This window comes from Curtobacterium sp. MCPF17_050 (genome assembly GCF_003224435.2).
Classification (GTDB): domain Bacteria; phylum Actinomycetota; class Actinomycetes; order Actinomycetales; family Microbacteriaceae; genus Curtobacterium.
In genome coordinates, this window is sequence record NZ_CP126250.1 from 225,167 (window position 1) to 450,276 (window position 225,110).

General features: G+C 71.1%; 218 protein-coding genes, 1 tRNA gene and 2 pseudogenes (2 of these 221 running past the window's edge). 141 read left to right on the top strand and 80 right to left on the bottom strand.

Annotated features, from left to right (window positions below; all coding sequences use genetic code 11):
- On the bottom strand, positions 1-333 hold the 5' portion of the coding sequence (locus tag DEJ34_RS01110) for a YdcF family protein (protein ID WP_181422181.1). 504 nt of this gene lie to the left of the window's left edge; the window shows 333 of its 837 coding nt (coding positions 1-333); the start codon lies at positions 331-333; the stop codon falls past the left edge of the window.
- Positions 334-469: 136 nt separating this feature from the next.
- Between DEJ34_RS01110 and DEJ34_RS01115 the strand changes: the two genes are divergently transcribed.
- Positions 470-1,975, top strand: a complete 1,506-nt coding sequence (locus DEJ34_RS01115; protein WP_258368182.1) for an LCP family protein — start codon at positions 470-472, stop codon at positions 1,973-1,975.
- A 61-nt stretch (positions 1,976-2,036) separates the two neighbouring features.
- Positions 2,037-2,819 carry an endonuclease/exonuclease/phosphatase family protein gene (locus DEJ34_RS01120; protein ID WP_110910690.1) on the top strand — a complete coding sequence of 261 codons (783 nt, stop codon included), beginning with the start codon at positions 2,037-2,039 and terminating at the stop codon, positions 2,817-2,819.
- Positions 2,820-2,841: 22 nt separating this feature from the next.
- Here the strand turns inward: DEJ34_RS01120 and DEJ34_RS01125 are convergent, their stop codons facing one another.
- Positions 2,842-3,570: a hypothetical protein gene (locus DEJ34_RS01125; RefSeq protein WP_110910689.1), complete on the bottom strand. Its 729-nt coding sequence runs from the start codon at positions 3,568-3,570 to the stop codon at positions 2,842-2,844.
- Between the two features lie 144 nt (positions 3,571-3,714).
- On the opposite strand from DEJ34_RS01125, the gene DEJ34_RS01130 reads away from it, so the two are divergent.
- Both DEJ34_RS01130 and DEJ34_RS01135 read left to right on the top strand, forming a co-directional pair.
- The gene (locus DEJ34_RS01130; RefSeq protein ID WP_110825595.1) at positions 3,715-3,921 is read left to right on the top strand and encodes a hypothetical protein; all 207 of its coding nucleotides are present in this window, start codon (positions 3,715-3,717) and stop codon (positions 3,919-3,921) included.
- A gap of 95 nt (positions 3,922-4,016) precedes the next feature.
- Positions 4,017-4,928, top strand: a complete 912-nt coding sequence (locus DEJ34_RS01135; protein WP_110910688.1) for an SDR family oxidoreductase — start codon at positions 4,017-4,019, stop codon at positions 4,926-4,928.
- An 83-nt stretch (positions 4,929-5,011) separates the two neighbouring features.
- On the opposite strand, the gene DEJ34_RS01140 is transcribed toward DEJ34_RS01135, so the two are convergent.
- Complete coding sequence (locus tag DEJ34_RS01140) at positions 5,012-5,332, bottom strand: hypothetical protein (protein ID WP_110825593.1); 321 nt, start codon at positions 5,330-5,332, stop codon at positions 5,012-5,014.
- 181 nt (positions 5,333-5,513) lie between these two features.
- On the opposite strand from DEJ34_RS01140, the gene DEJ34_RS01145 reads away from it, so the two are divergent.
- Positions 5,514-6,233 carry a TetR/AcrR family transcriptional regulator gene (locus DEJ34_RS01145; RefSeq protein WP_110825592.1) on the top strand — a complete coding sequence of 240 codons (720 nt, stop codon included), beginning with the start codon at positions 5,514-5,516 and terminating at the stop codon, positions 6,231-6,233.
- Positions 6,234-6,349: 116 nt separating this feature from the next.
- Entirely contained in the window at positions 6,350-6,544 is a 195-nt protein-coding gene (locus DEJ34_RS01150) for a DUF2795 domain-containing protein (protein ID WP_110825591.1), read from the top strand.
- Between the two features lie 125 nt (positions 6,545-6,669).
- On the opposite strand, the gene DEJ34_RS01155 is transcribed toward DEJ34_RS01150, so the two are convergent.
- Entirely contained in the window at positions 6,670-8,172 is a 1,503-nt protein-coding gene (locus tag DEJ34_RS01155; protein WP_110891226.1) for a threonine/serine exporter family protein, read from the bottom strand.
- A gap of 91 nt (positions 8,173-8,263) precedes the next feature.
- Complete coding sequence (locus DEJ34_RS01160) at positions 8,264-8,704, bottom strand: OsmC family peroxiredoxin (RefSeq protein WP_110825588.1); 441 nt, start codon at positions 8,702-8,704, stop codon at positions 8,264-8,266.
- 172 nt (positions 8,705-8,876) lie between these two features.
- Between DEJ34_RS01160 and DEJ34_RS01165 the strand changes: the two genes are divergently transcribed.
- From DEJ34_RS01165 to DEJ34_RS01185, 7 genes and pseudogenes are all read left to right on the top strand, one after another.
- A complete protein-coding gene (locus DEJ34_RS01165; protein WP_110910687.1) occupies positions 8,877-9,920 on the top strand; it encodes an NAD(P)-dependent alcohol dehydrogenase in 1,044 nt (347 codons plus the stop codon).
- Positions 9,921-9,983: 63 nt separating this feature from the next.
- Positions 9,984-10,616, top strand: coding sequence for a type IV secretory system conjugative DNA transfer family protein (locus DEJ34_RS15650; RefSeq protein ID WP_349775006.1), 633 nt, complete (start codon positions 9,984-9,986; stop codon positions 10,614-10,616).
- 88 nt (positions 10,617-10,704) lie between these two features.
- Positions 10,705-11,102 (top strand): annotated as a pseudogene (locus DEJ34_RS15715) (TraG/TraD/VirD4 family protein); the annotation flags it as partial.
- 6 nt (positions 11,103-11,108) lie between these two features.
- Positions 11,109-11,303: a hypothetical protein gene (locus DEJ34_RS15665; protein WP_349775008.1), complete on the top strand. Its 195-nt coding sequence runs from the start codon at positions 11,109-11,111 to the stop codon at positions 11,301-11,303.
- Entirely contained in the window at positions 11,300-11,713 is a 414-nt protein-coding gene (locus DEJ34_RS01175; RefSeq protein WP_110910686.1) for a DUF4913 domain-containing protein, read from the top strand. Before DEJ34_RS15665 ends, DEJ34_RS01175 begins: the two co-directional genes overlap by 4 nt.
- On the top strand, positions 11,713-12,633 hold the full coding sequence (locus DEJ34_RS01180; protein WP_146236872.1) for a hypothetical protein: 921 nt from the start codon (positions 11,713-11,715) through the stop codon (positions 12,631-12,633). Before DEJ34_RS01175 ends, DEJ34_RS01180 begins: the two co-directional genes overlap by 1 nt.
- Positions 12,620-12,969, top strand: a pseudogene (locus DEJ34_RS01185) (transposase); the annotation flags it as partial. The gene DEJ34_RS01180 and the pseudogene DEJ34_RS01185, both read left to right, overlap by 14 nt.
- Positions 12,970-13,105: 136 nt before the next feature.
- On the opposite strand, the gene DEJ34_RS01190 reads toward DEJ34_RS01185, so the two are convergent.
- Together DEJ34_RS01190 and DEJ34_RS01195 are read right to left on the bottom strand one after the other, a co-directional pair.
- On the bottom strand, positions 13,106-14,383 hold the full coding sequence (locus tag DEJ34_RS01190) for an MFS transporter (protein ID WP_220032788.1): 1,278 nt from the start codon (positions 14,381-14,383) through the stop codon (positions 13,106-13,108).
- A gap of 109 nt (positions 14,384-14,492) precedes the next feature.
- Positions 14,493-15,452: a sugar phosphate isomerase/epimerase family protein gene (locus tag DEJ34_RS01195; protein WP_181422179.1), complete on the bottom strand. Its 960-nt coding sequence runs from the start codon at positions 15,450-15,452 to the stop codon at positions 14,493-14,495.
- Between the two features lie 187 nt (positions 15,453-15,639).
- Here DEJ34_RS01195 and DEJ34_RS01200 point away from each other — a divergent pair, with 187 nt between their 5' ends.
- The 3 genes from DEJ34_RS01200 (at position 15,640) to DEJ34_RS01210 (ending at position 19,118) form a co-directional block, all read left to right on the top strand.
- Positions 15,640-16,557, top strand: a complete 918-nt coding sequence (locus DEJ34_RS01200; protein WP_146236871.1) for a ribokinase — start codon at positions 15,640-15,642, stop codon at positions 16,555-16,557.
- Positions 16,544-17,281, top strand: a complete 738-nt coding sequence (locus DEJ34_RS01205; RefSeq protein ID WP_181422178.1) for a DeoR/GlpR family DNA-binding transcription regulator — start codon at positions 16,544-16,546, stop codon at positions 17,279-17,281. Before DEJ34_RS01200 ends, DEJ34_RS01205 begins: the two co-directional genes overlap by 14 nt.
- A gap of 781 nt (positions 17,282-18,062) precedes the next feature.
- Positions 18,063-19,118: a hypothetical protein gene (locus DEJ34_RS01210; RefSeq protein WP_146236869.1), complete on the top strand. Its 1,056-nt coding sequence runs from the start codon at positions 18,063-18,065 to the stop codon at positions 19,116-19,118.
- A 218-nt stretch (positions 19,119-19,336) separates the two neighbouring features.
- On the opposite strand, the gene DEJ34_RS01215 is transcribed toward DEJ34_RS01210, so the two are convergent.
- Positions 19,337-19,681, bottom strand: coding sequence for a histone-like nucleoid-structuring protein Lsr2 (locus DEJ34_RS01215; RefSeq protein ID WP_110910681.1), 345 nt, complete (start codon positions 19,679-19,681; stop codon positions 19,337-19,339).
- Between the two features lie 156 nt (positions 19,682-19,837).
- On the opposite strand from DEJ34_RS01215, the gene DEJ34_RS01220 reads away from it, so the two are divergent.
- From DEJ34_RS01220 to DEJ34_RS01235, 4 genes are all read left to right on the top strand, one after another.
- Positions 19,838-20,836 (top strand): PDDEXK nuclease domain-containing protein, encoded by a 999-nt coding sequence (locus tag DEJ34_RS01220; RefSeq protein WP_258368180.1) that lies wholly within the window; start codon positions 19,838-19,840, stop codon positions 20,834-20,836.
- 390 nt (positions 20,837-21,226) lie between these two features.
- The gene (locus tag DEJ34_RS01225; RefSeq protein WP_146236868.1) at positions 21,227-22,372 is read left to right on the top strand and encodes a GAF domain-containing SpoIIE family protein phosphatase; all 1,146 of its coding nucleotides are present in this window, start codon (positions 21,227-21,229) and stop codon (positions 22,370-22,372) included.
- 834 nt (positions 22,373-23,206) lie between these two features.
- A complete protein-coding gene (locus tag DEJ34_RS01230) occupies positions 23,207-24,097 on the top strand; it encodes a hypothetical protein (protein WP_146236867.1) in 891 nt (296 codons plus the stop codon).
- An 89-nt stretch (positions 24,098-24,186) separates the two neighbouring features.
- Positions 24,187-26,724, top strand: coding sequence for a beta strand repeat-containing protein (locus DEJ34_RS01235; protein ID WP_284180695.1), 2,538 nt, complete (start codon positions 24,187-24,189; stop codon positions 26,722-26,724).
- Between the two features lie 529 nt (positions 26,725-27,253).
- On the opposite strand, the gene DEJ34_RS01240 is transcribed toward DEJ34_RS01235, so the two are convergent.
- Positions 27,254-29,134 carry a gamma-glutamyltransferase gene (locus DEJ34_RS01240; RefSeq protein ID WP_110910676.1) on the bottom strand — a complete coding sequence of 627 codons (1,881 nt, stop codon included), beginning with the start codon at positions 29,132-29,134 and terminating at the stop codon, positions 27,254-27,256.
- A 194-nt stretch (positions 29,135-29,328) separates the two neighbouring features.
- On the opposite strand from DEJ34_RS01240, the gene DEJ34_RS01245 reads away from it, so the two are divergent.
- The 5 genes from DEJ34_RS01245 (at position 29,329) to DEJ34_RS01265 (ending at position 34,457) form a co-directional block, all read left to right on the top strand.
- Complete coding sequence (locus DEJ34_RS01245; protein WP_110910675.1) at positions 29,329-30,486, top strand: peptidoglycan DD-metalloendopeptidase family protein; 1,158 nt, start codon at positions 29,329-29,331, stop codon at positions 30,484-30,486.
- Positions 30,487-30,551: 65 nt separating this feature from the next.
- Positions 30,552-31,175 carry a DNA alkylation repair protein gene (locus DEJ34_RS01250; protein WP_110891146.1) on the top strand — a complete coding sequence of 208 codons (624 nt, stop codon included), beginning with the start codon at positions 30,552-30,554 and terminating at the stop codon, positions 31,173-31,175.
- A gap of 91 nt (positions 31,176-31,266) precedes the next feature.
- Positions 31,267-32,109, top strand: coding sequence for a cytochrome c oxidase assembly protein (locus tag DEJ34_RS01255; RefSeq protein WP_146236866.1), 843 nt, complete (start codon positions 31,267-31,269; stop codon positions 32,107-32,109).
- A gap of 120 nt (positions 32,110-32,229) precedes the next feature.
- Positions 32,230-33,435 (top strand): zinc-dependent alcohol dehydrogenase, encoded by a 1,206-nt coding sequence (locus DEJ34_RS01260; RefSeq protein WP_110901920.1) that lies wholly within the window; start codon positions 32,230-32,232, stop codon positions 33,433-33,435.
- Positions 33,432-34,457, top strand: a complete 1,026-nt coding sequence (locus DEJ34_RS01265) for an NAD-dependent epimerase/dehydratase family protein (protein ID WP_110910673.1) — start codon at positions 33,432-33,434, stop codon at positions 34,455-34,457. Before DEJ34_RS01260 ends, DEJ34_RS01265 begins: the two co-directional genes overlap by 4 nt.
- A 147-nt stretch (positions 34,458-34,604) precedes the next feature.
- Here the strand turns inward: DEJ34_RS01265 and DEJ34_RS01270 are convergent, their stop codons facing one another.
- The gene (locus tag DEJ34_RS01270; protein WP_284180696.1) at positions 34,605-35,078 is read right to left on the bottom strand and encodes a MarR family winged helix-turn-helix transcriptional regulator; all 474 of its coding nucleotides are present in this window, start codon (positions 35,076-35,078) and stop codon (positions 34,605-34,607) included.
- A 211-nt stretch (positions 35,079-35,289) separates the two neighbouring features.
- Between DEJ34_RS01270 and DEJ34_RS01275 the strand changes: the two genes are divergently transcribed.
- From DEJ34_RS01275 to DEJ34_RS01285, 3 genes are all read left to right on the top strand, one after another.
- Complete coding sequence (locus tag DEJ34_RS01275) at positions 35,290-35,937, top strand: COG1361 family protein (protein WP_110910672.1); 648 nt, start codon at positions 35,290-35,292, stop codon at positions 35,935-35,937.
- A gap of 94 nt (positions 35,938-36,031) precedes the next feature.
- Entirely contained in the window at positions 36,032-36,916 is an 885-nt protein-coding gene (locus DEJ34_RS01280; protein WP_110910671.1) for a S24/S26 family peptidase, read from the top strand.
- Positions 36,913-37,773, top strand: a complete 861-nt coding sequence (locus DEJ34_RS01285; RefSeq protein WP_110910670.1) for a LamG domain-containing protein — start codon at positions 36,913-36,915, stop codon at positions 37,771-37,773. The genes DEJ34_RS01280 and DEJ34_RS01285 overlap by 4 nt, the downstream gene beginning before the upstream one ends.
- A gap of 39 nt (positions 37,774-37,812) precedes the next feature.
- On the opposite strand, the gene DEJ34_RS01290 is transcribed toward DEJ34_RS01285, so the two are convergent.
- Together DEJ34_RS01290 and DEJ34_RS01295 are read right to left on the bottom strand one after the other, a co-directional pair.
- The gene (locus DEJ34_RS01290) at positions 37,813-38,811 is read right to left on the bottom strand and encodes a signal peptidase I (RefSeq protein ID WP_110910669.1); all 999 of its coding nucleotides are present in this window, start codon (positions 38,809-38,811) and stop codon (positions 37,813-37,815) included.
- 42 nt (positions 38,812-38,853) lie between these two features.
- Complete coding sequence (locus tag DEJ34_RS01295; protein WP_110910668.1) at positions 38,854-39,456, bottom strand: hypothetical protein; 603 nt, start codon at positions 39,454-39,456, stop codon at positions 38,854-38,856.
- A 115-nt stretch (positions 39,457-39,571) separates the two neighbouring features.
- Between DEJ34_RS01295 and DEJ34_RS01300 the strand changes: the two genes are divergently transcribed.
- Genes DEJ34_RS01300 through DEJ34_RS01310 form a run of 3 tightly spaced genes read left to right on the top strand, consistent with a single transcriptional unit; the run spans position 39,572 to position 41,204 of the window.
- Positions 39,572-40,054 (top strand): MarR family winged helix-turn-helix transcriptional regulator, encoded by a 483-nt coding sequence (locus tag DEJ34_RS01300; protein WP_258368174.1) that lies wholly within the window; start codon positions 39,572-39,574, stop codon positions 40,052-40,054.
- 50 nt (positions 40,055-40,104) lie between these two features.
- Positions 40,105-40,770: a pentapeptide repeat-containing protein gene (locus tag DEJ34_RS01305; protein ID WP_110901927.1), complete on the top strand. Its 666-nt coding sequence runs from the start codon at positions 40,105-40,107 to the stop codon at positions 40,768-40,770.
- Positions 40,767-41,204, top strand: coding sequence for a DUF6314 family protein (locus DEJ34_RS01310; RefSeq protein WP_110910667.1), 438 nt, complete (start codon positions 40,767-40,769; stop codon positions 41,202-41,204). The genes DEJ34_RS01305 and DEJ34_RS01310 overlap by 4 nt, the downstream gene beginning before the upstream one ends.
- A gap of 42 nt (positions 41,205-41,246) precedes the next feature.
- Here DEJ34_RS01310 and DEJ34_RS01315 read toward each other — a convergent pair whose 3' ends face one another.
- Complete coding sequence (locus DEJ34_RS01315) at positions 41,247-42,206, bottom strand: NAD(P)/FAD-dependent oxidoreductase (protein ID WP_110910666.1); 960 nt, start codon at positions 42,204-42,206, stop codon at positions 41,247-41,249.
- 66 nt (positions 42,207-42,272) lie between these two features.
- On the opposite strand from DEJ34_RS01315, the gene DEJ34_RS01320 reads away from it, so the two are divergent.
- Entirely contained in the window at positions 42,273-42,884 is a 612-nt protein-coding gene (locus DEJ34_RS01320; RefSeq protein ID WP_110825571.1) for a helix-turn-helix domain-containing protein, read from the top strand.
- Positions 42,885-42,965: 81 nt separating this feature from the next.
- On the opposite strand, the gene xylB is transcribed toward DEJ34_RS01320, so the two are convergent.
- The 3 genes from xylB to DEJ34_RS01335 form a co-directional block, all read right to left on the bottom strand.
- Positions 42,966-44,468: a xylulokinase gene (gene xylB, locus DEJ34_RS01325; protein WP_110910665.1), complete on the bottom strand. Its 1,503-nt coding sequence runs from the start codon at positions 44,466-44,468 to the stop codon at positions 42,966-42,968.
- Complete coding sequence (gene xylA / locus DEJ34_RS01330; protein WP_110910664.1) at positions 44,461-45,654, bottom strand: xylose isomerase; 1,194 nt, start codon at positions 45,652-45,654, stop codon at positions 44,461-44,463. The genes xylB and xylA overlap by 8 nt, the downstream gene beginning before the upstream one ends.
- Before the next feature lie 120 nt (positions 45,655-45,774).
- Positions 45,775-46,527 (bottom strand): TetR/AcrR family transcriptional regulator, encoded by a 753-nt coding sequence (locus tag DEJ34_RS01335; RefSeq protein ID WP_110901932.1) that lies wholly within the window; start codon positions 46,525-46,527, stop codon positions 45,775-45,777.
- A gap of 131 nt (positions 46,528-46,658) precedes the next feature.
- On the opposite strand from DEJ34_RS01335, the gene DEJ34_RS01340 reads away from it, so the two are divergent.
- Positions 46,659-47,780, top strand: a complete 1,122-nt coding sequence (locus DEJ34_RS01340) for a LacI family DNA-binding transcriptional regulator (RefSeq protein ID WP_110910663.1) — start codon at positions 46,659-46,661, stop codon at positions 47,778-47,780.
- A 67-nt stretch (positions 47,781-47,847) separates the two neighbouring features.
- Here DEJ34_RS01340 and DEJ34_RS01345 read toward each other — a convergent pair whose 3' ends face one another.
- The gene (locus DEJ34_RS01345) at positions 47,848-48,009 is read right to left on the bottom strand and encodes a hypothetical protein (protein ID WP_181419509.1); all 162 of its coding nucleotides are present in this window, start codon (positions 48,007-48,009) and stop codon (positions 47,848-47,850) included.
- A gap of 138 nt (positions 48,010-48,147) precedes the next feature.
- Here DEJ34_RS01345 and DEJ34_RS01350 point away from each other — a divergent pair, with 138 nt between their 5' ends.
- The 5 genes from DEJ34_RS01350 to DEJ34_RS01370 all read left to right on the top strand — a co-directional run bounded on the left by DEJ34_RS01350 (position 48,148) and on the right by DEJ34_RS01370 (position 53,087).
- Positions 48,148-48,996, top strand: a complete 849-nt coding sequence (locus tag DEJ34_RS01350) for a class I SAM-dependent methyltransferase (RefSeq protein ID WP_110910662.1) — start codon at positions 48,148-48,150, stop codon at positions 48,994-48,996.
- Positions 48,997-49,167: 171 nt separating this feature from the next.
- Complete coding sequence (locus tag DEJ34_RS01355; RefSeq protein WP_110910661.1) at positions 49,168-50,361, top strand: Gfo/Idh/MocA family protein; 1,194 nt, start codon at positions 49,168-49,170, stop codon at positions 50,359-50,361.
- Between the two features lie 98 nt (positions 50,362-50,459).
- A complete protein-coding gene (locus DEJ34_RS01360; RefSeq protein ID WP_258368212.1) occupies positions 50,460-51,107 on the top strand; it encodes a ThuA domain-containing protein in 648 nt (215 codons plus the stop codon).
- Entirely contained in the window at positions 51,104-52,225 is a 1,122-nt protein-coding gene (locus tag DEJ34_RS01365) for a Gfo/Idh/MocA family protein (protein WP_110910771.1), read from the top strand. Before DEJ34_RS01360 ends, DEJ34_RS01365 begins: the two co-directional genes overlap by 4 nt.
- A 187-nt stretch (positions 52,226-52,412) precedes the next feature.
- The gene (locus DEJ34_RS01370; RefSeq protein WP_146236865.1) at positions 52,413-53,087 is read left to right on the top strand and encodes a hypothetical protein; all 675 of its coding nucleotides are present in this window, start codon (positions 52,413-52,415) and stop codon (positions 53,085-53,087) included.
- Positions 53,088-53,193: 106 nt separating this feature from the next.
- Here the strand turns inward: DEJ34_RS01370 and DEJ34_RS01375 are convergent, their stop codons facing one another.
- A complete protein-coding gene (locus DEJ34_RS01375) occupies positions 53,194-55,095 on the bottom strand; it encodes an ABC transporter ATP-binding protein (RefSeq protein ID WP_110910659.1) in 1,902 nt (633 codons plus the stop codon).
- A 288-nt stretch (positions 55,096-55,383) separates the two neighbouring features.
- Between DEJ34_RS01375 and DEJ34_RS01380 the strand changes: the two genes are divergently transcribed.
- The 8 genes from DEJ34_RS01380 to DEJ34_RS01415 all read left to right on the top strand — a co-directional run bounded on the left by DEJ34_RS01380 (position 55,384) and on the right by DEJ34_RS01415 (position 64,052).
- Positions 55,384-56,391, top strand: coding sequence for a LacI family DNA-binding transcriptional regulator (locus DEJ34_RS01380; protein ID WP_110901936.1), 1,008 nt, complete (start codon positions 55,384-55,386; stop codon positions 56,389-56,391).
- Between the two features lie 90 nt (positions 56,392-56,481).
- Positions 56,482-57,786: an ABC transporter substrate-binding protein gene (locus tag DEJ34_RS01385; protein ID WP_110825560.1), complete on the top strand. Its 1,305-nt coding sequence runs from the start codon at positions 56,482-56,484 to the stop codon at positions 57,784-57,786.
- A gap of 211 nt (positions 57,787-57,997) precedes the next feature.
- A complete protein-coding gene (locus tag DEJ34_RS01390) occupies positions 57,998-58,900 on the top strand; it encodes a carbohydrate ABC transporter permease (protein ID WP_110891462.1) in 903 nt (300 codons plus the stop codon).
- Positions 58,897-59,820, top strand: a complete 924-nt coding sequence (locus tag DEJ34_RS01395) for a carbohydrate ABC transporter permease (RefSeq protein WP_110825558.1) — start codon at positions 58,897-58,899, stop codon at positions 59,818-59,820. The genes DEJ34_RS01390 and DEJ34_RS01395 overlap by 4 nt, the downstream gene beginning before the upstream one ends.
- Entirely contained in the window at positions 59,820-62,075 is a 2,256-nt protein-coding gene (gene yicI, locus DEJ34_RS01400; RefSeq protein WP_110911995.1) for an alpha-xylosidase, read from the top strand. The genes DEJ34_RS01395 and yicI overlap by 1 nt, the downstream gene beginning before the upstream one ends.
- A gap of 184 nt (positions 62,076-62,259) precedes the next feature.
- Positions 62,260-62,601, top strand: coding sequence for a hypothetical protein (locus DEJ34_RS01405; RefSeq protein WP_110911994.1), 342 nt, complete (start codon positions 62,260-62,262; stop codon positions 62,599-62,601).
- Between the two features lie 8 nt (positions 62,602-62,609).
- Positions 62,610-62,795, top strand: a complete 186-nt coding sequence (locus DEJ34_RS01410) for a hypothetical protein (RefSeq protein WP_110901944.1) — start codon at positions 62,610-62,612, stop codon at positions 62,793-62,795.
- A 69-nt stretch (positions 62,796-62,864) separates the two neighbouring features.
- Positions 62,865-64,052: an ROK family transcriptional regulator gene (locus DEJ34_RS01415; RefSeq protein ID WP_110911993.1), complete on the top strand. Its 1,188-nt coding sequence runs from the start codon at positions 62,865-62,867 to the stop codon at positions 64,050-64,052.
- A 284-nt stretch (positions 64,053-64,336) separates the two neighbouring features.
- On the opposite strand, the gene DEJ34_RS01420 is transcribed toward DEJ34_RS01415, so the two are convergent.
- On the bottom strand, positions 64,337-64,846 hold the full coding sequence (locus DEJ34_RS01420) for a MarR family winged helix-turn-helix transcriptional regulator (RefSeq protein WP_110825555.1): 510 nt from the start codon (positions 64,844-64,846) through the stop codon (positions 64,337-64,339).
- 83 nt (positions 64,847-64,929) lie between these two features.
- Between DEJ34_RS01420 and DEJ34_RS01425 the strand changes: the two genes are divergently transcribed.
- The gene (locus DEJ34_RS01425) at positions 64,930-65,859 is read left to right on the top strand and encodes an NADP-dependent oxidoreductase (RefSeq protein WP_110825554.1); all 930 of its coding nucleotides are present in this window, start codon (positions 64,930-64,932) and stop codon (positions 65,857-65,859) included.
- Between the two features lie 77 nt (positions 65,860-65,936).
- On the opposite strand, the gene DEJ34_RS01430 is transcribed toward DEJ34_RS01425, so the two are convergent.
- Positions 65,937-66,698: a glycosyltransferase family 2 protein gene (locus DEJ34_RS01430; RefSeq protein ID WP_110911992.1), complete on the bottom strand. Its 762-nt coding sequence runs from the start codon at positions 66,696-66,698 to the stop codon at positions 65,937-65,939.
- Between the two features lie 193 nt (positions 66,699-66,891).
- Here DEJ34_RS01430 and DEJ34_RS01435 point away from each other — a divergent pair, with 193 nt between their 5' ends.
- From DEJ34_RS01435 to DEJ34_RS01470, 8 genes are all read left to right on the top strand, one after another.
- Positions 66,892-67,797: a hypothetical protein gene (locus tag DEJ34_RS01435; protein WP_110911991.1), complete on the top strand. Its 906-nt coding sequence runs from the start codon at positions 66,892-66,894 to the stop codon at positions 67,795-67,797.
- Positions 67,794-68,243: a phage holin family protein gene (locus DEJ34_RS01440; RefSeq protein WP_110825551.1), complete on the top strand. Its 450-nt coding sequence runs from the start codon at positions 67,794-67,796 to the stop codon at positions 68,241-68,243. Before DEJ34_RS01435 ends, DEJ34_RS01440 begins: the two co-directional genes overlap by 4 nt.
- The gene (locus tag DEJ34_RS01445) at positions 68,243-68,848 is read left to right on the top strand and encodes a DUF3618 domain-containing protein (RefSeq protein ID WP_309146397.1); all 606 of its coding nucleotides are present in this window, start codon (positions 68,243-68,245) and stop codon (positions 68,846-68,848) included. The genes DEJ34_RS01440 and DEJ34_RS01445 overlap by 1 nt, the downstream gene beginning before the upstream one ends.
- 137 nt (positions 68,849-68,985) lie before the next feature.
- Positions 68,986-69,669 (top strand): HAD family hydrolase, encoded by a 684-nt coding sequence (locus tag DEJ34_RS01450; RefSeq protein WP_110891467.1) that lies wholly within the window; start codon positions 68,986-68,988, stop codon positions 69,667-69,669.
- 55 nt (positions 69,670-69,724) lie between these two features.
- Entirely contained in the window at positions 69,725-70,207 is a 483-nt protein-coding gene (locus tag DEJ34_RS01455; protein ID WP_258368424.1) for a GNAT family N-acetyltransferase, read from the top strand.
- 63 nt (positions 70,208-70,270) lie between these two features.
- A complete protein-coding gene (locus DEJ34_RS01460) occupies positions 70,271-70,894 on the top strand; it encodes a TetR/AcrR family transcriptional regulator (protein ID WP_181420710.1) in 624 nt (207 codons plus the stop codon).
- Positions 70,891-72,588 carry an MDR family MFS transporter gene (locus DEJ34_RS01465; RefSeq protein ID WP_110891469.1) on the top strand — a complete coding sequence of 566 codons (1,698 nt, stop codon included), beginning with the start codon at positions 70,891-70,893 and terminating at the stop codon, positions 72,586-72,588. The genes DEJ34_RS01460 and DEJ34_RS01465 overlap by 4 nt, the downstream gene beginning before the upstream one ends.
- A 79-nt stretch (positions 72,589-72,667) precedes the next feature.
- On the top strand, positions 72,668-73,603 hold the full coding sequence (locus DEJ34_RS01470) for a Ppx/GppA family phosphatase (protein WP_110911990.1): 936 nt from the start codon (positions 72,668-72,670) through the stop codon (positions 73,601-73,603).
- 25 nt (positions 73,604-73,628) lie between these two features.
- Here the strand turns inward: DEJ34_RS01470 and DEJ34_RS01475 are convergent, their stop codons facing one another.
- On the bottom strand, positions 73,629-74,168 hold the full coding sequence (locus tag DEJ34_RS01475) for an antibiotic biosynthesis monooxygenase (RefSeq protein ID WP_258368422.1): 540 nt from the start codon (positions 74,166-74,168) through the stop codon (positions 73,629-73,631).
- Between the two features lie 214 nt (positions 74,169-74,382).
- Here DEJ34_RS01475 and DEJ34_RS01480 point away from each other — a divergent pair, with 214 nt between their 5' ends.
- Both DEJ34_RS01480 and DEJ34_RS01485 read left to right on the top strand, forming a co-directional pair.
- Complete coding sequence (locus DEJ34_RS01480; protein ID WP_110911989.1) at positions 74,383-74,868, top strand: hypothetical protein; 486 nt, start codon at positions 74,383-74,385, stop codon at positions 74,866-74,868.
- Between the two features lie 67 nt (positions 74,869-74,935).
- On the top strand, positions 74,936-75,442 hold the full coding sequence (locus tag DEJ34_RS01485) for a DUF6328 family protein (RefSeq protein WP_110911988.1): 507 nt from the start codon (positions 74,936-74,938) through the stop codon (positions 75,440-75,442).
- A 43-nt stretch (positions 75,443-75,485) separates the two neighbouring features.
- On the opposite strand, the gene ku is transcribed toward DEJ34_RS01485, so the two are convergent.
- Positions 75,486-76,565 carry a non-homologous end joining protein Ku gene (ku, locus tag DEJ34_RS01490; protein WP_110911987.1) on the bottom strand — a complete coding sequence of 360 codons (1,080 nt, stop codon included), beginning with the start codon at positions 76,563-76,565 and terminating at the stop codon, positions 75,486-75,488.
- Between the two features lie 166 nt (positions 76,566-76,731).
- Here ku and DEJ34_RS01495 point away from each other — a divergent pair, with 166 nt between their 5' ends.
- From DEJ34_RS01495 to DEJ34_RS01505, 3 genes are all read left to right on the top strand, one after another.
- Complete coding sequence (locus DEJ34_RS01495; protein ID WP_110901954.1) at positions 76,732-77,622, top strand: SDR family oxidoreductase; 891 nt, start codon at positions 76,732-76,734, stop codon at positions 77,620-77,622.
- Positions 77,619-80,156, top strand: coding sequence for an ATP-dependent DNA ligase (locus tag DEJ34_RS01500; protein WP_110911986.1), 2,538 nt, complete (start codon positions 77,619-77,621; stop codon positions 80,154-80,156). The genes DEJ34_RS01495 and DEJ34_RS01500 overlap by 4 nt, the downstream gene beginning before the upstream one ends.
- 149 nt (positions 80,157-80,305) lie before the next feature.
- The gene (locus tag DEJ34_RS01505) at positions 80,306-80,506 is read left to right on the top strand and encodes a hypothetical protein (protein WP_110911985.1); all 201 of its coding nucleotides are present in this window, start codon (positions 80,306-80,308) and stop codon (positions 80,504-80,506) included.
- Between the two features lie 85 nt (positions 80,507-80,591).
- On the opposite strand, the gene DEJ34_RS01510 is transcribed toward DEJ34_RS01505, so the two are convergent.
- The 5 genes from DEJ34_RS01510 to DEJ34_RS01530 form a co-directional block, all read right to left on the bottom strand.
- Positions 80,592-80,771 carry a hypothetical protein gene (locus DEJ34_RS01510; RefSeq protein ID WP_146234194.1) on the bottom strand — a complete coding sequence of 60 codons (180 nt, stop codon included), beginning with the start codon at positions 80,769-80,771 and terminating at the stop codon, positions 80,592-80,594.
- Between the two features lie 10 nt (positions 80,772-80,781).
- Positions 80,782-81,744 carry a sugar phosphate isomerase/epimerase family protein gene (locus DEJ34_RS01515; protein ID WP_146236957.1) on the bottom strand — a complete coding sequence of 321 codons (963 nt, stop codon included), beginning with the start codon at positions 81,742-81,744 and terminating at the stop codon, positions 80,782-80,784.
- A gap of 170 nt (positions 81,745-81,914) precedes the next feature.
- The gene (locus DEJ34_RS01520) at positions 81,915-82,598 is read right to left on the bottom strand and encodes a fumarylacetoacetate hydrolase family protein (protein ID WP_110891479.1); all 684 of its coding nucleotides are present in this window, start codon (positions 82,596-82,598) and stop codon (positions 81,915-81,917) included.
- A complete protein-coding gene (locus DEJ34_RS01525; RefSeq protein WP_220032730.1) occupies positions 82,595-83,062 on the bottom strand; it encodes a GtrA family protein in 468 nt (155 codons plus the stop codon). Before DEJ34_RS01525 ends, DEJ34_RS01520 begins: the two co-directional genes overlap by 4 nt.
- Positions 83,063-83,128: 66 nt before the next feature.
- Positions 83,129-85,603 (bottom strand): phosphoketolase family protein, encoded by a 2,475-nt coding sequence (locus DEJ34_RS01530; protein WP_110911983.1) that lies wholly within the window; start codon positions 85,601-85,603, stop codon positions 83,129-83,131.
- A 211-nt stretch (positions 85,604-85,814) separates the two neighbouring features.
- Between DEJ34_RS01530 and DEJ34_RS01535 the strand changes: the two genes are divergently transcribed.
- Positions 85,815-86,495: a hypothetical protein gene (locus DEJ34_RS01535; protein ID WP_284180697.1), complete on the top strand. Its 681-nt coding sequence runs from the start codon at positions 85,815-85,817 to the stop codon at positions 86,493-86,495.
- Positions 86,496-86,578: 83 nt separating this feature from the next.
- Here DEJ34_RS01535 and DEJ34_RS01540 read toward each other — a convergent pair whose 3' ends face one another.
- On the bottom strand, positions 86,579-87,184 hold the full coding sequence (locus tag DEJ34_RS01540) for a DnaJ family domain-containing protein (protein WP_110891431.1): 606 nt from the start codon (positions 87,182-87,184) through the stop codon (positions 86,579-86,581).
- A gap of 121 nt (positions 87,185-87,305) precedes the next feature.
- Here DEJ34_RS01540 and DEJ34_RS01545 point away from each other — a divergent pair, with 121 nt between their 5' ends.
- Positions 87,306-88,367, top strand: a complete 1,062-nt coding sequence (locus DEJ34_RS01545) for a sodium:calcium antiporter (RefSeq protein WP_110911216.1) — start codon at positions 87,306-87,308, stop codon at positions 88,365-88,367.
- A gap of 17 nt (positions 88,368-88,384) precedes the next feature.
- Here DEJ34_RS01545 and DEJ34_RS01550 read toward each other — a convergent pair whose 3' ends face one another.
- Positions 88,385-90,202, bottom strand: a complete 1,818-nt coding sequence (locus tag DEJ34_RS01550) for a glycoside hydrolase family 15 protein (RefSeq protein WP_110911215.1) — start codon at positions 90,200-90,202, stop codon at positions 88,385-88,387.
- Between the two features lie 265 nt (positions 90,203-90,467).
- Between DEJ34_RS01550 and DEJ34_RS01555 the strand changes: the two genes are divergently transcribed.
- The 5 genes from DEJ34_RS01555 to DEJ34_RS01575 all read left to right on the top strand — a co-directional run bounded on the left by DEJ34_RS01555 (position 90,468) and on the right by DEJ34_RS01575 (position 97,703).
- Complete coding sequence (locus tag DEJ34_RS01555) at positions 90,468-91,325, top strand: DUF1206 domain-containing protein (protein ID WP_181422234.1); 858 nt, start codon at positions 90,468-90,470, stop codon at positions 91,323-91,325.
- Between the two features lie 128 nt (positions 91,326-91,453).
- Complete coding sequence (locus tag DEJ34_RS01560; protein ID WP_110911213.1) at positions 91,454-93,001, top strand: protein kinase domain-containing protein; 1,548 nt, start codon at positions 91,454-91,456, stop codon at positions 92,999-93,001.
- A 56-nt stretch (positions 93,002-93,057) separates the two neighbouring features.
- Entirely contained in the window at positions 93,058-95,412 is a 2,355-nt protein-coding gene (gene treS / locus DEJ34_RS01565) for a maltose alpha-D-glucosyltransferase (RefSeq protein WP_110911226.1), read from the top strand.
- A gap of 187 nt (positions 95,413-95,599) precedes the next feature.
- Positions 95,600-96,475 carry an SMP-30/gluconolactonase/LRE family protein gene (locus DEJ34_RS01570; protein WP_110911212.1) on the top strand — a complete coding sequence of 292 codons (876 nt, stop codon included), beginning with the start codon at positions 95,600-95,602 and terminating at the stop codon, positions 96,473-96,475.
- Between the two features lie 121 nt (positions 96,476-96,596).
- Positions 96,597-97,703: an alpha/beta fold hydrolase gene (locus tag DEJ34_RS01575; protein ID WP_181422233.1), complete on the top strand. Its 1,107-nt coding sequence runs from the start codon at positions 96,597-96,599 to the stop codon at positions 97,701-97,703.
- Between the two features lie 80 nt (positions 97,704-97,783).
- Here DEJ34_RS01575 and DEJ34_RS01580 read toward each other — a convergent pair whose 3' ends face one another.
- The 5 genes from DEJ34_RS01580 to DEJ34_RS01600 form a co-directional block, all read right to left on the bottom strand.
- Positions 97,784-98,980 (bottom strand): NAD(P)/FAD-dependent oxidoreductase, encoded by a 1,197-nt coding sequence (locus DEJ34_RS01580; RefSeq protein ID WP_110911210.1) that lies wholly within the window; start codon positions 98,978-98,980, stop codon positions 97,784-97,786.
- A gap of 10 nt (positions 98,981-98,990) precedes the next feature.
- Positions 98,991-99,791 carry an SDR family NAD(P)-dependent oxidoreductase gene (locus DEJ34_RS01585; RefSeq protein WP_110901901.1) on the bottom strand — a complete coding sequence of 267 codons (801 nt, stop codon included), beginning with the start codon at positions 99,789-99,791 and terminating at the stop codon, positions 98,991-98,993.
- Between the two features lie 13 nt (positions 99,792-99,804).
- Positions 99,805-100,311, bottom strand: a complete 507-nt coding sequence (locus tag DEJ34_RS01590; RefSeq protein ID WP_110823091.1) for a Dps family protein — start codon at positions 100,309-100,311, stop codon at positions 99,805-99,807.
- Between the two features lie 136 nt (positions 100,312-100,447).
- A complete protein-coding gene (locus tag DEJ34_RS01595) occupies positions 100,448-100,963 on the bottom strand; it encodes a MarR family winged helix-turn-helix transcriptional regulator (RefSeq protein ID WP_110901900.1) in 516 nt (171 codons plus the stop codon).
- A 132-nt stretch (positions 100,964-101,095) separates the two neighbouring features.
- Positions 101,096-101,653 carry an NADPH-dependent FMN reductase gene (locus tag DEJ34_RS01600; protein ID WP_110891423.1) on the bottom strand — a complete coding sequence of 186 codons (558 nt, stop codon included), beginning with the start codon at positions 101,651-101,653 and terminating at the stop codon, positions 101,096-101,098.
- Positions 101,654-101,779: 126 nt separating this feature from the next.
- Between DEJ34_RS01600 and DEJ34_RS01605 the strand changes: the two genes are divergently transcribed.
- The 5 genes from DEJ34_RS01605 to DEJ34_RS01625 all read left to right on the top strand — a co-directional run bounded on the left by DEJ34_RS01605 (position 101,780) and on the right by DEJ34_RS01625 (position 108,053).
- Positions 101,780-103,414, top strand: a complete 1,635-nt coding sequence (locus DEJ34_RS01605; protein WP_110911209.1) for a glycoside hydrolase family 13 protein — start codon at positions 101,780-101,782, stop codon at positions 103,412-103,414.
- Positions 103,415-103,672: 258 nt separating this feature from the next.
- The gene (locus tag DEJ34_RS01610) at positions 103,673-105,559 is read left to right on the top strand and encodes a DUF11 domain-containing protein (RefSeq protein ID WP_146236906.1); all 1,887 of its coding nucleotides are present in this window, start codon (positions 103,673-103,675) and stop codon (positions 105,557-105,559) included.
- A gap of 121 nt (positions 105,560-105,680) precedes the next feature.
- Complete coding sequence (locus DEJ34_RS01615; RefSeq protein ID WP_258368306.1) at positions 105,681-106,322, top strand: DUF308 domain-containing protein; 642 nt, start codon at positions 105,681-105,683, stop codon at positions 106,320-106,322.
- Entirely contained in the window at positions 106,319-106,582 is a 264-nt protein-coding gene (locus tag DEJ34_RS01620; protein ID WP_110823101.1) for a hypothetical protein, read from the top strand. The genes DEJ34_RS01615 and DEJ34_RS01620 overlap by 4 nt, the downstream gene beginning before the upstream one ends.
- 106 nt (positions 106,583-106,688) lie before the next feature.
- Positions 106,689-108,053 (top strand): MFS transporter, encoded by a 1,365-nt coding sequence (locus tag DEJ34_RS01625; RefSeq protein WP_110911207.1) that lies wholly within the window; start codon positions 106,689-106,691, stop codon positions 108,051-108,053.
- A gap of 150 nt (positions 108,054-108,203) precedes the next feature.
- On the opposite strand, the gene DEJ34_RS01630 is transcribed toward DEJ34_RS01625, so the two are convergent.
- The gene (locus DEJ34_RS01630; protein WP_181420708.1) at positions 108,204-109,079 is read right to left on the bottom strand and encodes a LysR family transcriptional regulator; all 876 of its coding nucleotides are present in this window, start codon (positions 109,077-109,079) and stop codon (positions 108,204-108,206) included.
- A gap of 81 nt (positions 109,080-109,160) precedes the next feature.
- Between DEJ34_RS01630 and DEJ34_RS01635 the strand changes: the two genes are divergently transcribed.
- Together DEJ34_RS01635 and DEJ34_RS01640 are read left to right on the top strand one after the other, a co-directional pair.
- Positions 109,161-110,420 (top strand): MFS transporter, encoded by a 1,260-nt coding sequence (locus tag DEJ34_RS01635; RefSeq protein ID WP_110823930.1) that lies wholly within the window; start codon positions 109,161-109,163, stop codon positions 110,418-110,420.
- Between the two features lie 181 nt (positions 110,421-110,601).
- Positions 110,602-111,234: a hypothetical protein gene (locus DEJ34_RS01640; RefSeq protein ID WP_110901895.1), complete on the top strand. Its 633-nt coding sequence runs from the start codon at positions 110,602-110,604 to the stop codon at positions 111,232-111,234.
- Between the two features lie 24 nt (positions 111,235-111,258).
- Here DEJ34_RS01640 and DEJ34_RS01645 read toward each other — a convergent pair whose 3' ends face one another.
- Positions 111,259-112,173: a cation diffusion facilitator family transporter gene (locus tag DEJ34_RS01645; protein WP_110901894.1), complete on the bottom strand. Its 915-nt coding sequence runs from the start codon at positions 112,171-112,173 to the stop codon at positions 111,259-111,261.
- A gap of 48 nt (positions 112,174-112,221) precedes the next feature.
- On the opposite strand from DEJ34_RS01645, the gene DEJ34_RS01650 reads away from it, so the two are divergent.
- Both DEJ34_RS01650 and DEJ34_RS01655 read left to right on the top strand, forming a co-directional pair.
- Positions 112,222-112,956 (top strand): DUF4166 domain-containing protein, encoded by a 735-nt coding sequence (locus tag DEJ34_RS01650; RefSeq protein WP_181420707.1) that lies wholly within the window; start codon positions 112,222-112,224, stop codon positions 112,954-112,956.
- Between the two features lie 19 nt (positions 112,957-112,975).
- The gene (locus tag DEJ34_RS01655) at positions 112,976-113,953 is read left to right on the top strand and encodes an epimerase (protein WP_110901893.1); all 978 of its coding nucleotides are present in this window, start codon (positions 112,976-112,978) and stop codon (positions 113,951-113,953) included.
- Here DEJ34_RS01655 and DEJ34_RS01660 read toward each other — a convergent pair.
- Entirely contained in the window at positions 113,925-114,962 is a 1,038-nt protein-coding gene (locus DEJ34_RS01660) for an EamA family transporter (RefSeq protein ID WP_110901892.1), read from the bottom strand. The two genes, DEJ34_RS01655 and DEJ34_RS01660, sit on opposite strands and share 29 nt — an antisense overlap.
- A gap of 71 nt (positions 114,963-115,033) precedes the next feature.
- Between DEJ34_RS01660 and DEJ34_RS01665 the strand changes: the two genes are divergently transcribed.
- Positions 115,034-115,948: a LysR family transcriptional regulator gene (locus DEJ34_RS01665; RefSeq protein WP_110901891.1), complete on the top strand. Its 915-nt coding sequence runs from the start codon at positions 115,034-115,036 to the stop codon at positions 115,946-115,948.
- A gap of 245 nt (positions 115,949-116,193) precedes the next feature.
- On the opposite strand, the gene purB is transcribed toward DEJ34_RS01665, so the two are convergent.
- Genes purB through DEJ34_RS01680 form a run of 3 tightly spaced genes read right to left on the bottom strand, consistent with a single transcriptional unit; the run spans position 116,194 to position 118,541 of the window.
- Positions 116,194-117,579 carry an adenylosuccinate lyase gene (gene purB, locus DEJ34_RS01670; RefSeq protein ID WP_110901890.1) on the bottom strand — a complete coding sequence of 462 codons (1,386 nt, stop codon included), beginning with the start codon at positions 117,577-117,579 and terminating at the stop codon, positions 116,194-116,196.
- Entirely contained in the window at positions 117,576-118,088 is a 513-nt protein-coding gene (locus tag DEJ34_RS01675; protein ID WP_110901908.1) for a low molecular weight protein-tyrosine-phosphatase, read from the bottom strand. The genes purB and DEJ34_RS01675 overlap by 4 nt, the downstream gene beginning before the upstream one ends.
- A gap of 51 nt (positions 118,089-118,139) precedes the next feature.
- Positions 118,140-118,541: a phage holin family protein gene (locus DEJ34_RS01680; RefSeq protein ID WP_110901889.1), complete on the bottom strand. Its 402-nt coding sequence runs from the start codon at positions 118,539-118,541 to the stop codon at positions 118,140-118,142.
- A gap of 184 nt (positions 118,542-118,725) precedes the next feature.
- On the opposite strand from DEJ34_RS01680, the gene DEJ34_RS01685 reads away from it, so the two are divergent.
- From DEJ34_RS01685 to DEJ34_RS01710, 6 genes are all read left to right on the top strand, one after another.
- A complete protein-coding gene (locus tag DEJ34_RS01685) occupies positions 118,726-119,823 on the top strand; it encodes a histidinol-phosphate transaminase (protein ID WP_110891411.1) in 1,098 nt (365 codons plus the stop codon).
- A 5-nt stretch (positions 119,824-119,828) separates the two neighbouring features.
- Positions 119,829-120,965: a thiamine pyrophosphate-dependent dehydrogenase E1 component subunit alpha gene (locus tag DEJ34_RS01690; protein WP_110823127.1), complete on the top strand. Its 1,137-nt coding sequence runs from the start codon at positions 119,829-119,831 to the stop codon at positions 120,963-120,965.
- Between the two features lie 86 nt (positions 120,966-121,051).
- Positions 121,052-122,011: an alpha-ketoacid dehydrogenase subunit beta gene (locus DEJ34_RS01695; protein ID WP_110823934.1), complete on the top strand. Its 960-nt coding sequence runs from the start codon at positions 121,052-121,054 to the stop codon at positions 122,009-122,011.
- A gap of 44 nt (positions 122,012-122,055) precedes the next feature.
- The gene (locus tag DEJ34_RS01700; protein WP_110901888.1) at positions 122,056-123,606 is read left to right on the top strand and encodes a dihydrolipoamide acetyltransferase family protein; all 1,551 of its coding nucleotides are present in this window, start codon (positions 122,056-122,058) and stop codon (positions 123,604-123,606) included.
- 121 nt (positions 123,607-123,727) lie between these two features.
- Positions 123,728-124,303: a GNAT family N-acetyltransferase gene (locus DEJ34_RS01705; protein ID WP_110823131.1), complete on the top strand. Its 576-nt coding sequence runs from the start codon at positions 123,728-123,730 to the stop codon at positions 124,301-124,303.
- Between the two features lie 230 nt (positions 124,304-124,533).
- Entirely contained in the window at positions 124,534-125,268 is a 735-nt protein-coding gene (locus DEJ34_RS01710; protein ID WP_110901887.1) for a GntR family transcriptional regulator, read from the top strand.
- A 7-nt stretch (positions 125,269-125,275) separates the two neighbouring features.
- Here the strand turns inward: DEJ34_RS01710 and DEJ34_RS01715 are convergent, their stop codons facing one another.
- The gene (locus tag DEJ34_RS01715) at positions 125,276-125,728 is read right to left on the bottom strand and encodes a PTS sugar transporter subunit IIA (protein ID WP_110901886.1); all 453 of its coding nucleotides are present in this window, start codon (positions 125,726-125,728) and stop codon (positions 125,276-125,278) included.
- Positions 125,725-125,961 (bottom strand): PTS sugar transporter subunit IIB, encoded by a 237-nt coding sequence (locus DEJ34_RS01720; protein WP_110823137.1) that lies wholly within the window; start codon positions 125,959-125,961, stop codon positions 125,725-125,727. Before DEJ34_RS01720 ends, DEJ34_RS01715 begins: the two co-directional genes overlap by 4 nt.
- Positions 125,962-126,139: 178 nt before the next feature.
- Between DEJ34_RS01720 and DEJ34_RS01725 the strand changes: the two genes are divergently transcribed.
- The 13 genes from DEJ34_RS01725 to DEJ34_RS01785 all read left to right on the top strand — a co-directional run bounded on the left by DEJ34_RS01725 (position 126,140) and on the right by DEJ34_RS01785 (position 137,933).
- Entirely contained in the window at positions 126,140-127,408 is a 1,269-nt protein-coding gene (locus DEJ34_RS01725; RefSeq protein ID WP_110901885.1) for a PTS transporter subunit EIIC, read from the top strand.
- Between the two features lie 121 nt (positions 127,409-127,529).
- Positions 127,530-128,444 carry a metal ABC transporter solute-binding protein, Zn/Mn family gene (locus tag DEJ34_RS01730; protein ID WP_110901884.1) on the top strand — a complete coding sequence of 305 codons (915 nt, stop codon included), beginning with the start codon at positions 127,530-127,532 and terminating at the stop codon, positions 128,442-128,444.
- Positions 128,441-129,334 carry a metal ABC transporter ATP-binding protein gene (locus DEJ34_RS01735; RefSeq protein WP_110911206.1) on the top strand — a complete coding sequence of 298 codons (894 nt, stop codon included), beginning with the start codon at positions 128,441-128,443 and terminating at the stop codon, positions 129,332-129,334. Before DEJ34_RS01730 ends, DEJ34_RS01735 begins: the two co-directional genes overlap by 4 nt.
- Positions 129,334-130,254 carry a metal ABC transporter permease gene (locus tag DEJ34_RS01740; RefSeq protein ID WP_110901988.1) on the top strand — a complete coding sequence of 307 codons (921 nt, stop codon included), beginning with the start codon at positions 129,334-129,336 and terminating at the stop codon, positions 130,252-130,254. Before DEJ34_RS01735 ends, DEJ34_RS01740 begins: the two co-directional genes overlap by 1 nt.
- Positions 130,251-130,673: a Fur family transcriptional regulator gene (locus tag DEJ34_RS01745; RefSeq protein ID WP_110823147.1), complete on the top strand. Its 423-nt coding sequence runs from the start codon at positions 130,251-130,253 to the stop codon at positions 130,671-130,673. Before DEJ34_RS01740 ends, DEJ34_RS01745 begins: the two co-directional genes overlap by 4 nt.
- A gap of 10 nt (positions 130,674-130,683) precedes the next feature.
- Positions 130,684-131,370, top strand: a complete 687-nt coding sequence (locus DEJ34_RS01750) for an alpha/beta fold hydrolase (RefSeq protein ID WP_110911225.1) — start codon at positions 130,684-130,686, stop codon at positions 131,368-131,370.
- 74 nt (positions 131,371-131,444) lie between these two features.
- Positions 131,445-132,893, top strand: coding sequence for a lipase maturation factor family protein (locus tag DEJ34_RS01755; RefSeq protein WP_110911205.1), 1,449 nt, complete (start codon positions 131,445-131,447; stop codon positions 132,891-132,893).
- A 341-nt stretch (positions 132,894-133,234) separates the two neighbouring features.
- Positions 133,235-133,471, top strand: a complete 237-nt coding sequence (gene rpmB, locus DEJ34_RS01760) for a 50S ribosomal protein L28 (protein WP_110823151.1) — start codon at positions 133,235-133,237, stop codon at positions 133,469-133,471.
- Positions 133,471-133,641: a 50S ribosomal protein L33 gene (gene rpmG, locus DEJ34_RS01765; RefSeq protein ID WP_110823153.1), complete on the top strand. Its 171-nt coding sequence runs from the start codon at positions 133,471-133,473 to the stop codon at positions 133,639-133,641. The genes rpmB and rpmG overlap by 1 nt, the downstream gene beginning before the upstream one ends.
- Positions 133,642-133,644: 3 nt before the next feature.
- A complete protein-coding gene (gene rpsN / locus DEJ34_RS01770) occupies positions 133,645-133,950 on the top strand; it encodes a 30S ribosomal protein S14 (RefSeq protein ID WP_110823155.1) in 306 nt (101 codons plus the stop codon).
- Positions 133,951-134,251: 301 nt separating this feature from the next.
- A complete protein-coding gene (locus tag DEJ34_RS01775; RefSeq protein WP_110823157.1) occupies positions 134,252-134,539 on the top strand; it encodes an HU family DNA-binding protein in 288 nt (95 codons plus the stop codon).
- 110 nt (positions 134,540-134,649) lie between these two features.
- Positions 134,650-136,614, top strand: coding sequence for a bifunctional copper resistance protein CopD/cytochrome c oxidase assembly protein (locus DEJ34_RS01780; RefSeq protein ID WP_110901986.1), 1,965 nt, complete (start codon positions 134,650-134,652; stop codon positions 136,612-136,614).
- Complete coding sequence (locus DEJ34_RS01785) at positions 136,611-137,933, top strand: ATP-dependent DNA helicase (RefSeq protein WP_110823161.1); 1,323 nt, start codon at positions 136,611-136,613, stop codon at positions 137,931-137,933. The genes DEJ34_RS01780 and DEJ34_RS01785 overlap by 4 nt, the downstream gene beginning before the upstream one ends.
- A gap of 54 nt (positions 137,934-137,987) precedes the next feature.
- Here the strand turns inward: DEJ34_RS01785 and DEJ34_RS01790 are convergent, their stop codons facing one another.
- Positions 137,988-138,434, bottom strand: a complete 447-nt coding sequence (locus tag DEJ34_RS01790) for a DUF4383 domain-containing protein (protein ID WP_146234198.1) — start codon at positions 138,432-138,434, stop codon at positions 137,988-137,990.
- A gap of 247 nt (positions 138,435-138,681) precedes the next feature.
- Between DEJ34_RS01790 and DEJ34_RS01795 the strand changes: the two genes are divergently transcribed.
- Together DEJ34_RS01795 and DEJ34_RS01800 are read left to right on the top strand one after the other, a co-directional pair.
- Positions 138,682-139,593, top strand: coding sequence for a phosphatase PAP2 family protein (locus DEJ34_RS01795; protein WP_181420404.1), 912 nt, complete (start codon positions 138,682-138,684; stop codon positions 139,591-139,593).
- Positions 139,594-139,773: 180 nt separating this feature from the next.
- The gene (locus DEJ34_RS01800; RefSeq protein ID WP_110823167.1) at positions 139,774-140,913 is read left to right on the top strand and encodes a CE1758 family FMN-dependent luciferase-like monooxygenase; all 1,140 of its coding nucleotides are present in this window, start codon (positions 139,774-139,776) and stop codon (positions 140,911-140,913) included.
- A gap of 104 nt (positions 140,914-141,017) precedes the next feature.
- Here the strand turns inward: DEJ34_RS01800 and DEJ34_RS01805 are convergent, their stop codons facing one another.
- Together DEJ34_RS01805 and DEJ34_RS01810 are read right to left on the bottom strand one after the other, a co-directional pair.
- Positions 141,018-141,404 (bottom strand): DMT family transporter, encoded by a 387-nt coding sequence (locus tag DEJ34_RS01805; RefSeq protein WP_110890626.1) that lies wholly within the window; start codon positions 141,402-141,404, stop codon positions 141,018-141,020.
- Positions 141,404-141,718 (bottom strand): DMT family transporter, encoded by a 315-nt coding sequence (locus tag DEJ34_RS01810; RefSeq protein WP_110823171.1) that lies wholly within the window; start codon positions 141,716-141,718, stop codon positions 141,404-141,406. The genes DEJ34_RS01805 and DEJ34_RS01810 overlap by 1 nt, the downstream gene beginning before the upstream one ends.
- An 89-nt stretch (positions 141,719-141,807) precedes the next feature.
- Here DEJ34_RS01810 and DEJ34_RS01815 point away from each other — a divergent pair, with 89 nt between their 5' ends.
- The 4 genes from DEJ34_RS01815 (at position 141,808) to DEJ34_RS01830 (ending at position 145,707) form a co-directional block, all read left to right on the top strand.
- A complete protein-coding gene (locus DEJ34_RS01815) occupies positions 141,808-142,389 on the top strand; it encodes a TetR/AcrR family transcriptional regulator (protein ID WP_110823173.1) in 582 nt (193 codons plus the stop codon).
- A 127-nt stretch (positions 142,390-142,516) separates the two neighbouring features.
- Entirely contained in the window at positions 142,517-143,536 is a 1,020-nt protein-coding gene (locus DEJ34_RS01820; RefSeq protein ID WP_181422232.1) for a permease, read from the top strand.
- On the top strand, positions 143,523-144,308 hold the full coding sequence (locus tag DEJ34_RS01825; RefSeq protein WP_110823175.1) for a TIGR03943 family putative permease subunit: 786 nt from the start codon (positions 143,523-143,525) through the stop codon (positions 144,306-144,308). Before DEJ34_RS01820 ends, DEJ34_RS01825 begins: the two co-directional genes overlap by 14 nt.
- Complete coding sequence (locus DEJ34_RS01830; protein WP_110911203.1) at positions 144,298-145,707, top strand: hypothetical protein; 1,410 nt, start codon at positions 144,298-144,300, stop codon at positions 145,705-145,707. The genes DEJ34_RS01825 and DEJ34_RS01830 overlap by 11 nt, the downstream gene beginning before the upstream one ends.
- A gap of 40 nt (positions 145,708-145,747) precedes the next feature.
- Here the strand turns inward: DEJ34_RS01830 and DEJ34_RS01835 are convergent, their stop codons facing one another.
- The 3 genes from DEJ34_RS01835 to DEJ34_RS01845 form a co-directional block, all read right to left on the bottom strand.
- Positions 145,748-146,710 carry a helix-turn-helix transcriptional regulator gene (locus DEJ34_RS01835; protein ID WP_110823179.1) on the bottom strand — a complete coding sequence of 321 codons (963 nt, stop codon included), beginning with the start codon at positions 146,708-146,710 and terminating at the stop codon, positions 145,748-145,750.
- Positions 146,711-146,927: 217 nt separating this feature from the next.
- Entirely contained in the window at positions 146,928-147,974 is a 1,047-nt protein-coding gene (locus tag DEJ34_RS01840) for an NAD(P)-dependent alcohol dehydrogenase (RefSeq protein WP_110911202.1), read from the bottom strand.
- Between the two features lie 112 nt (positions 147,975-148,086).
- Positions 148,087-149,085 (bottom strand): LacI family DNA-binding transcriptional regulator, encoded by a 999-nt coding sequence (locus DEJ34_RS01845; RefSeq protein ID WP_220032727.1) that lies wholly within the window; start codon positions 149,083-149,085, stop codon positions 148,087-148,089.
- A gap of 167 nt (positions 149,086-149,252) precedes the next feature.
- On the opposite strand from DEJ34_RS01845, the gene DEJ34_RS01850 reads away from it, so the two are divergent.
- Positions 149,253-155,150, top strand: coding sequence for a GH92 family glycosyl hydrolase (locus tag DEJ34_RS01850; protein WP_110911201.1), 5,898 nt, complete (start codon positions 149,253-149,255; stop codon positions 155,148-155,150).
- 214 nt (positions 155,151-155,364) lie between these two features.
- On the opposite strand, the gene DEJ34_RS01855 is transcribed toward DEJ34_RS01850, so the two are convergent.
- Complete coding sequence (locus DEJ34_RS01855) at positions 155,365-156,474, bottom strand: glycerate kinase (RefSeq protein ID WP_110911200.1); 1,110 nt, start codon at positions 156,472-156,474, stop codon at positions 155,365-155,367.
- Positions 156,475-156,594: 120 nt separating this feature from the next.
- Entirely contained in the window at positions 156,595-157,323 is a 729-nt protein-coding gene (locus DEJ34_RS01860) for an NYN domain-containing protein (RefSeq protein WP_110911223.1), read from the bottom strand.
- Positions 157,324-157,440: 117 nt separating this feature from the next.
- Here DEJ34_RS01860 and DEJ34_RS01865 point away from each other — a divergent pair, with 117 nt between their 5' ends.
- Positions 157,441-158,283, top strand: a complete 843-nt coding sequence (locus DEJ34_RS01865) for a formate/nitrite transporter family protein (protein ID WP_110911199.1) — start codon at positions 157,441-157,443, stop codon at positions 158,281-158,283.
- A 26-nt stretch (positions 158,284-158,309) separates the two neighbouring features.
- Here the strand turns inward: DEJ34_RS01865 and DEJ34_RS01870 are convergent, their stop codons facing one another.
- Entirely contained in the window at positions 158,310-159,440 is a 1,131-nt protein-coding gene (locus DEJ34_RS01870; RefSeq protein WP_110911198.1) for an FAD-dependent oxidoreductase, read from the bottom strand.
- A 134-nt stretch (positions 159,441-159,574) separates the two neighbouring features.
- On the opposite strand from DEJ34_RS01870, the gene DEJ34_RS01875 reads away from it, so the two are divergent.
- Entirely contained in the window at positions 159,575-160,045 is a 471-nt protein-coding gene (locus tag DEJ34_RS01875; RefSeq protein ID WP_110911197.1) for a DUF2087 domain-containing protein, read from the top strand.
- On the opposite strand, the gene DEJ34_RS01880 is transcribed toward DEJ34_RS01875, so the two are convergent.
- On the bottom strand, positions 160,024-160,605 hold the full coding sequence (locus DEJ34_RS01880; RefSeq protein WP_110901004.1) for a TetR/AcrR family transcriptional regulator: 582 nt from the start codon (positions 160,603-160,605) through the stop codon (positions 160,024-160,026). The genes DEJ34_RS01875 and DEJ34_RS01880 overlap by 22 nt on opposite strands.
- 106 nt (positions 160,606-160,711) lie before the next feature.
- Between DEJ34_RS01880 and DEJ34_RS01885 the strand changes: the two genes are divergently transcribed.
- Complete coding sequence (locus DEJ34_RS01885) at positions 160,712-161,074, top strand: DUF4267 domain-containing protein (protein ID WP_110890638.1); 363 nt, start codon at positions 160,712-160,714, stop codon at positions 161,072-161,074.
- An 84-nt stretch (positions 161,075-161,158) separates the two neighbouring features.
- A complete protein-coding gene (locus tag DEJ34_RS01890) occupies positions 161,159-161,623 on the top strand; it encodes an ester cyclase (protein WP_110911196.1) in 465 nt (154 codons plus the stop codon).
- Positions 161,624-161,734: 111 nt separating this feature from the next.
- On the opposite strand, the gene DEJ34_RS01895 is transcribed toward DEJ34_RS01890, so the two are convergent.
- From DEJ34_RS01895 to DEJ34_RS01905, 3 genes are all read right to left on the bottom strand, one after another.
- Positions 161,735-162,670, bottom strand: coding sequence for an SDR family oxidoreductase (locus DEJ34_RS01895; protein ID WP_110911195.1), 936 nt, complete (start codon positions 162,668-162,670; stop codon positions 161,735-161,737).
- 123 nt (positions 162,671-162,793) lie between these two features.
- Entirely contained in the window at positions 162,794-163,537 is a 744-nt protein-coding gene (locus DEJ34_RS01900) for an SDR family NAD(P)-dependent oxidoreductase (RefSeq protein WP_110911194.1), read from the bottom strand.
- 52 nt (positions 163,538-163,589) lie between these two features.
- Positions 163,590-164,336, bottom strand: coding sequence for an SDR family oxidoreductase (locus tag DEJ34_RS01905; RefSeq protein WP_110911193.1), 747 nt, complete (start codon positions 164,334-164,336; stop codon positions 163,590-163,592).
- 101 nt (positions 164,337-164,437) lie between these two features.
- On the opposite strand from DEJ34_RS01905, the gene DEJ34_RS01910 reads away from it, so the two are divergent.
- Positions 164,438-165,310, top strand: a complete 873-nt coding sequence (locus DEJ34_RS01910; RefSeq protein ID WP_110911192.1) for a helix-turn-helix transcriptional regulator — start codon at positions 164,438-164,440, stop codon at positions 165,308-165,310.
- Positions 165,311-165,660: 350 nt separating this feature from the next.
- Here the strand turns inward: DEJ34_RS01910 and DEJ34_RS01915 are convergent, their stop codons facing one another.
- The 4 genes from DEJ34_RS01915 to DEJ34_RS01930 form a co-directional block, all read right to left on the bottom strand.
- On the bottom strand, positions 165,661-166,836 hold the full coding sequence (locus tag DEJ34_RS01915) for an MFS transporter (protein ID WP_146236904.1): 1,176 nt from the start codon (positions 166,834-166,836) through the stop codon (positions 165,661-165,663).
- A 5-nt stretch (positions 166,837-166,841) separates the two neighbouring features.
- Positions 166,842-167,999: a YcaO-like family protein gene (locus DEJ34_RS01920; protein ID WP_181422231.1), complete on the bottom strand. Its 1,158-nt coding sequence runs from the start codon at positions 167,997-167,999 to the stop codon at positions 166,842-166,844.
- Positions 168,000-168,507: 508 nt separating this feature from the next.
- Positions 168,508-168,639, bottom strand: a complete 132-nt coding sequence (locus DEJ34_RS01925; protein ID WP_258368305.1) for a hypothetical protein — start codon at positions 168,637-168,639, stop codon at positions 168,508-168,510.
- Between the two features lie 91 nt (positions 168,640-168,730).
- Positions 168,731-169,156, bottom strand: a complete 426-nt coding sequence (locus DEJ34_RS01930; RefSeq protein WP_110911189.1) for a DUF2087 domain-containing protein — start codon at positions 169,154-169,156, stop codon at positions 168,731-168,733.
- A gap of 313 nt (positions 169,157-169,469) precedes the next feature.
- On the opposite strand from DEJ34_RS01930, the gene DEJ34_RS01935 reads away from it, so the two are divergent.
- Entirely contained in the window at positions 169,470-170,000 is a 531-nt protein-coding gene (locus DEJ34_RS01935) for a Rossmann-fold NAD(P)-binding domain-containing protein (protein ID WP_110911188.1), read from the top strand.
- 26 nt (positions 170,001-170,026) lie between these two features.
- Here the strand turns inward: DEJ34_RS01935 and DEJ34_RS01940 are convergent, their stop codons facing one another.
- Both DEJ34_RS01940 and DEJ34_RS01945 read right to left on the bottom strand, forming a co-directional pair.
- A complete protein-coding gene (locus DEJ34_RS01940) occupies positions 170,027-170,449 on the bottom strand; it encodes a hypothetical protein (protein ID WP_110911187.1) in 423 nt (140 codons plus the stop codon).
- A 177-nt stretch (positions 170,450-170,626) separates the two neighbouring features.
- Positions 170,627-170,697 (bottom strand) — tRNA-Gly (locus DEJ34_RS01945).
- Between the two features lie 217 nt (positions 170,698-170,914).
- Between DEJ34_RS01945 and DEJ34_RS01950 the strand changes: the two genes are divergently transcribed.
- From DEJ34_RS01950 to DEJ34_RS01965, 4 genes are all read left to right on the top strand, one after another.
- Positions 170,915-171,988 carry a DUF6177 family protein gene (locus tag DEJ34_RS01950; protein ID WP_110911186.1) on the top strand — a complete coding sequence of 358 codons (1,074 nt, stop codon included), beginning with the start codon at positions 170,915-170,917 and terminating at the stop codon, positions 171,986-171,988.
- 1 nt (position 171,989) lies between these two features.
- Entirely contained in the window at positions 171,990-172,325 is a 336-nt protein-coding gene (locus tag DEJ34_RS01955; protein ID WP_110890645.1) for a hypothetical protein, read from the top strand.
- Between the two features lie 248 nt (positions 172,326-172,573).
- Positions 172,574-173,014, top strand: a complete 441-nt coding sequence (locus DEJ34_RS01960) for a hypothetical protein (protein ID WP_146236903.1) — start codon at positions 172,574-172,576, stop codon at positions 173,012-173,014.
- Between the two features lie 804 nt (positions 173,015-173,818).
- Positions 173,819-174,718 carry a hypothetical protein gene (locus tag DEJ34_RS01965; protein ID WP_146236902.1) on the top strand — a complete coding sequence of 300 codons (900 nt, stop codon included), beginning with the start codon at positions 173,819-173,821 and terminating at the stop codon, positions 174,716-174,718.
- A 510-nt stretch (positions 174,719-175,228) separates the two neighbouring features.
- Here the strand turns inward: DEJ34_RS01965 and dcd are convergent.
- On the bottom strand, positions 175,229-175,807 hold the full coding sequence (gene dcd, locus DEJ34_RS01970) for a dCTP deaminase (protein WP_110911183.1): 579 nt from the start codon (positions 175,805-175,807) through the stop codon (positions 175,229-175,231).
- Between the two features lie 31 nt (positions 175,808-175,838).
- Positions 175,839-176,138, bottom strand: coding sequence for a hypothetical protein (locus DEJ34_RS01975; protein ID WP_110911182.1), 300 nt, complete (start codon positions 176,136-176,138; stop codon positions 175,839-175,841).
- Between the two features lie 222 nt (positions 176,139-176,360).
- Between DEJ34_RS01975 and DEJ34_RS01980 the strand changes: the two genes are divergently transcribed.
- Together DEJ34_RS01980 and DEJ34_RS01985 are read left to right on the top strand one after the other, a co-directional pair.
- Positions 176,361-177,077, top strand: a complete 717-nt coding sequence (locus tag DEJ34_RS01980; RefSeq protein WP_181420625.1) for a GAF and ANTAR domain-containing protein — start codon at positions 176,361-176,363, stop codon at positions 177,075-177,077.
- Positions 177,077-177,787, top strand: a complete 711-nt coding sequence (locus DEJ34_RS01985) for a GAF and ANTAR domain-containing protein (protein ID WP_110911180.1) — start codon at positions 177,077-177,079, stop codon at positions 177,785-177,787. The genes DEJ34_RS01980 and DEJ34_RS01985 overlap by 1 nt, the downstream gene beginning before the upstream one ends.
- Before the next feature lie 19 nt (positions 177,788-177,806).
- On the opposite strand, the gene DEJ34_RS01990 is transcribed toward DEJ34_RS01985, so the two are convergent.
- Positions 177,807-178,541, bottom strand: a complete 735-nt coding sequence (locus tag DEJ34_RS01990; RefSeq protein ID WP_181420626.1) for a GAF and ANTAR domain-containing protein — start codon at positions 178,539-178,541, stop codon at positions 177,807-177,809.
- Positions 178,542-178,661: 120 nt separating this feature from the next.
- On the opposite strand from DEJ34_RS01990, the gene DEJ34_RS01995 reads away from it, so the two are divergent.
- Both DEJ34_RS01995 and DEJ34_RS02000 read left to right on the top strand, forming a co-directional pair.
- Positions 178,662-180,743, top strand: coding sequence for a bifunctional copper resistance protein CopD/cytochrome c oxidase assembly protein (locus tag DEJ34_RS01995; RefSeq protein WP_110823269.1), 2,082 nt, complete (start codon positions 178,662-178,664; stop codon positions 180,741-180,743).
- A 2-nt stretch (positions 180,744-180,745) separates the two neighbouring features.
- Positions 180,746-181,369, top strand: coding sequence for a class I SAM-dependent methyltransferase (locus tag DEJ34_RS02000; protein ID WP_110911178.1), 624 nt, complete (start codon positions 180,746-180,748; stop codon positions 181,367-181,369).
- Between the two features lie 233 nt (positions 181,370-181,602).
- Here DEJ34_RS02000 and DEJ34_RS02005 read toward each other — a convergent pair whose 3' ends face one another.
- From DEJ34_RS02005 to idi, 5 genes are all read right to left on the bottom strand, one after another.
- Positions 181,603-182,721, bottom strand: coding sequence for a substrate-binding domain-containing protein (locus tag DEJ34_RS02005; protein ID WP_110823273.1), 1,119 nt, complete (start codon positions 182,719-182,721; stop codon positions 181,603-181,605).
- A 107-nt stretch (positions 182,722-182,828) separates the two neighbouring features.
- Positions 182,829-184,121: a multiple monosaccharide ABC transporter permease gene (mmsB, locus tag DEJ34_RS02010; protein ID WP_110823275.1), complete on the bottom strand. Its 1,293-nt coding sequence runs from the start codon at positions 184,119-184,121 to the stop codon at positions 182,829-182,831.
- Positions 184,118-185,641: a multiple monosaccharide ABC transporter ATP-binding protein gene (gene mmsA / locus DEJ34_RS02015; protein ID WP_181419447.1), complete on the bottom strand. Its 1,524-nt coding sequence runs from the start codon at positions 185,639-185,641 to the stop codon at positions 184,118-184,120. Before mmsA ends, mmsB begins: the two co-directional genes overlap by 4 nt.
- 356 nt (positions 185,642-185,997) lie before the next feature.
- Positions 185,998-187,017 carry a LacI family DNA-binding transcriptional regulator gene (locus DEJ34_RS02020; RefSeq protein ID WP_110823277.1) on the bottom strand — a complete coding sequence of 340 codons (1,020 nt, stop codon included), beginning with the start codon at positions 187,015-187,017 and terminating at the stop codon, positions 185,998-186,000.
- A gap of 234 nt (positions 187,018-187,251) precedes the next feature.
- Positions 187,252-187,791, bottom strand: a complete 540-nt coding sequence (gene idi, locus DEJ34_RS02025) for an isopentenyl-diphosphate Delta-isomerase (RefSeq protein ID WP_110823279.1) — start codon at positions 187,789-187,791, stop codon at positions 187,252-187,254.
- Positions 187,792-187,812: 21 nt separating this feature from the next.
- Here idi and DEJ34_RS02030 point away from each other — a divergent pair, with 21 nt between their 5' ends.
- From DEJ34_RS02030 to DEJ34_RS02055, 6 genes are read left to right on the top strand one after another with little or no spacing between them, the layout of a single operon-like run.
- Positions 187,813-188,871, top strand: a complete 1,059-nt coding sequence (locus DEJ34_RS02030; protein WP_110911177.1) for a polyprenyl synthetase family protein — start codon at positions 187,813-187,815, stop codon at positions 188,869-188,871.
- A complete protein-coding gene (locus DEJ34_RS02035) occupies positions 188,868-189,812 on the top strand; it encodes a phytoene/squalene synthase family protein (protein WP_110911176.1) in 945 nt (314 codons plus the stop codon). The genes DEJ34_RS02030 and DEJ34_RS02035 overlap by 4 nt, the downstream gene beginning before the upstream one ends.
- Entirely contained in the window at positions 189,809-191,455 is a 1,647-nt protein-coding gene (gene crtI, locus DEJ34_RS02040) for a phytoene desaturase family protein (protein ID WP_258368304.1), read from the top strand. The genes DEJ34_RS02035 and crtI overlap by 4 nt, the downstream gene beginning before the upstream one ends.
- Positions 191,455-191,832, top strand: a complete 378-nt coding sequence (locus tag DEJ34_RS02045; protein ID WP_110911174.1) for a lycopene cyclase domain-containing protein — start codon at positions 191,455-191,457, stop codon at positions 191,830-191,832. The genes crtI and DEJ34_RS02045 overlap by 1 nt, the downstream gene beginning before the upstream one ends.
- A complete protein-coding gene (locus DEJ34_RS02050; RefSeq protein WP_110890657.1) occupies positions 191,829-192,224 on the top strand; it encodes a lycopene cyclase domain-containing protein in 396 nt (131 codons plus the stop codon). Before DEJ34_RS02045 ends, DEJ34_RS02050 begins: the two co-directional genes overlap by 4 nt.
- The gene (locus tag DEJ34_RS02055) at positions 192,221-193,147 is read left to right on the top strand and encodes a prenyltransferase (RefSeq protein ID WP_110901025.1); all 927 of its coding nucleotides are present in this window, start codon (positions 192,221-192,223) and stop codon (positions 193,145-193,147) included. The genes DEJ34_RS02050 and DEJ34_RS02055 overlap by 4 nt, the downstream gene beginning before the upstream one ends.
- A gap of 9 nt (positions 193,148-193,156) precedes the next feature.
- Here the strand turns inward: DEJ34_RS02055 and DEJ34_RS02060 are convergent, their stop codons facing one another.
- Positions 193,157-193,897, bottom strand: a complete 741-nt coding sequence (locus tag DEJ34_RS02060) for an MBL fold metallo-hydrolase (protein WP_181420628.1) — start codon at positions 193,895-193,897, stop codon at positions 193,157-193,159.
- 143 nt (positions 193,898-194,040) lie between these two features.
- On the opposite strand from DEJ34_RS02060, the gene DEJ34_RS02065 reads away from it, so the two are divergent.
- From DEJ34_RS02065 to DEJ34_RS02075, 3 genes are all read left to right on the top strand, one after another.
- Positions 194,041-194,502, top strand: coding sequence for a hypothetical protein (locus DEJ34_RS02065; RefSeq protein ID WP_110911173.1), 462 nt, complete (start codon positions 194,041-194,043; stop codon positions 194,500-194,502).
- 2 nt (positions 194,503-194,504) lie between these two features.
- The gene (locus DEJ34_RS02070) at positions 194,505-195,545 is read left to right on the top strand and encodes a YihY/virulence factor BrkB family protein (protein WP_110823296.1); all 1,041 of its coding nucleotides are present in this window, start codon (positions 194,505-194,507) and stop codon (positions 195,543-195,545) included.
- A 61-nt stretch (positions 195,546-195,606) separates the two neighbouring features.
- Positions 195,607-196,326, top strand: a complete 720-nt coding sequence (locus DEJ34_RS02075) for an SDR family oxidoreductase (RefSeq protein WP_110911172.1) — start codon at positions 195,607-195,609, stop codon at positions 196,324-196,326.
- Between the two features lie 85 nt (positions 196,327-196,411).
- Here DEJ34_RS02075 and DEJ34_RS02080 read toward each other — a convergent pair whose 3' ends face one another.
- A complete protein-coding gene (locus tag DEJ34_RS02080) occupies positions 196,412-198,064 on the bottom strand; it encodes an ABC-F family ATP-binding cassette domain-containing protein (protein ID WP_110911222.1) in 1,653 nt (550 codons plus the stop codon).
- Positions 198,065-198,340: 276 nt separating this feature from the next.
- Between DEJ34_RS02080 and DEJ34_RS02085 the strand changes: the two genes are divergently transcribed.
- Together DEJ34_RS02085 and DEJ34_RS02090 are read left to right on the top strand one after the other, a co-directional pair.
- Positions 198,341-198,673: a DUF3140 domain-containing protein gene (locus DEJ34_RS02085; protein ID WP_110823940.1), complete on the top strand. Its 333-nt coding sequence runs from the start codon at positions 198,341-198,343 to the stop codon at positions 198,671-198,673.
- A gap of 26 nt (positions 198,674-198,699) precedes the next feature.
- Positions 198,700-199,122, top strand: a complete 423-nt coding sequence (locus DEJ34_RS02090) for a DUF3151 domain-containing protein (RefSeq protein ID WP_110823941.1) — start codon at positions 198,700-198,702, stop codon at positions 199,120-199,122.
- Positions 199,123-199,269: 147 nt separating this feature from the next.
- Here the strand turns inward: DEJ34_RS02090 and DEJ34_RS02095 are convergent, their stop codons facing one another.
- Positions 199,270-202,302 carry a glycoside hydrolase family 2 TIM barrel-domain containing protein gene (locus DEJ34_RS02095; protein WP_110911171.1) on the bottom strand — a complete coding sequence of 1,011 codons (3,033 nt, stop codon included), beginning with the start codon at positions 202,300-202,302 and terminating at the stop codon, positions 199,270-199,272.
- A gap of 205 nt (positions 202,303-202,507) precedes the next feature.
- Here DEJ34_RS02095 and DEJ34_RS02100 point away from each other — a divergent pair, with 205 nt between their 5' ends.
- Both DEJ34_RS02100 and DEJ34_RS02105 read left to right on the top strand, forming a co-directional pair.
- On the top strand, positions 202,508-202,921 hold the full coding sequence (locus DEJ34_RS02100) for a hypothetical protein (RefSeq protein WP_110911170.1): 414 nt from the start codon (positions 202,508-202,510) through the stop codon (positions 202,919-202,921).
- Between the two features lie 2 nt (positions 202,922-202,923).
- Positions 202,924-204,096 carry a baeRF2 domain-containing protein gene (locus tag DEJ34_RS02105; protein ID WP_110911169.1) on the top strand — a complete coding sequence of 391 codons (1,173 nt, stop codon included), beginning with the start codon at positions 202,924-202,926 and terminating at the stop codon, positions 204,094-204,096.
- A gap of 87 nt (positions 204,097-204,183) precedes the next feature.
- Here DEJ34_RS02105 and DEJ34_RS02110 read toward each other — a convergent pair whose 3' ends face one another.
- Positions 204,184-205,326 (bottom strand): MFS transporter, encoded by a 1,143-nt coding sequence (locus tag DEJ34_RS02110; protein ID WP_110911221.1) that lies wholly within the window; start codon positions 205,324-205,326, stop codon positions 204,184-204,186.
- 100 nt (positions 205,327-205,426) lie between these two features.
- Between DEJ34_RS02110 and DEJ34_RS02115 the strand changes: the two genes are divergently transcribed.
- Positions 205,427-206,158, top strand: a complete 732-nt coding sequence (locus DEJ34_RS02115; protein ID WP_110890664.1) for a GntR family transcriptional regulator — start codon at positions 205,427-205,429, stop codon at positions 206,156-206,158.
- Positions 206,159-206,182: 24 nt separating this feature from the next.
- On the opposite strand, the gene DEJ34_RS02120 is transcribed toward DEJ34_RS02115, so the two are convergent.
- Entirely contained in the window at positions 206,183-206,341 is a 159-nt protein-coding gene (locus DEJ34_RS02120) for a hypothetical protein (RefSeq protein ID WP_181419437.1), read from the bottom strand.
- Positions 206,342-206,484: 143 nt separating this feature from the next.
- On the opposite strand from DEJ34_RS02120, the gene DEJ34_RS02125 reads away from it, so the two are divergent.
- Entirely contained in the window at positions 206,485-207,279 is a 795-nt protein-coding gene (locus DEJ34_RS02125) for a family 1 glycosylhydrolase (RefSeq protein WP_258368303.1), read from the top strand.
- A 12-nt stretch (positions 207,280-207,291) separates the two neighbouring features.
- Positions 207,292-208,230, top strand: a complete 939-nt coding sequence (locus DEJ34_RS15720) for a glycosyltransferase (RefSeq protein ID WP_110901032.1) — start codon at positions 207,292-207,294, stop codon at positions 208,228-208,230.
- Here the strand turns inward: DEJ34_RS15720 and DEJ34_RS02135 are convergent.
- Positions 208,153-209,214 carry an acyltransferase family protein gene (locus tag DEJ34_RS02135; RefSeq protein ID WP_181422229.1) on the bottom strand — a complete coding sequence of 354 codons (1,062 nt, stop codon included), beginning with the start codon at positions 209,212-209,214 and terminating at the stop codon, positions 208,153-208,155. The two genes, DEJ34_RS15720 and DEJ34_RS02135, sit on opposite strands and share 78 nt — an antisense overlap.
- A 49-nt stretch (positions 209,215-209,263) precedes the next feature.
- Complete coding sequence (locus DEJ34_RS02140) at positions 209,264-210,616, bottom strand: hypothetical protein (RefSeq protein ID WP_110911167.1); 1,353 nt, start codon at positions 210,614-210,616, stop codon at positions 209,264-209,266.
- A gap of 66 nt (positions 210,617-210,682) precedes the next feature.
- On the opposite strand from DEJ34_RS02140, the gene DEJ34_RS02145 reads away from it, so the two are divergent.
- From DEJ34_RS02145 to DEJ34_RS02160, 4 genes are read left to right on the top strand one after another with little or no spacing between them, the layout of a single operon-like run.
- The gene (locus DEJ34_RS02145) at positions 210,683-212,092 is read left to right on the top strand and encodes a tyrosine-protein kinase domain-containing protein (protein WP_110901035.1); all 1,410 of its coding nucleotides are present in this window, start codon (positions 210,683-210,685) and stop codon (positions 212,090-212,092) included.
- Between the two features lie 38 nt (positions 212,093-212,130).
- Positions 212,131-212,676 carry an arsenate reductase/protein-tyrosine-phosphatase family protein gene (locus DEJ34_RS02150; RefSeq protein WP_181420630.1) on the top strand — a complete coding sequence of 182 codons (546 nt, stop codon included), beginning with the start codon at positions 212,131-212,133 and terminating at the stop codon, positions 212,674-212,676.
- Positions 212,676-213,785: a glycosyltransferase gene (locus tag DEJ34_RS02155; protein WP_110911166.1), complete on the top strand. Its 1,110-nt coding sequence runs from the start codon at positions 212,676-212,678 to the stop codon at positions 213,783-213,785. The genes DEJ34_RS02150 and DEJ34_RS02155 overlap by 1 nt, the downstream gene beginning before the upstream one ends.
- Positions 213,782-214,966 (top strand): glycosyltransferase, encoded by a 1,185-nt coding sequence (locus tag DEJ34_RS02160; RefSeq protein WP_110911165.1) that lies wholly within the window; start codon positions 213,782-213,784, stop codon positions 214,964-214,966. The genes DEJ34_RS02155 and DEJ34_RS02160 overlap by 4 nt, the downstream gene beginning before the upstream one ends.
- Positions 214,967-215,118: 152 nt before the next feature.
- Here DEJ34_RS02160 and DEJ34_RS02165 read toward each other — a convergent pair whose 3' ends face one another.
- From DEJ34_RS02165 to DEJ34_RS02175, 3 genes are all read right to left on the bottom strand, one after another.
- Positions 215,119-216,594: an oligosaccharide flippase family protein gene (locus DEJ34_RS02165; protein ID WP_110911164.1), complete on the bottom strand. Its 1,476-nt coding sequence runs from the start codon at positions 216,592-216,594 to the stop codon at positions 215,119-215,121.
- Between the two features lie 22 nt (positions 216,595-216,616).
- Positions 216,617-217,084, bottom strand: a complete 468-nt coding sequence (locus DEJ34_RS02170) for a DUF3060 domain-containing protein (RefSeq protein WP_181422228.1) — start codon at positions 217,082-217,084, stop codon at positions 216,617-216,619.
- 71 nt (positions 217,085-217,155) lie between these two features.
- Positions 217,156-219,324: an Ig-like domain-containing protein gene (locus tag DEJ34_RS02175; RefSeq protein ID WP_284180698.1), complete on the bottom strand. Its 2,169-nt coding sequence runs from the start codon at positions 219,322-219,324 to the stop codon at positions 217,156-217,158.
- Between the two features lie 1,032 nt (positions 219,325-220,356).
- Between DEJ34_RS02175 and dnaK the strand changes: the two genes are divergently transcribed.
- The 4 genes from dnaK (at position 220,357) to DEJ34_RS02195 (ending at position 224,650) form a co-directional block, all read left to right on the top strand.
- The gene (dnaK, locus tag DEJ34_RS02180) at positions 220,357-222,228 is read left to right on the top strand and encodes a molecular chaperone DnaK (protein ID WP_110911161.1); all 1,872 of its coding nucleotides are present in this window, start codon (positions 220,357-220,359) and stop codon (positions 222,226-222,228) included.
- Positions 222,229-222,233: 5 nt separating this feature from the next.
- Entirely contained in the window at positions 222,234-223,025 is a 792-nt protein-coding gene (locus tag DEJ34_RS02185) for a nucleotide exchange factor GrpE (protein WP_220032811.1), read from the top strand.
- 30 nt (positions 223,026-223,055) lie between these two features.
- Positions 223,056-224,057: a DnaJ C-terminal domain-containing protein gene (locus tag DEJ34_RS02190; RefSeq protein WP_110911160.1), complete on the top strand. Its 1,002-nt coding sequence runs from the start codon at positions 223,056-223,058 to the stop codon at positions 224,055-224,057.
- A gap of 182 nt (positions 224,058-224,239) precedes the next feature.
- Positions 224,240-224,650 carry a heat shock protein transcriptional repressor HspR gene (locus tag DEJ34_RS02195; protein WP_110823945.1) on the top strand — a complete coding sequence of 137 codons (411 nt, stop codon included), beginning with the start codon at positions 224,240-224,242 and terminating at the stop codon, positions 224,648-224,650.
- A 190-nt stretch (positions 224,651-224,840) separates the two neighbouring features.
- Here DEJ34_RS02195 and DEJ34_RS02200 read toward each other — a convergent pair whose 3' ends face one another.
- A protein-coding gene (locus DEJ34_RS02200) for a GntR family transcriptional regulator (protein ID WP_110911159.1) crosses the window boundary here: on the bottom strand, positions 224,841-225,110 show its 3' end. Its footprint extends 432 nt past the window's final position; only the last 270 of its 702 coding nucleotides appear in the window; its start codon lies off the right edge, out of view — the gene reads right to left on this strand; it ends in the stop codon at positions 224,841-224,843.

The following is a 225,110-nucleotide window of genomic DNA, read 5'->3' on the forward strand; positions in this document are numbered from 1 at the left end:
GTGCACGAGCCCGCACCCGAGCACGACGAGCGCCTCGGCCTGCTCGGACACCCGCACGTGCCCGTACGCGAGCGCGGCGCCGAGGAACACGAGGAAGGCGACGGCGACGTACCCGGCGACCGCCAGGACGAGCACGAGGACCGCCGAGCTGGTCGGGGTGTCGACCCGCGCGAGCACGACGACGAGGGCGTCGAGCGCGAGCAGAACGGTCCCGGCGACGAGTGCGAGGAGCCTGGTCAGGCTGCGGGCACCGCGGCGGAGTGCGCGGACGCCGTTTCCGACCAGGAGCACGGCGACCAGGGCGCAGCACACGGCGAGGACGGACAGGAACACCCTGCGACCGTACTGGGCGACCATGTGCGGACCGCGCCCGCCGCAGGGCCGTGAGCGGGGCCTCCCGGAGGGGTCCGTACAGCTCGTCCAGCCGGAACCCATGTCATCCGCGAGCCCCACCGTTATGGTTCTCCCCGTGACGAACGCACCCGAGGAGACCAGGCCCCGCCGTGCCGACCGCGCCGTGCCGCCCCGCCACGGGCGCCGGAAGCGCCACTGGGGAGCCGTGCTCCCCGCGGTGGCAGGCGTCCTCACCATGGCCGTGCTGCTGAGCGGTGGGTACGCGGCCTACGCGTACAACCGGCTCGCGAGCAGCGTCACGAAGGTCGACGCGATCGGCAGTGCGCCACCGGCGGAGGACGACGTCGACGGCAGGGCGATGAACATCCTGCTCGTCGGTGACGACCACCGACCGGACAACGCCACCCCCGAGCAGCTCGCCGAGCTCAGCACCGAGTCGGACGGCGGCGCGACCAACACCGACACGATGATCGTCCTGCACATCGCCGCCGACGGCCGCAGCGCGACGATGATCTCGTTCCCGCGTGACTCGTACGTCGACATCCCGGACGTCGGCAAGGGCAAGCTCAACAGCGCCTTCGAGTACGGCACCCGCGACGGCGGCGGCGACTCCGGTGGTGCGAGGAAGCTCATCGCCACGATCCAGGACCTCAGCGGGCTGACGATCGACCACTACGTGCGGGTGTCGCTGCTCGGCTTCTACGAGATCGTCAAGCAGCTCGGCCCGGTCAACGTCTGCCTCAACCAGCCCGCCAAGGACGCCTTCTCCGGCGTCGACCTGCCCGCCGGGGTCTCGCAGCTGGACGCCAAGCAGGCGCTGTCCTTCGTCCGCCAGCGGCACGGCCTGCCGGGAGGCGACCTCGACCGCCAGGTCCGGCAGCAGTACTTCCTGTCGCAGGAGGCGCGCAAGATCCTGTCGGCCGGCACGCTCCTCAACCCGGTGAAGACCACGAAGATCATCGACGCGATCGGTGACTCGGTGGAGACCGACCAGGGCCTCGACCTGCTCGCGCTCGCGCGGCAGATGAGCAACCTCCGCCCGTCGAACATCAAGTCCGCGACCATCCCCATCCTCGGCACCCCGACGGTCTACCCGAACGGGTACGCGCTCTCCGTGGTCGAGGTCGACACCGCCGGCATGCCCGCCTTCGTCCAGGGCCTCGTCGGGGAGCCACCCGCGTACACCGACGCGAAGGCCGCTGACCCGGCGTCCGTGTCCGTCACCGTCACCAACGGAAGCGGTGTCACCGGCGCCGCGGCCACCGCGAGCGGCGTGCTCACCGGACGCGGGTTCCAGGTCGGGACGCCCGGCTCCTCGGCGACGACGGCCACGACGATGGTCCAGTACCCGGCCGGCCAGGAGGCCCAGGCCAAGGCCGTCGCGTCCGTGGTCCCCGGCGCGGTGCCGGTCCAGAGCACTGCGGTGCAGGGGGTCACCCTGGTCCTCGGCACGGACGGCGCGATGCCCTCCGCTCCCGCTGCGGCGCAGCCGTCGGAGGAGGCCCAGCCGTCCCAGCCGTCGGAGGAGGCCGAGGCGTCGAAGCCGGCCGAGCCCGCGGAACCCAGCCCCTCGTCCACCGCGGTGCACGAGTTCGGCCAGGAAGGCGTCTGCATCAACTGAGGGTGGCCCACCGACGCACGACGGGCGGCGGCGCCCCGGTGCCTCCGGGTAGGTTCGACGGGTGACCAGCACCGCGCGCCCGATCACCCTCATGACCTACAACATCAAGAACCCGGACCCGGCGCACGACTGGCCCGCTCGCCGCCCGGTCGTCCTCGACCTCATCCGCCGGCACGACCCGGACCTGGTGTGCGTGCAGGAGGCGTTCGACCACCAGATGGACGACCTCCGCGCCGGACTGCCCGACCACGCCGACATCGGTCAGGGTCGCGAGGGCGGCACCGCGGGCGAGCACGCCGCCGTGTTCTACCGACGCGACCGCTTCCGTCCCGCCGCGTCGGGGTCGTTCTGGCTGTCCGACACCCCGGACGAGCCGGTCTCGAACACGTGGGGCAGCAAGTACCCGCGCATCGCGAACCACGTGGAGTTCCTCGATGCGGAAGGCCCGGCCTTCACGCTGCTGACCACGCACATGGACCACGAACCGGGCCCGCACGGGGACGAGGTCCGCGGGCGCAGCGCCGCGCTGATCGTCCAGCGGCTGTCGGTCGTCGACGGACCGGTCGTGTTCGCCGGCGACTGCAACGAGCCGTCCGGGTCCGGTCCGGCGTCGCGGGTCTTCGCCGAGGCCGGGTACACCGACGCGTGGACCGTCGCCGGTGACCCCGAGGACCGGACGGCGTCCTACAACGAGTGGCAGCCGCCGGTGCCGAGCGGGGAGCGCATCGACTGGGTGCTCACCCTCGGGGTGGCCGGTGTCGACCGCGTCGTGATCGACCACGACGGCCCCGAGAGCTGGTTCGCGAGCGACCACTTCCCGGTCGTGGCGACGATCCGCATCTGAGCGGGGCGGCGACGTCGGGCGGTCAGCAGCCCCGCGTCGCGCGGACCGGCATCGGCGACCCGATGACGGTCACGGTCGACTCCTGCGTCAGGACGGACACGCCGTTCTCGCCGGCGCCCTTGCGCTCCGACGGCCACCCCGGAGCGAGCAGCAGCTGCCATGCCTCGGCGTCCTCGGAGCCCAGCGACTCGCGCTCGTCCGCCGCGGCGTCCTCGATGCGGGAACGGACGTCGTCGCCGACCTGCACGCCATGCGGACCGGAGAGTTCGACGGAGGTGCCGAGCCGGGAGCGGACGTGGTCGCGCAGGACCCGGATCTCGACGCGGTTGCCGGCCGCTGCGGGCTCGCGCAGCGCGGCGACCCGGAGGGCTCCGCCCCAGGTCGAGGTCGTGCTCGCCGGGACGCACCGACCGGCGTCGCCGACCGCGGTCTGCGTGCGCGCCGGCGTGCCGAGCAGCCGGTTCAGGACGCCGACCGTGTGCTTCGCGTCACGCATCGAGACGACCGAGACCGTGCGGTCGTCGGCGCGCAGGACGATCGACTCGGCGGCGAGTTCGACCGAGTCGACGGTGCGGAGCGCGGCGCCGGACACGGGACGCCAGCTGGGGACCGGAGTGGACGTCGCGGTCGGGGTGGCCTCCGCCGCCGCCGCTCGGCCCGCGTCGTGACCGGGCAGACGGTCCACGGAGGCGCCACCCGCCACGAGGGCGAGCACCACGGCGCCGATCGCCGTCACGGTCTTGGGAGTCACCCGCTCGACGGTAGCCGCCAGCGCCCTGGTGGACGACGGGTGTTACCGAAACGGAGCCGCACCGTCACCGGACCGTGACATTCCGGGCCTGCGGTCCCGCCGGGTCCCGGACGCGGCCGGGGACCGTCGCGTAGCGTCGTCGACATGGCGGAGTACGTGGTGGACAGCACGGGTGACAACGCGGCGCACGGCGTCGACCTCGTCGACGGCGACGCGCCGCCCGTGCGGATGATCGTGCACGGTGACCTGCCCGACGCGCTCGACCACGACGGCCGGACCTGGGCGCGCACGGGCGACGCGGAGGACCAGGGCGACGACGCTCCGCCGATCACGGTCTACCGCCCGCTCTGAACCACAGCCGGCCCGGCCCGGACGTGATCCGGACTGCGCGGCGGGGGACAGCCTCCTGAGCGGGGGCGGGTGCGCGGGTGCGTACCGTCTGGCGCATGACGGACCAGCGGATCGACCAGTACACCATGCAGGACCCGACGAAGCTCTACGCCGACAAGAAGCCGGACGAGCAGTACCTCGAGGGTGCCGGCACCGACGCCGAGATGGCGGAGAACGTACCCGCCGACCACGGCGAGGACACCTACCGCGGCTCGGGTCGACTCGAGGGCCGCAAGGCGCTCATCACCGGCGGCGACTCGGGCATCGGTGCCGCCGTCGCCATCGCCTACGCCCGTGAGGGTGCCGACGTCGCCATCGGCTACCTCCCCGAGGAGCAGGAGGACGCCGACCGCATCGTCGCCCTCATCGAGGCAGCCGGTCGCAAGGCCGTCGCGCTGCCGGGCGACGTCACGGACCTGGCGTTCTGCGAGCAGCTCGTCGCGTCCGCCGTCGAGCAGCTCGGCGGTCTCGACATCCTCGTGAACAACGCCGGCAAGCAGCAGAACGTCGACGACATCACGAAGATCTCCGACGAGGAGTTCGACGAGACGTTCAAGACGAACGCGTACGCCACCTTCCGCATCACGAAGGCCGCCGTGCCGCACCTCAAGCCGGGCTCGACGATCATCAACACGACGTCGATCCAGGCCTACGCGCCGTCGCCGCACCTGGTGCACTACGCCGCCACCAAGGCGACCGTCAACAACCTCGCGAAGGGCCTCGCCGCGCAGCTCGCGCCGAAGGGCATCCGCGTGAACGCCGTCGCACCGGGCCCGATCTGGACCCCGCTGCAGCCGGCCGGTGGCCAGCCGTCCGACGCGCTGCCGTCCGCGGGTGAGCAGACCTACCTCGGCCGCTGGGGTCAGCCCGCCGAGCTCGCGCCGGCGTTCGTGTTCCTCGCCAGCGGCGAGTCGTCCTACGTGGTGGGCGAGACGCTGCACGTCGACGGCGGCATGCCGACGCCGTAGTCACCGCGCGGCGGCGACGCCGACACGACGGGAGGCCCTCGGCTCTGCAGCCGCGGGCCTCCCGTCGTCCGGGCACCCGACGATCAGTGTGTCCCGCAGGTCCGCGCCATCGTCTCGAGGAGTTCCCGGGCGGCGAGGGCCGCCGCGAGCTCGACCTCGACGGGGTTGATGCCGACGGCCTCCTCGAACTCGCGGCGCCGGGCCTGCAGCGCGACGGGCACCTCGGGGCGTTGCGGCAGGACGGCGATCGCGGCGGCCGCGGCCTCGAAGGCACCGTCGGGACGGCCGAGGTGCTCCCACATCGTGCGGACGTCGTGCGCCACCTGTTCGGGCGTGCTGCCGAACTCGAAGCCCGCGGAGGCCATCGTCGCGAGTCCGTGGGCGGTGGAGTCGTTCGGGGACATGGCGGCATCGTCACACATCCGGGCGGGACACGCCCGTGCCGGACACCGCCGCTCCCCGTACTCCGTTGTCCCCCATCTTGCCGACCCCCGTACCGGGGATGCTCGTCGCCCGCGATCTACGGGAGGATCGAGGTGCGGACAGGACGTCCGCACCCCCGGACGCCTCGGCCACGACCTGACCGTGCTCGTCCCGGACACGGAGGGCACGATGCTCGAGGACACCAGCGCCGACACGATGGCCGCAGCTGCGGCCGCGGCGACCCTGCACCTGCGGATCAGGATCGTCGGTGCGACCGTCGACCTGCTCCGTGACGTCCCCTTCCACGAGGCGCGACCCGAGCACGTCGCCGAGCGGCTCGACATCAGCACGTCCGAGCTGCACCAGCACTTCCCGTCGTGGGACGGCCTCGTCCTGGCCGCCCTCGACCGGTGGAACGGCGCGCGGATGGACGAGGTGACGCGCGAGGTCGGTGACGGCAGCACCGTCGAACTCCTGCGCGCCATCGTCGCCTCGAACGCCGAGGACCCCGCGCTCATGCGGTTGCTCGTCGCCCTGCTCAGCGTGGCGGGCAACCCGGAGCACCCGATGTCGAGCTACCTCCGCTCGCGTTACCAGCTGTTCTTCGCGCAGGTGAAGCGCGGCCTGGAGCACGACATCGCCCTCGGCCGTGCGCCGCACACGATGGACCCCCGCCGCGGTGCTGAGCAGCTCATCGCCCTGTACGAGGGGCTGCAGCTGCAGGCGCTCCTGCGCAGCGAGCTCGACCTCGTCGCGGCCTTCGACCGCGCGGTGGCGCGGCTCGAGCGCGGCTGGATGGAGCGGTACGAGGCGCAGGCACAGCGGCGGCTGTCGACCTGGTCCGACGTGTCCTGGTCGGACGACGAGAACTGGTCGGCCTGACGCTCGTCGCCGACGTCCGGCGCTGACACGGCGCCGGCTGGCCGCTGACCGCATCCGCTGGGTCGGTGCCGAGGGAGCTCCGGGTAGGCCGGGAGGCCCAACGGAAGGAACCGATCGTGGCAGCACCGAACCCCATCCAGATCCAGAAGTACCTGAGCGGCATCGACTACCCCGCCTCGAAGGACGACGTCGTGTCGACCGCCGAGAAGGAGAGCGCCCCCGACGACGTGCTCGAGGCGCTCCGTGCGATCCCGGACGGTCAGTACGACGGCCCCACGGACGTGTCCAAGGCCGTCTCGGACGCGAACTAGCGCGCCACCGCCGGGCCCGCAGGGGCAGCATCCGCGCTGAGCGACAGCGCACGTGGGATCGACCCCGTGCGGTGTCGCTCAGTGCGAACGGCGGGCAGTGTGTGCGGGCGCGGGCGTCGGACACGTCACCATCGCGGGACGGACCCGTTCCCGGGGTCGTAGCCGGAGTCACGGATGACCGGCAGCGCGGTGGTGTCGCTGTGCACCGAGTGCACATGGATGCGGCGGCCGCGACGCAGGGCGCGACGGGCCCCCGGTGTCGCGAAGAGCCCGCCGAGCACGAGCCCCGCGCCGATGGCGAGCGCCACGGTCACCGCCGACCCGAAGTCGAGCACCGAGCTGGACGACCCGCTCATCACGTTGAGCAGGGCGTTCGACACCGCGACACCGGGCAGGAGCGCGCCGCAGAAGGCCGGCACCGCGATCGCCGCGACGGCCGTCCGCATCCGCACCGCGGCGTACGTCGAGAGCACGCCGAGCAGCACCGAGGCCAGGAAGGTCGCCCCGAGCAGCGGGAGCCCGAACGCCTTGAGCTGCCAGAGCGCCGCCCCCGCCGCCACGGAGAGCACCACCGCGACCGGGATCACGCGGGCGCTCGCCTGCTGCACGAAGCAGTTCGCCCCGGCCGAGACCACGGTCAGGGACAGGGACGCCCACAGCGGCAGGGCCTGCGTGACGATGCCGGACGGGTCGACCTCGAGCCGCAGCCAGTGCGTCATCGCGATGCCCGCCGGCACCCCGACGACGATCGCCGCGATGAGCATCCCGATCGTGAAGGCCCGGGCCACCGCCATCGCCCGGAACCCGGAGATCGCGTCCTGCGCCCACGTGACGAGTTGCACGTGCGGGAGCAGGAGCACCACGAGGGCGGCCACCATCGTCGCCGCGCCGGTCGGGGTGAGCACGTCCGCCCAGATCGCGAGCGTGCCGATCACCGAGGCGACGGCACCCTGGGCACCGGAGACGAAGAACTGCGGGTAACCCCGTCCGGTCAGCCACCGCCCCGACACGATGATCCCGAGCATGAGGACGAAGGCCCCGACACCCGCCCGCCAGCCACCACCGGCCTGCATCGCGATCGAGGTGCCGAGCACGGAGAGCCCGACGTCGGCGAGCCACGTCGGCCACCGCGGCGGCATCCGGAGCACCGCGACGAGGGCGCTCACGGCGCTGGTCATGTCGCGGTCGTCGTGGATGACGTCGTCGACGATCTGGTTCGCCCACGCCAGCCGCGCCAGGTCCGCGCCGTCGGACCGGGTGCTGCGCACCTTGACGAGCGGCGGACCCTCCACGGGGGAGTACTGGATCGTCACCGCGCTGCCGGAGAAGTCGAGGTCGAGCGGCGCGAGGTTCCACTTCGTCGCGACCGCGATCACCGCCGTCTCGACGCTCCGGGTGTCGGCACCGGACGCGAGCATCACCTCGGCCAGGTCGAGACAGAAGTCGACGATCTGGCGGGCGGAGTACTGCTCCCGCAGCGACCTGGTGTCCGGCGCGACGTGCTCGTAGATGGTGCCGCGGAGCCGTGCGCGGATGTCCCGCATGTCGTGCTGCGCGACGCTCCGCGCCTTCGATCGCGGTCGGGGTGGACGGCCCGGCCGCGGGCCGGGCAGGAGCGGTTCGGCCATCAGACCATTGTGCATCCCACCCGTGGGGAGACGGACGGGAGGCTGTCCACCGGTCCGGTGGACAGCCTCCCGTCAGTGCGTTGCTCGGCGCTTACTGCTCGAACGTCGCGTGCAGCTCGATGTCGACGCCGGTGAGGGCCTTGCTGACCGGGCAGGTCGCCTTCGCCTCGTCGGCCGCCTTCAGGAAGGCCGCCTCGTCGATGCCGGAGACCTCGCCGGAGACGGTGAGGACGATCCCGGTGAGCTTGAAGCCGCCGGCCGAGTCCGGGCCGAGCGAGACGTCGGCCTTGACGTCGAGGGACTCGACGGTGCCGCCGGCCTCGCCGAGGATCGCCGAGAACTGCATCGCGTAGCAGGACGAGTGCGCTGCGGCGATGAGCTCCTCGGGGCTGGTGGTGCCGCCGGCCTCGTCAGCGGCGCGCTTCGGGAAGGACACGTCGTAGGTGCCGACCTTCGAGCTGGAGAGTTCGACCTGGCCGGAGCCGTCGTTCAGGCCGCCGTTCCAAGCAGTGCGTGCGGTGCGCGTGGGCATGGCCGCTCCTTTCGTCGGGGTGCGGGCCGGATGCGACCCTCGTGGCCGAGTCAACCGGAGAACGACCGTTCTCGCAACCGATGCACAGGCGGGACGCAGGATGCCACCGCTGCTCGTCCCACGGCCCCCGCACCCGCTCCGCCGAGATGGACGACAGGTGTAGCTTTGCGGCATGCGTGCAGTCGTGTTCGAGCAGTACCAGACGTTCCCCTCCCTCACCGAGGTCGAGAAGCCCACGCCCGGGCCCGGCGAGGTGCTCCTCAAGGTCGCCGGTGCCGGTGCGTGCCACTCCGACGTCGCCGTCTACCGCGAGTTCCAGGAGGGGCAGCCCGGCGCACAGCGGCCCGGGTTCGTCCTCGGGCACGAGAACTCCGGCTGGGTCGAGTCCGTCGGGGAGGGCGTCACCGGCTTCGCGGAGGGCGACGCGTACCTGGTCTACGGGCCGGTCGGCTGCGGGCACTGCCGGTACTGCTCGAAGGGGCAGGACACCTACTGCGAGAACGCCGCCACGAACCCGTACATGGCCATCGGCCTGGGGCGCGACGGCGGCATGGCGGAGTACGTGACCGTCCCCGCCCGCAACCTCGTGCCGCTCGGGGACGCCGACCCCGTCGCTGCCGCACCCCTGAGCGACGCGGCCCTCACGCCGTACCACGCCGTCAAGAACTCCCTGCCGAACCTGGCCGGCGGCGGCAAGTACGCGCTCGTCGTGGGCCTGGGCGGCCTCGGGCAGATCGCCGTCCAGATCCTCACCGCGCTGACCGGCGCGACCGTCATCGCGACGGACATGAAGGAGGACGCCATGGCGCGCGCTGCCGAGCGTGGCGCGATCACCGTCCCCGGCGGTCCCGACCAGGTCGCGCGGATCCGTGAGATCACCGGCGGCAAGGGCGTCGACGCGGCGTTCGACTTCGTCGGCGCGACCCCGACCATCAAGACCGCGCAGGCGTCGATGGCCGTCGGCGGGCGCTTCACCGTGGTCGGCATCGCCGGCGGCACCACCGAGTGGGACTTCTTCTCGACGCCGTACGAGTCGACGATCACGAACACCTACTGGGGCACCATCGAGGACCTGCACGACGTCGTCGCCATGTACCGCGCGGGGCAGATCGAGCCGGACGTCGAGCGGTACGCCCTCGCCGACGCGCTCGAGGCGTACCGCAAGCTCGAGGCCGGCGAGCTGTCCGGCCGCGCGGTGGTCGTCCCGACGCTCTGACCGATCGGGAAGGGCACCCGCCTCGGCTTGTAGAGCTGCCCCGGCGTCCCGCTGGGGGAGGACGTGCACTCCGGGGAGATGCTCTACGCATCGTGGGAGGACGTCACGATCGGTATCGCCGGCCCCCGCGTGGGGAAGACGACCGCACTGGTCGTCCCGGCGATTCTCGCCGCCCCCGGCGCCCTGTTGACGACGTCGAACAAGCCCGACACCGTCGAGACAACCCGGAAGCTGCGCGACGAGGTCGGCGCGACGTGGGTGTTCGACCCGCAGCAGGTCGTCGACGAGGAGCCCACCTGGTGGTGGAACCCGCTCTCCTACGTCACCGACGACACCACGGCCGCGAAGCTGGCCGGGCACTTCGCCTCCGGCTCCCGCGAGCCCGGCGACAAGGGCGATGCGTACTTCGACCCCGCCGGCAAGAACCTCCTCGCCGGCATGCTGCTCGCTGCCGCCCTCGACGGCCGCGCGATCACCGAAGTGTTCACGTGGCTGACCGACTCGCGCCCCAGAGCGGCAGCGAGCCCCCGTGAACGGCACGGCTCGGAAGATGGCGGGGTGCCTGCAGAACAGCCGCATCGGCCGGTGGGTGACGCCCGTCGGCGGAAACATGCGCGGCGACCGCCAACCGCAGTTCAACCCCGACGAGTTCGTGCGCGGCACCGACACCCTCTACTCACTCTCCAAGGAGGGTGAGGGCACGGCCGCGCCGCTGGTGACCGCGCTGACGGTCGCCGTCGTCGAGGTAGGCGAGCGCCTGGCGAAGACGCAGCCCGGCGGCCGCATGGCCACGCCGCTGCTGTGCATCCTCGACGAGGCCGCGAACGTGTGCCGGTGGAAGGACCTCCCGGACCTGTACTCGCACTACGGGTCGCGCGGGATCCCGATCATGTCGATCTTCCAGTCCTGGTCCCAGGGCGTCGACGTGTTCACCCCCGCCGGCATGCGGAAGCTGTTCAGCGCCGCCAATGAGGTCGTGTACCTCGGCGGTGTCAGGAGACCGAGTGGCTGCGCGAGCTGTCGGAGCTGATCGGCGACTACGACCACGAGACCATCTCGTACTCGATAAACAAGGGCGTCCGGTCGACGAGCGTGCAGAACACCCGCCGCCGCATCCTCGACCCGTCCGAACTCGCGGAACTGCCCCGGGGACGTGCGATTCTGCTCACATCGGGTCTGCGGTCCTCAATGATCAAGACGGCCCCCTGGTACGAAGGCACCGACGCCGAGAAGGTCCGCGCGTCGATCACCGCCTACGAGGACGCCGCCCGTGCCGAGCGCACGGCGTCGACGGCGTCGCTGGCGTCCTCGACGCCGGCAGAGAGCAACCCGTGGCTGAACGCCTCGACGGTGCAGCCGCTCGAGGGGGAGGAGGGCCGATGAGCGCCGTCGCGGAGTGGGATGGCCACGTTGACGACGTCGACGAGGTGCTCGAGGAGCCGGAGACGTTCTACGGCTCGGCCGACGAGTTCGTGCGGGAGTTCCTGATCGTCACTTACCGCCGCGAGGTCAGCCCCAAGGGCGACTTCCGGTGGGACCCCCGCTGGTGGATGCACCCGGAGGCCGTCGCCCGGCTCGACGCGCTCTGGCGCACCTGGGAACACTTCCGGAACGACGGAGCGACCGGGATGAGCGTGTGGTGGCGGGACCACGCCGATCATCACATGGGCGTGTTGCTGAGCTCTGCGGGGCCGTTCGCGAAGACGTCCGGGACGACGGAGCCGGGTGACCCGCTGCCCTATACGGCACCGCCGGCTGGGCTGTTCATCGACGTACGAACGGTTGCCGACTGATGCGCAGGGCAGGCATTCGCGACGTCCGCACACTTGTCGACGTGGTGGGTGACGCCTTCACCCGCAAGCGGGGAGGGTCGGCCGACCATCGTGACGTACGAAATCGTGCTGTCGTCACTTGGCTTGGAGAGCTCGCCGCGGTCATCGCCCGAGAGGCGTACGTCAACGATGATGGCGACGTCGTCGTGCACGTGGGTCGACGAGGCTGGCTGTGGTCCGCGCTGACACCGCTGATCATCATCGCGCTGATGGCGATCGTCCCCCTTGTCGTTGGAGCGATCACTTGGGCGGCGTTTTCACGTGTGCCGGCGCTAGCAGTCAGCAGCGTGCTGCTGATCGCGATCTACGGTGCAGTGGTTTGGTCTGCGCTCACAGCACGCCGTCAGGACAAACGTCGGGACCCAGAGGGTCCTCCAATACGGGAGACCGGCAAGAGGAAGGGACTGCCTCGCTCCTACTGGCTTGTCAGCGGACTTGCGACGCGGGACGAATCGAAGTCCAAGGCCTTCCCGCTCGTACGCTCGTGGCTCCCGACTGCCGTCCCGACAGGTGACACGGTCGCCGCCGCTGCGGGTTCAGAAGAACTCCGGAAGCTTTACCGTGCGTTGGGTTTCAAGCCTCTGCCCCGGACGGCTTGGGTGCTGTCGGGACGGCTTGGGTGCTGTCGAAAAAGAACCTTCCGCCACTCAAGGCTGACGACGCGGACGTCCGCTCGTAAATGCGTCGGATGCCGCTGGTGGTTCGCCGCAATCGTCGCTGCCATCGGTGTGGCGTCGACAGGCATCAGCCACGCCCGGAAGCACCGTGCTCGTGCGTATGCGGAGGGCGCTGAGCGGGCCGGTCGTCTCCTCGCATTGATGCGGGATATCGACCTCGGCGGCAGCGATCCGACGCTCGATGTTGTTTCGCCCCCGGTCTGATGGAGGCTGGACCTGCCCGGATCGGCTGCGGGGGGACAAGGCGTACTCGTCCCGCGCGATCCGGCAGCACCTGCGCAGCCGTGGCATCGAATCGGTCATCCCGGAATCGCGCGACCAGCAGGGCCACCGACGGCGACGCGGATCCAGAGGCGGCCGCCCTGCGACTTACGACCCCGTCGACTACAAGCAACGCAAGGTCATCGAGTGCGGCTTCTGCCGCCTGAAGCAGTGGCGGGGCTTTCGACCAGGTACGACAGACTCGCGATCGTCTACCGCGCCGCCGTCGTCCTCGACGCCGTTATCGCTTGGCTACGCCACTTACCAGACACGCCCTAGATGTGATGTGCTGTCCGGCCAGGGCGCAGGAGGCAGTGATCCTCGTCTCCCGAGGACGACACCGACTGCTCGTGAGAAGACGAAGGGCCCGGAGCGCAACGCGTCCGGGCCCTGTTCAACCAATCACGGCGATTCGTTACTGCTGCGCGACTGGCACGGCTTCTGCTGACGCCAGCTCTCCGTCGGATCCTCGCTTGGAGCGGGCGACTTCGTCTGGCGTCTTGAGGAACGGCGTCAGGACGGCGCTCAGGATGTAGAGCCCGGCGTAGATGCCGAGGACTCCTCCGGCTCCGAGCGATTCGTAGAAGAGGCCCGCGATGGCGGGAGCCACGAAGGTCGACAGCCCGGCTCCGAGGTTCAGGATGCTCATCGATGCGCCCTTGTTGTCGGGAGCGAGGAGCGGGAACAGTGCCGAGAGCGGGACGTACCCGGCCATGGTGACGCCGCAGAGGCAGAGCACGAGGGTCATGAGGGTGACGTTGTGGCCGATGACCTGCGGGGTGAAGAACAGGACGACGAGGACGACGGCGTAGGCGACACCACCGACCCATCCGATGGTGCGGCGCCAGCCGATCTTGTCACCGACGTACCCGAAGAACAGGTTGGCGAAGATCGCAACGGTGAAGACGAGCGACCACATCTGCAGCCACTGTGTGGTGGTGTAGCCGAAGGTGGCGAGGTAGAGCGGCATGAACACGGGCAGGCCGTACTGGGCGATCCCGTTGATCGTCTTGACGACCAGGCCGGCGGAGACACGGGGACGGCCGAGGAGGGTGACTGCCTTCGACAGTTCCTTCGCGCTGAACGGGTGCAGTTCGGATTTCGGGATCGTCGCCTTGTTGACGAACACACCGATGATCGTGCCGATGACGACGAAGGCCAGGCCAGTCCAGAGGACGGCGATGTGGCCGAGGATCGGGAGCACGATGGATGAGTAGAACGGTCCGACGACGCTGAGGCCGAGGGAGAACATGAACCAGAACCAGCCGGCGGCCATGCCACGGCGCTCCAACGGGGCGCTGTAGTTGATCCAGGTGAGGAACGAGAACGCGAACAGCGGGTAGCCCAGCCCGCGGATCGCGTAACAGACCAGCATGACCGGCCAGTCGAGCGCGGCGACTCCGTATCCGATGAACCCGACGCTGCCGACGACGAAGGCGCCGGTGGCGATGAGCATGACCTTGCGGGGGCCGAGCGTCTGCACGAGGACACCGGAGAGCCAGGCTGCGATCGCGACGGTGATGCCGTACACGGTGATCAGGAGCGCGGTGTCGGGCACGGCGACTCCGCGGGAGACGAGCCACGGGGAGATCCAGCCTTGTTCGACCCCGTCGCCGATCATGAAGAACACGAGGCCGATGTAGCCCCAGATGAGGTTGCTCGGCAGACCGATACGGTCCAGTACACGGTTCACGTGAGAACCGACCTTTCAATTCACGTCATTGGGAAAGTGTGTGCAGGTGCACGCCTTCGGCGTGTGACGGGCCGACCGGCTGAAGTCCGCCACCGGTCGGCCCGGGTGTTCAGCGCGTCAGTTCGGCGGCGTACTTGGCTGCGCCGATGCCGAGGAGCTCGTTCCGGAGCTGCTGCGCGGCGATGCCGTCCTGCGACCGGATCACGTCCGTGATGCGGTCGACGCCGACGGCCTTGACCTTCTCGAAGAACAGCTCGACGGTGGCGCGGTTGGTCTCCGCCTCGTCCTGCGCGTCCTCCCGGATCGGGAAGGTGTCGAAGTAGATGACGCCATCCCACTCGTAGCGGAGGAGGAAGTAGATCATCTCCATCGTCTCGAACGGGTGGATCGAGCCGATCATCAGGCCGTCGTCGTGGGCGTTGTTGCCGTCGTTGAGGTGGATGCCGAACAGCTTGCCGTCCTCGAGCAGGAGCGAGGCACCGAAGCCGGGCTGGTCGCCGGCCATGAGCATGTGCGCGAAGTCGAGCGTCGCGCCGAGGTTGGGTCGGTCGATCCGCTTGATGATGTCGAGGGTCTGGCCGAAGCTGTTGATCATCGAGTGCACGCGCTCTTCGTAGGGCTTGTACTCGATGCTGATGCGAAAGTCGGGGCGGTAGTCGGCGAGTTCCTGGAACGCCTCGACGATGCGCTGCAGGTCCTTGGCGTAGTCCTTCTGGAACGTGAAGTCATAGCCGTCGAAGCCGAGCCAGACGGTGAGCAGGTCGCTGCCGCAGGTGGCAGACGCGTCGATGGCTGCCTTCGCGAGGTCGATCGCAGCCCGACGGATCGTTTCGTCCGGGTTGCTGAACTCGCCCGCGACGAACTGCTTCCGGAACCGGGTCGCGGTCCCGTTGAGGGTCAGGCCGAGTTCATCGAGCAGCGCATTCATGGCGGCAGGGTGGAGGTTCTCGAAGTGCTCGGGGTAGTTGAGGTCGACGTAGTCGATGGCGTCGGTCGCGGCGACGCGGCGGAGGGCGGCGGACACGTCGCCGCCGCTGACGAATGAGTTGAGACGAGTAGCGAACTTCATGGCGGCGAACGTAACAGGGATGACAACCATGGTCAACTTTTTCCGTTATGCGTCATTGTTGACGCTGTTCGGTTGACAACAGTGGTCAGCGGCGTCGTATGCTCGACGGGCCGTCCTCGGCGCCGAGCGCAGCGGATGGCACGAACCAGCTGGCTTCGACCAGCGACACGACGAGGTGGAGGTCCCCATGGCGAGCGGTCACGTTCTGGTCATCGGCAGCGTGAACTACGACTACATCGTCACGCAGGACCGACTTCCACGCCGGGGCGAGACATACGTCGCATCGGATCTCCGTGGAGCCTTCGGCGGCAAGGGAGCAAACCAGGCGGTGCAGGCTGCTCGCCTGGGCTCGCAAGTGCGGTTCATCGGCTCGACTGGTGGTGATCAGCTCGGGCAGATCAGCCTCGACAACCTGCGGAGTCAGGGCGTCGAGTGCCACATGCGTCCGACCGATCTCGGCAACGGACTCGGCATCGTTCACGTTACCGGTGAAGGCGATGTCTACGCGACGATCTTCGAGGGTGCCAACGGTGCTGTCGACGCGGCGTGGGTCGAGGAGAACCGGGAGTTGTTCGCCGGCGCTGGTGCTGCGGTGATCCAGAACGAGATCCCCGCGGAGGCGAACGAGCGTGCCGTGCAACTCGCAGTGGCCGCAGGTACCCCCGTGATCTACAACGCAGCACCGGCTCGCCCGGTGCCGACCCGCGTGAGCCGTCAGTGCGCATGGTTCGTCGTCAACGAAGACGAGGCTGCCGCCTACATCGGCCGTGACCTCGGCGACGTCCACGACGACCGGGCCATGCGCGACGCTGTCGACCGGCTGCGCGACTACTGCTCCAGCGTCGTCCTCACCCTCGGAAGCCGAGGCTGCTATGTTGCGACCGGCGAGGACGTCGTCTTCATCGAAGCGATCCCGACCCACGCCGTCGACTCCACCGGCGCTGGAGACTCCTTCATTGGAGCCTTCGCCCACGCGCTCGTTGGCGGTGCCGACCCCTTTGCCGCGGCGGCAGACGCATCACGTGTCGCGTCGATCACCGTCGAAGGTCTCGGAGCACAGTCCAGCATGCCTACCCACGAGGTGCTCAGCCGTGAAGTCCTTTGAGCGACACCAGCTCATCCTCGACCAAGCATCATCCGGAGAACCGGTCACCATCGATGCGTTGATCGACGCCACCGGCGCATCACCATCGACAGTACGACGCGACATCAAAGCGCTCGAGGAAACCGGACGCATCGTCAGCCTCCGTGGAGGGGCGATCCGGCTCGAAGACGCAGCAACCGAAGTGCCCGTTGCCGCGAAGTCGTTGATCAACCCCGACGAGAAGCGTTCGATCGCAGAAGCGGCCGCCGCCCTCATCAGCGACGGGGACACGATCTACCTCGACTCAGGGACGACAGCGACAGAGGTCATGCGTGCACTGCACGGCATCACCGTGCACGTCATCACGTCGAACACACACGCACTCGCACTCCCCATCACGCCGACCGTGACGGTGACCGTCCTCGGCGGCGACCTCCTGCCCGACATCGGTTCCGTTGCCGGCCCGATCACAGACCGCGAACTCAACGACCTCTACTTCGACAAGGCCTTCATCGGCGTGACAGGCATCGACGCGGACGCCGGTGTCACCACCTTCGACATCCGTGAAGCGACGAAGAAGCGAGTCGTGCACGCACACAGCCGGCACACGTACGTCCTCGCGGACAGCAGCAAGTTCGACCACATCTCGCTCTGCCACGCGTTCCCCCTCGCCGATTGCACCGTCATCACCGACAAACAGGGAGACGTACTGTCCGCAGCAGGCGCTGCAGTCATCGCCACCTGACGCGGAAGGTCTCCGCACGTCAGACGCCTGCACTTGGCTGACCACGAGCGGGACCAACGCAGCGCCGAGCTCCGCTCTCGCGCTGCCGATCAGGAGACGACGCTTGCCCTCACGCTCCAGGCCGGGACGGTCACGATCCTCGCCACCATGCTGGCCCGCCTCCGAGCTGGATCTGCGGCGTCGCTTTGAGGCTCTGGGTGGACTGAGGTAGTTGCGTTCGCGATCGCAGCTCTTGTCCTGGCGGCCGTTGCGGCGGCGTTGGTCATGCCCTCAGTTCGGCACACGGTCATCGGATACCGGAATCGTCTCGGAGCAGTCGTATGGCTTGCTGCCCACGAGCAGGCGCTGACCGAGCATGTGCAGATCTAGCCGCTCATCCCGGCCGGCGGCAAGTCCATCGTCGTGCGCATGCGCCGCGACGCGCTCGGCGCTGGAAGCGGCTACAAACAAGCGCTTCGGAAGTCTGACGCGCTCAAGAAACCCGCGTAGTAGCGGGGCAGATCTCGGCGGAGCGCCTCGGCGATTCCAGTGGTCTACCTGTACCCGCGACGTGCGACCACGAAGACGTCGGCACCGGCGCCAAGCTCAAGCGTTCCCAGCACGATGTCGGGCTGATCGTGATGTAGCAACACGTCTAGACCCGAGACCAAATCTGTTGCACACCCACCGGAACCAGCCCTAGAACTACAGCTTCGAGCCCGTCCGCGACTGATGCGCTGGGGTATACCTCAGCGCCACATCTCCGAGCTTGAATATTCCTCGTTCCCGGTAGGCTGCCGCTGTGCCTCGCCCTCGGATCCGCCAGTCTCGCGCTCTAGCGATCACCCGCCGGACATTTCGCTTCTTATTCCCGAAACGAGGCTATGCGCCAGCCGCCATCGATCAATTGAAAACAGTACAACGTCAGACCGCCATAATCGAGAACGTGGGCGGTGGAAGCAGCTTTGCGATCCTGCCATTAATTGGCATACTCGGCTTCATCTTGAACATATTCGCCCGCACTCAAGGAAATACCAATCTTGCTATAGCGGTTGTCACACATCTTCCTATCGGGTCAATCGCCATGGTGATACTTCTCAACCTCATGGCGTTCCTACTTATCGCTTCAGTGAACGCGCTTGCTCAGCTATACGGTGAACCCGGCCACACTGCACGAGCGCATTACTTTTTCGGCTTGGCCCTTTTTACCTTGATTCTCATCGGCCTCAGCGCACTGTCGTGGCCACTATTTGTCATCCTTCTCGGCTCGGCTTATGTCTACTGGCGAAGCGAAAAAGTACAACTCCGCGTTCGCCTACTTTCAAGTAGGGCTTATTTGGTCGACAAGAGTCCTCCTGCCGACGAAGTACTTCGGGCCCTTTGGTTCGAGGGGCGTTGGGAGTTGCATCGGCGAGGTATTGCGGTAGAAGCAAATCCGCTTTTCCCCCTTACTGTGCCGAGGCCATTCAGAGCAAGGTCTGAACGTACGATTACGCAGGAAATTCAGGATCGACAGGACGCAATCGACGCCGCGCGAGGGAAGGGTGCGTTCGTGCGGCTTGTGACGGTGTTCGTGGTGACTATCAGCATCTTCAGCGGGCAGCTGTTATCTCAACCGATGAATTTTGCGGCTAAGGAACTTGTTACCACTGGCTCAAAAAGTCGCGTAGGTTTTGTAGTTGATACGACTTCAGGGATTTTGATAGTGGACGAACGGTTGCGTACAGGAATCTATGTCAGCAGGGACGATGTCGACCGGCGGCTAGTTTGCCCGAATGAGGCTTGGGCCCCGACTCTCCCCGCCCTCTTGAAGCGACACGCGGAGAAGAACGTCTGCGCCGCCTTCGGAACGAGATAGATCGGCAAGTATCGCCCAAACCAGTTCGGGGTCGGTGAGGAGAAAGCAGCCGCTTCAACTGCCGACGACGCGACGCGGTGGGGCTTGGATCAGATTTGGTTTTACTGGCGCATTCGCGTTTATCATCAAGTCTGACATAAGAGACCGCTATCGGCGGGGACAGCAATGGCCGGCCACCCGTGAGGTGGCCGGCCATCGTGCGCCTGAGGGAAGCGGTGTCAGTGGGCGGCGTCGTACGCGTCGCGAACAGCCTGGCTAATTCGGCCGCGAGAGGACACCTCGTGCCCGTTCGCTGCGGCCCACTCACGGATTTTGCCGAGCTCTTCGGAGTTGCCGCGCTTCGGGGCGGTGCCGGAGGAGGAACGGCCGGAGCGGTTGCTGGTCTTGCGGGCGGCGGCAATGTAGTCGGAGAGCGCTTCGCGGAGCTGGTCCGCGTTGTCGTCGGTGAGGTCGATCTCGTAGTTGGCGCCGTCGAAGCCGAAGGACACGGTGCGACCCTTGCCGTCTTCGATGTTTTCGCCGGTCAGGTCGTCGACGAGCTGCGTGGTGACTTTCTGCGCCATGGGTACTGCTGCCTTTCGTAGTGGGGGAAGTACACCTCTACTGTGACATATCCAGAGCAGATCGGGTCGAAGCAGGACCGATTGTCGGTGACACAAAGTGCTGGTGCAGAATGGTTACCGATGACTCAAACAGCACCAGTTCCGTCCGGGTACGCTATGGCCTTGGCAGAACTCAAGCGGCAAGTGAGGGAAGCGCGTTTCACTGCGCAGCGACGCGTCAACACTGAACTGGTGCGTCTGTACTGGGGGATCGGCTCCACGATCTTGCAGCGGCAGGAGCAGGAGGGGTGGGGGACCAACGTCATCGGTCGGCTCGCAGAAGATCTCCGTGCCGAGTTCCCGGAGATGAAGGGATTCTCGCGCGCCAACCTCTTCTACATGCGTCGCGTCGCCGCAGCGTGGCCAGACGAGGAAGCTGTCCAACAGCTTGTTGGACAACTTCCCTGGGGGCACATCACCGTCCTCCTCGACCGGCTCGACGAGGAGAAAATCCGCGAGTGGTACGCCGCACAGGCCGTGCATCACGGCTGGTCTCGGAACGTCCTCGAGTACCACATCCGTACTGACGCGCACGCACGGCTCGAAGTGGCGCCGTCGAACTTCGCTGCGACGTTACCGGCAGGGGAGTCGGACCTAGCGCAGCAGCTCACAAAGGATCCATACGTCCTGGACTTCCTCGCGCTCGAGGGCGATGCGAAGGAGCGGCAGCTTGAGCAGGCACTCGTCGATCGCATCATCGACACACTGCGCGAGCTGGGGGAGGGGTTCGCGTTCGTGGGCCGGCAGGTGCACTTCGATGTCGACGGGGACGACTTCTTCGTCGACCTTCTGTTCTTCCACGTCGAGCAGCTCCGGTACGTCGTTATCGAGTTGAAGACCGGGAAGTTCAAGCCCGAGTACCTCGGCCAACTCGGCTTCTACGTCGCCCTCGTCGACCACAAGCTCCGCCGTTCCCAGCATGCCGACACCGTCGGCTTGCTCCTCGTCGCAAACAAGAACGACGCCGTCGTCCGGTACTCACTCGGCGCGAACCAGACGCCGATCGGCGTCGCCAGCTACGACCTCCTCCCGCCAGCGGTGCAAGCAGCGCTGCCCTCGGAAGCGGACCTCGTGCAAGCCCTCGAGCAGCCAGCCACCGACTCCCCGCCGACATAACCGACGCCGCGGACGGACTCTGCTTGGCAAGCGTGTCTGTCCGGAGCTTCGCCAGCGCCGCGGCCTGCGCGGCGGCTGCCGTTTAGTTGAGCGTCACGTCAGAAGAAGCGGCGGGAACTTCGCCCGCCCTCGTGCACTGCGCTCAGCATCAGTGAACAGCGGCTTCTCGAGCCCGACGATTGCAGATAAGCAATCCGGCGCTATCGCTTGCAATCGGGCGCTGGTCCCTGTTCTTGGGCGAGTTGCGTGGTGGTGCACGCGCTAGCTTGCATCTCGCTGTCAGAGTGCTATCAGTGTGCTTGCATTGCCACGGTGCCCGGCCTGGACTCGAGCGCCCGTTGCGCGCTTACCGTGGCTGCTGTGGATGGGGTGACGGCTCGGGCAGCTCTCGTGCACGAACTCGACGTCATCGGAGGTGACCCGGCTGAGCGGTTTGACCGTGTTGCTCGGCTGACGCGAGACGTGTTCGGTGCGCCGATGGCGTTCTTGAACCTGATCGACGACGACACCGTCTACACGCTCACCCCGCAGACATCGACTGGTCCGCGGGAAATACCCGCGAGCGAGAGCTTCTGTGCGGAGACCGTGCTTCACGACGAGCCGACGTTGGTACCGGATGCTCGCGCTGATGACCGGTTCGCGGCGCTGCCGGTAGTGCAGACGCTCGGAGTGCGCTTCTACGCCGGCGCACCCGTCAGCGTGCGGGGCACCCGCGTCGGGTCGTTGTGCGTTGTGGACACGCATCCGCGGGTTCTGTCGGACAGTGATGTCGTCCTACTGCAAGACCTCGCGACGTGGGCGGGCCGGATCCTCGGCGATGACGGCAGCGACACTGGATCGGGAACCGAGATCAGCGTTCTCGCACCTGGTCCGCTTCAGCTTCCCGGCTACGACCTCCGCGCCGAAGTGATCCCGTTCAGTAGTGCCAGCGGCGACTTCTACGACTGGATACCCACGATCAATGGTGCCGCGATCACCCTCACCGATGTGATGGGCAAAGGCGTGGAGGCGGCCAAGCACGCCGCCTCCATCCGCGCGGCGTTCCGCGCCCAGGACCAGGAACGTCCCGCCGCCGACGTGATCAGTGCCACGGACCGAGAAATCGGCCCGGCGCTTGTGCGAGCGGATTCGTTCGCCACCGCGTTCCATGCGCACCTCGACACCGCCACAGGTTGGGTGGACTTCGGCGATGCCGGTCATGGCATCGCGATGCACCTCTCAGCGCACGGGCAACCGATACGGCTGCTTCGATCACGGGACCTCCCACTCGGGCTGCATCCCGGCGCGATGCGCCACTCCTCTGGATTCCTGGTCCTGCAACCCGGCGACGCGCTGATCGTCTGCAGCGACGGCGTCCTTGACCTGTTCGACGGGACACTCGCCTCGCTCGATCAACTCGCCGAGATGTACTGGGCTGCTCCGGACGACTTCCTTCCTCGAGTCCGTGCACTCGTTACCGAACGCAGCCCTGACGACGATGTCACCACCCTCGTTCTCGCGCGGCACTTGGCGCCAAAACAAGACGCGTTGAGCTGACAAGGACAACGAGGCATCTCGCGGCTGGTCGCGGGCATCGCGGTCAAACCCAGCGGCGTCATGCTGCTTTCCTGCCTGTCCTCGAGCGATCCTGACAATTTCTTGAGGACCTCTCGCGCGCTTGGCCGACGAGGCGTACCGTGCCGCTCAACCACTCTACGTGCGCAGCCGAGATCAGGAGGTGAGCGCATGGACGCGTCGATGCGTCGACCCCTGCGGGCAGTGATCCGGTGGGCCCTTCTGGGTTCCGGGATCGCTGCGGCGGTCGTGCTGCTCTCGCTGCTCCTGGGCGCCCGCCCGGCCGCAGCGGCGGAGGGCAAGCTCCTCGGGGTCTCGCCGAGTGGCGTCACGTCAAGTGTCGGTGGGGCCGTGCAGGGTGTCACGGGCGGTGTCGGCCAGGTGCTCGACAGCGCCGTCGCACCGGTCCGGAGCGTCGTCGCGCCAGCACCGGTAGCGCCCGCTCCGGCGGCTCCCGCGCCCGTCGTCGCCCCGGCGGCCCCCGCAGCGCCAGCCCCGGCGGCCCCCGTAGCACCCGCCCCGGTGACGGCGGCGCCCGCTCCTGCGGCGCCGGCCGCCGCCGCGCCGAGCCACCCGGCCCCCGCACAGCACGCGCCGACCCCGGCCCAGAGCGCTCCGACCCACAGCACGCCGTCGCAGAGCGGCCCGACCTCGAGCAGCCCGGCGCACAGCACGCCGACCCACTCCGCACCGGCGGCTCACGCCCCGGTGACGTCGAGCGCGACCCCCGCCGGCACGCACGCCCCGAATGGCACCCGCTCGACCACGTCGGTCACCGACGGCATCGTGGCGGCCGCGAGCGGAGCCTCCCGTCCGGTGACCGACACTGTCGGTGCGATCCTCAGCCCGGTGACCGACACCGCCTCCTCCGTCCTCGAGCCCGTGACGGGGGCCGTCGGGACCGTCGCCGACGGCGGGCCCGTCACCGCAGTGGTCGACACCGTCGACCGGGTGGTCGGGAGCCTCCCGGTCGTCGGTGCGCTCCTCGGCGACGACACGCTCGGTGGTATCACCGCCCCGGTGACCGGTGTCGTCGATGACACGCTCGGCACCGTCGGCGGCGTCGTGACGCAGATCCCCGGCGTCGTCGCCGAGCTGCCGACCGTCGTCGACCAAGTCCCAGGAGTCGTCGGCGGGCTTCCGACCGGTCCGGTCCTGCCCGGCGGGCCGCTCCTGCCGGGAGGCTCGCTCCCCGGCGTCGACGTCCCCTCGATTCCGGTGGTCCCCGGCTCTGGCACCGGTCCGGCCGCGGGTCCCGCGCCCGTCGCGACTACGAACCCGGGGGACCGGCCTGTCCGCACAACGGACGGCAGCACCGGCTCCGCCGCCGAGGCGCCTGCCGCGTCGGCCACCGCTGATGTGACGTCGACCCGCGGCACCTCCGGCCCCCGCACCGTCGCCCTCGGTCACGTCGCCACCGGCCCTGTTGCCGCCGCGACCGTCACGGACGCACCCGCCACGGTCACCGTCGACGGTGCGGCGCTCGTCCTCCCGCTCGGTGGCGCACCGGTGCACACGCCCTTCGACGGCGGCACCGCGGGCACCACGGGCGACAGCACCTCCGGCGGCTCCGCCGGCGCGAACATCCTCGGCACCGTCGGTGCCGAGGCTCTCACCTCCCCCCTCGCCGCGGGCCTCCGCGGCTCGGTCTCCGACGACGCCGTCCCGGCATCGCTCGTCGGCGACCACGACGTCGCTCCCGATTGAGATCGGCGCACCTGCCCGTCACGGCAGGACGCGCCTCCGACCGCCTCTGTGTGCGGTCGACCATCCATCTCGATCAGGAGTGAACGACCATGAACAAGAACGTCTCCCGAGGGCTGTGGTTCGCCCTCTGCGTGGGCGGGCTGACCTTCGGTGGAGCCGTCGCGGCGAACGCGGCGACGACCACCGGCGAGGACGGCACAGTCTCCGGAACCCAGATCGCGCCGACCGTCGACGCGCCCGTCTCCGTCACCCGCAACGCCTTCGGCATCGTCAGCGACGCGGTCTCCACCGCGGCCGCACCGGCAGCTCCGGCTCCGGCGGCACCTGCGCCCGCGGCACCGGCGCCCGCGGAACCAGCACCCGCAGCACCGGCACCTGCTCCCACCACGAGCGGGGCCGACGGCATCGCGTCCGGCACGCAGGTCGTGCCCGACGTCAGCGCTCCCGTCACGGTGACCGGCAACGCCGTCGGTGTCCTCGGGGACGCGGTGGCCGCACCGGCCCCCGCTGCTCCGGCTCCGGCTCCGGCTCCTGCGCCGGCCGCCCCTGCCCCTGCTCCGGCGGCAACCGCACCCACCACGTCCGGTGAGGACGGGCTGCTCTCCGGCACCCAGGTCGCCGGCGCGGTCGACGTGCCGGTCACGGCGACCGGCAACGCCGTCGGGGTCCTCGGTGACGCTGCCGCCACCGGTTCGACCTCCGGGTCGGCTCCGGCCGCTCCGGCAGATCCGGCCGGTGACACCACGAGCGGCTCGACCTCCGGGGAGGACGGCGTGCTCTCGGGCACCCAGGTCCTGCCGGACATCACGGTCCCCGTCACGGTCTCGGGCAACGGGATCGGCGTGCTCGGAGACGGATCGGCCACCGGGACCTCCGCGGCCCCGGCAGCTCCGACCGGTGGCACGACGAGCGGCTCGACCTCCGGGTCGGACGGGATCATCTCCGGCACGCAGTTGCTCGGGACCGTCTCGGTCCCGATCACGGTGACGGGCAACGGGATCGGTGTCCTCGGCGACGGATCGAGCTCGGCCACGGGCTCGACCCCGACGGGCGGTACGACCGGCACGGGTACGACGCCAGCTGCCGGTGGCACCACCTCCGGTGAGGACGGCATCGGTTCCGGCACCCAAGTGTCACCGGTGGTCTCCGTCCCGGTGACGGTCGGTGGCAACGGGATCGGTGTCATCGGTGACGGCACGACCACCGGGGGCGACACGACCGGTTCGACCCCGACGGCCGACACGGGTACGACCCCGGCTGCCGGTGGCACGACCTCGGGTGAGGACGGCATCGGTTCCGGCACCCAAGTGTCACCGGTGGTCTCCGTCCCGGTGACGGTCGGTGGCAACGGGATCGGTGTCATCGGTGACGGCACGACCACCGGGGGCGGCACGACGGGTTCGACCCCGGCCGCCGGCACGGGTACGACGCCGGCTGCCGGTGGTACCACGTCCGGTGAGGACGGCATCGGCTCCGGCACCCAGGTGTCGCCCGTGGTGAACGTCCCGGTCACCGTCGGTGGCAATGGCATCGGCATCGTCGGAGACGGCACCAGCACCGGCGGCACCACGACCGGCACGGCCCCCACCACCGGCACCGCCCCGACGGCCGGTGGCACGACCTCGGGCGAAGACGGCATTGCCTCCGGCACCCAGGTCACCCCGGTGGCCTCGATCCCAGTCACGATCGGTGGCAACGGGATCGGCATCGTCGGAGGCGGCACCAGCACCGGCGGCACCACCACCGGCACGACCCCCACCACCGGTACGGGCACCGCTCCGGCGGCCGGTGGCACCACCTCCGGCGAGGACGGCATCGGCTCCGGCACCCAAGTCACCCCGGTCGTCTCGATCCCGGTGACGGTCGGTGGCAACGGCATCGGAGTCATCGGTGACGGCACCAGCACCGGTGGCACCGCCACCGGTACCACCCCCACGACCGGCACCGCCCCGGCCGCTGGTGGCACCACCTCGGGTGATGGCGGTGTCGGCTCCGGGACGCAGATCATCCCCGTCGTGAACATCCCGATCACGGTCGGTAACAACGGCATCGGCATCATCGGAGACGGCACCACGACCCCGGCCACCGGCACCACGCCCGGAACCACGCCGGGTACCGACCCCGGAACCACGCCGGGTACCGACCCCGGAACCACGCCGGGTACCGACCCCGGCACCACCCCGGGTACCGACCCCGGCACCACGCCCGGCACCACCCCGGGTACCGACCCCGGCACCACGCCCGGCACCACCCCGGGTACCGACCCCGGCACCACGCCGGGCACCATCCCGGGCTCGACGCCGAACACCGGGACCACTCCCGGTGACACGGGCAACACCCCCGACGCCGGTACGACCCCGGTCGTCGAAACCATCCCGAACACCGGCACCACGCCGCTCGTCGACACCGACACAGCCCCGGTCGTTACGGCAGACGTAGTCCGGTCGACCCCGACCCTCGTGTCCTCCGCTCCGGCAGCAGCTGCAGCGACCGGGGCAGAGGCGACGGCGAACACCGCCGGCACCCTCGCCTACACGGGCGCGGGCAACCCGGCGTCCCCGGCACTGGCAGCGGTCCTGCTGCTGCTCGCCGGACTCGGGACACTGACCCTGCGACGCCGTCACTGAAGGGCAACCATAGAGAACAGGGCGCGGAGCACCGGGAGACCGGTGCTCCGCACCCGCCTGCCCGAACAGGTCAGCGCGACCACCGGCCTCGAGAAGTTTGAGGCGCCTTTGGGGGCAGCAAGAAACTTGCGCTGGCCTCAAAGGGTGACGGCACCGGCTCAATCAGTTGAGTGCTGCTCCTCCGATGAGCCGGAGATGCGCCGATAATGGATGTTATGTCAGAGCAGTTGAGGCTGATGAAGGCAAGCTCGCTTTCTACCTCGTCCGACTACTTTCCTCTCTTTCCCGCGGCTGCCACCGAAAGCGGAGATGTGTTCACGGCCCCCGGCGAGTACGACCAGCGGCCGGAGCCCCGGTCCACCGACGACGGGGAGATGCGAATCGCACCACTGTTGCCGCCCTGGTTGCAGATGACGAGACTGATCTGACGTCGGTGGGACGGTCGACTGCAGTCGCCGGGTCAGGGCGCCCCTGGCCCCGCCGCTCACACGGACTGGACACGGCCTCGAGGTCCGGCCCAGCCTCGAACTCAGCGCCCCGCCGCGTACCCCTGCGCCCCGCGGGGGTTCGCCGCAGCACCGAGGACCCCGGTCGACGGGTCCCGGGTGACGCAGCACAGCCGACCCAGGCTCCAGTCGCCGGCGCGCGTGACCACGTGCCCGCGCGCCTCCAGGCCGGCGACCACGTCGTCACCGAGCCGGTCCTCGACCACCAGGCCCGCCGGCTCCCACGTCCGCGGCCAAAACGACCCGGGGAACGACGTCGTGTGCAGGGCCGGGGCGTCGATCGCCTGCTGCGGCGTGTACCCACCGACGATGCAGCGCAACAGGAACAGCAGCTGCCACTGGTCCTGCTGGTCGCCACCGGGCGAGCCGAGGGCGGCGACGGGGACACCGTCGCGGAGGACGAGCGTCGGCGTGAGCGTCGTGCGGGGGCGCTCGCCGGGGCGCAGGGTGGACGCGGTGCCCTCCTCGAGCCACGTCATCTGCAGCCGCGTGCCGAGGCAGAACCCGAGCTCCGGGATGGTCGGCGACGACTGCAGCCAGCCGCCGGAGGGCGTCGCGCTGACGATGTTGCCCCAGCGGTCGACGACGTCGATGTGGCACGTGTCCCCGCGGGTGTCGCCGTCGGGCGCGACGAACGGTTCGCCGCGGTCCTCCACCGGTACCTCGGCACGCTCGTCCACCGGGCCGCGCCGGGCGCCGGGCACGGTGGGCTCGCCGACCCCGGCCGCGCCGGTCACGTCGTACGAGGTGCGGAGCGGCGGCAGGACCGGCTCGACGCCCGGCACGGAGCCGGGACGGAACGCGTCCGATGCGGTGTCCCCGATGAGCGCCCGACGCTCGGCCACAGCGGCGTCGGCGAGCAGGACGTCGAGCGGGACCGTGCCGTCGCCGTAGTACGCGTCGCGGTCCGCCATCGCGAGCTTCAGCGCCTCCACGATCGTGTGGGCGCCGAGCTCGGTGGACGGGTCCAGGCGCTCGTCGTCGAGGGGCTCGAGCATCCGCAGGGTCTGCAGGAGCGCCGGACCCTGCCCCCACGGACCGGTCTTCGCGATCGTGTGGCCGCGGAACGTCGCCGTCGTCGCCGGCTCGGTGGTCGCCCGGAACGCGGCGAGGTCACCGGCGCGGATGACGCCGGCGTGGTCGGTGCCGGACGAGTGCCGGTGCGGCTGCCGGACGAACGCGTCGATCGTGGTCGCGACGAACCCCTCGGCCCACTCCCGACGGGCGGCGTCGATCCGGGAGGCCCGTCCACCGTCTGCCTCGTCCCCCGCGTCGACGAGGCGGTCGAACACCGCGGCGAGCGGCTCGTTGCGCACGACGTCCCCGGTGACGGGAGGCGCGCCTCCCGGCAGCCACCGCTCGGCGGAGGTCGGCCAGTGGACGCGGAACAGGTCGGCGACCGCGCCGATCGTCCGGACCACGCCCGCGCTGACCGGGTGGCCGTCGCGGGCGTACCCGATCGCCGGGGCCAGCACGTCGGCGAGTTCCCACGTGCCGTGGTCCCGCAGCAGCAGGAGCCAGGCGTCCACCGCGCCGGGGACGGCCGCGGCGAGCGCGCCGGCGCCCGGCACGAGGTCGAGTCCCTCGGCGCGGAAGTGCTCGGGGGTGGCCGCTGCCGGGGCGGGTCCCTGGCCGACGAGGACCACGGGCGCGGGATCGGCCGCCGTGGCGAACACGGCGGTCAGGTCACCGCCCGGGCCGTTCAGGTGCGGCTCGACCACGTGCAGGACGAAGGCCCCGGCGACGGCGGCGTCGAACGCGTTCCCGCCGCGCTCCAGGACGGACTGGGCGGTGGCCGTGGCGATCCAGTGCGTCGACGCCGTCATGCCGAACGTGCCCTGCAGGTCGGGTCGCGTCCGGTCGGCCGACGGTCGGACGAAGGCGGGGTTCGGCTGGGGGAACATGCGTCCCATCCTGTCCCGGGGCGGGCGAGCACACCGACAGCTGTCGCGCACGCCCCCGGTCCTGGGGATACCCGCAACCGGTTCCGGCTGCGAACCTTGACCGTCGGCGCGTACAGGGACGTGCCACATCAGGACACGCACCGCGCCGGCGCTCGGCGCCCGCGGTGGTCGCACCACGAGCAGGGACACCACGCATGATCAGGGCACGAGCACGCTTCGCCGCGGCCGTCACCGCCGTCGCGATCGCGGCCGCGGGACTCGTCGCGGTGGCGGCGCCGGCGCAGGCCGCCACCTACACGAGCGCCGTCAAGGCCGGGACCACACTGCAGCCCGGCGACTCCGTCAACTCCACGAACGGGCAGTTCCGGCTCGTCCTGCAGGGTGACGGCAACCTCGTCGAGTACGGCATCGGCAACGTGGTGCTCTGGGCCTCCAACACGGCCAACCAGCCGGGGGCCACCGTCGTCGTCCAGAAGGACGGGTACCTGACGATGGTCCGGAACGGTCGGGTCGTGGCGCAGTGGGGATCGGGTGGCGGTGCCGCCAAGGACTTCGGCGTCCGGGCGGACGGTGAACTGCGCATGCGGAAGGTCGGCAACGGGATGTTCTGGCGCATCGCGACCTTCCAGAACCGCATCACCTCGGGCGGGACCCTCGCGGCCGGCACGACCCTCCGTGCGAGCGCCGCCTCGCCCCGCACGCTCGCGATGCAGGCCGACGGCAACCTCGTGCAGTACGTCAGCGGCACGGCGGTCTGGTCCTCGCAGACCTTCGGCAACCCGGGCGCCTACGCGGCGCTGCAGCCCGACGGCAACCTCGTCGTCTACTCGGCGGGCGGCCGTCGTGCACTCTGGTCGACGCGGACCTCCGGGAAGGGCCCGGCGCAGTTGCTCGTACAGGTCGACTCGAACGTCGTCCTCTACGGCTCCGCGGACACCCGCATCTGGTCGTCGCGTCCGGTGACGGGCCTGCTCTGGCCGGTGAAGACGACGCGCATCTCCGGCCGCTACGGCGACGACCGCGGTGCCGGCCACGTCCCGCGCTACCACCAGGGCACCGACGCGGTCGTGCCGGTCGGCACGCCGGTGTACTCGTCCGGGCGGGGCACGGTCACCTCGGTGGTCCGCAACCACGCCAGCTACGGCAACTACGTCGTCGTCACCTACGGGCTGACGACCGTGCTGACGGCGCACCTCAGCGAGATCGAGGTCACGCAGGGGCAGGTGGTCTCGGTCGGCAAGGAGATCGCGAAGTCGGGCAACACCGGGCAGTCGACGGGCCCGCACGTGCACGTCGAGACCCGGGTGAACGGCACGCTCAAGGACCCGCTGACGGTGCTGCACTTCCGCTGACCCGGTCCCGTCGGGCCGATCCTGCCGAGTCGGTCCCGCCGGGTCCCGGTCGTAGGGTGGAGGGGATGCCACATCCCACCGCCGAGGACGTCCTCGCCGCGTTCGCGCGCACCCCGGGTGACGTCGCCGCCGCGCGCCGGATCGCACGGCGCTTCGCCGACCTGGACCCGGGGGAGCGGTCGGCACTGCTGTGGAGCGACGACCCGGGTGGGCGGACCGTCGCGGTCGTCATGCTCGTCCAGGCCGCACGGCAGCACCCCGACGCGGACCTGACCGACGAGTTCCTGTCGGCGCTCCGGGCGGAACGCATCGACGACCCCGTGCTCGTCGACCTGGCCGCCGAGGAGCTCGTCGGCGTCCCGTTGCTCGGCGGGTCCACCGGGCCGCTGTACGCGCTCGCGAAGTCGGACGTGGCGCTCGTCCGGCGGGCCGCGGTCGTGGCCACCCTGGCGTTCGTGAAGCAGGGCGACGCGGAGGTCCCGCTCGGGCTGGCCGGGCGACTCGTCCGGGAGCGCGGCGAGGTGGTGCAGTCCGCCCTGGGGTGGGTGCTCCGCGAGACCGGCAAGCGGGCGTCCGAGGAGGCCCTGGTGGCGTTCCTCGACCGGCACGGGCGCGCCCTGAGCCGCGCGGCGCTCGAGACCGCGACCGAGCACCTCCCCGCTGCCGACCGGGACCGACTCCGCGCCTGAACCGGCCCGGTACCCGTCGCAGGAGCGCACCGCGCCGAACACGGTGCACCGGTCTCCGACAGGATGGACCGACGACGACAGGAGCCCTCTGGTGCACTCTCACGGCGGCATGCTCGGGACCTTCACCCTCATCGCCCTCACCCTGGCCGGCGCCGTGTACGTCGTCGGCGCGGCCGGACAGCGGCGTCGCGGCCAGCCGGCGTGGCCGATCCCCCGGACGGTCGCCTGGATCGCCGGGCTCGTGGCCGTGGCCGCGGTGCTCGTCGGACCACTCGGGCACGCCGGGAACCACGACCTCACCACGCACGTCCTCGGCCACGTCGTCATCGGCATGGTCGCGCCCGTGCTGCTCGTGCTCGGGTCCCCCGTGACGCTCGCCCGCCGGACGCTCGAACCGGTGCCGCTGCAGCGACTCGGACGACTCGCGGGCAACCCGCTGACCAAGGCGCTCGCGTTCCCGGTCGTCGCCGCGGTCCTCGCCGTCGGTGCGTCGTGGCTGCTGTACACCGGGCCCAACGCAGCCGAGTCCACCCGCGACCCGGGGCTGCACTCCGTCGTGATGATCGGGTTCCTGCTCGTCGGGCTGCTCCTCACCGCCGCGGTGGTCGGGGTGTCCGCGGGCATCCGCCGGAGCCCGCGCTGGCTCCGCATCGCCGTGCTCGCCCTGTCGACCGCCGTCCTCGGAGCCGAGGCGGTCCTGATGGCCGTCGACGGGGTCCCCGGCATCGCCGCCGACCAGGTGCCCTCGGCCGCTGCCGCGCTCGCCGCAGGCGCGGTGCTGTACGCCCTCGTGCTCGGCGCGGTCGTGGCCACCGAGCGTCGCCGCGACGAGCGTGCCGCCCGTGAGGAGCAGGACGTCCTGACGGCGCGCAGGACACGGCCGGCAGGACCCGTGCCGTCGACGGACCAGGTCCGCTCCGGTCAGCAGGTCTGACCCGCCCGTCCGGTGCGCTGACCGACCCACGCTGGGAGGCGCCACGCGGCGGAGGCGTACCGATGGACGGAGCGTGCCGGGCCTCCCGTCCGGCCCCGCCGCGACGAGAGGAGCGCACACATGCGCGCACTGACCTGGCAGGGCACCGAGAAGGTGTCCGTCGAGACCGTTCCCGACCCGACCATCCAGGAGCCGACCGACGCGATCGTCCGGATCACCTCCACGGCGATCTGCGGCTCCGACCTGCACCTGTACCGCGTCCTCGGCCCGTACATCGACAAGGGCGACGTCCTGGGCCACGAGCCGATGGGCATCGTCGAGGAGGTCGGTTCCGCCGTCACGAACCTCAAGGTCGGCGACCGCGTCGTCATCCCCTTCAACATCTCCTGCGGCCACTGCTACATGTGTGCGCGCGGGCTCCAGTCGCAGTGCGAGACCACGCAGGTGACCGAGTACGGCAGCGGTGCGTCCCTGTTCGGCTACACGAAGATGTACGGCCAGGTCCCCGGCGGCCAGGCCGAGTACCTCCGCGTGCCGCACGCCGACTACGGCCCCATCAAGGTGCCGCACACCGGCGCGGACGAGCAGTGGCTGTTCATGAGCGACATCATCCCGACCGCCTGGCAGGCCGTGCAGTACGCGGACGTCCCCGAGGGCGGCACGCTCGCGGTGCTCGGTCTCGGTCCGGTCGGCCAGTTCGCCGCCCGCATCGGCAAGCACCTGGGCTACCGCGTGCTCGCCGTCGAGCCGGAGCAGGTGCGTCGTGACCTCGCCGCGAAGTACGGCATCGAGACGTTCGACCTGTCGAAGGACCTCGTCGCCGAGCTCGTTGACCTGACCGACGGCCGCGGCCCGGACGCCGTCGTCGACGGCGTCGGCATGGAGGCGCACGGCAACCCCGCCGCCGGGTTCGCCCAGCGCGCCGCCGGCCTGCTGCCCGACAAGCTCGCGCAGAAGGCCATCGAGACCGCGGGTGTCGACCGCCTCGACGCCGTGCACACCGCGATCGACCTGGTCCGCCGCGGCGGCACCGTCTCGCTCTCGGGTGTCTACGGCGGCATGGCCGACCCGATGCCGATGATGACGCTGTTCGACAAGCAGATCACCATCCGCGAAGGCCAGTGCAACGTCCGCCGCTGGGTCGACGACCTCATGCCGCTCGTCGAGGACCCCTCCGACCCGCTCGGCACGCTCGACCTGACGACGCACAAGGTCTCGCTCGAGGACGCCCCGCACATGTACGAGGTCTTCCAGAAGAAGGAGGACGGCTGCATCAAGGTCGTCCTCGACCCGGCGCTGCCCGCGGGTTCCTCGGCCGCGGCATGACCAGGGTCGTCATCGTCGGCGCGACCGGGAACGTCGGGAGCGCGCTGCTCCGACGGTTCCGGGACGCCGGCGCGGACCTGGTCGGGGTCGCCCGGCGACTGCCCGACCTGCGGGCCGAGCCCTACGACGCCGCGCTCTGGCACACGGTCGACGTCGGCGCGGTCGACGCCGTGGACCGGCTGGCCGCCGTCTTCCGCGGCGCGGACGCCGTGGTGCACCTCGCCTGGGCGCTGCAGCCGACGCACGACATCCCGGCGCAGCACCGCACCGACGTCACCGGGACCGCGAACGTGCTCGCCGCCGTCGCCGCGGCCGGCGTGCCGCAGGTCGTCGTCGCCTCGTCCGTCGGCGCGTACCGCGGTGTGGACGTGGCCGGCAAGCACACCCCGGTGGACGAGAGCTGGCCCGCCGACGGCATCCCGACCGCCACGTACTCCGTCCACAAGGCCGAGAACGAGCGCGCGATGGACGTGTTCGAGCGCGAGCACCCGGACGTGGTCGTCACCCGGATGCGCCCGGGGCTCGTCTTCCAGCGGGACGCCGCGGCCGAGATCCGCGGGCTGTTCCTCGGCCACCTCGTGCCGATGCGCGCCGTCCGGTTGCTGCGGTTCGCCGTGCTGCCCCTGCCGTACCCCTTCGTGTTCCAGGCCGTGCACGCCGACGACCTCGCCGACGCCTTCTGGCGCGCGATCGACCGGACGGCCGGCGGCGCGTTCAACGTCGCCGCCGCGCCCGTGCTCACCCCGCCGCGGATGGCCCGGGTGCTCGGGATGCTCGGCGCGGTCCGCGTGCCCCTGCGGCTCGTGCGCGCGTTCGTGACACTGACCTGGCGGCTGCGCCTGCAGCCGACCGACGCGGGCTGGGTGGACATCGCGGCCGGCGTGCCGATCATGCGGACGGACCGTGCGCGCGAGGTGCTCGGTTGGGAGGCCCGGCACAGTGCCGAGGACGCCATGCGTGACCTGGTGGCGGGGTTCGCGGACGGTCACGGCGTGCCGGAGACGCCGCCGCTGCGCGGCTGAGGTCCGCCGGAGAGCGGACCGAGACCGAGCGGCACCGATCCGGACCGGCACGGATTCCGACTCGCACGGACACACGGGCGTCACGGTCCCCACCGACCGTGGCGCCCGTCGTCGTGCGGGGAGCGTGCAGTCAGGACGGACCGGCGGTCAGCGGGACGCCTCGTCCGACCCCGGTGTGGGTGCCGCGGTCGCCGCCTGCTCGTACAGGCCGGTCGCCAGGTCGTTGAGGACCGCGTGCAGGTCACCGCGGTGCCGGGTGTCGACGGCGCGGAGCATCGCGACGTAGCGACGGCGGTAGTCGCCGACGACCTCCTCGCCCGCAGGACGGAGGCGCAGCAGCGACCCGCGGCGGTCGTTCGGGTTCGGGGTCCGTTCGAGCAGACCGGCGGACGTCAGCCGGTCGATCAGGTTCGTCACGGCGCCGGAGGTCAGGCCCAGGAACCCGGCGACCTCGGTCGGGGTGGAGTACCCGGTGTCACTGACGAGGACCAGCGCACGCAGGCCGCTCTCGTGCACGCCGGCACGGGCGCTCAACTGCCCGACGAGGCTCGCGTTCGCGCGGACGACCGCGTCGAACGCGGCCATCAGGTCGGTCGCGCCGTCCTCGTCCTGTCCCGTCACCACCTGGTCCCGCCCCTCGCTCGTTGCGGAAGAGTACCGGGCCGACACGACCGTGCCGGACGCCGTCGCGCCTCCCGTCCTGCCGTGGCCCCCGCTCTGGGGGCGGACTCGGGCTTCCATCTGGCTCAACCGGTCATTATCTTGATCATCAAGCAATCACTCCTCCGAAGGATTGCACCCCCACATCGACCACCGAACATCGAGGTACCCCGTGTCCAACCCGCTCCGCACCTCCCCGCTGAAGCGCCTCCGCTTCGCCCCCGTTGCGCTCCTCGCGGGCATCTTCGCGGCCGTGCTCCTCTCCCTCTCGCTCACCGGCACCCTCTCCGGGTTCGCCGCGAGCATCACGAACAGCAGCAACACCGCCGCCAGCGGCACGCTGATCATGCAGGAGCAGAACGCCAACGCGTCGGTCACCTGTCTCAGCACCGACGGCGGCTCGGTCTCCACCAACTCGGCGACCTGCTCGACCATCAACAAGTTCGGTGGCAGCACGACGATGACCCCGGGCAACACGGTCAACACCCCGATCACCATCAAGAACACGGGCACCGCCGCCGCGAACACCTTCACGCTGACCCCCGGTGCGGCCTGCACGCAGACGGCGAACGGCACGTCGAACGGCACCGCGACCGACCTCTGCGCGAAGATGAACCTCGTCATCACCTCGGGCTCCACCACGGTCTTCTCCGGCACCCTCGCCAGCTTCAAGGGCGCCGCCGCGATCTCGCTGCCCACCGCTCCCGCCGCCGGTGCGAGCGTCCCCTTCAACTTCGCCGTCACGCTCGACTCCTCGGCCGGCAACACCTACCAGGGCCTCGCCGCCTCGGTCCCGATGACCTGGACCTTCACGGCCTGATCCGCCCCGCCCAGACCGGCGACGCTCGACCGACCCCCCTACGGTCGAGCGTCGCCATCACCCGTGACCGACACCGACCAGGACGGAGCAGCACATGAGCCAGACCTCGGCCATCCCGCTCAGCGGGACACTGCCGCGGCCGCTCCTGCGTGGGCGGGCGTTCAGCCGCTCCGAGTCCGTCCTCGCCTGGTCGGTCGCCGTCATCGCCGCGGTCCTCCTGACCGCCGCGATGCTGTTCCTCACCAACGGCGGCCGCTGGTTCGTCGTCGAGACGCCGTCGATGGGTGAAGCCGCCCCGGTCGGCACGCTCGTGCTCGACATGCCCGTGCAGGCCTCGTCGCTCCGCGTCGGCGACATCGTCTCGTACAGCGTCGCCGCGAACCCCGACGTCGTGTACACCCACCGGGTCATCGAGATCGACCCCGACGGCGGCATCCGCGCCCGGGGCGACGTGAACGGTGCCGCCGACCCGTGGACCCTGACCCAGGACGACCTGGTCGGCGCCCCGGTCCTGCTCGTCCCGCACCTGGGCTGGCTCTTCAAGGCCGCCCCGGTCCTCCTGGTCGGGACGCTCCTCATCTGGGGCCTGACCAGCGCCTTCACCGACCGGGTCACCCGGAGCAGCCTGCGCATCGCCGGCGGCTCGCTCACGGTCTCGTACGCAGCCTTCCTGCTCAAGCCCTTCGTCAACGTCACGACGATCTCGAACAGCACGTCCCCCGGCTCGGTCGAGGCGACCGTCGTCTCCTCCGGGATCTTCCCCGTCCGCGTCGACGCGGTCGGCGGCAACGCCGTGCACCTCGTCGACGGCGAGGTGGGGCGGGTCACCATCACCGAGCTCAACCGGCACGGTCACTACCAGCTCATGTCGAGCATCGACCTCAACCCGACGGGCTGGGCCCTGCTCGTCGCCGCCTGCCTGGTCCCGCTCGTCCTCTGCCTGGTGGTCGGACGCGTGCAGACGGTGCGGCCCTCGTGAACCCCGGTCGTCTCCGCGACGGCAAGGTCGTCGCGCTCCTGCTGGTCGTCGCACTCGCCGTCGTCCTCCTCGTCAACCAGTTCGCCCCGACCCGCTCGGGCTTCAGCGCGAAGGTGACGAACGGGTCGAACTCCGCCGGCACCGCGGCGTCGAACACCTGCACCGGTGCGGTCGGCTTCGACGCCACCGCCAGCAATGCCCTGTTCGCGTACAAGCTGACCGAGCCGTCCGGCTCGACGACCGCGGCCGACTTCTCCGGCAAGGGCGCGAACGGCACCTACCAGGGCGGGATGACCGCGAGCGCCCCGAGCCCGGTCGCCTGCCCCCGCGACCCCGGGACCGCGTGGCTCCTCGACGGAGCGTCCGACTTCCTCTCCACCCCCGCGGCGCAGCGGAACCCCGTGACCTTCAGCGAGGAGGTCTGGTTCCGCACCTCGGTGGCCGGCGGCCTGCTCATCGGCTTCGGCGGCAGCCAGGTCACCGTCTCCGGCCAGCACGACCGGCAGATCTACCTCAACACGAACGGGCAGCTCGTCTTCGGCGCCTACAACGGGGCCACGCAGGTGGTGACCTCGCCGAAGTCCTACAACGACGGCGCGTGGCACCACGTCGTCTCGACGATGTCCGCCACGACCGGCATGCGGTTGTACGTCGACGGCGCGCTCGTGGCCTCGAACGCGAACTACACGGCGCCGGAGAACTACACCGGGTACTGGCGCATCGGGTACGACACGATCTCCGGCTGGCCCGGAGCGCCGGCGAACCCGTACTTCACGGGTTCGATGCGGTTCGCTGCGGTCTACAACTCCGTGCTCACCGCGGCGCAGGTGAGCAGCCACTACGCCGCCGGGCGCTGACGCCGGGGTCGGCCGCGGACCGGCGTTCGACCGGGCCCGTCAGCGGGCGCAGGAGGTGCGGCCGAGTCCGAACAGCCGGATCGTGGTGATCCGCACGGTGGACGGCGACGTGGCCGTCCACGTGTCGGTGAGGTCGGTGCGCACGCTGATGGTCGACGTCTTCCAGACGAAGAAGTCCGACGCGCCCAGCGTGACGTCCCGCTCGCCCGCACCGGTGCTGATCCCGCTCGCGGCCCCGTCGACCAGGACGGTGAAGCGTTCGGGTGCGACCCCGGAGTAGGTCCATGCCACGTCGACCGCGGCGTTGCCGACGTTCGTGCAGGTGAGCCCGGTCACCGGGGTGGCGACCGCGGTGGTGATCGAACTGGCCCCGGTGGTCGTGGTCGCTGCGAAGGCAGCGGCCGCCGCGGGTGCGGGCAGTGCGACCCCGACGACGGCACACACCGTCGCCGCGACCACGACGGCCCGGGCGCGGGGGCGGCGCGGACGTGCGGCACGGTGACGGCCGTGGTGCGGGAGCCGGTCGGTCGGGTCGTCGGTGCGGGTGCGCACGGCGGGCACCACGGCGAACCCGGCGAGCACGACGATCCCGGCGGCCAGTGCGACGAGGGGCACGGTCCGGTGCTCTGCGGCCCAGACGACCGGGAGCCCGACGAGCGGGACACGCAGGTACCCGACCCCGACGACCGAGGACCGCGTGACGGCGGTCGAGTCCGCCTCCGGGTTCGCGTCGCCCTTCGTGACGAGCTCGCCGCGGGCGTCCACGTCGTGGAGGCGGTGCAGGCGCAGCACGCCGGCGTGGTCGGGGTCCGGGAAGAGCAGCACCTGACCCGCGCGGAGGTCGTGGGCCGGGACCGGCTTGCTCACGACGACGTCACCGGGCAGCAGGGTGGGCTGCATGGAGCCCGTCATCACGGTGGTGGTGTGCCACCCGAGTGCGAGCGGAGCGATGCCCCAGAACGCGACGCCCACGAGTGCCGCGATGACGCCACGAGCGGCGAGCACGACCGTGAACCGGAGCCACGACGACGAGCGCATGCCGATCCTCCTGTCCGGTGGGCGTGCGATGGTGGGCAGGGACTAGAGGTTCTGGGCTTCCCAGGTGAAGCCGAGGCTGGCGGTGGCGCCCATGAGGGTCGCGGGTGCGTCGGGGGAGACGGTGTACGTGATCTGGAAGGTCCGCGTCTCGGGCTTCGTGCCCGCGGTCTTCCACGTCCCGAGGCCGGACGCGTAGTCCTTCCGGGTCGACACGAAGGACGCGAGCGAGCCGTCGTAGAGGGTGCCGTCGGTCCCGGTCGCCGCCGTGAACCCGTCGCAGGTGCCGTAGCCGCCGCCAGCGCCCTGCTTGACCTGCAGGGTCACGGACGAGGCCAGGGCCTTGGTCTGGGTGACGTCCTTCGCGTACATGCGGACGGCGCTCGGCAGGCTGCCGCTCGAGGTCACCGCGATGCAGTTCGTGCCGGTGGACCCGGGCTTCAGGTTCGACGCGGAGAACAGCGCGCCGTTCGAGGCGTCGTTCGTCAACGCGACCGTGCCCATCGACCAGTTGTCGGCACCGTCGGACGAGGTCGCCGAGAAGGCCGAGTAGCTCGCCGTGGAGACGGCGACGCCGGCGGCGAGCAGCGCGGCGGGGATGACGGCGAAGGTGCCGAGGCGAGCGAGGGTGCGGGTAGGGCGACGCATTTCCGGGTTCCATCCTGATCGTGTCGCCTCGATTTTCGAGGCATCTGCGACTGTACGCCTCGATTTTCGAGTTTGTCAATCTTCGTGATGAACGGATGTCGACTATGCTCGGCACGTGACCGCACCTCCCCGGCGCCCCTCCACCGCCGACCTCGATCGACTCCTCGACGAGGCCGTGGCGACCTTCTACGGCGCACAGGTCGAGCACGCGCACCTCATGCAGCACCTCGCCGTCCGGCACGGTCTGAACCCGGTGGACCTCCGCGCGCTGCAGTTCCTCGGCGCGGTCGACGACGACCGCACGCCGAAGGAGCTCGGCGGGTACCTCGAGATGGGGACGGGGGCCGTGACCGCGCTCCTCGACCGGCTCACCCGGCAGGGACTGCTCGACCGCGTCCGGAACCCCGATGACCGGCGCAGCGTCCGGATCGAGCTCACGCTCGACGGGGTCGCGGTCCTCGGGTCCGTGCGGGCCGCGTACCGCCAGGTGCTCGAGGGCGCCGTTGCTCCCGAGTCCTTCGAGCTGTTCATCGACTTCACCGGGCGGATGGCTGACGCCCTGCGAGCAGCCGCCCGTCCGGACGATCCCGACGTCTGACGACCCCGGTGCACGACCCCGCGGTCGTCCGTCCGCGGCAGACTGGGGGCATGGCACGGAAGACCGGCGTCGCGGCGCCCCGCATCACCCTGACCGAACCGGCGGACCTCGAGCCGTGGTCGCCCGGAGCCGGGGACGTGCTGACCGGTGACCGGATCGACGGCAAGCGCATCGACGTGCTCGACGTGGCGGGGGAGCGGCTGCCCGACCTGGAGCTCGAGGAGTGCGTCGTCGGGACCCTCCGGGCCGACGGCGCCGACCTGCGCGGGCTCCGCATCCGGGACACCGTGGTCGAGGTGCTGGACGCCCCCGTGCTCCGCGCCCAGAGCGGTGCGTGGCGCGAGGTCCGGATCGCCGGCGGACGGATCGGGTCGGCCGAGCTGTACGACAGCTCGTTCAGCGCGGTGGAGTTCGTCGGCATGAAGCTCGGGTTCGTGAACCTCCGCGCGTCGGTCCTCACCGACGTGGTGTTCCGCGACTGCGTCATCGACGAGGTCGACATCGCGGACGCCCGGCTGCAGCGCGTGGCCTTCCCGGGCAGCACGATCCGGGAGGTCGCCGGGGCGGACACCCGCATCGAGGACGTGGACCTCCGCGACGCCGACCTCGACCGGGTGGAGCGGCTCGACGGGCTGCGCGGTGCGACGATCGGCGGCGAGCAGCTGTACACGCTCGCGCCGCTGCTCGCCGCACAGGCCGGGTACCGGGTCGAGTGACGGCCACCGAGGCATCCGCCCCGGCACTGCTGCTGCCCACCGACCTGCTCGGGCGGTGGGACCTGCACCGGACGGTGCACGACCGCCTCGCGGGGGTGTCGGGCACGGTGACCGGCTCCACCGAGCTGATGGCCGAGGACGACGGGTCCGTACGTTGGCACGAGGCGGGGACGATGGTCCTCGGTGCCACCGAGACGCCGGTGTGGCGCACCCTGTCCGTCCGTCGCGGCACCGGTGACCGGTGGCACGTGCACTTCGCCGACGGCCGGCCGTTCCACGACTGGGCGTGGGGTGACCGCGTCGAGCACGCCTGTGCGCCGGACGACTACACGGGCCTCCTCACCGGGACGCCCGAGCGGTGGCGGGTCCGGTGGGAGGCCCATGGCCCGGCCAAGGACCTGGTGCTCGACAGCGTGCTGACGCCGACGCGGTGACGCCGGTGCACCGCCGCAGCCGCAGCCACGCGGCCGGACCGATCAGCGCCGCAGTGCCGCCGCCACGTCCGCCTGCAGCAGGTCCCCGTGCACCGCGGCCCCGGTCTGCGTACCCGCTGCCGCCGAGCCGATGACCGTCAGCATCGCGTTCGCCACGTTGCCGGCCGCGTACACGCCGGGGACGTCGGTCTTCCCGAGCGCGTCGACGGCCAGGACCCGGCCGAACCGGGTCCCGTTGGCCTCCTGGTCCACCGGCGTCAGTCCGAGTCCCGCGGCCCAGTCGACCCGGGCCTCGACACGACTCGCGGCCGCCAGGGCGTCGAGTCCGACGACGGACCCGTCCGGCAGCTCCACGCCGCTGAGCCGGTCGCCGTCGGACAGCACTCGCGCGACGGGGGAGTGGACGACCGTGATCCCCCGTGCAGCGAAACCGGCGAGGACGGTGTCGTCGACGGCGCCCGGTTCGGCCACGAAGGCCGTCACGTCCTCGCTGAGGGCCCGGAACATCTGCACCTGGTGCGCTCCGGCCAGTGTCGTGACCAGGACGCCGATCCGTCGGTCGCGGACCTCCCACCCGTGGCAGAACGGGCAGTGCACGACCCCGCGGCCCCACTGCTCGGCCAGTCCGGGGACGTCCGGCAGCAGGTCGACGCCACCGCCGGTGATGACCACGCGGCGTGCTGCGACGACCTCGCCGCTGTCCAGGGTGAGCCGGAACCCGACCGGGTCGTCCTCGGTGACGGGCGCGGCGGACGCGGCCACGATCCTCCCGTCCGTGACGGTGACGCCGTAGCGGGCCACCTCCTCTCGGCCGACGCGGACGAGGTCGAGGGGTGCGGTGCCCTCCTGGCCCAGGTAGTTGTGGACGCCCTCGGCGGGGGCGTTGCGCGGTTCGCCCGCGTCGACGACGAGCACGGAGCGGCGCGAGCGCCCCAGGATGAGCGCTGCGGACAGGCCGGCGGCACCGCCGCCGACGACGATGACGTCATGGAGTTCGGACATGTGGGGATCCTCCGCCGAGCGGATCCTCCGCGGCAAGCTCCGTTGCCGGCATGGCAACATGGGGGCATGGCACACGCACGGGAGGCCCGACCCACGGAGCCGACGACTGCCGACGTCGTGGACGCGGTCGGCCCACGGCTCCGGGCGCTCCGCACGCGACGGGGCACCACCCTCGCCGCACTCGCGGAGCGCACCGGCATCTCGGTGAGCACCCTGTCCCGGCTGGAGTCCGGCCAGCGGAAGCCGACGCTCGAACTGCTGCTGCCGCTCGCCCGCGCGTACCAGGTGCCGCTCGACGACCTCGTCGGGGCACCGGCGACCGGGGACCCCCGGGTGCACCTCAAGCCCGAGCGGCACGGTCGCCGTGTCGTCATCCCGCTGACGAAGCGGACCGGGGGCGTGCGCTCGTTCAAGCAGCTCATCGAGCCGCACGACCACGGCTCGGACACGACGCTGAAGACCCACGAGGGCTACGAGTGGCTCTACGTGCTGTCCGGTCGGCTCCGACTGGCGCTCGGCGACGAGGTGTTCGACCTCGGCCCGGGCGAGGTCGTCGAGTTCGACACCCACACCCCGCACTGGGTCGGCAACGTGACCGACCAGGTCACCGAGGTGCTCTGCCTGTACGGGCCGCAGGGGGAGCGGGCGCACGTCCGGTCCAGCCCGCGGGCTGGCTGAGGGCACGGAAGCCGGACACGACGGCGGCGGCGAGCCGCAACGTCATCGCGTTGCGCCCCGCCGCCGACGTGCGCTCCGCGGTCAGCCGACGGCGGCCTGGTAGCGCTCGAGCACCTCGGGGTGCGGGTCCGCGGGGATCGCCGTGGTCGGGATCGACCAGCCGGGCAGTGACCCGGTGACGACCCACGCGGCCTGACGGGCAGCGCCGGCGGCGACGTACTCGCCGGGTTCCGGCACGAGGACCTCGCGGCCGAACACCTGCGCGGCGACGACCCGGACGGCCTCGTTCTGTGCGGCACCGCCGATGAGCAGGAGTCGCTCGACCGTGACCCCCGTGCGCTCGACCGCCGCGAGGCCGTCGGCGAGGGCGCAGAGCATGCCCTCGACCGCCGCCCGGGCCAGGTGTGCCCGGTCCGTCGTCGACGGCGTCATGCCGAGCAGCGACGCGGTGGCGTCCGGTCGGTTCGGCGTGCGCTCACCGACGAAGTACGGCACGAGGACGAGCCCGTCGGCACCGGCCGGCGCCTGCAGTGCCAACCGCCCGAGCTCGGCGTGGTCGACGCCGAGCAGGCCGCCGACCACCTCGAGCACGCGGGCCGCGTTGAGCGTCGTGACGATCGGCAGGCGGGCACCCGTGGCGTCCGCGAAGCCCGCGACCGTGCCCGTCGGGTCCTCGATCGCGGTGTCGGTCACGCCGAACACCGTGCCGCTCGTCCCGAGGGACACCGCGACGTCGCCCGCCGCCAGGCCGAGGCCGAGTGCGGCGCCGGCGTTGTCCCCCGCGCCCGCGGTGACGACGAGCCCGCGGGAGGCCCGCGCACCGCCCGGCAGGTCGACGTCCTGCTCGAGCGTGCCCATCGCCGCGGACGGCGCGACCACGCGCGGCACGATCACCGCGTCGCCGTCGTCACCGGTCTCGGCCCCGCGCAGCGGACGGCCCAGGGCGAGCTCGAACAGCTCCGGGTCGTACTCGCGGCGGGCCGGGTCCCAGTAGGCCGTGCCGCTGGCGTCCGAGCCGTCGGTCGCCAGGGCGTCCAGGTCGGGGCCGAGCGGGCTCTCGTCCGCCGGGCCGTAGCCCCGGAGGCGCCAGGACAGCCAGTCGTGCGGGAGCGCGACCGCCGCGACGCGGGCCGCGTGCTCCGGCTCGGCGTCGCGGAGCCAGCGCAGCTTCGTGGCGGTGAACGAGGCCACCGGGACGAGACCCGTGCGGGCGACCCACGCCTCCCGGCCGAGTTCCTCGACCATCTCGGCGGCGGCGGCCGCGCTGCGGACGTCGTTCCAGAGCAGGGCCGGGCGGATCACACGGCCGTCGGCGTCGAGCACGACCATGCCGTGCTGCTGCCCGCCGATGCCGATCGCGGCGACGTCGTCGAGCCCGCCGGCGTCCGCGACGGCGGTGCCGAGGGCGTCCCACCAGGCGGTGGGGTCGACCTCGGTGCCGTCCGGGTGGGACGCGCGGCCGGAGCGGACGACCTCGCCGGTGGCGGCCCGCCGGACGACGACCTTGCAGGACTGCGTGGACGAGTCGACCCCGGCGACGAGGACGTCACCGGGGTCGGTCGCGCTGGAGGCGAGATCAGCCACGAGCGCCCATGAGGTGCTCGAGGGCGAGCTGCTGCAGCTTGACGAAGCCGAAGCCCTTGCCGCCGAAGTACGCGTCGGCGTCGAACTCCTCGTAGGCGGAGGTGTCGGCGAGGAAGTCGTCGTACGACTCTCCCGCGTTCAGCGTCGGCTGCGCGAGCTCGGTGACCTTCGACGCCTCGAGGGCTGCCTGCACCTCGGGGTCGGCGCGGAACGCCTGGGCACGCTCCTTGAGGAGCAGGTACATGCGCATGTTGGCCGCGGCCGAGTCCCAGACGCCGGTGAAGTCCTCGGTGCGGGACGGCTTGTAGTCGAAGTGACGCGGGCCGTCGTACGCGCGGCCGCCCTGCGGTGCACCGTGCTCCAGGAGGTCGACGAGCGAGAACGCGTTCTGCAGGTCGCCGTGACCGAAGACGAGGTCCTGGTCGTACTTGATGCCGCGCTGACCGTTCAGGTCGATGTGGAAGAGCTTGCCCGAGTACAGTGCCTGCGCGATGCCGGCGGTGAAGTTCAGGCCCGCCATCTGCTCGTGGCCGACCTCGGGGTTCACGCCGAACAGCTCGGGGCGCTCGAGGGTGTCGATGAACGCGATCGCGTGGCCGAGCGTCGGGAGCAGGATGTCGCCGCGGGGCTCGTTCGGCTTCGGCTCGATGGCGAACTTGATGCCGTAGCCCTTGTCGGTGACGTACTGGGCGAGGAGGTTGACGGTCTCGCGGTAGCGCTCGAGCGCCGCCTGGACGTCCTTGGCGGCGTCGTACTCGGCGCCCTCGCGGCCACCCCACATGACGAACGTCTCGGCACCGAGCTCGGCGGCGAGGTCGACGTTGCGGAGCACCTTGCGGAGCGCGAACCGGCGGACGTCGCGGTCGTTCGAGGTGAAGCCGCCGTCCTTGAAGACCGGCGCGGAGAACAGGTTCGTGGTCACCATCGGGACGACGAGGCCGGTCGACTCGAGCGCGCCCTTGAGGCGGTCGATCTGGGTCTGACGCTCGGCGTCGGTCGAGCCGAACGCGAAGAGGTCGTCGTCGTGGAAGGTGAGGCCGTAGGCGCCGAGCTCGTCGAGCTTCTCGACCGCCTCGACCACGTCGAGCTGGGGGCGCGTCGGGCCGCCGAAGGGGTCCGAGCCGTTGTAGCCGACGGTCCAGAGACCGAAGGAGAACTTGTCGTCGCGGGTGGGCTGCACTGCCATGGGGTCTGCCGATCGTCGTCGAGCGGATTTGTTGTCAGCGAGAACATATGCGCTGCACCGGCCCGAGCGCAACCCCTCGACGGCGCGCCGACGCCCCGCCCCGCGCCTCCCGGCCGGGCGTCAGAGGTCGTAGACGCCGTCGAGGCCGCCGCCCGCGACCGGCCCGCGCAGGGCCCAGCCGCGGCGCAGCTCCGTCGTCGCCGTCCGGAACGCCGCCAGGACGTCGAGGCCCTGCCGGAGCATGCCCTGCAGCTGCAGTCCTTCGTACAGGGCGAGCAGCTGCACGGCGGCGCTCCCGGTGTCGACCGACGCCGCTTCCCGTCCGGTGGCGACGTCGCTGTCCAACAGCTGCCGGACCGTGCGGTGGAAGGCCTCGTACTGGTTCCGGTAGAACGGCGCCGCCGGGTTCAGCGGGTCCGCACCCGCGGTCAAGCTGCTGACCAGCAGGCGCATCATGCGGGGGTCGGCGAGGTTCGCCGCGATCAGGCGTTCCAGGAACGCGACGGCACCGTCCCCCGTGGCGTGCTCCAGCAGCGGCCGCAGACGGACCTCGTGCCACCGCATCACGGCGACGGCGAGCAGGCTCTCCCACGTCGGGAACTCGCGCTGCACCAGCTCCGGGGCGATCCGTGCCTGGGCCGCGACGGCGTCACCGGTCAGGTGCAGGCTGTCGCCGGTGCGGATGAGTTCGATGGCGGCCTCGGCGATGCGGATGCGGAGGCGTGCCTGCTCGAGGCGCTCGTCGTCCGCGGTGCCCGTTCCCGCCCCGGTGCCCGTTCCCGCCCCGGTGCCGGTGTCGACCCGGGGTGCCGTGTCGGTCGTGTCGGTCTCCGTGCCGGTGGCGCTGTCGGCGGAGCGGGCATCGGTGGTCATCGCAGCCTCGGTTCGTCGTTCGGCCCCCAAGGGTGGACGGGGCTGTGCACCGCCAGTCTGGCGAAGGTCCCCGCGGTGGTGCCTGCCCCAGTAGGCGGGGCAGCGACTGCGCGTGCTGCGATACTCGCTGCATGGGCGTCGACGCTGCGGGCGGGTCCGGCTCGCGGCCGACCCTCGGGACGATCGCCCGCCGGGCCTCGGTCTCGCTCGCCACCGTGTCGAAGGTCCTGAACGGCCGCCCCGGTGTCTCCGGTCCGACCCGGGAGCGCGTCGAACACCTGCTCGCCGCCTCCGGCTACGCCCAGCGGGACCGTCCGCCCGAGCCCGGGTCCCTCGTCGAGCTCGTCGTCGAGGACCTGGCCAGCGAGTGGTCGATCGAGATCGTCCGCGGTGTCGAGCAGGTCGCCCGGGAGCACGGCTACGCGCTGTCCCTCTCGGCGCTCGGCGCCGACCACGCCGTGGGTGAGGACTGGATCGCCGGCGTGCTGCACCGCCGCCCGGTGGCGGTCGTCCTGCAGTTCTCCGCCCTCACCGCGGGCCGACGCGACCAGCTCCGCGCGCGGGGCATCCCGTTCACGGTCGTCGACCCCGTCGGCGACCCGCCCGCCGACGTCCCCGTGGTCGGCGCGACGAACACCGCCGGGGGAGCGGCCGCGACGCAGCACCTGCTCGACCTCGGGCACCGCAGGATCGCCGCGATCGCCGGGCCCCTCGACATGCGCTGCGCCGCGGACCGGTTGGCCGGTCACCGCGCGGCGCTCGCCGCGGCCGGACGGGAGGCCCGGACCACCTCCGCCGGGACGGCTGCGGTCGACGACGGGGCGGCCGGGCACGTCGTCGTCGCCGACTTCAGCCGCGCGGACGGCGAGCGCGCAGCCCGTGTGCTCCTCGCGACGGCGCCCCGACCGACCGCGATCGTGACGGGCAACGACCTGCAGGCCCTCGGCGTGCTCGACGCCGCTCGGGCGTCCGGCCTGCGGGTGCCCGAGGACCTGTCGGTCGTCGGGTTCGACGACGTGGCACCGGCACGGTGGGCACGTCCGGCGTTGACGACGATCCGGCAGCCACTGCAGGAGATGGCCCAGCGGGCGACACGGATGGCGCTCCGCCAGCACGCGGGGGGCGCGACCGAGCCGGTGGGGGACCTCGACGACGGGCCGGTCCGGGTCGAACTCGCGACGGCGCTCGTGGTGCGCGACTCCACGGCCGCACCCGGTCCCGGGACGCGGGACGCGCCTCCCGTCCGACGCTGACGGCCGGCGCGGGCCGCGCAGGTGGGGTGACCGGTCGACGCGGCACCGCGGGAGCCGCGTCCGGTGCTCACAGGTCCGGCAGCCGGCGGCCCTGAGCGGTGTCGTTCCAGGTCGTCCGACCGCGTGCGTCCGTCCACGCGTGCAGTCCGCCGTGGCCCTGTGGGAGCCCACAGCGCCACCGGTCGAACACGCTCGGGCAGCGGTCCTCGGTCGGGATCGGGTCGGCCATCGATGTCCTCCAGTCGTCCGGGTCCGTCGCCCGGCTCTCTCCTCATGACGTGTTCGGAGGGCGTTCCGTCACGGATGGCGTCCGACCCGGTCCGGAGGTCCGTCGAGAGCGACCGCCCTGCTCGGTAGGGTCGGGCGCATGAGCATGGACCACGTCGACGTCGACTGGGAGCACGCCCGCGACACGAACCGCGCGAACTGGGACGACCGGGTGCCGATCCACGAGGGCGCCTACGCGCGCGACGCCTTCGCCGACCCGGCCCACCGGTCGGTCGTCGTCCGCGAGGACCTGCCGGCGCTCACGCCCTGGCTCCCCGGCCGGTCCCTCGACGGCCTGTACGTCTGCCACCTGCAGTGCCACATCGGCACCGACACCGTCTCGCTCGCGCGGGAGGGAGCGCGCGTGACCGGCGTCGACTTCTCGCACCCGGCGCTCGTGTCGGCGGCGGTGCTGGCCGAGCGGTCCGGGGTCGACGTCACGTGGGTCGAGTCCGACGTCCTCGACGCCCGCGCCGCGGTGACCGGTGACTTCGACGTCGTCTACACGAGCATCGGCACGATCTGCTGGCTGGCCGACCTGGACCGGTGGGCCGCCCAGGTGGCTGCACTCCTGCGACCCGGCGGGGTGTTCTTCATCCGCGACGGCCACCCGGCGCTGTACGCCCTGGACGAGGACGCCGACGAGCTCGTCACCCGCCACCGGTACTTCCCGGACGGGACCGCCCAGCAGTGGGAGGACGCGACCACCTACGCCGGCGACGGGACCGTGTCGCAGCCCCGCACGTACGAGTGGCCGCACCCGCTGTCCGAGATCGTGAACGCCCTGCTCGGCGCAGGACTCCGGCTCCGTCGACTCGACGAGGGCCGGACCCTGCCGTGGCGTTTCAGCTCCCGCATGGAGGAGACCGGCGACGGATCGTGGACGTGGCCGGAGCAGGACCGCGACCGCATCCCGACCACCTACACGATCGTCGCCACCCGCGGCTGACCCGGCGACGGGGAGCGCTGCAGGCCGCGGTGCCTCACCCGCGGAGCGCCCGTGACCGGCGCGCCCTGCGCGACCGTGCCACGAAAGTTTTCCGATCCTGTCGTCCGGCTTGTCCCGGCCACCCGCGGTCCCTACCGTCGACGGCGGACGCACGATGCGAGGGAGCATGCGATGACGGACGACCGGTTGCGGGTCGCGATGATCGGCCACGGCTTCATGGGGGCCGCGCACTCGCAGGCGTGGCGGGTGGCGCCGCGGTTCTTCCCGCTCGACCGCGAGCCCGAGATGACGGTCGTCGTCGGGCGCGACCCGGAGCGCACCGAGGCCGCCCGTGCCCGCTTCGGCTGGCAGCGCGCGGAGACGGACTGGCGGCGCGTGGTCGAGGACCCGGACATCGACGTCGTCGACGTCTGCTCGCCCGGGTCGTCGCACGTCGAGGTCGCGATCGCGGCCCTCGAGGCCGGCAAGCACGTCCTGTGCGAGAAGCCCCTCGCCAACACCGTCGCCGAGGCGGAGGCCATGGTCGCCGCCGCGGAGTCCGCCGCGGGACGCGGGGTGCGCTCGATGGTCGGCTTCAGCTACCGCCGGGTCCCCGCGCTCGCGTTCGCCCGCCGGCTCGTGCAGGCCGGCCGGATCGGCGAGGTCCGTCAGGCGCGGGCGCTGTACCTGCAGGACTGGCTCACCGACGCGGACGGGCCGATGACGTGGCGGTTGGACGCCGCGCTCGCCGGGTCCGGCTCGCTCGGGGACATCGGCGCGCACGCCGTGGACCTGGTCGAACACATCACCGGTGCGACCCTCGGCGCGGTGAGTGGGACGCTCGAGACCTTCGTGCACGAGCGACCGCTGCTCGCGGACGGCGTCGGCCTGTCCGGCACCGCCTCCGAGGAGCGCGGACAGGTCACCGTCGACGACGCCGCCTGGTTCCTCGGCCGACTGACGGGAGGCGCGGCGCGGCCGGGCGGGACCGTCGCCTCGTTCGAGGCCACCCGGTACGCGACGGGGCGGAAGAACGGCCTGACGATCGAGATCAGCGGGTCCACGGGCGCGATCGTGTTCGACCTCGAGGCGATGAACGAGCTCCGCGTGTACGACGCGACCGCACCCGCCGGGGAGCAGGGCTTCCGGCGGGTGCTCGTCACCGAGCCCGAGCACCCGTACATGGCGAACTGGTGGCCGACCGGACACACGATCGGGTACGAGCACACCTTCGTGCACGAGGTCGTCGACTTCGTGACCGCGATCACCACCGGGCAGCAGCCCGAACCGTCCTTCGCCGTCGGGCTGCACGTGCAGGACGTCCTCGATGCCGTGCAGCGGAGCGCCACCGACGGCAGCGCGTGGACCCCCGTCACGGCCCGATGACCCGCCCCCACCCGATGACCGACCCTTCCCCCGATCCGCAAGGAGCACCCAACGTGCAACGCCAGGCACTCGTCGTCCGCGGCGGCTGGGACGGGCACATGCCCGTCGAGACCACCGAGCTCTTCATCCCGTTCCTCCGCGACAACGGCTTCGGCGTCCGCGTCGAGGAGGGCACCGCGGTGTATGCCGACCAGGCGGTCATGGACGCCACCGACCTGGTCGTGCAGGTGAACACGATGTCGACGATCGCCGACGAGGAGTTCGCCGGGCTGCAGCGGGCGGTCCTCGCCGGCACCGGCATGGCGGGGTGGCACGGCGGCATCGCGGACTCGTACCGGGCGAACGCCGACTACCTCCACATGATCGGCGGCCAGTTCGCCCACCACGCGGGCAAGCACCCGTCCGAGCGGGTGGGTGAGCAGTCGGACAACTACATCCCGTACACCGTGCACATCACCGACCTCGGTCGCGAGCACCCGATCACGCAGGGCATCGACGACTTCGACCTGGTCAGCGAGCAGTACTGGGTGCTCAGCGACGAGTACGACGACGTCCTCGCGACCACCACCCAGGAGGCCCGGAGCTGGGACGCCTGGAACCGTCCGGTGACCTCGCCGGCCATCTGGACACGGCAGTGGGGGAAGGGGCGGGTCTTCGTCTCGGCACCCGGGCACCGCATCGAGATCGTCGAGTCGCAGCCGGTCCGCACGATCATCGAGCGCGGTCTGCTGTGGGCCGCCCGATGAGCGCCACACCCCTCCGCGTCGGCATGGTCGGCGTCGGCACCATCAGCCGCCAGTACCTCGAGCAGTTCCCGTCGCTGCCCGACCTCCGGCTCACCGCGGTCGCCGACCTCGACAGCGAACGAGCGGCTGCGGTCGCTGCCGAGCAGGGCGTGCAGGCGCTCGGGGTCGACGAGCTGCTCGCGTCCGATGACGTCGACGTCGTGCTGAACCTGACGATCCCGGCCGCGCACGCCGACGTGGCGCTCCGGGCGCTCGCCGCCGGCAAGCACGTCTACGGGGAGAAGCCGCTCGCACTGAGCACCGCCGAGGCAGCTCCGGTCCTCGCCGCCGCCGAGGCCGCGGGCCTGCGGGTCGGCAGCGCGCCGGACACCGTCCTCGGCACCGGCGTCCAGACCGCCCGTGCCGCGCTCGACGAGGGGCGCATCGGCACGCCGGTCGGGGCGGCGGTGTCGTGGAGTGCGCCCGGCCACGAGCTCTGGCACCCCGCACCCGGCTTCTACTACCAGCCGGGCGGCGGACCGCTGCTCGACATGGGCCCGTACTACCTGACGAGCCTCGTCACGTTCTTCGGCTCCGTGGTGCGGGTCAGCGGCAGCACGACCCGGTCGACCCGGGAGCGCACGGTCGCCACCGGCCCGGACGCCGGCCGGGTCCTGCCGGTCGACGTCGACACCCACGTCGTCGCGGTCCTGGAGCACGAGGGCGGGGTCGTCTCCACGATGACGGTGTCGTTCGAGGTCTGGGCGACCGAGGCACCGCTGTTCGAGGTGCACGGCACCGCCGGCTCGCTGTCGGTCGCCGACCCGAACCGGTTCTCGGACCCGACCAGGATCGCCACGGCCGAGGACCGGACGTTCCGGGAGCTGCCGGAACTCGCGGGCCACCGGGACGCCGGTCGCGGTGTGGGCCTGGCGGACATGGCGCGGGCGATCGCGTCGGGGGAGGAGCACCGGGCCTCCGGTGCGCTGGCGTTCCACGTGCTCGACGTCATGGAGTCCGTCGCGACCGCGGGGCGGACGCACGCGGTCGTCGACGTCGCGAGCCGTGCCTCCCGGCCGGCACCGGTCCCGCTCACGGAGCCAGGCGGACGGGCCGCGTCGCACCGCGCGCCGCGCTGAGCGACACTCCACGGGGGTGCGCCCGCGCACGCAGTCGCCCAGCGCGGAGGACGACCTGCCCGTCCGCCTCCGGCGGGTGCGGGTGTGCAGAAATGAGGAACCCCGGCCGTCACACTTGCGTGCGCTGCGCCGGGGGCTGTGTGGCTAGGTTAGGTCGCCGGAGTCTGCTGTGCAACTGAGGAGGCCCATGCGACGACTGAAGGCAACGGTTCCGGCGCCGAGGCTGGCGCCGTACGAGATGGCGTGCCACGGCACCGATGCCGACCCCATCGAGTTGTACCGATGGGCAGCGTCGGTCGGGTTGGCGATGTTCGACGACCTCGGCACGCTGGAGGTCGCCATGCGATCCGCCATGGCCCGGGAACTCGCCACCGCGCACGGACTGCGCTGGTACAGCCGGACCGACATCCTCGACGACGACACGCTCAGACTCGTGAAGGACGCATGGCGAGTGGCTCGACTCGGCCGTTTGGCCCAACCCGACGAGGTCGTGCACGGGAAGCTCGTGTCGACGCTGATGTTCGGCTTCTGGGTGAAGATCCTGGGACGCGGCACCTGGCAGGGCGAAGGTCCGGACCGGCAGCGCCGGATCTACGACACGACGCTGTGGAAGCCTGCCCTGCGACACGCCTTCCCGAACGTCGGAGCCGTTGACCGTGCGCTGGTCGAGACAGCAGCACGCCGCGTGCAGGCTCTCCGGAACAGGATCGCCCACCACGAGCACATCATCTGGGGCGTCCCGTTGCCCGGGGAGAAGAACGCTGATGGCTCCGTCGTGCGTCTTCCGCTCGGCGAAGCGCACGCAGTTCTCCTCGCGTTGGCGGGCTACGTCGACCAAGGCCTCGAGAGTTGGCTGCGCTAGCACAGTCGAGTCGACGAGCTGATGGCCACCTGCCCCGTTCCCCGCCGCTCGCTCCTCCTCCGCTGATCCGCTGCCGTCCCGGGAAGCGTTCCGCGACGGACGGCGATCAGGTCGGGTTCGCCGCCTGCGGTTCCGCCGCGACGTCCTCCTGCACCGCGAACTGGGTCCGGTGCAGCTCCTCGTACCGTCCACGCGCCGCCAGCAGTTCCTCGTGCGTCCCGCGCTCCACGACGGAGCCGTCCTCGACGACGAGGATCATGTCGGCGCTGCGGATGGTGGAGAGGCGGTGCGCGATCACCATCGCGGTCCGGCCGTCGAGCGCCTCGCTGAGCGCGGCCTGCACCGCGGCCTCGGACGTGGAGTCCAGCGCGGCCGTCGCCTCGTCGAGGATCACGACGCGCGGTCGGGCGAGCAGGAGCCTGGCGATGGTCATCCGCTGGCGCTCACCCCCGGACAGCCGGTACCCACGCTCGCCCACCATCGTGTCCAGCTGGTCCGGCAGGGACCGGATGAGCGGCTCGAGCCGCGCTCGGCGGACGGCGTCCCACACCTCGTCGTCGGACGCCTCCGGCCGCGCCAGACGCAGGTTGGCGCCGATGGTCTCGTGGAAGAGGTGACCGTCCTGGGTCACCATGCCCAGGGTGTGCCGCATGGAGGCGAACGTGACGTCGCGGACGTCGGTCCCGCCCAGCCGGACGGCGCCGCTGTCGACGTCGTACAGGCGCGCGAGGAGCTGCGCGATCGTGGACTTGCCGGCACCGGAGGTCCCGACGAGGGCGACGGTCTGTCCGGGCTCGATCCGGAAGGACACGCCGTGCAGCACCTCCTCGCCGCCACGGGTGTCCAGCGTGGAGACCTCCTCGAGGGAGGCGAGGGACACCTTGTCGGCGGACGGGTAGGCGAAGTGGACGTCGTCGAACTCGACGGCCACGGGACCGTCGGGGACGGTGACCGCGTCGGGCTTCTCGCGGATGAGCGGTTCGAGGTCGAGGACCTCGAAGACCCGCTCGAAGCTCACCACCGCGCTCATGATCTCGACCCGAGCGTTCGCGAGACTGGTCAGCGGCACGTACAGACGGGTGAGGAGGAGCGCCAGGGTGACCACCGCGCCGGTGTCGAGCTGGCCGGCGAGCGCCAGGAAGCCACCGAGCCCGTACACGAGGGCGAGGGCGAGGGCGGACACGAGCGTCAGCGCGGTGACGAAGACGAACTGCAGCATCGCGGTCCGGACCCCGATGTCGCGGACACGGGCGGCGCGCACGCGGAACTCCTCGGACTCCTCGTCGGGGCGGCCGAACAGCTTGACGAGCGTGGCACCGGGTGCCGAGAACCGCTCGGTCATCTGCGTGCTCATCGCGGAGTTGTGGTCGGCGGCCTCCCGGCGCAACGCGGCCAGGCGGCTGCCCATGCGGCGCGCGGGGATCAGGAAGACCGGGAGCATGACCACCGCGAGCACCGTCACGAGCCAGGACGTGCTGAGCATGACGGACAGGGTGAGGACCAGTGCCACGAGGTTCGTGACCACGCCGGAGAGCGTGCCGCTGAAGGCCTGCTGCGCGCCGATCACGTCGTTGTTCAGGCGACTCACGAGGGCCCCGGTGCGGGTGCGCGTGAAGAACGCGATCGGCATCTTCTGCACGTGGTCGAAGACGGCGGTCCTGAGGTCCAGGATCACGCCTTCGCCGATCCGCGCCGAGTACCAGCGCGTCACGAGCGACACGACGGCGTCGCCCACCGCCACGAGCGCGATGACGACGGCGAGCCAGACGATCGTGGCGACCGCGCCCCGGGCGACGATGACGTCGACCACCCGGCCGGCGAGCACCGGCGTCGCCACGGCGAGCACGGCTCCCACGACGGAGAGGGCGATGAAGACGACGAGCTTGGCCCGGTAGGGCACGGCGAACGTCAGGATCCGCCGCACCGACTCACGCGAGAAGCCGTGTTCGCCGTTCTTGGCGGTCGACATCTTGTACAGCGAGCTCCAGGCCGCGCTCTCCATGCTCATGGCAGTTCCCTCCGTGGCGACAGGCCGACGAACGGGTCGGGGTCACCCGAGCTCGGGGCCTCCCCAGCGGCGGCGAGCACGCAGTCAGGATACGGCGCGGGCGGCAGGAGCACGCAGCCCACGAGTCCGCGGCCCCGTGGCGCGCTCCATCCGTCCGCGGGGCTGACGAGTGCTTGCGCGAAGCGCTTCGACACTGTTAGCGTCGCCGTCGCGAGCTCGTCGAAGCGCTTCACAAGCCCTTCGACGGCCGACCGCGAACGACGACGACCGGCACGAGGAGGTGCGCAGATGGTGACGATCCACGAGGTGGCGAAGGCCGCAGGCGTGTCGATCTCGACCGTCTCCTACGCCCTCTCCGGCAAGCGCGCGATCTCCGCCACCACCCGGGCCCGCATCGACCAGGCCGTCGCCGAGCTCGACTACCGTCCGAACGCCGGCGCCCGGATGCTCGCCGGGGCCCGGACGAACATCCTCGCGCTGTCCGCCCCGATCCGGGAGGACGCGCACCTGCCGACGCACATGCGCTTCGTCACCGCGGTGGTCGAGGCCGCCCGGGCGCACGACGACGACGTGCTCCTGCTCGCCCGCGACGACGAGGTCACCGGCATCCGCCGCGTGGTGGACAGCTCGTTGGTGGACGGCGTGGTCGTGCTCGGGGTGTCCACGGACGACGAGCGCGCCGAGGTCGTCCGCCGATCCGGCGCTGCGGCCTCGTTCGTGGGTGTCCCGGGCGACACCACCGGGCTGACGTGCATCGACCTGGACTTCGCCGAGGCCGGACGGGCATCCGTCCGGCAGCTCGCCGCCGCCGGGCACCGCAGCATCGGGGTCATCGGGCACCCGGCCACGTACGTCGAACGGCACACCGGCTTCATCCGCCGCTTCGCCGACGCCTTCGAGGACGAGTGCCGCGCCGCCGGCGTCGCCACGCTGGCGCTGTACCCGTCCCTCGACCGCGCCGACCAGCGCCGTGCGGCGGACGAGCTGCTCGCCGGTCTGCCGGACATGACGGCGCTCGTGTTCCACTGCAACGAGCCCGTCGTCGAGGCCGTCCTCGCCCACCTCGTGTCCCGGGGTGTCCGCGTCCCGGAGGACGTGTCCGTCCTCGCCGCGTGCGCGAGCTACGACACCGACGTGCTCGAGGTCCCCCTGTCCACCATCCCCCTCCCGCTCGAGGAGATGTGTCGCGGTGCCGTGGAGGGCGCCGTCCGTCAGGTCGACGGTGCCCGTGAACCGGGCGTCACGCTCCTCCGACCGCGGTTCATCGACCGCGGGTCCATCCGACCGGTGCACTGACCGGCACCGCTCAAGGGCGCTCTCGACGGTCCGTCGTCGAAGCGCTTCGACAACCGAACCAGCCCCATCCCCCTACAAGGAAGTAGCGACATGAAGAAGTCACGCCTGCTCGGCGCACTCGCCGGGCTCGCCGCGACCGCCGTCGTCCTCACCGGCTGTTCCGCCGGCGGGAGCGCCGACGACCGCAGCAACGAGGACGGCAAGACCCTGAAGCTCTGGCACTTCGAGTCCGAGGACTCCGCCATGGGCAAGGCCTGGAAGGAGTCGATCAAGGTCTTCGAGAAGGAGACCGGCGCGAAGGTCGAGTTCCAGGAGAAGAGCTTCGAGCAGATCCGGAAGACGGCCAGCCAGTCGCTCAACTCCGACCAGGCCCCGGACCTGATCGAGTACAACAAGGGCAACGCCACGGCTGGCCTGCTCGCCAGCCAGGGCCTGCTCAGCCCGCTCGACGACGCCGTGGAGAAGTACGGCTGGGACGACAAGCTCGCCAAGTCGTTGCAGACAACGGCTCGGTACGACGAGAAGGGCGTGATGGGCTCGGGCTCCTGGTACGGCGTGCCCGACTACGGCGAGTACGTCGAGTTCTACTACAACAAGGAGCTCTTCGAGGAGTACGGCGTCGAGGTCCCGAAGACCGAGGCCGACCTCGAGAAGGCCATGGCGACCTTCGAGTCGAAGGGCGTCACGCCGCTCGCCGAGTCCGCGGCGGAGTACCCGCTCGGCCAGCTCTGGTACCAGCTCGCGCTGACCAAGGCCGACCGGGACTGGGTCGACGACTACCAGCTGTACAAGAACCCCGTCGACTTCTCGGACGAGCAGATCAGCTACGCCACGAAGACGATCAAGGACTGGACCGACAAGGGCTACATCTCCGCCGACGCCACCGGCATGAAGGCGGAGGACGCGGGCACCGCCTTCATCAGCGGCAAGTACCCGATGTTCTTCTCCGGCTCGTGGTGGTACGGCCGCTTCGGCACCGAGATGAAGCAGGACTGGGGCACGTTCCTCTACCCCGGCGCCGAGATGTCGCCCGGCTCGTCGGGCAACCTCTGGGTCGTCCCGACCAAGGCGAAGAACAAGACGCTCGCCGAGGAGTTCATCGACATCACGCTCCGTCCGGAGATGCAGGCGATCATCGGCAACAACGGTGGCGTCCCGGTCGCGGCGACCGAGTCCGACATCACGGACGAGAAGAGCAAGGAACTCATCGCCAACTTCAACACGCTCACCGAGCGTGACGGCCTGGCGTTCTACCCCGACTGGCCCACCTCGACCTTCTACGACCAGCTGAACGCCGGTCTGCAGAGCGTCCTGAACGGCAGCAGCTCGCCCAAGCAGGTCAACGAGGAACTCGGCCAGCAGTACGCCGACGGCGTGAAGGCCGTCACCGGCTGACCCGCGGGTCTTCGGACCACCACGGTCGCTGACGCGACCACCAGCCTGGAGGCGCGGTGCCGGCCCGACCCGCACCGCGCCCCCCGGCCCCCTCACCCCCGCACGACCCCCACCTCCCCGGAAGGGAAGCCCGACGATGGCGTCCAGTCCTCCTCTCGCGCCGCTCCGCGGCCGCGTCCCCCGCCCCCGCCGCCGCGACGACGGCGCGATCATGCCCGCCTCCGGCCGCGGCAGCTACTGGTTCTACCTGCTGCCCGGCTTCGTGCTCCTGGCGGCGATCATCCTCGTGCCGCTCGGCTGGAACGTGTACCTGTCGTTCACGAACTACCGCGGGATCCTGCCGCCGCAGTTCACCGGCCTCGACAACTGGCGCCGGCTCATGGCGGACGGCCAGTTCTGGATCTCGTTCCGGAACAGCATCGTGATGATCCTCGCGATGGTGATCGTGCCGACCAGCCTCGGCCTCGTCCTCGCAGCCGCGCTGTTCGACGTCATCGGCAAGAAGTTCGGCGGCAAGCTCGCGAGCTTCCTCCGCGCCACCTACTACCTCCCGCAGATCCTGCCGGCCGTCATCGCCGCGATCGTCATCGGGTGGATCCTCCGCCCCGAGAACGGCGCCCTCAACGCGGTGCTCGGCGCGGTCGGACTCGACGGTCTGCAGCACAACTGGCTCGGCAGCCCGGACACCGCACTGCTCTCGGTCGCGGTCGTGCTCGTGTGGGTGCAGATCGGGTACCCGGTCGTCGTGTTCATGGCCGCCCTGCAGCGCGTCGACCCCGAGCTCTACGAAGCCGCGGAACTCGACGGCGCGAACTGGTTCCAGCGCTTCCGCTCCATCACCGTCCACATCATCCGGCCCGAGATCTTCGTCGTCGTGCTCACCTGCACGATCGCGGCGCTCAAGGTGTTCGGCCCCGTCTACGCCCTGACCGGCGGCGGCCCGGGCAACGCGACCATCGTGCCGAGCTACTACTCGTACAGCCAGTTCTTCCAGGCGCAGCAGGTCGGCTACGGCGCGACCATCGCCACCGCCCTGACGGTCGTCATCGTCATCGTCGCCATCGGGTTCATCGCCGCCCAGAACCGGGCCGAACGCAAGGAGGAGGCACGATGACCGTGTCCGCACCCGACACCAGGGCGACCGTGACCGCGGACGCAGGACGGGCCTCCCGGCCAACGACGAAGCCGCGCAAGCGGCCGGGCGAAGGCGGGGTCAAGCGGCCCGCCGACTGGGTCGTGCTCGCCGGCGGGGTCGTCATCGCGGTGCTCATCGCCGCGCCGTTCCTGCTCATCCTGCTCAACTCGTTCAAGACGCCCGCGGACTACGCGGCCGGCGGGCCGCTCGCCTGGCCGTCCCAGCTGTCCTTCGACGGCATCACGACGTTCTGGAACCGGGTCGACTTCCCGCTGAAGCTCTGGAACAGCGTGTTCATCAGCGGCATGGTGGCGCTGCTCGCGGTGCTCATCTCGATCCTCAACGCGTTCGCGATCGGCATCGGCCGGGTCCGCTACCGCACCTGGATCGTGGTGCTGTTCATGCTCGCGAACATGCTGCCGCAGGAGGTGCTGCTCTACCCGCTCTACATGATGTTCAAGGGCATCGGGCTGTACGACAACGTGTGGAGCGTCATCATCGTCTTCACGGTGATCCAGTCCGCGTTCGGCACCTACCTGCTGTCGAGCGTCTACGGCACCTTCCCGAAGGAGATCCTCGAGGCCGCGGCGCTCGACGGCGCGGGTCGCTGGCGGGTGCTCTGGCGGGTCATCGTCCCGATCAGCCGCCCGACCCTGTCGGTCCTGCTCATCTTCTTCTTCATCTGGACGTGGAACGAGTTCCTCATCCCGCTGACCTTCCTGGTCAGCAACGACAACCAGACGGTCCCCGTCGCGATCTCCCTGCTGCAGGGCGACCGGCTCATGGACGTCACGACCACGAGCGCCTCGGCCCTGCTCGGGCTCATCCCGACGCTCGTGTTCTTCCTCATCTTCCAGCGCACGCTCGCGCGCGGCATCACGGCAGGAGCGGTCAAGTAATGAAGTTCACCGACGGGTTCTGGCAGCTCAGGCCCGGAGTCCACCCCGTGTACGCCGCCGAGGCGTACGACATCGACGCACGGCAGTCGCCCGAGGGCGACCGCCTGGTCGTCACGGCGCCGACCAAGGTCATCGCGTCGCGGGGCGACACCCTCAACCGTCCGACCCTCACCGTCTCACTGTCCAGCCCCATGGAGGGCGTGGTCACCGTCCGCGTCGAGCACCACCGCGGCCGCCGACCCGAGCTGTCGTTCGACCTGGTCGGCCAGGAGGCGGGGCACGGCTCCGTCACGGTGGAGGACGGCGTCGGGACCCTCACCTCCGGCGACCTGTCGGCCGTCGTCACGCCCGGAGCCCCGTGGGACCTCCGGTTCCTGTCCGAGGGGCGGGTGCTGACCGGCTCCGGGCACAAGTCGCTCGGGTACGTCACGCTCGAGCCCGGCGCCGAGGTGTCGCGCGGGGTCGTCGGCAACGCCCGGGTCCAGGGCGCGGACGCCCCCGCCTCGGACACGTTCGTGCACGCGCAGCTCGACCTCGGCGTCGGGGAGCTCGTCTACGGCCTCGGCGAGCGCTTCGGGCCCCTCGTGAAGAACGGGCAGACCGTCGACATCTGGAACGCCGACGGCGGCACGTCGAGCGAACAGGCGTACAAGAACGTGCCGTTCTACCTGACGAACCGCGGGTACGGCGTGCTCGTCGACCACCCCGGGCACGTCTCGTTCGAGGTCGGGTCCGAGACCGTCGAGCGCGTGCAGTTCTCGGTGCCGGGGGAGTCCCTCGTCTTCCACGTCATCGGCGGGGGCAGCCCCGAGGCCGTCCTCGAGCGCTACACCGCGCTCACCGGCCGGCCGGCGCACGTGCCGGCATGGTCGTACGGCCTGTGGCTGTCGACCTCGTTCACGACCGACTACGACGAGGCGACCGTGACCTCGTTCGTCGACGAGATGGCCGCGCGCCAGCTGCCCGTCTCGGTGTTCCACTTCGACTGCTTCTGGATGCGCGAGTTCACCTGGTGCGACTTCGAGTGGGACCCCCGGGTGTTCCCGGACCCCACCGGCATGCTCGGACGCCTGCACGACAAGGACCTGCGGGTCTGCGTGTGGATCAACCCGTACATCGGCCAGGCGTCGGCGCTGTTCGACGAGGCGGTGGAGGGCGGCTACCTCGTGATGAACCCCGACGGCACCGTCTGGCAGTGGGACCTCTGGCAGGCCGGCATGGGCCTCGTCGACTTCACGAACCCCGAGGCCACCGCCTGGTACCAGTCGAAGCTCCGCGCGCTCGTCGAACAGGGCGTCGACTGCTTCAAGACCGACTTCGGTGAGCGCATCCCCCTGGACGTCGTCTACGCCGACGGCAGCGACCCCGAGCGCATGCACAACCTCTACACGCAGCTGTACAACCAGGCCGTGTTCGAGGTGCTCGAGGAGACCCGCGGGAAGGGTGACGCCGTCCTGTTCGCCCGGTCCGCCACCGCCGGCGGCCAGCAGATGCCGGTGCACTGGGGCGGTGACAACACCTCGTCGTTCCCGTCGATGGCCGAGACGCTCCGCGGTGGGCTCTCGCTCGCACTGTCCGGCTTCGGGTTCTGGTCGCACGACATCGGCGGCTTCGAGGGCACGCCCGACCCGGCCGTGTTCAAGCGCTGGGTCCAGTTCGGACTCCTGTCGTCGCACAGCCGGTTCCACGGCAGCAGCTCGTACCGGGTGCCGTGGGCGTTCGACGAGGAGGCGGTCGACGTCACGCGGATCTTCACCGAGCTGAAGCTCCGGCTGATGCCGTACCTGTACGCGGCCGGGCTCGAGGCGTCGGCGCGGGGCATCCCCGTCATGCGTCCGATGCCCCTGGCGTTCCCGGACGACCCGACCGCGGCGTACTGCGACCGGCAGTACATGCTCGGCGCGGACCTGCTCGTCGCGCCGGTGTTCAGCGCGTCGGGCGAGGTCGAGTACTGGTTGCCCGCGGGCTCGTGGACGAACTGGTTCACCGGCGAGGTCGTCACCGGCGGGGTCTGGCGGCGTGAGCAGCACGGCTTCGACACCCTGCCGCTGTGGGTCCGCGAGGGTGCCGTGCTCCCGCTGTCCACGCGCACCGACCGGCCGGACCACGACTACCACGAGGCGCTCGAGTTCCGGGCGTTCCCGGGCTCCGCGGGTGCCGGTGCCCGGTCGGTCGTGGTGACGGCGCCGGACGGCCGTGCGGTGACCTACGACGTCGCCTACGCCGCCGTCGGCACGGTCAGCGTCGCCGGCTGACCCGTGCCGGACCCCGCCTCGGCGGACGTGCTCGTGCCTCCCGGAGGCAGCGTCACGTCCGTGAGGCGGGGTTCCACAACCATCAGTGTGATGTATTGCATTGGAGTACCGGCGCGGGGTACCTTCCGATCACCGGCCTGAACGAGCGCATCAGGTCGTTCTCCGATCGGAAGGAAGACCTGGAATGGCTCTTTTGCAGAACGTCGCTACGGTCGTCGCCGGAGGCGCCCTCCTCGCCGGCGCGGTCGTGCTCGGTTCATCGGCAGCGACCGCTCACGACGTCGTGCCGATGAAGCAGGAACAGAAGGCTTCGGTCATCGTGCCGACGAACGGGGTGCAGGATCGGCTGATGGCGATCACCACAGCCACGGCGACGGAGCCCCGGAAGCTCTGCGAGTACGAGTCCCCTCAGGGCTGCGTGGGGTGGTATCCGAACGCGAACACGTGCCGGGACATCTCGCATCACGGCACCCCTGCACAGATCCGGGCGTGCCTTCTCTGGTCGGGCTTCGGCTCGCGCGGCTAGGCCGACCGATGTGGTGGTGGGTCGCTACTGGTGCGGCATCGGTCGGAGGGCTCGTCTTCTGGGTGTGGATCTGGCGGTTCACCGACTTCGGACACCGATCGCGCGACTTCGAGCAGAGCGACCAGGAGATCGCGGCCGCGCTGCGAGAAGCGCAGCGCGGCCGGGACACGGGCCAGTTCTACGGGCATCACTGAACCTCCATCCGGCTCCCGCCCCCGATGGCTCGCACTACGCTGACGGGACCACGACGGATCGGAGCGGACATGACGGAGGCGAGCACTGCCTCCCGTCCGGTGCGCACCACGGACGTCGTCCGGCGGCGCAACCTCGCCCGGGTCCTCCGGCTCGTGCACGAGGGCGGGCCGATGCCGCGCTCGGCACTGACCCGTGAGACCGGCCTGAACCGGTCGACCGTCGCCGCGCTCGTCGGGGAACTCGTCGAGCTCGGCCTCGTCGTCGAGGGGGACGCGCCGCCCGCGACCGGCGTCGGCCGTCCGAGCGCGACCGTGTCGGCGTCCGCCGAGGTCGTCGCCCTCGCGATCGTCCCCGAGATCGACGCCGTCACGCTGGCCGTGATCGGTCTCGACGGCACGGAGCACGAACGTCGTACCGTCCGGACCTCGACCGTCTCCACTCCGGACGAGGCACTGACCATCGCCACCGACCTCGTCGCCGGTGCTGTGGGACGGCAACGGGACGCCGGCCGGCGGGTGGTGGGCGTCGCCGTCTCCGTCCCCGGCATCGTGCGCGTCGACGACGGCGTGGTCCGGTACGCACCGCACCTGGCCTGGCGGGACGAGGCCTTCGCCGCCCCGCTGACGGAACGCACCGGGCTGCCGGTCCGGGCTGCGAACGACGCGAACCTCGGTGTCACCGCCGAGTTCCTGTACGGGGCCGGCCGTGGCGCCACCGACGTCGTCTACGTCAACGGCGGCGCGAGCGGCATCGGTGGCGGGATCATCACCGGCGGCCGTCCGCTGACCGGCACCGACGGGTACGCGGGCGAGCTCGGGCACACCTTCGTCGCGGCCAACGGCATCCGGTGCCACTGCGGTGCTGTCGGGTGCCTGGAGACCGAGGCGTCCCAGGCGGCACTGCTCGACGCCGCGGGGCTCGGGATCGACGAGGCCGACCGGCTCGGGGAGGTCCTCGCCGACGGGCCCGGGCCGGAGCTCGGCGCGGTCGTCGAACGGCAGGTCACTGCACTCGCCGTCGCGATCCGCAACGTCGTGCACACGGTCAACCCCGACGTGGTCGTGCTCGGCGGGTTCCTCGGCACGCTCCTGCGCCACGTCGGGACCCGCCTCGAGGACGCCGTGCGGGAGCAGACGATGACGGCGATGGGGGAGGACCTCCGGATCGTGCCCGCCGAACTCGTCGGCAGTGTGCTGTTCCGCGGAGCGGCCGAGCTGGCCTTCGCGGCACTGCTCGCCGATCCGGCGGCCGGCTGAGCCGATCGGCCTTCATGGGACCGCAGGCCCGGCGCGAGCGAGCGCGGCGCCCGCGATCGGCGCTGGTCGGGGTTGGACCCGTGGACGCCCGCCGCAGTTCGGGTCAGGGGCGGGCGTCCACGGCCAGCGCGTGCCTCCGGGAGTGGCAGGCGCGAGTCGTCGCTCCGCGAGGTCAGGGTCCCTCGCGTGCCTTCCGGCTGGGCGACTCGGGGAACGCTACGCCGTCCGGCTGGACCGTGCCCAGGGTGCGCCGAGCGGCTCGTCCGACACCGACGGGCGCGGGGTCAGGCGGACCGGCGGCGCCGCGGGGCAGCGGAGCGTGGAGGTGCCTCGCGCAGTCGCGTCCCGACCTGTCCGAGGATGCGGGCGAGCGACTCGGTGTCCGCCTCGGACAGTGACGCGAAGAGGAGCTCCCGCACGAGTGCGATGTGCCCGGGGAACACGGCGGCGAGGACGTCGCGGCCGGCGTCGGTGATCGACACGACGACCCGGCGTTCGTCCTCGGGGGAGGCGGCCCGCGACACGAGTCCGCGCTGGTCGAGCAACTGCGCCTGGTACGTCAGCCCGCTCCGGCTGTAGACGACGCCGTCGGCGAGGTCGGTCATGCTCCGGCTCCCGCTCGGGGCGTCACCGAGTCGGGCCAGGAGCTGGAACTGCACGTAGCTGAGCGCTCCGACGTCCTTGAGCTGCTTCTCGACCGCGGGGCGGAGCAGCGCGCTGACCTCGGTGAAGGACAGGTAGGCGGACAGCTCCGCGGTGGTCAGTGGGCGTGGGGTCTCCGGCACGATCTCCATCCTACCTGTTGCTTCGAGTTCGAAGCAGTGGTACGTTCCTGGCAAGTGCTTCGAACTCGAAGCAAAAACGAGAGGAAACGACCATGAAGGCCATCCAGTTCTCCGAAGTCGGCGGCCCCGAGGTGCTCCGCACCGTCGACGTCGAGCAGCCCACTCCCGGTGCCGGCGAGGTGCGCGTGCGCGTCGCCGCTTCCGCGTTCAACGCCGCCGACAACGGCATGCGAGCGGGGTTCCTCCCCATCCCGGTCGTCCTGCCGCACGTCCCCGGCTACGACGTCTCCGGCACGGTCGACGCCCTGGGCTCCGGCGTCGACGGGCTCGCCGTCGGTGACGCCGTCATCGGGTTCCTGCCGATGGAGCGCGACGGCGGCGCTGCCGAGTACGTCATCGCACCCGCCGAGGCCCTGGTGCACGCACCGACGAGCATCCCGCTCGAGGACGCCGCGGCGCTGCCGTCCGTGGCACTCACCGCGTGGCAGGCACTCGTCGACGACGGTGGACTCGAAGCCGGGCAGCGCCTGCTCGTCGTCGGAGCCGGTGGCGTCGTCGGGAAGTACGCGGTCCAGCTCGCGAAGCAGTGGGGTGTGCACGTCATCGCGACCGCGAGTCCCCGCAGCGCCGACGCCGTCCGGGCAGCGGGCGCGGACGAGGTCGTCGACCACACGACGACCGACCTCGCCGACGCCGTCACCGGACCGGTCGACGTCCTGCTCAACCTCGCCCCGATCGAGCCCGAGGAGTTCACCCGTCTCGTCACCCTCGTCCGTGACGGTGGCGTGGTCGTGAGCACCACCGCCTGGATGGCCGCTCCCGACGACGCCACCCGCGGGGTCCGCTCCGCCGTCGTGTTCGTGCTGCCGAACCGCGACCGCCTGGCGCGACTGGCCGCGATGGTGGACGACGGCTCGCTCCACGTCGAGGTCACCCGCCGCATCCCGCTCGACGCACTGCCGGCCCTGCACGCGGAGGCGAGCACAGGGCGCATCACCGGCAAGGTGGTCGTCCTGCCCTGAGCCGCACGAGCCCCGGGGTGGTCGTCAGCGTCAGCGGGTCGGCTCCGCCTCCGGCGCGGGCCGGGGTCCGGGTCAGGTCAGCGGCCGCGCCACCACGCGTGGTCGCGGTCCCGCAACGCGACCCGGGCCCGCCGCGCCCACCGACGCGTCGGCGTGGCACGGCGGCCGTTCACCCGGAAGGTGTGGAAGGCACGGCGGGTCCGGAGTGCGGCGGACGCCAGGCTCGAGAACGGCCGCGCGGAGACCCGCACCGTGAGCCTGCGGTCGGCCAGCACCCGCCACGCGGGGTCGAGCTGCATGCTCAGGTCGATGTCGTCGTGCACGTCCGGGTCCTCCCGGTGCACACGGTCGCGGACGGCGAGCCACGCCGAGCGACGGACCGCGGTGGCGGACCCGAAGATCGGCGGGCGGCCGAGTGCGCCGTGCATGAGCACGAAGTACGGCCCCATGTAGAGGACCGGCCAGAGCGCACGCACGACGGGCCCGGCGTCGGAGGGACGGCCGGGACCGGTCACGGCGACGACGTCCGGGTCCTCGAGCAGGTCGAGCGCGGCCGCGATCCAGCCGGGCGGCGGAACCGAGTCGGCGTCGAGACGGACGATGACGTCACCGCTCGCCGTGTCGTAGCCGACTGATGCCGCGCGGGAGATCCCGGGGACCGGCTCGCTGCGGACCACGGCCCCGGCCGCGCGTGCCACCGCCGCACTGTCGTCCGAGCTGCCGTTGTCCACCACGACGAGCTCGTCCGCGGGATGGGACTGGGCGGCCAGTGCGGCGAGGCATCGCCGCAGGTGCTCGGCGTCGTTCCGCACCGGGATCACGACCGAGACGGAGGGCATGGCCCGAGCCAACCCGGAGGGCACTGGGAAGAACCCGCGATCCAGGCGCGGTCTGGCGTTCTGGGGAGGATCGCGCCCGGGATCCGCGTGGATCGGCGTTCCTGGAGGTCGTCCCAGTGTCCGGCGCGCAGGTTCGGATCCACACGCCGTGGGTGCACCGCCCTCGGTGACGAAGAAGACCGGAAGGCCGACCATGACCACGAACCCACCCGGGAACGACTCCGGGACGCCCATCCACGACGCCACGGCTGCTGCCGAGGGGCACGAGATCCACCCCGGCGTCACGGTTCCGTCCTACGCCAGCGGCACGCCCGTCGAGCGCCCGTCCGGCTTCGACGACCTCGAGCCGCTCGACGCCGTCCCCGCCGACACCCAGCTCACCGCCGGCACCTCCGCCGCGGACAGCCTGACCGCCACGCCGTCCGCCTCGTCGGGTCACGACGACTCGGACTCGAGCGGTGGCAAGGCGAAGGCCCAGGCCGCCAAGGGCGCCGCCTCCGACGTCGCTGGTGACGCCAAGGAGAAGGCCGCGAACGTCGCCGGCACCGCCAAGGAGCAGGCCGCGAACGTCGCCTCCGAGGTGTCCGACCACGCCCGCCAGCTCTTCGGCCAGGCGTCCGGCACCCTGAAGGACCAGGCGGCCGGCCAGCAGCAGCGTGCCGCCGGTGGCCTGCGCACCATCGGTGACCAGCTCGGCAAGATGGCCGAGAACGACGACGAGCAGGGCCTCGCGGCGAAGGTCGTCCGCGACCTCTCCAGCCGTGCCAGCTCGTTCGCCGGCTACCTCGAGGGTCGCGAACCCGGCACGCTCGTCGAGGACGTGAAGTCCTTCGCTGCACGCCGTCCGGGTGCCTTCATCGCGATCGCCGCCGGCGCGGGCATCCTCGCTGGTCGCCTCACCAAGGCGCTCACGACGGAGATCAAGCACGAGAAGGAAGCCGAAGCGCGCAGCGCCGACCTGACCTCCGGCACCGCGGGCTACGACGCCACCCCGACCAGCACCACCGGGTACGACACCACCGGGCTCGGGACCGCGGGCACGACCGGCTTCGGCACCACTGGCACGACCGGGACGACCGGGACGGGGCCGCTCGTATGAGCGAAGCCTTCCCCGGCGCGACCGGTGGGACGGTGCCCGGGCAGCCGACGCCCGAGGAGCGCGCCGCGACGACACCCCTCGGCGAGCTCCTCTCCGAAGTGTCGCGTGACCTCTCGACCCTCTTCCGGCAGGAGGTTGCGCTCGCCAAGGCCGAGCTGACCGACTCCGCGAAGAAGGCCGGCAAGGGGGCGGGCATGTTCGGCGGCGCAGGCGTCGCCGGGCTCTTCGCCCTGCTGTTCCTGACCATCGCCGCGTGGTGGGGCCTCGGCTACCTCATCGGCAACGCATGGTCCGCAGTGATCATCGCCGTCATCTACGCGATCGTCGCGGCGGTCCTGGCATCCCGCGGCCGCAAGGAGATCAAGCAGATCAACGGCGCCCCGCAGACGGTCGAGACCGTCAAGGAAGTCCCCGAGACACTCAAGCCCAACACCGGGAGGAACTGATGAGCACCCCAGACGAGATCCGCGCAGACATCGAGCGCACCCGCGGCGCACTCGGCTCGGACGTCGACGCGCTCGCCGACAAGGTGAGCCCGTCGCAGATCGCCCACCGCCAGACCGAGAAGGTCAAGGGCAAGTTCCAGGACGTCCGTGAGTCGGTCATGGGTGCTGCCGGCAGCGCTCGCGACTCCGTGATGGGCGCTGCCGACTCGGCTCGCTCCAGCGTCTCGGGCTCCGGCTCGAACGCCGCCGGGACCGTCAAGGACACCGCCTCGCGCGGCGTCGAGAAGGCGAAGGGCAACCCGCTCGCCGTCGGCCTCATCGCCTTCGGTGTCGGCTGGCTCGCGTCGTCGCTCCTGCCGTCCTCCACGAAGGAGGAGGAGCTCGCCGGTGAGCTGAAGGACAAGGCAGCGCCGCTCGTCGACAAGGCGAAGGAGCAGGCCAAGGAAGCCAGCGCCCCGCTCGTCGACGCCGCCAAGGAGCACGCGCAGGACCTCAAGGGCACCGCGCAGGACGCGGCCCAGACGGTCAAGGACGAGGCGCAGGGCGCCGCGGCCGACGTCAAGGACAACGCGCAGTCGTCCGCGGACGACGTCCGCAACGCCTGACGGACACCGTTCCAGACGGGAGGCCCGGTACCAGCTGGTACCGGGCCTCCCGTCCGTCCCGGGGTGGTTCGGCGACGGAACATCCGTCGTCCGCGGACCTGTGGCAGCGGTCGCCGTCTGCGGAGCAGGGTGGGACCATGCCCGATGCACCCACCACCGCCGTCCTCTTCGACATCGACGGGACCCTCGCCGACTCGAACTACGCCCACATCGACGCCTGGTGGCGGGCCTTCCGTGCCGCGGGGGAGTCGGTGGACGCGTGGCGCATCCACCGGGCGATCGGGATGGACTCGTCGAAGTTGCTCGAGGGGCTCCTGCCCGACGCCTCCGACGAGGTGCGTGACACGGCGAAGCAGTTCCACACCGCGTTCTACTCCGAGCACATGCCGCAACTCCGCCTGCTGCCCGGGTCCCGCGAACTGCTCGAGGCCGTCGCCGCGCGCGGACACGCGGTGGTCCTCGCGACGAGCGCGCCGCAGAACGAACTCGACCGTCTGCTCGAACTCCTCGACGCGGACGAGTGGGTCACGGCGGTGACGAGCGGTGAGGACGTCGAGCAGGCGAAGCCGGCCCCGGACATCATCGGGGTGGCACTCGAGAAGGTCGGCGTCGACGCCGGGTCCGCCGTCATGGTCGGCGACGCCATGTGGGACGTCGAGTCCTCCGGCCGCGTGGGGGTCACGTGCGTCGGGGTGATGACCGGCGGCATCGGTGGCGACGAGCTCCGGGGAGCCGGGGCGGCCGCCGTGTACGACGACGCGGCCGCGCTGCTGGCGGACCTGGACGACAGCCCGATCGGCTCGCTCGGTCGCCACGCGTGACGCGCGTGCCGGTGCGTGCTCCGGCGCACCGGCCACCGTGTCAGGATGGACGATCGTGATCACCATCGAACGCGTGCCCTGGGAAAACCCGCGCGGAGTCGCACTCCGCGCGACCATGGACGAGGAGATGCACGAGCGCTACGGCGACTCGAACCCCGGTGAGGCCCCCGAGGTCACGGCCGAGCGGAACCGCGTGCTCTCCGTGGACCCGACGACGGTCGTGACCTCCCTGCTCGCGATCGACGAGGACGGCTCCGTGCTCGGGCACATCGCGGTGCGTCGGCTCGGGGACGAGATCGAGTTGAAGCGCCTCATCGTGTTGGCTGCCGCGCGGGGCAAGGGAGCGGCGACCGCGCTGCTCGACGAGTGCGCGCGGGTCGGGCGAGAGCAGGGGGCCGAGCGTCTGATCCTGCAGACCGGCGACAAGCAGCCCGAAGCCGTGGCGCTGTACGAGAAGACCGGGTGGCAGCGCATCGACGTGTACGAGCCGTACGCCGAGACCATGCCGTGGTCGTACTGCTTCGCGAAGGCACTCTGACCCTCCCCGGAGAAGTGCCGGTCCGGGATTGCACTATTCCGCTGGAAGTGCAATTCTTGGCCGGTGAGCACGACTGACCGCACCCGCGCCCTCCGGCGCAGCATGGTGTCCGAGGCGCGGCGCGCGGTCGTCGACGGCGGTCTCCAGGGCTTCACCATCGAACAGCTCTGCGAGCGGGTCGGGGTGTCGCGACGGACGTTCTTCAACCACTTCGCGTCCAAGGAGGACGTGGTCCTCGGCATCGAGCTGCACGCCGACACCGAACTCCTCGCCGCCTACGCCGCTGGATCGGTCGTCCCGTCGGACCTCGCCCCGCTGCCGTCCGTGATCGCGCTCCTCATCGAGCAACTACACGTCGCCGGCATCGACCGCACCGACGAAGCGCTCGTCCGGCACGTCTTCGAGCGCGAACCGGCCCTCACCGCCCGGTTCCTGTCGGCGACCGACACCCAGATCGCGAAGGTGGCCGACGCGGTCCGCGAGCGCTTCGACTGGACCGAACCGGACGACCCGCGCGCTCGGCTGGTGGCCGAGGCCGCGGTGGGTGTCGTGCGGGTCAGTGCAGCCACGTACTTCGACGACGACTTCGACGAGGCGACGGGGCCCCGGTTCGACGAGCTCCTCGAGTCCAACCTCCGCCTGATGACGGCGGCCATCTCCACCCCCGCCCCGGGAGGCACCCCATGAGCGCACCAGCGCCGAGCACCGCGCGCCGCGGACGCCAGCAGGCCGACGGGCCGCTGCTCCTCACCCAGCGCCGCATCTGGATCATCTTCTCTGCGCTGATCGCCGGCATGCTCCTGTCGAGCCTCGACCAGACGATCGTCTCCACCGCGATGCCGACCATCGTCGGCGAGCTCGGCGGCGTCGCGCACCAGGCGTGGATCACGACGGGGTACCTGCTCGCCTCGACGATCGTGATGCCGATCTACGGCAAGTTCGGTGACGTCCTCGGGCGGCGGAACCTGTTCCTCATCGCGATCGCGCTGTTCACCCTCGCCTCGCTCGGCTGCGCGCTGTCGACCGACTTCTGGCAGTTCGTCGTCTTCCGCGCGCTGCAGGGCCTCGGCGGCGGCGGGCTCATGATCCTGTCGCAGGCGATCATCGCGGACATCGTGCCGGCGTCCGAGCGTGGCAAGTACCTCGGACCGCTCGGTGCGATCTTCGGCCTGTCCGCCGTGGGTGGCCCGCTGCTCGGCGGGTTCTTCGTCGACCACATGACCTGGAACTGGGCGTTCTGGATCAACATCCCGGTCGGCATCGCCGCGTTCGCGGTCGCCTGGTTCGCGCTGACGCTGCCGAGCAAGAAGGCGACGAAGCGCATCGACGTCCTCGGCGTCGCCCTGCTGTCGGCGACCACGGCGTGCCTGGTCTTCTTCACCGAGTTCGGCGGCAACCGCCAGCACGGGTGGGACGCCCCCGAGACCTGGGCCTGGGGTGCCGGGTTCCTCGTCGCCGCAGCGCTGTTCGTGTTCGTCGAGTCGCGCGCCGCGGACCCGATCATCCCGCTGTCGTTCTTCCGCAACCGCACGTTCGTCATCGCGACCGCGATCGGCTTCGTGCTCGGACTCGGCATGTTCGCGGCGATCGGCTTCGTCCCGACGTTCCTGCAGATGGCCTCGGGCACGTCCGCGGCGGTCTCCGGGCTGCTCATGCTGCCGATGATGGTCGGCCTGATCGGGACGTCGATCGTGTCCGGGACGCTCATCACGAAGACCGGGCGGTACCGCGCGTTCCCGATCGTCGGCACGCTCGTCGTCGGTGCCGCGATGCTGGGCATGACGACCCTCGCCGCGAGCACCCCGATCTGGCTCATCTGCGTGTACCTGTTCGTCTTCGGCGCCGGGCTCGGCCTCATCATGCAGGTGGTCGTCCTCGTGGCGCAGAACGCCGTCCCGCCGGAGCAGGTCGGCACGGCGACCTCGACGAACAACTACTTCCGCGAGGTCGGTGCCTCCCTCGGCGTCGCCGTCTTCGGAGCGCTCTTCGCCTCGCGTCTGACCGACGCCCTGACCGACGTCTTCCGCGGCGCGGGTGGCAGCGCCACGGACGCCGCGAGCGCGAGCGCGAGCATCGACCCGACCTCGCTCTCGAAGCTGCCGCAGGCCGTGCAGGACGGGATCGTGAACGCCTACGCCGACTCCCTGTCGCCGGTGTTCTGGTACCTGCTGCCGTTCATCGCCGTGGCGTTCGTGCTCGCGCTCTTCATCCCGCAGATGCGGCTCGCCGACGTCGCCGGCATGGTCGCGCGTGGCGAGGCCGTCGGCGGTGCCGAGGCCGACGAACTCGAGCGGTCGCGCCGGGCGGGCGTCGAGCGGGCAGAGGCGGAACCGGTCACGGCGGCCACCGGGTCGGTCCCGACGGCCGGCCGGGACCGGTAGCCGCACCGCGAGGCGCCCCTGCGGACGCGGTCCGGGCCTCCCGGCGTCCCGGCCCGGCCGCTCCCGCTAGCGTGGGCGCATGCGCGTCGGAGTCCTCGACATCGGTTCGAACACCGGTCACCTGCTCGTCGTCGATGCCCACGGAGGAGCGGCGCCGCTGCCGGCGTCGTCGTTCAAGCAGGCGCTCCGGCTCGCGGAGCACCTCGACGACCGCGGCGCGGTGACGCAGGTCGGGATCGACGCGCTCACCGACTTCGTGTCGCAGTCCGTCGGCGTGGCCGAGGACCGCGGGTGCGAGGAGATGCTCGGCTTCGCGACCTCGGCGGTGCGTGACGCGGTCAACTCCGAAGCCGTCCTGGCCCACGTCCAGGAGCAGACCGGCGTCGAGCTGGCGGTCCTGTCCGGGTCCGACGAGGCCCGGCTGACGTTCCTCGCCGTCCGGCGCTGGTTCGGCTGGTCCGCCGGGCGCCTGGCGGTGTTCGACATCGGCGGTGGGTCGCTCGAGATCGCCGGCGGTGCCGACGAGGCCCCTGACGTGGCGTGGTCGATGCAGATCGGGGCCGCCCGCCTCGCGCGCTCGTTCTCCACCGCGGGGACGCCCACGGACGACGACGTGCGGCGCATCCGACACGAGATCCGCGTCGAGATCGCCCGTGACGCCGGTCGGCTGCTCCGTGCCGGGGCGCCGGACCGGGCCGTCGCGACCTCGAAGACCTTCCGCTCGATCGCCCGGATCTGCGGCGCTGCCCCGTCGGCCGCGGGCGCCCTCGTCCCGCGGGTGCTCGACGGTGCGGTGCTGCGCGAGCGGCTGCCCGCGCTGCTGACGATGACGGTCGAGGAGCTCGCCGCGCTGCCGGGCGTCTCCCCGAGTCGAGCGCACCAGGTCGTCCCCGGTGCGCTCGTCGCCGAGGCGTGCCTGGACATCTTCGACCTGGCGTCGCTGGAGATCTGCCCGTGGGCGCTCCGCGAGGGGGTCATCCTCGAACGGCTCGACCAGCTGTCCGTGCTCGGCTAGCCCCTTCCCACGAGCTGCGGGAGCGTCACCTGCGGGGCGGAGCCAGCAGCCAGGGGCGGATGAGCTTCGTCACGAACGGCAGCACCCAGAACGTCATGATCGGCGTGAGCACGAGCGTCGTGATGAGCACACGGGGCAGCGCCGACAGGCCCGCGAAGGACGGCAGCAGCCAGCCGACCAGGATCGTGAAGACGAGGTTCACCGGGAAGAACCCGAGCCAGATGCTCACCGCCTGCTTCCAGCGCGGGGGAGCGGTCGAGGCCGGGGCGTCCTGCGGCACGTCGAACCACCCCTCGATGCCGGTGCGCTTCTCCACCCGCGACTCGACGACGAGGTCACGGCCGAGGTCCAGCCAGCGCAGCCGGTCGTCCGAGTTCTCCCACGTCGTCAACGAGTCGTGGTCGGCGAACCGGTAGAGCATGTGCCACTCGCGGGACCGCGCCGTCGACCGCACCCATCCGGAGCCGAGGAACCCCGGGTAGCGGTTGGCGAGGTTCACGCCGGACTGCACCCAGCGGGTGACCTCCGGGATGCGGTCGGGTTCGACGAGGCGGGTGATGGACACGGTGACGGGCGGGCCGGCGGTCTCGGGTGACGACGGGGCCCCCGTCGCCGGTTCCTGACCGATGCGCCAGCGGCGGGCAGGCCGTGCCGATGGGGAGGGGCTTCCTGGCTCTTGTGGAGTCATCCGACCAGTGTCCCGCCGGTCGTGTTTCACGCGCATGTCACGTGAATCCTGCGATCTGGTGAGCGACATTGATGTGTGATACATTGCCGTCATGCTTGCGCTCACCGCCCTCGCCGTCCCGATCCTCCTCGCGTCCACGCTCCTGGTGCCGCCGGTCGCTCCCGAGCAGGAGGTGACCACGGCCCCAGCAGTCGTCGCGCGCCTCGAGCAGGTGGGCGCCACCCAGTCCGAAGGTGACATCGCCGCCGTGCGTCAGCAAGGAGGGGCGACGCTCCTCACCGATCCCGACACCGGGCAGGTCGTCGCAGCGGTCTCCCAGCGATCAGCGCTCGGGCGCGCGTTGAACCCGATCGGCCCGGGGTGTTCGACGACGTCGCTCTGCATGCGCTCGAGTTCGCACGTCCCGTACGGGTACAGCGGGACTGGGTCTCGCTCCGGGACGTGGAAGTCGATCAGCGACAACCGTGCTGGTGATCGCCGGTCGCGTTTCGAGTGGAGGGGCGGCGCGATGACGCTCTCGGCTGGGGAAGTCAACTACTTCGGCCGCCCGGTGACCATGACGAGGATCAGCCGCTGAACGACCACGACGTGGCAGTGCGCACGGCGGGCGAGACCGGCTCGCTGCGACTGCGTACATTCGAGCCATGAGCACGACCGACAGCGAGGCCCGCGGCACGGAGCGCGGGCGGAACGAGACCCCGGCAGAGCGCTGGGACCGCAACTGGAACGACATCCAGCAGGAGCTCCGCATCGTGCAGACGGGCACGCAGATCCTCGCCGGGTTCCTGCTGACGCTGCCGTTCCAGCAGCGGTTCACGGCACTGACCGCGCAGCAGGAGACGATCTACCTCGTGCTGGTGGTCCTGGCCGTCCTCGTCACCGTGGTCGCACTGTCCGCGGTCGCCACGCACCGACTCGTGTTCCGACAGCGGCAGAAGCACGACCTCGTCCGCGTCGGGAACGTCATCCTGCTCAGCGCGCTCGTCGCGAGTGGGCTCTTGTTCGCCGGCACGGTCCTGTTCGTGTTCGACGTCGTGCTCGGCGACCGCGGCGGGGTGATCGGCGGCATCGTCGTCTTCGTCGGCACCGCGGCGCTCTGGACCGCAGTGCCGCTCGCCCTGCGTCGGAGCCGCCACGACACGACCGCATGACCCGGGTGGTCAGCTGAGCCGTGCGGTCGGCCGCGCCGTGCGGTCAGCTGGCCTGCTTCTTCGTGGTCGTCTTCTCGGCGGCGGCCTTCTTCGCCGGTGCCTTCTTCGCGGGTGCCTTCTTCGCGGGGGTCTTCGCCGCCGACGCCTTCTTCGCTGGTGTCTTCCGCGTGCTGGTCCCGGTCGGCGCATCCTCGGTGTCCGCGGCGGCCTTCGCCCTCGACCGCCGGCGCGGAGCCTCGTCCTCGTCGCCCGACGAACCGGTTCCCGCGTCGCTGCCCGAGCGCCCGCCACTGCCGGACCGCGACCCGCCTCCGGACCGTGCCCGCGTGGTCCCAGACCGGTTCTTGTCCACGGACGCGCGCAGCGCCGCCATCAGGTCGATGACGTCCCCACCGGTGTCGTCGTCGTCGGCCGCGTCCTCGCCGAACGTCTCCGCGGTGTCGACGTCGTCGCCGGACTCCAGCTTCGCGTCGATGAGCTGCTGCAGCTCCTCCTGGTACTCGTCCGTGTACCGGTCCGGGTCGAAGTCGGTCGACATGCTCTCGACGAGCGAGGACGACATCTTCAGCTCGTTCGCGCTGACCTTCACCGACGTGTCGAGGGCCGTGAAGTCGGCCGCACGCACCTCGTCGCCCCACAGGAGTCCCTGGAGCAGCAGCACGTCGTCGTGCACGCGGAGCACCCCGAGCCGGGTCTTCTGACGGAGGGTGAACTGCACGATCGCCAGGCGGTCGGTCTGCTCGAGGGTCTTGCGGAGGAGCACGTACGCCTTCGGGGAGCGCGAGTCCGGCTCGAGGTAGTACGTCTTCTCGAACATCATCGGGTCGACCTGGTCGACGGGCACGAACTCGAGGACCTCGATCTCGTGCGACTGCTCCTGCGGCAGTTGCTTGAAGTCGTCGGAGGTGAGGACCACGGTCTTCTCGCCGTCGTCGTACGCCTTCTGGATGTCGCCGTACTCGACCTCGTGGCCGAGTTCGCAGACGCGCTTGTACCGGATGCGGGCCTTGTCCTCGTCGTGGATCTGGTGCAGCGAGACGTCGTGCGTCTCGGTCGCCGCGTACACCTTGATCGGCACGTTGACGAGCCCGAACGCGATGGAGCCCTTCCAGATCGACCTCATGCGCTCATGATGCCCGGATGCATGCGGATCGGCGCTCAGTTCCGAGCGGATCGGCAGGTGCGGCGGGCGGCCGCTCGCCCTCCACAGCCGGGAGGCGCGGCTCGCGTTCTCCACGGAGGTCGCCGCTCCTGTGTCGCTGGCCCGGTTCCGCGAGCACGATGGGGCCATGAGCCAGCTCGACAAGCAGGACCCCCGGGAGCAGTACGCCCGTCCGCCGTTCCCCGCGCAGACGCAACAGGGGTCCGGCCGCGCAGCGGACCTCGACCCGCCCGCCGACCACGGCGAGACGAGCTACCAGGGCACCGGGCGGATGCGCGGGTACCGCGTGCTCGTGACCGGGGCGGACTCGGGCATCGGTCGGGCCGCGGCGATCGCGATGGCGAAGGAGGGGGCGGACGTCGCCCTGAACGCCCTGCCCGAGGAGATCGAGGACCTGACCGAGGTGCGGGACGTCATCGCCGACCTCGGTCGCACGGCGGTGATGCTCCCGGGCGACCTGACCGACGAACCGTTCTGCGACGAACTCGTGCGGACTGCGGTCGACCTGCTCGGCGGACTCGACGCGCTGGTGCTCGTCGCCGGGTACCAGAAGGTGCACGAGGACATCACGGAGCAGACCACCGAGGACTTCGACCGGACGATGAAGGTGAACCTTTACTCACTGTTCTGGCTGACCCGGGCTGCGGTGCCGCACATGGCACCCGGCAGCGCGATCGTCACGACGAGTTCGGTGTCGGCGTACCTGCCCCAGGACCGGATGATCGACTACGCGGCGACGAAGGCCGCCATCATCACGTACACGAACGGGCTCGCCCGCCAGCTGGCGTCGAAGGGCATCCGGGCGAACACGGTCGTCCCCGGCCCGGTGTGGACCCCGCTGCAGCCGATCAGCTACCCCGGGGACGAGATCGCCGCCTACGGACAGGACACCCCGCTCGGCAGGCCCGCACAACCGGTCGAGCTCGCCGGTGCGTACGTGTACCTCGCCGGCCCGGAGTCGTCGTACACGTCGGGCACGACGCTCACGGTCGGCGGTGCGACCGGGGTCGCCCTGTGAGCCCGGTGACGAAGAAGACGACGGTGCAGGTCGGGGACCGTCGTCTGGCGCTGACGAACCTCGACAAGGTGCTCTACCCGGAGACCGGCACGACCAAGGGGCGGGTCATCGAGTACTACGAGCGCATCGCGCCGTGGATGATACCGCACGTCACCGGCCGCCCGATGACCCGGAAGCGGTGGGCGAACGGCGTCGACGGCAAGGTCTTCTTCGAGAAGAACCTGCCCGACTCGGCCCCGGACTGGATCCGGCACCACACGATCTCGCACGAGCACCACGACGTCGAGTACCCGGTGGTGGACGAGATGCCGACGCTGGTGTGGACGGCGCAGCAGGCCGCGCTCGAGCTGCACGTGCCGCAGTGGCGGTTCGGTCCGCGCGGCGGGCACCAGAACCCGGACCGGCTCGTCCTCGACCTGGACCCGGGTGAGGGCGTCGGGCTGCCGGAGTGCGTCGAGGTGGCGCTGGCCGCCCGGGCGGTGCTGCAGGGGATGGGACTCGAGCCGTACCCGGTGACCTCCGGGTCGAAGGGCATCCACCTGTACGCGGCACTCGACGGGAAGGCGACGGCCCAGCAGGTGTCGGACGTGGCGCACGAACTGGCGCGGGCGCTGGAGCAGGACATGCCGGACCTGGTCCTGTCGTCGATGAGCCGCGCGGAGCGGGCCGGCAAGGTGTTCGTGGACTGGTCGCAGAACAACGGCAACAAGACGACGATCGCGCCGTACTCCCTGCGCGGCCGGTCACTGCCGACGGTCGCTGCTCCCCGGACGTGGGAGGAGTTGACCGAGCCTGGCCTGGCACACCTGACGCTGGACGAGGTCCTCGAGCGGGTGCCGGTGCTCGGTGACCTGCTGCACCCGGTCGCCGCGGCGTCCCTCGGGGTCGGACGAGCCGATGCCGGGCACTGGGACGGTGCGCGCACGGAGGCGGTGAACGAGCGCGAGCGGCAGGAACGGCAGGAGCTGCAGGACCGCCTGTCGACGTACCGGGCCAAGCGGGACGCGTCCAGGACCCCGGAACCGGTGCCGCAGGCGTCGCCGACCGTCCGGACCGACGGGAAGCCGACGTTCGTCATCCAGGAGCACCACGCGACCCGGAACCACCACGACTTCCGCCTGGAGCACGACGGCGTGCTGGTGAGCTGGGCGCTCCCGAAGGGGGAGCCGACCGACCCGGGCGCGAACCACCTGGCCGTGCAGACCGAGGACCACCCGCTGGAGTACGGCGGCTTCGAGGGCGTCATCCCCGCCGGCGAGTACGGCGGGGGCACGGTCACGATCTGGGACGACGGGACGTACGAGCTCGAGAAGTGGCGCGAGGGCGAAGAGGTCATCGTCACGCTGCACGGACGGACGAACGGCGTCCGACGGCTCGCGCTCCTGCACACCCGGGGGCGCGGTCGCGGTGGTGACGAGAAGAACTGGCTCATCCACCGCACGAAGGACCAGCCCGACCAGGGCGCGGTGACGGACGGGGCGGACGCCGGGAGGGCCTCCCGGCCGAGCGCCGCGGGCCGTGAACGGATCGACCGGGCGGCGTCCGCGTCCACGGAACCGGCCGAGCGCCGCACCATGCAGGCGTCGCTGCAGAAGGGCGAGCCGGTACTCGACCCGCGCCAGTGGGCGTTCGAGATGAAGTGGGACGGGGTCCGGGCGCTGGCGACCGTCCGCGACGGCGCCGTCCGCCTGCTCAGTCGGAACGGCAACGACCTCACCGACCAGTACCCGGAGCTGCAGGAACTCGGGGAGCGGGCTGGGGTCGACGGCGTGTTCGACGGCGAGGTCGTCGCGCTCGACGACCACGGACGGCCGTCCTTCCAGCTGCTGCAGAACCGGATGGGACTGACGAAGCCGCGCGAGGTGGCCGCCGCACAGGCCAGCACCCCGGTGCGCTTGTTCCTGTTCGACGTGCTCGAGGCGGACGGCCACGAGCTCACCCGGCTCGGCTACACCGCCAGGCGCGAGGCGCTGACGACCGTGGTCGAGCCCGGAGGCGCGATCGAGGTGCCGCCGGCGTTCGACGGAGACCTTCCGGCGGCGATGTCCGCGTCGCGGGAGCGCGGGCTCGAAGGAGTCGTCGCGAAGAAGCGCTCTTCGCGGTACGTCGAGGGGCGGCGGTCCGAGTCGTGGCTGAAGCTGAAGCACCACGCCACGCAGGAGGTGGTCGTCGGTGGCTGGAAGCCCGGGGCCGGACGGCGAGCGGGGGGCATCGGCTCGCTGCTGCTCGGGATCCCCGGCGACGACGGCCTGGTGTACGTGGGCAAGGTCGGCACCGGGTTCCGCGACCGGGACCTCGACGAGATCGGCGCGCTGCTCGACGGGCTGGAGCGGGATGCGTCGCCGTTCGTCGACGTGCCCCGGGCGGACGCGCGCGATGCGCACTGGGTCGCCGCCGAGCGGGTGGCGGAGGTCGAGTTCGCGGAGTGGACGGGCGACGGACGGCTGCGTCAGCCGTCGTGGCGGGGCTGGCGCAGTGACAAGTCCCCGGAGGACGTCGTCCGCGAGGTCCCCGAGGAGGTCGTGCCCGACTGAGCCGGTCCGGAATCCGCATGCACGAGCATGAGGTCCGCCGGGGGCGAACTTCCGTCCCCCGTTGTCCGCGGCAGCGGGGGACGATCTCGGCATGACCGCCTGCTGCCGCGAGCGTGGCTGTTACGGTCCTCGAGACGGAAGGACGCGACATGGACGCGAGCAAGTACCTGCCGCCGTTCACGCAGGGACAGCGCGGTGACGCGGCGCAGGAGCCGCGTGGCGAGCAGGACGCCGCCGGGGGCGCGGCCGTCGGCGGACGACACGACGACCGGCAGATGGTGGACGCGGGCAGCGTCACCGACCCGGAAGCGACCTACGCCGACTTCCTCGGCGACCAGGTCGGCGACTGAACCGACCGCGCGAGACCGGCCCACGCTCCGGTCGAGCCGACCGCGTCAGACGGAGCTGCCCGGCGTCAGGCCGAGCCGACCGGCGTCAGGCTGCGGGTGCGGGCCCGTCCGCGGCGGCGCTGCCCGACTCCAGCGGCAGGTCCTCCTCGGCTGCGGCACGCTCGTCCGCCTCACCGGCGTCCGCCGCGGCGGCCTTCGCCTCGTCGATGGCCTCCTGCGAGGCACGCAGCGCTTCGTCGTTCCCGGGGTGTGCCTGATCAGTCATGTCCGCCACGCTACGCGGACGTCGCTGGACCGGTTCGGCGACGCAGGACCCCGTCCGGCACGACCGGCGGCCGTGGCTGGTCGAAGTCGACGGCCGAGGTCGGCGCGACCGAGGTCGGCATCGCCGGTGCGGGCGGCGCACCCTGGGCATCGGCCGCGTCGAGCACGGCACGGGTCGCCGCCGCAGCGATCCGCAGGGCGTCCTGCAGGGGCCTCGCCCGGAGCGCCGGGGTCCTGACCTCCACGCTCCACGGCTCGGCGAACCCCAGGCCGCGGACCGTACGGACGAACCCGGGCAGGTCCCAGGCACCGGAACCGGGCAGGTAGCGGCCGTCCCGCGACTCGTCGGCGAGCGTCATCCCGTTCGGGGTGTGCAGCAGTCCGTCGCTGAGCTCGACCGCGGCGAGGGCGGACGGCGCCACGCCCTGCGCGATCGAGGCCAGGGTCGACCCACCGCGCAGCGCGTGCATCGCGTCGAGCACCAGCCCGCCGTTCGGGTGACCCGCCACCACGAACCGCGAGGCGCGCTCGACGGTCGCCAGGTTCGACCACGGCTCCGGCTCGAGCACCAGACGGGCGCCGACGCCCTCGGCCTGCACCGCGAGGTGGTTCCACGCTTCACCCATCACTGCCGGTGACGCCCCGGGTACCGAGTGGTCCGCCCGCACGACGACCTGCCAGGCGGCCAGGGTCGCCGCTGCTTCGAGCAGGACGCCGCGGTCGGCCTCCTGGTCGTCCCGGCCCGGTGTCGACCACCAGTCACCGAGGGTGCCGAGCTGGACCCAGACCACGCCGGCGTCGTCGAGCATCCGGCGCAGGTCCGCGAAGCCGGTCGTGGCGCGGACCTCGTGCAGGTCGTCGAGCGCGAGAGCGAGCCCCGCGAAGCCGGCGTCGGCCACCGCGCGGACACGCTCCCGCACCGGTTCACGCCCGGCCCAGGTCCACGACGTGGCGAGCAGGTCGTGTTCCTCCACAGGACCACCTCCATGATCCGGACACGCTCGGCTGCCCCGTTGCAGCTGCTGCACGTCCTGTCTGCGGATCGCTGCCGTACCCCTCGCAGCGTTCGGGGTCCGGTGTACGCCGGGCGCCTCGGAGTCCTCCCAGGACGGCCGGCGTCCGGACCGAGCCGGGAGGGGCCGCGTCAGACGACGTGCGTCTCCACGACCCCGACACCGGCGACCGCCCCGCGCAGCACCGACCCGCGCGCCACCGGCCCGACGCCCTCGGGGGTGCCGGTGAAGAGCAGGTCGCCGGGCGCGAGCGCGACGGCACGGGACAGCGCGGCGATCGTCTCGGCGACGCTCCAGATCTGCTCCGCCAGGTCACCCGACTGCCGCAGGACCCCGTCGACGTGCAGGGTGACGGCCCCGGACGTCGGATCGACACCGGCTGCGGGGACGATCGTGCCGATCGGCGCGGAGTGGTCGAACCCCTTCGCCAGGTCCCACGGACGCCCGAGTCGCTTCGCCTCGGCCTGCAGGTCCCGGCGGGTGAGGTCGATGCCGACCGCGTACCCCCAGACGAGTCCGAGCGCGTCGGCGACGGACACGTCCCGGCCACCCCTACCGAGGGCGACGACGAGTTCGACCTCGTACTCCAGTCGGGCGGTCAGGGTCGGGTACGGGGAGTCGGCGCCGTCCGTCACGAGCGCGTCTGCCGGCTTGCCGAAGAAGAACGGCGGCTCGCGGTCCGGGTCGTGGCCCATCTCGCGCGCGTGCGCTGCGTAGTTGCGTCCGACGCAGTACACGCGACGGACCGGGAACCGGCCACCGGTGCTCGTGGGAACGGTCGGGAGGCCCGGCGCCGGGACGACGAGGTCGGTCACGCGTCCAGCGTGGCAGGCCGCGCCGGGAACACGAAGCGGTTCATCGCCCAGTAGCGGAAGACCATCGCGATGAGCGTGCCGATCACGGGGCCGCTGATGAAGTCGGCGAGTTCCTGCCCGGCGAGCGACACGTTCGGCACTTCCAGGCCGAGGACGTAGCGGGAGATCCAGAGCGGTGCCGAGTTGAGGCCGACGCCGATCACGCTGACGATGACGAACAGCAGGACCTCGTGGCCGGTGTGCAGCTCGCCACGGTCACCGAAGGACCACTTCTTGTTGAGGAAGTAGGACACGACCGTCGCGACGATGATGCCGATCGCCAGGGCCGTCACCGGGTGCTGCGGGATGACGAAGAACTTCAGCCCGTAGTTGATGCCCATCGTGATGACGAAACCGAGACCACCGACGACCAGGAACCGGAGCGCGGGGTGCTCGACGAGCGACCGGACAGAGAACGACTGCACCGGCCAACCCTAGACCGGCCGGCCGGACGCCCGCCGACCGGCACGCGTTCCGGACCGGCCGTCCGGTCAACGACCGGGAGCGGCCCCCTCGGTCTCGCCCTGTCCCGGGTCGCCACCCGTGCCGCCGTCCGAGGCCCCGTCCTGCGGCCAGCCGGTGAACTCCCATCCGGCGACCGCCTCGTGGTCCTCGCCGTTCGTGTAGGCGAACTCTCGAGCGGCGGCGCGTGCGTCGGTGAGGGCCGTCAGCAGGTCGTCGAACCGGTCGGACCCGTCGGCGACGCGGGTGAGCGCGTCGTGCGCGAGGGCGTACCGGTCCATGTCGTTCCGCATGAGCATGTCGAAGGGCGAGGTGGTCGTGCCCTGCTCGAGGAAGCCGTGCACGTGCAGGTCGTCGTGCCCGTGCCGGCGGTAGGTCAGGTTGTGCACGAGCGAGGGGTAGCCGTGGAAGGCGAAGACCGCGGGCGTGCCGGGCAGGAAGACCTCGTCGTAGCGCTCGTCCGACGCCGGGTGGTCGTGCTTGCGCGGGTCGCCGATCGACAGCAGGTCGACGACGTTGACCACGCGGACGCCGACGTCGGGCGCGTGCTTCCGGATGATGTCGGCGGCGGCGATCGTCTCGACGGTCGGGACGTCGCCGGCGCTGACGAGCACGACGTCGGCGTGGCCCACGGTCTGCTCCGTGCCGGCCCAGTCCCAGACACCGAAGCCGGCCTCCGCGTGGGCGACGGCGTCCTCGAGGGACAGGAACACCGGCTCGGGGTGCTTGCCGGCGACGATGACCTCGATGCGGTCCGTCGTCTCGAACGCGTGCGCGGCGACGGCGAGCAGCGTGTTCGCGTCGGCGGGCAACTTGATCCGGACCAGGTCCTGCTGCTTGGACGCCACGACGTCGAGGAAGCCGGGGTCCTGGTGCGAGAACCCGTTGTGGTCCTGCCGCCACACGTGCGACGACAGCAGGATCGTCAGGTTCGACACCGGTGCGCGCCAGTCGATGTCCGTCGAGGACTCGAGCCACTTGGCGTACTGACCGACCATCGAGTCGACGATGTGCGCGAACGCCTCGTACGTGTTGAACACCCCGTGGCGTCCGCTCAGCACGTACCCCTCGAGCATCCCCTCGAGCAGGTGTTCGGACAGCACCTCGATGACGCGACCGCGGGCTGCCATGTGCTCGTCACCGGCCTCCCGTCGGGCACGCCAGACCCGGCTCGTGACGTCGAAGACCGCGTCGAGCTTGTTCGAGATCGTCTCGTCCGGGCCGAACAGCCGGAACGAGTTCGGGTTCCGCTGCGTGAGGGCGGCGAGCCACGGCCCGAGGGTGCCCGTGGCGGACGCGTCCTCGCCGACGGGCACGGCGAACTCCTCGAGGCCCGGGCGGTCGAGGGCCGTCCGGATCCGGCCGCCGTTGGCGTGCGGGGTGGCGCTCATCCGGGTCTCGCCGGCGGGACGGATCGTCTCGAGGATGCCGATCGGCCGGGCGTCCTGGTCGAACAGCTCCTCCGGCCGGTAGGAGCGCAACCACTCCTCGAGCTGCCGGCGGTGACCATCGTCGTCGCGGACGTTCGGCAGCGGGACCTGGTGCGCGCGGAAGGTGCCCTCGACCTGCTCGCCGTCGACGACCTTCGGGCCGGTCCAGCCCTTCGGGGTCCGGAGCACGATCATCGGCCAGCGCGGGCGGAGGTCCGCGGCGCCGGCCATCTCGCCGGCGGCGGCTCGGGCGGCCTGTGCCCGGGCGGCGGCCTGGATGTCGTCGATCGTCGCGAGTGCCCGGCGGAGCGCCCCGTCGAACAGGGCGTGCACGGCGAACGGGTCGTGGTCCACCCGGCCGGAGTCGACCACGATCGGCTCGTAGCCGAGTCCGCGGAAGTACGCCTGCAGGTCCTCGTCGGGGATCCGCGCGAGGACGGTCGGGTTCGCGATCTTGTACCCGTTCAGGTTCAGGATCGGCAGGACCGCGCCGTCCGACACCGGGTCGAGGAACGTGTGCGCCTGCCAAGACGCCGACAGCGGACCCGTCTCGGCCTCGCCGTCGCCCACGACGCAGGCGACGACCAGGTCGGGGTTGTCGAGCGCGGCGCCGTACGCGTGCGCGAGGGAGTAGCCGAGCTCACCGCCCTCGTTGATCGACCCCGGGGTCTCCGGTGCCGCGTGCGAGGGGATGCCGCCGGGGAACGAGAACTGGCGGAAGAACCGCTGGAGCCCGGCCGTGTCGGGCGTGATGTCGGGGTAGAGCTCGTTCCACGTGCCGTCGAGCCACGCGTTCGCGTTCATCGCGGGGCCGCCGTGGCCGGGACCGCAGATGTAGAGCACGTCGCGGTCGGTCTCGCTGATGACGGCGTTGAGGTGCGCGTACACGAGGTTCAGCGCCGGCGACGTCCCCCAGTGCCCGAGCAGCCGCGGCTTGATGTCCGAGGGCTCCAGCGGCCGCTCCAACAGCGGGTCGTCGAGCAGGTAGATCTGCCCGACGGTGAGGTAGTTCGCGGCGCGCCACCAGGCGTCGATCGCGCGGATCCGGTCGGTGGACGAGTGCGACGTGGGCATGCCCCACACGCTACGAGAGAGCCGATCCGGGAAATCCAGAAAACCCTCCAATCCGATCGGCGCAGGGTGCCGAATCACTGTCACAAGCCGGGAACGGCCCGCAAGCGCTCACCAGCCGCACATCGCTGGTTCTCCACCCCTTCGCGGGGTGTGTTCGGCGCGCATCCCATTCCAGATCCGCGCCGAGCGCGACAAGCAAAGGAACGAAGACATGCGCAAGTCCCTGAAGACCTCGATCACCCTCGCCACGACCGGTGCCCTCGTGCTCGGCGGTGCAGCGTTCGGCGTCAGCGCCGCGAACGCGTCCACCCCGGCGGTGCACACCGTCTCCAGCTCCGCGTCGAAGATCCCCGCCCCGGTCGCGTCGGTCCCCGAGGTCCTCGGCGGCGACACCTCCGTCGCACTCGACAAGGGCTTCACCGACGCCCTGACCTCGCTGAAGCTCACCCCGGGTGTCTCGGGAGATGCGACCCTGGAAGACGGCGCCGTGTCGTTCCCGATCACCTCCGGCTCGGTCACCTACTGGAGCCCGGACGGCAACTACCGCCCCTACGTCCAGGGTCTGCTGAACCACGACGACTCCGGCCTGACCCTCAAGGCCGGCGACACCACCGTCACGCTCGAGAACTTCGTCGTGAACCCGGGCTCCTCGAAGCTCTACGGTGACGTCCTCGTCAACGGGGAGGTCGCCGCCCCGAACGCGTTCCTGTTCGAGCTGCACGGCGGCTCCCTCAAGCCCCTCCAGCTCGAGGGCGACAACGCGATCCTGACCGGCACCACCGTCCACATCTCCCAGGACGCCGCGGACCTGCTGAACCAGACCTTCAAGACCGACGCCGTCAAGCGGGGCCTGCTCGTCGGCACCGCCACCATCACCGCCCAGATCAAGTAACACCCGATCTGACGCACCACCAGAACGCCGTCCCGCACACCGCGGGACGGCGTTCTCGCGTCCCCGGAACCAGACGCCCGGGGTCAGCCGCGCCGGCGCCACCAGCGGGTGGGCCGGGAACCGGACGCCCGCTCGGCCGCAGCGACCGCATCGGCCGCGAACCGGGCCTCCCGGCGGTCCTTCCACGCGACGACCTCTGCCTCGACGTCCCGCATCGGGGTGACCACGGGCGGGCCGCCGAGCAGCTGACGGCGGGCCTCCTTCACCCGGGCGTTGAAGTCGACCAGGACGTCCCGCACGTCGGACTCGGCCGACAGCGCGTCGAGGTGGTCGTCGAGTTCGGCGTCCTCGGTGCGCAGGGCCAGAGCGGGCGGGGCGATCCCGCGGATGTCCTCGCGCTCGATCTTCGCCTTGATCCACCAGTTCGGGTCGTGCTGCTCACCGAGCCCGGGGAGCGGCTTGCCGTGGTACGGGTTCCCCTCGAAGACCCCGCGTCGTTCGGCCTCGGCGATCTGGGCACGCGCGTGCGCGGCGACGTCGGCGGCCTTGAGCAGTCGACGTTCCTCGCGCTCGGCGCGGACCTCGTCCGGGTCGAGCGAGCCCCGCTCGACCTCGGCGTCCACGAGCTGCTGGTAGCGGTACCGCGCGGCCTTCCGCAGGCGGTCCATCCGGGCATCGACGTCGTTCATCGTCGGACCATGATGCGCCCCACCACCGACTGCCACCCTCAGCCGCCGTCCACGGACAGGACGAGGAGCCGATGGACGCAGGACTCGGACAAGACGGACGCGGCGGTCCAGGGTCGCAGAGGTGGAATCCCTGCCCCTCTGGTTGCTCTGTCTGGTCTTCGTCGCTGGCGCGGCCGTCATCTGGGTCGCCGGCATCCAACTGTCGAAGACCACCGACGTGCTCGACGCCCGGCTGCACCTCGGCAGCGCGCTCGGCGGACTCATCGTCCTGGCCGTCGCGACGAACCTGCCCGAGATCGCCATCACCGTCAGCGCCGGGCTCTCCGGGTCGATCGAGGTGGCCGCCGGCAACATCCTCGGCGGCATCGCGATCCAGACGGTCGTCATCGCCGTGCTCGACGCCTTCGGCAAGCGCGGGAAGGGCGTCGAGCCGATCACGTACCGGGCGGCCTCGCTGACCCTGGTGCTCGAAGCGATCGTCGTCGTGGCGGTCCTCGCCGTCGTCATCGCCGGGAGTCAGCTGCCGCCGGACCTGGTCGTCGCGCGGCTCACTCCGGACGTCGTGCTCATCGCCCTCATCTGGATCGCCGGGCTGTTCCTCGTGCAGCGCGCCGGCAAGGGACTCCCGTGGCACGAGAGCGGTCACGCCCCGGACGCCAGCCCGCACGCGTCCGGACACCGGACCCGCAAGCCGGACACCCCGCCGATGAGCACCCGGAAGGCCGCCGTCGTCTTCACCGTCTCGGCGCTCACGACCCTCGTCGCCGGTGTCGTGCTCGAGCGGGCCGGTGACGCGGCGTCCAGCCAGATCGGGCTCTCCGGCGTGCTGTTCGGCGCCACCGTCCTCGCCCTGGCGACGAGCCTGCCGGAGATCTCCACGGGCCTCCAGGCGGTCAGACAGGGCGACGACAACCTGGCGGTCTCGGACATCTTCGGCGGGAACGCGTTCCTGCCCGTCCTCTTCCTGGTGGCCACCGTGCTCTCCGGCAAGGCGGTGCTGCCGCAGGCGAACGCGAGCGACGTGTACCTGACGGCGCTCGCGGCACTGCTGACGCTCGTCTACGCCGTCGGACTCGTGTTCCGGCCGCAGCGTCGGGTCATCGGGATGGGCGTCGACTCGTTCCTCGTCGTCGTGCTCTACCTGCTCGGCATCGGCGGGCTCGTCGCGATCACGCTCGGGTGAGCGCCGCCCGGTCGCGGTCAGTGGTCGGCCGCGACCTCCTCGATCGTCAGCGCCGCCTGGATGAGCGCCAGGTGGGACAGCCCCTGCGGGATGTTGCCCATGAACGCCCCGCCCTCGCTGAGCATCTCGCTGAACAGCCCGACGTCGTTCGCCTGGTCGACCATCTCGTCCATCAGCGCCCGCGCGTCGTCGGTGCGGCCGACGCAGGCCATCGCGGCCGCGAGCCAGAACGAGCACGCGACGAAGGGTGACTCCTCGTCCTCGATCCCCGAGTAGCGGTAGACGAGCGGACCGCGCTGCAGCTGCTCCTCGATCGCCCGGATCGTCGACTCCATGCGAGGCCCCCGGTCGAACCCGCTCATGGCGTGCAGCAGGATCGAGGTGTCGAGGGCGTCGCTGCCCGGGTACATCACGTAGTGACCGCGCTCCTCGTCCCACCCCTTCTCGGACACCCACTGCTCGATGAGCTCGCGGTTCTCGATCCACTTCCCACGCGGGCCGTCGATCATCCCGGCGTCGTGCAGCTCGACGGCCGCGTCGAGGGCCTGCCAGCAGCCGATCTTGCTCGTCACGTAGTGCTGCGCGTCCTCGAGCTCCCACATGCCCGAGTCCGGTTCGACCCAGCGATGACACGCGTCGTCGGCCAGGTCCTGCAGCACCGATGCGGTCTTCCGGTCGAGGACGTTGCCGGCGCGCACGTACTGCTGCATGATCGCGAAGACGTCGCCCCACACGCCGAGCTGCAGCTGGTCGCCCGCGCGGTTGCCCACCGTGACCGGCCCGATGCCGTTCCACCCCGGGACGGTGCGCTCCTCGACCTCGTCGGTCTTCGAGCCGTCCAGGCCGTAGAAGATCGGCATGGTCTCGTCGTGCTCGGCGATGGTGCGCATCACCCACGACACGGCGGCGTGTGTCTCCTCGCGCAGCCCGAACCGGGTGAGCGCGTGCACCGTGTACGCGAGGTCGCGGACCCAGGCGAAGCGGTAGTCCCAGTTCTTCCCGCCGGTGCGGTCCTCGGGGAGGCTCGTGGTCGGCGCGGCCGCGATCGCGCCCGTCGGCGCGAAGATGAGCAGCTTCAGCGTGAGAGCGCTCCGCTGGACCGCTTCAGCCCACGGGCCGTCGTAGTCGAACTCCTCCGACCACGCCGACCAGTTCGCGATCGTGCGGTCCACGCCCTCGAGGCTGCGCTCCGGGTCCGGCAGGAAGATCGGTTCGTCGTGCGTGCCGACGACCGTCAGGATCGACTTCGATCCCTCGCTCGTGTGGAAGCGACCGGAGAAGCGCGGCCCGTCGTCGTGCACCGGTTCGAAGCCCTGCTCGACGATCGCGATCGTGACGCCGTCGATGCCGATCACGGTTCCGTTGCCGGTGTCCAGACGCTCCGGCTCGGCCGTGTCGAGCAGTGTCCCGGGTACGACCGCCCACTCCATCTCGACCGACCCCTCGACGCCCTCCACGCAACGGCCGATCTCGGCCCAGGGCAGACGACCGGCGACACCGGTCACCATCGCGTCGGTCACGGTCGCCTTCCCCTCGGAGGTCGTCCAGGTCGTGACGAGGACGTTCGTCCCGGGCAGGTACTGACGGGAGGCTTCGGCGTCGTCGTCCACCGGACGGAGGGCGATGTGCCCGCCGTGTTCGGCGTCGACGATGCTCGCGAACACCGGCGGCGAGTCCATCGACGGGATCGGGAGCCAGTCGATCCGGCCGTCGCGGGCGATGAGGGCCACGGTCCGGCCGTCACCGATGGCGCCGTAGGACCGCAGCGGCACGTAGCCGTCGGTGCGCTCCTCGTTGTCGGTGGCGTCGGGTGTGTCTCGTGTCCGTTCCGGCATGGTCCCATCGTGCCCGGCGCGGCTCAGCGTGCCCCGCGCACCCCACGTACCCCGGGCGGCCGGCGGTGGGGCTCCAGGTGATGGCGGACGCCGCCGACCTCGTCACGGTCCGGCACACGCTGCGGCAGATCGTCGACGTCGAGGGGGACTGACCGGGCGGCGACGGACGGGAGGCCCGTGGCGGGCCCGCCACGGGCCTCCCGTCCGGGTCGGCGCGACGCCCGTCGGTCCGGACAGCCCCCGTCCGGGCGGGCAGACTCGTGGGGTGACCGACGCAGCCCAGGACGCCGCCCGTGAGACCGGACGACAGGCGCGCCGCGCCGCCGACAGCAGGTGGTTCGAGACGACGGCCCGTGCCGGGTTCGTCGGCAGCGGTGTCGTGCACCTGCTCATCGGGTACCTGGCGGTGCTGCTCGGTGTCGGGAACGCCTCGGCCGGCAGCGGTGCGCAGGGATCGGAGTCCGGCGACACCGACCAGTCCGGTGCCCTGGCGCAGCTGGCCTCGGTCCCGGGTGGTGTCGTGCTCCTCTGGCTCGTCGCCGTCGGCACCGCGGCGCTGACCATCCGACTCCTGGTCGAGGCCGTCGTCGGCGGTCGCACGGACGACGCGCGGGCCTGGGTGAACCGGGGGAAGAACGTCGGCAAGGCCGTGGTCTACGGCGTCATCACCTACTCGTCCGCCAGCTACGCGGTCGGCGCCGGGAAGAGCTCGTCCGGGTCGACGACGAGCGCCGCCGCGACCGCGCTCGCGACGCCGGGCGGTGTCGTGCTCCTGCTCGTCGTCGCCGCGGTCGCGATCGCCATCGGGGTGGGACTCGTCGTGATCGGGGTGCGGGGGTCCTGGAAGAAGCACCTCCGGGCCCAGCCGCAGTCCGTCCGTCGACCGGTGGCCGTGCTCGCGACCCTCGGGTACGTCGCCAAGGGGGTCGCGGTCGTCATCGTCGGCGTGCTCGTCGCGGTGGCCGCGTTCCGCAGCGACCCGGAGCAGGCGAGCGGGCTCGACGGGGCGTTCGACGCGCTGCGGTCGATGCCGGGCGGGTCCGTCGTCCTCGTCGTGGTCGGGCTCGGGTTCGCCGCGTTCGGCGTCTACAGCTTCTTCCGTGCCCGCTACGCGCGGATCTGACCGCGCGCACGGGATGGTCGCGGACACCGCGACCCGGGCGATGCGATGATGCATCGCGGTGACACGTCGCGCGTCGCCTGTGCCCGTGACCACCGGTCGCGGCTCGCCCACATCGAAGACGAGGAAGCATGGTTCCGACGGAGGGACACCAGGAGGCCGCCCCGCTCCTGGCCGGCCGGTACCGCCTGGAGCAGGTGATCGGTCGGGGTGGCATGTCGGTCGTGCACCGCGCGTGGGACGAGAGCCTGGACCGTCCGGTCGCCGTGAAGCTCTTCCACCCGGGCATCGTCGACATCGCGCGGCAGGAGGCCGAGCAGGGCGTCCTGGCGTCCCTCGACCACCACAACCTCGTCAGCCTCCTCGACGCAGGCGTCGTGGAGGACCAGAACGGATCGCTGCAGCGGTTCATCGTGATGGCGCTCGTGCACGGCCAGGACCTCGAGGAGCGGCTGTCCCTCGGGCCGCTCGCCTCGCGGCACATCGCCGAGATCGGCTACGACATGGCCGAGGCGCTCGACTACATCCACGCGCAGGGCGTCGTGCACCGTGACATCAAGCCGTCGAACATCCTGCTCGTCGACTACGGCAACGGGTCCGACCGGGCACGGGCACGGCTCACCGACTTCGGGATCGCGCTCGCGGCCGGCGTCGAGCGGCTCACCGCGGACGGCGTCACGACGGGCACGGCGGCCTACCTGAGTCCGGAGCAGGCCCGGGGCGCGGACGTCGGTCCGGCCAGCGACGTGTACTCGCTCGGACTGGTGCTGTTGCAGTGCTTCACCCGACGGCGGGAGTTCCCCGGCTCGCTCGTCGAGTCCGCGCTCGCACGGCTCTCGCGTGACCCGATCGTGCCGGAGCCGCTGCCCGAGCACTGGAAGCAGGCGCTCGCGGCGATGACGGCGCAGGACCCGGCGGCCCGACCGGTCGGCGGCGAGCTCGTCGCGTTGCTCCGCCACGTCGTGCTCACCGACACCGCGAGCGACGAACCGGCGGACGTGGCCGCGGCGGACGCCGCTCCCGGTCGTCCCGAGGCGGGTGCGGCACCCGCGTCCGGCTCGGTCTCCGGCGAGGGCGACGGGCGTCCGACGACGCTCGACGTCCTGCCCGAGGAGGCCCTGCAGCGCACGACCGCGATGGCGGCGCGGCTCTTCGACGCGCCCATCGCACTCATCGAGGTGCTCGACGAGGACCGGGAGTGGTCGCAGTCGTACGTGGCCGACGGCGTCGACAAGTCCGCGCGGAGCATCACGTTCCGGAACGGGTTCGCCCCGGTGCCGGTGCCCGTGGTGATCCCCGACGGGTCGACCCACCCGGAGATGCGGAACAGCCCGCTCGTCACCGGCCCGCTCGGCATCCGGTTCTACGTCAGCGTGCCGCTCGTCCGACACGACGGCGCGACGGTCGGCACGCTCGCGGTGCTCGACTCGCGTCCCCGCACCGCCGACGAGGCCGACATGGCGAACCTGCGGGACCTCGCGGCGCTCGCCGTGACGCAACTGGAGCTCCGGCAGGAGTCCCTGCGGACCGGCACCAGCGACGCCGTCCCGATCGTGCGCACCGGCGGGACGCACACCGGCGGACCGCACACGGGCAGTGCCCTCACGGGTGGTGGGCACACCGCGGGCCGACACAGCGGGGACGTCCGTGCGGCCCCGGAGCCGGACCGCGCCGGCTGACCCGCCGAACCGGCGACCGTCGTCGGGTAGGCATGACTAGCGTGGGAGACGTGGACATGGACGACGAGGCACCCCGGATCGACGAGCAGGTCGCCGACGAGCACATCACCGGTACGCGGTTCCCGGTCGACCGGACTCCGGACGACCAGGGCACGGCAGCCGAGGGCACGACCGACGAGGACGTGACCGACGAGGACACGACCCCGGCGGCCCCCGAGATCACCTACGACGAGCAGCTGTACCCGGCCCGACCTCGCCGACTGCGGCCGCGCGCGAACCTGCGCGGCGGCAGCCTGCAGCGGCGGTTCTCGGACCCGCGTGCGGCCAACGGCGAGAACCCGGCCTACATCGAGTGGCTGGTGCGCCAGTCGATGCTCAAGGACGCGGACGTCCTGAGCCGCCAGCTGTCGGGGTCGCCGAGCATGTGGCGCAACCCGTACGCCCGGCCGGACGCCCGGCGCGCCGTGTCGACGTCGGACGTGTGGTTCACCGCGTACCCGATCTCGCTCATCACGCGTCCGGGGGAGTCGTTCCTGACGGCGCTCGCCGACCCCGAGCTCTGGACCGCGTTCGAGCGCATCGGCATCAACGGCGTGCACACCGGACCGGTGAAGCGCGCCGGTGGCATCCGCGGGTGGCAGGAGACCCCGAGCGTCGACGGCCACTTCGACCGGATCGGGACGCAGATCGACCCCACCTTCGGGGACGAGGAGACGTTCCAGCGGATGACCGACGTCGCCGAGGAGCACGGCGGCAGCATCATCGACGACATCGTCCCGGGACACACCGGCAAGGGCGCGGACTTCCGTCTGGCCGAGATGGCGTTCAAGGACTACCCGGGGATCTACCACATGGTCGAGATCCCGCCGGAGGAGTGGCACCTGCTCCCGACCGTGCCGGAGCACCGCGACTCGGTGAACCTCGACTCCGCCACCGAGTCCGCCCTCGCCGAGCGCGGCTACATCATCGGCGAGCTGCAGCGCGTGATCTTCCACCAGCCCGGCGTCAAGGAGACGAACTGGAGCGTCACCGCGCCGGTCGTCGGCGTCGACGGCGTCACCCGCCGCTGGGTGTACCTGCACTACTTCAAGGAGGGACAGCCGTCGGTCAACTGGCTCGACCCCACCTTCGCGGGCATGCGTCTGGTCATCGGCGACGCCCTGCACTCCCTGGGCGACCTCGGCACGAGCGCGCTCCGTCTCGACGCGAACGGGTTCCTCGGCGTCGAGAAGAGCGCGGAGGGTGCCCCCGGCTGGTCGGAGGGCCACCCGCTGTCGCACGCGGCGAACCACGTGATCGCGGGCATGGTGCGCAAGGTCGGTGGCTTCACGTTCCAGGAGCTCAACCTGACGGTCGAGGACATCCGCGACACCGGGGCCGTCGGCGCCGACCTGTCGTACGACTTCATCAACCGTCCGGCGTACCACCACGCCCTCGCGACCGGGGACACCGAGTTCCTCCGCCTGACGCTCCGCACCTCGCTCGAACTCGGCGTGGAACCGGTCAGTCTGGTGCACGGCATGCAGAACCACGACGAGCTCACGTACGAGCTCGTGCACTGGGCGACGCTGCACAAGGACGACGTGTACACGTTCCACGGCGAGGACACGACCGGCGGCGCGCTCGCCGAGCGGATCCGGGCCGACCTGACGGACGCGCTCACGGGCGACGCCGCCGACTACAACCTCGTGTTCACCACGAACGGCATCGCCTGCACCACGGCGTCGCTCATCGCGGCGACCCAGGGGCACACCACGCTCGACGCGATCACCGACGAGCACGTCCCGCAGATCCGTGACGCCCACCTGCTGCTGGCGGCGTTCAACGCCTGGCAGCCGGGCGTCTTCGCGATGTCGGGGTGGGACCTGCTCGGGTCGCTGACCCTCCCGAAGGAACTCGTCACCGACCTGATCGCCGAGGGGGACACGCGGTGGATCGAGCGCGGCGCGCACGACCTGCTCGGCGTCGCCCCGGACACCGAGCGGTCCGCGTCCGGCATGCCGCTGGCCCGGTCCCTGTACGGTCCGCTTCCGGAGCAGCTCGAGCGGCCGGACTCGTTCGCGTCCCGGCTCGGGGAACTCCTGCGGGTCCGGACCGAGTACGGCATCGCCTCGGCCCGCCAGGTGGACGTGCCCGAGGTGGCGCACCGCGGGATGCTCGTCATGGTCCACGAACTCGAGTCGACGGACGAGCAGGGCGAGCCGATCGTGCAGATCACCGTGCTCAACATGACCGACACGGCGCTCGACGGCACCATCCGGTCGGAGTCGCTCCCGCACGGCGCGACGGTCGTCGACGCGACGGACCACAGCGAGCTCGGCACCGTCGACGACCTGTGCAGCTTCCCGCTGCGCATCGACGCCTACGGGTCGCGCTTCCTCGTCCTGCGCCGGACGGCGCCCGAGCAGTGACCTGCACCGATCCGCACCGAGCAGTGACCCACACCGAGCAGTGACCCACACCGAGCAGTGACCCACACCGAGCAGTGACCTGCACCGAGCAGTGACCCCACCGCCGTCCGTCCCGGTCCCGCGCGATCGGGACGGACCCACTGCGGTCTGAGCGGCCGGGCATAGCGCGACCGGTAGACCGGACGGCATGACGACGAGCGCCACCACCGGCCCGGCCCGCGTGTTCTCCGACGTGCAGGCGACCCTCGCCGAGAGCATCGTGTGGGACCCCGGGCAGCAGGTGGCCCGCTGGGTGGACATCCCGCAGGGCACGCTGACGACCGCGGACGCCGAGGGCCGCGTGCTGCACACGGTGACGCTCGATCCGCCGCTGCCGTCGTTCCAGCCCCGCGCCGCAGGTGGGTTCGTCGCCGCGAAGGGCGACACCGTGGTGCTGACGGACCAGGACGGCCACGTCGAGCGCGAACTCGCCGGCGTGCAGCACGCGAACGACGAGATGCGCTTCAACGAGGGCAAGTGCGACCCGTTCGGACGCTTCCTGGTCGGGAGCATGGACCCGACGGACGGGCCGCCGGCCGGGCTGCTGTACGCGTTCTCTCCGGACGGCACGGTCCGGGTCCTCCGCGACGGCTTCGGCACCACGAACGGCATGGAGTGGAACGACGACGGCTCCGAGATGTACGTCACCGACACCGACACCGACACGGTCTACCGCGGTGCGTACGGCCCGGACGGAGAGCTCGGCGACCTCGAGCCGTTCATCGCCGGCGCGGCGCACGACGGTCTGGTCCGTGACGACGAGGGCTGCTTCTGGGGCGCGATCTACGGCGAATCCCGCGTGGAGCGGTACGGTCCCGACGGCACGCACCTGGAGACGGTCGAGATCCCGGCACCGAACGTGACCTCGGTCGCCTTCGGCGGGACGGACATGTCCCTGCTGCTGGTGGGCACGGCACGCGAGAACATGACCGACGAGCAGCTCGCGGAGGCGCCGCACTCCGGGTCCGTCTTCGCGGTACCGACACGGGTGCACGGCCGCCCGGCGTTCCCCTTCGCCGGCTGAGCGGCCGGTCGCCGGGCACCGCCCGGCGACCGGTGCGCCCCAGCGCGTCGGGCCGCCCGGCGGGGTGCTCGCGGTAGCCTGGGCGACCGCCAGCGACCGCCAGCGACCGCGAGGAGCGTCAGTGAACGACGAGCAGCACCAGGGGACCCCCGTGCCACCGGGGGCACCGGACCCGGCCGGGGAGCTCGCCCACGCCGAGGACGCCGACGTCGAGGTGCGCGTCGACCGCATCGCCGTCGACGGCACGTACGTCCGCGTCAGCTCGATCGGGGAACCCGGGGAACGGGCCTTCGTCCTGGTGGCCGGCCTCGGCATCGCGTCGACGTACTACGAACGGCTCGCGCCGCACCTCAACGAGTACGGCCCGGTGCACGCGCTGGACCTGCCCGGGTTCGCCGGGGTCCCGCGCTTCCGCGGTGCCGTGTCGATCGAGCGCTACGCCGACGCGGTCGAGGCGGTCATCGACGAGCTCCGCCTGCACGACCCGGTGCTGGTCGGGCACTCGATGGGCACGCAGGTCGTCACCGAGGTCGCCGCCCGGCGCCCGGACGTCTCCGACGTGGTGCTCATCAGCCCGGTCCTCGACCCGGCGGCGCGGTCGGTGCGGCGAGCCGCGCTGCGGTTCCTCCGGTCCTCCGTGCACGAGCCGTCCGCCGTGCGGTGGCACGCGGTCACCGCGTACGCGCTCTGCGGGTGGCACTGGTTCCGCAAGGTCCTGCCCGAGATGATCGCCTACCCGATCGAGGAGCGTGCCGCCGACGTCGGGGCGCGGACCCTGGTCGTCCGCGGCGAACACGACGCACTCGTGCCGCGCTCCTGGGTGCGGCGGCTCGCGCGTGCCCTGCCGTACGCGGTCCTCCGCGAGGTGGTCGGGGGCGCGCACTCGGTGATGCACGCCCAGGCGGACGCCGTCGCACGCCTCGCCGTCGCGCACGTCGACGGTCGGCTCCCGGACCGCGGGGTCTCCTCGCTGCAGCGCGTCCGAGATGACTCCACCGCGTCCGACCTCGACCGCCTCGGCTTCACCGACCGCTGGCTCGTCGTGAAGTCGCGCTTCATGGAACTCGTCGGGATGGCGAAGGGCGACGACGAGCGGCTGGAGGCAGCCAAGTCCGCGCACGCGGTCGCGATGGCCGACCGCGACGGCGTCCCGGTCGACCCGGAGGAACGGGCGACGGTCGTCGAGACGGTCGCCCCGGAGCGCGGCGGCGACCGCCGCCCGTTCTGACCCCGTCCGCCCAGGAGGCCCGGAACCCGTCCCGCAGGACCGGCTCCGGGCCTCCCCGCCGGGGCGTGGCGCCGCGCGGGTCAGTCGGCGGTGATGGTGCCGGGCAGCATGTCCGGTGTCAGCGCATGCGCCTCGGCCAGCACCTTGCGGGCGTCGTCGGTCTTGCCGGGCACGTTCCAGAGCAGCACACCGGCGACCAGGTCGTCGTCGTCCAGGTGGTAGACGACGCCCCGCTCGTGTGGTTCGGCCCAGTCCTCGACGGCGCGGAGCGAGGAGGACACGACGCCGACGGCCTCGTACCGGACGTCGAAGACGGTGGAGTAGAACATCGGGGTGTGCTCGTACGGCTCGTCCGCTCCGGCCAGGTTGCGACCGGCCTGCCGACCCTGCTGCTGCGCGTTGTCGACGTGTTCGACGCGGCGGGTGCCGAGCAGCCGGTCCGGGTAGGACGCGACGTCGCCGGCGGCGTACACCGCGGGGTCGTCCGTGCTGAGCGTCGCGGACACGCGCACGCCGTCGTCGACGGCGAGGCCGGCGTCCTCGGCGAGCTGCGTGGCAGGATCGATGCCCAGGCCGGCGACGGCGACGTCGGCGGTCACCGTCGAGCCGTCGTCGAGGGTCAGGACGACGCTGTCGGCCGTCTCCTCGCCCGACGCGACCCGACTGCCCGTGCGGACCTCCACCCCGGCATCGACGAAGCGCTGCTGGAAGACGGCCGCCAGAGCCGCCGGGAACATGTGACCACCGAGCACGTCGTCGGGGGTGACGAGCGTGACACGGGCACCGTTCTGCACCAGGCCCGCGGCGATCTCGGTCCCGATGTAGCTGCCACCGACGACGACCACGGAGGCACCCGCGTCGGCGTGCCGTCGGAGTGTCCGGTAGTCGGCTGCGCTGCGGTAGCTGAGCACCCGGTCGGACGGCCGGAGACCGGGCAGGTCCCGCGGACCACCGCCGGTGGCCAGGAGCAGCCGGTCGTAGCCGATCGTCTGCCCGTCGGCGGTCGTCACGGTCTTCGCCGCGCGGTCGATCGACTCGACCCTGGTGCCGAGCACGAACTCGGCGCCGGTCTCCTCGGTGTGCAGGTCGACCCCGTCGTCCCAGCTGAAGTCCGGATCCGTCCAGAGCTTCTTGGACAGGGCCGGACGGGCGTACGGGCGGTCGACGTCCTCGCTGATGATGCCGATCGTGCCGTCGGGGTCGAGCTCGCGGACGCCGCGGGCAGCGGAGTCGGCGACCATCCCGCCGCCGATGATGAGATGCCGGTGGTGCGTCACGGGTCCTCCGTCAGATGGTCGCGACCGAGCCGGAGTCGACGCGGTAGTCCGCCCCGTTGACGAAGCTGGCGAGCTCCGAGCACAGGAACGCCACGACGTTGGCGACCTCCTCCGGCTCACCACGGCGCTTCAGTTCCATGTACGGACGCTCTTCGTCGAGGAAGCTCGAGATCGCCTCGTCGAACGAGGTGCCGAGCTGCTTCGACCGCTTGTCCATCATGGCGTCGGTCATCGGGGTGTGGATGAACGCGGGGGAGACCGTGTTCACGAGCAGCCCCTCCTGCGCGTAGGAGCGCGAGAGGCCCTTCGCGAACGAGAGCACCCCGGCCTTGGCGGCACAGTAGGGCAGTTCGTCGTCGTACGGCTGCCTGGCGTCCTCGGACACCAGGTAGACGATCCGGCCCCAGCCGCCGTTCCGCAGGTCGCTGATGAACTCGCGGGTGATGCGGACCGGCCCCATCAGGTCGATGTCCAGCGTCTCCTGCCAGCCGGCCTCGTCGATCTCGTGGAACATGCCCTGTGCTCCCGTGACGCCCGAGGACTGCACGAGGATGTCGATCTCGCCGACGGCGTCCCGCACCTCCGCATGCAGCGCGGCCAGGCTGTCGGCGCTACGGACGTCCGCCGCGAACGCGTGCAGCTTGCCGTGCGGCGCCTCGAGCTGGTCCGCGCTCGTGTCGAGGCGGCTCTGGTCGATGTCGGTCACGACGACGGTCGCACCCTCCGCCAGGAGGATGCGCGCCGTGTTCCAGCCGATGCCGGAGTCACCACCGAAGACGAGAGCGGTCTTGCCCTGGATCCCGAGGTCCACGTCCGGCCCGGGCTTACTCGTGCTCGGAGGCTTCGGCCACCGCGGGGGTCGTCGCACTCGCCAGCGGTGTCCGGGGGGCGCGGTTCTCGGCGCTGACCATCCACGCGAGCTGCTCGAGGCGCTCGATGAAGCCGTGCAGCAGATCGGCGGTCGTCGGGTCTTCCTCGTCGACCTCGTCGTGCACGTCACGCATCGTGGCGGTGGTCTGGTAGAGGCGCAGCGTGATCAGGTCGATCGCGTCGTGCGTGAGGACCTCGCCGTCCGGGAACGGGTCGAGGTGGGTACCGGCCGCGACGGTTGCGGAACGGCCGTCCGGCACGGCGTAGAGCGCACGCATGCGCTCCGCCATGTCGTCGGCGAACTCACGGGCGGCCTCGACGATCTCGTCGAGCTGCAGGTGGAGGTCGCGGAAGTTGGTGCCGAGGATGTTCCAGTGGGCCTGCTTGCCCTGCAGGTGCAGGTCGATCAGGTCGACGAGGACCTTCTGGAGGTTGGCGGCGAGCGTGTCCGACGCGTGCATGTGACGACTCCTTCTTCGCGGTGTTGACGATTCCGGTCTACCCGCTCGCTCCCCCCGTGTTCCCAGTGGGTGTCGAGGTGGCGTCCCCCGCGGGGCGGCGGGGCGCGTCACGGCGCGGTCGAGACGCCGGTGGACGTCAGTGCGCGACGACGGGCGGGTCGACCTGGTCGACCGCGGTGCGCATCTGCTCGAGGAACACCGCGACGACGCGGGCGTCCTGCGCGCTGAGTCCCTCGGCGATGCCCATCATGCGCCGGTGCATGACACCGAGCGTGGCGCGCACCTCGGCGTCGGTTTCCACCGTCGGCACGATGATGAGGCCGCGGCGGTCGGTCGGGTGCGGCTCGCGCCGGACGTGCCCGCTCTTGACGAGTCGGTCGACCAGGATCGTCGTCGACGCCGACGAGATCTTCAGGTACGCGGAGAGGTCCTTCGGGCTGACGGCGTGCCCGGAGCGCTGCGCCTGCAGCAGGTGACGGATGGCCAGCAGGTCGGTCTCGCCCATGCCCATCGAGTCACGCGTGCGGCGACGCATGGCGGTCTCGGCGGCGCGGTAGCGACGGAGGGCGTTCAACACGGCGACACCGCGCTGGGTCGCGTCGTCGTCCGGGAACCAGTAGCCGGACGCCTCCGTGATCTCCTGCGTGGTCATCCCGAAAGGATAATCCGTCTGGTAGCGAGGCTGTCTAGCGATGCGGCGGACGTCCAGCAGACGGACGGGAGGCCCAGTGCTCGCTCGCACCGCGCCTCCCGTCCGTCCCCGGTCGCGTTCCGACCGGACGGGCTACGCCGCGACCGGCTCGCCGGCCGCGTCGGCGAGCGCGGTCAGGGCGCCGCGGACGAGACCGACGACCTCCTCGTCCTCACGGGGGTGGGTCTCGGCGAAGCGGACGACCGACTGCGGGATCGCGACCTTGACGTCCTCCAGGACCTTCGCGCCGGCGATGCCCGCGGCCTTGCGGGCCTCGTCGTGGGCCCAGACCCCGCCGTACTGGCCGAACGCGGAACCGATGACGGCGACCGGCTTGCCGGAGATGGGCGAGGAACCGAACGGACGCGACGCCCAGTCGAGGGCGTTCTTCAGCACCGCCGGCATCGTCCCGTTGTACTCCGGGGTCACGAGGAGCAGGCCGTCGGCGTCGGCGACCGCCTGGCGGAAGGCGACGGCCGCGGCGGGCGGGGTGTCGCCGTCGAGGTCCTCGTTGTAGAAGGGCAGGTCGACGATGCCGTCGAAGACCGTGAGCTCGATGCCCTCCGGTGCGTGCTGGACGGCGGCCTCGGTGAGCTGGCGGTTGGTGGAGCCGGCGCGGAGGCTGCCGACGAGGGCGACGATCTGGGTCATGGCGTTCCTTCTGGTCGTGGTGGTTGCAGCGACAACCGATCCGTCCAGCGCGGGATTCCCCGCGGTGACCTCCGGCGTGTCCGCCCGCCCGAGCCGTGCGGAGGGGCCGTCGGTACTGTCGGCCTCGTGAAGAAGACGCCGAGTGACACGCCCCGCACCACCGATCCGAACTGGTGGCGGCAGGCCGTCGTCTACCAGGTGTACCCGCGGAGCTTCGCCGACTCGGACGCGGACGGCATCGGCGACATCGCGGGTGTGACGAGCCGGGTGCCGTACCTCGCCGAGCTCGGTGTCGATGCCGTCTGGCTGTCGCCCTTCTACCCGTCACCGCTCGCCGACGGCGGCTACGACGTCGCCGACTACCGGGACGTCGACCCGAAGCTCGGGACGCTCGACGGGATCGACGAGCTGATCTCCACCGCGCACGAGCACGACCTGCGCGTCATCGTCGACCTCGTGCCGAACCACACCTCGGACCAGCACGCGTGGTTCCGGGAGGCGCTCGCGGCCGACCCCGGGTCCGCCGAACGGGCCCGGTACGTGTTCCGGGACGGCTCCGGCCCGGACGGCGACCAGCCGCCGAGCGACTGGGTGTCGAACTTCGGCGGCAGCGCGTGGACGCGGGTGCCGGACGGCCAGTGGTACCTGCACCTCTTCGCTCCCGAGCAGCCCGACCTGGACTGGACGAACCCCGAGGTGCGGCAGGACTTCGAGGACACCCTCCGGTTCTGGTCCGACCGCGGGGTCGACGGGTTCCGCGTGGACGTCGCGCACGGGCTCGCGAAGGACCTGTCGGAGCCGTACCGGCCGTCGAACGGTGAAGCCCTGCCCCTCGACGGCTCCGACCCGCTGTACGACCGCGACGAGGTCCACGCGATCTTCACCGAGTGGCGGAAGGTCCTCGACGAGTACGCCCCGCCGCGCGCCGCGATCGCCGAGGCGTGGTCCCCGGCCCCCCGCCGTGTCCTCTACGCCCGACCGACCGAACTCGGTCAGGCCTTCAACTTCGACCTCCTCGAGGCGCCGTTCGAGGCAGCCGTGTTCCGGTCACTCATCGAGCAGAACCTCGACGCCGCGGAGACCTCCGGTGGCTCGAGCACGTGGGTGCTCTCGAACCACGACGTCGTGCGCCACGCCACGCGCTACGGGCTGCCCGACGACGCCGACACGGACGCCTGGCTCATGTCCGACGGCGAGACGCCGCCCCTCGACCGCGCCGCCGGCCTCCGTCGGGCCCGGGCGGCGACGCTCCTCGTGCTCGCGCTGCCCGGCTCGTCCTACGTCTACCAGGGCGAGGAGCTCGGGCTGCACGAGGCGCCCGCCATCCCGCACGATCAGCTGCAGGACCCGAAGTGGATCCGCACCGGGCACACCGTGAAGGGCCGCGACGGCTGCCGGGTGCCGATCCCGTGGACGAAGTCCGGGCCCTCGTTCGGCTTCGGCGACGCCGCTCCGCACCTGCCGCAGCCGACCGACTTCGGTGCGAGCAGCGTCGAGGCCGAGGACCGGGTGCCGGGGTCGACGCTGTCGTTCTACCGTGAGGCTCTGTCCGCCCGTCGCCGGCTGCAGCAGGGTGAGGCGCTCGAGTGGCTCGAGACCGACTCGCCGGAGGTCGTCGCCTTCGCCCGGCACGACGGCTGGCGGTCCTACACGAACTTCGGGACGGAGCCGGTCCCGATGCCCCAGGGCGCCGTCGTGGTCACCTCGGGCCCGCTGGGCGACGACGGACTACCCGGCGGCACGACGGTCTGGGTGGCGTAGCGGTCGGGCTCCCCTCCACACCTGTGAGGGGAGTGGCATCGATCCACAGGGCGGCGCCCCGACCGGAGGCGCGGGGAGCCGGCTCGCGAAGATCGTGACATGACACATGACACGACCTGCTCTGGCCCGCCTCCGACCCCCACCGCCGTCCGTAGCCGACCGCCCCGGCGGCGGCGCTCGCCCCGTCCGTCGCGCGCACGACGCGGACTCCGGCGGTGGCTCGTCGGGACCGCGGTCGCCGTCGCGGTCGGCAGCACGGTGCCGCTCGGCGTCGGCGGCGGTGCAGCGGCGGACGACCTGCCGTTCCCCTGGTCGACCGGCTTCAGCACGGCTGACGGGGGCACCCTGAGCGGCGACGCCCACATCGTCGACGGGCGCCTCCGCCTGACCGATGCCGACGTCGACGCTGCCGGCGCCTGGGCGATGGACGACTCCTTCCCGTCGAGCCTCGGGCTCGACATCGAGTTCGACTACGCCATGTACACCCCGTACGAGCAGGGGGCCGACGGTCTGCTGCTGTCCCTGTCGGACGGGGCGGTCGCACCCGGGGTCGGCGCGTACGGCGCGGCGCTCGGGTACTCGTGCCGGTCGGCGACGAACCAGGGAGCGCGCGAGTGCACCCTCCCCGGACTCCCCGGGGCGTTCGCGGGGGTCGCCCTCGACCAGTACGGCAACTTCTCGCTGCCCTTCAACGAGAGCGGGCCCGGTCGGACGCCGGACACCGTGACCATCCGGGGGTCCGGGAACGGGACGACGGGGTACCGGTTCGTCCAGCACGCGCAGGTCCCGGGCGGCGTCGCGACCGGTACCGCCACACCACGGAAGGTCCGCGTGCTGCTGCTGCCCGAGGACGGCGGGCTGACCCTGACCGTCCGACTCGCCTCCGCGGACGGCGGGATGCGCACCGTCCTCGACCACGTCCAACTGCAGGGGCCGGGCCAGGCTCCGCTCCCACCGACCCTCCGGCTCGGGTTCACGGCGGCCACCGGGTCCTTCCGGAGCGTGCACGAGATCGATGCACTGCGGGTGACGCAGCCGGCCGACCTCCGGATCGAGCACGACATGCCGCCCGTCGTCGCCGGCGACCGGGTCGCCTACACGGTCACCGCCTCGAACGTGGGGGCGAACGACTCCGACCCGAGCGCGGTCGCCGTCGACGTACCGGACGAGCTCCACGACGTGACCTGGACGTGCAGCGTCCCCGCGCCCTCCAACTGTGCCGACGCCTCGGGCACCGGCGACGTCGCGACGACCCTCGGTCTGCGGCGTGGAGCGGCCGCGACCTTCACGGTGTCCGGGCAGCTCGACCCGGGCACGACCGGGCAGATCGACAGCGAGGCCACCGTGGCGATCGCCCCGGGGCTGTTCGACGCGCGACCCGCCGACAACGTCTCGCAGGCCTCGGCACCGGTGACGACGATCGCCCAGATGACGACGGACAAGAGCGTCGCGCCGGACCGTCCCGTCGAGCCCGGGGACGAGCTCGAGTACACGGTCACCGCACGGAACGGCGGCCCCTCCACCGCTCACGACGTGGGCGCGGTCGACGACCTGCCGGAGCAGCTGGCGTTCGTCGGGTCGGACGACGCGTGCACGGCCGACGGCCAGCGTGTGACGTGCACCGGCGGCGGGGACGTCGCCCCCGGGCAGGAACACGCCTTCCGGTTCCGCGCCCGACTGGACGCCGGCTACACGGGTGACGGCTCCGACGTGGTGAACGTCGCGACGGCGACCTCGCCGACCGACCCCGACGGCGGCGAGGAGTCGCCCGAGGTGCCGATCGAGGTGATCGAGCCGGACGGCCCGGGTGGTCCCGACGGGCCGGACGGTCCCGACGGCCCGGGGGACCCCGACGGGCCGGGCGGCACGGGTGGACCGGGCGACGCCGGTCACCCGGACCCGACGCCGGGACCTGCCGGACGGCCGGACGGACCGGTCGACGAGCACGGGGCGGGCACCGGTGACGGGAGCGGTGCTCCCGGAGCGACGGCACCGCGGCGCCCGGGTGCCCTCGCCTACACGGGAACGCAGGGGCTCGGCCTGGTGGGCCTGGCCGGGATCGTGCTGACCGGCACCGGTGCGACCGTGTGGCTCGTCCGTCGACGCCGTCCCGAGGACGCAGCGGAGGCACCGGAAGAGCGCTAGTGCCACGGACGGGGCGGATCGTGGTCCGCCCCGTCCGACCGCCGGGATCGACGGTCGGGCAGGTGCCCACGGACGCGGCGGTAGGATCGACCGTACGAACCGACAGCCCGAGAGAGGTCCCGTGTCCCACTCCGTGGACGACGCCGCGCAGCGAGCACGGTACTGGCCGGTCCCGGTCCTCCGGGCAGTCCCGGCAGCCGTGATCGCGATGGTGATCACGTTCTCCCCGAACCACTCGGCCGGCTTCGGCCTCGTGCTGTTCGGCGTCTTCGCCCTCGTCGACGGGGCCGTCCTCGCCTGGGGGAGCACCTCGCGGCTGCCAGGGGACGACCGCTCGCGGCGATCCGGGACGGCGCAGGCCGCCCTGTCCATCGTCGCCGGCCTCGCGGCGATCGCGTGCAGCGGTCTCGGTCTCCCCGCGCTGATCACCGTCGTCGTGTGCTCCGCCGTGCTGACCGGCGCACTCGAGCTGTCGCAGGGGCTCCGCGCTCGCGGGCGGTCACCGTTCGCCCGGGACTGGACGACCGTCGGCGGTCTCACGCTGCTGCTCGCGGTCGCCTTCCTCGTGACCCCGCCCGACTACTCGCAGCAGCTCGGCGGGGTCGAACGCGTCACCGGCACCCTCGACGCCTCGATCGTCCTCGTCGGCCTGCTCGGCGCCTACCTCGCCATCGCGGCGGTCTTCCACCTGATCGCCGGCCTCTCGCACAAGTGGGGGACGGCTGCTCCGGCGGCCACCCCGGACGGAGCACCACACGTATGACCACCCCCAGCCGTCGTGACCGCCTGCGCCCGGTCGAACTCCTCGGCATCTCCGCGGTCATCGCGGTGGTCGTCGGCCTCGTCGTGCTGATGTCGACACGGGAGCCCACGCTCGCGCTCGTCTTCTTCGGCGTCGGCTTCGTCGTCGTGGTCGTCGTGATGGCGATGCTCCAGCTGACGTCGACGTCCGACCAGGACGACAACGACATGCTCGGCGGACACAACACCCCCGGACGAGGAGACGACGACGGCTTCCACTGAAGCAGCGGCGGGACGCACGGCCCGCGGCCGGCGCCGCCCCGAGCAGGGTGATCCCGCACTGCCGAGCCGGTACCGGCACCGCACCCTCATCCTCGCGGTCTGCTGCATGAGCCTGTTCATCGTCTCGATGGACGCCACCGTGGTGAACGTCGCCCTCCCGTCGATCGGACGCGAACTCCACAGCCCCATCGCCGGCCTGCAGTGGACCATCGACGCCTACACGCTCGTCCTCGCGAGCCTGCTCCTGCTGTCGGGATCGACCGCCGACCGCATCGGCCGTCGGACGACGTTCCAGGTCGGTCTCGCGCTCTTCACCGTCGGGTCGTTGCTCTGCTCGCTCGCTCCGAGCGTCGGGTGGCTCGTCGTCTTCCGCATGGTGCAGGCCGTCGGCGGCTCGATGATGAACCCGGTCGCGATGAGCATCATCACGGCGACGTTCGACGACGCGAAGGAACGTGCCCGCGCGGTCGGCGTCTGGGGCGCGGTCGTCGGGGTGTCAATGGGGCTGGGCCCCCTGGTCGGCGGAGCGCTGACCGACACCGTCGGGTGGCGCGCGATCTTCTGGATCAACGTGCCGATCGGCATCGCCGCCATCGTCCTCACGTTCCTGTTCGTCCCGGAGTCGCGGTCGCCGAAGCCCCGGCGGTTCGACCCGCTCGGGCAGGGCATCGTGATCGTGCTGCTCGCGAGCCTGGTCGGCGGGCTGATCGAGGGCCCCCGACTGGGCTGGGCGTCCGCGGGCACGCTGGGTCTGTTCGTCCTCGCCGCGGCCGCGTTGGTCGCCCTGGTGGTCGTCGAAGGTCGGACCGCCGAGCCGCTCATCGACCTCCGCTTCTTCCGGAGCGTCCCGTTCTCGTCCGCCGTGGGCACCGCGCTCGTGGCGTTCGGGGCGAACGGGGCGTTCCTGTTCCTCAGCGCCCTGTACCTGCAGGAGGTGCGCGGCCTGACCCCCTTCGAAGCGGGGCTGTGGACGCTGCCGTCGGCCCTCGCGACGATGGTCGTGTCGCCGGTCTCGGGGTGGCTCATCGGCACGGTGGGGACGCGGGTGCCGCTCGTCCTCGCAGGTCTGGGGATCGGTGCGGCCGGTGCGGTCCTGACCACCGTGCAGGTCTCGACGCCGATGTGGGTCCTCGTGGTCGCCTTCGTGCTGTTCGGCTTCGGGTTCGGCATGGTGAACGCGCCCATCACGAACACCGCGGTCTCCGGCATGCCCCGCGCGCAGTCCGGGTCGGCGGCGGCCGTCGCGTCGACCAGTCGGCAGACCGGGGTGTCCCTCGGCGTCGCGCTCGCCGGGACCGTCACGGGGGCGAGTGCGGTCGCGACGGTCGGCCCCGCGTTCGCGGTCGCGACCCATCCGATGTGGTGGATCGTCGTGGGCATCGGCGCCGTCATCGTCCTGGTCGGCGTGCTGTCGACCACGGGGGCGGCCCGGCGGTCGGTCGAGGCCGTCGCGCCCCTGCTCCGCGGCTGACCCGGCGGCGGTTCACCGCCGGGCTGACCCGACCGCGGCTGACGTGACGGGGCTGACCCCGGAGGCGGCTGACACAGCGGCTGACCCGGCGGCGGCTGACCCGACGGGGGCTGGGCCGACCATCCGCGGGGCTCCGGCTGCGCGCGCGGCTCAGCGTCGGGCCGCCACGATCGCCCGCGCCAGTGCCTGTGTCGCCCGGTTCGGCTCCGGGTCCGCCCGCATGGCGAGCCCGATCCGCAGCGGCTCGACCACGTCCTCGAGGTCGAGCACCGCGCCGTCGAAGCGGACGCCGGAGTCCGGGACGACCCCGACACCGATCCCGGCCGAGGCGAACCGGACCACCGCGGGCATGTCGTTCATCTCGGCGACAACCCGACGTCGGATGCCGAGCCGCTCGAGCACCGCGTCCAGGATCATGCGGTTGCCGAACCCGTGCGCGGTGTCCACGAAGGTCTCGTCGGCCAGGTCGGCGAGGGACACCGAGCGCCGGTCCGCCAGCGGGTGGTCGGCGGCGAGGAACACCCGGAAGGGCATCTCCCGGAGCGGCTCCACCACGACCCCGGACGGCGTGTTCGGCAGCCCCGTGTACGCGAGGTCGAGGCGCCCGGCCACGAGGTCCTGCACGAGCCCGGTCGTCCCGCTCGGCGAGGTCATCAGTTCGACGGCGACGAGCGGGTGCTGCCGCCGGAAGTCGCGCAGGACGCCGGTCAGGTCGACGACGTCCATGCTCGTGAAGATGCCGAGGCGCACCCGACCGCGCAGCTCCGCGTCCGACGCCGCGGCGAGGTCACGCATCCGGTCGAGCGACTCCAGCACGGCCCGGGCGTGGGGCAGGAGGTCCGCTCCGGTCGGGGTGAGGACGAGCCGCCGGCCGCCACGCTCGAACAGGCGGGTCCCGAGCGACCGTTCCAGGCTCGCGATCCCCGCGGACACCGTCGACTGCGCCGCCCACAGGCGCTCGGCGGCACGGGTGACACTGCCCTCGGCCGCGACCGTGACGAACTGTTCGAGCAAGCGGGTCTCCATCCGGACATCATCGACGAGATCGATGCCGGCCATCAAGGAGCTGCGTTTGACCCGATGGTCAACCGGCGGGACGATCGGGGCATGTCAACCGTCATCGAAACGCCGGCGACCGGCGCCCAGGCCACCGCTCCGGCTCCCCGTGGTCGGCGTGCGCACACCCGCCGTCGGCACGGCTTCGGCTTCTGGGCCGTCGCCTTCGCGTTCACCTCGGTGATGGCCTTCGCGACCGTCCCCGCGCCGCTCTACGTCATCTACCAGGCGCGCGACGGCTTCCCGACGTTCACGACGACCGTCGTCTTCGCCGCGTACGGTCTGGGCGTCGTCGGCTCCCTCTGGCTCGCCGGACACCTCAGCGACGTGCACGGGCGTCGTCCGCTCATCCTCGTGTCCGTGGCGCTGGAGCTCGTCGCCGCGGTGCTGTTCCTCCTCTGGAACGACGTCACCGGTCTGATCGTGGCGCGACTCGTCACCGGACTGGGTGTCGGCACGTTGACCGCGACGGCGACCGCACACCTCGGGGAGCTCAAGGTGCGGGCCACCGGCGACGAGTCCTCGGCGAAGGGCGCCAGCGTCGCCGCGGGCGTCGTCAACCTCGGCGGCCTGTCGCTGGGCGCCCTCGTCGGTGGTGCCCTCGCGGAGTTCGTCGGTCAGCCGCTCATGGTGCCCTACGTCGTGTTCGTCGTCGCCCTGGCGGTCGCGTTCGTCGTCGTGCTGGCCGTCCCGGAGACCGTCGACCGTCCGGCCGAGCCCGTGCCGTACCACCCGCAGCGCCTGCAGGCTCCGGAGGGCCAGAGCGCCGCGTTCTGGGCCGCCGGCACCGGGGCCTTCGCCGCCCTCGCGGTGCAGGGGCTGTTCACCTCCGTCGCGCCGACGTTCCTCGGGACGACGTTCCACGTCACCGACCGGTTGGCCGCCGGCGCCACGACCTTCGGGGTCTTCGCCGCGAGTGCCCTGTCGCAGATCGTGTTCGCCGCGCTCCCGCAGCGCAGGCAGATCCGCCTCGGTGTCGGCCTGCTCGTCGGCGGTCTCGCGGTCCTCGCGGTCTCGGCGGTGGTGCTGCAGGTCGCCGGGTTCATCGGTGGCGGGGTCGTCGCCGGTGCCGGTGTGGGTCTGCTGTTCCGCGCCTCGATCGGCAGCGCCGGAGCCCTCGTCGGCCCCGAGGAGCGCGGCGGCGTCCTCGCCGCGACGTTCCTCATCGCCTACGCCGGGCTCACGATCCCGGTCGTCGCGGTCGGCGCCGCACTGCTCGTCCTGCCCACCCTGCCGGTCCTCATCGGGTACGTGGTGCTCGTCTCCGTGCTCGCGATCGTCGCGGGCGGACGGCTGGCCGCGCGCGCCTGACCGCCGCGAGACGCCGCCCCCGGTCCGGCGCCGCTCGCCACGTCGGCGTCGCCCGGGTCGGGCGGGGTCGCGCGGCGTCCCGACGACCGTGACGACCGTGACGACCGTGACGACCGCGCCGCGATGCAGCAGCCCCGCCGGTCCGACCGGGAGGCCCGCACCCCTCCGGCATACTGGCCCGATGGCCCAGAAGCGCCCGCGTTCCACGCTGACCGGCATCGCCGCGGCGGTCGCCGCCGTCCTCGTGGTCGGCGGCTTCGCCCTGACGAACGCGCGGGAGGGTGACGACGCCGTCCTCTCCGCCGCACCGTCGGCGACCGCGTCCACGACCGCCGACGAGCCGCAGTCGACGCAGGGCGGCGAGGGCGACGCGGGCGGCGTGGCGGTCATCGCCCGGAGGGGACCCGATCTGCCGGGCGCCGCGGTGCTCGACCGCTGCGGCACCGACACCCGTGCGGAGGTCGCGTCGTACGACACCGCCGCCCTCGGCACCGTCGTCCTGCAGTGCGGGGACGCTGCGCAGGGGTACGAACACATCATGGTGCGGCACACCGCCGACTGGCAGGACGTCCTCCGCGGGCACACCGACGCGCGCGACTGGGACGACGCCATGCTCACCGCCGTGCGGACCGCGGTGACGAACCCGCAGAAGGGCCTGCCGGTCGACGCCGGCGACGGCAAGGTCTGCTACGCCGCGCCCGTGCGGTTCGACGACGGCAGCGCGCCGAGCCCGGACGGCTTCGTCAAGGTGATCGTGTCCGCGACGACCGAGCGGGTCATCACGGCCTACCCGACGGACGAGTCCGACTGCTGACGCCCGGGGGCACCAGGGGGAGGATCAGGCGTGCACCTCGTGCTCGTGCCGCTGGTGTGACGCCGGCTCGAGCTGGAAGGTCGAGTGCTCGACCGGCACGTCGAAGTGCTCCGCCACGCACTGCTGCAGTTCGTCGAGGATCGCGGGGGCGTGCGCCGTCGTGAAGCAGTGGTCGTCCACCACGACGTGTGCGGTGAGGTTCGGGACGCCGGTCGACACGAGCGTCGCGTGCAGGTCGTGCACCGCGATGACGTGGTCGAGCTCGAGGATGTGCCCGCGCACCGCGTCCAGGTCGAGTCCGCGCGGGGTGGCCTCGAGCAGGACGTCGGCGGTCTCGCGCAGGAGCTTCACGGCCCGGGGCAGGATGAGCGCTCCGATGAGCAGTGCCGCGACCGAGTCGGCTCGTTGCCAGCCGGTCAGGAACAGCACGACCGCGGCCAGGATCACGGCGACGGACCCGAGGGTGTCGTTCAGGACCTCGAGCCGTGCCGCCCGCGAGGTGAAGCCCTCGCCGGACGCCCGCACGAGCACCGCGAACGCGATGAGGTTGCCGACGAGTCCGACGACCCCGAAGACGAGCAGCGGCCCCGCCTCGATGTCCTCGGGCACGAACAACCGCTGCACGGCGGAGATCACCACGTAGACGCCGACCGCGAGCAGGACCGCGGCCTGCGCGGTCGCGCCGAGGACCTCCGCCCGCTGGTACCCCCACGTGCGCCGGGCCGTCGGGATCCGGCGTGCCAGACGTGTGGCGACGAGGCCGATGCCCAGTCCGCCGGTGTCGACGACCATGTGCCCGGCGTCGACGAGCAGGGCGAGGGAGCCGGTGACGACCGCGCCGACGACCTCGGCGAGCAGGATCCCGGCGGAGATGCAGAACGCGATCAGCAGCGCACGCTCGGACGCGTGTCCGTGCGTGTGGCCGTGGTCGTGTCCCATGACCGCCATCGTAGGAGCCCCGTCCGATGGCGTGCCAGGATCGGGAGCGTGAGCGGATCGCCGTACGAGCTGAGCGCGTCGGCCGACGTCCTCGCGCGGCTCCATCCGCGTCTCCGCACGTACTTCGGCCGGATCCCGTCCGGGTACGTCGGGCGCGGGTCAGGCACGTTCCGCGTCGTCGGCACGCCCCGCCGCTGGGTGTGGCTCGTGCTCGCCGTCTTCGCGCGGGACGCGGTGATGTTCCCGGTCTGGGAGCACGACGTGCCCTTCACCGTCGAGAACCGCCCGGTCCGCGTCGGCCGGGGCCCGGCGCCGGACGAGGAACCCGGCTCCGGCCGCCGCGACGCCCACCGGTCCGGCAGCTCCCGCGCCGATCGTGGTCGGGCCGACGGCCGGGAGGGGCGTCCCGCGGTGCGTGCGCACCGCACCTTCCACTTCGCCTCCGGAGACCGGACGATGGTCGACGCGATCACCGCCGAGCCGGAGGGGCTCGTCGACCACCTCGGCACCCGCGGGCGGGTGAGCGCGGTGCTCACGGTGGAGGTACCGGCGACCGGACCCGACGCCGGGGCGCTCCGCCTGGTCTCCACGCGCGTGTCGGTGCGCGCGCTGGGACGCGCGTGGAGCCTTCCGGCCGGCGTCGCACCGCGGGTCGAGCTCACGGAACGATTCGATGACGAAGCCGACGTGCAGCGCGTGTCCCTGGTGCTCTCCGCACCGGTGCTCGGCACGCTGTACCGGTACGAGGGGGCGTTCCGGTACGCCGTCGTACCCGACGAGTGACCGGGAGCAGGAGGACAGCATGAGCGGTCAGCAGCGACGCGTGGTGGTGGCGGGGGCGAGCGGGTTCGTCGGCCGGTACCTGCAGGAAGCGTTCCGCGACGAGGGCTACGAGGTCGTCACGGTCGGTCGCACCGGCGACGCCGTCTGGGGGAACACCCTGCGGATCCGCGAGCTCGTCGACGGCGCCGACCTCGTGGTGAACATGGCGGGCAAGAGCGTCGACTGCCGGTACGGGCGCCGCAACCGTGCGGAGATCCTGCGCTCCCGGGTCGACACCACGCTCGAACTGGCCGAGGCCATCCGGACCGCCGAGCACCCGCCGCCGCTGTGGGTGAACGCGTCCACCGCGACCATCTACCGGCACGCCGACGACCGCCCGCAGGACGAGGAGACCGGGGAGCTCGGCGAGGGCTTCTCCGTCGGTGTCGCCCGCGCGTGGGAGGACGCCCTGTTCCGCACCGACCTGCCGAGCACCCGCCGCGTGGCGCTCCGGATGGCGATCGTGTTCGGCGACGGCAGCGCCCTCGTCCCCCTGCTCCGCCTCGCGCAGGCCGGCCTGGGCGGACCCCAGTACGACGGGCCGTGGTTCCCCACCAGGGCGCGCCTGGCCGCGGGGACGTACCACCACGACCGGCACACCCACGGTCGGCAGCGCTTCAGCTGGGTGCACATCGAGGACGTCCTCGGCGCGATCCGGTTCGTCCGCGACCACGAGGACCTCGACGGCCCGGTGAACGTGACGAGCCCGAACCCGTCCGACAACCGCACGGTGATGGCGACGATCCGGGACGCCGTGGGGCGCCGCTTCGGACTGCCGACGTGGCGGTGGATGCTGGAGCTCGGGGCGTTCGCGATCCGCACCGAGACCGAACTCGTGCTGAAGAGCCGGTGGGTGGTGCCGACCCGGCTCGTGCAGGCCGGCTACGAGTTCCGGTACCCGCACCTCCGCGGCGCGCTCGCCGGGATCATCACGGAGCGACGCCAGCACCGGGGCTGACCGGGGCGGCGGGCCCGGAGCCGGGCGCGGAGCCGGAGTCGGGCCGGGACGCCCCCGTCTGCGCAGGACGCCCGGACGCCCTCGGGACGCCGCCGGGCCCCGCGGCGTCCCGAGCACCCGGCGGCGTCCCGACGGCCAGGCCGGTCCGCGGCGGGCGCGAGGACCACAGCACCGCCGCGACCACGACCGCCCCGGCCACGGCCTCGACCGCATCGGGCACCTCGCCGAAGGCCGCCCAGGACGCGAGCACCCCGACGACCGGCACGAGCATCGAGAACGGCGCGACCGTGCTCGACGGGTACTTCCCCATCAACCGCGACCAGATGCCGTAGCCCACCAGGCTCGCCGCGACGACGATGTACAGGACGCCGAGGTCGGCCGGCAGCGCCTCGAGCGTGAACGCGGTGCCCAGTGCCTGCCCGATCCGTTCCGGACCCTCGACCACGAACGACAGCACGGCCATCGGGATCGGCGGGACGACCGCCCACCAGAGCGTCAGGTGCAGCGGGTTCACCGGTCCCGTCCGGCGCGTCGCCACGTTGCCCGTCGCCCACCCGATCGCCCCCAGGAGCACGAGGACGACGGGGAGCAGCGCGGCCGTCTGCGCCCGGTGCACCGCGATGACGCCGAGCGCGGCGACGGCGATGCTCACGCCGACGACCTGCCGGGTGGTCAGGCGTTCGCGGAGCAGGACCCCGGCGAGCACGACGGTGAAGGGCGCCGCGGCCTGGATGACGAGCGACGCCAGCCCCGAGGGCATCCCGGCCGACATGCCCAGGTAGAGGAACGCGAACTGCACGACGCCGAGCGTCGAGCCGACGAGGAGGATCCACCGGAACGGCACCTGCGGCCGCGGCACGAACAGCAGGGTCGGCACGGCGAGCAGTGTGAAGCGCACCGCGGCGAGCAGGAACGGCGGGAAGTGCTCGAGGGCGATCGCGGTCGCCGGGAAGTTCAGACCCCAGGCGACGGCGACGACGAGGGCGAGGATGCGATCGCGGAACAGCACCGGATGATCGTCCCGCACCTGAAGCAGTAGCACCAGCGTACGTTCCGACAGGATCGTTGTAGGGTCCCTGCATGGTCGGGTTCGACATCGCCCTGTTGCCGGTCCTCCGCGAGCTCGCCGAACGCGGGAGCGTGACCGCGGTCGCCGCCGCCACGCACCGGACACCGAGTGCGGTGTCACAGCAGCTCCGGACGCTGCAGCGCCAGGCCGGGGTGCCGCTCGTGGAGCGCGTCGGGCGTGGGGTGCGGCTCACCGAGCACGGTCGTGTCCTGGCCGGGATGGCCACCGGCGTCGCCACCGCCCTCGCCACCGTCGAGTCCGCCTGGGCCGAACACCTCGCCGGTGCCACCGGGACCGTCGACCTCGCGGTGTTCCCCTCGGCCGCGGAACTGCTGCTGCCCGGGCTCCTGACGCGGATGCGCGAGCACCCGGGCATCGCCCTCGAACTCTCCGACGTCGACGTCAGCGAGGGGGAGTTCGCCCCGCTCACCGCCGACCACGACGTCGTCATCGGTCACCGGCCCGACGGGGCGCGCCGTGCCGACCGTCCCGCGGTGGAGACCGTCGCGCTGCTCCGGGAACCGCTCGACGTCGCCCTGCCGCTCGACCACCCCCTCGCGGGCCGGGAACGCGTGGGGATCGAGGACGTCCTCGGCGAGACCTGGATCGGCGTCCCGGAGGACTACCCGATCGACCGCGTGCTCACCGCCATGGCCGCGGCCTCGGATGCACCGCCGTCGGTCGCGTTCCGCACGATCCACCTGCCGGTCATCGAGAACCTCGTCGCAGCCGGACACGGCATCGCGCTCGTCCCGCGGTACACCTCACGGACGCGCGCACCCGGACGGTTCCACCTCGCCACCCTCGCCGACGTGCGCGCCGGACGGCGGATCGAGGCGCTCGTGCGGCCGGACCGAGCGGTCCGACCGGCGGTGCGCGTCGTCCTGGAGGCCCTGGTCGCCGGAGCGACGGACGTCACCACCTGAGGTGGTGGGACCGCGCGGTCGTGCTGTTGTGGCGGAGGAGACGTTCCCCGAGACCGGCGGCTGCGGCGATGCGGGAGCGGAGCACGGGGTCGGGGTCCATCCTGTCGAGCGAGCGGGCGCGTCAGCACTGCCCCGTGAAGGCGACGGGTCGGCACTGCCGTGCCGGGCCTCCCGTCCGACCGCGGAGACGACGACGGCGGCGGGACGCACCGGTGCGACCCGCCGCCGTCGCGACGCTGTGCGGCTCAGACGTCCAGGTGGTCGACCAGCTCGTCCGCCAGGCCCGTGTAGCCGGCCGGCGTCAGGTTCGTCAGCCGGGCCTTCGCGCCGTCCGAGATGTCCAGGCCGTTCACGAATGCGACCAGGTCGTCGCGTCCGATCCGCTTGCCGCGCGTGAGCTCCTTGAGCATCGCGTACGGGTCCTCGATGTCGGACTGCCCGGCGGTGACCTCGGCGCGGATGACGGTCTGGATCGCCTCCGCGAGCACCTCCCAGTTGCCGTCGAGGTCCTCGGCCAGACGGGTCTCGTTGACCGCGATCTCGCCGAGCCCACGGCGCAGGTTGTCGAGCGCCAGGAGCGAGTGCCCGAACGCGACGCCGATGTTCCGCTGCGTGGTCGAGTCGGTCAGGTCACGCTGCAGGCGGCTCGTGACGAGGGTCTCGGACAGCGTCGAGAACAGCGCCGACGAGATCTCGAGGTTCGCCTCGGCGTTCTCGAACCGGATCGGGTTGATCTTGTGCGGCATCGTCGACGACCCCGTGGCGCCGGCCACCGGGATCTGCGTGAAGTACCCCATCGAGATGTAGGTCCACACGTCGGTCGCCAGGTTGTGCAGGATCCGGTTCGCGTGGCGGACCCGGTCGTACAGCTCGGCCTGCCAGTCGTGCGACTCGATCTGCGTGGTCAGCGGGTTCCACGTCAGGCCGAGGCCCTCGACGAACTCCCGGGACAGCGCGGGCCAGTCGGCCTCGGGGTCCGCGGCCAGGTGCGCGGAGAACGTCCCGGTCGCGCCGGAGAACTTGCCGAGGTACTCGCCCCGCTCGACCTGCGACAGGATCCGCTCCAGCCGGTAGACCACGACCGCGATCTCCTTGCCGAGGGTGGTCGGCGTCGCGGGCTGGCCGTGCGTGTGCGAGAGCATCGGGACGGCGCGGAGGCTCGTGGCCATCTCGCGCAGGCGCTCCACGACCGCACGGGCGGACGGCAGCCAGACGTGTTCGACGGCGTCGCGCACGGTGAGGGCGTACGACAGGTTGTTGACGTCCTCGCTCGTCGCCGCGAAGTGGGTGAGCTCGGCGACGGCGTCGAGGCCGAGGTCGCTGAGTCGACGGCGGACGAAGTACTCGACCGCCTTGACGTCGTGACGGGTCGTCGCCTCGATCTCGGCGAGCTCCGCGATCTGGGCCTGCCCGAAGTCGTCGACGATCGCGCGGAGGGCGGCCTTGTCGTCGACCGAGAGCGGCGAGGTGGTGAACATCGCGTGGTCGGTGAGGAACACGAGCCACTCGACCTCGACCCGGATCCGGGCACGGTTGAGACCGGCCTCGGACAGGTGCTCGCCCACCGTGTGCACGATCGGGTAGTAGCGCCCGTCGAGCGGGCTGATCGGCTGCGGGGGAAGGGGGGTCATGGGGCTCCCTGGCGGACTGCCGGCTCGAGCTGGTGGAAGAGCGCCCGGCAGGCCCGTTCGACCGTGCTGAGCACCCGGTCGAACTCATGTCGGTCCGCGTAGTACGGGTCCGGCACGTCGGCCTGCTGGGGCCAGGCGTCGTCGTACCGCAACAGGAGCGTCACCTTGGCGGCGTCGTCCATGGTCGGGGCCCACGAGCGCAGGATGCGTTCGTGGGAGCGGTCGAGTGCGACCACCAGGTCGAGGTCCGGGAACCGGTCCGGGTCGAACTGACGGGCGCGATGCCTGCTGCCATCGTATCCGCGTGCCGCGAGCGCTGCGATCGTGCGCTCGTCGGCGGGTTCGCCGACGTGCCAGTCCCCGGTGCCCGCGGACACGACCACGAACCGGTCCGCCATGCCCGCGTCGGCGGCGACCTGCGCGAAGACGATCTCGGCCATGGGGGACCGGCAGATGTTGCCGCTGCAGACGAAGGAGACACGGAAGGGCGACGGGGCGCCGGCGTCCATGGTCATGTGCACATCATGGCGCAGCCGGGGTGCGGACGCGACGCCCGTCCGTCAGGCGCGACCGCGACCGCCGAGCACCGGGCGGGCGACGAGTCCGACCAGCCAGGAGCACACCGCGAGCACGAAGGCGCCGACGATGCCCCAGCCGAAGGACTCCACCGACAGGCCGAAGCCCAGCGCGGTGGACACCCCCGCGACGATGAGCAGCAGGACGCCGTTCACGACGAACGAGATGAGCCCGAGCGTCAGCACGTAGAGCGGGAACGCCACGATCCGGATGAGCGTGCCGATGACGGCGTTCACGATGCCGAAGACGAACGCGACGAGCAGGTAGGTCAGGACGGTCTCGACGGGGCCGGCGTCCCCGAAGGCGTCGACGGACACCCCCGCGACGACGAGCGTGGTGAGCCACAGGGCGACGGCGTTGACGACGAGCCGGACGATGAACCGCATGCACCCATGATGCCGGTCCTGCCCGTTGGCCTGACCCGGTGACCGACCAGCCCGTCCACATCCGACGCCCGGAGGACGCAGCATCGCGGTCCTGCCCGTTGGCCTGACCCGGTGACCGACCAGCCCGTCCACATCCGACGCCCGGAGGACGCAGCATCGCGGTCGTGCCCGTTAGCCTGACCCGGTGACCGACCAGCCCGTCCACATCCGACCCGAGATCGCGGTCCTCCCGCCCTACAAGCAGGGACGCCAGGCCGCGCCGGACGCCCTCAAGCTCTCGAGCAACGAGAACCCCTTCCCGCCGCTGCCCGGCGTGGTCGAGGCCGTGCAGGCGCAGACGTCGTACAACCGCTACCCGGACGCCACCGCGCTCGCCGTCCGGGCGGTGCTCGCGAACCGGTTCGGCGTCACGGTCGACGAGGTGCACGTCGCCCCCGGCAGCGTCGCGATCCTGCACGAGCTGGCGAAGGCCACCTCCGGCCCCGGCGACGAGGTCGTCTACGCCTGGCGCTCCTTCGAGGCGTACCCGGGCGTCGTCACGGTCGCCGGCGCGACGAGCGTGCAGGTGCCGAACCGGCCCGACGGCGGGCACGACCTCGACGCGATGGCGGCGGCGGTCACCGAGCGGACGCGCATGGTGCTCGTGTGCACCCCGAACAACCCCACGGGACCGATCGTCACCGGGGCGGAGTTCGAGTCGTTCATGGCGCAGGTGCCGTCCTCGGTGCTCGTGGTGCTCGACGAGGCGTACGCCGAGTTCGTCACCGACGTGGACGCCGTCCGCGGTCCTGCGCTGCTCGAGCGGTACCCGAACCTCGTGGTGCTCCGGACCTTCTCCAAGGCGTACGGCCTCGCGGGCCTCCGGGTCGGGTACGCACTCGGACCGGCATACGTCCTCGACGCCGTCCGTGCGTGCGCCATCCCGCTGTCCGTGACGGCGCAGGGTCAGGCGGCCGCGCTGGCCAGTCTGGAGCGCGAGGGCGAGCTGCTCGAGCGGGTCGCCGAGCTCGCCGATCGACGGGACCGGATCCGCGCGGGGCTGCTCGCGCAGGGCTGGGACGTGCCGGAGGCGCAGGGCAACTTCGTGTGGCTGCCGACGGGCGAGCACACGGCGGTCGTGGCCGAGGCCCTCGAGCACGCCGGGCTCATCGTCCGGGCCTTCGCGCCCGAGGGCATCCGTGTCTCGATCGGCGAGCACGAGGCTGTCGCAAAGCTCCTCGAAACCACGGGTGCCGTTGTGGGACGTCTCACAACGGGGGCTTCGGACCGGCCGGTACGCTGACCGACATGTTGTTCCGCGCCGCGGCTCCTGCGACGACCCCCGTCCAGCTCCTCGACCCCGAGGGCCGGTTCGTGGAGACCGACGAGAACGCCGAACTCGCCGCCGTCGCACAGGCCCTCCCCGACGAGACCCTCCTCGCCATGCACCGTCAGATGGTGCTCACCCGACGCTTCGACCACGCCGCCGCGAACCTGCAGCGCACCGGTCAGCTCGGGCTCTGGGCGCCGAGCCACGGGCAGGAGGCGGCGCAGGTCGGTTCCGCGTTCGCGCTCCGCCCGCAGGACCACGTCTTCCCGTCGTACCGCGAGCACGCCGTCGTCCTGCAGCGCGGGGTCGACCCGATGGAGATCATCTCGCTCTTCCGCGGGCAGGCCCACGGCAACTGGGACCCGGACGAGCGCGGCAACACGCACGTCTACACGCTCGTCATCGGCGCGCAGACGCTGCACGCCACCGGCTACGCGATGGGCCAGGCGCTCGACGGCGTCGTCGGCACGGGCGACCCGACGGTCGACGAGTGCTCGATCGTGTACTTCGGCGACGGCGCGACCAGCCAGGGTGACGTGAACGAGGCGTACGTGTTCGCCGCGTCGCACACCGCCCCGGTCGTCTTCTTCCTGCAGAACAACCACTGGGCCATCTCGGTGCCGGTGTCGGTGCAGTCGCCGACCCCGCTCGTCGACCGGCCGCGCGGCTTCGGCATCCCGAGCATCCGTGTGGACGGCAACGACGTGCTGGCCTCGTACGCGGCCAGCGTCATCGCGACCGAGCACGCCCGGACCGGGCAGGGCCCGGCGTTCGTCGAGGCGGACACCTACCGCATCGGCGCGCACACGAGCTCGGACGACCCGACCCGGTACCGTGCCGACGACGAGCTCGCCGGCTGGGTCGCCCGCGACCCGATCACCCGGTCCGAGGCGTACCTCCGCAGCCGTGGCGCCACCGACGCCCAGTTCGCGGAGTTCGACGCCGAGGGCGAGCAGATCGCCGTCGACGTGCGCACCCGCACGAACGCCCTCCAGGACCCGCCGATGGAAGCGATGTTCGACAACGTGTACCGGGAGCCGCACCCGCGCATCGACGAGCAGCGCGCATGGCTCCGGGACTACGAGGCCGGCCAGGACGCAGGAGCCCACGCATGAGCACGACCGAGCAGCTCTTCGACTACACGCTGCGCGCGCACCCGGGCGCCGGCGAGGTCCCCGCGGACCCGACGCCGACCCTCCCGATGGCCAAGGCGCTGAACGCCGGCCTGGCGAAGGCGATGGAGGCGGACGACAAGGTCCTGCTGATGGGCGAGGACATCGGCCGTCTCGGCGGCGTCTTCCGCATCACCGAGGGCCTGCAGGACCGTTTCGGCGCCGACCGTGTGCGGGACACCCCGCTCGCGGAGTCCGGCATCGTCGGCACCGCGATCGGACTCGCCCTGCGCGGCTACCGTCCGGTGATCGAGATCCAGTTCGACGGCTTCGTCTGGCCGGCGTTCAACCAGATCACCTCGCAGCTCGCGAAGATGGCGAACCGCCTGCCGGCGCACATGTCGCTGCCGATCGTCATCCGCATCCCCTACGGCGGTCACATCGGCGCGATCGAGCACCACCAGGAGAGCCCGGAGGCGTACTTCGCGCACACCCCGGGCTTGCGCGTCGTGAGCCCGAGCACCCCGAACGACGCCTACTGGATGATCCAGGAGGCCATCGCGTCGAAGGACCCGGTGGTGTTCTTCGAGCCGAAGTCGCGCTACTGGCCGAAGGGGCAGGTCGACCTCGTCGACGGCCACGTGCCGATGCACACGACCCGCGTCGCCCGCACCGGCACCGAGGTCACGCTCGTCGGTCACGGTGCGATGGTCGCGACGCTCATGCAGGCCGCCGACATCGCCGAGGCCGAGGGCACGAGCTGCGAGGTCGTCGACCTCCGCTCGATCTCGCCGATCGACTGGGAGCCGTTGCTCGCCTCGGTGCGCAAGACCGGTCGCCTGGTCATCGCGCAGGAGGACTCGGGCTTCATCAGCGTCGGCAGCGAGATCGCCGCGACCGTCGCCGAGCGGGCGTTCTACACGCTGCAGGCACCGCCGCTGCGGGTGTCCGGGTTCGACGTCCCGTTCCCGCAGTCCAAGCTCGAGCACTTCCACCTGCCGGACGCCGACCGCGTCCTCGAGGCCGTCGACCGCGCCCTCGCCTACTGACCCGCACCGCACCCGTACGAACGAACCCTGCTGAAGGAGCCGACGTGGCCGTCGCCGAATTCCCCCTGCCCGACGTGGGGGAGGGCCTGACCGAGGCCGAGATCGTCCAGTGGCGCGTCGCCCCCGGCGACGAGATCGCCGTGGACCAGGTGCTCGTCGAGATCGAGACCGCGAAGTCGCTCGTCGAGCTCCCGTCGCCGTTCTCCGGCACCGTGACCGGGCTGCTCGTCGCCGAGGGCGACACGGTGGAGGTCGGCAAGCCGATCATCCGCGTCGAGTCCGACGGAGCCGCGGGCGTGCCGGGAGGATCGGCACCCGTCGCCGACGCAGCCACCGTCGCGCAGACGCCCGCTCCGGCCGCACCGGCTCCCGCGCCGGCCTCCGCTGCGCCGGCACAGACCGCCGCCGTCCCCGCGCCCGCCGCTGCCCCGGCCTCCGCCGCCGCACCGACGGCCCCCGCTGCGCCCGCACAGGTCGCCGTCGACGCCGGCGTGGTCGGCACGGACGAGGGCTCCGGCGCCGTCCTCGTCGGCTACGGGTCCGCGACCTCCGCACCGTCCCGCCGCAAGCCGGGTGCCCGCCGGGCCGCAGCGGCCGCGGCGCAGGCGAGCCGGGCCTCCAGTCGGGAGGCCGACCTCGACCTGGTGACCGACGACGGCGAGGCCACGACCGCCGACGCCGTCGCCGCGCAGGGTCGGCGCCCCGCCCGCCCGACGATGCCGAGCGGCTCGGCGCTGCAGGTCATGGCGAAGCCGCCGATCCGGAAGCTCGCGAAGGACCTGGACGTCGACCTGACGACGGTCGTCCCCACCGGGCTCGCCGGCGAGGTCACGCGGGACGACGTGATCCGGCACGCGAAGCAGGCCAGCGTGTTCCGCAACATCGAGACGCCGGAGTGGGGCGGTGTCCGCCAGGAGACCATCCCGGTGAAGGGCGTCCGCAAGGCCATCGCGACCGCGATGACGACCTCGGCGTTCACCGCGCCGCACGTGTCGCTCTTCGTGGACGTCGACGCGACCCGCACGATGGAGTTCGTCAAGCGCCTCAAGGAGTCGCCGACGTTCGCCGGGGTGAAGGTGTCCCCGCTGCTCGTCATGGCGAAGGCCGTGATCTGGGCCGTCCGGCGCAACCGCTCGGTGAACTCGTCGTGGACCGACCGCGAGATCATCGTCCACCACTTCGTGAACCTCGGGTTCGCCGCGGCCACCCCGCGCGGGCTCCTCGTGCCGAACATCAAGGACGCGCAGGACATGTCGCTCCTCGAGCTCGCCAAGGCGATCGAGGAGATGACCCTGACCGCGCGTGACGGCAAGACGAGCCCCGCGCAGATGGCCGACGGCACGATCACGATCACGAACATCGGGGTCTTCGGCATGGACACCGGTACGCCCATCCTCAACCCGGGCGAGGTCGCCATCGTCGCCATGGGCACGATCAAGCCGAAGCCGTGGGTCGTCGACGGGGACGTGCGGTCGCGCATGGTGACGACGATCGGCGCCTCGTTCGACCACCGTGTGGTGGACGGCGACGTGGCCTCGCGGTTCGTGCACGACGTCGCCTCGGTCCTCGAGGAGCCGGCGCTCCTGCTGGACTGACGTCCCGGACACCGGAGCGCGACCCCGCTCCGTCCCGGCCGGACCGGTCGACGTGGTCCGGGTCGCGCGGTCCCGGTGTGCCGTCCTCGCCGTTGTCGGCGGCGCGGGGGAAGATCGAGCCATGGTCCACCAGCTGCTCGTCCCGCAGCAGGAGATCCGGACGGGTCGCCTGGTGCTCACCCCCGTGACGCCCGCGGACATCGACGCGGTGCACGAGCTCTTCTCGGACGCCCGCACCTGGACGCACCTCCCCGCCGGACGGCACACCTCCCGGGCCCAGACCGAGGACCTCGTGCAGCGGAAGATCGGCGGTCGGGTGCGGTACGGGCTCGGCTCGTGGGTCGCGCGTGCGGCGGACTCCCGCGCCTTCATCGGGCTCGGCGGGGTCGACCGCACCGCCGGCGGCGTGTGGAACCTCGGGTACCGGCTCGCCCCGGAACACCACGGGCACGGCTACGCGACCGAGCTCGCACGGGCTGCGGTGGACGCGGCGCGCGACGTGCGCCCCGAGCTCCCGGTCACGGGCAGGGTGCTCACGAACAACCCCGCCTCGGCTCGGGTGCTGACCCGCGTCGGGCTGACGCAGGTGTGGCAGGGTCCGTCGGCGGCCGCCGGGTCGGACGACGTGGAGTGCCAGGCGTGGAGCGACCGCGAGCTGACGCGGGAACAGCTCGACTGGCTCATCGCCAACGCGTAGCGGTGCCGCGGTGCCGCGGTGCCGCGGTGCCGCGGTGCCGCGGTCACGCGTCCGACCGCACGGCGCCTCTGCCGACCGTGCCCTTCGTCGACCGCGCCGTTCGTCGACCGTGCCTCTCGTCGACCGTGCCGCCGCCGGCCGGGCTCCGTTGGACCGTGCAGCGTCGGACGGTACTGTGGAGGGACTGGTCATGTCCGCACAGGACCACCGCCGCAGCCCGAGGAGCCCGCTTGTCCCGCCGCATCACCGAGGGTGCTGAACCGAAGCACCAGCAGCTGCGGCGGATCCTGCTCGACCTCATCAACACGCGACTGGCGCCCGGTGCCGCGATCCCCTCGGAGCGCCAGCTCATCGCCGAGTACGGCGTCTCCCGCATCACGGTCCGGGAGGCCCTCGGGCAGCTCGTGAACGAGGGGCACCTCGAGCGCGTCCGCGGCAAGGGCACCTTCGTCGCGCACCGTCCGATGCAGTCGACGCTGCACCTCGCCTCGTTCACCGAGGAGATGCGGGCGATGGGGCACGTGCCGACGACGGTGGTGCTGGTCCGCGAGGAGCGGGTACCGCCGGCCGCGACGGTCGCCGCGCTCCGGCTGGCCGAGGGCGAGGCCGCGTACCACCTCAAGCGACTGCGGATGGCGGACGGTGCGCCCGTCTCCGTCGACGACGCCTGGCTCGCCGCGGCGGTCTTCCCCGGCCTGCTCGACCACGACCTGTCGGGCTCGGTGTACTCGATCGCCGCCGACGTGTACGGGCACCCGATCGACCGGGCGCAGCAGACGGTCGCGGCGAACCCGGCCGCGGACGAGATCGCGACGCTCCTGGGCACACGGACCGGAGCGCCCCTGCTCGAGTTCGACCGGGTGTCCTACTCGGGCACCCGGCCGGTCGAGCACGCGCGCAGCTGGTACCGGTCGGACCGGTACCGGGTGCAGATGGAGGTGACGGCCGCGCGGGCGATCGCCTGACCGGCCGTCAGACCTCGAACAGCCCGTCCCCGGCGGCGACGTCGCTGCCGACGGTGTCCTGCGGGACCGAGTCCGGCGTGGACCCGAGCACGACGACCGGCACGACCGGGGAGTAGCCCGCGGCGATGATCGCCGACGGGACGAAGCGCACGACGGGGTCGCCGGCCGCGACGGTGTCGCCCTCGGCGGCGAGCAGCTCGAAGCCCTTGCCCTTGAGCTTGACCGTGTCGATGCCGACGTGCACGAGGACGTCGGTCCCGGCCGCACCCTGCAGGGCGAACGCGTGCGGGTGCAGCTTGACGATGGTCCCGTCGACCGGGGCGACGGCGGTGACCGGGCCGGTCACGGCGGAGGGATCGACCGCGACACCCGCGCCGACGAGCTGCTCGGCGAACACCGGGTCCGGCACGTCGGCGAGTGCGACGACCGGTCCGGCGAACGGCGTGCGGACGACCGTCACAGTTCGTCCTGGATGTCCTGCGCGAGGTTGTCCGCGATCGGGCCGACGATGACCTGCCAGCCGGTGCCGCCTCCGACGACGGCCTGGGCGCCGGCGGCCTTGAGGGCGTCCTTGTCGACCAGGTCGCCGTCCTCGACCTCGACGCGGAGGCGGGTGATGCAGCCCTCGACCTCGTCGATGTTGTCGGTTCCGCCGAGTGCGGCGATGATGTCGGCTGCCTTGATGTCGGCCATCTGTTTCCTCCTCGTTACGGGTTCGCTCACAGGTTGACACGACCGTCGTGGTCATCGACACTACGAACTGGTCATGACCGGACAGGACCGGACCTGGCGACACTGCCGAGGGTACCTGCGCCGACCACACGACTCAACTCACCCCGACCAGCTCCACCCGATGACGAGAGGACCGCCGATGAGCACCGCTGCCCCCACGGACGTGCCGGAGAAGAAGACGCCGAAGAAGCAGAGCAAGCTCTTCGCCAACGCCCAGCGGCTCGGCCGCAGTCTGCTCCTCCCGATCGCGGTCATGCCCGCGGCCGGCATCCTCCTCCGCCTCGGTCAGTCCGACATGCTCGGCGCCATCCCGGGCTTCGAGCAGGGCGCGACGATCATCGCCGCGGCGGGCAACGGTGTCTTCACCTGGCTCCCGCTGCTCTTCGCGGTCGGCATCGCGATCGGCTGGGCGAAGAAGTCGGACGGCACGACGGCACTCGCCGCGGTCGTCGGCTACATGGTCATGTACCAGGTGTTCGCGGCCATGTCGCCGATCGTGCTCGCCGGTGTCGAGGACGCGAACGGCAACCAGGCCACCATCAACTTCGGTGTCCTCGGCGGCATCGTGATGGGCCTCGTCTCCGCGGTCCTCTGGCAGCGCTTCCACCGGACGAAGATGCCCGACTTCCTCGGGTTCTTCTCGGGCCGTCGTCTCGTGCCGATCCTGACCGCCGCCGCCGCACTGGTCATCGCCGTGGTCATGTCGTTCTTCTACCGGTACTTCGACATCGCGCTCACCTGGGCCGGGCAGACCGTCGCGGACAACGCCGTCCTCGGTGGTGGCGTGTTCGGGTTCGTCAACCGCATGCTCATCCCGATCGGCCTGCACCAGCTGCTCAACTTCTTCCCGTGGTTCCAGCTCGGCAGCTTCACCGGCGCCGACGGCACGATCGTCCACGGCGACATCCCGCGCTTCCTCGCGGGCGACCCGACGGCGGGCATCTTCCAGACCGGCTTCTTCCCGATCATGATGTTCGCGCTCCCGGCCGGGGCCCTGGCGATCTGGCGGAACGCCAAGCCGCAGAACCGCAAGCTCGTCGGCGGCATCATGCTCTCGGCCGCGCTGACGTCGTTCGTCACCGGCATCACCGAGCCGCTCGAGTACTCCTTCATGTTCGTGGCGTTCCCGCTCTACGTCATCCACGCGGTGCTCACCGGGACCTCGCTCGCGCTGGTGAACGCCCTCGGCATCAACGACGGGTTCTCGTTCTCGGCGGGGGCGATCGACTACGTGCTCAACTTCGGCAAGGCGGACGGGGCGATCTGGCTCATCCCGATCGGCCTGGCGTACGCGGTCGTCTACTACTTCCTCTTCAGCTTCGTGATCAAGAAGTGGAACCTCCGCACCCCGGGGCGCGAGGAGGACACGATCGCCGAGAACTCGATCGACGCGGCGACCAAGCCGTAGCCGTCGGGACCGCCCACCGGGAGGCCCGTCACCAGCTGGTGACGGGCCTCCCGTCGGTCCGAGGACTGCCCGGTGCTCGCGCTTTTGACAATCGTTATCACCTGGCGCTAGCGTCCTCCCCATGCACTCCCGCCGCCTCCTCGCCCTGCCGCTCGTCGTCGGCGCCGCCGCGCTCGCCCTGACCGGCTGCGCCACCTCCTCCACGCCCTCCGACGACAGCAGCGACGGCACGATCCGCGTCGTCGCCTCGACGAACGTCTACGGCTCGATCGTCGAGACGATCGGCGGCGACCACGTCGACGTGACGAGCATCCTCGAGGACCCGTCCCAGGACCCGCACTCGTTCGAGTCGAGCGCGAAGACGCAGCTCGCCGTGTCCAAGGCCGACCTGCTCATCGAGAACGGCGGCGGCTACGACGACTTCATGACGACGCTCGCGAAGTCGTCGAACACGGAGGCCGACATGATCAACGCCGTCGACGTCTCCGGGCTCGACTCGGGCGGCTCCGACGAGTTCAACGAGCACGTGTTCTACAGCTACCCGGCCATGGTGAAGCTCGTCGACGAGGTCGCGAAGCGCCTCAGCGACCTCGACGGGGCGGACAAGAGCACGTTCGCCACGAACGCCGACGCACTCACCGAGAAGCTGCAGGACCTCGAGTCGCAGACCGCCGACATCGCGCGGACGGTCGACGGGGACAAGGTCGCCTACACCGAGCCGGTGCCGGGCTACCTGTTCGACGCGATGGGCCTCGACAACGTGACCCCCGGCGACTTCTCCGAGGCGATCGAGGAGGGCGACGACGTCCCGCCGGCAGCGCTCAACGACACGCTCAAGCTCTTCACGGACGGCGGTGCGGAGCTCCTGGCCGTCAACGAGCAGACCTCCAGCCCGGAGACCGAACAGGTCCAGAAGGCCGCCGAGGACGCCGGTGTCCCGGTGGTCGGTGTGACGGAGACGCTCCCGAAGGGGGAGGATTACGTCTCGTGGCAGCAGGCGAACATCGACGCGGTGCAGGCGGCACTGACGAAGTGACGACGGTCCAGGAGCCGAACCGGACCGCCACTGCCGCGCGCAGTGGCGGTCCCGCTGTGCTCGCGCTCCGCCAGGCCGGGCTGTCGTACGGGAGCCGCGCGCTCTGGGACGGCCTCGACCTGCACGTGGCACCGGGTGAGTTCGTCGCGGTCCTCGGGCCGAACGGTGCGGGCAAGACCTCGTTGCTCCGGACCGTGCTCGGCCAGCAGCGTCTGACGAGCGGCTCGATGGCCTTCCTCGGACGACCGGTCCGCCGTGGGCACCGGAAGATCGGGTACATCCCGCAGCAGCGGCTCATGGAGTCCGGCACCCCCCTGCGTGCCCGCGACATGATCGCGCAGGGCGTGACCGGGCACCGCTGGGGCCTCCGACCCGAGCGGAAGGCCGAGCGCGAGCGCATCGACCGGATCGTCCACGAGGTCGGTGCCACCGAGTTCGCCGACGCACCCGTCGCCGAGCTGTCCGGCGGCGAGCAGCAGCGCACCCGTGTCGGCCAGGCGATCGCCGCCGACCCCGCGCTCCTGCTGTGCGACGAGCCCCTCATCTCGCTCGACCTCCGGCACCAGCGCGGTGTCACCGAGCTCATCGACCGGCAGCGCCGTCAGCAGGGCGCCGCGGTGCTGTTCGTCACCCACGACGTCAACCCCATCCTCGACGTCGTCGACCGGGTGCTCTACATCGCCGGCGGACGCTTCCGGATCGGCGCTCCCGACGAGGTCCTCCGCGCCGAGGTGCTCAGCGACCTGTACGGCACGCCCGTCGACGTCGTCCGCACGATGGGCCGGATCGTCATCGTCGGCGCGAGCGACGCGCACGACACCGCGGGCGTCGGCCACCACCACTGTGAACCAGCCCCGCACGGGGTCGGCCCGGACGAAGGGCGGTTCTGATGGACGTCTGGTCGACCGTCTTCTCGTTCCAGGACTACGGCGAGCTGCTCGTGCTCGTGCGGAACTCGATCCTCGCGGGCGCCGTGCTCGGTGTCGTCGGCGGGCTCATCGGGCCGTTCGTCGTCGCCCGGAACATGCCCTTCGCCGTGCACGGCATCAGCGAGCTGTCCTTCGCCGGTGCCAGTGCGTCCCTCCTGCTCGGCGTCAACGTCGTCAGCGGCTCCGTGGTGGGGTCGCTCGTCGCCGCGCTGCTCATCGGGCTGCTCGGCAGCCGTGCCCGCGACCGCAACTCGATCATCGCGGTGCTCATGCCGTTCGGCCTCGGCCTCGGGATCCTCTGCCTGGCGCTGTACAAGGGCCGGGCGGCGAACAAGTTCGGCCTGCTCACCGGCCAGATCGTGTCCGTCGACAACCCGCAGCTCGGGTTCCTCGTGCTCATCTCGGCCGTCGTCGTCATCACCCTCGTCGTGATCTGGCGCCCGCTGATGTTCTCGTCCGTCGACCCGGACGTCGCAGCCGCCGCCGGGATCCCGGTCCGCACGCTCGGGCTCGTGTTCATGCTCGTGCTCGGCCTGGCCACGGCGGTGTCCGTGCAGATCGTCGGGGCGCTCCTCGTGCTCTCGCTCCTCGTCACGCCGGCGGCCGCGGCCCTGCGGGTGACCGTCAACCCGGTGCTGGTCCCGCTGCTCTCCGTCGTGTTCGCGGTGACGTCGGTGGTCGGCGGCATCCTGCTGGCACTGGGCGGCGGCCTGCCGATCAGCCCGTACGTGACGACCATCTCGTTCCTCATCTGGGTCGTCTGTCGGGTCATCGGCGCCCGGCGGGAACGCCGGGGACGCGACCGGGTGACGGACCGCGAGCAACAGACCGGTGGCGGGACGAGCCTCCCGGCCACCACGAAGGAAGGGGTCACAGCATGAACGCCGTGCAGAAGCCACGACGCAACACCTGGCAGCGCGAAGCGGTCCGCGGCGCCCTCTCCGAGACCGAGGGGTTCGTCAGCGCGCAGGCGCTGCACGCGCACCTGCGCGACGGCGGGTCGACGATCGGCCTCGCGACCGTGTACCGGGCGCTCTCCGACCTGGCGAACGACGGGGACGCGGACTCGCTGCAGCAGGACGGCGAATCGCTGTACCGGGCCTGCACGACCGACAAGCACCACCACCACCTCATCTGCCGGGTGTGCGGCCGGACGGTCGAGATCCAGGCCGACCCGGTGGAGGAGTGGGCCCGTGCGACGGCCGCGGCGAACGGCTTCTCGAACGCCAGCCACGTGGTCGACGTCTTCGGCGAGTGCGACGTCTGCACCGCCCGTGCCGCTGTCCGTGGTGGCGCGTAGTCTCCCGGACATGCACGTCGTCCTCGTCCCCGGGTTCTGGCTCGACGCGAGCGCGTGGGACAACGTCGTCCCGGTCCTCCGGGCCGCCGGCCACAGCGTCGACGCGGTGACCCGGAACGGGGCGACGCTCGACGACCAGGTGGCCGACCTCGTCCGACGTCTCGACGCCGCACCGGAACCCGTCGTGCTCGTGGGCCACTCGGGCGCGGGCCCGATCGCCGCCATGGCCGCCGACCGACGCCCCGGCCGGGTGCGGCACCTGGTGTACGTCGACACCTTCCCGGGCCCCGAGGGCGGGTGCGTCAACGACGAGCTGCCGGTCGTCGACGGACAGGTCCCGCTGCCGCCCTGGGACGTCTGGGAACCAGCGACCGTCCGCGACGTGACGCCGGAGGTCCGCGCGGACCTCGAGCGTCGGGCGGTCGCCGAACCCGCGCGGGTGGCCTCCGACCGGTTCCACTACACCGACCCGGCCCGGCACCGGATCCCGGCGACGGTCATCACGTGCGAGATCGCGGCGGACGAGCTGGCCGGCATGGTCGCCGACCACCAGGCCTGGGCCGCCGAACTCGTCGCGACCGAGGAACTCGAGATCGTCGGGCTGCACGCCGGGCACTGGCCGATGCTCACGGTCCCGCGGGAGCTCGGTGCGCTGATGGTGCAGGCGCTGGCGCCGCGCCCGACCGACGGCGTCTAGCCGGGCGGCCACCGGACGGCCGGACCGCGCGGACCAGGACGCACCCGCGGAGACGCCCGCGTAGCGTCCGGCGCGTGGACCTGCAGACGTGGACGAGTTGGGCGGGCGCGGAGGACTACGACGTCGCCCGCTTCGTGCTCCAGCGCGGGGTGGCGGCGATCGCGTGCCTGGCGTTCCTGTCCGCCGTCGCGCAGTTCCCGGCGCTCCTCGGTGAGCGGGGTCTGCTCCCGGTCCCGCGGTTCATGGAGCGGCGGTACGCGCAGACCCTGCCCGTCGTCTGGCGGTGGTGGCGGTACACCGACCGGCGTCTACGGATCCTGGCCGGGGGCGGGGCCGTCCTGTCGGCCGGCATCGTCGTCGGGCTGCCGCAACGGGGGCCGGCGTGGGTGCCGGTCCTGTGCTTCCTGCTGCTCTGGCTCGCCTACCTGTCGATCTCCGACGTCGGGCAGACCTTCTACGGGTTCGGGTGGGAGTCACTCCTGCTCGAGTCGTTGTTCGTCGTCGCGTTCCTCGGTTCGGACGAGGTCGCGCCGCCGATCGTCGTCCTCGTCGCGATCCGGTGGCTGGTGTTCCGGCTCGAGTTCGGCGCCGGGATGATCAAGATGCGCGGCGACCGGTCGTGGCGCGACCTGACGGCGCTGTACTACCACCACGAGACACAGCCGATGCCGAACCCGATGTCCCGGACGGCCCACCTGCTGCCCCGTCCCGTGCACCGACTGGAGACCCTGGGCAGTCACGTCGTCCAGCTCGGCGTCCCGTTCCTGCTCTTCGCCCCGCAGCCGGTCGCCTCGATCGCGGCGGCGCTCGTGCTGCTCACCCAGGTGTGGCTCGTCGTCACGGGCAACTTCGCCTGGCTCAACTGGATCACCCTGGTGCTGACGTTCGCCGCGATCGACGACCGTTCCGTGGCGACGGTGTTGCCGTTCCTCCAGGGCATCGCGGAGACCGGACCGACCGCGACCCCGGCGTGGTTCGTGGGGCTGACGGTCGTGGTCGGCCTGCTGCTGCTCGTGCTGTCCTGGCCCTCGGCGAAGAACCTGGTGTCGCGGCGGCAGCTCATGAACGCCTCCTTCAACCGGTGGCACCTCGCCAACGCCTACGGTGCATTCGGCAGCGTGACGCAGGAGCGGGACGAGGTCATCGTCGAGGGGACCCTGGCGGAGGACCCGGACGAGGACGACTGGTCCCCCTACGAGTTCAAGGGGAAGCCCGGTGACCCGGGGCGGCGTCCGGCCCAGTTCGCGCCGTACCACCTGCGGCTCGACTGGCTCATGTGGTTCCTGGCGCTCGGAGCGGACGACGGGTGGTTCCGGGTGTTCGTCCTGCGACTGCTCGAGGCCGACCGGCCGACGCTCCGGCTGCTCCGACACGACCCGTTCGACGGGCAGCGGCCGAGGTGGGTGCGGGCGCGGGTCTTCCGGTACCGCTTCGCGACCAGGGCGGAGCGGCGGGCGACCGGTCTCCACTGGATCCGACAGGAACGCGGACTGCTCCTGCCGCCGTCCGGTCTGCGGCGCTGAGGTACCCGCCGCCGGTGCGACCCGGCGGGCACGGACGGGAGGCGCGGCTTGCGACGCGCCCGGCGGTCGCGTAACGTGGGCGGCTGGTTCTCCGCGCCTGCGCGGAGCACCCGTTGTTCTGCCCTCCGACCGTCGCGAACGCCGCGGTCGCGTGGTACCGGATCCGAGCCTCCAGGCCTGACTGAACCCCCGGGTTCAGCGGTCGACGGTGGCCGACCGCCGGTCTGGGCGGTGCGCACACCCCCCTCGCTCAGCCACCTCCGGTGGTGCAGCGCGTGCGCGCCAGGCAAGTGACCTTGGGTGCAGCCGATCGGCTGCACGGTGAACATCAGGAGGAAACCATGGCTGCAGTGTGCCAGGTGACCGGCGCCGTTCCCGGCTTCGGACACGCCATCTCGCACTCGCACCGCCGGACGAAGCGTCGCTTCGACCCGAACGTGCAGAAGAAGACCTACTACGTGCCGTCGCTGCGTCGTAACGTGACGCTCAACGTCAGCGCCAAGGGCATCAAGGTGATCGACGCTCGTGGCATCGAGTCCGTCGTGGCGGGCATCCTCGCCCGTGGGGAGAAGATCTGATGGCGAAGCGCGGTCAGGACATCCGTCCGATCATCAAGCTCCGTTCCACCGCGGGTACCGGGTTCACGTACGTGACGAAGAAGAACCGCCGGAACAACCCCGACCGTCTCGTGCTGAAGAAGTACGACCCGGTCATCCGCAAGCACGTCGACTTCCGTGAGGAGCGCTGAGTCATGGCGAAGAAGAGCAAGATCGCGAAGAACAACCAGCGCGCCGTCATCATCGAGCGCTACGCCGAGCGTCGCCTCGAGCTGAAGAAGGCCCTCGTGGACCCGAACGGCACCGACGAGTCCCGCGAGGCCGCCCGCGTCGGCCTGCAGAAGCTGCCGCGCGACGCGTCGCCGGTCCGCTACCGCAACCGCGACGCCATCGACGGCCGCCCCCGTGGCCACCTCGGTGAGTTCGGCATCAGCCGTGTCCGCTTCCGCGACATGGCCCACCGTGGCGAACTGCCGGGCATCACGAAGAGCTCCTGGTAAGCACCAGCACCACCGACGCCCCCACGACCTCCCGAGGTCGTGGGGGCGTCGTCGTCCGCCTGGCGTCCACCGAGCGCGCCGGAGGGCGCGTCGGTCGTCACATCGGCCCCACCAGCCTCTCCCGTTGCTCGGCAGGCCCGGAAAACCGGGCGAGTCGACGGGAAACCCCGGGACCGGCTGGTAGGTTCATCACCGGTTCCACGGGCCCTCGGCCCGCCGGGCCTGCAGCACGGGACAACCGTCCCGGGCATCCGGGCGTCCGCGTCCGACCCATACGCAAGAAGTCCGAGGAGGACATCCAATGGCTGACAAGTCACTGAACCGCACCGAGCTCGTCGCTGCCGTCGCCGCCGAGTCCGGCCAGAGCCAGGCCACCGTCAACGGCGTCGTCGACGCGCTCTTCGCCGTCGTCGGCAAGTCCGTCGCGGACGACACCAAGGTCACGATCCCGGGCTGGATCGCCTTCGAGAAGACCCACCGCGCCGCGCGCACCGGTCGCAACCCGCAGACGGGTGAGGCCATCGAGATCGCCGCGAGCGACTCGGTCAAGGTCAGCGCCGGCAGCAAGCTCAAGGCGTCGGTCAAGTAAGACCCCGCAAGCTCCACGGAAGGGACGGCGTCCGCGCCGTCCCTTCCGTCGTTCCCACAGCAGGCCGGCGTGGTCGTCGGCGTGCCCGGGGCAGCGCCTAGGCTTGACGGGTGAACCGCATCGCGCGCATCGCCGGCCCCGGCGTCCTGTTGCTCGTGGCGTTCGTGTCCCTGCTCGTGGCGCTCGTCGTCGGTGGTGGAGCCGATGCCGCGCTCATCGCCGACCCCGGCGCCGTCGTCCGCTTCGGACTGCCGCTCGCGCGCATGCTGGTCGACCTCTCGGCGGCCGCGACCATCGGCGGACTCGCGCTCGCCACGATCGGCCTGTCCCGCACCGCGCCTGAGTGGGACCGCGCGATCGACGTCGCCGCCGGGGCAGCCGGTGTCTGGACCGTCACCGCGGCCGTCACCACGTTCTTCACCTACCTCAGCGTCGCGGGCGGGGCCGTCAGCCTCGACGCCGGCTTCGGGCAGTCGATGGGCGTGTTCCTCACGGGCACCGACCTCGGGCTCGCCTGGCTGACCACCGTGCTCGTCGCGGCGGTCGTCACGGTGCTGTGCTTCGCGGTGCGGTCCCGGGGGATGGTCGCGCTCACCACGGCCGTCTCGCTGATCGGCCTCGTCCCGCTCACGCAGCAGGGCCACGCAGCCGGTACCGCGAGCCACGACGCAGCGGTCACCGCGCTCGGCCTGCACCTCGTCGGGGCAGCGCTCTGGGTCGGCGGACTCGTCATGCTCGTGCTCGTCCGCGACGTCCTGCCCGGCGCGCGCCTGGCCGCCGTGGTCGGTCGGTACTCCAGCGTCGCCCTCGGGTGCTTCGTGCTCGTCGCCGTCTCGGGTGTCGTCTCCGCCCAGATCCGGATCGGGGCGTTCGACGAACTCGGCAGCCCGTACGGCGTCCTGGTGCTCGTCAAGGTGGGCGCCATCGTCGCGATGGGGGTCATCGGGGCGGTGCACCGTCGCCGGGCGATCGCGTCGCTCACGACCAGCCCGACGCGCGTCCGGCCGTTCTGGACGCTCGTGGTCGTCGAGCTCGCCGTGATGGGGGTCGCGTCCGGGTTCGCCGCCGCCCTGGGCCGGACCGCGACCCCGGCCGGGCAGCTCGCACTGAGCAAGACCAGCGACCCGACCCCGGCCGAGATCCTGACCGACGACCCGCTCCCGGCCGCACCCGGCACGTGGGGGTGGCTGACGAACTGGAACGTCGACCTCTTCTGGCTCATGGCAGCGGTGCTGCTCGTCGCCGCGTACGCCGCCGGGGTCGTCCGCCTGCGCCGGCAGGGCCGCGCCTGGCCCGTCCGCCGGTCCGTCGCCGCCGGCATCGCGATCGTGGCACTCGTCGTCGCGACCTCCGGTGCGCTCCACACCTACGACCGCTTCCTGGTCTCCGCGAACGTCGGCGCCCACGTGCTGCTCGGCCTCGTCGTGCCCGCGCTCGTCTGGGCGGCAGCGCCCGTTGAGCTCATCCGTGCGGCCGTGCTGCCGCGGGAGGACGACAGCGCCGGCGTCCGCGAGTGGACCACCGTCCTCGTCGACAACGCCGTCGTCCGCTACCTCGTCCAGCCGTTCCCGGCGTTCGTGCTGCTCGCCGGCATCTGGTGGGGCCTCTACGCCACCGACGTGCTCCGCTGGTCCGTCAGCGACGCGACGGGCCGCACCGTCGTGGACCTCGTGTTCCTGGTCGTCGGCCTCCTCGCGCTGCCCACGCTCCTCACGCCGGTCGCCATCGGTGCCCGCCGTCCGTCGACCGCGGCGTTCCTGGTGCGCGGCGCCGGAGCCGTCGTGGTCGCCGCGGGCACGGTGTCGCTCGGGATCGCCATGCAGGGGCCGCTCGGGCTGCTGCAGGCGTCCTGGTTCGGGGCGATGGGCCGGACCTGGGGACCGGACCCGCTCGTCGACCAGGCGCGGGGCGGTGCCGTGCTCATCGTCGCCGGGGTGCTCGTGGTGGTGGCCGTGGTGGTGGTCGGACTCGTGCGCCTCCGCCGCACGCAGCAGGCCGGCGGGGACGCCCTGGCGGGACCGGACACGGGCCTCCCGACCGTGGCACCGGTCCCGAGCGGGTCGAGCGCTCCGTGAGCGTCGAGCTCTCCGCGGAGCAGCGCGCCGTCTTCGAGTACATCGAGTCGACCCGCGACCACGTCTTCATCACCGGCCGCGCCGGCACCGGCAAGTCGACGCTGCTCAACCACCTGTCGTGGAACACCGAGAAGCAGGTCGTGATCTGCGCGCCCACCGGGGTCGCTGCGCTGAACGTCGGCGGACAGACCATCCACTCGCTGTTCCGCCTGCCGATCGGCCTGATCGCCGACGCCGAGCTGCGGCAGGGGCCCGACACCCGCAAGCTCCTCAACACCATCGACACCCTGGTCATCGACGAGGTCTCGATGGTGAACGCGGACCTGCTCGACGCCATGGACCGGTCGTTGCGCAAGGCCCGCGGACGCCAGTCCGAGGCGTTCGGCGGCGTGCAGGTCGTCATGTTCGGCGACCCGTACCAGCTGCCGCCGGTGCCCGGCGACGGCGACGAGCGCGCCTACTTCACCGACCACTACCGGTCGATGTGGTTCTTCGACGCGAAGGTGTGGCTCGAGGCCGAACTGCACATCATCGAGCTCGCGACGGTGCACCGCCAGCGCGACGACGCCTTCGCCGCCATGCTCACGGCCGTCCGCCACGGCCGCGTCACCGCCGACGTCGCGGGGCAGCTCAACGCCGCCGGCGCCCGTCCGGCCCCGGACGACGCCATCACCCTCGCCACGCGGAACGACACCGTGGCGCGGATCAACAAGGCCGCTCTCGAACGGCTGCCCGGCAAGCTGAAGACCGCCAGGGCCGACGTCAACGGCGACTTCGGCGGGCGGAACTTCCCCGCGGACGAAGCGCTCGAACTCAAGCCGGGCGCGCACGTCATGTTCCTCCGGAACGACCCGGACCAGCGCTGGGTGAACGGCACGCTCGGCATCGTGCGGAGCATCCGGGACACGGTCTGGGTCAGCGTCGACGGCGAGGACTTCGAGGTGCAGCCCTCGGTGTGGGAGAAGTTCAAGTACTCCTACGACCCGGACAAGAAGGAACTGAAGAAGGACACCGTGGGGGAGTTCCAGCAGTTCCCCCTCCGGCTCGCCTGGGCGGTCACGATCCACAAGTCGCAGGGCAGCACCTACGACCGTGCGGTGGTGGACCTCGGCAACCGGGTGTTCAGCGCGGGCCAGACCTACGTGGCGCTGTCGCGGTTGACGTCACTCGACGGGCTGTACCTGACGCGCCCCCTCCGCCCGGCGGACATCATCGTCGACCTGGACGTGCGGCGGTTCATGTCCGAGTCACCCCGCGTCGTCGCGACCCAGCTCGAGGCGCCGAAGCCCGCCGGGACGCCGGAGTCCGACGCCTCCTGAACGACGACGCCCGCCTGCCGGATCGGCAGACGGGCGTCGTCGTGGAGGTGCGGGTCAGGCGCGGGCCGCACGCAGCGCGCGGAGGTTCTCCTTGTCGGCACCCAGCGCGGTGAGGACCAGGACGACGCCGACGATCGCGTGGAAGACGTTGTCCGTCGTGTTCAGCGCGAGGACGTTCGCCGAGGTGGCCGAGAACACGAAGCCGTAGACGGCGAGCACGAGCAGCACGACACCGATGACCAGGTTCACCGCACGGGACCCGACCGTGTTGCCGAGGCCCACGATGAAGAACGCGGCGGCCAGGAGCGCCCAGATCGCGCACAGCGCGGGGTTCAGCATGAAGGAGTTCCAGAGGAACCCACCCTCGCGGCTGAAGAACTGTCCACCGTTGTCCTGGGCGAAGAAGAAGCCCAGGAAGCCCCAGATCGCGAACAACGTGCCGGCGGTCATCGCCAGTGCGCGGTTCGGCGAGGCGGTGATGCCCGGTTCCTTGATGGCCACTTCGGTCTCCTCTTCCTGCGCGACGATCGCGCTGTCCGGCTGCCCGCCACCGCGACCTGTGTCACGCTGTCCGGAGGCGTGCTGTCCGGACACCTGTCGCAGGAGGGCCGTGGCCCCGCTCCGGAGGCCGGTGCTCCCAGCTCCCGACGGGCGCTGCAACGGTATCGTGTCGGACCCCGACCGACCGAATCGCTTCCCGCCCAGCAGGCGGACGGCGAGACCGACGACGATGACTCCGAGGAGGACGATGCCCGTGATCCGGACCCCCGAGCGCACCGCGCCGGAGTCCCGCGACGACGGACGTGGACCGAGCGTGTCCCGGAGGTTCCGGTGGGCGCTGCTCGCGGCTCTGGGGTTCGTGATCGTGCCTTCCGTCTACGCGGTCGCGGTGTTGACGCCGACGGGGCAGCGGATCGAGGACGCCGCACTCGGCGGTGTCCGCGAGTCCGACCTGTTCGGGTCGGACACCGCCCTCAACGTCATCTCGGTCCCGGTGATCCTGCTGTTGGTCGTCGTGATCGCCGCCGTCGCGTTCGCACGCAGGCGGCTCGCCGTGGGGCTCGGAGCGGGCTTCGTGGTGCTCGCGTCCGCGGCCACCTCGACGTTGCTCAAGCGTATCGCCGAGCGCCCGGAGATCGCCCAGTCACCCACGCCCAACTCGTTCCCGTCCGGGCACGCGACCATCGCCCTCGCCGCGCTCTTCGCCGTGCTCATGGTCACGCCGCGACGTCTCCGGCCGGTGGTCCTGGTCGTCGGAGCGGTGTACGCCGTCTTCGTGGCGAACCAGACGGTGGTGTACGGCTGGCACCGGGTGAGCGACATCATCGGTGCGTGTGCGGTCGCCCTGTTCTGGCTCGGTCTCGTCCGGGCGGTCGGGCCGGCCGTCGACCGGGGCACGCGGGGGGACCGTGACGGGCATCGCGGCCCGCGCCGGGTCGTCACGGTCGTGCTGCTGCTCGCGGTCGCCGCGACGGTCCTCGTCGGGGTGGTCGCCCTGCTCGTGGGGACGACCGGTGGCGACCACGGGGCGATGCTCCTCGCCGGGCGCATGGCCTCGTCGGCGGGTGTCCTCGCCGTCATCACCGCGGTGTGGCTGGCGGACGGGATGCACACCGTGCCGCGCACGACCCGTCCGGACGGGCCGGCCGTCCGCGTCTGACGCGACCGGTGCCTCCTGGCCGTCGCCGCCCGCGCCTGGCGGGGATGCCCGCCCGCGCCTGGCGGGAACGCCCGCCCGCGCCTGGCGGGAATGCCGTGACGTGCGCTACGTTGTACCCATCAGTTCGATGCAAACGCATAGAACGGTACGGAAGCCAGCACACGACGGAGGCGGCGCATCATGCAGTTCGGGATCTTCACGGTCAGTGACGTCACGACCGACCCCACCACGGGAACCACGCCGGACGACACCCAGCGCGTCCGGGACATCCTGACCATCGCGCAGCACGCGGACCAGGCCGGTCTCGACGTCTTCGCGACCGGCGAGCACCACAACCCGCCGTTCGTCGCGTCGAGCCCCACGACGATGCTCGGCTACCTCGCCGGCGTCACGAAGGACATCACCCTCTCGACGTCGACCACGCTCGTGACGACGAACGACCCGGTGCGGATCGCCGAGGAGTACGCGATGCTCCAGGTCATCTCCGACGGCCGCATGGACCTCATGATGGGCCGCGGCAACACCGGCCCCGTCTACCCCTGGTTCGGCAAGGACATCCGGCAGGGCCTCAACCTGGCGGTCGAGAACTACGCGCTCATCCGCCAGCTCTGGGAGAACGAGGTCGTCGACTGGCAGGGGCAGTTCCGCACACCGCTGCAGGGCTTCACCTCGACGCCGCGTCCGCTCGACGGCGTGGCGCCCTTCGTCTGGCACGGGTCGATCCGCACCCCGGAGATCGCCGAGCAGGCCGCCTACTACGGCGACGGTTTCTTCCACAACAACATCTTCTGGCCCATCCAGCACACCGAGCAGATGGTCGGGCTGTACCGCCAGCGCTACGAGCACCACGGTCACGGGCGCGCGGACCAGGCGATCGTCGGCCTCGGCGGGCAGTTCTTCGCCCGGAAGAACTCGCAGGACGCCTGGGACGAGTTCCGTCCCTACTTCGACAACGCCCCGGTGTACGGCCACGGCCCCTCGATGGAGGACTTCACCGCGCAGACGCCGCTCACCGTCGGCTCGCCGCAGCAGGTCATCGATCGGTACGCGACCATGAAGGACCACGTCGGGCACTACCAGCGCCAGCTCTTCCTGATCGACCACGCGGGCCTGCCGCTCAAGACGGTGCTCGAGCAGATCGACATCCTGGCCGAGGACATCGTCCCGGAGCTCCGCCGCATCAACGAGGCCGACCGCCCCGAGCACGTGCCGGCGAACCCGCCGACGCACCTCGAGCGGGTGGCGGCCGCCCAGGCGGCCGGAACCGCCGGTGCCGATCACGTCGCAGCGCTCGACGAGTGGACCGGCGCCTCGGTCTGATCGGTCCGGGGACGACCTGACGGCCGGGAGGCCCGGTGTCAGCTGGCACCGGGCCTCCCGTCCGTCGTGTGCTCGCGCGGACGGCGCCACGGCCCTGCCGCGGCTCAGCGGGTGGTGTCCGCCGCCCGCTCCGGCCGCGCCGTCCGCCGAGCCGAGCCGCGCGGCGGGGCCGGACGCGCGGGCACGAGCTTGAGGCCCACGACGCAGCCGACGATGCCCGCGATGAAGACCACGCGCAGGACGGTGACCGGTTCGGCGCCGGTCGCCATGCCCCACAGGACGGTGAGGGCCGCGCCGGTGCCGGTCCACACCGCGTATGCGGTGCTGATCGGGATGTGCCGGAGCACGTACCCGAAGGCACCCAGGCTCAGGACGATCGTGACCGCGAAGACGAGCGTCGGGCCGAGCCGGGTGAACCCGTCGCTCTCGCCGAGGGCGGTGGCCCAGACGGTCTCGAACGCGGCGCTGACGAACAGGACGACCCAGGCCATCAGCTCACGACCTTGAGTCCGACGACGCACGCGACCAGGCCGAGGACGAGCGCGATCCGGGCGACGGACGCGGCCTCCTGCCGACGGGCGATCGCGACGAGGACGGTCAGCGACGCCCCGATGCCGACCCAGACGGCGTAGGCGGTGCCGACCGGGATCTCCTTCATGGCGAACGCGAGCCCGACCATGCTCAGGGCCATGCCGGCGACGAAGACGATCGTCGGCACCACCCGCTTGAACCCGTTCGACGCGCCGAGCGCGGTGGCCCAGACGGCCTCGAGCACGCCCGACAGCACCAGGACGACCCACGCCATGTGCTCCTCCGATCCGAAGTCGTACGAGTGTGCGACTTCACGACCCCCAGTTCTAGCACGAAGTCGTACGACTGTGCGAACATTGCCGGATGGCGCGCAGCATCGACCTCGGGGAACGCCGTCGGACCGTCTCCGAGGCCGCCCACCGGGTCCTGGCCCGTGACGGCCTGGGCGCACTGTCCGTCCGGAACGTCGCCGCCGAGGCCGGACTGCCGCCGAGCACCGTCCGGTACGCGTTCCCGACCCAGGCGAGCGTCCGCGAGCACGCCATCGCGTTGGTCTTCGACCGCACGCGCGAGCGCATCGCCGCCATCCCTGACGACCTGCCGGTCCGGGACCGCGTGCGCGCCGTGCTCGTCGAACTGCTGCCGCTCGACGCCGAGCGGGTGGTCGAACTCGACGTCTACCTGGCGCTCGGGAACGCCGCGCTCACCGACCGGGAGCTCCGGCCGACGCTCGACCGCGTCGTCGCCGAGATGCGGGAGTGGTGCGAGCGCGTCCTCACGATGCTCGGCGTGCCCGAGGAGGACCGCGAGTACGAGGCGCAGCGGCTGCACGCCCTCATCGACGGCCTCGCGATGCACGTCGCCCGGCTCGAGCCCGGCGCGGCGGGGGACCGGGCGATCACCGTCCTCGACCGGCACGTGGACGGACTCACGACGACACGCTGACCGCACTGCCGCGCCGCCGCGCCGCCGCGCCGGGGTCGGCCGCTGTGGATGAGAGGTCGCCGCCGTCGGGTAGGGCACGGGCCTGCCGGTCGGGGTCCTCGGCGCCCGGTACGCCTATCCTGTCCGGGTGACGAGCACCCGCGCCCGCCCCGTCACGACGCGCTCCCGCAGCCTCACCGGTCCCGGTCTGGTGCTCGCCGCCGTCGTGGCGCTCCTCGCCGTCCGCATCGTCTCCCCGGCGGTCGGCACCGCGGGGCTGCCGGACGTGCTGCAGGACTTCCTGACGCTCGCGATCAGCGTCGTCGTCGAGTCCCTGCCGTTCGTCGTGCTCGGCATCGTCCTGTCGATCGTCGTCGAGGTGTGGGTCCCGCACGGCGTCCTCGAGCGCATCCTGCCGGCCCGGCCGATCCCGCGCCGAGCCGTGATCTCCCTGATCGGCATGCTCTTCCCGGTGTGCGAGTGCGGCAACGTCCCGCTCGCGCGCGGTCTCATGCTCCGCGGGTTCACCCCGGCCGAGGCGGTCACGTTCCTCGTCGCGGCACCCATCCTCAACCCGCTCGTCATCATCAGCACCGCGCAGGCGTTCGGGTGGTCCGGGTGGATCCTCCCCGCCCGGATCGTCGGCGGCTTCGTCGTCGCGAACCTCGTCGGCTGGATCGTCGCCGCACACCGCCGACCCGCCGACCTGCTCCTCCCCGCGTTCGAGGCCCGGTGCCGCGCGGCCGTCGGTGCCCCACCGGTGCGCGACAAGTGGCGGGAGAGCGCGTCGCACTTCGGTGGCGAGACCGCGACGATGATGCCGGCCCTGTTCGTCGGTGCGGGCCTGGCGGCGGCGATCCAGGTCGCGGTGCCGCGGAGCACCCTCGTCGCGGTGGGGGCGAACCCGGTGCTGTCGGTGCTGGCGATGATCCTCCTCGCGATGACCGTGTCGCTCTGTTCCAACGTGGACGCCTTCTTCGCGCTGTCCTTCGCGTCGACGTTCCTGCCGGGGTCGATCACCGCGTTCCTCATCATCGGGCCGATCATCGACGTCAAGATGATCGCCCTCCTCCGCACGACGTTCCGGGCACGCTTCCTGGTGCTGCTCGCCGTCGTCTGTGTCCTGTTCGCCGCGACCGTCGGGTTGGTGATGAATGTCCTCGTCTGAGCGCACCGTGCTGCGCCGCACCCTGCTCGGTCTCGGGTCGGTGCTGGCCGTGGCCGTCGGCACCCTGTGGCTCGGCATCGCCGACCACCTCGACCTGTACATCAACCCCCGCTACGCCACCTTCACCCTCGTGCTCGCCGCCGTCGCCGTGCCCGCGTCGATCGCGGGGCTCGTCGTGGTCGCCCGCCACGGCGCCCACGCGCACGACGGTGACCCGGAACCGCGGCCGGCCGAGGGCGGGCGCCTGCTGCACGTGGTGCTCGGGTCCGTCGCGGCGCTCGTCACGATCGGCACCGTCGTGGCGATGCTCGTCCTGCCGCCGACCACCCTCTCCGCCCGGACCGCCCAGCAGCGGAGCGTCGGGTCGGCCTCGCTGTCCGACGCGACGGGTGCCGGTGCGCCGGTGACGCTCCTGGGCAGCGAGTCCGTCGACACGTCCGAGTACGGCGTGAAGGACTGGGCGGCGCTCATCCGGCAGACGACCGACACGACCGCGCTCGTCGGCCGCAAGCTCACCCTGACCGGGTTCGTCGTCCCGGGGTCCGACGGGTCGTTCACGCTCACACGCTTCGTGGTCAGCTGCTGCGCCGTCGACGCCCAGCCGGTCGGCATCGGCGTGACGACCGACGACGCCTCCCCGCAGGAGGGCGAGTGGGTCCGGGTCGAGGGTGCCCTCGCCGCGAACCCGGACACCGCCTCGGACGCCCGCCTCGTCATCCGCGCGGCCCGGGTCAGCCCGGTCGAGCAGCCCTCGGACCCGTATGAGTACTGAGTCCCGTCCGCGTCGCCCGGTCGCGCACCGCTTCCGTCGCCGCTTCGTCGCCACGGTCCTGGTGCTCGCCGTCGTCGCCGCGCTCGCCGCCGTGGTGGGGACGCAGCAGGGGCCCCGGCTGCGGTCGGTGTCCTACGACGCCGGCGACCTCGTCACCCGACCGGCGCAGCGGGTCATCCTCACCGCGAACCAGGCCGTGCAGCAGGTGCCCGCGTCCGCCGTGCGCGTCCGCCCCGCGGCACCGTTCTCGGTCACGTCGAGCGGCAACACCGTCGCCGTCGAGTTCGCCGGACCGCTCGCCTACGACCGCGAGTACACGCTCACCGTCCGCGGGGTGCGGGCACCCGGACAGGCTGCGACGTCGGAACTGCGCACGACGATCCGCACCGGGAGCACGGACGTCCTGGCCGTGGTGCCGGGGACGGACGGCGGTCCGGACAGCATCGTCCGCCGGGGCCTCGGCGCCGCGGGCTCGCGGACCGTGTACCGCGCGCAGGGCATCACGGAGTACGCCGTCCTGGCCCGCTCCCTCGTCGTGCTCCGGGACGACCGGGACGGCGGGTCCGCCATCGACATCGTGCCGCTCGCGGGCGGGGTGCAGGACGACGCCGTGCCCGTCGAACGCCTGTCGATGCCGAGTTCCCGCGGCTCCGCGAAGGCCCTGCACGCGGCCGACGACGGCTCCTCGTTCGGGTTCGTGTACGCCGACACGTCCTCCGGGCGCTCCGAGGACGTCGGCCTGTACGTCGTCGACCTCACCGGCACGCACCAGCCCGAACCCGTCGCCGCCGACGGCACCCCGACGGCCGGGGCGACCCCGATCTCCGTGGCACAGTGGGCGTACGTGCCCCGGACCGCGAGCGCCCTCGTCCGGACCGGCGCCGACGACCTCGTGCTCGTCGACATGAGCGGTTGGAACGACGCCGTCCGGCTGGGGTCGGCGACCTACCTGCACGGCTTCGTCGGCTCCGGCACGACCGCCGTGGTCGAGACCGGCAACGGGATCGTCCAGCTCGACCTGACCGACGGCGAGCGGACGGACCTGCCGGCACCGGCGGCCAGCACCGACTCGGCGTACCTCGGGCGGATCGCCCCGATCGCGGAGGACGTCTACCTGCGGGTGGTGGGCTCGGTCCGCGAGGACGGGACCCTGGCCGCGCGCATCCTGCGGGTGGACGGGGCACGGGCCTCCCGGCTCGCGGTGACCGTGCCCGACGACGCGAGCATCACCGCGGTCTGCCCGTCGCCGAACGGGCAGTTCGTCGCCGTGGCGACGCAGTCGTCCGACGGTGCGCTCGTCAGCGTGGTCGATGCCACCTCGGGCGCGCTCGAGGCCTCGTTGGCCGGGACCGCGATCGACTGGTGCAGCGCGCTGCCGACGGGCGACGAGGTCGGCTGAGGCACCGGCACCGGCACCGGCACCGGCACCGGCCGACCGGTCAGTGCCGCAGCGTCTGCCGCGGGTACTCGCCGAACCGGTTCAGGTACTCGCCGGAGAACCGCCCCATGTGGCTGAACCCCCACCGCGAGGCGATCTCCGCGACCGAGGCCGACCCCGGCTCGGCCGCCAGCAGGTCCGCCCGGACGTGCCGCAGGCGGACCTCGCGCAGGTAGTTCATCGGGGTGCGGTCGAGCGTCCGCTGGAACGACTCCTGCAGTGCCCGGACGCTCAGGTCGGCGGCGCGGGCGATGTCCGACACGCTGAGGGGCTCGCCGGCGTGCTCGTGCAGGAACTCCACCGCGGCGCGGAGTCGGGCGTTGCGGCGCTCGCCGTACCCGTCCGGCTGCGTCTCGCCCTGGAACCGGTACAGCCCGAACAGGGACCGCGCGACGTCGCGCTGCGCCTCGTGCCACGCGAGCGACGAGGGGCCGTCGACCCGGAGCGAGCGGACGGCGGCGGCGACGGAGCCGCGCCAGACCTCGATGGCCGCGGCCGTCGGTGGCGTCCGGCGGTCGAACGCGAGGGTGCCGTCGACCAGGAACTGCTCGGCGGCCACGTCGAGCACGAGGTCCCGGCGCAGGTGGACGAGGCGCTGGTCCCAGTCCTCGTACTCCATCTCGAAGCGCTGCTCGACCGGGAAGAGGGTCGGGACGCCCGGCTGCATGCGGACCTCGTCCCGGCCGACGTCCACCCGGGCGCGACCGGCGTCGATCCACTGCACGACGACCTCGCCCTCGACGGCGACGTCGCCGCGGAGGTGGCCGTGCATCTGGGAGCGACGGATGCTCATCCGGTCGTCACCGACGCCGACGTACTTGTACCAGTAGTCACGGTCGATCGGCGAGGAGTACCAGGCGCGCCCGGCGTACATGCCGGCGAGGTCCTGGATCGCGCCACCCGTGTCGGTCCCCGACACCGCGACGATGGCGGCGGCGGGCGCCGGGGTCTCCGGAGTCGTCATGCTCTCACCTTCTCCCGGAGCGGCGTCCGGATGCGAGTCGCCCGGCGCGGTGTGCCCCGGTGGACGGCGTTCCGTGGACCTTCGGGGGCGGGTACGGAGGTTCCGGTCAGGATCGCGACGGGGTCGGAGCCGGACGGGAGGCCCGTCACCAGCAGGTGGCGGGCCTCCCGTCCGGTGCGTCCCGGCCGGCGACCGCCGGGCGGGAGGGACGACGTCGTCAGGCGAGCGTGGCGGCGTCGATGACGAAGCGGTAGCGGACGTCCGAGCTCAGGACGCGCTCGTAGGCCTCGTTCACCTGGTCGGCGCTGATGAGCTCGGTCTCCGGCAGGATGCCGTGCTCGGCGCAGAAGTCCAGCATCTCCTGGGTCTCGCGGATGCCGCCGATGGACGAGCCCGCCCAGCTGCGGCGGCCCGGGAGCAGCGCGAACGCCGGGACCTCGAGGGGCTCGGACGGCGCACCGACGTTGACCATCGTGCCGTCGACCTTGAGCAGGCTCAGGTGTGCGGCCATGTCGATCTTCGCCGAGACGGTGTTGATGATGAGGTCGAACGAGCCGCGCAGCTCCTCGAACGTCTCCGGGTCCTTCGTCGCGTAGTGGGCCTTCGCGCCGAACTTCAGCGAGTCCTCCTTCTTGGAGGTCGTCTGCGACAGGACGGTGACCTCGGCACCCAGGGCGGCGGCGATCTTGACGCCCATGTGGCCGAGTCCGCCGAGGCCGACGACCGCGACCTGCATGCCGGGTCCGGCGTTCCAGTGGTGCAGCGGCGAGTACAGCGTGATGCCGGCGCAGAGCAGCGGCGCGACCCGTTCGATGTCGAGCGACTCGGGGACGCGGAGGACGAAGTCCTGGTCGACGACGACGGCCTGCGAGTAGCCGCCCTGCGTGATGGTGCCGTCGGCACGGTCGACCGAGGCGTAGGTGCCGGTGTTGCCCTGCAGGCAGTACTGCTCCTGGCCGGCGAGGCACTGCTCGCACTCGCGGCAGGAGTTCACCATGCAGCCGACGCCGACGAGGTCGCCGACGCGGTACTTCGTGACGTCGGAGCCGACCTCGGAGACGTGGCCGACGATCTCGTGACCGACGACCTGCGGGTACTCGATGCCGCCCCACTCGCCGCGGACGGTGTGGATGTCGGAGTGGCAGATGCCGGCGTAGTCGATGTCGATCATGACGTCGCCGGGCAGGAGGTCGCGGCGCTCGATGGTGGTCTTGACGAGCGGTTCGGTCGCGGACGGTGCCGCGTACGCGTTGACGGTGCGCAAGGGTCTCCTCGTGGGGTGGGGATGACGGGCCGGGTGCGGCCCACCGTCGATCCTGCCCCCGTCGCCCGACCTGAGACAGGTACGGACGGAGCACCCCTCGCGGTCCGGGCGGTCAGCGGGCCGTGCTGCTGGAGGCCCGGACGACCAACCGCACCGGCTGCACGTGGTGCCGCGGGGGCCCGTCGTCGCCGGCGATGCGTGCCAGGAGCTCCTCGGCCCCGACCCGGCCCATGGCGTCCGGATCGGAGGCGATGACCGTGATGCCGAGGACGTCCGCGAGGTCGAAGTCGTCGAAGCCGACCAGGGCGGGCCGGTCCGTGCGGTCGACGAGTGCGCGGAGTGCCCCGGTCGTGATCCGGTTGTTCGTGGTGACGATCGCGGTCGGCGGCTCCGGGGCGTCGACCAGGTCGCGCACGGCACGCGAGGCCTCGTCGAGGTCGTGCGAGTCACTGCGCACCCACCGTTGCCAGTCCGGCACGCCGGCCGCGCGCATGGCGTCGCCGAAGGCGTGCACGCGCTCGCGGTGGGTCGACAGCCGGCTGAGGTCGCCGACCAGGCCGATGCGGCGGTGTCCGCGTTCGAGCAGGTGCTCGACCGCGGTCCGGATGCCCCCGGCGTTGTCGAGGACGACCGAGTCGGCGTCGACGTCCGCCGGTGCGCGGTCGAGGAACACCACGGGCGTGCCGAGGGCCCGCTCGCGGGCGATCAGGGAGTGGTCGTCGTCGGCGGACACGACGAGCAGGCCGCTGACACGGCGTTCGACGAGCTGCGCCACGAGGGTGCGCTCCCGGTCGGCGTCCTCGTCGTTCGAGGTGGACAGCAGGCTCAGCCCCGGTGCGCGGAGTGCGCGCTCGGCGCCCCGCGCGATGCGTGAGTAGAAGGGGTTCGCGACGTCGCCGGTGACGAGCCCGATCGTGGCGGACCGTCCGCCGGCGCGGAACTCGCGCGCGAGCGTGTTCGGGCGGAACCCGAGCTCGGCGGCGACGGTCAGGACCCGTGCCGCGGTGTCGGCGGCGACGTACCGCTCGCCGTTCACCACGCGTGAGACCGTCTTCATGCTGACACCGGAGCGCTCGGCGACGGCGCGCAGCGTGGGTCGCTCGGTGCTCACGAGGTCATCGTACGGTCGTCCGGATCGACGGTGATCCCTTGACACGACTCACACCAGACCGTTAGAAACATCGGGTGTGACAACGCTGTCATGGTCGACGCGGCGTCACTCCTCCCCAATCTCGGAAGGTGACGATGTCGTCATTCGGTTCCCGGCGCAGCCGGACCATGCACCAGATCAGCGGTCGGCGCGGCGGGTTCGGGACCCGTGCCACGGCCGTCGTGCTCGGGGCGGCGCTCGCCGCATCGGGTGCGCTCCTCGGGGCCGTGCCGGCGCAGGCCGCGTCCGGACCCTTCACCACCTCCTTCGAGGCGGGGGACATGGCGCCCCTCGCGAACACCCCGCTGACGCCGTCGACGACCGTCACCGGGTCGACGCTGCCGCCCGGGAGCCTCCTCGGTCACGTCACGGGCGTCACCGCCGACGCCGAGAACCCGCCGAACGAGGTCGCCGCCAGCCTGGCGGACGGGAACGCCGGCTCGAAGTGGCTCGCCTTCCGGAACACCGGCGTCGTCACCTACCGGCTCGACCAGCCCGAGACGCTGCGGGCGTACTCGCTCACGAGCGCCAACGACGCCCCCGGCCGTGACCCGTCGGCGTGGACGCTCGAGGGCTCCACCGACGGCACCACGTGGACCACGGTGGACACGCAGACCGCGCAGACCTTCAGCGGCCGTGGGAAGACGAACACGTACACCGCGGCGACGCCCGGCTCGTACGACCGGTACCGCCTCCGCATCACGAAGAACAGCGGCGACGGGATCACCCAGCTCGCCGACTGGAGCATCTCCGACGGCTCGACCACCCCGCCCCCGCCCAGCCCGATGGTGACCCGGGTCGGCAACGGGCCGGTCTCCGGACTGAACATCCGCTCGACCGTCGGGTTCAGCGGGACCAAGGCGCTCCGCTACGCCGGCGCCCACGTCGCCGCCGGCTCGGCGAGCGCGACGAACGTCCTCTACGACGACGTCGCGATGCCGATCACCGCGGACAGCGAGCTGAGCTACAAGCTCTTCCCCGAGCTGAACGGGGACACCACCTACCCGGCGACCTACGCCGCGGTCGACCTGCAGCTCACCGACGGCTCGCTCGTGTCCGCGGACCCGCAGGTCACCGACGAGAACGGCAACCGCGTCTCGGCGGAGGCCCTCGGTGCCGGCAAGGTCTTCTTCGTCGACCAGTGGAACTCCATCCGGATCCCGCTCGGCGCACTCGCAGGCAAGACCGTCGACAAGGTGCTGTTCACGTACGACGACGACGCCGCGGGCACCAGCGCGTCGACGAAGTTCCAGGGCTGGGTGGACGACATCCGCATCGACCCGGCGGCCGAGCGCATCGACGGCTCGAGCCTGACGGACTACGTCGACACCCGCCGCGGCACGAACTCCTCCGGCGGCTTCTCGCGGGGCAACAACATCCCCGCCGCGGCCGTCCCGAACGGCTTCAACTTCTGGACGCCGATGACGGACGCGTCGAGCCAGTCGTGGGAGTACTCGTGGCAGTCCGACAACGACGCCGACAACCTGCCGCGCCTCCAGGGCATCGGCATCTCCCACGAGCCGAGCCCGTGGATGGGTGACCGCAACCAGCTCGCGATCATGCCGTCGACGTCGGGCACGACGCCGAACGCCTCCCTCGATTCCCGTGGACTCGCGTTCGACCACGCCGACGAGGTCGCCCGACCGGACCTGTACTCCGTGAAGACCACGTCCGGGACGGTGGCCGAGGTCACCCCGAGCGACCACGGCGCCGTGCTCCGGTTCGCCTTCCCGGCGAGCAGCGGCAGCGTCGTCCTCGACAACGTCGGCTCCGACGAGCGCACCTCGATCACGATGGGCGACGACGGCACCGTGACCGGGTGGACCGAGGGCGGCTCCGGCCTGTCCGTCGGAGCCACGCGGATGTTCTTCGCCGGTCGGTTCGACACGGACCCGTCCGGCACCGGCACCGCCGCGGGCGACCGCAGCAGCGCCCGCTACGCCTCGTTCTCCGGGCTGACCGGCGACCACGTCGTCGAGCTCCGCCTCGCCACCTCGTTCATCTCCCTCGACCAGGCGCGGCACAACGCCGACCTCGAGCTCTCCGGCAAGTCGTTCGAGCAGGTCCAGCGGGCCGCCGCCGCCCAGTGGAACGAGCGGCTCGGTGTCGTCACCGTGCCGCAGTCCGCCGCGAGCGACACGCAGCTCCAGGCGCTCTACGGCTCGCTCTACCGGATGAACCTCTACCCGAACTCGCAGCACGAGAACACCGGCACCGCCGGGGCACCCGTCTGGGAGCACGCCAGCCCGAACGTCGCCCCGAAGGGTGCGGCGACCGCCACCACGACGAACGCCGTCGTGAAGGCCGGCAAGGTCTACGTCAACAACGGCTTCTGGGACACCTACCGCACGGTCTGGCCGCTCTACTCGATGCTCTACCCGGACGTCGCGCAGGAGCTCGTCGACGGGTTCGTCCAGCAGTACCGCGACGGCGGATGGACGCCGCGCTGGTCCTCGCCGGGCTACGCCGACCTGATGACCGGCACGAGCTCCGACGTCGCCTTCGCGACCGCGTACCTCGACGGTGCGGTGGACACGAAGACCGCGCTCGAGGCCTTCGACGCCGGGTACAAGAACGCCACGACCGTCTCGACCGACGTCTCCGGCGCCGGACGCAAGGCGCTCGACCAGTCCGCGTTCCTCGGCTACGTGCCGGACTCGCTCCACGAGAGCGTCTCGTGGGGGCTCGAGGGCACGATCAACGACCACGGTCTCGCGGAGATGGCCGAGGCGTTGGCGAAGGACCCGGCCACACCCGCCGACCGCGTCGAGGAGTTGGAGACCGCCGCGGCGTACCTGCACGACCGGGCGGAGGACTACGTCAACCTGTTCGACGCGGACGCCGGGTTCTTCCAGGGCCGCAACGCCGACGGGTCGTTCGAGGTCCCGGCGGACGAGTTCGACCCGGCCGAGTGGGGCGGCGCCTTCACCGAGACGGACGGCTGGAACTTCGCGTTCCACGCCCCGTTCGACGTGCAGGGCCTCGCCGGCCTGTACGGCGGTGACGAGCAGCTCATCGCGAAGCTCAAGGAGTTCTACGCAACCCCCGAGACGGCCGAGAACGTCGGCTCCTACGGCGGGCAGATCCACGAGATGCTCGAAGCGCGGTCGGTCCGCATGGGCCAGCTCGGCATGAGCAACCAGGTCTCGCACCACATCCCCTACATCGCGGCAGCTGCCGGCGACCCCTCGCTCACGCAGCAGGTCGTCCGCGAGAGCATGCGACGCCTGTTCGTCGGCAGCGACATCGGGCAGGGCTACACCGGGGACGAGGACAACGGCGAGATGTCGTCGTGGTTCGTGTTCTCGGCGCTCGGCCTCTACCCGCTCGCCCAGGGCTCCGGTCAGTACACGATCGGTTCGCCGCTCTTCTCGCAGGCGACCGTGCACCTGCCCGGAGGCGACCTGCGCGTGAACGCGGCGGGCAACAGCGCGCAGAACGTCTACGTGCAGTCGGCCTCGTTCGACGGGAAGCCCCTGGACCGTGCGGTCATCGCGCAGTCCGCCATCGCGAAGGGCGGCACGCTCGACTTCCGCATGGGGTCGACCGCGTCGAACTGGGGCGCCGGCAAGACCCAGGGTGCCGAGGGGCTCGACGCCCCGGCCGTCGCGCCGAAGCCGCTCGTCGACGCCACGACCTCCGGCTTCGGGGTCACGACGAGCGACGACGACACCGCCGTCGGCGCACTGACCGACAACGAGTCCCTCACCGCGACGACCTTCTCGAGCGCCACCCCGGCGATCACGTGGAAGTCGTCGCAGGGCCCGGTGACCGTCGACCAGTACACGCTCACCACCGCGGCGAGCGGCGGCCAGCCCACCTCGTGGAAGCTCGAGGGCTCCAGCGACGGCAGCACGTGGGTGCCGCTGTCGACCGTCGCGAAGAGCACCTTCGACGCGCCGCTCCAGACCCGTCCGACCACGATCGAGCACCCTGCCGCGCTGACCTGGTACCGCCTGTCGGTCACCGGGACGAGCACGGGGAAGGCGCCGTCGATCGGGGAGTTCGAACTCCTCGCCGACAGCAGCAAGACCACCAGCGCGTTCGCCGTCGAACCGACGCCCGGGCTCACCGCGGAGGTCGGGCAGTCGTTCACGGGTGACCTCGCCGCGATCACCGGACCGGGCACCGAGGCTTCCGACTACACGGTGACGGTCGACTGGCAGGACGGGTCGGACCCCCAGCAGGTGACGCCGACGAGGTCGGCGCTCGGTGCCTGGGAGGTGCCCGGCGAGCACACCTTCACGACGGTCGGCGAGCACACCGTGCACGTCGTCGTCCGCTCCGGTACGGAGATGGCGAGCACCGACGTCCCGGTGACGGTCTCGCGCACCGCACCGAGCCTCCAGGGCGCGTTCGACAACGTCTGCCTCGGTGACCCGGGACAGGCCGCGAACTGCGACTTCGGCGGCCGCGGGTTCTCCCGATCGGCGCTCGCCGCCGACGGGTTCGTCCAGGGCACGACGAACACCGTGCCGGGGACCGACCTGACGTTCGACCTGCCCGCCGTGGAGCCCGGCGAGCCGGACAACGCGACCGGGAACGGCCAGACCATCCCGGTCCCGACGGGCACGGACATCACCGAGCTCGCCGTCATCGGCACCGCCAACGAGCGGGCGCAGCAGACCGTCGGCACGATCCGGTACTCCGACGGGACCACCGCCGACCTGCCGATCGAGTTCGGCGACTGGGCGGCCTCGCTCGCGACGCCGCGGTTCGGGAACACGGTCGTCGCGTCGAGCGACCACCGCACCGTCGGGGTGAACGGCAGCGACCGGATCGCGGCAGGGGTCTTCGCGACCCCCGTCACCACCGTGCCCGCCGGCAAGCAGGCCGTGTCGATCACCCTGCCGACCCAGACCGGCTCGCCGTCGAGCGCAGGACGGATCCACGTCTTCGCGATCGCGACGAACGGCACCCGGGTGCCGACGACGGCGCTCACGGCCACGGCCGGTGCGCGCCTGAGCGGCACCGCCGGCGAGGAGGTCTCGGGCACGCTCGCGACCGCCACCGGCGGCACGATCGGGACCGGCACCACGACCGCCACCGTGAACTGGGGCGACGGGTCCCCGCTCGAGGAGGCGACCGTCACGGTCACCGACGGCACCGCGACCGTCACCGGTGCGCACACCTACGCGACGGCGGGCAGCCGGGAGGCCGTGGTCACGGTCGACGACGGCACCGGCAGCGCGAGCGTGCGGACCCCGGTCGAGATCGCGGCGGCTCCGGTGTGGACGCCGACGCTCACCACCTCGGCCGGGTCGGGGGTCCGTCCGCGGGCCACCGTGCACGTCACGGGTGCCGGCTTCGCCGCCGGTGAGACCGTCACGGTGACCGTCGACGGAGAGGGCACCGGCACCACCGCGGTCGTCGCAGCCGACGGGTCGGTCGCCTTCGACGTCACGGCCCCGGGTCGTCCGGGCAGCCACAGCGTCTCGGCGATCGGTGACCGGTCGGCGACCCTGGCGACCGTGGCCTTCCAGGTGGTCGTCCCCGGCAACGGCGGCGGGAACGGCGGCGGGAACGGGAACGGGGGCGGCAACGGCGGTCCGGGGCACGGCGGCGGCCACGGTTCGTGGGCGCCGGAGTTCCGGCTCCTCGCCGAGGCCGGTACCGAGGGCACCGTCGTCGGTTACTCCGGCAGCGGCTTCGCACCGAACGAGCGCGTCACCCTCACCCTGCACAGCAAGCCCCTCGCGCTCGGCACGGTGACCGCGAACGCGGACGGCGTCCTCAGCGGCACCTTCACGGTCCCGTCGGCAGCACGGCCCGGTGCCCACGAGGTGCAGGCGCGCGGTGCGACGTCGGCCGTCACGGTGAGCGCTGCGTTCCGGGTCCTCGCCCGGCCCGCAGCGGACGCCGGACGCGCACCCGCCGAGCCCGGGCGCTGGGGCGGCCTGGCCTCCACCGGGTCCGACGTCGACCCGGCCCGGTGGGGCCTCGTCGCCGGAGCGCTCGTGCTGCTCGGCGCCGGGATCACCGCGACCGCCGCGGTCGTGCGGCGTCGTCGGAGCCGGCTCGGGTAGCGGCGGATGACGGACGGGAGGCCCGGTGCCAGCTGGTACCGGGCCTCCCGTCCGTGTGTACGCGTCGTGGCCATCGCTCGCTGTCGCGCTCGGGGCCAGCTCCTGACCCGTGGTCCCTCCGCTCGTCCTGCGGCTGCTCGCTCCCCCGGACGTGAGCGCGGGCGCGGGCGAGCGCGGGCGTGGGCCGGGCGCGGGGCGTCCGACTGCGTCGTGGTCAGCCCTGAGCGCGCGCCATCCGCTCGCCGGCGATGCGCGCGAAGCGCAGCGGGTCGCGGAGTGCATCGTCGGGCTCGCCCGTGGTCTGCGTGGCGATGACCGTGAGCGAGGCCGCGATCGAGAACGCGTCCAGGCGGGCAGCGACATCGCCCGCGACGAGCGCGACCGGCGTCCCGGCAGCGGCCGCGATCGCCGTGACCGCCGTCGGGGTCTTGCCGGCCGCGGTCTGTCCGTCGAAGCGTCCCTCGCCGGTCACCACGAGGTCGGCGGCGGCCACGCCGTCCTTGAGGCCGAGCGCCTCCGCGACCGCTCCCGCGCCGCTCCCGACACGTGCGCCCCACGCGAGGAGGCCGAATCCCGTCCCGCCGGCGGCCCCGGCACCCGGTGTCGCCGGGTTGACATCGGGGAAGTGCGCTGCCCAGCGGGCGAGACGTGTCTCGTGCACGGCGACGCGATCGGGGGTCACGCCCTTCTGCGGGCCGAAAACCGCTGCCGCTCCCTCGGGCCCGAGCAGCGGTGACTTCACGTCGCTGAGGACGGTGACGCCGAGCGGGGGGAGCGGGCGCAGCGACGTGCGGTCGACCGCGGCCACGTGGTCGAGCAGGGTGCCGCCGGTGGCGTTCGAGGCGTCGGCGTCGGCGCTGTCGTCCAGCGCGATCCCGAGTCCGAGCGCCCGGAGCGCCCCGGCCCCGCCGTCCGTCGAGGCGCTGCCGCCGATGCCGAGCAGGAGGCCGGTCGCCCCGGCGTCGAGCGCGGCCCCCACCGCCTGCCCGAAGCCGGTCGTGTGCGCGGAGTCGGGCTCGGGCTCGTCGAGCAGACCGAGCCCGCTCGTCGCCGCGAGTTCGACGACCGCGCGGCCGTCCGGCAGCCGGAGCCAGGCCGCGTCGACGAGGCGACCGTCCGGTCCGGTCACCTGTACCGGCACGCGTTCGCTTCCGGGGACGGCGGCGGCGAACGCATCGATCGTGCCCTCCCCACCGTCGGCCATCGGGAGGAGGACGAGCTCGTCGTCAGGCCGTTCGGTCCGCCAGCCCTCCGCGACGGCCGCGGCGATGTCGGCCGCGGACGCGGTGCCCTTGAAGGAGTCCGGTGCGATGACGACGCGCATGGGGTCACGCTACCGGCGCCGAGGGGCCCGATCTCGCGCTGGGGCGCACGGTGGAGAAAAGGAAGACCCGGCGCCAGAGACGCCGGGTGGGTGGCTCCAGTATGACACACATCACGAGTGTCACCAACCGGTAGGGCGCCGAAGCCGCCCGACCTCTTCTGGCAGTTGGACATCGCTGAAGTCCTCCGGCCGCAAGGTGTACCACCAGTGCCCACCGACACCGGCGGCGAAGTCCCCACGCAGCCGTCCGGCCGTCGGGCCCGGGGTCGGGTTGACCATGCCGACCTGAACGAGGGTCCGGGCATGCGCCACCGCGAAGGCCAGATCGCTGTCGTTGCTGACGACGATGGCGGCGTCGACGCGCCCGTCGAGCACGTCGATGAGGAGGTGAGAGGCAACGTTGACGTCCGACCCCTTCTCCTCACGCCGGGCGACCGACACGATGAACGATGCGCCTGGGACGTCCGCCCCGTCTGCGTCCTTCACTTGTACGGGCCAGTCCGAGCGTGCGAGTGTCGGGCGGCCACGGCGGTCCGGAACGGCGAGTGGTGCTGCTGTCACGCGGGTCACGAAGTTCCCGAAAGCAAGCTCGTCGACGCTCCGCGCCGCAGCGAGGGCCCTGAGGTAGGTGTCCTGATCACGCTGCCCGCTGACGTTCCCGACACCGCTGATACGCGCTGTGCAGAAGACCACGCGCTCCAGAACCGCACCGCGCCATCCAGATCGGGCCACGAGCCGTTCACCGAAGGAGCGGAGGTCGAGCCACCTCCACCCGGTTGAAGCGCGTCCGCAGAAGCCCCTACCGCCGTAGTAGAGGTTGAAGCCGTCGACGTAGAGTCCCACCCGCATCCCCGAACGGTAGTTGCCCCACACGAGCTCGCCACGGGACTTGTGGAGAACCGCGCATGTGATGATCCGCGTACCCCTCGGCACCGCGCACATCACCCTCCGCCTACCGTTGCCGTCATGACCGACGACCGACGCCGTGAACTCGGCTCCACCGACGCACCCGTGGAGGACGAGCTCGTCGAGTCCTTCGACGCGACCATCGAGGAGGGCGCCGAGCGGCTCCAGCGGACGACCCGTGCGGTCCTGATCACCGGGTTCTTCGGCGGCCTCGAGGTCGGCCTCGGCGTGATGGCGTACCTGGCGGTCCTCACCGAGACCGACAGTCACCTGCTCGCCGGACTCGCGTTCGGCATCGGCTTCATCGCCCTGCACCTGGCGCACAGTGAGCTCTTCACCGAGAACTTCCTCATGCCGGTCGCAGCCGTGGTCGCCCGCGAGGGGACCGTGCTGCAGCTCGTGAAGCTCTGGGGCGGCACGCTCCTGGCGAACCTGGCGGGTGGCTGGCTCTTCATGTGGCTCGTCGTGCACGCGTTCCCGCAGTGGCACGTCACCCTGGCGGAGTCGGCCCGGCACTTCATCGACGCGCCGTTCGGCCTGCAGAGCATCGTGCTCGCCGTCCTCGGTGGCAGCACCATCACGCTGATGACCCGCATGCAGCAGGGCACGGACTCGGACCCGGCGAAGCTCGTGGCCGCCGTCGCGGGCGGCTTCCTGCTCGCCGGCCTGCAGCTCTTCCACTCGATCCTGGACTCGCTGCTCGTGTTCGGCGCGATCCAGTCCGGCGAGGACATCACGTACGGGCAGTGGCTCGGGTGGTTCGGCTACACGCTGCTGTTCAACGTCCTCGGCGGGCTGGTGCTCGTGACGGCACTGCGGCTGCTCCGCACGAAGGAGCTCATGCAGGACCGGCGCCACGGCTCCCAAGACGACCCGGAGCGCGCCGACCACGAGCAGGGCTGACGCGCGGCGGTACCCGAATAGACGGCTCAGAGGGCGAACCGCGGGTGCGGCACCCCACCGGTCGCCAGGTCCGCGAGCATCTCCCCGAGCACCGGCGCGAACTTGAACCCGTGCCCGGAGAACCCGGTCGCGACGGTCAGCGGTCCGCGGCGGTCCATCACGAAGTCGTCGCTCGGGGAGTTGTCGTACAGGCAGCTGATCAGCGCTGGAGCCGTGGCGTCGACGCCCGGCACGAACCGGGCCACGTACGCCTGCAGCCGCTCGACTTCGGCGGCGACCGGTGTCCGGTCGCGAGCGTCGGGGTCGACGACCGGGCCGATGCCGTGGAACCCGACCTTCACGCCCTCGCCCGGCGTCAGCAGGCCGTACACGTCCCCGCCGTCGAGCGGGTAGTGCACGAACGACGGCCACGCGTCGTCCGGCAGGTGGCTGGGGAAGTGCGCCGGCTGCTCCTGCGTGACCCTGATGGCCGGGAGGCTCGCCCCGCGTCCGGCGAACACCTCGCCGACCAGCGTGGGCGCCCAGGAACCGACCGCCGCCACGACGCTCGGCGTCGTCACCGCGATTCCGTCGTCGAGGTGGACGGTCACGGTGTCGCCGTGGTCGTCGAGCCCCGTCACCCGTACCCCGAAGCGGAGGGCCGCTCCGTCGGACGCGGCCAGGTCGAGCAGCGCCTCGATCGTCTCGGCCGATCGGATCCGGCCGGCGGTGCCGTGCGCGAGCACATGACCCTCGAACGCCAGTCCCGGCCAGCGGGCCGCGGCCTCGTCGAGGTCGAGCCGCTCGAACGGCACGCCGGCACGCTCGAGTGCGTGCGCGATCGCGTCGATGACCTCGGGCCGACCGTGGTCGACGGCCCCGGTGCGGTCGAGCAGGGTCCGACCGGACGCGGCCTCGAGCGCTGCCCAGGCGTCCCAGGCGCGCTGCGTGAGGGTGACGTAGTCCGGCTCGGTGTAGCCCATCCGGGAGATCCGCGTCGCTCCGTGTGAGGAGCCGTGCTCGTGCCCGCGGTCGTGTTGTTCCACGAGCAGGACCTGCTCCCCGCGAGCAGCCAGGGACCGGGCCGCTGCGGCGCCGACGACACCTCCGCCGATGACGACGTGGTCGAGCTGCGACGTCGACGGAGTGGAGCGTCGTCCTGCCGGGGCGTGGGGCATGCCTTCACAGTAGGGCGTCGACCGGGACGACCGGCTGCGGTTCGACGGTCGGCGCCACGGGCCACCGGTGGCGGCCTGGCCCGTGTCTCGGCTCCCTCAGTACCATCTGCGGGAACCGAGGAGGACGGATCGACATGACGGTGCAGGACGCGCTCCGCCGCGCACGACAGGTCGTCGCGGCGACGATCAACCCGAAGATGCTGTCGGTGTCGAGCGAGACGGCAACGGGCCGCGCGGAGGACGCCCGAGCACGACGCGCATCGCCCCGGTTCGACTGGGTCCGTCCGGACGGCTCCGTCGACGTCGGCCTCCTCACCGAGACGAAGGAGGCCATCGAGGTGTTCCTCTCCGACCGCGCGATCCTCCACGTCGGCAGGATCAGCCCGTCCTCGGTCGAAGCGGGCCGTCGTCGCGAACTGTCCGAGTCCGTCGTCCGGATGGCTCTCGACCGGCTCGGTGCGCGCCGGCGCATCAGTGAGGCGACACTCAACGCCGCGCTGGCGATGTTCGTCGACGACGTGGCGCTCGTCCGACGCGACGCCGTCGTTTCCGGCTTCCTCAGCCGATCACCGGACGGGTCTTCCTACGAACTCGTGGGGGTGTGACCGCCACTCGCTCGTCCTGCTCCCGAGCCTCCGCTCAGCGCTCGATGGGCGTGGTCGAGTCGCGCACGCGACCGCGCTGCGGGTAACCGCTTGCTGTTCTCCAGGGTCGCCAGACCGTGGACCGTCGCCCAGGCCACCTCGGCTTCGGTGTCGTCCGGGCCGGGGAACGCCGCGCGAACCCCGGCGAAGGCGCGCTTGAGCGCGTCCGGGCCGCGTCCGGAACCGAACTCGAGGCCCGACGGCATCGAGAACATCGCCTCGTAGACGCGCGGTTGATCGGCGGCGAAGTCGAGGTAGGCCTGCATCCGCGCCAGTGGCTCCGCAGGCACGGCCTCCAATGCGGTCGCGATCGCTTCGAACCCGGCGAGCGCGACGGCGTCGATGAGCGCCTGGCGGCCGCCGGCGAACGCGGAGTAGATCACCGGCTGGGTCACCCCGATCTCGGACGCGAGCCGACGCATGGTGACGGCTTCCCACCCCTCGGCTTCCGCGACCTTGCGAGCCGCCCGGAGGATCTGGTCGCGCCGTAGATCAAGGTCAGGAGCAGGTCGTGGAGACATAGGTCCAGAGTAGCAGAACGCGGTTACATAACAACGGTAGACAACGGCTCCATCGACTGTTAGCGTCGAGGCATAACGTCGTTAGCCAACAACGGAAGGTCCTCCCATGGTCATCACCGCCCTCGTCGTCGCCGTCCTCGGCTGTCTCTTCATCCTCTTCATCGGCGGCCGGTTCCTCGTGGCTCCGGCGATCGCCACCGCCGGGTTCGGCGTCGCCGAGGACCGGCGGCGAGCGTTCACGAGCATCAAGGGCGTCCGCGACATCACCTCCGGCATCGTGCCGCTGGTGGTCCTGCTCGTCGCCGGCCCGCACGTGTTCGGCTGGGCGCTCCTCGCCGCGGCGATCACGCCGATCGGTGACGCCGTCATCGTCGTCACGAACGGCGGAACCCTCCGCCAGGCCCTCGGCGTGCACGCGGCGACGGCACTCGTGCTCGTCATCGCAGGCCTCGTCCTCGCACTCGGCTAGATCGGACGCCACTCCTCGCGGCTCGGCCGCCCGGCCACCCGCCCCATACCCCACCCTGCTCCACCACCACGAAAGGCAACACGCATGCGCACCACGAACGAGCACGACGACACCGACGGCACCGCCACCGAGGACGTCGTGCGGGCCTTCTACGAGCCCTTCCGCACAGGAGACACCACCGTCTACGACGAGGTCCTGGCGGAGGACTGGACGGACCTGCCCCTCGCACCCGGCCAGCAGCAGGGCCCCGCCGGCATGGCCGCTCAGATCGCGCTCTTCCGCCACGCGATGCCCGACTACGCCGTCGAGCACCAGGACGTCATCGTCCAGGGCGACAAGGTCGCCGTCCGCAACACCGTCTCCGGCACCCACCAGGGCGCCTTCATGGGCCACGAACCCACCGGCAAGCGCATCGAGATGCGCACCATGGACGTGCACCAGGTGCGCGACGGGAAGATCGTCACCACATGGCACCTCGAGGACTTCGCCGGCCTCATGAGCCAGCTCAACGCCCCTGCAGACGCCCCGACCCCGGCACCCTGGGGCTGAACCGAGTCACCTCCGGAGGACAGGAACTCGTCCCGAGTTCCTGTCCTCCTCGCGCGCCTGCGCTGTGGAGCACCGCCTGTCCTCACTGCTGGCGTTTCGCTGATGGTCCGCTCACGAGGCACTGGCCCGGACGAGGCGTTCCGACACCTCCCACACTCGTGCTCCTGCGTCGCGGTCGCTGAGTCTGCTGTACATCTTCTGCTCGGCAGGAGCGCCGCCGAGGTTGAGCGGCCCGCGAGGTCCGTAGAGGCGACCGCCGACTGCGTCCGGGCTGGTCGCGGCGAGGAGCGCCGGGAGGGCGGCTGTCCGCGGCGTCCCGAGTAGGATCCCGAGGCGGGACATCAGGCGGATGACCTTCACGGACGTCGTGTCCCGCTGCCTCCCCATACCCGGCTGCGCAGCGAGGAGGTTGGTGGGCGAGATCCCGGGGTGGGAGAGGTTGCTGCGGATGCCCCAGTCGCTGGCTTCGCTCCGTCGCTGCAACTCGAGCGCGAACAGTCCGAGGGCGATCTTCGAGCTGCTGTACGCCTTCGCGCCGTCGTAGCGCTTCTCCCAGTTCATGTCGGCCCAGTTGACGGCGTTGTAGTTCGCCGCGAGGCTGAGCTGGCTGGTCACGTGGGCGTGACCGTCGCGGAGAAGCGGCAGCAGGCCCGTGACCAAGGCGAAGTGGCCGAGGTGGTTGGTTCCGAGTTGCAGTTCGAAGCCGTCGGTCGTCGTCTGACGCGACGGCGGTGTCATGACCCCGGCGTTGTTGATCATGATGTGGATCGGCCGGCCGTCCTCGACCAGGTCATCGGCGAGCTCGTCGACGGAGCCGAGCGAGGACAGGTCCAACGGCCGGATGGTCAACCGCGCGCCGGGCGTTGCTGCGCGGATGCGGTCTGCGGCGGCCTGACCCTTGCCCTGGTTGCGGACGGGCATGACGACCTCGGCGCCGGCGGCTGCGAGTCGTTCGGCGATGTGGAATCCGACGCCGTCGCTGGCGCCCGTGACGAGCGCACGCTTGCCGCTCAGGTCGGGGATCTGGATGTCGATCGTGCGGGCCATGTCAGTTACTTCTTCCTGGTGGGTGTGGCTCGTGAGGGGACCTTCCGTGGCGTGCGGACCCTGCCGGATGGCCCCGTTGTGGAGGGAGTCGTCGTCGGGACGATGCGGCTTGACGGGTGCTGGCTACATCGAGCCGCCGTCGACGATGATCGTCTGCCCACTGATGAACGCGGCCCCTTCTGATGCCAGGAACAGCGCGAGGGGTGCCACGTCGTCGGGGCGCGGCAGTTCACCCCGGGGACTGAAGGTCGCGTACTGCGCGAGGCTGCTGTCGTCGAGGTCGGCCGTGATCCCGGCGTCTGCGACCACTCCCGGCGCGATGGTGTTGACCGTGATGGTGCGCTGGGCGAGTTCGCGCGCCAGCGCCTGCACCATCGGGCCCTGAGCGCCCTTCGTCGCGGCGTAGAGGCCGGTGCCGCCCAGGGCGCTCCGTGCGATCGTGGACCCTGTGACGATGATCCGTCCGCCGTCGGCCGTCTTCGCTGCTGCTTCGCGAAGCACGTTGAAGGTCCCGCGGATGTTGGTGCCCGTCACGTGTTCGTACTGTTCATCGGTCGTGCTCGCCAGGGGAGTCTCGATCAGCTCCACACCTGCGTTGGCGATGACGATGTCCGGGTTCGCGAGGGTCTCGGTGACGAGAGCGAACAGGGCACGGACCTCGGACGGGTCAGAGGTGTCGCTACGGGTGACCAGGTGCGGTGCCCCGATGTCGTCGAGTTCGGTGTCGATGGCGGCTGCGGCCTGTGCGTTCCCAGCGTAGGAGACGGCGACTGCAGCGCCCTCACGCGCGAACGCCAGCGCCATGGCCCTGCCGATGCCGCGTGTGCCACCGGTGACGAGCACGGTCTTGCCGGTCAATTCGTACATTTCCTGCTCCTTGTTCGTGATGGTGATGAGGATGAGGGTTGCGGGCGTCGGGTCAGGCCTGCGCGTTGATCGCCGCGACCGTCTGCGCGTAGCGGTTCTCCGCCTCGCTGAAGCGGAGGAACTTGACGGTCTCGACGAGGATCTCGGTGGCTTCGGGGTCCTGCTCGATCAGCGCGAGCGTCTCGTCCACGAAGACGTCGACCGGCATGAACTGCTCGACCTCGGACTGACCCGGCATCAAATCGGTGCGCACGGCCGGCGGCACCAGCTCGACGACCCTCACGGAGGTCCCCGTGAGCTGCAGCCGGATGCTCTCGCTGTACTGGTGGATGAAGGCCTTGGTGCCGTTGTACGTCGGTGTGGCGGCGAACGGCGTGAAGGCGAGGCCCGACGACACCGTCATGACGGTTGCGTCAGGCCGCGTGCGGAGGTGCTGGATGAAGGCCGCCAGCAGGCGCAGCGGACCGAGGACGTTCGTCTCGACCATCCGCTCCGCATCGCTGAGGAAGCTGCCGGACGGCACGTCCTCGACGATGGAGATCCCCGCCATCGCGATGAGGACGTTGAGGCCTGGGTGGTCGGTGAGGACGCGGTCGCGGGCGGCGGACACCGAGCTCGTGTCGGTGGTGTCGAGTGTGACGGTGGCGAAGCCGTGCTGCGCAGCCAGACGCTGCAGCTCGTCAGTGCGGCGTCCACCGACGATGACGGTGTTGCCGGCGTCCTGCAGACGCAGGGCGAGCGCGAGACCGATGCCTGATGTGGCCCCGGGGATGAAGACGGTGTTCCCAGTGATGTCCATGGCGGCAACACTCGCCGCCCACCTCCGCGGCTGCCAGGACGTGTTCATCGGGGACCCGACAGGTCCTGTCTGACGAAGCGCGCAGGGGCGAGCATGGGGGCATGGATCGCACTGCATTCGGTCAGTTCCTTCGCGTACACCGCGAAGCACTCCTCCCTTCCGATGTCGGGTTGACCTCGGGCCCCCGCCGTCGTGCGCCTGGGCTGAGGCGCGAGGAAGTCGCTCAGCTCGCGTGCGTGACGGTCGACTACTACGCGCGTCTCGAACAGGGGCGGGGAGCGCAGCCGAGTGCCCAGATGTTGTCTGTGTTGGCCCGCGTTCTCCGACTCACCCTCGATGAGCGAGACCACCTGTACCGCGTCGCCGGTCAGAACCCGCCCGACCGGGCGAGCGGCTCCTCCCACGTGTCTCCGGCACTCCTTCGGGTCATGGACAAGCTTGCGGACACCCCCGCGTTCGTGCTCTCTGACCTCGCGGAGACCCTCGCGTCGAACCCGCTCGCCGATGCGTTGTTGGGCGCGCCCCACGGACACAGCGGTCCGTCCCGCAGTGGGATCTACCGGTGGTTCGCAGCCGCCGACGCGGAACGGGCGCTCTACCTGCCGGAGGATCGCGAACACCAGGGCCGTGCTCTGGTCGCCGGTCTCCGCATGGCTCTCGGGCGGCGGGGGCCGCAGTCGACGGCTGCGGAACTCGTCCGGCGCCTCGCTCGCCTCAGTCCGGAGTTCGTCGCCATCTGGGAGCTCCAGGAGGTCGCGACGCGGTACCAGGACCGGAAGACGATCGTCCACCCGGAAGTCGGAGCGATCGAGTTCGACTGCCTGGCACTCTTCACGGAGGACCAGTCGCAGACCCTGATCGTCCTGACGGTTCCGGCGCGAACCCCTGCTGCCGACCGACTCGACTTCCTCCGGGCCATCGGGCCGACCCAGTTCGGCTCGCCCTCGACAGCCGGAGCGGACAGCTCGCCGTGAACGATCCGGTGCCGTGCAATGCCGCGGTCGTCGGGTCGTCGCTGGAGCACCGGGACAGCCCGCTGCTCGTCACGCTGGCGGGAGGACGGCATCCGCGTGGACCGGACGAGAGGGCGTCGACCGTCCTCGCCGTCGGACAGCATGCCGATCGTGTGTCCCGGACAGGTCGCAGAGCCGTCGGACAACGGTGTCACTGCGTCATCGGTCCCGCCGTGGTCGCCGTTGTCGCCGACCCTTTCACCCGGACGCCGAAGCGGGGGGTCACGCCATCGGCCGCGGCCAGGTCGAGCACCGGGCGGCGCGACCGAACTCGGGCCGAGTGTCACCGGTCGATCCGAGCCGGTGCGGAATCAGCCCCTGACGTCGGGTTCGAGGGGCTCGGCGCTGCGTCCTCGCTGCGCCTGAGCGGTCGCGATCGCCAAGGCCGCGACCGTCAGGTACAGCACGATGCTGGGGATCATCGCGGGCAGTGCGCCGGAAACGTCAGCGAGGTGTCCGACCACGAGCGCCGCGACCCCGCTCACCAGGGACCCCAGCAGCGACACGACCGAACTAGCACCGGCGCGGCGCGAGTCGTCCACGACCGCGTGCAGCTCGGACCTGCAGTACACGCTCACCGCGATCTGCAGCATGACGTGCACCCCGAAGAACCCGGCGATGAGTGGTACCTGGTCGCTTGCGGCGAACCCCACGACCGACACGATGTTGCCCGTGACGCACGCCAAGAGCGCCCGCGTTCCCACTCGACGGTGCCCCAGCAGCTGACCTCCCAGCAGGCCGGCGACCTTCATCACGGCGAAGCCGACGAAGACCGCTGAGACGTCCGTCGCACCCAGTCGGAGCTGCCAGAGCAGGAGAGGACCGACCAGCGCTGCATCAGCCGTGACCGCGAGCCAGGCCCGCGGGTGGCGCCCGATCTGGACCAAACCGCTGGCGTATGCGGCAAGCGGCTCGACATGGCGAGAGGCTGGAGTCGACGTCCGCGGTCGTCCGACGAGGAAGACCACGGCGGCGACGGCGATCCAGAGCGCGCCGAGTCCCCAGATCAGCTTGGGTGCAACCGAGTAGCCGAAGAGTCCCAGTGCCCCGCCTGCCAGGGACGTGGCTGCTCCGAGCGCCACCGAGAAGCCCATCACCCGTCTTCGTTCGTGTGTTTCGACAGGTCCGAGCCGGTTCAGCACGTAGGCCACCGAGGTACCGCTCATAGCGGCCGCGCCGATCCCGGCCAGGCCCTCGCCGAGGAAATCGCCGACCGGACCGAGCGCGAGGAAGAAGAGGGTCAGCCCGACGAGACGGATCGCGTTGCCGATCTGGATCGCCGCCCAGTGGGACCGACGATCGAAGACGACGGCAGAGGGCAGCTCTGCGACCGCGAGCGAGATGTTGAACGTCGCAGTCAGCGCTCCGATCACGGCGACGGAGTAGCCCAGTCCGCGGAAGTAGAAGGTGTCCAGGACGCTGAAGCATCCGATGCCGATCCCGCTGCAGCCCAGGAAGAGCCAGATCCCGATGCCGGTCCGTTTCATGGCGTTCACATGAACAACGGGCCGCGGTACCCGATGGTGCCCTCGTGCCCGCTCACCCGCTCCCAATTGCCGAACCGGCGGAGGTTCGGGAAGTAGAGGTCGTCGAGCGGGAGGATCCGATCGCTGATCACTCTGACCACGGAGTGGCTCGGGTGATCAGCGAGGACCGCACGGGCGAATCGCAGACCGTGTCGGGCGGCGTGCTCGATGAGGGCGTCGAGGACCGACTCCGTGCCGAGGGAACCGAGCCCGCTTCCCCAGAGCGCAATCTCCTGAGCTAGTTCGGGCTGCCCGAAGAAGGCGGGGAACTGCTCCTGCGCTTGCCCGGACCACCAGAGGCTCCGCATGTCGGTGTCGGACGGGGCGACATCCACGCCTGTCATGAGGGACCGCCACATCTGGACCGCTTCGAGCACGCTCTTGCGCAGTGCTGCGGTCGAGGAGACGGCAACACCCATCCCACGTGCGGCCATCGGGCTCGCCGTCCGACCGACCAGTGCGCAGTGTGCAACGGGGAGTGAGAGCGGGTTGGGGATCCATCGGAGCACGACATCGACCTCGTAGTTCCGGTCGAGGACGTCGACCAGTTCCGAGACCGGCGCCGGGTCGGCGGGCACGAGTGGCATCCGCGTCCGTGCAGCGAACCAGAATGCGTCACGCTCCAGGAGCTCGAGGATGCCCTGCAGGGTTGCTTCGGCAACTGTGCCGCCGGCCGCGGCCCCGGTCGTGCTGCTTGCCGTCGGCACTGCGACTCCTGAGGAGGGTGGCGTGTACGGCGCCCGCACCAGGGACTCCGGGAGTGTGACCGGCTCGAGACCGTCGAGCGGCTCGAGCGTCGTGACCTCGATCACCGCCTCCGCATCGACGGGGATGGTCGCTCCGGTGAAGTCCTTCGCCGCTCGCCACGATGCTTCCGGGAACGCGCGGATGGTCTCCAGTCTGCTTCGGCTGGAGCGCGTCGCGATGCAGTACCGCTCGAGCCCCTCGCCGACGCAGCTGGCGAGCGCTTGATCGAGCGTGTCGCCCTTCCCGCCGACGGGCGCGTACACCGTGGGCGTCCCGAGGAACATGCCGGTGTCGACGGTGAACAGGCCACATGCCTGGTCGAACGACGGGTTGAGCAGGACGGATGCGAAGCCGAAGAGGCCGCGGTGGCGAGACACGAAGTCCCGGGCCGTTCCTCGCCTCGGGAGTCCGTTCCCGCTTGTGGGGTCGTCGGGCTGGTCGACGACGTCTCGAGCCGTCAGGGCCGTCAGGTGGGAGATCGCAGCATCACACTGACTGCAGTCGGGCCAGGGGGCGACCAGCGACCAACTCTGCGCGACATCTGCGTTCGTCATGGCCAGGCCGATCCCGCGCGTCGCGCTCCCGTGGACGATCGCGTCGAGTTCGTCGGTCCCGATCGTCGTCGGTGGCGACTCTTGTGATTCGAACAGCAGTGCCACTTTCCGGTCGAGGCAGTCGCCGCAGACCTGTGGTGCGTCGTATGGCTGTGCCCAGACCGTTCGGACGTCGGGGTCGGTCGGATGCTGCCGGAGGTGGACCACAGGGGCGGCGTCGGGGAACCTCGGGATGCCTGCCAGTTCAGCGTGGATGGTTTCGAGCGAGTTCATCGGTCCTCACGAACGGGAAGAGCCCCGCGGTCCTCCACGGGGCTCTTCTCGGAAGCAATCAGTGAGCGTCGGTCGTCCGAGTCACGGCGCTCGACGCCGGGACCTGGATCGCGACGCCGGGCCCGTAGCCGCCAGCCTGACGGGTGGCCCCCACGTTGCGTTCCGTGGCGCTGAACAGGTTCGAGTGCATGTGCTCTTCCTCTCTCTGGGTGAATCCATGGCCCCGATCGAGCCATCGATGGAGGAGAACCTATCGACACACAGAACTGCAGTGCAAAATGTCAAGATTTCGCTTGTGGAGCTTGAAGACTGTACGACGAACCATCTGCCGAGCGTGTGACCACGCCGGTGTCGACCGCGTCTCGGCGGACGAGCGCGACGTCCTCGACGAACATAGCGAGGGCGGCGTTCAAGGTCTCCTCGGAGATGCTCCGCCGGGCCGGGAGTCGGTCGAAGACGGTGCGGACGATCGCGCTCGAGAGCTCCTGGCGTCCGCCTGCCTCGATCGGCAGGTCCCTGATCCGTCCGACATGCAGGACCGCGCGGTCGGTGAGGAGGAGCTCGATCGCCTCCTTCGTCTCCCGGAGCAGGCCGGTGTCGACCGTGCCGTCGGCTCCGACCCAGTCGAATCGGTCCGCCGGGATTGTCGGCTTCATCGTGGCCGCGACCACCTGTCGTGCGCGCCGGAGCGCGGAGTGCGTACTCACGTCGAGTCCTCCTTCGTTGCCTGGGTGCAGCGACGATACCGAGGGGGTGCCTTGCGATGCCGAGTCGCGGCAGCGAGATGAACTGCGGTTGCGCCCGACGACACCTCCATCGCGCGAACGGGTCGTCGTGCAACTCACGAGATCAAGTCGGCTCCGCCTTCTCTGCCCGTCGGCAGGAACGGAACCGCGCTGAGGACCGGGGGCGGACACCCCGCCACCTCCTGAGCGGGGTCTTGGTCCGCACACGGTCCGCGGTCGCTCCGCCTCTTCCGCGTAAGGCAGAGCCCCGGGTGGTCGTGCCAAGCTGTCGGTCATGGGGTGGACGAAGCAGTTGCCGACGTGGATCGTCGGAGTCATCATGGCGGTCCTGTTCGCCGCGCTGTGGTTCGCGTTCACGTTCATCACCACACCGGAACTCGGCGTCGGAGCTCGAGCGCTCGCTTCCGCTGTCGCCGGCGCAGGGTACGGCGTCGGGATGGGGTTGTGGCTCGGGCGGACACGACGCGGGTACGGCGGGGCAGCACGGCGACCCGACTTCGGCCGGGCCGTCCGCCGCGGCACCGTTCCGGCGGACGTGGACCTGGAGGAATGGCGGCGCGCGGTGGAGCACCATCAGCGGCAGCACCGGCCGTTCCGATGGGCGGCGCCGCTGCTGTACCTGCCGATGACCGCCCTCGCCATCTGGCTCGCGGTCACCAGCCAGCCGCTGTTCTGGGTCGGCGCGGTCTTGTTCCTCGCCATGCTCATCGTCACCGTCGTCACCACTCCGAGAGTGCTCCGCAACACGGAGACCATGCTCGCCGAGCTCGACCGACGGCAGCGCGTGCAGCAGACCGTCCAGTGACGGTCGTCGGCTCAGCGAGACTCCGGTCACTCCGAGGATGCACGGATGAAGAGGTAGTCCGGACGAGGGGCATCGAGTGTCCGGACGAAGAAACCAAGTCCGCCGTTGCTCGCGTAGCCCTGGCGCACGAACCTGTCGGCGTAATAGAGGCGGACCCCGGGTGAGCTCCCCTCTCCCGGCTGCCAATGTCCGGAGAAGCTCGTCGGGTACCGGCCGTCCGCGCAACCCGGAGGGCTCGTCGCGGCGTTCCCGGACCGGCACGCGAGATCGACGGGGAAGTTGCGCGCCGTGTACGTCCGGTCCGCCGAGACGGTGAACTCGGCGGCGCGGTCGCCGTCCTCCCCCTGGAGTCGCCAGGTGCCGGTGTAGTCCTGGGGTGCAGGCTGTGCCGGGACCGCGCACCCGGTCAACACGACCGACAGCACCGCCACCAGTGTCGCGATGCCCACCCGGCGTCCTGTCGCCATTGCACCCCCCCCCGTCACCCTGGCCTCGGCATGGAGATCGTACGTCCCGGGAGTCAACAGGGAGCAGTTCCGCTCGGAAGCCAACGGGGGTGGGGGAGAGTCTCAGCTGAATCGAGAGAGGAACGACCGCGCTGAGCTGCGACTCTGATCGAAAAACGGAGCGAGTGACGGGAATCGAACCCGCGCTACCAGCTTGGGAAGCTGGAGTTCTACCATTGAACTACACTCGCGCATCCCGTCGAACGGGACCGCACCAGCCTAGCGGATGATCCGCTGGATGCCAGCCGAGCGCTCCCGCGAGCCGCGGGCCGGACGTGATCCGCGCCTCCCGGCCGCCCCTGTCTCTCCGCTGTGAGCCGCCGTCCTCCACGGACACTCCCGGACGCCGTGTGTACCGTCCAGGGAGATCAAGCGAGTGTCAGCACGACCGAACCGAGGAGGAACCGGATGGTCAGGCATCCCCTCATCGACGACGTGGTCGGACCGGCCATCATCGTGGACTCGAGCGCCCCGGTCGTCTGGCTGACCGAGTCCTTCGACTCGCTGCTCCGCCGTGCGTCCGGCTCCGGTCGCACGGTCGTCCTCAGGACCGGTCCGGAGGCTGCGCTCACCCCCGCCCTCCGGCACGCGCTCGGCACCCACGGTGCCGCATGGGCAGTCCGCGGGCCGGACGGCGAGCTCCGCGACGGGCGCACCGGCGTGCCCGCCGCCGGCATCGAGGACTTCGTGGAGCACGGACCGGAACTGCTCGGCGATCCGTCTCCGGAGCACCGGGAGGCCCTCGGCTCGGTCCGGCAGATCAGCATCGACCTCACGCTCCGCCACCACGACGAGCGGTCGGTGGACATCGGTTCCGCGATCGAGGCACTCTGCGCCGCCGTCGACACCTGCCCGACACGGTGGGGGACCTCCGAGCCGCTCACCTCTGCCTGGGACCGCTGGGTCGTCACGCAGTACGCGAAGCACGAGTCACCGGGCATCAGCACCTCCTACGCCGTCGGCGACGGCATCTCCGCGACGATGACAGCGCACCTGACCGACGGGGTCGTCGTCGAGACGATGTCCGCGGTGCTCACGGTGCCCGAGGGCGGTACCGACCCCGGGCTCGCCGGTCGTCTGCTGGACGCCGTGCACCGCGTCGCGAGCGACGTCGAGCCGGTGTTCGGCGTGGTCATGCAGCGCCGCGGGGACGCCGACCACCTGGTCCGCGCCGTCTCGTACGGCGAGCCGGAGCCGCTCGCGGTGATCGTCGGCCCCGAGGCCACCCGATTCCTCGACCGCCGCGGCGAATGGCCGCCCGTCCGCACCACGACCGAGACCTTCGCCGGCGAGGTCGGCGAGGGGCTCGTCGTCCGCTTCGAGGACGGCTGGGTCGCACTCGAGTCGTTCCTCGACCGCATCGACGAGGACCGCTTCCTGCAACTCGTCGGCGGGGCCCCGCTCGACCCGGCCCACGACGACGGCGCCCTCGGGGCGCACGCCATGCAGCACGGCGGGCAGGGGTCGCAGGGTGCCGCGTGAGGTGACCCTGCTCTGTCGTGGTCCGGTCGAGGTCCGCGACGTGGCCGAAGCCCTGCTCCTGCACGACGACTCCTGGGGCGTCCGTGCCCTCGACGACGGCCCGATGACGCAGGTCTGCCGCGACGCGACCCACCCGGTCATCACGGTGCTCGGGGTCCGTCGGGTCGACTCCCTGGACGAGGTCACCCGACTCCTGCCGGACGCCCCGGCGATGTCCGTCCCGCTGTGGTGGGTCGACACCGTCACCCCGCTGGGCGCGGACGGCGAGGCCGGGGTCACCGCGGCCCTCGAGGCATCGCTCGACCTCGATGCGGTGTGCATCGTGCACGGGGACTGACGCAGCCGCTCGTAGCGCGAACTGATGCTGCCGGGAATCAGCTGATCAGACCGCGGCTCGATGACGTGACCGACTCCCGCCGGCGGATCGGCCATGATTTGTGCACTTCGGCAGGGGTGGTGTGTCTCACGGAGAGCGTGTCCAGGCGAAGGTGATGGCGCTCTCACTGTAGAGATCAGCCCACGTCCATTGCCTCCAGGTCTCAACTCGCCGAACCGAATGTCCGAGACATGATGCAGAATGGCGACGTGATGAAACGCATGGCACTGGGTAGCAGCAGCGATATGCCGCTACTCTTCGCGCCTGCGGAGAGCCTCGGGCGTTTCGATGCGAGCGCCCTGCATCTTGGCACCCAGGACATCATCCGTTTAGGGGGCTTCGCTCTCAAAAATGGGTACAAGATACTTCAATTTCGTATAGCAGACCCCTATCTATCGCCGCTAGAGCCGCAAGAGGAGCGAGTCATCTCTGAGCAGATGATTGAACTATTGCATCGCTACGATACGAGGGAGCTGATCGGAGCAATGCAAGAGGAGTTTGACGGTCTCTACATTGTGGGCGTAGAGTTGCAATCTGCAAATTCTCAGCGTCGTATGTCGATAAGGCGAGGTGGCTACATCGATACAGCGGCGACCTGGGAAGCGGAAGCCTTCCTTCAATCAGCCTGGCAGGACCTTCGGCTGACGTGAACCCGTTCAAACTTGCGACAATTGAGGCGCTTAAAGTAGCAGTCGTCGCCTGGGGTGTCGTGGCCGTCGATCCTTGGACCAGCAAGTATCTACCTGGCTGGGATCCGGTGTGGAGGTACTTTGTCGGCGCACTTGTCGCTGCGCTGGTGCTCGAGATTCTGCTACAGATCGTTTTAGGCAGGCCTGGTGTGCAACTTCATTGGGAGGTCAAAGGCGACCCTATAACGCCTACGTCGCAACTGGTTGTCAAGATGAGCAGGACGACGCTTGCGACTCAGGCTGTCGAGTTGCGAATTCTGAGCAGAGACAGCGGCTGGGTTAGCTATGTGCTACTACGGATGGTTTGTCACGCGGACGTACGGTTGGAGGTCCGTCTTGATCAGTCGTCGTTGCGACCTGTAGTTGAGAGATCGTCGGAACCTGCTAATGTTCCTTCCGTTGTGGCGGTGAACGCGAGCCATGGCTTCGTTGTCGACCTAGGTCGGGCACCCCGGCGATCCGGACAGTGGCACGAAGCTGACATGCGTTGGGAGTCGCCACACCCACTCGACAATATTGAGTACAATGTCGATTATGTATTTACTCACGATAGGCTGATTGTCCGGCTCCTACTCCTGTTTTGGAGGCGGGATTCGAATGTCCAGTCTGTCCGCGTGATCCGGAGATAACTTGCCCACGATGAGCCGCGCCAGTGTCGGCGTGCTGCCCCTTATGACACGAACCGCAATGACGCTCGAGGAGCTTCGGGAGCGCATGATGCAGAACAGGCCTAACTTGCAGACGTTGAGGCCAGGGTGGGCGAGCATGGAGAACTCGCATTCAAATCTCGGGGGTGTCAATGCCGCACCTCCGGTTTCAGACCCCGAGTTGATTCAAGCGGCTGGAGATCTCCCAAGGATGCTTCAGGCGCGGTTTTACTTTTGGGCACCATTGCCTGCGGGATTGAGCGAGCAAATTGGTCTTGATCCTCGAACAATCCGACGGCTAGATGCGATCGATGTTGTGGTGACCGAAGTGGGTGATAAGCATTTTGGTATCCTTGTGTCGAGTCGTAATCGAACGGTACTGCACCGTCGCGACGGTGTATTAGCCGATCTTCAGCGCCTCCTGCAAGGTGCCGACGCGACCATCAAGATCGATCGCCGGTCCTCGCATCTGCAGCTCGAAGATCCCGACATCTTCCTTTGGCTTACGGTTCAGCAGCGAGATCGTGACCAGCTCGCGCCAGACCTCATTCTCGACGCGGTCTCGGGAATTAGCGGTCGCGACGCTTCGGCGCGCACTGCGGATCTCCGCGCCGGTGTCGATTTCTCGCGGCCTAACTTCCTCACTGCGGTTGCGGAGGCAGATACTCTTGGACCGATTGAGATTGCCTTCATTCAGGCTATTGGAGCGGAGCGCCGCGCCTTCGCGTTGAAGCTTCATGTCGACGGTGGCTTCACCATCCAGTCCAGCGATATTCATCTTCCAGACGTCATGGGTACCGAGGAGAAGATGCTGACTGCGGCTTTGTTCCTCGCTTTTTCTCTTGTACCGCGTATCAATAGTCTCTACGTTGCTGATGCGGCCGCATGGTCGGCGCGGCGGGTTGAGATCATCAACGCGGCTATGGATGAGCTTGAAGAGCGGTACAGGCGCGCCAAGCGCGCGCTTCAGGAGCGTGTGCAGACTGCTCCGAAGTTGACGCCAGACGCTATTGGATAGCGGAGTCGTTGCGAGGCTTGCCTGCTGGCAGCTAGGCCTCGTGACGAGGCCGCCAGTGGCGCTTTCAGTTTGGCATATCTTCAAGCGGGCTCAGGGCTGAGTAGGCCGCGAAGTCGGTGTATGGTTCTTGCGTTGTGACATGCTGATTTCGTTGCCGAGCGAAAGCGGCCGCATTTTCCGCTAGTACAAAAATGTCGCAGTCAATACACCGCCATCCTTGTGCTTCGAGTCGCATCTGTTGTAAGCAGATGCAGGTCAAAATGCCAAGTGTCCACTCGTCGTTCATGCGTCTATTCAAGCGCCGTCAGCGGGTGTGTGGGTGGTCTGCGCTCGCTCGGTGGACGAGCGTTGTTATCCCCAAGGCCGGGCACTCGAGTAGGGCGGACCTGAAGGCGTTTCTGAGTCCACGTCGAACTAGCCTCGAGCGACGCGATGGGACGTTCGCGCGCTCGAGGGTGACCTATATCCAGTTGCGCGGGCGCTTCCAGCGGTTCGGATCTTGAGCATTCCCTAAGTGAGATCGGTCCGGTGGAAGTTCAGCGCTGAACGCGACGGAGTCGGCCCGCGCTGTCCCTGGTACCGCGACTGGTACTCGGCGGATCCGTACGGCTTCTCGGCCGGGCTCGACAGCTGGAAGAAGCAGAGCTGCCCGATCTTCATCCCGGGCCACAGCTTGATGGGCAGGGTCGCGACGTTCGACAACTCCAGGGTCACGTGTCCGGAGAAGCCCGGGTCGATGAAGCCCGCCGTCGAGTGGGTCAGGAGGCCCAGTCGGCCGAGCGAGCTCTTGCCCTCGAGTCGTGCGGCGATGTCGTCCGGCAGCGAGACCACCTCGAACGTCGACCCGAGCACGAACTCACCCGGGTGCAGGACGAACGCCTCGTCCGGGTCGGTCTCGACCAGGCGGGTGAGCTCGGGCTGGTCCTCGGCGGGGTCGATGTGCGGGTACTTGTGGTTGTCGAACAGCCGGAAGTACTTGTCGAGCCGCACGTCGATGCTCGACGGCTGCACGAGCGAGGCGTCGTACGGGTCGAGGCCGATCCGGCCCTGGTCGAGCTGAGCGGCGATGTCGCGGTCGGAGAGCAGCACGCTGGAAGCCTAGTCGTCGGCCCGTGCCCCGTCAGGACTCGAAGGCGTCGAGGACCCAGTCGTCGGTGGGCAGGGTGCGGTCGTGCCAGCGCATCCGGATCGAGCCGTCGTCGACCGCGTGGAAGTCGGGGTGGCCCTCACGGAGCTGGCAGCGGTGCCCGTGCAGCGTCCGCGGGCAGCGGTCCTGGTCCGGTACGGCCCCGCTGCGGCCGACGACTGCCCCGACCAGGCGGACGGCGACGCGGCGCAGGCGAGCACGGCCGGTGCGACGGAGGCTCGCGCGCCGGAGGACGGGACGCGCGGCGGACGGGGGACGACGTGATGTGCGCACAGGATGCTCCAGCTGTTCGCCATGGATCTGATGGATCGAGCGGCCGGGGTCTGGGGCTACCGGAACGCTAACCGAGCGCACCTCGGAGTGGGTGGAGTCCGCGCGACTAGGCTGAAGGTGTCCGCTTCAGCACCCAGCCCCCGCGCTGCGGCCACTTCTCGCAGGAGCGCTGATATCCATGACCACCACCACCTTCACGGGCTCCCTCGCCCGGGGCCGACGATGACTTCCTTCACCGACGCGGCCCGTCGCCTCCAGGGTGGCGACGACGACGCCCTGGCGGGTGCGTTCGTCGACGTCCTCCCGGTGGCCGGCGCCGCGCTCTCCACGCTCGGTCGGCCCTTCGGCAGCGCCGTGATCGCCGCCTCGGATCCGCGAGCCGCGGAGTCGGACGAACAGCAGGTGCTCCTCGGCGAGGGTCCGGGTTGGTCGGCGCTGCGCAGTGGGGCTCCCGTCCTCGCCTACGACCTGAGCGAGACGACCGACGACGAATGGCCGTCCACCCGTGCGGCCCTGCGGGCGACGGGATGGGCCGGGCTGCTCTCGTTCCCGCTCGCCGTCGGCACCTTCGACATCGGCGCCGTCACGCTGTACCGACTCGAGACCCAGCCGCTCGCACCCGCTGAGCTCTCCGAGGCGAAGCTGCTCGCCGGGCTGGCCGCGCTCCGTGTCCTGTACACGACGACGCGTGACCTCGAAGGCGGCATCGCCACCTCCGCCGTCTCCGTCACGCATTCGTCCGGGCGTCACGTGCACCAGGCGACCGGCATGGTGGTCGCCCAGCTGGGCCTCACTCCGGAGAACGCGCTGCTGGTCCTCCGTGCACGCGCCTTCGCGGACGGGCAGCCCCTCCGCGCCATCGCCGAAGCCGTCATCGAGCGGCGCATCGACTTCCGAGACCCACGCACAAACGACCCCGCACGGAAAGAAGACCGCTGATGACGCAGAGCAGAGAGCAACGCCTCGTCGACACGTTCGTCACCCTCGCCGACACCCTCGTCGACGACTACGACGTCATCGAACTGCTCCAGATGCTGGTGGGGAAGGCAGCGGACCTGTTCGACGTCACCGCGGCCGGCATCATGCTCGCGACCCGGACCGACGAACTCGAGTTGGTCGCGTCGACCAGCGAGCGGAGCAACCTCGTCGGCGTCATGCAGCTCGACGCCGGCGAAGGTCCCTGCGTCGAGGCCTACCGCACCGGCCGGGTCGTCACCGTGGGCAGCACCGCCGAGTTGCGCCGACGGTGGCCAGCATTCGCAGCGGCGTCGGAGCGGTTCGGGTACGCGTCGGTGCACGCCATCCCGCTCCGTCTGCGGGACGAAACGCTCGGCTCGATGAACCTCTACCGCGAGCGGCCGGGTGCGCTGGGCGACGAGGACATCGTCGCCGCCCAGGCGCTGACGGACGTCGCGACCATCAGCATCCTGCAGCAGCGCGGACTCGAGCGGGCCAGCATCGCGCGCGACCAGCTCCAGCGGGCGCTCGACAGCCGGGTGGTCATCGAGCAGGCCAAGGGGTTCCTCGCGCAGACGCACGAGGTCGACATGGACCAGGCGTTCGGGATGCTCCGGTCCTACGCGCGGTCCCACCAGGTGCCGCTCGCGGAGACCGCGCGGCAGGTCGTCGAGCGGACCGTCTCGATCTGAGGATGACCGGGGCCGACCGTCAGGCGAGCTCGCGCAGGTCGGCCCCGTGCTGGATGACGTCCGCGGCGACGTCGCGCAGACCGCGGCCGGTGCGCACGGCGCCGTCCCGGAGGACCCGGAAGGCCTCGTCGATCTGGACGTCCCGCCGGTACGCCAACGCGCCCTTGGCCTGTTCGAGCAGCACCCGGGCCTCCAGGGCGTCCGCGATCTGCTCGTCGAGCGTCCGTTGCGTCCCCTGCGCGCGGTGGCGTGCCAGAGCCGCGGAGGCCGCGTCGGCGAGCAACTGGATCATCACGACGTCCTGGTCGTCGTGTCCCCGGTCGTGGTCCGCGAAGACGCACAGGCACCCGATGGTCGCGGTCCGCAGCCGGATGGGCTCGGCGAAGGTGCCGATCAGTCCGCGGTCGCTCATGGTCTGGACGAAGGTCGGCCATTCCGCGGCCTTCGTGGAGACGTCCGGGACGTCGATCGTCCCGCCGGTCCGGTAGCAGTCCAGACAGGACCCCTCGTTCGTGCCGAGCTGGGCTTCCTCGGCGTCGATGCCCCGCTCGCTCGTCGAGGCGATCACGTTCAGGACGCCGGACCGGTCGGCCAGGACGATCCCCGCCTCGGCGGACCCGGTCCACCGCACGCATGCGTCCACCGCCCGGGTCATGGCGTCGAGGACGTCGAGCGACGGGTCCAGCACGGCGGCGACCGCGCCGAGCACGTGGTCGAACCGGTCCTGGTCGTCGAACTCTGTCGTCGTCGTCACCCGCCCGAGCGTACGGGGGCGGCCCGGGACGCCGCGCAGCATCCTGCCCTCGCGCGTCCAGACCCGCGCGCCTACGATGGAGGGTCCGCGGACCGCGGACGGAACCGACCCGAGACAGGTATGGCCGTCACGTCACCCCAGCCCCACCCCGACGCCGCAGGTCGTCCGGACACCGCCTCCCGACCGGGAGGCCCGGCACCGGAGACCGCGCCCGTCACCACCCGCACGTCCACCGTCGCGACCGTCCTCGTGATCGCCCTGCCGCTCGTCGTGGCGTGTGCGCTCCTCGGGATGACGATCACCGGGGCGTTCACCGCGAACCAGCAGCTCGTCTCCGCGGGTGACGTCGTGCAGTTCGGTCTCGTCGCCGCCCGTGGTGTGCACGACGGGGTCGCCGCGCTGACCGTCGGTCTGCTCATCGTTGCCGCGTTCGCGCTGCCCGCGCAGAAGGCCGACCACGGGGCGATGTCCTCCGTGCAGCACCGGGCCGCTCGGTGGGCGGCGGTCTCCGGGTCGGTCTGGTTCCTCGCCGCCGTCGCCGGGATCGTCCTGACCGGGGCGAACACCCTCGGCGTCCCGCTGACGAGCCCCGTCTTCGCCCGCAACTTCCTGCTCTTCGCGTTCCAGGTGGAGATCGGGCAGTCGCTCGTCGTCTCGGCCGCGGCCGTGCTCATCGCCACGCTCGTCGCCGCGTTCGCCACCAGGGCCACGACCCTCGCCGTCGCCACGGTCGCCGCGCTGTTCGCCCTGCTGCCGCTCGCGCTCTCCGGCCACGCCGCCGGCTCGCTCGAGCACGCGAACGCCGTCAACTCGCTCGCCGTCCACCTGCTCGGCGTGTGCGTCTGGGCCGGTGGACTCGTCGCCGTCGTGCTCCTGCGTGTCCGGACGAAGGGCGCCACCGGACGGGTCGTCGCGCGGTACTCCACGCTCGCCGGGTGGGCCTTCGCGGCTGTGGCGTTCTCCGGCATCGTCAACGCGCAGCTCCGGCTGACCGGGCCGCTCGACCTCGTCACGACGCCCTACGGCTGGCTCATCACGACGAAGGCCGCGATCCTCGTGCTCCTCGGGATCGCCGGGGTCGTGCAGCGCCGCAAGCTCGTGCCCGGGCTGCTCCGCGCCCCGACCGACCGCCGGCTGTTCGTCCGCTTCGCCCTGGCCGAGATCGTGTTCATGGCCGTCGCGATCGGCGTCTCGGTCGCCGTCGCCCGCAGCCAGCCGCCGATCCCGCAGACGCCGGAGACCGGGGCCGACACCCGCTCCGGGCTCATCGGGTACCCGTACCCGCCCGAGCAGACGATGCAGACCTACCTGTCGCACTGGCACATCGACTGGATGTGGCTCGCGCTCGCCCTGGTCGGCGCCGGCTGGTACCTGTGGAGCGTCCGCAAGCTCAAGCAGCGCGGTGACTCCTGGCCGGTCGGCCGCACCATCGCCTGGCTCGTCGGTTGCGCCGTGTTCATCTGGACGACCTCCGGGGGACCGGCCGTCTACGGCATGATCCACTTCTCGTCGCACATGGTGCAGCACATGCTGCTCATGATGTTCGTCCCGCTGCCGCTCGTGCTCGGCGGTCCGGTGCTCCTCGCGTTGCGGACCCTGCCGGTGCGCAACGACGGCTCCCGCGGTGCCCGTGAATGGCTCATGCTCTTCGTGCACTCGCGGTGGATGCAGTTCCTCGCGAAGCCCGCCGTCGCCGGGGTGGTCTTCGCCGGGTCCCTCGTCGTGTTCTACTTCACGCCGGCGTTCGAGTACGCGATGCAGTCCCACGAGTGGCACATCGTGATGATCGTGCACTTCGTCCTGAGCGGGTACCTGTTCTTCTGGGTGTTCGTCGGCATCGACCCGGGCCCCCAGCGCCCGCAGTACCCGATCCTCATCATCGCCCTGCTCGCGACCCTGGCCTTCCATGCGTTCTTCGGCGTCGCGGTGATGACGTCGCAGTCGGTGTACGCGATCGACTGGTTCCACGCCCTCGGACAGACGAACGACGCGGCACTGCTCGACGACCAGCACACCGGCGGCGGCATCGCGTGGGGCGCCTCCGAGCTGCCGATGGTGTTCGTCGTGCTCATCGTCGTACGCAACTGGGTGCGGTCGGACGAGCGCACCGCCAAGCGGAAGGACCGCCAGGCGGAGCGAGACGGCGACGCCGAGCTCGACGCGTACAACGAGCGGCTGTCGGCGATGCAGCGGCGCGACTGAGCATGTCCACCGGCTCGGGGGCCGACAGCGGCGCCGTCCGTGACGCGTACGGACGGCGCGCAGGCGAGTACACCGAGCAGCTCGGGTCCATGGGGTCGGTGCACCCTGCCGACGTCCACCTCGTCACCACGTGGGCGGCGGGGCTCGGCGGCCCCGTGCTCGACGCCGGGTGCGGCCCCGGCCACTGGAGCGGCCACCTCGCCGACCGGGGGCTCGACGTCGTCGGACTGGACCAGGTGCCGGCGTTCGTCGAGCACGCGCGGCGGACCCATCCGTCCGCTCGGTTCCACCTGGGCAGCGTCGACGACGTGCCAGCCGAGGACGGGCACTTCGCCGGGGTGCTCGCCTGGTACTCGCTCGTCCACCACGACCCGGTGAGCATCGCTCGGCCGCTGTCGGAGGCCGCGCGGGTCCTCCGACCGGGCGGCGGGCTGCTCGTCGGGTTCTTCACCGGCGACCGCGTGGAGCGGTTCGACCACGCGGTGACGACCGCGTACCGCTGGCCGCCCGACGCACTGGCCGACGCGGTCCGCGCCGCGGGCTTCACGGTGCTCGAGGTCCACACCCGGACAGTGGCGACGACGCCAGGTCCCCGCCCGCACGGCGCGCTGCTCGCGGTGCGCTGACCGACGCGACCGGACGCCGGACCGGGCCGGTGCGGAGGGGCGCGGGTCGGGCCTCCAGGCCGGTGCGGAGGACCGGCGGGGGACACGCTACCGGCACAGGGACCACCGAGGCGGACCGGCCTGGAGGCGCGGGACGGGCCTCCAGGAGGGTGCAGGAACGCGTCGGCGCGACCGGGAACGAGGAAGGGCCCCGTCGCTGACGCGACGGGGCCCTTCTGCTGGAGCGGAGAGGCTCAGCCCTTCTTGGCGAGCTCGGAGAGCGTCGCGTCGTTCTTGTAGGCCTCGACGGCGTTGTCCTTGGTGACGAGGACCGGGGTCAGCTCGACGGTGGGGACGATCTTCTTGCCGTTGTCGTTGTTCTTGTCCTTCACGGTCTCCGGCTTCTTGCCGTCGGCCAGGTCGGACACCAGGTCGATCGCGGCCTGGGCCTCGTCGGTGGTGTTCTTGTAGATGGTCGAGTACTGCGTGCCCTGCATGATGAGCGGGATCGACGCGGTCTCGGAGTCCTGACCGGTCACGACGGGGTTGTCCTTGCCGGCAGCCTTGGTCGCGGTGAGGATGGCGCGGGCCAGGGTGTCGTTCGGGGAGAGGACGCCGTCGAGCTCGGTGTCACCCGTGTAGTACTGGGCCAGGAGGTCCGTCATGCGCGACTGGGCCTTCTGCGCGAGCCAGCCCTGGGTGGCGACCTTCTGGAAGGTGGTCTGGCCCGAGGTGACCTTCAGCGTGCCGTCGTCGATCTTCGGCTGCAGGACGTCCATCGCACCGTTGAAGAACACGGTGGCGTTGGCGTCGTCCGGCGAACCGGCGAAGATCTCGACGTTGTACGGCTTGTCGCCCTTCTTCTCCTCGAGGCCCTTGAGGAGCGCCTGCGCCTGGAGCTGGCCCACCTTGAAGTTGTTGAACGCGACGTAGTAGTCGACGTTCTCGGTGTTCAGGATGTTGCGGTCCCAGGCGATGACGGTCGCACCGGCGGCCTTGGCGGCCTTCACCTGCGAGCCGAGCTGCGAACCGTCGGCGGCACCGATGATGACGGCCTTGGCACCCTTGGTGACCATGCCGGAGATCTGCGACTGCTGGTCCGGGACCGGGCTGCCGGCGTTGGCGTACTGGATGTCGGCCTTGAAGCCGGCTTCCTCGATCGACTTCTTGAACGCGGCGCCCGCGAGCACCCAGTTCTGCGAGGTCTTCGCCGGGAGGGCGACGCCGATGAGGTCGCCCTTCTTGATGGTCGAGCTGGAGCCGGAGCCCGAACCCGAGTCGGAGCCCTCCGTGTTGCCACGGGCCGAGCAGCCGCTGAGGGCGAGGCCCGCGATGAGCGCCAGGCTGACGCCGGCGACGATCTTCTTGCGCATGTGATTGCTTTCTCTTCGTTGAGGAGGTGGGGCCGGGGCCCCGCTGTGGTGGATGGGTCGTACCGGGTGTCCCGGCGGCCGGTCACCCGACCGCCGGGATTCCCGAGCTAGGGGAGGGTGACCTTCTCAGGCTGGTCCTCGATCGAGCGCGGCTGCTGCGCACCGATCGTGTTGTCTTCGGTGTCCTTGCGCTGGAACTGCCGCATCATGCCGCCGATCAGCGACGGGCGGCCCTGCGACTTCGAGTACACGTCGAAGGCGACGGCGACGAGCAGGACGAGACCGCGGATGATCTGGACGCGGTTCGACTCGAGGCCCATGAGCTGCAGGCCGTTCGACAGCAGCGCCATGACGAGACCACCGATGATCGAGCCGGAGATCGTGCCGACACCACCGGCGACGGCGGCACCACCGACGAACACGGCGGCGATCGCGTCGAGCTCCCAGCCGGTGCCGTCCGCAGGGCCCGAGGCGCCCGAGTAGGCGACGAAGACCATACCGGCGATCGCGGCGAGGACCGACATGTTCATCATGACGAAGAAGTTGACCTTCTTCGCGGAGACACCGGACAGGACCGCGGCGTTGGCGTTGCCACCGACGGCGTAGACCTGGCGGCCGAAGATCGTGTTCTTCGTGACGAAGCCGTAGACGATGGTCAGGACGCCGAGGATGATCGCGACGATCGGGACCGAGGTGCCGACCGGGCCGGCGGCGAACAGGTAGGTCGCGAAGAGCGTGACGGCGACGAGGATGCCCGTGCGGACGATCGAGACCCACAGCGGCGGGACGTCGGCGTGCATCTTCTTGCGGCGGGCACGGCCACGGGCCTCGATGATGATCAGCGCGGCGATCGTCGCGAGCCCGATGATGAGCGTTCCGTTGCTGAAACCGAAGTCGGGACCGAAGTCACCGAGGAAGCCGGCGCCGATCGGGGTGTACGCGTCCGGGACGGGGACCGAGGTGGACGAACCGATGATCTGGTTCGCACCACGGAAGATGAGCTGACCGGCGAGGGTCACGATGAAGGCCGGGACCTTCACGAACGCCACCCAGAAGCCCTGCCACGCACCGATCAGCGCGCCGATGGCGAGCCCGAGGACGATCGCCGCCCAGACCGGGAAGTGCCAGACCGCCATGGACTGCGCCACGACGATGCCGACGACCGCCGCGACCGAACCGACCGACAGGTCGATGTGGCCGGCGATGATCACCATGACCATCCCCAGCGCGAGGATGAGGATGTAGGAGTACTGCAGGAACAGGTTGATCACGTTGGTGGGCTCGAGGATGAGCCCCTGGGTCGTGATCGAGAACAGGATGAGCAGCACGACGAGCGCGATGATCATGCCGTACTGGCCGATGCTGTTGCCCTTGCCGAAGAGCAGTTTCAGGTTGTTCATGAGACGGTGGCGCCCTTCCGCGCGGACGTCATGCTGCGCATGAGCGTTTCTGGATCGGCCTGGTCGGCCGGGAGGTCAGCGGTGATCTGCCCCTCGAAGATGGTGTAGATCCGGTCGGAGAGACCGAGGAGTTCGGGGAGCTCGGACGAGATGAGGATGATGCCCTTGCCCTCGGCCGCGAGCTGCTGGATGATCCCGTAGATCTCGAACTTCGCACCCACGTCGATGCCGCGGGTGGGTTCGTCGAGGATGAGGATGTCCGGGTCGGTGAACATCCACTTCGACAGGACGACCTTCTGCTGGTTGCCGCCGGAGAGCTTGCCGACGTTGTCCTCGACCGAGGGCACCTTCGTGCGGAGCATCTTCCGGTACTTCTCGGCGACCGAGTACTCCTCGAGGGAGTCGACGACCCCGCCCTTGGAGATCTTCTTCAGGTCGGCGGCGACGGTCGAGCGCTTGACGGTGTCGAGCAGGTTGAGGCCGAGGGCCTTGCGGTCCTCCGACACGTAGCCGAGGCCGTTGTCGATGGCCTGCTGGACGTTCGTGACCTTGATCTCGCGGCCGTCCTTGATGATCTGCCCGTCGAGCCAGGTGCCGTACGAGCGACCGAACAGGCTCATCGCCAGCTCGGTGCGGCCGGCACCCATCAGGCCGGCGAAGCCGACGATCTCGCCCCGGCGGACGTGGAAGTTCGAGCCCTTGCAGACCAGGCGCGACGCGTCGAGCGGGTGCTGCACGGTCCAGTTCCGGACCTCGAAGAACGTCTCGCCGATCTTCGGGGTGCGGTCCGGGAAGCGCGACTCGAGCGACCGACCGACCATGCCGCGGATGATGCGGTCCTCGTTGACGCCGTCCGCCTTGACGTTGAGCGTCTCGATGGTCTTGCCGTCGCGGATGATCGTGATCTCGTCGGCGATCTGCTCGATCTCGTTGAGCTTGTGGCTGATGATGATGCTCGAGATGCCCTTGGCCTTCAACCCGACGATGAGGTCGAGGAGGTGCTGGGAGTCGTTCTCGTTCAGCGCGGCGGTCGGCTCGTCGAGGATGAGGAGCTTGACGTCCTTGTGCAGGGCCTTGGCGATCTCCACCAGCTGCTGCTTGCCGACACCGATGTTCTTGATCTGCGTGTCCGGGTCGTCGGCCAGGCCGACGCGGGCGAGCAGGTCCTGCGCGCGGAGCTGCGCGGCGGTCCAGTCGATGCGACCGAAGCGGCCCGGCTCGTTGCCGAGGAACAGGTTCTCCGTGATGGAGAGCTCCGGGATCAACGCCAGCTCCTGGTGGATGATGACGATGCCGGCCTGCTCGGACTGCTTGATGTTCGAGAAGCGGACTTCCTCGCCCTCGTAGACGATCTCGCCCTCGTACGTGCCGTACGGGTACACGCCCGACAGCACCTTCATCAGCGTGGACTTGCCAGCGCCGTTCTCGCCGCAGATCGCGTGGATCTCGCCGGCTCGGACGCTCAGCGAGACGTCGGAGAGCGCCTTCACACCAGGGAACTCCTTGGTGATGGAACGCATCTCGAGGATCGTCTCGGGAGCGGTGATCGAACGGGTCTCGAGCCCGCTCTCGATCGGGTCGTGACCCTGTGGGGTTGACGCCACGGTGCATCTCCTTCTGCCGCTGCGATGCGGCAGTCCTTCGGTGGAACAGCTGCGGCATCCGAAGGGCACGAGGGTGCGTGCGGACTTCGTTGTCGCGTCCGGTGTCCCCCGTGTGACGGGCCATGTGAACGGTCACATCGAGGAACGGAGGTAATCCTACGCACAGGCTCGCCCGGGCTGTCAATTCGGACGGGTCGCGATTCGGTAACGCTGCGGGCACTTCCGCGCGCAGTGGCTCGGACGCCCCTCGGGCTGGGGACAGACCGACCGGTTCAGCGGTGGCGCGGAGCCCCGGTCGATCCACGGACGACGAGTTGCGGGACGATGTCGATCGGGCGCAGCAGGTCGTCCCCGCTCGGCAGCAGGATGTCCACGCTCCGGCGCCCGAGCTCGGCGAAGTCCACCTGCACGGTGGTCAGCGGCGGCCAGAAGTGCTTCGCCTCCGGGATGTCGTCGTACCCGACCACGGATAGGTCGCCCGGGACGTCGAGGCCGTAGGAGCGGGCGGCGTGCATGACGCCGAGCGCCATCGCGTCGTTCGAGCAGAACACCGCCGTGCAGTCCCGGTAGCGGAGCAGTTCCCGTCCGGCGTGGTAGCCGAAGTCCGCCGTCCAGTCGCCGAGGACCGGGGGCTGCACCGGCTTGTCCCGGTCGGACATCTCGCGCAGGAACCCCTGCATCCGGGCGTCCGCTTCGATCCAGTCCTGCGGGCCGGCGATGTGCCGCACGTACTCGTGGCCGAGGTCGAGCAGGTGCGCGGTCGCCAGCCGGGCGCCCTCCATCTGGTCGACCCAGAGGGCGGTCGGGTCCTCGCCGACGCTCGAGCGCATCGTCACGTACGGGGTGCGCACGCCGAGCTCCTCGATGAGGTCGAACACCCGCTGTTGCGGAGCGATGACGACGATGCCCTCGACGTCCTGGTCGAGCAGGTGACCGAGCCCGTCGCGCACCGCCGCATCGGTCGGTTCCGCGATGTTGGCGGTCGTGACGGAGTACCCGCGCAGGACCGCGGCGTCCTCGATGGCCTGCAGGGTCACGGTCGGCCCGTAGTGGGCGCGCTGCGCGGTGAGGACACCGATCGTCCGCGTCCTGCTGGTCACGAGGGCGCGGGCGGCACGGTTCGGCCGGTACTGCAGCTCCTCCATGGCGGCGCGGACCCGGTCACGGGTCTCGGCACGGATCGCGTCCGAGTTGTTCAGCACCCGCGACACGGTCTGGTGCGAGACGCCCGCGACCCGCGCGACGTCACGGATGCTGGGGGACCGCGGCTGCTCTGCCCGCGTGGTCGCCATTGCTGCTCTCTCCCGCTCGGGCCCGCAGCACGCCCATGTGCACGTTCACATCCCGAGCCAGATCATTATGCACGGCGCGCGGATGCACACCGACTGAAGGCAGGGGCGACCCCGGACGGGAGGCGCGGCGCACCGCCGTCACGGAGCCGACGGAGACGCCGTCGGGACCGGTGCGTCAGCTGCCGGGGGAGGGCCTCCCGGCAGTGGGCCGGGCGCGTCGCGCCCGCCGACGCGCTACCGACCGGCGAGTGCGTCGAGCGGCAGCTCGGCGAGCTGCCACCCGAGCCACGGGCTGAACGCGAAGGGCGCGGCGGTGACGGCCTGGCGGAGCTTCTCCTCCGACAGCCACACCCACTCGGACACCTCGTCGTCCGCGGGCTGCGGATCGGCGTCGGCCACGGCACGGAACACCGGGCAGACCTCGTTCTCCACGATGCCGGAGGCGTCGACCGCGCGGTAGCGGAAGTCCGGCAGGACCAGCTCGACGCTGTGCACGGAGAGCCCGAGCTCGCGGTCGGCCCGCCGGGCGATCGCGTCCTCGAACGACTCGTCCGGGCCGGGGTGCCCGCAGAACGAGTTCGTCCACACGCCGGGCCACGTCTTCTTGGCGAGGGCGCGACGGGTCACGAGGACGTCCCCGGCCGCGTTCTGCACGTGGCAGCTGAACGCGAGGTGGAGGGGCGTGTGGTCTGTGTGCACCGTGAACTTGTCGGCGGTACCGATCGGGGTACGGTCTTCGTCGAGCAGGACAACGGTTTCCGGGAAAAGGCTCATCTGCCTCGATAGATTAGGCCAATGACCGAGGAAGCGGCCACCGTGGCGCACATCGACCTCGCGCTGGTGGATGCGTGCCTGGAGCACTTCTTCACGGCGTCGAGCGCCCGGGCCGCGGCCTTCGGCCGACCGTCCGAGGAACTCTGGCGCGTGCTCCGCAAGGCGAGCATGGGCGGGAAGCGCTTCCGACCGCGCATGGTCCTCACCTCGTACACCGCCCTCGGCGGTGACGACGAGCACGCGGCCGCACACGTCGCCGCCGCGTACGAGTTGCTGCACACCGCGCTCGTCGTGCACGACGACGTCATCGACCGCGACTGGTCCCGCCGCGGCCGTCCGAACGTGGCCGGGTCCTTCCGCGACACCGCGACGACCGGCGGGCTGCCGCTGCCGACCGCCGAGCACCGTGGGACGAGCGCGGCCGTCATCGCGGGCGACCTCGCGCTCGCCGCCGCCCCGCGCTTCATCGAGGCCAGCGGCGTCACCGGGGAGCGCCGGTCCCGACTGCTCGACCTGTTCGACGACGCCGTCTTCGCCAGTGCCGCCGGCGAGATGGCCGACGTCGACCTCGCGCTCGGCGTCATGCCGACCGTGGCCGAGGTGCTCCAGATGGAACGCGCCAAGACGAGCGTGTACAGCTTCGAGGCGCCGCTGCAGTCCGGCGCCGTGCTCGCCGGGGCGCCCGAGGCCGTGGTGGCCTCGCTCGGCGCCTTCGGCCGCGAGATCGGCATCGCCTACCAGATCGTCGACGACCTGCTCGGGGTCTTCGGCAACGAGGGCGCGACCGGCAAGACCGCGATCGGTGACCTCCGCGAGGGCAAGCGCACCATGCTCATCGCCTACGCGGCGACGACCGACTGCTGGCCGGACCTCGCGCCCTACCTCGGCGACCCGGACCTCACCGAGGAGCGGGCCGCCGGTCTCCGCGCCCTCCTCGTCGAGTGCGGTGCGCGGGACGCAGCCCTCGACCACATCCGCGAGCACACCGCCCTGGCCCGCGCCGAGCTGGCCGCGCTGCCCGACGAACTCGGCGCCCGGCTCGAGGGACTCGTCACCGAACTCGTGGAGCGCGTCCGGTGACGTCGAGCACCACCCCCGACCGCCTGCCGCTCTACGACGCCACCGCCGAGGCCGCCTCGAGCGTGGTCATCAGCCGGTACTCCACGTCGTTCGGCCTCGCCAGCCGACTGCTGACGAAGGACACCCGCGAGCACATCCGGAACGTCTACGCGCTGGTCCGCGTCGCCGACGAGGTCGTGGACGGCCCCGCGACCGAGGCGGGACTCGACCCCGAGCTCGCCCGCACGGTCCTCGACGAGCTCGAGACCGACACCGAGCGTGCGATGGCCCTCGGCTTCTCGGTGAACCCCGTCGTGCACGCCTTCGCCCGGAGCGCCCGGACGACCGGCTTCGGCCCCGAGCTCACGCGCCCGTTCTTCGCGTCGATGCGGATGGACCTCGACCAGACCGAGCACGACCAGGCGTCCTTCGACACCTACGTCTACGGATCGGCCGAGGTCGTCGGCCTGATGTGCCTCCGCGCCTTCGTGTACCGCGCCGGACGACCGACCTTCGACGACGCCGTGCTCGTCGACGGGGCCCGGGCCCTCGGGGCCGCGTTCCAGAAGGTCAACTTCCTCCGCGACCTGCACGCGGACTTCGAGGTGCTCGGCCGCTCGTACTTCCCCGGCGTCGACGTCCGCAGCTTCGACGAGGCCACGAAGGACCGGCTCGTCGCCGACGTCCAGGCCGACCTGGACCGCGCCGCCCGCACCGTGCCGCTCCTGCCGAAGGACGCCCGCCCCGCGGTCGCCCTCGCCCACGCCCTGTTCCAGGAGCTCAACGACCGCATCGCCGCGACCCCGGCAGCGCGGCTCATCACCTCCCGCGTCCGCGTCCCGAACCCCGTGAAGGCCCGCCTCGCCGCGCGGGTCCTCGCCCGGCGGGGCACGCTGTCCGCCCGGAGCGCGCCACCCGCCACCGCACCACACGCCACGACACAGACTGGAGGCTCGTCTTGAGCCCGACCCCTGCCTCCCGTCCGACGACCGGACCGAGCACCGGACGGGCCGTGCCGGTCCGACGGGCCGTCGTCATCGGCGGCGGGATCAGCGGCCTGGCGGCCGCCGCCCTGCTCGCCCGGGACGGCTTCGCCGTGACCGTCCTCGAACAGCGCACCCAGCTCGGCGGTCGTGCCGGCTCGTGGGAGCAGGACGGCTTCCGGTTCGACACCGGCCCGAGCTGGTACCTCATGCCCGAGGTGTTCGACCACTTCTTCCGGCTGCTCGACACGAGTGCCGACGAGCAGCTCGACCTCCAGGTGCTGGACCCCGGGTACCGCGTCTACACCGAGGGGCACGACGAGCCGATCGACCTGCGGGCCTCGCGCGAGGAGAACATCGCGCTGTTCGAGTCGATCGAGCCGGGTGCCGGCGCGAGGATGGCCAAGTACCTCGACTCCGCCGCCGACACGTACGACATGGCCGTGCGCCGGTTCCTGTACGGGACGTTCCAGGACCTCACGAAGCTCGCCGCCCCCGACGTCCTGAAGCGGCTGGGGAAGCTCGCCCGCCTGCTCGTCCAGCCGCTGTCCTCGTTCGCCGCGTCCGCCGTGCAGGACCGACGGCTGTGGCAGATCCTCGGGTACCCGGCGGTGTTCCTCGGCACGAGCCCGTACGCGGCGCCGAGCATGTACCACCTGATGAGCCACCTCGACCTCGCCGACGGGGTGCTCTACCCGAAGGGCGGCATCAGCGCGCTCATCTCCGCCGTCGAGCGGGTCGCACGCGCCGAGGGCGCGACGATCACCACCGGCGCCACCGTGTCCCGCATCGTGGTCGACGACGGCCAGGCCACCGGCGTCGCCTGGCGCGACCAGGACGGCACGGAGCACGTCGAGCACGCCGACCTCGTCGTCAGCGCGGCGGACCTCCGGCACACCGAGATGGAACTCCTCGAGCAGGAGCACCGGACGCACGACGCGGAGCACTGGCAGAAGCGCGATCCCGGTCCCTCGGCCGTCCTCGTCTACCTCGGCGTCGAGGGCGAGGTCCCCGGGCTGCTGCACCACACGCTGGTGTTCACCGCGGACTGGAAGGCGAACTTCGGCGCGATCTTCGGGAAGGACCGGCACGTCCCGGACCCCGCCTCGATCTACGTCTGTGCGCCCTCGCTCACCGACGACTCGGTCGCGCCGGAGGGGCAGAGCAACCTGTTCGTCCTGGTGCCGCTGCCCGCCGACGTCACCATCGGCAAGGGCGGCATCGACGGAGCCGGCGACGCCCAGGTCGAGGCCATCGCCGACCGCGCGATCGACGTCATCGCCGAGCGCTCCGGTGTCCCGGACCTGCGCGACCGGATCCGGGTGCGCCGGACGATCGGCCCGCAGGACTTCGCGGACGACCTGAACGCCTGGAACGGCTCGATGCTCGGTCCCGCACACACCCTGACGCAGAGCGCGTTCTTCCGCGAGAAGAACGCCTCGACGAAGGTCGGCGGGCTCTACTACGTCGGCGCCTCGACGATCCCGGGCATCGGCCTCCCGATGTGCCTCATCAGCGCCGAGGTCCTGCTCAAGCGGATCCACGGGGACACGTCGACCGAGCCGTTGCCGACCCCGCTCCCGCGGTCGGCTGACGCACCGCCGCTCCGGACGACGGGCTGATGCCGGGGCTGTACCTGGCCGGCCTGCTCGTCTCGATCGCCGGGGTCGCGGTGCTCGACGCCCGCCACCGGCTGTTCTTCTGGCGTGCGCCGCTCCGGGCCGCCGTGGTCATGCTCATCGGGCTCGCGTTCTTCATGGTCTGGGACGTCGTCGGCGTGCACCTCGGGATCTTCTTCATCGGCACGACGCCCGTGCTGACGGGTGTGCTCCTCGCCCCGGACGTGCCGCTCGAGGAGTTCTTCTTCCTGGTCCTGCTGTGCTGGACGACGATGGACCTGTTCGGAGCCGTGCGCCCGGTCGCCGAGCGCCTCCGTCGGCGACGGGCTGCACAGGGCACCGGCACGGTCCCCGATGCCCGGGGCGGAGGCCCGGTGTGACCGGGTCGGGGACGTACGCCCTGCTCGCGGTCCCGTTCCTCGGGGTGGCGGTGCTGACCGCGATCGCCGCCGGCGTCGTGTCGGCGCGCCGGAGCCGCGGCACGGTCGGTGCCGGGCGCAGCCGGCGGTCTACCGTCCTCGGCGGCGTCGTCACCGGCGTCGTCCTGGTCGTCATGACGTGTGTGTTCAACAACGTCATCGTCGGGCTCGGCGTCGTCGCGTACGACCGGGCGCTCGTCCTCGGCGCCCGCGTCGGGCTCTTCCCCGTGGAGGACCTCGCCTACGCGATCGGGGCGGTCCTGCTGCTGCCGAGCTGCTGGGTCCTGCTCGACCGACCGGTACGGTCGGAACGCCCGTCCCAGCCGTCCCGTTCCCCCGAGGAGGCCCCATGACCGTGCCCCGCGCCTCCAGACCGTCCACCCTCCGAGCCCTGTTCGTCTCGTCGCGACCGATCAGCTGGGTGAACACCGCCTACCCGTTCGGCGCCGCGTACCTGCTCGGCAGCGGGGTCGGCGTCGAGGGTGGCGGCGGCTTCTCGCTGCTCGCGTTCGTCGTCGGGGTCGTGTACTTCCTCGTGCCGTACAACCTGGCGATGTACGGCATCAACGACGTGTTCGACTACGAGTCCGACCTGCGCAACCCGCGCAAGGGCGGGGTCGAGGGAGCGCTGCTCGACCGGAGTGTGCACCGCGCGACCCTGTGGGCCGTCGTGGTCACGAACGTGCCGTTCCTCGTCGCGCTCGTCCTGCTCGGCGCGGCCAGCGGGAACGGACCGTGGTCGTGGCTCGTGCTCGCGGTCAGCGTGTTCGCGGTCATCGCGTACTCCGCGCCGGGACTGCGCTTCAAGGAGCGGCCGTTCCTCGACTCGATCACCTCGTCCACGCACTTCGTGTCCCCGGCGGTCTACGGACTCGCGCTCGCCGGACCCGAGTGGACCGGACACCTCGTCGCGGTGTGCATCGCGTTCTTCCTGTGGGGGATCGCCTCGCACGCGTTCGGTGCCGTGCAGGACGTGCTCGCCGACCGCGCCGGGGGGATCGGCTCCGTGGCGACCGTCATCGGCGCGCGCGCGACCGTCCGCCTCGCGTTCGCGATGTACCTGGTGGCCGGGGTGGCGCTGCTGTTCTCGGCGTTCCCCGGGCCGATCGCGGCGGTCGTCGTCGTGCCGTACGCGCTCAACGTGCTGCGGTGGTGGAACGTCACCGACGCCGAGGCCGAGTCGGCGAACGCGGGGTGGAAGCGGTTCCTGTGGCTCAACTACCTCGCGGGGGCCGTCGTGACCCTGGCCCTGATCGGGTACGCCTTCACGCACTGACCCCGCGGGTCAGGCCGCGCCGGACACCCGCCGAGCCTGCTCCACAGCCGCGCGGACGCCTCGGGACCACGACGGGCCGTGGCCGGGCAGCACGTGCCGGGCCTCGGTGTCGACGAGCAGGTCGAGCGACGCCACGGCGGTGTCGACGTCCGCCGTCGCCGCCGGGGCGACGATCCGTGGACCGATGCCGCCCGTGTAGGGGTCGAGCGTGACGAGGGCGTCCCCGACGATGACCGCGTCCCGGTCCGCGAAGTGCAGCGCGACGTGTCCGTCCGTGTGACCGGGCGTCTCGATGATCCAGGGGTTCCCCGGGGTCTCGGCGCGGGACTCCATGAGCTCGACCTCGTCGATGCCGTCGACCGTCGCGGCACCCGCCAGCAGCATCCGTCCGAGGGGCCGCAGTCCGCCCGGGTGCGTCAGCACGAAGCCGAACCGGTTCACCGCCGGCCGGTACGAGTACGGGTGCGCGGCGAGGTCCCGGTCGCCCGGGTGGACGTACACGGGGGTGCCCCAGTCGCGGTGCATCCGGGCGGCCGTGCCGACGTGGTCGAAGTGCCCGTGCGTGAGCAGCAGGGCCTCGACCTGGTCGGGGGCGTACCCGAGGTCGTGCACGGCGAGCTGCAGGTGCGGCCAGACCGCGGGCAGCCCGGCGTCGACGACGAGCAGTCGGTCCCCGGTCTCGACCAGGTAGGTGTTGGTGTGTGCGAGCTCGAGGCGGTGGATGCCCTCTGCGACGTCCCGGAACAGCATGACGGGGACGGTAGGCCCACGCCGCTGGACGCGTTGCCGGGAGCAGCGCCGGGGGATGGGCGGCAGCGACCGGTGCGCTGCCCGGACCTCCACCGGAGCGCGTCCCGCGAGTGCGCTCGGTCCGGAGCGTGTACTCAGGATGCATGCCCAACGACTCCCTCCCCGAGCTCGAGCTCGCGAACGTGCGCACCCGGGAGCGGATCACCGAGACGGTGGACCGCATCCGGCAGAAGGCGGACGTGCCCGCGCGCACGCGCCTGGCCGTCGCGAAGACCAAGCAGCGCTGGCGCCACGACCCGACGCCCCTCGTCGCGGTCGCGATGACCGCAGCGGCCGGTGTCGCGGCGATCGTCGTGGGCGTCCGGATCGGGAACACCCCCGCCGGTCGCCTCGCCGCGCTCCGCGAGCCCGCCCCCGTGCCGGTGTTCAAGCCGGTGAAGGTCCGCAAGGACGGCAAGTCGAAGGGCGTCCCCGTCTTCGCACGCAAGGACCCGACGGGCAACCCGGTGTACCAGGAGCGCGAAGCCGCCGAGAAGCGTCAGAAGAAGGACGCGAAGCGGGCGGGGAAGTCGATCAAGCGGATGAAGAAGGCGGCGAAGGGCTGACCATGGCGAAGGAAGCACAGAAGCCGGCGGCGAACGACCCCCGCAAGCCGGATTCACCCACTGACCTCAAGAAGCCGACGGTCACGTACACGCTGAAGAAGACCCTCCGCGAGTTCACCGCCGACCAGTGCACCGACCTCGCGGCGGGCCTCACGTACTACTCCGTCCTCGCGCTCTTCCCGGGTCTGCTGGCGGTCGTGTCCATCCTCGGTCTGTTCGGAGACCCGTCGAAGACCATCGACACCCTGCTGCAGATCATCGGCAACGTCGGGTCGAAGGACGTCGCTGACCTCCTCCGCGACCCGGTCGAGGGTCTCGTCCGCTCGCCCGCCGCTCCCGTCACGTTCATCGTCGGTATCCTCGGTGCGCTCTGGTCGGCCTCCGGCTACGTCGGCGCGTTCGGCCGCGCGATGAACCGCATCTACAACGTGCGTGAGGGTCGCCCGATCTGGAAGCTCCGTCCGACCATGCTCGGCGTCACCGTGACCACGGTCGTCCTGCTCGTCATCGGGCTGCTCACCCTCGTGTCCGCCCCGCTCGCCCGCAGCTTCGGGGACGTCATCGGCCTCGGCGACGTGGCGGTGACCGTACTGTCGATCGTGCAGTGGCCGATCCTGCTCGTCATCGCGATCGTCATCGTCGCGGTGCTCTACTACTGGTCGCCGAACGTCAAGCAGCCGAAGTTCACCTGGGTCGGCGGCGGGTCGATCCTCGCGCTGCTCATCTGGATCATCGCGAGCGTCGGCTTCGGGTTCTACGTCGGGAACTTCTCGAACTACAACGCCACGTACGGCTCGCTCGGTGGTGTGATCGTCTTCCTCCTCTGGATCTGGATCACGAACAACGCACTGCTCTTCGGTGCCGAGTTCGACGCCGAGATCGAGCGTGGCCGCGAGCTGCAGGCCGGCATCAAGGCGGAGGAGGACATCCAGCTCCCCGAGCGCGACACCCGCCAGACCGACAAGCAGGACGAGAAGCGCGCCGAGGACATCATGCAGGGCATCCGCATCCGGCAGAGCGCCGGCGAGACCAAGGACGAGTGAGCACGGCGCGCGAGCGCGTCCTGTCCGGGAGGCTCGGTGTCGGTTCCGTAGGCTTGCCTGCGTGACCGACACCGAGCCTCCCGTCTCCGTCCCCACCGCCGCGAACGACCGTCCGGTCGCGCTCGTCACCGGAGCGACCCGCGGCATCGGCCGTGCGATCACGGCCGACCTGGGCCGGACGCACCACGTGCTCGTCGGCGGACGCGACGCCGACGCGGTCGCCGCCGTCGTCGCGGAGCTGCCGAGCGCGGAGCCCTTCGTCGGGGACCTGGGCGCCGGGGACCTGCCGGCCGTGCCGAGCTGGATCGACGTCCTCGTGCACTCCGCCGGCGTCGAGCAGGGCACCCGCATCGCGGACACCCCGCGGGACACCTGGGAGGCCGTCTTCGCCACGAACGTCTTCGCGGTCGCGGAACTGACCCGCGTGGCGATGCCCGGCCTCCGTGCCGCCCGCGGTCTCGTCGTGACGATCAACAGCGGCGCCGGCTTCACGGCCGGTCCGGGCGGTGGGGTCTACGCGGCGTCGAAGTTCGCGCTCCGGGCCTTCACGGACGCCCTGCGCGAGGAGGAACGCGCGAACGGCGTGCGGGTGTCGAGCGTGCACCCGGGCCGCACCGACTCGGACATGCAGCGGGCCCTCACGGAGAAGCTCGGCGAGGAGTACGACACCGACTACTACCTCGCGCCGGAGGACGTGGCGGATGCCGTCCGCACCGTGGTCGACTTGCCGGAGCGTGGCACGGTCGAGATGCTGTCGATCCGGCCGTCGCGACGGCGCTGAGGGCGCTGCCACGCCGGGCCTCGGCCACGGGCGTCTCGGGACGCCGCGTGGCCGAGCCCGGCCCGACCGGTCCGCCGGTCGAGCCTCAGCTGAGTTCGATCCGCGACGTCAGCCCGAGTCCCCCGAGGAACCGCTCGTCGTGACTCACCACGACGAGCGCACCGCGGAACGACCGGAGGGCCGCGACGAGCTGGTCGACGCTCGACAGGTCGAGGTCGTTCGTCGGCTCGTCGAGCACGAGCAGGTGCGGCGGCGGATCCGCGAGGACGAGACCGGCCAGTGCGACCCGGAAGCGCTCCCCGCCGGACAACGATCCCGCCGGCCGGTCGACGGTGTCCCCGCGAACGAGCAGCCGCGCGAGCCGGTTCCGCAGCTCCGGCACCGGGACGGCCGGCGCTGCGCGTCGCACGTTCTCGAGGACCGTCGCGTCGTCGTCGAGGGTGTCCTTCTGCTGCGGGAGGTACCCGACCCGGTCGGTGTGGGCGACCGCGCCGGTGTCGGGGAGCGGGTGTTCCCGTGCCGTCGGGAGCCCGACGAGCTGTTCCAACAGGGTCGTCTTGCCGACGCCGTTGTCGCCGACGAGGGCGAGGCGCTCGGGTCCCCGCACGACCGCGTCCCGACCGCGCACGGTGATCGTCGCGATCTGCCGCGACGCGGCCACGCCGGGGTCGGGCAACTCGACGTGCAGTGTCTCGTCCTGTCCGACGCGGCGGCCGGCCTCCCGTACCGTCGCGGACGCCACCGCCTCGGCCGACGCGTGTCCGGACCGGAGCCGCCCGGCGGTCGCCTCGGCCTGCTTCCGCCGCTCGTTCGCCAGGATCTTCGGCATGGACGTGGCGGACGCGGCCCCTGCCTTCGCACGTCGCGCGATGGAGGTCTCGGCCTCGATCCGCTGCCGCTTCTCGGCACGGTACCGCTGCTCGGCGACCCGGACCTCCCGTTCGACGGCCGCCTGCCGCACGGCGAGGTGCTCCTCGTACGCCGAGAACGTGCCGCCGAACACGGTCAGAGCGCCGTCGCGGAGCTCGACGACCTCGTCGACGTGCTCCAGGAGTTCCCGGTCGTGGCTCACGACGACGAGTGTGCCGCGCCAGTCGTCGATCAGCGCGAGCAGGGCCGCCCGCGCTCGGCGGTCGAGGTTGTTCGTCGGCTCGTCGAGGAACGCGATCGGACGCGCGCGGAGACGGATCCCCGCGACCGCGACGAGCGCCGCCTGACCGCCCGACAGCGTCCCGACGGGGCGGTCGAGGTCGGCAGCGCCGAGGGTCGCTCGCGGACCGAGGTCGAGGGCGGCCAAGGCCGCTCCGGCCCGGTCCTCGACGTCCCAGTCGTCGCCGACCACCTCGAAGTCATCCGGCGTCGCGTTCCCGGCGAGGACGGCGCGGAGCGCCGTGACCTGCGCACCGACCCCGAGCAGGTCCGCGACGGTCCCTGGAGGGCCGGGACGGGCCTCCAGACCGGACGGCACGGCGGTGCCTGCTCCGGACGGGAGGTGCGGTGCGGCTCCGGCGAGCCGCTGCGGCAGGTGGTCCACGGCTCCCGTCGTCTCGACGGAACCGGCGGTGGGGACGAGCTGGCCGGTGACGAGGCGGACGAGGGTCGACTTGCCGGCCCCGTTCCGGCCGACCAGACCGGTGCGGCCGCGACCGAACGCGGCGGTGATGCGGTCGAGCGCGACGGTGCCGTCGGGCCACGCGAAGGAGACGTCGTGCAGGACGACGGACGGACTGATGGGCATGCGGATGCCTCCGGAGGTCGTGCGGGCGCACGACACCGTCAGCCGCTCGGGCGGCGGTCCCACCGGTGGGCGGGCGAGGTCACGGTGTCAGCGCAGGGACAGCTGCTGCTGCGGCGCAGTGCCGGTGATCTCGCGCAATGTCGCACCGTCTCCGTCGGGGATCCCCGTGGCCGTCACCCGTGCCGTCGGCCGGTCGTCCCGCACCGCGACCCCGGAGCGATGACGGGGTACGACTCACCGTACGGCCGTGCAGTCGGCGCGCGCAAGATGTCCGGCATGGCTGACGACGAGAAGCAGACGCGGGACGACTTCCACGACGCGGTGAACATGACCGCGTCCCAGCTCGAGAAGTGGCTGGACACCGACGAGTCGAAGTCCGTCGGGCAGAAGAAGGACGGCGCGACCGAGTCCACCGGGCACGAGTCCGGCCGGCACATCGTGGCGATCCTGCAGAAGAAGCAGGGTGACCTCACCGACGAGGACTACGCACACATGCGCAAGGTCGTCGGGTACGTCGCCCGGCACTCGGAGCAGCGGCCCTCAGGCGACGTCACCGACACCAAGTGGCGCTACTCGCTCATGAACTGGGGCAACGACCCGCTGAAGTAGGCGACGGCTCAAGTAGCGTGGCGGTCATGCCGGACAACCTGCTCCCGACCCCCTCGACGAACCCCGAGACCCTGCTGCCCGCCGAACCCGAGGTGGACGCGCTCCTCCGGTCGAATGCGCCCGTCTCCTCGGTGGTGGTGTCGCACCCGTCGTCGAGCCTGGCGTGGGCGCTGCTCGCCGACGAGGCGTGGGAGCGCGGCGCCACGCTCGAGTCCTACGCGTACGCCCGGGTCGGCTACCACCGCGGCCTCGACGCGCTCCGGAAGGCCGGCTGGCGTGGTGCCGGGCCGGTGCCGTGGTCGCACGAGCCGAACCGCGGCGTCCTGCGGTCCCTGTTCGCCCTGCGCCGCGCTGCCGAGGCGATCGACGAACCCGGCGAGCCCGAGCGCCTGACGCAGTTCCTCGACGGCGCGGACCCCGCGGCCGCCGAGGCCATCGCGCGCGGCTGAGCTACGGCGCGCCCCGTAGCGCGGGCGGCGCGGGCGGCGCGCAGCGGCTGCGCCCAACAGGAACCCGTCCGAACCGGGGGATCCCCTGGTTCGGACGGGTTCCTGTTGTGCCGGTGCAGCCGCCGCCGTGCAGCTGCCGCCGCGGCCCTACGCCAGCAGCACGCTCCAGCTGCGGGCGCTCGGCCAGAGCTGGTGCTCCGGCAGGACGTCGAGGCCGCACGCCCGGCTCCCGAGGCCGTGCTGCGCGTCGTCGAGGTACAGGTACAGCGCATCCGGCGTCGGCAACTCGTGCGGGTGCCCGGCACGCCCGACCTGCTGCGCGGTCCACGGCGTCAGGGTGAACCCGGCGCGGTGCCCCGACGTCGGGTCCGGCACGGTCGACACCGTGAACGGACCGACCGTCAGCGTCCGCAGTTCCGGACGGTGCCCGGTCTCCTGCGGCATCGAGTAGCGCGTCGTCATCGCGGACACGGGCGCCTCGAAGCGTCCGACGCGCGCGGCGTGCGAGGAGTCCGCGTACGACTCGTCCGGGCCGGTACCGAACCACGAGACCGTCCCGTCCAGCAGCGCGGCGGGCAGGTCGATGCGGACCCCGACCCGCGGCCAGGTCACGTCCCACCCGCCGAACGGCACCGCGTCGGTCCGCAGGAGCAGCCCGGCGTCGGTCAGCGTCCAGCGGTGCGTGACCTCGACGCCGGCCCCGCTGTTCGCCGCCGCGACGCGGACGCGCTGCACGAGGCCGTCGTCGGTCCGCTCGACCGCGACGAGCCGGTGCGTCAGGCGGTCGAGCCCACGGGCCTCCCACCGGGACGCAGAGGAGGGCGCATCCGGATCGCCGACCCCGCCGGTGAGCACCGGGTCCGCCGTCTCGTAGCCGCCCTGGGACGCGCCACGGTCGTTGTCCGTCGGCGCGCGCCACAGTTCGAAGCGCGGGCCGGCGACCGCGTGCCCCTTGAGGGAGGCGAGGTCGCCACGGGCGGTGAAGGTCGCCTCCCCGAGACGGTCGCCGTCCCAGCGTGGTCGGGAGGCGCGGATCACCCGGGCAGGCCCGCTCGCCACGAGCGTCTGGGTGCCTGCCACGACGTGGCCGGTGTCGGCCCACGCCGTCGGTCCGGCGAGTTCCGCCACGACCTCGAACCACAGCTCGTCGCCGGGGGCGAGCGCCGCCGCGGCGAGCACCTCCGCCGGGACCGGCACCGTGGCGGACCCCCGCGCGGCGACGACACCGGGGGCGAGCCTCCCGGACGCCTCGACGACGCCGTTCCGCGACAGCGTCCAGACGAACCGCAGGCCCGCGGTGGAGGCGGAGTGGTACCGGTTCTCGATGAGCACGGTGCCGCCGCCCGCGGCCGTCCCACCGCCGAACGGGGAGACGGAGAGGCGCACCGGCGCGACCACGGCCGCGAACTCGGCGAGGCCCGGCGTCGGGGTGTCGTCCGGCAGCACGAGGCCGTCCATCACGAAGTTGCCGTCGTGCACGACCTCGTGGTGGTCGCCGCCGTAGGCGTAGTAGGGGGTGCCGTCGGCGGTGTGCGCGAGGAGGCCGTGGTCACGCCACTCCCACACGAAGCCGCCGTGCAGACGCGGGTACCGGTCGACCAGGGCCTCGTACTCGGCGATCTGGCCGGGGCCGTTGCCCATCGCGTGCACGTACTCGCAGTGCAGGAACGGCTTCGAGCGCTGCCGGGCGGCCTCGGCGGGACCGCACCCGAGCAGGGGCGTGGCCGCACCGCCGCCGATCGACTCGGTCTCCTGCAGCGTCGGGTACATCCGCGAGTAGACGTCGGTGTACTCGCCCGTGTAGTCGCCCTCGTAGTGCACGGGGCGTTCGGTGTCGCGGGCGTGCACCCACTGCGCCATCGCGGCCAGGTTGCGTCCCGTGCCGGACTCGTTGCCGAGCGACCACATCACGATCGACGCGTGGTTCTTGTCCCGCTCGACGGTCCGCGCGATGCGGTCGAGGTAGGCGTCCTCCCACGCGGGGTCGTCCGACGGGTTGCCCTGCCAGCCGAGGGCCTCGAACCCGTGCGTCTCGAGGTCGCACTCCAGGACCACCCAGAACCCGAGCTCGTCGGCGAGGTCGAGCACGCGCGGGTGCGGCGGGTAGTGCGACGTCCGGATCGCGTTGACGTTGCTGCGCTTCATGAGCGCCATGTCCGCCCGGGCGTGGGCCTCGTCGAACACCCGCCCGCGCTCGGGGTGCGTCTCGTGCCGGTTCACGCCGTGGAAGACGACCCGCTCGCCGTTCACCAGGAAGCGGTCGCCGACGATCTGCACGGTGCGGAAGCCGAGCCGGAGCGCGACCGTCTCACCCGCGGCCGACATCGTGGCGTCGTACAGGCGGGGGACCTCGGCGCTCCACGGCTCGACGCCCTCGACGGTCACCGGTGCGACGTCCTCGGCGGAGGCCCAGGTGACGTCCACGCCGAGCTCGGGCACCCGGAAGCGCACCGGGAACGTGGCCTCGATGCTCGGCACCGTGATCGTGCCGGTGCCCGTCGCGGGACGGCCGGACGCCGCGGTCCCGGCGCTCGCCCCGTCGCCGGGGACGGCGGACCAGGCGGCGCGCACGAACACGTCGTCGATCGGTGCGACCGGACGGGCGAGCAGGGTGACGTCCCGGAAGATCCCGGGGAGCCACCACTGGTCCTGGTCCTCCAGGTACGAGGCCGCCGACCACTGGTGCACGCGCACCCGGAGTTCGTTGTCCCCGGGCACGAGCAGCTCGGTGACGTCGAACTCGGTCGCGAGCCGGGACCCGGTCGACCACCCGACCTCCTGCCCGTTCAGCCACACCCGGAAGTGCGACTCGACACCGTCGAAGCGGAGCAGCACCCGCGCGGCACCGTCGAAGGAGCCCGGCACGGTGAAGGTCCGGCGGTGGTCACCGGTCGGGTTCTCGTCCGGCGGGTGCGGGGCGTCGATCGGGAAGGGGTACTGGACGTTCGTGTAGCTCGGCGCCCCGTGGCCGTGCAGGACCCAGTGCGAGGGCACCGGGAGCGTGCCCCAGCCGTCCGGGTCCTCGAAGGCGGGGGCGTCGGCGACGGGCGACCAGCGGAAGTCCCACTCCCCGGCGAGCGACAGGGACGGAGCGTCCGTGTGCAGCCAGGCGCGCGGCGCCAGTCGTGTCGCCGAGCCCGGCGTCGTCGCGTGCAGGTCGTCGAGTGCGGCGTCGGTCAACGTCGACCAGTCCTTCCGTGGTGCCCCGCGCTCGGGGCGCTCGGGACGGGTGTGGCGATCAGCGGGGCCGGGACGGCGACCGTGCCGTCGTCCCGGCGCGTCGTCGATCGGGTGCAGCGTCAAGCCAACCACAGGACCCGACGTCCACCTGGGATCGGGGTCAGGTGCCGTCGCGGAGCGTGGGACCCCCACGAGAGGAGCAACGATGAGCGAACGCGGGAACACCACCCACAACCCGGAGCTCGACGACCAGCTGGCGCACGAGGCGCAGAGCATCGTCCAGGGACACGGCAGCAACGCCCACGTCGAGGAGTTCCGCCAGTCCGAGCCGGTACCGGACGACACCGACGACGCCGAGACCGTCCAGGCCTCGGGCTACGACGGCGACCTCGAGGGCGCACTCGTCGACGACTCGACGGACGTCGACGCCGCCGACGACCCGGACGGGGTCGCCGCCGAGCAGCCGGACGGCAGCGGTGACGGTGCCGACGCGACGGTCTGGTCGACGTCCTCGGCGGCCGACCCGGACGCGTCGGCCGACGTCACGTCGTCGAACGCCTCCGCGGCCGACGGCGCGAGCGACACCGCCGACCTGCCGACCACGGACGAGGAGGCCTGAGCATGCCCGTCACCGCGAACGAGGCCACCGACGAAGGACGCTCGCTCGGCACGCGGCTCGCCACCGGCGGCACGTGGACCTGGGCGTACGTCGACGCCTCCGGGGACCGCGAGGACCCGCAGCACCTCGCCGCCCTGCAGCGCCGGAAGGCCGAGGACGCCCTCCGCGCCGCGGGTGCCGACGCGGACGTCATCGACACCGTGATGGCCGAGCTCGAGGAGACGCCCGGGGTCCCCGCGCCGGTCAGCCGCTACGTCCTGGTGCACGACGGCGAGCTCGTGCTCAGTGACCTGCTGCCCGGGCACATGCACGGACCCGAGTCCGTCGGCCACGGCGCCGTGCCCGACCTCGTGCCGCTCCTGGCGCACCGCCCGCTCGACGTCCCGTTCCTCGTCGTCGAGGTCGGCCGTGGTGGCGGTGGCTACCGCGCCTACCGGCTCGGGCACGTCGACCACCCCGACCAGCGCGAGGAGCAGGAGGTCGAGGGCCGCACCGACACGCTCCACAAGTTCCAAGGCGGTGGCTGGTCGCACCTGCGCTGGCAGCACCACACCGAGGAACTCTGGCGACAGAACGAGTCCGAGGTGGCAGCCGCCGTGCAGGACGCCGTCGACCGGCTGGCACCACGGCTGATCATCGTCGCCGGGGACATCCGGGCGCGGCAGCTCCTCGTCGCCGAGCTGTCGAAGACGAAGGCGACCGCACCCCTGCTCTCCGAGGTGCCGATCGACCCGCGGGCGTCCGACGCGTCGGAGGACGGTGTCCGCGAGCACGTCGACATCGCGCTCGCCCGGGTCGTCGCCCAGCGGCGGCACGACGTCGAGGACCTCCTCCGCACACACGAGGGACGCGGTGACGGCGAGATCGCGGCGGGACTCGGCCCGGTCGTCGAGGCGCTGCAGCAGGCGCAGCCGTCGGTCGTCGTCCTCGACCCCGCCGGGTTCGCCGACCGCACGGTCCTGGCCCTCGACGCCGCGCCCTGGATCGCGACCGCCCCGGAGCAGGCGCTCGGTGCAGCGGTGCTCGGACCCGTCCCGGCGGCGGTCGGGCTCGTCCGCGCCGCACTGCTCACCGACGCCGAGGTCGTGTACGCCAACGCCGCGGCGCTGCCCGGCGGCGGCCCGACCGCCGCGCTGCTGCGCTGGCGCACCGGACCGGAGGTCCCCGGGGCCTGACCGGCCGACGACGGACGGGAGGCTCGTGGCGGCGCCGCCACGAGCCTCCCGTCCGTCCGCCACCCCGGCACGCGACCGGCGCGGAAGTCAGTCGTGCGACCGGTCCGCCCGCGGGACGAGGGGCAGGGCCAGCACCGGCAGTGCCGCGACCAGCAGGAACGACCCCGCGAACCCGACCAGTCCGACCAGGGCGCCGATGCCCGGGCCGACGGCGCTCGCCGCGATGAACTGCCCGGTGTTCTGCGCGCCGAGGGCCCGGCCAGACCACCGGGGACCGGCGGCCTCCGCGACTGACGTGTACGCGAGCCCGTTGTCGGCCACCGTGACGCTCGTCGCCACGACGAGGACGACCGCGGCGGCTGGCAGGTGCGCCACGTCGACGAGCGCGAGGACCGCCATCACCGCCGCCGCCGAGACGGCCACGACGCGCAACGGGCCGACGCGGGAGCCGACGCGGTCGCTCCACACCCCGACCAGGATCCGACCGACCGCCCCGACGAACTGGGACGCGCCGACCAGGAGGCCCGCGGCAGCCGTCGACCACCCGAGCGTCACGAGCCACACCAGGCCGTACGTGGACAGCGTGAACTGCGGCACGACGAGCAGGACCGACACCGCGTGGATGCGCCAGAGGAACCCCGTCGACCGGTAGGGGTTCTCGGCGGCAGGGCCGGCGGCTGCCGCAGGCGGGCGAGGCGGATCGACGATCCCGAGCGTGCAGGCCACCGCGAGCACCGCGCACAGCACCACCGGCAGGACGAGGGCCGCCCGGATGCCGGACGTCTCGGCGAGCGTCGGCACCGTGACGGCCGCCAGCGTCACACCGAGCGGCTGCGACATCTGCCGGATCCCCATCGCGAGACCGCGCCGTTCCTTCGGGAACCAGCCGACGACCACCCGCCCGCTCGCCGCGTTCGTCGACGCGCTCGTCATGCCGGCCAGGAGGAACGCCACCCCGAGCAGCACGGCGTCGAGGCCGGCGATCCAGGCCCCGGCGACCGCGAGGGTGGTGAGGACGAGGCCGCCCGCGATGACGATGCGCTCGCCGACGCGGTCGGTGACCGCGCCCCAGGCGATGAGCGTGAGGACCATGCCCGCGGTGGGGGCGGCGGCCAGCAGACCGGCCTGCGTGAGGGACAGCCCCTGGGCGTGCAGGTGCGGGATGAGGAGTGCGGGCGCGGTCACGACGAGCGTGCCGGCGGCCTGCGCGGCGACCCCGAGCCCGAGCATCGTCCACGCTCGGGCGGGGGTGCGGGCCACGTGGCCTCCGTCTCGGCTGGTGTACCGGAACGGTATACCAACGGGGGCGACGCCACTACGCTGGGTGCCCGTGACCGAACCGACCGACGCCGCACCCGTGTCGCAGACGGCCCAGCTCTACGACAACCTCCGCGCCGCGATCCTGACGCTCGACATCGCACCGGGGGAGCGGATCTCGGAGCGCGGCCTCGAAGCGCGCTTCCACGCCTCGCGCACCCCGGTCCGGGCCGCGCTGTCGCGGCTCGAGCGTGAGGGGCTCATCCTGCACGAGGGCCGCTCGTGGACGGTCACGCCGATCGACCTCGGCGAGATCGCCTCGCTCGCCGAACTCCGCGGGGTGCTCGAGCCCGCCGCGGCCCGGCTCGCCGTCGCCCGCGCCCAGCCGGACGCCCTCGACGCCGTCCGCGCACACCTCGACGCCCTCCGCCCGACGCCGGACCAGCAGGCCGGCATCCGGATGGGCTCGACGTTCCACCTCGACCTCGCGGCCCTCGGCGGCAACCGGTTCATCACCGACGCCGTCGCGGACGCCCTGACCCGGCTCGAGCGCACCCGGTGGATCGAGGTCCGGACGCCGGAGGCGCGCGACGCCGCGTGGCAGGAGCACAGCGACATCCTCGACGCGGTGCAGAGCGGCGACGCGGACCGTGCGGCGGAGCTCGTGGCGGCGCACGTGGCCGGCACGAACGACCGCCTGCTCGGGTTCATCGCCCAGGAGGGACGACGCCTCCGTGGTGCCGGCATGGCGATCGTCGGTGCGCCGGAGCGGGCGGGCGTCGACGCGGGAGCCGGCCGGGCCTGACGCGGCCCGCACCGGCGGCCGCGGTCACTCGACGAGCGGGTGCTCCTCCGTCCCGTCGAGCTGCGCGGTCACCCACGTCAGGTGCGGATCGGCGTCGTGGTCGAGGAGGGCCTCCCGCACCTCGGCCTCGTCGCTGGAGAGCCGGTGCGCGTCCCTGCGCCCGGACGGTGTCGACTGTGACATCTGCTCGTCCCTTCTCCGGATGGTCGGGCCAGTGTCGTCCTGCCCGCGTCCGTCCGCAAGACCCTCCGGGCGCGTCCGGAGGAACACGGGCTGCCGAGGTGGTTCGAGCGCGACGGCTTCTGGCGGCCCCCGACGCCGCCGACTTGTTCACCCGCTACACCGAGGCCGCGCTCCCGGTCGTGCAGGACGGCGTCCGGTACGTCTGCACGATCAACGAGCCGAACATCGCGGCGATGCTCGCGGGTGGTGAGGACGCCGCGAACCTCGTCGCCTACGGCCTGCCGAACCCGGACCTGGGCGTCGCCGACGCCCTGTTGGCCAGCCACCGGCGGTCGCGAGACGTGCTGTCCCAGGTGTCGGGCCTCCAGTCCGGGTGGACCGTCGCGACCCAGGCGTTCCGGGCGAACGGCGACCCCGGCTCCGAGGAGATGCTCCGCGAGTACGGGTACCCGCGTGACGACTGGTACCTCGAGGCCGCTGCGGGCGACGACTTCCTCGGCGTGCAGGCCTACACCCGCACGTTCATCGGCCCCTCCGGTCCGTTGCCCGTCGCCGACGATGTCGAGACGACGCTGACCGGGTGGGAGTTCTACCCCGAGGCCTCGGCGGACGGCCTGCGGTCGGCGTGGGCGCTCTCCGGCGGTGTCCCGCTGATGATCACCGAGAACGGCATCGCCACCGCCGACGACACCCGCCGGATCGCCTCCACGCAGGGCGCCCTCGAGGGGATCCACCGCTGCATCGAGGACGGCATCCAGGTCCTCGGCTACCAGCACTGGTCGCTGCTCGACAACTACGAGTGGGCCTCCGGGTTCCGGCCGACGTTCGGGCTCGTCGCATGGGACCGGGAGACGTTCGAGCGGACGCCGAAGCCGTCGGCGCGGTGGTACGGCGGGGTGGCGCAGGCGAACGCGCTCTGGCGTCCGTACAGTATCTGATATTCTGCTCGGATGTCCGATCGCTCATCCGAGTCACGTCGCCCGGCCGATGTCGATGTCGTCATCGTCCTCTTCCACAGCGATGCCCGTCTGCTCCGAACGTGCCTGCTGTCGGTCGAGCGCGCTGCAGCGTTCGCGGACGTTGTGGCTCGCGTCGTGTTCGTCGACAACGGAGGTGGCGTCCCGGACCTGGGCGAGGACCTCGCGATCCCGTTCGTGCTCGTCGGCGACGGCCGGAACGACGGTTTCGGTCGAGCGGTCAACTCGGCCTTCGCGGTCGTGGATGCGCCGCGCGCGATCCTCCTCAACCCGGACGCAGCGTTGGAGGAGGGCGCGATCGCCGCGTTCCTCCGCGCCGCCCAGGAGCAGCCCGGGTCGCTCCTCGCCGGCACGATGCTCACCACGGGCCGGATCGACCCGGACTCGGTGCTCGACTGGGACTTCAGCATCGAGCGCCGCCTCAAGCGCCGAAGTTTCGCGACGCCCGTCGATGCGAGCGGCGTCGCCGTCCGCGTCGAGAAGGCGACCGGCGGTGCGCTTTTCGCTGAGAGCAGTCGTTTCCGTGAGCTGGGGCCCTTCGATGAACAGTTCTTCCTCTACGCCGAGGATGCCGACCTGTCCCGTCGTGCCGTTCGGCAAGGAGTGGGGGTCTTCCGTGTCGCCGATGCTCGGGTGCAGCACGTCGGGAGTGCAAGCGCGCGTTCGTTCGCGGCGCTCGTCGAGTTCGCCAGGGCGGACGCCGCAATCCGTCTCACGGCCTCCCACCGGTCCCGTGTCGTGAGTCTTGCGCAGCGTGGCGAACTCCTCGTGGTCACGCTCCTCGGGATGCTCGTCGAACGTGATCCGGACCTCCGGAAGGCGCGAGCTGCCCGACTACGTGCCCTCCGTCTTTGGGGGCTGCTGTGCCGTCGACCGGGGCTCGATGCGAGCGAACTGTCGGACCTGGCGTGATGGGGAGTGCAGACGGTCACTGAACAATCGCGTGAGTGGTCGATCGACGGCGAACCAGATCCCGATGCTGACCAGCACTGCCACCGCCGCCGCGGCGAGACCGAGGAGCCACCACGGTGTCGTGCTCGGGAGCAGTGCGGCGAGGACGGCCACCGTCGCCGGGCCCGCGATCGGGTGTGTGAGGTACAGCGCGTACGAGGCGTCACCGAGCAGGTCGACCGACGGCACGATCCGTGGAGGGATCCATCGCTCCACCAAGAGGATCACTCCCAGGGTCAGCGTCGCCACGGGCAGGAGCACGATGCCGTGCGTCGGGTTGACGAGTTCGGCGCCGGTCCAGACGACGACTGCCACGATGCCCCAGGCGAGCGTGCGCGCTGACGCTGTCCGGGTCGCGACGTGGCCGAAGACCATGCCGATCACGAACAGGAGGACGTACGGGTCGGCGTGGAACTGGAACGCGGGCCACGGGTCCGTGCGGAAGGCCGATGCACAGGCGAGAGCCGTCATGGTCGGCGCGACGACGGTCAAGGGAGTGCGACGTGCCGCGAGCGCGAGGGCGACGATGCCGTAGAAGAACAACTCGAAGGACAGCGTCCACATGACCGTGTAGAGCGGCTGGACCAGACCGTCACCACCCCGCGCGGGCAGGAAGAGGTACGACGCGAGGACGTACCAGCCGTCCGGACGGAAGCGCTCAAGGACGTCGGGGGCGAGCAGTCCGGTGACGACTTTGAGTGTCAGGACGAGCCAGGCCAAGGGGACGATGCGCGCCAGTCGTCGGTAGGCGAACCGCCTTGCTCCGTTTGGGCGGACGTGCTGCGTGGTGAGCACGGCCACGAAACCACTGATGGCGAAGAAGACCGCGACACCGAGCTGGCCGGTCGGCAAGGAGGGCGCTGTGAGTCCGCCGCGGTCCCGGATGTACGACGGGACGTGCGAGAAGACGACCAGCAGCGCAGCGATGAACCGGATCGCTTGCACGCCTGTGAAGTGGGGCCGCGGGAGGTGGGGCGGAGAATGCACGGTGGCATCATGCACGGAATCCGTTTCCGGCACTGTACATGTTGTATTTCTGGTGGATTAGTGCACTGTCGTCCTCCGGGCCCGCGAGGCCGGTCCCTTCTCGACGGGCGGCGAAGTGGATGCCGGTGGCGATGAGGACCCAGAGCAGCGGCGTTGCGAGGTCCGGAGCGGACACGGCCTTGGCAACGAGGAGGCCGAGGAGCGCTGCGGCCACCGGTGTTGCGGCGACCGTCCGTGCTGACCGGAAGAGCAGCGTGAGGGTGGCTGCCCCGAAGGTCATCACGCCGACGACGCCGGTCGTCGCGAAGAGTGTGACCAAGAACGACGAGGACCGGTCGCTGCCGAGCCCGGCGCCCATCCCGCGTGTCTCGAGGAGTACCCGGTAGCCGAGCTCGTCCGCAGCGGTGCGGGAGTCGAAGGACTGGCTTCCGACCTTCTCCTCCACGATCTGCATGATCGAGTCGACGATCTGCGTGCCGGACGCAACGGAGGCGAAGGCGATCGTGAGGAACGCGACGGTGAACGCTCCGGCGTGCCGACCGCCGGACGCCACGAACCTCGCGACGAACGACCCTCCGAGCGCCACGGCCACGATGCACCCGGCTGCCACCGCGGTCCCGGAAGCAGACGCCAGGAGGTTCCCGGCAGCGACGGTGAAGAGGGTACCGGAGGTGATCCGCGTTTGAGCGTCATCCGCTCTGGCGGTCCCGACGGCTGCGAAGGCGACGATCGCGAGCGAGAAGGCGGCGAGTTCGCTCGGTTCCGCGAACACGCCGCGGAGACGAGCGTCGCCGACGCCGGAGTAATCGACGGGCAGCGTGTCGAAGAGCCAGGCAGTCCGGTCGAGGCCTGCCGTACGCAGGAGTCCTCGGGCCGCGCTGAGGCCTGAGCCGGTCCACGCGGCGACGAGCAGCGCGATGGGAGCCGTGCCCGTCCGCCACAGGAACCGAGCCGCCACGACGGACGCCAGCAGGTAGGCGACCTGCGAAGCGTTCCCGATCGAGTACTGCAGCGCCGACGGAGCGTGCACTTGAGCGTCGATGCCCTTCCCTGGCGTGAGGACCGCGATGCCTGCGAAGGTCCACGGGCCGATCGCCGTGACGACGAGCGCCCAGCACACGAAGGTGACGAGCAGTGAGACGGCAGGGTCCTGGAGTCGTGCTCCTCGTCGCGGTGCCGGCGTGCAGCCGACGACTGCCGCCACCACGACGAAGACGGACAGCGTCGCAGGCCCCACGGCGAGCCCCGCCGAAGCCGGAACACCGGCACCGAAGCCGAGCGCGGCCGCCGGGAGGGTCGGTCTCCTGAGCGCGACACCGCACAGCGTCAGGGCGATCGCGAGCGCGCCGAGCAACGTCATGGTTCTCCTACCGAGTGATATGTCGTACACTATAACATCACATCTGGATGGAATCCGAGGAGACCCATGACACTCGCCCAGTTCTTCGCCGTCGTCCGACGCCGTCGATGGTGGATCGTCCTCACCGTCGGCATCGGCATCGGTTCCGGGGTCGTCGTCTCAGCGCTCCAGGTGCCGCAGTTCCGCGCAGAGTCCTCGGTCTTCGTCTCGGTCGGCGGCGCGACCGTCACGGACCTGACGCAGGGCGGGACCTTCTCGGAGGCCCGCGTCGCCTCCTACGTCCAGTTGGCCCAGTCGCCCCGTGTCCTCTCCGCGGCTGCACACCGAGCGGGCGTCCGCGGCGACGTCGCAGTGCTCCGGTCGAAGGTCCAGGCCGAAGCGGTCAGCGACACGGTCATCCTCTCGATCTCCGCGACCGACACCGACCAGGCCAAGGCTGCTTCGCTCGCCAACGCGGTCGCACACGAACTCGTCGAAGCAGTCGCCGGGATCGAACGGACCGATGACCACGGTCGTCCACTCGTCGAGCTCAGCGTCTTCCAGCAGGCGCAGGAGCCGTCACGGCCGATCTCCCCGCGGCCGGCCGTCAACGCGGTCCTCGGGGTCATCGGCGGTCTCGGCTCGGGGATCGCGATCGCCCTGGTGCTCGAGACGGTCGACACCAAGTTGCGCTCCGTCGAGGCCCTCCGCCAGATCGGGAAGCGGAGTGTCCTGGCCGAGATCCCGGTCGACCCGCAAGCGGCGACCTCGCCCCTCATCGACGTCGACAACCGGTACTCCGAGCGCGCCGAGCAATTCCGTCAGCTCAGGACGCACCTCACGTTCACCAACGTCGACGGTGGCAGCCAGGCGATCGTGGTGACGAGCGCCCTCCCGGGCGAGGGCAAGTCGTCGACCGCCGTGAACCTCTCGCTGATGCTCGCACAGAGCGGCCATCGGGTCGTGTTGGTCGACGCGGACCTCCGGCGTCCCTCGACGGGCGACTACCTCGGGCTCGAGAGCGGCGTCGGTCTGTCGACGGTCCTGACGCACCAGGTCGAGCTCGCTGACGCACTCCAGCGCCACGGGGCCGACGAGCTCCACGTGCTCGCCTCCGGGCGGGTCCCGCCGAACCCGAGTGAGCTCCTGGAGTCCCGGACGATGGAGGTGCTCATCGCCGATCTGCACCAGCACTTCGACTACGTCATCATCGACGCGCCTCCGGTCCTCCCGGTCACTGATCCCACGGTCCTCGCGACGCGCGTCAACGGAGTCCTCTTCGTCGCGTCGGTCGACGGCCGTGTCACCAGTCACGCCGTGCAGAGCGCACTCGGTCGGCTCGACGCGGTGGGTGCGCGTGTCGTCGGCACCGTCGCGAACCGGGTCCGGCTCGGGCGGAAGACGGCGCAGTACTACGGCTACCAGCCGACGGCTCCGAGGAGTGAGCGCCCTCGCCGCAGCCGGAAGGCAGTACGCGCGCGGATGGCTGAGCAGTGAGCCCGCCGTTCCACGTCCTCCTCGTGTGCGAGGGGAACGTGTGCCGATCGCCATGGGCAGAGATCACCTTCCGCAGCGCCTGGGGCGTGACCACCGACGCCGACCTCGTCGCGATGAGCGCAGGGACACATGCGCTCCGGGGCCACCGGGCGCATCCGCTACTCGAGTCGCTCTGTGCGCGCGATGAGGAACGCCGCCAGGTCGAGCGGCACCGCTCGCGGCGGGTCGATGCCCGGCTGCTCCGGGAACAGGACCTCGTGCTGGTGATGGAGCGGAGGCTGCGAGCCGACCTGCTGGATTCCTGGCCAGCTGCGCTCCACCGCACCTTCATCATCGGCGAGGTCGACCGCCTGGTGCGACTCGGGCCGCCGACCGTCGAGGAGCACGGGCTCCCGTTGACCGAAGTCCTCGCCCGACGCCGCCGTCCGCAGGACTCCAGCGCTGGCGACGACGTCGACGACCCGGTCCGGGGCACCGCAGAGGACTTCCACCACATGGGGGACCGGATCGGACGGATGACACGGACGATCGTGCCCTTCGTCGCCGACGTCATGGCCGCAGACACCACGAGGAGGGACCGCTGATGAGCGGCAACGGGATCATCGTCCACGAATGGATCGAACGCGTCGGCGGGGCCGAACGCGTCGTCGACGAGTTCGCGGACCTCCATCCTGACGCGGACATCCTGACACTGTGGAACGACCACCCGCAGCGGTACGGACCGGACCGTGTCCACGAGACCGTCCTCGCGCGTCTCCCGGAGCGGGGCCGGAAGGTCGTGTCGCTGCCCGCGATGTCGGCGGTGTGGCGAACCGCACCGAAGCGGCTCGGACAACGCGACTGGGCGCTCGTCAGCTCCCACCTCTTCGCGCACCACGTCCGGGTCCCTGGTGTCGCCCCGGAGCGGCTGTTCGTGTACGCGCACACCCCGGCCCGCTACATCTGGGAGTCCGGGCTCGACGACCGGGGACGTTCCCTGCCCGTCCGAGCGTGCGCACCGTTCTTCCGCTGGCTCGACCGCCGGAACGGGGCAACCCTCCAGCGTCTCGCCGTACCGAGCGCGTTCGTCCGGCGGCGAGTGGAGCGCACCTGGGGCGTGGAGGCCGAGGTGATCCATCCGCCGGTCGACCTGGCGCGGGTGCGGAACGGTGCTCGACGCTCCGCCGACCTCGACCCTCGAGAACAGAACGTCCTCGCCTCGTTGCCCCAGGACTTCGTGTTGGCCGCGTCACGGTTCGTCCCGTACAAGCGGATCGACGTCGCGATCACCGCCGGGGTCGCGACCGGACGCCCGGTGGTGATCGCCGGATGCGGCCCGGACGAAGGGCGCCTGCGTGCGCTCGCGGCCGGATCGGGTGCAGAGGTCCGCTTCGTCATCGCGCCCTCTGACGACCTGCTCGCATGTCTCCTCGACCGGGCCGCGGTGTTCGTGTTCCCTGCCGTCGAGGACTTCGGCATCGTGCCGATCGAAGCGCTCGCGGTCGGCACGCCGGTCGTCGTCGCCGATCAGGGCGGCACGCGCGAGTCCGTCTCCGCCCGGAGCGGCATCCGCATCCCCGACCACGAGCCGTCGACCCTCCGCGATGCCGTCGCACGGGCCGTCCGTCTCGACCCCGCCACATGTCGTCGCGATGCCGAGTTCTTCGACAGCGCGCGCTTCCGGAGTGAGATCACTGCGTGGATGGCGGCATGACCGCAACCCGGACACTCGGGTCGGTCCTGGGGGCAGCCACAGTGCGTCCCCCGGTCGCCTTCCTCACCCATTCTGCGCAGCTCTCGGGGTGCGAGCTCTTCCTGCTGCGCGTCACGAGCGCGATGACATCGGTGCACCCGGTCGTCATCCTCGGGGAACACGGCCCCCTCGAGCGTGCCCTCGGCGAAGCCGGCGTTGAACACCACGTGATCCCCCTGCCGATGGCGACGCGCGCGCACAGTGTCCGGTCCCGCGCCCTCTCGACGGCGACTCTGCACAAGGTGACAGGGGTCGTGACCGTTGCACGTGCGGTCGCAGAACTCTGCCGTCGACGCGGCATCCGGCTCGTGACGACGCATTCGGCGAAGGCACACGTCTACGGCGGTCTCGCCGCTCGGTTGGCCGGTTCCCGTTCCGTGGCGCACCTGCACAGCGTCATCGGAGCCGACACAGGGCGGCCTGTGAACGACGTCCTCCTGCGTCTGGTCATGAGAGCCCTCCCCGAGGCCGTGATCGCGAACTCCCGGACGACGGCAGCGAGCATCGGACGGTGCCGCATCTCGGTCGCGGTGGTGGGCTGCCCGGTCGATGTCCCGGCTGTCGCCCCCGAGGAGCCGGAGGACCGCGCGGTCGCCGTGATCGGACGACTCGCAAAACTCAAGGGACAGGATGTCGTGCTCCGGGCCTTCGCAGAGGCGCGCGAGTCTGGTCTCAGCCCAGACGTGCGCCTGCGTGTGGTCGGTGACGCACTGTTCGAGCAGGACCAGGAGTTCGCTCGGTCGCTGCCGACGCTCGCGGCCGACCTCGGCATCCACGACGCCGTGGAGTTCGTCGGTCACAGCACCGACGTGCAGGCGGAGATCGCACGAGCAACGGTGGTCGTGCACGGAAGCCGGCGCGCCGAGGGGTTCGGCCAGGTGGTCGTGGAGGCCATGGCAATGGGCCGAGCGGTCATCACGACCGACGCCGGCGGACCCGCCGAGGTCGTCGACGACGGCCAGGACGGGGTGGTGGTGCCAGCGGACGACGTCTCGGCGATGGCACGTGGGATGTGCGACCTGCTCGCGGACGACGATCGGCGAGTGGCACTCGTCCGCCGGGCTCGCCGCAGCGCTGAGCGGTACGCACTGCCCACGGTCGTCGACGAGCTCGAGCGGGTCCTGCTCAACCACGTGCGGTGACGACGTGAGGCGGCGTCGTTCGTGAGGGCGCGCCTCCCGTCGTCGTCACGCCATCCGCAGGCCGGCCCCTGACGGAGCGCCGTTCGCTCCTCACGCCCGTCGTCGCGCCACGCGTCCGCGCGCCCGAGGGGTCCTGCCGGGGCGCGCTGGGGTCAGCGGAGTCGACGCCGGAAGGCTCGACGTGCCAGGTGCCGGGTCGTGGGCATCGCGGTCATGCCCGCGCACCACACGATCGCCGCGGCGCCGACGACGAGGACGAGTTGCCGGGACCCGATCGGGAGGACGTGTCGGGCTGCTGCGGCTGTCACGGCGCATGCCAGTGCGAGGACTGCGGGGAACCAGACGGCGCTGCAGAGGTCACGTGCCCTCACCGGGGTCGATCGGGCGATGACCAGGAACCCCGGCACCGTCACGAGGACGGTCGCCGCTGACACGGCGAGGACCATCGCCTGGAATCCAGCGGTGGAGAACGCGAGGAACGCCACCACGGTCAGCGGCCGACTGATCCACAACTCCCACCGGGCCTGCCTCCCGGCAGCGCCGTCAGCGAGGGCGAGGAAGACCGTGACCGTGGCCACGACGAGGGCGAAGGCGGCGGGCAGCATCGCGAGGAACACCGGGACCGTGCCGATCCAAGCGTGGCCGAATACCAGGTCGATGAGTGGCGTGCTCACGACGCCGAGGACCGCGAAGACCGGCCAGAGCGCGCCGCATGCGAGGCGCAGGATCGCGGTGAAGGTGTGTCGGAACCGATCCGGGTCGGATCGGAGCCGGGCCAGGACCGGGACGGCAACGCGACGCATTGGACCACTGACCTGTTCGAGCGGGAGGAGCACGAGCTGGCTGGCCTGGACGTAGAAGCCGGCGGACGCCTGCCCGAAGACGAGTGCGACGAAGACCCGGTCGAGGCTGCGGGCGATCCACTCGAGTGTTTGTGTGAGGGACGCGTTGCCGGCGAACGCCAGCTCGCGCCGGAGCGCACGGAGTGGGAGGCGGGGGCCTGGTCGCCAGGGACAGAGGAGTGCGACCGCGAGTCGGAGCGTCAGTGCGTAGGAGGTCGCCTGCAGCAGGAGGGCCAGGGCGCCACCCCCGGCGGCGGCGAGGGCGACGGCGCCGGTGCACGAGACCACAGCCGCCGCCACCTCCGCCGCTCCGATCGCTCCGAAGCGCAGGTTGCGGCCGAGGACCGCGGTTGGCACGGCTCCTGATCCTGCAGTGAGGAACACGACGGCCATCGCGAGCGCCCCGGCGCCGCCGCCAGGGAGGGCGCTCGCCAGCGGCAGCGCGGCGACGAGGCACCAGAGTGCTCCGATCATCGCGCCGGCCAGCCTGCTGATCGAGTGCAGCGTGCTGGCGGCGGCTGCTGAGAGTTCGGTGTCGTGAGCGATGAGCCAGGTGACGCCACCGGAGCGGATCACCTCGGCGCCGGTGACGGCGACGAGCAGGGTCGCTGCGGAACCGTACTGGTCTGGGCCGATCGTCCTCGCGATCACGACCATCGAGCTCATCTGGATCACGAAGCGCACCCATGACGCCGCTGCGGACGTCATTCCGCCGACCGATGCCGCGGCGGCGAGGCCGCGGCCGTCCTGCCAGTCGACTTCGATCGTCCGGGTCGAGGTCGTCATGGGTGCGCTCCGTGGGACGTCGTCAGTGGTTGACGATGTTCGACGTGCCCTTGTCGCGCACGGTCGGCTTCGACGGGGTCGTGATGCGGTTGCCGTCGCCGTTGATGACGAGCTTCGCGAGTGAGGCCGCGTCGATGCCGTTGATGGCTCCGTTGACGGTGAGTAGTTCGGTCTTGCCGAGGTGGACGACGGCGTTGCTGCTGTCGATCACGACCGAGGTGCAATCAGGAACGCTGACTTCCTTGTTGTTCTGACCCTCAACGTGCGCGGTGCCGTCCTCGCAGGCGATGTCGGCCTGTTCCAGCGGCGGGCCGGTGACCTCGGAGGTCGGGTTCGGTGTTCGCTCTGCACGGGCCGATGCCGATGCCGATGCCGACGCCGTTGCACCGTCGACCGGTGCGTTGCCCGTGCAGCCGACGAGAGTCGAGCATGCGACGACGGTCAGGAGCGATGCGACGAGATACTTCTGCATGAGGTTCCTTTCGTTCATGTATATAACATAATACATGACAGGCGAAAGGGGCACCTCGGTGAGGTGCCCCTTCCGTTGTGCGAGCCTGGTCAGCGGGTGATCTCGACGGAGGTCGCAGTCAGCTTGACCTTGCCGCCCTTCGTCATCTGGCTGGCCCAGAACTGGTAGGGCCCGGCCGGGAGATCGAGCGATGCGGTGAGCGACCAGTTGTTGTCAGCGGCGGCGGTGGCGGAACCGAACAGCGAGTCGTTCGCGAAGTCGGTTCCGGTCACCGTCACCGTCGAGCCGGCTGTTGCCGTCCCGGTGAACGTCATCGAGCCGCTCCCTGCAACGGTCGGACCGGTCGGACTCGTGATCGCGACGGCTCCCTCATCGCCGTAGTCGAGGGTGACGGCGGTGCTGTCGGACTCGGTGCCGTCGATGGTCTGGGTGACGGTGAAGTCCTGCTTGCCGTACCCGACCTTCGACGGATCGATGCCGACGTTGTAGGTGCCCGAGGCGTCGGTGATGGTGGTGCGGCCGATCTCGGTGCCGTTGGCGTCGCGGACGATGACGGTGGCGCCGGGCTTGCCGATGCCGGCGATGCCGGCCCATTCCGCGACGTTGTTGGGGAAGTACCCCTCGGCGCTGGGCGTGGCGGGCTTGGCCTGCTGGACGGTGATGTTCAGGCCGGTGAACTCGATCTTGCCGCCCTTGGTGCGCTGGTTGGCCCACAGCTGGTACGGACCGTTCGGCAGGGTCAGGGACGAGTTCTTCACGGCCCACTTGCCGTCGGTGACGTTCGCGGTACCGATCGGGCTGTCCGTGGTGAAGTCGGTGCCGTTGACCTGGACGATGCCGCCCGGGTTGCCGGTTCCGGTGAAGGAAAGCGGATTGCCCGGGATCGTGGAGCCCTCGGACGGGTTGGTGAACGCCGGGGTGTTCTGCCCGTAGTCGAGGGAGACGGCGGTGCTGTCGGACTCGGTGCCGTCGATGGTCTGGGTGACGGTGAAGTCCTGCTTGCCGTACCCGACCTTCGACGGATCGATGCCGACGTTGTAGGTGCCCGAGGCGTCGGTGATGGTGGTGCGGCCGATCTCGGTGCCGTTGGCGTCGCGGACGATGACGGTGGCGCCGGGCTTGCCGATGCCGGCGATGCCGGCCCATTCCGCGACGTTGTTGGGGAAGTACCCCTCGGCGCTGGGCGTGGCGGGCTTGGCCTGCTGGACGGTGATGTTCAGGCCAGTGAACTCGATCTTGCCGCCCTTGGTGCGCTGGTTGGCCCACAGCTGGTACGGACCGTTCGGCAGGGTCAGGGACGAGTTCTTCACGGCCCACTTGCCGTCGGTGACGTTCGCGGTACCGATCGGGCTGTCCGTGGTGAAGTCGGTGCCGTTGACCTGGACGATGCCGCCCGGGTTGCCGGTTCCGGTGAAGGAAAGCGGATTGCCCGGGATCGTGGAGCCCTCGGACGGGTTGGTGAACGCCGGGGTGTTCTGCCCGTAGTCGAGGGAGACGGCGATGCTGTCGGACTCGGTGCCGTCGATGGTCTGGGTGACGGTGAAGTCCTGCTTGCCGTACCCGACCTTCGACGGATCGATGGGCAGGTCGAACGCCGTGCCCGTGACCTTCTGTGACGCGATGACTTTCTCGCCCTGCTTGATCGTCACCGTGGCACCACTCGTGATGCCGTCACCCTTGATGTGTGCCCACGCGGCGACATCCTGCGGGAAGTAGCCCTCGACGCTGGTCGGCGCGCCGGGCTTGTTGTCCGCCTCGAGCGTCGTGGTGGTCGTGCCCTCGGCGCGGTAGTCGCCCTTCGAGCTGTCGCCGGCGTAGACGAAGCCGAGCTCGCCCGTGCCCGCGGCAGCGTCGGCCGGGGTGTCGACCTTGACGGTGTAGCGGTACTCCTGGCTCGCGGGGAGCTCGGTCGCGCCGCTGTCGACGTCGAACGTCAGCTTCTTGCCGCCGTCGGACAGGGTGCCGTTCTTCAGGTCGAGGGCCGTGTTCGGCGTCCAGGAGCCGGTGCCGTCGGTGCGGACCTCGGCGGCGACGTTGGTCTGGCCGTCCGCGAAGGTGGTGCCGGCCGGAGCGGTGAGCTCGACCTTGCCCTGCATGTCGGCGCGGGCTTCTTTGTTCTCGACGGAGAACGGGACGTCGGTCGTGCCGCCACGCTCGAGGTCGACCGGGCCGTTCTGCTTCGGGACGACGGTGCCGCCCTCGATGATCGTGACCTCGAGGTCCTGCGAGTCGTGCTCCTCGCCGTCGATCTTCTGCACGACGTGCAGGGTGTTCGGCCCTGCCTTGAGCCCCTCAACGGTCAGCTCCCACTTGCCTTCGGCGTCAACGGGAGTCGAGGTAGTTCCCACCCAGACCGTCGCACCCGGCGTAGCCGTCCCACTGACGGCAGCTTTCCCGCGAACATTATCCACCTTAGCAACGAGCGCTTGAAGGTCATTGAACCCGGACAAATCACTGGGGAGATCGATCAGTGGATTCGTGGCAGGCTCCTTCGAAACGAGCGTCGCGTATACATGCTGGCCGTGAGAGTCCACCACGCTTTCGGCGTGTCCCGCGAACCACACGGCATCCGCATATGCGCTACCGTACCCCGTGTTCAACCGCGCGCGAAGTTTCCCTTTGTCAAGAGTCCATTCGCGGACTTCGTTCGGGTAGGTTGTCCATTGTGAGCCTTTGCAGGAACGAATAGCGACGAAAGGACCCTTCAATGTTGAGGAAGAAACCGCTGCTTGCAAGCACATGTCCATGCTCGTTGCGGGATGCAGTCTCCAGTAACTGTGTCCATCGCTGGCGCTCTCTTGGAATTCTGCTCGGAACGCGCTTGCGTTTGATTTTGCTTCATCGAGCGTTGACGCCTTGTCTAGGTACTCGGTCCCGCTCCGGAAAAACCAATAGTCGTTTGACTCCTTCCAAACCATCTTGAAGGCGGTACCGAGTTCACCCGGCTCCGGTGCGTAATCAGCCGCAACTGCTCGGGTGCCGTCAGTGATTGCGCCAGCGAGGAAAGAGAGAGCAACGCCGGTCGCGACGGCCCTCCGGAGGAATGACTTCATGTGAAGAGATGTCTTTCGGATCGAGGCCACGCACGCGGGATCGCGCCGGGCACTGGTCATAGGACATAAGAAATATCAGGCATCAGCCTGAAGACCTTCCGAGCGCGATGCCTACGCGAACCTGCGTCCGACCGACGCAACTTCCGCGCCCAGGACTTGACGCGCCTCCCGTCCTGAGTAAACTTGAGCCCATCGGACGCAAGTCCAACCCCTTACCCCTACACGAGGAGTCAACACATGGGACGTGCAGTAGGCATCGACCTCGGAACCACCAACTCCGTCGTCTCCGTTCTCGAGGGCGGCGAGCCCACCGTCATCGCCAACGCCGAGGGGCTCCGCACGACGCCCTCGATCGTGGCGTTCACGAAGGACGGCGAGGTGCTCGTCGGCGAGACCGCGAAGCGCCAGGCCGTCACCAACGTCGACCGCACCATCGCGAGCGTGAAGCGCCACATCGGTACCGACTGGAAGGTCGACATCGACGGCAAGAGCTACACGCCGCAGGAGATCTCGGCCCGCACCCTCGGCAAGCTCAAGCGCGACGCCGAGCAGTACCTCGGCGAGGACGTGACCGACGCGGTCATCACCGTCCCGGCGTACTTCAACGACGCCGAGCGTCAGGCCACCAAGGACGCCGGTGAGATCGCCGGCCTGAACGTCCTGCGCATCATCAACGAGCCGACCGCTGCGGCGCTCGCGTACGGCCTCGACAAGGGCAAGGAAGACGAACTCATCCTGGTCTTCGACCTCGGTGGCGGTACGTTCGACGTCTCCCTGCTCGAGGTGGGCAAGGACGAGGACTTCTCCACGATCCAGGTCCGCGCGACCTCGGGTGACAACCGCCTCGGCGGCGACGACTGGGACCAGCGCATCGTCGACCACCTCGTCAAGAAGTTCAAGGACGAGCACGGCGTCGACCTGTCGACCGACAAGATCGCGAAGCAGCGCCTCAAGGAGGCCGCCGAGCAGGCGAAGAAGGAACTGTCGAGCCAGCTCAGCGCGAGCATCCAGCTCCCGTACCTGACGCTCACCGCCGACGGCCCGCTCAACCTCGACGAGACCATCTCGCGCGCGCAGTTCGAGCAGATGACCTCGGACCTGCTCGACCGCACGAAGAAGCCCTTCAACGACGTCATCAAGGAAGCCGGCGTGTCGGTCAACGACATCGCGCACGTCGTCCTCGTCGGTGGTTCGACCCGCATGCCCGCCGTGGCCGAGGTCGTCAAGTCGCTGACCGGTGGCAAGTCGCCGAACCAGGGCGTCAACCCGGACGAGGTCGTCGCCGTCGGTGCCGCGCTCCAGGCCGGTGTCCTCAAGGGTGAGCGCAAGGACGTCCTCCTCATCGACGTCACGCCGCTCTCGCTCGGCATCGAGACCAAGGGCGGCCTGATGACGAAGCTCATCGACCGCAACACCGCGATCCCGACCAAGCGCAGCGAGACCTTCACGACCGCCGACTCGAACCAGCCGTCGGTCGCGATCCAGGTCTTCCAGGGCGAGCGCGAGTTCACCCGCGACAACAAGCCGCTCGGCACCTTCGAGCTCACCGGCATCGCGCCGGCCCCGGCGGGCATCCCGCAGATCGAGGTCACGTTCGACATCGACGCCAACGGCATCGTGCACGTGTCCGCGAAGGACAAGGGCACCGGCAAGGAGCAGTCGATGGTCATCTCCGGCGGCTCGTCGCTGCCGAAGGAGGACATCGAGCGCATGGTCCGCGAGGCCGAGGAGCACGCCGCCGAGGACAAGGCCCGCCGTGAGGCGAGCGAGCGTCGCAACCAGGCCGAGCAGCTCGTCTACTCGATCGAGAAGCTCATCAAGGAGAACGACGACAAGCTCCCCGCGGACGTCAAGTCCGAGGTCCAGGGCGACGTCGACGGCCTCAAGTCCGCGCTCGCGGGTGACGACGACGAGGCCGTGAAGACCGCGTTCGACAAGCTCAACGAGTCGCAGGGCAAGCTCGGACAGGCGATCTACGCGCAGAGCCAGGCAGCCGACGCCGCCGGTGATGCGGGTGCGGGCGCCGGTGCCGAGGGCCAGACCACCGGTGACGACGAGGACATCGTCGACGCCGAGGTCGTGGACGACGACGACAACGACAAGAAGTAGGACACATGACCACCAGCAACGAGAACCCGCAGGACCCGCAGCACGACGGCGCCGACCTGCCTGGAGGCTCGGCTGACGGTGGGCAGACCGGTTCCGGCCCGGCGGATGGTTCCGCCGGGCCCGCCGGGTCCGCCCCCCAGGGTGGGCAGGCACAGGGCGGCCAGGCACAGGGCGGACGGGCGCAGGGCAACGCGGCCGAGGGCTCCGAGGACGGCGCGACGGCTGACGTCGACGGCACCGAGGACCTCATCGAAGCCGAGGGTCCCGACGTCGAGGTGTCGACGGACGCGCCGCCGGCGAACGACCTGAGCCCCGAGGACGAGGCGCTCCTGGCCGACGCAGCGACCGGCATCGCCGAGGACCGGCTCTCGCCGTCCGACCGCGACCTCGTCGGCGAGATGCGGACGGACATGCTCCGCGCCCAGGCCGAGCTCGTGAACTTCCGGAAGCGCGTCGAGCGTGACCGGGACGCCAACCGCGAAGCCGTCATCGCCGAGGTCGTGCGTGCACTGCTCCCGGCCCTCGACGACCTGAACCGCGCCGAGTCCCACGGCGACCTCGCCGAGGGACCGATGCAGGTCATCGCCCAGAAGCTCCGCAGCGGGTTCGACAAGTTCAAGCTCGTGCAGATCGGCGAGAAGGGGGAGACCTTCGACCCCAACGTGCACGAGGCGATCGTCCAGCTGCCCACGCCGGGAGCGACCGGCCAGACCGTGGCGGACGTCGTGGAGCCGGGCTACAAGCTCGGTGACCGCGTGCTCCGTGCGGCCAAGGTCGCCGTGGCGGTGCCGGCCTGAGGGTCGGCGACGGTGGAAGGGAGGTGAGCCGTGGCCAGTCAGGACTGGTTCGACAAGGACTTCTACGCAGTGCTCGGGGTGTCGAAGGACGCCTCCGAGGCTGACCTGAAGAAGACGTACCGGAAGCTCGCGCGGCAGTACCACCCGGACTCCAACCCGGGTGACGCTGCTGCCGAGTCGAAGTTCAAGGAGATCAGCGAGGCGTACTCGGTGCTCTCCGACAAGGAGCAGCGCAAGGAGTACGACCAGGTCCGCGCGATGGGCTCCGGCGCTCGCTTCACCTCGGGTGGTGCGGGCGGCCAGGGCGGCTTCGAGGACGTGTTCGGCGGCATGTTCGGCGGAGGCGGCGGCGGACAGCGCGTCCGGTTCGGCCAGGGCGGTGCCGGCGGTGCCGGCGGGTTCGAGGACATCCTCGGCGGCATGTTCGGCGGAGGCGGCTTCGGCCAGAACTCCGGCGGCTTCCGCGGCTTCGGCGGACCGACGAAGGGGCGTGACGTCACCGCGACGACCACGCTCGACTTCGCCACCGCGATCGCCGGGGACACCGTCAAGCTCGCGCAGGGCAACGGCCGGCCGGTCAACGTCCGCATCCCCGCGGGCGTCTCCGACGGCCAGAAGATCCGGCTGCGTGGTCGAGGCGAACAGAGCCCCGACGGCGGCGAGGCCGGCGACCTGGTGGTCACCGTCTCCGTCCGCAAGCACCCGGTGTTCGAGCGCGACGGGCAGAACCTCCGCGTGGACGTGCCCGTGACGTTCGTCGAGGCGGCGCTCGGCGCCACGATCCAGGTGCCCACACTCGGCGGCGAACCCGTCAAGCTGCGGGTCGCCCCGGGGACACCCTCGGGCCGGGTCCTCCGGGTCAAGGGCCGGGGCGTCCCGGGCAAGAACGGCACCGGTGACCTGCTCGCCACCGTCCAGGTCGCCGTTCCGTCCCACCTCTCCGACAAGGCCCGCGCGGCGCTCGACGCCCTCGCGGACGCCCTGCCGGACGAGGACCCCCGCGAGGACCTCCTCGCGAAGGCGCGCGGCTGACCGCGCACCGAACCGCACTGCACGACCGGCCTGGAGGCTCGGCGCGGCTCCGTCAGGGACCCGCGCCGAGCCTCCAAGCCGGCAGGGTGGGCGCGCCGCCGGCGCGTCCCGTCACAACCGGTGTGCGGGCACAGACTGGTCCCGCACCACGCGCACGACCGAAGGAGCGCTCGATGACCGAGATGGACGAGAACTCGCCCGTCTTCGCGATCGCGGTCGCGGCGGAACTCGCCGAGATGCACCCGCAGACCCTGCGGCAGTACGACCGGCTCGGCCTCGTCGTGCCCGGGCGCACCCGTGGCGGGTCGCGGCGGTACTCGATGCGCGACATCACCCAGCTCCGCGAGATCGCGCGGCTCGGGTCCGAGGGTGTGTCCCTCGAGGGGATCCGGCGGGTGCTCGACCTCGAGAACGAGAACGCGCAGCTGCGGACCCGTGTCCGGGAGCTCGAACGCGCACTCGCCGACCAGCTCATCAGCCGTCCGGGTGCACGGGTGTTCGCCGCGACGACGACCGGCGCCGCGGTGCCCCTGCGTGCGGGCATGCGGCCGCAGCGCAACACCGCGGTCGTGCTCTACCGCCCGCAGCGCTGACGAACCGTTCGCCCTGACGGTGCCTGTCAGCAGTCGAGCAGCGGATCGGCGAGCGAGCGGGCCGCACTGCCCGCGGCACTGCACGGCCCGGAGCCGTCGGGCCGCTCGTCCGCCGGGACGCACCGATCAACCGTCCGGCGACGTGCTCGGACGGAGCGGATGACCTGGCGGATGCACTCCTGGCACACGGTCAGCGCTCCGCATGTCCTCGGAGCGGGTCGTCGTCCCCGTCACCGGTGTCAGCGCGATCCGGGTCCGGCAGCAGGTGCACCGCCCAGGTCGCTCGCTCCGCCAGCCGTCCGTCACGTCCGTCCACGGCGATCCGCAGCGCGACGACACCGTTGCGGATGTGCTCCCACGGCAGTGCCTCGTGCAGCCGGTCGTTCCGCAACCGGAAGGTCAGGCCGTCGAGTGAACTGAGCAACGCCGCCGACAGCATCGGGTTGTGGCACTCGTTGAT

Excerpts from the sequence above, each read along its gene's own strand:
- DEJ34_RS15665 (WP_349775008.1), top strand. The coding sequence starts at position 11,109 with ATGATCAAGACGGCCCCCTGGTACGAAGGCACCGACGCCGAGAAGGTC.
- idi (WP_110823279.1), bottom strand. The coding sequence starts at position 187,791 with ATGAGCCTTTTCCCGGAAACCGTTGTCCTGCTCGACGAAGACCGTACC.
- DEJ34_RS01530 (WP_110911983.1), bottom strand. The coding sequence starts at position 85,603 with ATGCCCACGTCGCACTCGTCCACCGACCGGATCCGCGCGATCGACGCC.
- DEJ34_RS01925 (WP_258368305.1), bottom strand. The coding sequence starts at position 168,639 with ATGCACTCGAACCTGTTCAGCGCCACGGAACGCAACGTGGGGGCCACC.
- DEJ34_RS01415 (WP_110911993.1), top strand. The coding sequence starts at position 62,865 with ATGACGGAGGCGAGCACTGCCTCCCGTCCGGTGCGCACCACGGACGTC.
- DEJ34_RS01860 (WP_110911223.1), bottom strand. The coding sequence starts at position 157,323 with ATGCGGGTGGGACTCTACGTCGACGGCTTCAACCTCTACTACGGCGGT.
- DEJ34_RS02195 (WP_110823945.1), top strand. The coding sequence starts at position 224,240 with ATGGACGAGAACTCGCCCGTCTTCGCGATCGCGGTCGCGGCGGAACTC.
- DEJ34_RS01880 (WP_110901004.1), bottom strand. The coding sequence starts at position 160,605 with ATGTCTCCACGACCTGCTCCTGACCTTGATCTACGGCGCGACCAGATC.
- DEJ34_RS01155 (WP_110891226.1), bottom strand. The coding sequence starts at position 8,172 with ATGGCCGAACCGCTCCTGCCCGGCCCGCGGCCGGGCCGTCCACCCCGA.
- DEJ34_RS01620 (WP_110823101.1), top strand. The coding sequence starts at position 106,319 with ATGACCACCCCCAGCCGTCGTGACCGCCTGCGCCCGGTCGAACTCCTC.
- DEJ34_RS01730 (WP_110901884.1), top strand. The coding sequence starts at position 127,530 with ATGCACTCCCGCCGCCTCCTCGCCCTGCCGCTCGTCGTCGGCGCCGCC.
- DEJ34_RS01705 (WP_110823131.1), top strand. The coding sequence starts at position 123,728 with ATGGTCCACCAGCTGCTCGTCCCGCAGCAGGAGATCCGGACGGGTCGC.
- DEJ34_RS01740 (WP_110901988.1), top strand. The coding sequence starts at position 129,334 with ATGGACGTCTGGTCGACCGTCTTCTCGTTCCAGGACTACGGCGAGCTG.
- DEJ34_RS01680 (WP_110901889.1), bottom strand. The coding sequence starts at position 118,541 with ATGCGGTTCATCGTCCGGCTCGTCGTCAACGCCGTCGCCCTGTGGCTC.
- DEJ34_RS01360 (WP_258368212.1), top strand. The coding sequence starts at position 50,460 with ATGCCCGTCGAGACCACCGAGCTCTTCATCCCGTTCCTCCGCGACAAC.
- DEJ34_RS01485 (WP_110911988.1), top strand. The coding sequence starts at position 74,936 with ATGAGCACGACCGACAGCGAGGCCCGCGGCACGGAGCGCGGGCGGAAC.
- DEJ34_RS02030 (WP_110911177.1), top strand. The coding sequence starts at position 187,813 with ATGACCGAGGAAGCGGCCACCGTGGCGCACATCGACCTCGCGCTGGTG.
- rpmB (WP_110823151.1), top strand. The coding sequence starts at position 133,235 with ATGGCTGCAGTGTGCCAGGTGACCGGCGCCGTTCCCGGCTTCGGACAC.
- DEJ34_RS02110 (WP_110911221.1), bottom strand. The coding sequence starts at position 205,326 with ATGCTCGGGCTCGGGGTCGCCGCGCAGGCCGCCGGCACGCTCGTCGTG.
- DEJ34_RS01470 (WP_110911990.1), top strand. The coding sequence starts at position 72,668 with ATGCGCGTCGGAGTCCTCGACATCGGTTCGAACACCGGTCACCTGCTC.
- DEJ34_RS01535 (WP_284180697.1), top strand. The coding sequence starts at position 85,815 with ATGCGCAAGTCCCTGAAGACCTCGATCACCCTCGCCACGACCGGTGCC.
- DEJ34_RS01915 (WP_146236904.1), bottom strand. The coding sequence starts at position 166,836 with ATGAAACGGACCGGCATCGGGATCTGGCTCTTCCTGGGCTGCAGCGGG.
- DEJ34_RS01995 (WP_110823269.1), top strand. The coding sequence starts at position 178,662 with ATGGCCGTCACGTCACCCCAGCCCCACCCCGACGCCGCAGGTCGTCCG.
- DEJ34_RS02065 (WP_110911173.1), top strand. The coding sequence starts at position 194,041 with ATGCCCAACGACTCCCTCCCCGAGCTCGAGCTCGCGAACGTGCGCACC.
- DEJ34_RS01835 (WP_110823179.1), bottom strand. The coding sequence starts at position 146,710 with ATGACGACTCCGGAGACCCCGGCGCCCGCCGCCGCCATCGTCGCGGTG.
- DEJ34_RS01480 (WP_110911989.1), top strand. The coding sequence starts at position 74,383 with ATGCTTGCGCTCACCGCCCTCGCCGTCCCGATCCTCCTCGCGTCCACG.
- DEJ34_RS02080 (WP_110911222.1), bottom strand. The coding sequence starts at position 198,064 with ATGCCCATCAGTCCGTCCGTCGTCCTGCACGACGTCTCCTTCGCGTGG.
- DEJ34_RS02060 (WP_181420628.1), bottom strand. The coding sequence starts at position 193,897 with ATGCTGTTCCGGGACGTCGCAGAGGGCATCCACCGCCTCGAGCTCGCA.
- DEJ34_RS01725 (WP_110901885.1), top strand. The coding sequence starts at position 126,140 with ATGAGCACCGCTGCCCCCACGGACGTGCCGGAGAAGAAGACGCCGAAG.
- DEJ34_RS01690 (WP_110823127.1), top strand. The coding sequence starts at position 119,829 with ATGTTGTTCCGCGCCGCGGCTCCTGCGACGACCCCCGTCCAGCTCCTC.
- DEJ34_RS01370 (WP_146236865.1), top strand. The coding sequence starts at position 52,413 with ATGCGACGACTGAAGGCAACGGTTCCGGCGCCGAGGCTGGCGCCGTAC.
- DEJ34_RS01910 (WP_110911192.1), top strand. The coding sequence starts at position 164,438 with ATGGATCGCACTGCATTCGGTCAGTTCCTTCGCGTACACCGCGAAGCA.
- DEJ34_RS01895 (WP_110911195.1), bottom strand. The coding sequence starts at position 162,670 with ATGGCCCGCACGATCGACATCCAGATCCCCGACCTGAGCGGCAAGCGT.
- DEJ34_RS01355 (WP_110910661.1), top strand. The coding sequence starts at position 49,168 with ATGACGGACGACCGGTTGCGGGTCGCGATGATCGGCCACGGCTTCATG.
- DEJ34_RS02100 (WP_110911170.1), top strand. The coding sequence starts at position 202,508 with ATGAGCGAACGCGGGAACACCACCCACAACCCGGAGCTCGACGACCAG.
- DEJ34_RS01295 (WP_110910668.1), bottom strand. The coding sequence starts at position 39,456 with ATGCGTCGCCCTACCCGCACCCTCGCTCGCCTCGGCACCTTCGCCGTC.
- DEJ34_RS01245 (WP_110910675.1), top strand. The coding sequence starts at position 29,329 with ATGATCAGGGCACGAGCACGCTTCGCCGCGGCCGTCACCGCCGTCGCG.
- DEJ34_RS01350 (WP_110910662.1), top strand. The coding sequence starts at position 48,148 with ATGAGCATGGACCACGTCGACGTCGACTGGGAGCACGCCCGCGACACG.
- DEJ34_RS01905 (WP_110911193.1), bottom strand. The coding sequence starts at position 164,336 with ATGGACATCACTGGGAACACCGTCTTCATCCCCGGGGCCACATCAGGC.
- DEJ34_RS02045 (WP_110911174.1), top strand. The coding sequence starts at position 191,455 with ATGCCGGGGCTGTACCTGGCCGGCCTGCTCGTCTCGATCGCCGGGGTC.
- DEJ34_RS02085 (WP_110823940.1), top strand. The coding sequence starts at position 198,341 with ATGGCTGACGACGAGAAGCAGACGCGGGACGACTTCCACGACGCGGTG.
- DEJ34_RS01550 (WP_110911215.1), bottom strand. The coding sequence starts at position 90,202 with ATGCCGGAACGGACACGAGACACACCCGACGCCACCGACAACGAGGAG.
- DEJ34_RS01540 (WP_110891431.1), bottom strand. The coding sequence starts at position 87,184 with ATGAACGACGTCGATGCCCGGATGGACCGCCTGCGGAAGGCCGCGCGG.
- DEJ34_RS01875 (WP_110911197.1), top strand. The coding sequence starts at position 159,575 with ATGACGGTGCAGGACGCGCTCCGCCGCGCACGACAGGTCGTCGCGGCG.
- DEJ34_RS01130 (WP_110825595.1), top strand. The coding sequence starts at position 3,715 with ATGGCGGAGTACGTGGTGGACAGCACGGGTGACAACGCGGCGCACGGC.
- DEJ34_RS01375 (WP_110910659.1), bottom strand. The coding sequence starts at position 55,095 with ATGAGCATGGAGAGCGCGGCCTGGAGCTCGCTGTACAAGATGTCGACC.
- DEJ34_RS01885 (WP_110890638.1), top strand. The coding sequence starts at position 160,712 with ATGGTCATCACCGCCCTCGTCGTCGCCGTCCTCGGCTGTCTCTTCATC.
- DEJ34_RS01595 (WP_110901900.1), bottom strand. The coding sequence starts at position 100,963 with ATGACCACGCAGGAGATCACGGAGGCGTCCGGCTACTGGTTCCCGGAC.
- DEJ34_RS01775 (WP_110823157.1), top strand. The coding sequence starts at position 134,252 with ATGGCTGACAAGTCACTGAACCGCACCGAGCTCGTCGCTGCCGTCGCC.
- DEJ34_RS01280 (WP_110910671.1), top strand. The coding sequence starts at position 36,032 with ATGAGCCAGACCTCGGCCATCCCGCTCAGCGGGACACTGCCGCGGCCG.
- DEJ34_RS02120 (WP_181419437.1), bottom strand. The coding sequence starts at position 206,341 with ATGTCACAGTCGACACCGTCCGGGCGCAGGGACGCGCACCGGCTCTCC.
- DEJ34_RS01140 (WP_110825593.1), bottom strand. The coding sequence starts at position 5,332 with ATGTCCCCGAACGACTCCACCGCCCACGGACTCGCGACGATGGCCTCC.
- DEJ34_RS01495 (WP_110901954.1), top strand. The coding sequence starts at position 76,732 with ATGAGCCAGCTCGACAAGCAGGACCCCCGGGAGCAGTACGCCCGTCCG.
- DEJ34_RS01625 (WP_110911207.1), top strand. The coding sequence starts at position 106,689 with ATGAGCCTGTTCATCGTCTCGATGGACGCCACCGTGGTGAACGTCGCC.
- DEJ34_RS01135 (WP_110910688.1), top strand. The coding sequence starts at position 4,017 with ATGACGGACCAGCGGATCGACCAGTACACCATGCAGGACCCGACGAAG.
- rpsN (WP_110823155.1), top strand. The coding sequence starts at position 133,645 with ATGGCGAAGAAGAGCAAGATCGCGAAGAACAACCAGCGCGCCGTCATC.
- DEJ34_RS01320 (WP_110825571.1), top strand. The coding sequence starts at position 42,273 with ATGGCACACGCACGGGAGGCCCGACCCACGGAGCCGACGACTGCCGAC.
- DEJ34_RS01855 (WP_110911200.1), bottom strand. The coding sequence starts at position 156,474 with ATGCGCGTCGTCATCGCACCGGACTCCTTCAAGGGCACCGCGTCCGCG.
- DEJ34_RS01450 (WP_110891467.1), top strand. The coding sequence starts at position 68,986 with ATGCCCGATGCACCCACCACCGCCGTCCTCTTCGACATCGACGGGACC.
- DEJ34_RS01865 (WP_110911199.1), top strand. The coding sequence starts at position 157,441 with ATGACCGACGACCGACGCCGTGAACTCGGCTCCACCGACGCACCCGTG.
- DEJ34_RS01335 (WP_110901932.1), bottom strand. The coding sequence starts at position 46,527 with ATGACCACCGATGCCCGCTCCGCCGACAGCGCCACCGGCACGGAGACC.
- DEJ34_RS01560 (WP_110911213.1), top strand. The coding sequence starts at position 91,454 with ATGGTTCCGACGGAGGGACACCAGGAGGCCGCCCCGCTCCTGGCCGGC.
- DEJ34_RS01935 (WP_110911188.1), top strand. The coding sequence starts at position 169,470 with ATGGGGTGGACGAAGCAGTTGCCGACGTGGATCGTCGGAGTCATCATG.
- DEJ34_RS01410 (WP_110901944.1), top strand. The coding sequence starts at position 62,610 with ATGTGGTGGTGGGTCGCTACTGGTGCGGCATCGGTCGGAGGGCTCGTC.
- DEJ34_RS02155 (WP_110911166.1), top strand. The coding sequence starts at position 212,676 with ATGAGCGGCAACGGGATCATCGTCCACGAATGGATCGAACGCGTCGGC.
- DEJ34_RS01315 (WP_110910666.1), bottom strand. The coding sequence starts at position 42,206 with ATGTCCGAACTCCATGACGTCATCGTCGTCGGCGGCGGTGCCGCCGGC.
- DEJ34_RS01600 (WP_110891423.1), bottom strand. The coding sequence starts at position 101,653 with ATGACCCAGATCGTCGCCCTCGTCGGCAGCCTCCGCGCCGGCTCCACC.
- DEJ34_RS01345 (WP_181419509.1), bottom strand. The coding sequence starts at position 48,009 with ATGGCCGACCCGATCCCGACCGAGGACCGCTGCCCGAGCGTGTTCGAC.
- DEJ34_RS01220 (WP_258368180.1), top strand. The coding sequence starts at position 19,838 with ATGGCCTTGGCAGAACTCAAGCGGCAAGTGAGGGAAGCGCGTTTCACT.
- DEJ34_RS01165 (WP_110910687.1), top strand. The coding sequence starts at position 8,877 with ATGCGTGCAGTCGTGTTCGAGCAGTACCAGACGTTCCCCTCCCTCACC.
- xylA (WP_110910664.1), bottom strand. The coding sequence starts at position 45,654 with ATGGCAGTGCAGCCCACCCGCGACGACAAGTTCTCCTTCGGTCTCTGG.
- DEJ34_RS01900 (WP_110911194.1), bottom strand. The coding sequence starts at position 163,537 with ATGTACGAATTGACCGGCAAGACCGTGCTCGTCACCGGTGGCACACGC.
- DEJ34_RS01645 (WP_110901894.1), bottom strand. The coding sequence starts at position 112,173 with ATGGGACACGACCACGGCCACACGCACGGACACGCGTCCGAGCGTGCG.
- DEJ34_RS01980 (WP_181420625.1), top strand. The coding sequence starts at position 176,361 with ATGACTTCCTTCACCGACGCGGCCCGTCGCCTCCAGGGTGGCGACGAC.
- DEJ34_RS01420 (WP_110825555.1), bottom strand. The coding sequence starts at position 64,846 with ATGGAGATCGTGCCGGAGACCCCACGCCCACTGACCACCGCGGAGCTG.
- DEJ34_RS01390 (WP_110891462.1), top strand. The coding sequence starts at position 57,998 with ATGCCCGCCTCCGGCCGCGGCAGCTACTGGTTCTACCTGCTGCCCGGC.
- DEJ34_RS02105 (WP_110911169.1), top strand. The coding sequence starts at position 202,924 with ATGCCCGTCACCGCGAACGAGGCCACCGACGAAGGACGCTCGCTCGGC.
- DEJ34_RS01445 (WP_309146397.1), top strand. The coding sequence starts at position 68,243 with ATGAGCACCCCAGACGAGATCCGCGCAGACATCGAGCGCACCCGCGGC.
- purB (WP_110901890.1), bottom strand. The coding sequence starts at position 117,579 with ATGACCCCCCTTCCCCCGCAGCCGATCAGCCCGCTCGACGGGCGCTAC.
- DEJ34_RS01465 (WP_110891469.1), top strand. The coding sequence starts at position 70,891 with ATGAGCGCACCAGCGCCGAGCACCGCGCGCCGCGGACGCCAGCAGGCC.
- DEJ34_RS01365 (WP_110910771.1), top strand. The coding sequence starts at position 51,104 with ATGAGCGCCACACCCCTCCGCGTCGGCATGGTCGGCGTCGGCACCATC.
- DEJ34_RS01180 (WP_146236872.1), top strand. The coding sequence starts at position 11,713 with ATGCGCAGGGCAGGCATTCGCGACGTCCGCACACTTGTCGACGTGGTG.
- DEJ34_RS01235 (WP_284180695.1), top strand. The coding sequence starts at position 24,187 with ATGAACAAGAACGTCTCCCGAGGGCTGTGGTTCGCCCTCTGCGTGGGC.
- DEJ34_RS01890 (WP_110911196.1), top strand. The coding sequence starts at position 161,159 with ATGCGCACCACGAACGAGCACGACGACACCGACGGCACCGCCACCGAG.
- DEJ34_RS01815 (WP_110823173.1), top strand. The coding sequence starts at position 141,808 with ATGGCGCGCAGCATCGACCTCGGGGAACGCCGTCGGACCGTCTCCGAG.
- DEJ34_RS01265 (WP_110910673.1), top strand. The coding sequence starts at position 33,432 with ATGACCAGGGTCGTCATCGTCGGCGCGACCGGGAACGTCGGGAGCGCG.
- DEJ34_RS01795 (WP_181420404.1), top strand. The coding sequence starts at position 138,682 with ATGCCCGTGATCCGGACCCCCGAGCGCACCGCGCCGGAGTCCCGCGAC.
- DEJ34_RS01405 (WP_110911994.1), top strand. The coding sequence starts at position 62,260 with ATGGCTCTTTTGCAGAACGTCGCTACGGTCGTCGCCGGAGGCGCCCTC.
- DEJ34_RS01640 (WP_110901895.1), top strand. The coding sequence starts at position 110,602 with ATGGCCCAGAAGCGCCCGCGTTCCACGCTGACCGGCATCGCCGCGGCG.
- DEJ34_RS02055 (WP_110901025.1), top strand. The coding sequence starts at position 192,221 with ATGACCGTGCCCCGCGCCTCCAGACCGTCCACCCTCCGAGCCCTGTTC.
- DEJ34_RS02170 (WP_181422228.1), bottom strand. The coding sequence starts at position 217,084 with ATGAACGAAAGGAACCTCATGCAGAAGTATCTCGTCGCATCGCTCCTG.
- DEJ34_RS01305 (WP_110901927.1), top strand. The coding sequence starts at position 40,105 with ATGGCACGGAAGACCGGCGTCGCGGCGCCCCGCATCACCCTGACCGAA.
- mmsA (WP_181419447.1), bottom strand. The coding sequence starts at position 185,641 with ATGCGTTCCATCACCAAGGAGTTCCCTGGTGTGAAGGCGCTCTCCGAC.
- DEJ34_RS01665 (WP_110901891.1), top strand. The coding sequence starts at position 115,034 with ATGGTCGGGTTCGACATCGCCCTGTTGCCGGTCCTCCGCGAGCTCGCC.
- DEJ34_RS01630 (WP_181420708.1), bottom strand. The coding sequence starts at position 109,079 with ATGGAGACCCGCTTGCTCGAACAGTTCGTCACGGTCGCGGCCGAGGGC.
- DEJ34_RS02090 (WP_110823941.1), top strand. The coding sequence starts at position 198,700 with ATGCCGGACAACCTGCTCCCGACCCCCTCGACGAACCCCGAGACCCTG.
- DEJ34_RS01950 (WP_110911186.1), top strand. The coding sequence starts at position 170,915 with ATGGTCAGGCATCCCCTCATCGACGACGTGGTCGGACCGGCCATCATC.
- DEJ34_RS02000 (WP_110911178.1), top strand. The coding sequence starts at position 180,746 with ATGTCCACCGGCTCGGGGGCCGACAGCGGCGCCGTCCGTGACGCGTAC.
- DEJ34_RS15720 (WP_110901032.1), top strand. The coding sequence starts at position 207,292 with ATGTCCGATCGCTCATCCGAGTCACGTCGCCCGGCCGATGTCGATGTC.
- DEJ34_RS01505 (WP_110911985.1), top strand. The coding sequence starts at position 80,306 with ATGGACGCGAGCAAGTACCTGCCGCCGTTCACGCAGGGACAGCGCGGT.
- DEJ34_RS01380 (WP_110901936.1), top strand. The coding sequence starts at position 55,384 with ATGGTGACGATCCACGAGGTGGCGAAGGCCGCAGGCGTGTCGATCTCG.
- DEJ34_RS01985 (WP_110911180.1), top strand. The coding sequence starts at position 177,077 with ATGACGCAGAGCAGAGAGCAACGCCTCGTCGACACGTTCGTCACCCTC.
- yicI (WP_110911995.1), top strand. The coding sequence starts at position 59,820 with ATGAAGTTCACCGACGGGTTCTGGCAGCTCAGGCCCGGAGTCCACCCC.
- DEJ34_RS01195 (WP_181422179.1), bottom strand. The coding sequence starts at position 15,452 with ATGAAGTTCGCTACTCGTCTCAACTCATTCGTCAGCGGCGGCGACGTG.
- DEJ34_RS02005 (WP_110823273.1), bottom strand. The coding sequence starts at position 182,721 with ATGCGCAAGAAGATCGTCGCCGGCGTCAGCCTGGCGCTCATCGCGGGC.
- DEJ34_RS01850 (WP_110911201.1), top strand. The coding sequence starts at position 149,253 with ATGCACCAGATCAGCGGTCGGCGCGGCGGGTTCGGGACCCGTGCCACG.
- DEJ34_RS01440 (WP_110825551.1), top strand. The coding sequence starts at position 67,794 with ATGAGCGAAGCCTTCCCCGGCGCGACCGGTGGGACGGTGCCCGGGCAG.
- DEJ34_RS01175 (WP_110910686.1), top strand. The coding sequence starts at position 11,300 with ATGAGCGCCGTCGCGGAGTGGGATGGCCACGTTGACGACGTCGACGAG.
- DEJ34_RS01745 (WP_110823147.1), top strand. The coding sequence starts at position 130,251 with ATGAACGCCGTGCAGAAGCCACGACGCAACACCTGGCAGCGCGAAGCG.
- DEJ34_RS02165 (WP_110911164.1), bottom strand. The coding sequence starts at position 216,594 with ATGACGACCTCGACCCGGACGATCGAAGTCGACTGGCAGGACGGCCGC.
- DEJ34_RS01340 (WP_110910663.1), top strand. The coding sequence starts at position 46,659 with ATGGGCGTCGACGCTGCGGGCGGGTCCGGCTCGCGGCCGACCCTCGGG.
- DEJ34_RS01695 (WP_110823934.1), top strand. The coding sequence starts at position 121,052 with ATGGCCAAGGCGCTGAACGCCGGCCTGGCGAAGGCGATGGAGGCGGAC.
- DEJ34_RS01425 (WP_110825554.1), top strand. The coding sequence starts at position 64,930 with ATGAAGGCCATCCAGTTCTCCGAAGTCGGCGGCCCCGAGGTGCTCCGC.
- DEJ34_RS01870 (WP_110911198.1), bottom strand. The coding sequence starts at position 159,440 with ATGCCCCACGCCCCGGCAGGACGACGCTCCACTCCGTCGACGTCGCAG.
- DEJ34_RS01215 (WP_110910681.1), bottom strand. The coding sequence starts at position 19,681 with ATGGCGCAGAAAGTCACCACGCAGCTCGTCGACGACCTGACCGGCGAA.
- DEJ34_RS01250 (WP_110891146.1), top strand. The coding sequence starts at position 30,552 with ATGCCACATCCCACCGCCGAGGACGTCCTCGCCGCGTTCGCGCGCACC.
- mmsB (WP_110823275.1), bottom strand. The coding sequence starts at position 184,121 with ATGAACAACCTGAAACTGCTCTTCGGCAAGGGCAACAGCATCGGCCAG.
- DEJ34_RS01290 (WP_110910669.1), bottom strand. The coding sequence starts at position 38,811 with ATGCGCTCGTCGTCGTGGCTCCGGTTCACGGTCGTGCTCGCCGCTCGT.
- DEJ34_RS01750 (WP_110911225.1), top strand. The coding sequence starts at position 130,684 with ATGCACGTCGTCCTCGTCCCCGGGTTCTGGCTCGACGCGAGCGCGTGG.
- DEJ34_RS01830 (WP_110911203.1), top strand. The coding sequence starts at position 144,298 with ATGAGTACTGAGTCCCGTCCGCGTCGCCCGGTCGCGCACCGCTTCCGT.
- DEJ34_RS01810 (WP_110823171.1), bottom strand. The coding sequence starts at position 141,718 with ATGGCGTGGGTCGTCCTGGTGCTGTCGGGCGTGCTCGAGGCCGTCTGG.
- DEJ34_RS01240 (WP_110910676.1), bottom strand. The coding sequence starts at position 29,134 with ATGTTCCCCCAGCCGAACCCCGCCTTCGTCCGACCGTCGGCCGACCGG.
- DEJ34_RS01395 (WP_110825558.1), top strand. The coding sequence starts at position 58,897 with ATGACCGTGTCCGCACCCGACACCAGGGCGACCGTGACCGCGGACGCA.
- DEJ34_RS01430 (WP_110911992.1), bottom strand. The coding sequence starts at position 66,698 with ATGCCCTCCGTCTCGGTCGTGATCCCGGTGCGGAACGACGCCGAGCAC.
- DEJ34_RS01160 (WP_110825588.1), bottom strand. The coding sequence starts at position 8,704 with ATGCCCACGCGCACCGCACGCACTGCTTGGAACGGCGGCCTGAACGAC.
- DEJ34_RS02145 (WP_110901035.1), top strand. The coding sequence starts at position 210,683 with ATGACACTCGCCCAGTTCTTCGCCGTCGTCCGACGCCGTCGATGGTGG.
- DEJ34_RS01805 (WP_110890626.1), bottom strand. The coding sequence starts at position 141,404 with ATGGCCTGGGTCGTCCTGTTCGTCAGCGCCGCGTTCGAGACCGTCTGG.
- DEJ34_RS01965 (WP_146236902.1), top strand. The coding sequence starts at position 173,819 with ATGGAGAACTCGCATTCAAATCTCGGGGGTGTCAATGCCGCACCTCCG.
- DEJ34_RS01635 (WP_110823930.1), top strand. The coding sequence starts at position 109,161 with ATGTCAACCGTCATCGAAACGCCGGCGACCGGCGCCCAGGCCACCGCT.
- DEJ34_RS01655 (WP_110901893.1), top strand. The coding sequence starts at position 112,976 with ATGAGCGGTCAGCAGCGACGCGTGGTGGTGGCGGGGGCGAGCGGGTTC.
- ku (WP_110911987.1), bottom strand. The coding sequence starts at position 76,565 with ATGAGGTCGATCTGGAAGGGCTCCATCGCGTTCGGGCTCGTCAACGTG.
- DEJ34_RS01800 (WP_110823167.1), top strand. The coding sequence starts at position 139,774 with ATGCAGTTCGGGATCTTCACGGTCAGTGACGTCACGACCGACCCCACC.
- DEJ34_RS01510 (WP_146234194.1), bottom strand. The coding sequence starts at position 80,771 with ATGACTGATCAGGCACACCCCGGGAACGACGAAGCGCTGCGTGCCTCG.
- DEJ34_RS01675 (WP_110901908.1), bottom strand. The coding sequence starts at position 118,088 with ATGGACGCCGGCGCCCCGTCGCCCTTCCGTGTCTCCTTCGTCTGCAGC.
- DEJ34_RS01200 (WP_146236871.1), top strand. The coding sequence starts at position 15,640 with ATGGCGAGCGGTCACGTTCTGGTCATCGGCAGCGTGAACTACGACTAC.
- DEJ34_RS02140 (WP_110911167.1), bottom strand. The coding sequence starts at position 210,616 with ATGACGTTGCTCGGCGCGCTCGCGATCGCCCTGACGCTGTGCGGTGTC.
- rpmG (WP_110823153.1), top strand. The coding sequence starts at position 133,471 with ATGGCGAAGCGCGGTCAGGACATCCGTCCGATCATCAAGCTCCGTTCC.
- DEJ34_RS02185 (WP_220032811.1), top strand. The coding sequence starts at position 222,234 with ATGACCACCAGCAACGAGAACCCGCAGGACCCGCAGCACGACGGCGCC.
- DEJ34_RS01570 (WP_110911212.1), top strand. The coding sequence starts at position 95,600 with ATGACGACGAGCGCCACCACCGGCCCGGCCCGCGTGTTCTCCGACGTG.
- DEJ34_RS01825 (WP_110823175.1), top strand. The coding sequence starts at position 143,523 with ATGTCCTCGTCTGAGCGCACCGTGCTGCGCCGCACCCTGCTCGGTCTC.
- DEJ34_RS02070 (WP_110823296.1), top strand. The coding sequence starts at position 194,505 with ATGGCGAAGGAAGCACAGAAGCCGGCGGCGAACGACCCCCGCAAGCCG.
- DEJ34_RS02160 (WP_110911165.1), top strand. The coding sequence starts at position 213,782 with ATGACCGCAACCCGGACACTCGGGTCGGTCCTGGGGGCAGCCACAGTG.
- DEJ34_RS02020 (WP_110823277.1), bottom strand. The coding sequence starts at position 187,017 with ATGGCGACCACGCGGGCAGAGCAGCCGCGGTCCCCCAGCATCCGTGAC.
- DEJ34_RS01435 (WP_110911991.1), top strand. The coding sequence starts at position 66,892 with ATGACCACGAACCCACCCGGGAACGACTCCGGGACGCCCATCCACGAC.
- DEJ34_RS01260 (WP_110901920.1), top strand. The coding sequence starts at position 32,230 with ATGCGCGCACTGACCTGGCAGGGCACCGAGAAGGTGTCCGTCGAGACC.
- DEJ34_RS01385 (WP_110825560.1), top strand. The coding sequence starts at position 56,482 with ATGAAGAAGTCACGCCTGCTCGGCGCACTCGCCGGGCTCGCCGCGACC.
- dnaK (WP_110911161.1), top strand. The coding sequence starts at position 220,357 with ATGGGACGTGCAGTAGGCATCGACCTCGGAACCACCAACTCCGTCGTC.
- treS (WP_110911226.1), top strand. The coding sequence starts at position 93,058 with ATGGACGACGAGGCACCCCGGATCGACGAGCAGGTCGCCGACGAGCAC.
- DEJ34_RS01590 (WP_110823091.1), bottom strand. The coding sequence starts at position 100,311 with ATGCACGCGTCGGACACGCTCGCCGCCAACCTCCAGAAGGTCCTCGTC.
- DEJ34_RS01720 (WP_110823137.1), bottom strand. The coding sequence starts at position 125,961 with ATGGCCGACATCAAGGCAGCCGACATCATCGCCGCACTCGGCGGAACC.